At 66.7% G+C, this 225,716-nt stretch carries 205 protein-coding genes and 1 pseudogene (2 of these 206 cut by a window edge); 107 read left to right on the top strand and 99 right to left on the bottom strand.

Features of this window, described 5'->3' with window-relative positions; genetic code table 11:
- On the bottom strand, nucleotides 1-374 hold the 5' end (the start) of the coding sequence (locus FOC84_RS27665) for an IclR family transcriptional regulator (protein WP_173147909.1). It extends 472 nt beyond the left edge of the window; the window shows 374 of its 846 coding nt (coding positions 1-374); its start codon is at nucleotides 372-374; the stop codon falls past the left edge of the window.
- Nucleotides 375-554: 180 nt separating this feature from the next.
- Between FOC84_RS27665 and FOC84_RS27660 the strand changes: the two genes are divergently transcribed.
- Nucleotides 555-2,192 carry a GMC family oxidoreductase gene (locus FOC84_RS27660; protein ID WP_173147907.1) on the top strand — a complete coding sequence of 546 codons (1,638 nt, stop codon included), beginning with the start codon at nucleotides 555-557 and terminating at the stop codon, nucleotides 2,190-2,192.
- Nucleotides 2,193-2,278: 86 nt separating this feature from the next.
- Nucleotides 2,279-3,619: an MFS transporter gene (locus FOC84_RS27655; protein ID WP_173147905.1), complete on the top strand. Its 1,341-nt coding sequence runs from the start codon at nucleotides 2,279-2,281 to the stop codon at nucleotides 3,617-3,619.
- Between the two features lie 52 nt (nucleotides 3,620-3,671).
- Here FOC84_RS27655 and FOC84_RS27650 read toward each other — a convergent pair whose 3' ends face one another.
- From FOC84_RS27650 to FOC84_RS27640, 3 genes are all read right to left on the bottom strand, one after another.
- Entirely contained in the window at nucleotides 3,672-4,682 is a 1,011-nt protein-coding gene (locus FOC84_RS27650) for an aldo/keto reductase (RefSeq protein WP_173147903.1), read from the bottom strand.
- Nucleotides 4,683-5,673: 991 nt separating this feature from the next.
- Nucleotides 5,674-6,726, bottom strand: a complete 1,053-nt coding sequence (locus FOC84_RS27645) for a serine hydrolase domain-containing protein (RefSeq protein ID WP_173147901.1) — start codon at nucleotides 6,724-6,726, stop codon at nucleotides 5,674-5,676.
- Nucleotides 6,727-6,758: 32 nt separating this feature from the next.
- Entirely contained in the window at nucleotides 6,759-7,949 is a 1,191-nt protein-coding gene (locus FOC84_RS27640) for a pyridoxal-phosphate-dependent aminotransferase family protein (protein WP_173147899.1), read from the bottom strand.
- A 285-nt stretch (nucleotides 7,950-8,234) separates the two neighbouring features.
- Here FOC84_RS27640 and FOC84_RS27635 point away from each other — a divergent pair, with 285 nt between their 5' ends.
- The 7 genes from FOC84_RS27635 to FOC84_RS27605 all read left to right on the top strand — a co-directional run bounded on the left by FOC84_RS27635 (nucleotide 8,235) and on the right by FOC84_RS27605 (nucleotide 15,814).
- Nucleotides 8,235-8,897 carry a GntR family transcriptional regulator gene (locus FOC84_RS27635; protein WP_173150449.1) on the top strand — a complete coding sequence of 221 codons (663 nt, stop codon included), beginning with the start codon at nucleotides 8,235-8,237 and terminating at the stop codon, nucleotides 8,895-8,897.
- A 98-nt stretch (nucleotides 8,898-8,995) separates the two neighbouring features.
- A complete protein-coding gene (locus FOC84_RS27630; protein WP_173147897.1) occupies nucleotides 8,996-10,567 on the top strand; it encodes an ABC transporter substrate-binding protein in 1,572 nt (523 codons plus the stop codon).
- A 65-nt stretch (nucleotides 10,568-10,632) separates the two neighbouring features.
- Nucleotides 10,633-11,550: an ABC transporter permease gene (locus FOC84_RS27625; RefSeq protein ID WP_173147895.1), complete on the top strand. Its 918-nt coding sequence runs from the start codon at nucleotides 10,633-10,635 to the stop codon at nucleotides 11,548-11,550.
- Nucleotide 11,551: 1 nt separating this feature from the next.
- Nucleotides 11,552-12,463 carry an ABC transporter permease gene (locus FOC84_RS27620; protein ID WP_173147893.1) on the top strand — a complete coding sequence of 304 codons (912 nt, stop codon included), beginning with the start codon at nucleotides 11,552-11,554 and terminating at the stop codon, nucleotides 12,461-12,463.
- Nucleotides 12,464-12,465: 2 nt separating this feature from the next.
- On the top strand, nucleotides 12,466-13,455 hold the full coding sequence (locus FOC84_RS27615; protein ID WP_173147891.1) for an ABC transporter ATP-binding protein: 990 nt from the start codon (nucleotides 12,466-12,468) through the stop codon (nucleotides 13,453-13,455).
- Complete coding sequence (locus FOC84_RS27610) at nucleotides 13,452-14,423, top strand: ABC transporter ATP-binding protein (protein ID WP_173147889.1); 972 nt, start codon at nucleotides 13,452-13,454, stop codon at nucleotides 14,421-14,423. The genes FOC84_RS27615 and FOC84_RS27610 overlap by 4 nt, the downstream gene beginning before the upstream one ends.
- Nucleotides 14,420-15,814: a M20 family metallopeptidase gene (locus FOC84_RS27605; protein ID WP_173147887.1), complete on the top strand. Its 1,395-nt coding sequence runs from the start codon at nucleotides 14,420-14,422 to the stop codon at nucleotides 15,812-15,814. Before FOC84_RS27610 ends, FOC84_RS27605 begins: the two co-directional genes overlap by 4 nt.
- A gap of 47 nt (nucleotides 15,815-15,861) precedes the next feature.
- Here the strand turns inward: FOC84_RS27605 and FOC84_RS27600 are convergent, their stop codons facing one another.
- Nucleotides 15,862-16,758 (bottom strand): LysR family transcriptional regulator, encoded by an 897-nt coding sequence (locus tag FOC84_RS27600; RefSeq protein ID WP_173147885.1) that lies wholly within the window; start codon nucleotides 16,756-16,758, stop codon nucleotides 15,862-15,864.
- A 111-nt stretch (nucleotides 16,759-16,869) separates the two neighbouring features.
- Here FOC84_RS27600 and FOC84_RS27595 point away from each other — a divergent pair, with 111 nt between their 5' ends.
- Complete coding sequence (locus FOC84_RS27595) at nucleotides 16,870-17,265, top strand: hypothetical protein (protein WP_173147883.1); 396 nt, start codon at nucleotides 16,870-16,872, stop codon at nucleotides 17,263-17,265.
- 46 nt (nucleotides 17,266-17,311) lie between these two features.
- Here the strand turns inward: FOC84_RS27595 and FOC84_RS27590 are convergent, their stop codons facing one another.
- Nucleotides 17,312-17,932: a TetR/AcrR family transcriptional regulator gene (locus FOC84_RS27590; protein WP_173147880.1), complete on the bottom strand. Its 621-nt coding sequence runs from the start codon at nucleotides 17,930-17,932 to the stop codon at nucleotides 17,312-17,314.
- Between the two features lie 400 nt (nucleotides 17,933-18,332).
- Here FOC84_RS27590 and FOC84_RS27585 point away from each other — a divergent pair, with 400 nt between their 5' ends.
- Entirely contained in the window at nucleotides 18,333-18,911 is a 579-nt protein-coding gene (locus FOC84_RS27585; RefSeq protein ID WP_173147878.1) for a hypothetical protein, read from the top strand.
- Nucleotides 18,912-19,040: 129 nt separating this feature from the next.
- Nucleotides 19,041-20,018: a tripartite tricarboxylate transporter substrate binding protein gene (locus FOC84_RS27580; protein ID WP_173147876.1), complete on the top strand. Its 978-nt coding sequence runs from the start codon at nucleotides 19,041-19,043 to the stop codon at nucleotides 20,016-20,018.
- 28 nt (nucleotides 20,019-20,046) lie between these two features.
- Here the strand turns inward: FOC84_RS27580 and FOC84_RS27575 are convergent, their stop codons facing one another.
- The 3 genes from FOC84_RS27575 to FOC84_RS27565 all read right to left on the bottom strand — a co-directional run bounded on the left by FOC84_RS27575 (nucleotide 20,047) and on the right by FOC84_RS27565 (nucleotide 21,229).
- Nucleotides 20,047-20,364 (bottom strand): hypothetical protein, encoded by a 318-nt coding sequence (locus tag FOC84_RS27575; protein ID WP_173147874.1) that lies wholly within the window; start codon nucleotides 20,362-20,364, stop codon nucleotides 20,047-20,049.
- On the bottom strand, nucleotides 20,354-20,860 hold the full coding sequence (locus FOC84_RS27570; RefSeq protein ID WP_173147872.1) for a DUF523 domain-containing protein: 507 nt from the start codon (nucleotides 20,858-20,860) through the stop codon (nucleotides 20,354-20,356). Before FOC84_RS27570 ends, FOC84_RS27575 begins: the two co-directional genes overlap by 11 nt.
- Before the next feature lie 102 nt (nucleotides 20,861-20,962).
- Nucleotides 20,963-21,229 (bottom strand): hypothetical protein, encoded by a 267-nt coding sequence (locus FOC84_RS27565; protein ID WP_173147870.1) that lies wholly within the window; start codon nucleotides 21,227-21,229, stop codon nucleotides 20,963-20,965.
- Between the two features lie 97 nt (nucleotides 21,230-21,326).
- Here FOC84_RS27565 and FOC84_RS27560 point away from each other — a divergent pair, with 97 nt between their 5' ends.
- Nucleotides 21,327-22,121, top strand: a complete 795-nt coding sequence (locus FOC84_RS27560; RefSeq protein WP_173147868.1) for an AraC family transcriptional regulator — start codon at nucleotides 21,327-21,329, stop codon at nucleotides 22,119-22,121.
- A gap of 25 nt (nucleotides 22,122-22,146) precedes the next feature.
- On the opposite strand, the gene FOC84_RS27555 is transcribed toward FOC84_RS27560, so the two are convergent.
- The gene (locus FOC84_RS27555) at nucleotides 22,147-23,865 is read right to left on the bottom strand and encodes an NYN domain-containing protein (RefSeq protein ID WP_173147866.1); all 1,719 of its coding nucleotides are present in this window, start codon (nucleotides 23,863-23,865) and stop codon (nucleotides 22,147-22,149) included.
- A 102-nt stretch (nucleotides 23,866-23,967) separates the two neighbouring features.
- Here FOC84_RS27555 and FOC84_RS27550 point away from each other — a divergent pair, with 102 nt between their 5' ends.
- The 3 genes from FOC84_RS27550 to FOC84_RS27540 all read left to right on the top strand — a co-directional run bounded on the left by FOC84_RS27550 (nucleotide 23,968) and on the right by FOC84_RS27540 (nucleotide 26,602).
- Complete coding sequence (locus tag FOC84_RS27550) at nucleotides 23,968-24,537, top strand: GNAT family N-acetyltransferase (protein ID WP_173147864.1); 570 nt, start codon at nucleotides 23,968-23,970, stop codon at nucleotides 24,535-24,537.
- 221 nt (nucleotides 24,538-24,758) lie between these two features.
- Nucleotides 24,759-25,649: a motility protein A gene (locus tag FOC84_RS27545; protein WP_173147862.1), complete on the top strand. Its 891-nt coding sequence runs from the start codon at nucleotides 24,759-24,761 to the stop codon at nucleotides 25,647-25,649.
- A complete protein-coding gene (locus tag FOC84_RS27540) occupies nucleotides 25,646-26,602 on the top strand; it encodes an OmpA/MotB family protein (protein WP_173147860.1) in 957 nt (318 codons plus the stop codon). Before FOC84_RS27545 ends, FOC84_RS27540 begins: the two co-directional genes overlap by 4 nt.
- A 48-nt stretch (nucleotides 26,603-26,650) precedes the next feature.
- Here the strand turns inward: FOC84_RS27540 and FOC84_RS27535 are convergent, their stop codons facing one another.
- Nucleotides 26,651-27,103: an Lrp/AsnC family transcriptional regulator gene (locus tag FOC84_RS27535; protein WP_054456444.1), complete on the bottom strand. Its 453-nt coding sequence runs from the start codon at nucleotides 27,101-27,103 to the stop codon at nucleotides 26,651-26,653.
- 100 nt (nucleotides 27,104-27,203) lie between these two features.
- Here FOC84_RS27535 and FOC84_RS27530 point away from each other — a divergent pair, with 100 nt between their 5' ends.
- Nucleotides 27,204-27,836 (top strand): LysE family translocator, encoded by a 633-nt coding sequence (locus FOC84_RS27530; RefSeq protein ID WP_173147858.1) that lies wholly within the window; start codon nucleotides 27,204-27,206, stop codon nucleotides 27,834-27,836.
- 17 nt (nucleotides 27,837-27,853) lie between these two features.
- On the opposite strand, the gene FOC84_RS27525 is transcribed toward FOC84_RS27530, so the two are convergent.
- Nucleotides 27,854-29,590 (bottom strand): SulP family inorganic anion transporter, encoded by a 1,737-nt coding sequence (locus tag FOC84_RS27525; RefSeq protein ID WP_173147856.1) that lies wholly within the window; start codon nucleotides 29,588-29,590, stop codon nucleotides 27,854-27,856.
- A 309-nt stretch (nucleotides 29,591-29,899) separates the two neighbouring features.
- Between FOC84_RS27525 and FOC84_RS27520 the strand changes: the two genes are divergently transcribed.
- The gene (locus tag FOC84_RS27520; protein ID WP_173147854.1) at nucleotides 29,900-30,253 is read left to right on the top strand and encodes a YciI family protein; all 354 of its coding nucleotides are present in this window, start codon (nucleotides 29,900-29,902) and stop codon (nucleotides 30,251-30,253) included.
- 51 nt (nucleotides 30,254-30,304) lie between these two features.
- Here the strand turns inward: FOC84_RS27520 and FOC84_RS27515 are convergent, their stop codons facing one another.
- Nucleotides 30,305-30,457: a hypothetical protein gene (locus tag FOC84_RS27515; protein ID WP_173147852.1), complete on the bottom strand. Its 153-nt coding sequence runs from the start codon at nucleotides 30,455-30,457 to the stop codon at nucleotides 30,305-30,307.
- 201 nt (nucleotides 30,458-30,658) lie between these two features.
- Between FOC84_RS27515 and FOC84_RS27510 the strand changes: the two genes are divergently transcribed.
- The 6 genes from FOC84_RS27510 to FOC84_RS27485 all read left to right on the top strand — a co-directional run bounded on the left by FOC84_RS27510 (nucleotide 30,659) and on the right by FOC84_RS27485 (nucleotide 35,310).
- Entirely contained in the window at nucleotides 30,659-31,069 is a 411-nt protein-coding gene (locus tag FOC84_RS27510) for a YciI family protein (RefSeq protein WP_173147850.1), read from the top strand.
- Between the two features lie 38 nt (nucleotides 31,070-31,107).
- Nucleotides 31,108-31,635, top strand: a complete 528-nt coding sequence (locus tag FOC84_RS27505) for an SRPBCC family protein (protein ID WP_173150447.1) — start codon at nucleotides 31,108-31,110, stop codon at nucleotides 31,633-31,635.
- A 30-nt stretch (nucleotides 31,636-31,665) separates the two neighbouring features.
- Nucleotides 31,666-32,073, top strand: coding sequence for a VOC family protein (locus FOC84_RS27500; protein ID WP_173147848.1), 408 nt, complete (start codon nucleotides 31,666-31,668; stop codon nucleotides 32,071-32,073).
- Nucleotides 32,070-33,347 (top strand): RNA polymerase sigma factor, encoded by a 1,278-nt coding sequence (locus FOC84_RS27495; protein ID WP_173147846.1) that lies wholly within the window; start codon nucleotides 32,070-32,072, stop codon nucleotides 33,345-33,347. The genes FOC84_RS27500 and FOC84_RS27495 overlap by 4 nt, the downstream gene beginning before the upstream one ends.
- 96 nt (nucleotides 33,348-33,443) lie before the next feature.
- Complete coding sequence (locus FOC84_RS27490) at nucleotides 33,444-34,268, top strand: AraC family transcriptional regulator (RefSeq protein WP_173150445.1); 825 nt, start codon at nucleotides 33,444-33,446, stop codon at nucleotides 34,266-34,268.
- Between the two features lie 82 nt (nucleotides 34,269-34,350).
- Nucleotides 34,351-35,310 carry a DMT family transporter gene (locus FOC84_RS27485; RefSeq protein ID WP_173147844.1) on the top strand — a complete coding sequence of 320 codons (960 nt, stop codon included), beginning with the start codon at nucleotides 34,351-34,353 and terminating at the stop codon, nucleotides 35,308-35,310.
- 48 nt (nucleotides 35,311-35,358) lie between these two features.
- On the opposite strand, the gene FOC84_RS27480 is transcribed toward FOC84_RS27485, so the two are convergent.
- On the bottom strand, nucleotides 35,359-36,033 hold the full coding sequence (locus FOC84_RS27480) for an HAD family hydrolase (RefSeq protein WP_173147842.1): 675 nt from the start codon (nucleotides 36,031-36,033) through the stop codon (nucleotides 35,359-35,361).
- A gap of 70 nt (nucleotides 36,034-36,103) precedes the next feature.
- Complete coding sequence (locus FOC84_RS27475) at nucleotides 36,104-37,282, bottom strand: MFS transporter (protein WP_173147839.1); 1,179 nt, start codon at nucleotides 37,280-37,282, stop codon at nucleotides 36,104-36,106.
- A 106-nt stretch (nucleotides 37,283-37,388) separates the two neighbouring features.
- On the opposite strand from FOC84_RS27475, the gene FOC84_RS27470 reads away from it, so the two are divergent.
- The gene (locus FOC84_RS27470) at nucleotides 37,389-38,330 is read left to right on the top strand and encodes a LysR family transcriptional regulator (RefSeq protein ID WP_173147837.1); all 942 of its coding nucleotides are present in this window, start codon (nucleotides 37,389-37,391) and stop codon (nucleotides 38,328-38,330) included.
- Here FOC84_RS27470 and FOC84_RS27465 read toward each other — a convergent pair.
- On the bottom strand, nucleotides 38,294-39,088 hold the full coding sequence (locus FOC84_RS27465) for a DUF169 domain-containing protein (protein ID WP_173147835.1): 795 nt from the start codon (nucleotides 39,086-39,088) through the stop codon (nucleotides 38,294-38,296). The genes FOC84_RS27470 and FOC84_RS27465 overlap by 37 nt on opposite strands.
- Nucleotides 39,089-39,262: 174 nt before the next feature.
- Between FOC84_RS27465 and FOC84_RS27460 the strand changes: the two genes are divergently transcribed.
- Complete coding sequence (locus FOC84_RS27460; protein WP_173147834.1) at nucleotides 39,263-40,012, top strand: SDR family oxidoreductase; 750 nt, start codon at nucleotides 39,263-39,265, stop codon at nucleotides 40,010-40,012.
- A gap of 1 nt (nucleotide 40,013) precedes the next feature.
- On the opposite strand, the gene FOC84_RS27455 is transcribed toward FOC84_RS27460, so the two are convergent.
- Entirely contained in the window at nucleotides 40,014-40,793 is a 780-nt protein-coding gene (locus FOC84_RS27455) for a HEAT repeat domain-containing protein (protein ID WP_173147831.1), read from the bottom strand.
- Nucleotides 40,790-41,320 carry a MarR family winged helix-turn-helix transcriptional regulator gene (locus tag FOC84_RS27450; RefSeq protein ID WP_254241798.1) on the bottom strand — a complete coding sequence of 177 codons (531 nt, stop codon included), beginning with the start codon at nucleotides 41,318-41,320 and terminating at the stop codon, nucleotides 40,790-40,792. The genes FOC84_RS27455 and FOC84_RS27450 overlap by 4 nt, the downstream gene beginning before the upstream one ends.
- 125 nt (nucleotides 41,321-41,445) lie before the next feature.
- Here FOC84_RS27450 and FOC84_RS27445 point away from each other — a divergent pair, with 125 nt between their 5' ends.
- Both FOC84_RS27445 and FOC84_RS27440 read left to right on the top strand, forming a co-directional pair.
- Nucleotides 41,446-41,937 carry a GNAT family N-acetyltransferase gene (locus FOC84_RS27445; protein WP_173147829.1) on the top strand — a complete coding sequence of 164 codons (492 nt, stop codon included), beginning with the start codon at nucleotides 41,446-41,448 and terminating at the stop codon, nucleotides 41,935-41,937.
- Nucleotides 41,938-41,994: 57 nt separating this feature from the next.
- Nucleotides 41,995-42,453 carry a bleomycin resistance protein gene (locus FOC84_RS27440; RefSeq protein WP_173147827.1) on the top strand — a complete coding sequence of 153 codons (459 nt, stop codon included), beginning with the start codon at nucleotides 41,995-41,997 and terminating at the stop codon, nucleotides 42,451-42,453.
- Between the two features lie 49 nt (nucleotides 42,454-42,502).
- Here FOC84_RS27440 and FOC84_RS27435 read toward each other — a convergent pair whose 3' ends face one another.
- The 3 genes from FOC84_RS27435 to FOC84_RS27425 all read right to left on the bottom strand — a co-directional run bounded on the left by FOC84_RS27435 (nucleotide 42,503) and on the right by FOC84_RS27425 (nucleotide 46,262).
- Nucleotides 42,503-44,437 (bottom strand): TRAP transporter large permease, encoded by a 1,935-nt coding sequence (locus FOC84_RS27435; RefSeq protein ID WP_173147825.1) that lies wholly within the window; start codon nucleotides 44,435-44,437, stop codon nucleotides 42,503-42,505.
- Nucleotides 44,434-45,057, bottom strand: coding sequence for a TRAP transporter small permease subunit (locus tag FOC84_RS27430; RefSeq protein ID WP_173147823.1), 624 nt, complete (start codon nucleotides 45,055-45,057; stop codon nucleotides 44,434-44,436). The genes FOC84_RS27435 and FOC84_RS27430 overlap by 4 nt, the downstream gene beginning before the upstream one ends.
- An 80-nt stretch (nucleotides 45,058-45,137) precedes the next feature.
- A complete protein-coding gene (locus FOC84_RS27425) occupies nucleotides 45,138-46,262 on the bottom strand; it encodes a TRAP transporter substrate-binding protein (RefSeq protein WP_173147821.1) in 1,125 nt (374 codons plus the stop codon).
- A gap of 264 nt (nucleotides 46,263-46,526) precedes the next feature.
- On the opposite strand from FOC84_RS27425, the gene FOC84_RS27420 reads away from it, so the two are divergent.
- Nucleotides 46,527-47,264, top strand: coding sequence for a hypothetical protein (locus FOC84_RS27420; RefSeq protein WP_173147819.1), 738 nt, complete (start codon nucleotides 46,527-46,529; stop codon nucleotides 47,262-47,264).
- Here the strand turns inward: FOC84_RS27420 and FOC84_RS27415 are convergent.
- The 4 genes from FOC84_RS27415 to FOC84_RS27400 form a co-directional block, all read right to left on the bottom strand.
- Nucleotides 47,251-47,916, bottom strand: coding sequence for a glutaminyl-peptide cyclotransferase (locus tag FOC84_RS27415; protein WP_173147817.1), 666 nt, complete (start codon nucleotides 47,914-47,916; stop codon nucleotides 47,251-47,253). The genes FOC84_RS27420 and FOC84_RS27415 overlap by 14 nt on opposite strands.
- A 35-nt stretch (nucleotides 47,917-47,951) precedes the next feature.
- The gene (locus tag FOC84_RS27410) at nucleotides 47,952-49,181 is read right to left on the bottom strand and encodes a helix-turn-helix domain-containing protein (protein ID WP_173147815.1); all 1,230 of its coding nucleotides are present in this window, start codon (nucleotides 49,179-49,181) and stop codon (nucleotides 47,952-47,954) included.
- A 111-nt stretch (nucleotides 49,182-49,292) separates the two neighbouring features.
- The gene (locus FOC84_RS27405; RefSeq protein WP_173147813.1) at nucleotides 49,293-50,681 is read right to left on the bottom strand and encodes an ATP-binding protein; all 1,389 of its coding nucleotides are present in this window, start codon (nucleotides 50,679-50,681) and stop codon (nucleotides 49,293-49,295) included.
- On the bottom strand, nucleotides 50,678-51,340 hold the full coding sequence (locus FOC84_RS27400; protein ID WP_173147811.1) for a response regulator transcription factor: 663 nt from the start codon (nucleotides 51,338-51,340) through the stop codon (nucleotides 50,678-50,680). The genes FOC84_RS27405 and FOC84_RS27400 overlap by 4 nt, the downstream gene beginning before the upstream one ends.
- 140 nt (nucleotides 51,341-51,480) lie before the next feature.
- On the opposite strand from FOC84_RS27400, the gene FOC84_RS27395 reads away from it, so the two are divergent.
- The 10 genes from FOC84_RS27395 to FOC84_RS27350 all read left to right on the top strand — a co-directional run bounded on the left by FOC84_RS27395 (nucleotide 51,481) and on the right by FOC84_RS27350 (nucleotide 62,335).
- Nucleotides 51,481-52,257, top strand: coding sequence for a MipA/OmpV family protein (locus tag FOC84_RS27395; RefSeq protein ID WP_173147810.1), 777 nt, complete (start codon nucleotides 51,481-51,483; stop codon nucleotides 52,255-52,257).
- Nucleotides 52,258-52,297: 40 nt separating this feature from the next.
- Complete coding sequence (locus tag FOC84_RS27390) at nucleotides 52,298-53,239, top strand: LysR family transcriptional regulator (RefSeq protein WP_254241797.1); 942 nt, start codon at nucleotides 52,298-52,300, stop codon at nucleotides 53,237-53,239.
- Between the two features lie 130 nt (nucleotides 53,240-53,369).
- Nucleotides 53,370-54,185, top strand: a complete 816-nt coding sequence (locus FOC84_RS27385) for a DUF3348 domain-containing protein (RefSeq protein ID WP_173147808.1) — start codon at nucleotides 53,370-53,372, stop codon at nucleotides 54,183-54,185.
- Between the two features lie 10 nt (nucleotides 54,186-54,195).
- Complete coding sequence (locus tag FOC84_RS27380) at nucleotides 54,196-57,885, top strand: DUF802 domain-containing protein (RefSeq protein WP_173147806.1); 3,690 nt, start codon at nucleotides 54,196-54,198, stop codon at nucleotides 57,883-57,885.
- A complete protein-coding gene (locus FOC84_RS27375; protein WP_173147804.1) occupies nucleotides 57,882-58,532 on the top strand; it encodes an OmpA family protein in 651 nt (216 codons plus the stop codon). The genes FOC84_RS27380 and FOC84_RS27375 overlap by 4 nt, the downstream gene beginning before the upstream one ends.
- The gene (locus FOC84_RS27370) at nucleotides 58,522-59,172 is read left to right on the top strand and encodes a DUF2894 domain-containing protein (protein ID WP_173147802.1); all 651 of its coding nucleotides are present in this window, start codon (nucleotides 58,522-58,524) and stop codon (nucleotides 59,170-59,172) included. The genes FOC84_RS27375 and FOC84_RS27370 overlap by 11 nt, the downstream gene beginning before the upstream one ends.
- A gap of 77 nt (nucleotides 59,173-59,249) precedes the next feature.
- Nucleotides 59,250-59,495, top strand: coding sequence for a ParD-like family protein (locus FOC84_RS27365; protein ID WP_054456412.1), 246 nt, complete (start codon nucleotides 59,250-59,252; stop codon nucleotides 59,493-59,495).
- The gene (gene map / locus FOC84_RS27360; protein WP_173147800.1) at nucleotides 59,496-60,287 is read left to right on the top strand and encodes a type I methionyl aminopeptidase; all 792 of its coding nucleotides are present in this window, start codon (nucleotides 59,496-59,498) and stop codon (nucleotides 60,285-60,287) included.
- A 109-nt stretch (nucleotides 60,288-60,396) separates the two neighbouring features.
- Nucleotides 60,397-61,617, top strand: coding sequence for an MFS transporter (locus FOC84_RS27355; RefSeq protein WP_173150439.1), 1,221 nt, complete (start codon nucleotides 60,397-60,399; stop codon nucleotides 61,615-61,617).
- Nucleotides 61,618-61,711: 94 nt separating this feature from the next.
- On the top strand, nucleotides 61,712-62,335 hold the full coding sequence (locus FOC84_RS27350) for a glutathione S-transferase family protein (protein ID WP_173147798.1): 624 nt from the start codon (nucleotides 61,712-61,714) through the stop codon (nucleotides 62,333-62,335).
- A 13-nt stretch (nucleotides 62,336-62,348) separates the two neighbouring features.
- Here FOC84_RS27350 and sodC read toward each other — a convergent pair whose 3' ends face one another.
- The 4 genes from sodC to FOC84_RS27330 form a co-directional block, all read right to left on the bottom strand.
- Nucleotides 62,349-62,873: a superoxide dismutase family protein gene (gene sodC / locus FOC84_RS27345; protein WP_173147796.1), complete on the bottom strand. Its 525-nt coding sequence runs from the start codon at nucleotides 62,871-62,873 to the stop codon at nucleotides 62,349-62,351.
- A gap of 498 nt (nucleotides 62,874-63,371) precedes the next feature.
- A complete protein-coding gene (locus FOC84_RS27340) occupies nucleotides 63,372-64,691 on the bottom strand; it encodes a DUF445 domain-containing protein (RefSeq protein WP_173147794.1) in 1,320 nt (439 codons plus the stop codon).
- Between the two features lie 52 nt (nucleotides 64,692-64,743).
- The gene (locus FOC84_RS27335; RefSeq protein WP_173147792.1) at nucleotides 64,744-66,132 is read right to left on the bottom strand and encodes a GntP family permease; all 1,389 of its coding nucleotides are present in this window, start codon (nucleotides 66,130-66,132) and stop codon (nucleotides 64,744-64,746) included.
- 139 nt (nucleotides 66,133-66,271) lie between these two features.
- Entirely contained in the window at nucleotides 66,272-67,201 is a 930-nt protein-coding gene (locus FOC84_RS27330) for a LysR family transcriptional regulator (RefSeq protein WP_173147790.1), read from the bottom strand.
- Nucleotides 67,202-67,409: 208 nt separating this feature from the next.
- Between FOC84_RS27330 and FOC84_RS27325 the strand changes: the two genes are divergently transcribed.
- The 8 genes from FOC84_RS27325 to FOC84_RS27290 all read left to right on the top strand — a co-directional run bounded on the left by FOC84_RS27325 (nucleotide 67,410) and on the right by FOC84_RS27290 (nucleotide 77,460).
- Complete coding sequence (locus FOC84_RS27325; protein ID WP_173147788.1) at nucleotides 67,410-69,530, top strand: 3-hydroxyacyl-CoA dehydrogenase NAD-binding domain-containing protein; 2,121 nt, start codon at nucleotides 67,410-67,412, stop codon at nucleotides 69,528-69,530.
- Nucleotides 69,531-69,555: 25 nt separating this feature from the next.
- Entirely contained in the window at nucleotides 69,556-70,737 is a 1,182-nt protein-coding gene (locus tag FOC84_RS27320) for an acetyl-CoA C-acyltransferase (RefSeq protein WP_173147786.1), read from the top strand.
- Between the two features lie 9 nt (nucleotides 70,738-70,746).
- Nucleotides 70,747-71,943 (top strand): acyl-CoA dehydrogenase family protein, encoded by a 1,197-nt coding sequence (locus tag FOC84_RS27315; RefSeq protein WP_173147784.1) that lies wholly within the window; start codon nucleotides 70,747-70,749, stop codon nucleotides 71,941-71,943.
- A 9-nt stretch (nucleotides 71,944-71,952) separates the two neighbouring features.
- Nucleotides 71,953-73,086 carry an acyl-CoA dehydrogenase family protein gene (locus FOC84_RS27310; protein WP_173147782.1) on the top strand — a complete coding sequence of 378 codons (1,134 nt, stop codon included), beginning with the start codon at nucleotides 71,953-71,955 and terminating at the stop codon, nucleotides 73,084-73,086.
- Nucleotides 73,087-73,104: 18 nt separating this feature from the next.
- The gene (locus FOC84_RS27305) at nucleotides 73,105-75,036 is read left to right on the top strand and encodes an acyl-CoA synthetase (protein WP_173150437.1); all 1,932 of its coding nucleotides are present in this window, start codon (nucleotides 73,105-73,107) and stop codon (nucleotides 75,034-75,036) included.
- A 38-nt stretch (nucleotides 75,037-75,074) separates the two neighbouring features.
- The gene (locus tag FOC84_RS27300) at nucleotides 75,075-76,061 is read left to right on the top strand and encodes a tripartite tricarboxylate transporter substrate binding protein (protein WP_173147780.1); all 987 of its coding nucleotides are present in this window, start codon (nucleotides 75,075-75,077) and stop codon (nucleotides 76,059-76,061) included.
- Between the two features lie 206 nt (nucleotides 76,062-76,267).
- Complete coding sequence (locus FOC84_RS27295) at nucleotides 76,268-76,435, top strand: hypothetical protein (protein ID WP_173147778.1); 168 nt, start codon at nucleotides 76,268-76,270, stop codon at nucleotides 76,433-76,435.
- Nucleotides 76,436-76,473: 38 nt separating this feature from the next.
- Complete coding sequence (locus tag FOC84_RS27290; RefSeq protein ID WP_173147776.1) at nucleotides 76,474-77,460, top strand: tripartite tricarboxylate transporter substrate binding protein; 987 nt, start codon at nucleotides 76,474-76,476, stop codon at nucleotides 77,458-77,460.
- A 69-nt stretch (nucleotides 77,461-77,529) separates the two neighbouring features.
- Here FOC84_RS27290 and FOC84_RS27285 read toward each other — a convergent pair whose 3' ends face one another.
- The gene (locus FOC84_RS27285) at nucleotides 77,530-78,531 is read right to left on the bottom strand and encodes an ABC transporter substrate-binding protein (protein ID WP_173147774.1); all 1,002 of its coding nucleotides are present in this window, start codon (nucleotides 78,529-78,531) and stop codon (nucleotides 77,530-77,532) included.
- A gap of 201 nt (nucleotides 78,532-78,732) precedes the next feature.
- The gene (locus tag FOC84_RS27280; protein WP_173147772.1) at nucleotides 78,733-79,347 is read right to left on the bottom strand and encodes an ABC transporter ATP-binding protein; all 615 of its coding nucleotides are present in this window, start codon (nucleotides 79,345-79,347) and stop codon (nucleotides 78,733-78,735) included.
- Between the two features lie 312 nt (nucleotides 79,348-79,659).
- Between FOC84_RS27280 and FOC84_RS27275 the strand changes: the two genes are divergently transcribed.
- A complete protein-coding gene (locus tag FOC84_RS27275) occupies nucleotides 79,660-87,486 on the top strand; it encodes an autotransporter-associated beta strand repeat-containing protein (protein ID WP_173147770.1) in 7,827 nt (2,608 codons plus the stop codon).
- 394 nt (nucleotides 87,487-87,880) lie between these two features.
- Nucleotides 87,881-95,404, top strand: a complete 7,524-nt coding sequence (locus tag FOC84_RS27270; protein WP_173147768.1) for an autotransporter-associated beta strand repeat-containing protein — start codon at nucleotides 87,881-87,883, stop codon at nucleotides 95,402-95,404.
- An 81-nt stretch (nucleotides 95,405-95,485) separates the two neighbouring features.
- Here FOC84_RS27270 and FOC84_RS27265 read toward each other — a convergent pair whose 3' ends face one another.
- The gene (locus FOC84_RS27265) at nucleotides 95,486-98,611 is read right to left on the bottom strand and encodes an autotransporter family protein (protein WP_173147766.1); all 3,126 of its coding nucleotides are present in this window, start codon (nucleotides 98,609-98,611) and stop codon (nucleotides 95,486-95,488) included.
- A 415-nt stretch (nucleotides 98,612-99,026) separates the two neighbouring features.
- On the opposite strand from FOC84_RS27265, the gene FOC84_RS27260 reads away from it, so the two are divergent.
- Nucleotides 99,027-100,568 carry a DUF1254 domain-containing protein gene (locus FOC84_RS27260; protein WP_173147764.1) on the top strand — a complete coding sequence of 514 codons (1,542 nt, stop codon included), beginning with the start codon at nucleotides 99,027-99,029 and terminating at the stop codon, nucleotides 100,566-100,568.
- 26 nt (nucleotides 100,569-100,594) lie between these two features.
- Here FOC84_RS27260 and FOC84_RS27255 read toward each other — a convergent pair whose 3' ends face one another.
- Entirely contained in the window at nucleotides 100,595-101,191 is a 597-nt protein-coding gene (locus FOC84_RS27255) for a short chain dehydrogenase (RefSeq protein WP_173147762.1), read from the bottom strand.
- A 133-nt stretch (nucleotides 101,192-101,324) separates the two neighbouring features.
- Here FOC84_RS27255 and FOC84_RS27250 point away from each other — a divergent pair, with 133 nt between their 5' ends.
- The 4 genes from FOC84_RS27250 to FOC84_RS27235 all read left to right on the top strand — a co-directional run bounded on the left by FOC84_RS27250 (nucleotide 101,325) and on the right by FOC84_RS27235 (nucleotide 105,352).
- Nucleotides 101,325-102,215 (top strand): LysR family transcriptional regulator, encoded by an 891-nt coding sequence (locus FOC84_RS27250; protein ID WP_173147760.1) that lies wholly within the window; start codon nucleotides 101,325-101,327, stop codon nucleotides 102,213-102,215.
- 52 nt (nucleotides 102,216-102,267) lie between these two features.
- On the top strand, nucleotides 102,268-103,491 hold the full coding sequence (locus FOC84_RS27245; RefSeq protein WP_173147758.1) for an MFS transporter: 1,224 nt from the start codon (nucleotides 102,268-102,270) through the stop codon (nucleotides 103,489-103,491).
- 57 nt (nucleotides 103,492-103,548) lie between these two features.
- Nucleotides 103,549-104,577, top strand: coding sequence for a MerR family transcriptional regulator (locus FOC84_RS27240; protein WP_173147756.1), 1,029 nt, complete (start codon nucleotides 103,549-103,551; stop codon nucleotides 104,575-104,577).
- Nucleotides 104,578-104,665: 88 nt separating this feature from the next.
- Nucleotides 104,666-105,352 (top strand): GntR family transcriptional regulator, encoded by a 687-nt coding sequence (locus FOC84_RS27235; RefSeq protein WP_173147754.1) that lies wholly within the window; start codon nucleotides 104,666-104,668, stop codon nucleotides 105,350-105,352.
- A gap of 12 nt (nucleotides 105,353-105,364) precedes the next feature.
- Here the strand turns inward: FOC84_RS27235 and FOC84_RS27230 are convergent, their stop codons facing one another.
- Entirely contained in the window at nucleotides 105,365-106,249 is an 885-nt protein-coding gene (locus tag FOC84_RS27230) for a LysR family transcriptional regulator (RefSeq protein WP_173147752.1), read from the bottom strand.
- A gap of 153 nt (nucleotides 106,250-106,402) precedes the next feature.
- On the opposite strand from FOC84_RS27230, the gene FOC84_RS27225 reads away from it, so the two are divergent.
- A complete protein-coding gene (locus FOC84_RS27225) occupies nucleotides 106,403-107,914 on the top strand; it encodes an MFS transporter (protein WP_173147750.1) in 1,512 nt (503 codons plus the stop codon).
- Nucleotides 107,915-107,940: 26 nt separating this feature from the next.
- Here FOC84_RS27225 and FOC84_RS27220 read toward each other — a convergent pair whose 3' ends face one another.
- On the bottom strand, nucleotides 107,941-109,224 hold the full coding sequence (locus FOC84_RS27220) for a cystathionine gamma-synthase family protein (RefSeq protein ID WP_173147748.1): 1,284 nt from the start codon (nucleotides 109,222-109,224) through the stop codon (nucleotides 107,941-107,943).
- A 241-nt stretch (nucleotides 109,225-109,465) separates the two neighbouring features.
- Here FOC84_RS27220 and FOC84_RS27215 point away from each other — a divergent pair, with 241 nt between their 5' ends.
- Nucleotides 109,466-109,894 (top strand): Lrp/AsnC family transcriptional regulator, encoded by a 429-nt coding sequence (locus FOC84_RS27215; protein WP_254241796.1) that lies wholly within the window; start codon nucleotides 109,466-109,468, stop codon nucleotides 109,892-109,894.
- Between the two features lie 16 nt (nucleotides 109,895-109,910).
- On the opposite strand, the gene FOC84_RS27210 is transcribed toward FOC84_RS27215, so the two are convergent.
- The 18 genes and pseudogenes from FOC84_RS27210 to FOC84_RS27125 all read right to left on the bottom strand — a co-directional run bounded on the left by FOC84_RS27210 (nucleotide 109,911) and on the right by FOC84_RS27125 (nucleotide 132,076).
- Complete coding sequence (locus tag FOC84_RS27210) at nucleotides 109,911-110,924, bottom strand: response regulator (protein WP_173147746.1); 1,014 nt, start codon at nucleotides 110,922-110,924, stop codon at nucleotides 109,911-109,913.
- Nucleotides 110,925-110,958: 34 nt separating this feature from the next.
- Nucleotides 110,959-111,969 (bottom strand): chemotaxis response regulator protein-glutamate methylesterase, encoded by a 1,011-nt coding sequence (locus FOC84_RS27205; protein WP_173147744.1) that lies wholly within the window; start codon nucleotides 111,967-111,969, stop codon nucleotides 110,959-110,961.
- Nucleotides 111,966-114,224 (bottom strand): hybrid sensor histidine kinase/response regulator, encoded by a 2,259-nt coding sequence (locus tag FOC84_RS27200; RefSeq protein ID WP_173147742.1) that lies wholly within the window; start codon nucleotides 114,222-114,224, stop codon nucleotides 111,966-111,968. Before FOC84_RS27200 ends, FOC84_RS27205 begins: the two co-directional genes overlap by 4 nt.
- Complete coding sequence (locus FOC84_RS27195; protein ID WP_173150435.1) at nucleotides 114,221-114,871, bottom strand: chemotaxis protein CheW; 651 nt, start codon at nucleotides 114,869-114,871, stop codon at nucleotides 114,221-114,223. Before FOC84_RS27195 ends, FOC84_RS27200 begins: the two co-directional genes overlap by 4 nt.
- Nucleotides 114,872-114,875: 4 nt before the next feature.
- Nucleotides 114,876-116,136, bottom strand: a pseudogene (locus tag FOC84_RS27190) (CheR family methyltransferase).
- The gene (locus FOC84_RS27185) at nucleotides 116,133-116,654 is read right to left on the bottom strand and encodes a chemotaxis protein CheW (protein WP_173147740.1); all 522 of its coding nucleotides are present in this window, start codon (nucleotides 116,652-116,654) and stop codon (nucleotides 116,133-116,135) included. Before FOC84_RS27185 ends, FOC84_RS27190 begins: the two are co-directional and overlap by 4 nt.
- 8 nt (nucleotides 116,655-116,662) lie before the next feature.
- Nucleotides 116,663-118,282 (bottom strand): methyl-accepting chemotaxis protein, encoded by a 1,620-nt coding sequence (locus tag FOC84_RS27180; RefSeq protein ID WP_173147738.1) that lies wholly within the window; start codon nucleotides 118,280-118,282, stop codon nucleotides 116,663-116,665.
- A gap of 254 nt (nucleotides 118,283-118,536) precedes the next feature.
- On the bottom strand, nucleotides 118,537-119,994 hold the full coding sequence (locus FOC84_RS27175; RefSeq protein WP_173147736.1) for an amidase: 1,458 nt from the start codon (nucleotides 119,992-119,994) through the stop codon (nucleotides 118,537-118,539).
- Between the two features lie 101 nt (nucleotides 119,995-120,095).
- A complete protein-coding gene (locus FOC84_RS27170; protein WP_173147734.1) occupies nucleotides 120,096-120,491 on the bottom strand; it encodes a hypothetical protein in 396 nt (131 codons plus the stop codon).
- A 106-nt stretch (nucleotides 120,492-120,597) separates the two neighbouring features.
- A complete protein-coding gene (locus FOC84_RS27165) occupies nucleotides 120,598-122,868 on the bottom strand; it encodes an ATP-dependent DNA helicase (protein ID WP_173150433.1) in 2,271 nt (756 codons plus the stop codon).
- On the bottom strand, nucleotides 122,865-124,508 hold the full coding sequence (locus tag FOC84_RS27160; RefSeq protein WP_173147732.1) for a VRR-NUC domain-containing protein: 1,644 nt from the start codon (nucleotides 124,506-124,508) through the stop codon (nucleotides 122,865-122,867). The genes FOC84_RS27165 and FOC84_RS27160 overlap by 4 nt, the downstream gene beginning before the upstream one ends.
- A 69-nt stretch (nucleotides 124,509-124,577) precedes the next feature.
- Nucleotides 124,578-125,090: an AAA family ATPase gene (locus tag FOC84_RS27155; protein ID WP_438800849.1), complete on the bottom strand. Its 513-nt coding sequence runs from the start codon at nucleotides 125,088-125,090 to the stop codon at nucleotides 124,578-124,580.
- A 256-nt stretch (nucleotides 125,091-125,346) separates the two neighbouring features.
- Nucleotides 125,347-126,660: a cytochrome c gene (locus FOC84_RS27150; protein WP_173147731.1), complete on the bottom strand. Its 1,314-nt coding sequence runs from the start codon at nucleotides 126,658-126,660 to the stop codon at nucleotides 125,347-125,349.
- Nucleotides 126,661-126,672: 12 nt separating this feature from the next.
- Nucleotides 126,673-128,448 (bottom strand): GMC family oxidoreductase, encoded by a 1,776-nt coding sequence (locus FOC84_RS27145; RefSeq protein WP_173147728.1) that lies wholly within the window; start codon nucleotides 128,446-128,448, stop codon nucleotides 126,673-126,675.
- Between the two features lie 3 nt (nucleotides 128,449-128,451).
- Nucleotides 128,452-129,165 carry a gluconate 2-dehydrogenase subunit 3 family protein gene (locus FOC84_RS27140; RefSeq protein WP_173147726.1) on the bottom strand — a complete coding sequence of 238 codons (714 nt, stop codon included), beginning with the start codon at nucleotides 129,163-129,165 and terminating at the stop codon, nucleotides 128,452-128,454.
- Nucleotides 129,166-129,488: 323 nt separating this feature from the next.
- The gene (locus tag FOC84_RS27135) at nucleotides 129,489-130,211 is read right to left on the bottom strand and encodes an aspartate/glutamate racemase family protein (protein WP_173147724.1); all 723 of its coding nucleotides are present in this window, start codon (nucleotides 130,209-130,211) and stop codon (nucleotides 129,489-129,491) included.
- 32 nt (nucleotides 130,212-130,243) lie between these two features.
- Nucleotides 130,244-131,206, bottom strand: coding sequence for a Bug family tripartite tricarboxylate transporter substrate binding protein (locus tag FOC84_RS27130; protein WP_173147722.1), 963 nt, complete (start codon nucleotides 131,204-131,206; stop codon nucleotides 130,244-130,246).
- Nucleotides 131,207-131,299: 93 nt separating this feature from the next.
- Nucleotides 131,300-132,076: a GntR family transcriptional regulator gene (locus tag FOC84_RS27125; RefSeq protein ID WP_173147720.1), complete on the bottom strand. Its 777-nt coding sequence runs from the start codon at nucleotides 132,074-132,076 to the stop codon at nucleotides 131,300-131,302.
- Between the two features lie 177 nt (nucleotides 132,077-132,253).
- Here FOC84_RS27125 and FOC84_RS27120 point away from each other — a divergent pair, with 177 nt between their 5' ends.
- The 4 genes from FOC84_RS27120 to FOC84_RS27105 all read left to right on the top strand — a co-directional run bounded on the left by FOC84_RS27120 (nucleotide 132,254) and on the right by FOC84_RS27105 (nucleotide 134,706).
- Nucleotides 132,254-132,814 carry a hypothetical protein gene (locus FOC84_RS27120; protein ID WP_173147719.1) on the top strand — a complete coding sequence of 187 codons (561 nt, stop codon included), beginning with the start codon at nucleotides 132,254-132,256 and terminating at the stop codon, nucleotides 132,812-132,814.
- Between the two features lie 154 nt (nucleotides 132,815-132,968).
- On the top strand, nucleotides 132,969-133,565 hold the full coding sequence (locus tag FOC84_RS27115; protein WP_173147717.1) for a hypothetical protein: 597 nt from the start codon (nucleotides 132,969-132,971) through the stop codon (nucleotides 133,563-133,565).
- The gene (locus FOC84_RS27110) at nucleotides 133,562-134,143 is read left to right on the top strand and encodes a hypothetical protein (RefSeq protein ID WP_173147715.1); all 582 of its coding nucleotides are present in this window, start codon (nucleotides 133,562-133,564) and stop codon (nucleotides 134,141-134,143) included. The genes FOC84_RS27115 and FOC84_RS27110 overlap by 4 nt, the downstream gene beginning before the upstream one ends.
- Nucleotides 134,140-134,706: a hypothetical protein gene (locus FOC84_RS27105; RefSeq protein WP_173147713.1), complete on the top strand. Its 567-nt coding sequence runs from the start codon at nucleotides 134,140-134,142 to the stop codon at nucleotides 134,704-134,706. The genes FOC84_RS27110 and FOC84_RS27105 overlap by 4 nt, the downstream gene beginning before the upstream one ends.
- A 1-nt stretch (nucleotide 134,707) precedes the next feature.
- Here FOC84_RS27105 and FOC84_RS27100 read toward each other — a convergent pair whose 3' ends face one another.
- A complete protein-coding gene (locus FOC84_RS27100) occupies nucleotides 134,708-135,982 on the bottom strand; it encodes a hypothetical protein (protein ID WP_173147711.1) in 1,275 nt (424 codons plus the stop codon).
- A 107-nt stretch (nucleotides 135,983-136,089) separates the two neighbouring features.
- On the opposite strand from FOC84_RS27100, the gene FOC84_RS27095 reads away from it, so the two are divergent.
- On the top strand, nucleotides 136,090-136,545 hold the full coding sequence (locus tag FOC84_RS27095; protein WP_173147710.1) for a GNAT family N-acetyltransferase: 456 nt from the start codon (nucleotides 136,090-136,092) through the stop codon (nucleotides 136,543-136,545).
- On the opposite strand, the gene FOC84_RS27090 is transcribed toward FOC84_RS27095, so the two are convergent.
- Nucleotides 136,538-138,151 carry an ATP-binding cassette domain-containing protein gene (locus FOC84_RS27090; protein ID WP_173147708.1) on the bottom strand — a complete coding sequence of 538 codons (1,614 nt, stop codon included), beginning with the start codon at nucleotides 138,149-138,151 and terminating at the stop codon, nucleotides 136,538-136,540. The genes FOC84_RS27095 and FOC84_RS27090 overlap by 8 nt on opposite strands.
- A gap of 137 nt (nucleotides 138,152-138,288) precedes the next feature.
- Nucleotides 138,289-139,179: a LysR substrate-binding domain-containing protein gene (locus FOC84_RS27085; RefSeq protein ID WP_173147706.1), complete on the bottom strand. Its 891-nt coding sequence runs from the start codon at nucleotides 139,177-139,179 to the stop codon at nucleotides 138,289-138,291.
- 184 nt (nucleotides 139,180-139,363) lie between these two features.
- Between FOC84_RS27085 and FOC84_RS27080 the strand changes: the two genes are divergently transcribed.
- From FOC84_RS27080 to FOC84_RS27050, 7 genes are read left to right on the top strand one after another with little or no spacing between them, the layout of a single operon-like run.
- Nucleotides 139,364-140,308 (top strand): ABC transporter permease, encoded by a 945-nt coding sequence (locus FOC84_RS27080; RefSeq protein ID WP_173147704.1) that lies wholly within the window; start codon nucleotides 139,364-139,366, stop codon nucleotides 140,306-140,308.
- 6 nt (nucleotides 140,309-140,314) lie between these two features.
- Complete coding sequence (locus FOC84_RS27075; protein ID WP_173147701.1) at nucleotides 140,315-141,172, top strand: ABC transporter permease; 858 nt, start codon at nucleotides 140,315-140,317, stop codon at nucleotides 141,170-141,172.
- A gap of 1 nt (nucleotide 141,173) precedes the next feature.
- The gene (locus FOC84_RS27070) at nucleotides 141,174-142,829 is read left to right on the top strand and encodes an ABC transporter ATP-binding protein (RefSeq protein ID WP_173147699.1); all 1,656 of its coding nucleotides are present in this window, start codon (nucleotides 141,174-141,176) and stop codon (nucleotides 142,827-142,829) included.
- 31 nt (nucleotides 142,830-142,860) lie between these two features.
- A complete protein-coding gene (locus tag FOC84_RS27065; protein ID WP_173147697.1) occupies nucleotides 142,861-143,991 on the top strand; it encodes a C45 family autoproteolytic acyltransferase/hydolase in 1,131 nt (376 codons plus the stop codon).
- Nucleotides 143,992-144,031: 40 nt separating this feature from the next.
- A complete protein-coding gene (locus tag FOC84_RS27060) occupies nucleotides 144,032-145,585 on the top strand; it encodes an ABC transporter substrate-binding protein (protein WP_173147695.1) in 1,554 nt (517 codons plus the stop codon).
- A 10-nt stretch (nucleotides 145,586-145,595) separates the two neighbouring features.
- Nucleotides 145,596-146,636 (top strand): CapA family protein, encoded by a 1,041-nt coding sequence (locus FOC84_RS27055; RefSeq protein ID WP_173147693.1) that lies wholly within the window; start codon nucleotides 145,596-145,598, stop codon nucleotides 146,634-146,636.
- A gap of 28 nt (nucleotides 146,637-146,664) precedes the next feature.
- Complete coding sequence (locus FOC84_RS27050) at nucleotides 146,665-147,789, top strand: C45 family autoproteolytic acyltransferase/hydolase (protein ID WP_173147691.1); 1,125 nt, start codon at nucleotides 146,665-146,667, stop codon at nucleotides 147,787-147,789.
- Here FOC84_RS27050 and FOC84_RS27045 read toward each other — a convergent pair.
- Both FOC84_RS27045 and FOC84_RS27040 read right to left on the bottom strand, forming a co-directional pair.
- Entirely contained in the window at nucleotides 147,774-148,931 is a 1,158-nt protein-coding gene (locus tag FOC84_RS27045; protein ID WP_173147689.1) for an alpha-hydroxy acid oxidase, read from the bottom strand. The two genes, FOC84_RS27050 and FOC84_RS27045, sit on opposite strands and share 16 nt — an antisense overlap.
- Nucleotides 148,932-148,938: 7 nt before the next feature.
- Nucleotides 148,939-149,910 (bottom strand): Bug family tripartite tricarboxylate transporter substrate binding protein, encoded by a 972-nt coding sequence (locus tag FOC84_RS27040; RefSeq protein ID WP_173147687.1) that lies wholly within the window; start codon nucleotides 149,908-149,910, stop codon nucleotides 148,939-148,941.
- A gap of 141 nt (nucleotides 149,911-150,051) precedes the next feature.
- Between FOC84_RS27040 and FOC84_RS27035 the strand changes: the two genes are divergently transcribed.
- On the top strand, nucleotides 150,052-150,966 hold the full coding sequence (locus FOC84_RS27035) for a LysR family transcriptional regulator (RefSeq protein WP_173147685.1): 915 nt from the start codon (nucleotides 150,052-150,054) through the stop codon (nucleotides 150,964-150,966).
- Nucleotides 150,967-150,975: 9 nt separating this feature from the next.
- Here FOC84_RS27035 and FOC84_RS27030 read toward each other — a convergent pair whose 3' ends face one another.
- From FOC84_RS27030 to FOC84_RS27010, 5 genes are all read right to left on the bottom strand, one after another.
- Nucleotides 150,976-151,500 carry a helix-turn-helix transcriptional regulator gene (locus FOC84_RS27030; protein WP_173147683.1) on the bottom strand — a complete coding sequence of 175 codons (525 nt, stop codon included), beginning with the start codon at nucleotides 151,498-151,500 and terminating at the stop codon, nucleotides 150,976-150,978.
- 4 nt (nucleotides 151,501-151,504) lie between these two features.
- Nucleotides 151,505-151,780 carry a hypothetical protein gene (locus FOC84_RS27025; RefSeq protein WP_173150430.1) on the bottom strand — a complete coding sequence of 92 codons (276 nt, stop codon included), beginning with the start codon at nucleotides 151,778-151,780 and terminating at the stop codon, nucleotides 151,505-151,507.
- A 261-nt stretch (nucleotides 151,781-152,041) separates the two neighbouring features.
- A complete protein-coding gene (locus FOC84_RS27020) occupies nucleotides 152,042-152,455 on the bottom strand; it encodes a PaaI family thioesterase (protein ID WP_173147681.1) in 414 nt (137 codons plus the stop codon).
- A gap of 42 nt (nucleotides 152,456-152,497) precedes the next feature.
- Entirely contained in the window at nucleotides 152,498-153,712 is a 1,215-nt protein-coding gene (locus FOC84_RS27015; RefSeq protein ID WP_173147679.1) for a multidrug effflux MFS transporter, read from the bottom strand.
- 3 nt (nucleotides 153,713-153,715) lie between these two features.
- A complete protein-coding gene (locus tag FOC84_RS27010) occupies nucleotides 153,716-154,516 on the bottom strand; it encodes an SDR family NAD(P)-dependent oxidoreductase (protein ID WP_173147677.1) in 801 nt (266 codons plus the stop codon).
- Between the two features lie 139 nt (nucleotides 154,517-154,655).
- Here FOC84_RS27010 and FOC84_RS27005 point away from each other — a divergent pair, with 139 nt between their 5' ends.
- The 3 genes from FOC84_RS27005 (at nucleotide 154,656) to FOC84_RS26995 (ending at nucleotide 157,486) form a co-directional block, all read left to right on the top strand.
- Nucleotides 154,656-155,600, top strand: coding sequence for a GlxA family transcriptional regulator (locus FOC84_RS27005; protein ID WP_173147674.1), 945 nt, complete (start codon nucleotides 154,656-154,658; stop codon nucleotides 155,598-155,600).
- 144 nt (nucleotides 155,601-155,744) lie between these two features.
- A complete protein-coding gene (locus FOC84_RS27000; protein WP_173150428.1) occupies nucleotides 155,745-156,881 on the top strand; it encodes a CaiB/BaiF CoA transferase family protein in 1,137 nt (378 codons plus the stop codon).
- Nucleotides 156,878-157,486 carry a DUF2889 domain-containing protein gene (locus FOC84_RS26995; RefSeq protein ID WP_173147672.1) on the top strand — a complete coding sequence of 203 codons (609 nt, stop codon included), beginning with the start codon at nucleotides 156,878-156,880 and terminating at the stop codon, nucleotides 157,484-157,486. Before FOC84_RS27000 ends, FOC84_RS26995 begins: the two co-directional genes overlap by 4 nt.
- On the opposite strand, the gene FOC84_RS26990 is transcribed toward FOC84_RS26995, so the two are convergent.
- Nucleotides 157,483-158,262: an IclR family transcriptional regulator gene (locus tag FOC84_RS26990; RefSeq protein WP_173147670.1), complete on the bottom strand. Its 780-nt coding sequence runs from the start codon at nucleotides 158,260-158,262 to the stop codon at nucleotides 157,483-157,485. The genes FOC84_RS26995 and FOC84_RS26990 overlap by 4 nt on opposite strands.
- A 206-nt stretch (nucleotides 158,263-158,468) precedes the next feature.
- On the opposite strand from FOC84_RS26990, the gene FOC84_RS26985 reads away from it, so the two are divergent.
- From FOC84_RS26985 to FOC84_RS26970, 4 genes are all read left to right on the top strand, one after another.
- Nucleotides 158,469-159,647 (top strand): thiolase family protein, encoded by a 1,179-nt coding sequence (locus FOC84_RS26985; protein WP_173147667.1) that lies wholly within the window; start codon nucleotides 158,469-158,471, stop codon nucleotides 159,645-159,647.
- Between the two features lie 84 nt (nucleotides 159,648-159,731).
- The gene (locus tag FOC84_RS26980) at nucleotides 159,732-160,496 is read left to right on the top strand and encodes an SDR family NAD(P)-dependent oxidoreductase (protein ID WP_173147665.1); all 765 of its coding nucleotides are present in this window, start codon (nucleotides 159,732-159,734) and stop codon (nucleotides 160,494-160,496) included.
- A gap of 42 nt (nucleotides 160,497-160,538) precedes the next feature.
- The gene (locus FOC84_RS26975) at nucleotides 160,539-161,303 is read left to right on the top strand and encodes a crotonase/enoyl-CoA hydratase family protein (protein ID WP_173147663.1); all 765 of its coding nucleotides are present in this window, start codon (nucleotides 160,539-160,541) and stop codon (nucleotides 161,301-161,303) included.
- 119 nt (nucleotides 161,304-161,422) lie between these two features.
- On the top strand, nucleotides 161,423-162,958 hold the full coding sequence (locus FOC84_RS26970; protein ID WP_173147661.1) for an AMP-binding protein: 1,536 nt from the start codon (nucleotides 161,423-161,425) through the stop codon (nucleotides 162,956-162,958).
- 57 nt (nucleotides 162,959-163,015) lie between these two features.
- On the opposite strand, the gene FOC84_RS26965 is transcribed toward FOC84_RS26970, so the two are convergent.
- The 3 genes from FOC84_RS26965 to FOC84_RS26955 form a co-directional block, all read right to left on the bottom strand.
- Complete coding sequence (locus tag FOC84_RS26965; RefSeq protein ID WP_173147659.1) at nucleotides 163,016-165,046, bottom strand: NADPH-dependent 2,4-dienoyl-CoA reductase; 2,031 nt, start codon at nucleotides 165,044-165,046, stop codon at nucleotides 163,016-163,018.
- A gap of 78 nt (nucleotides 165,047-165,124) precedes the next feature.
- A complete protein-coding gene (locus FOC84_RS26960; protein WP_173147657.1) occupies nucleotides 165,125-166,111 on the bottom strand; it encodes a Bug family tripartite tricarboxylate transporter substrate binding protein in 987 nt (328 codons plus the stop codon).
- A 66-nt stretch (nucleotides 166,112-166,177) separates the two neighbouring features.
- Entirely contained in the window at nucleotides 166,178-167,344 is a 1,167-nt protein-coding gene (locus FOC84_RS26955) for an acyl-CoA dehydrogenase family protein (RefSeq protein ID WP_173147655.1), read from the bottom strand.
- A gap of 280 nt (nucleotides 167,345-167,624) precedes the next feature.
- Here FOC84_RS26955 and FOC84_RS26950 point away from each other — a divergent pair, with 280 nt between their 5' ends.
- Together FOC84_RS26950 and FOC84_RS26945 are read left to right on the top strand one after the other, a co-directional pair.
- Nucleotides 167,625-169,238, top strand: a complete 1,614-nt coding sequence (locus FOC84_RS26950; RefSeq protein ID WP_173147653.1) for an NAD(P)/FAD-dependent oxidoreductase — start codon at nucleotides 167,625-167,627, stop codon at nucleotides 169,236-169,238.
- Nucleotides 169,239-169,392: 154 nt separating this feature from the next.
- Nucleotides 169,393-170,319, top strand: a complete 927-nt coding sequence (locus FOC84_RS26945; protein WP_173147651.1) for a hypothetical protein — start codon at nucleotides 169,393-169,395, stop codon at nucleotides 170,317-170,319.
- Nucleotides 170,320-170,383: 64 nt separating this feature from the next.
- Here FOC84_RS26945 and FOC84_RS26940 read toward each other — a convergent pair whose 3' ends face one another.
- The 5 genes from FOC84_RS26940 to FOC84_RS26920 all read right to left on the bottom strand — a co-directional run bounded on the left by FOC84_RS26940 (nucleotide 170,384) and on the right by FOC84_RS26920 (nucleotide 173,780).
- The gene (locus FOC84_RS26940; RefSeq protein ID WP_254241795.1) at nucleotides 170,384-170,527 is read right to left on the bottom strand and encodes a tautomerase family protein; all 144 of its coding nucleotides are present in this window, start codon (nucleotides 170,525-170,527) and stop codon (nucleotides 170,384-170,386) included.
- Between the two features lie 40 nt (nucleotides 170,528-170,567).
- Nucleotides 170,568-170,915 (bottom strand): hypothetical protein, encoded by a 348-nt coding sequence (locus FOC84_RS26935; RefSeq protein WP_173147649.1) that lies wholly within the window; start codon nucleotides 170,913-170,915, stop codon nucleotides 170,568-170,570.
- 78 nt (nucleotides 170,916-170,993) lie between these two features.
- Entirely contained in the window at nucleotides 170,994-171,416 is a 423-nt protein-coding gene (locus FOC84_RS26930) for a VOC family protein (RefSeq protein ID WP_173147647.1), read from the bottom strand.
- 88 nt (nucleotides 171,417-171,504) lie between these two features.
- A complete protein-coding gene (locus tag FOC84_RS26925) occupies nucleotides 171,505-172,713 on the bottom strand; it encodes a hypothetical protein (protein ID WP_173147645.1) in 1,209 nt (402 codons plus the stop codon).
- A 59-nt stretch (nucleotides 172,714-172,772) separates the two neighbouring features.
- A complete protein-coding gene (locus tag FOC84_RS26920) occupies nucleotides 172,773-173,780 on the bottom strand; it encodes a hypothetical protein (protein WP_173147643.1) in 1,008 nt (335 codons plus the stop codon).
- 143 nt (nucleotides 173,781-173,923) lie between these two features.
- Between FOC84_RS26920 and FOC84_RS26915 the strand changes: the two genes are divergently transcribed.
- Nucleotides 173,924-174,706, top strand: coding sequence for an aminoglycoside adenylyltransferase family protein (locus FOC84_RS26915; protein ID WP_173147641.1), 783 nt, complete (start codon nucleotides 173,924-173,926; stop codon nucleotides 174,704-174,706).
- A 72-nt stretch (nucleotides 174,707-174,778) separates the two neighbouring features.
- Here FOC84_RS26915 and FOC84_RS26910 read toward each other — a convergent pair whose 3' ends face one another.
- From FOC84_RS26910 to FOC84_RS26890, 5 genes are read right to left on the bottom strand one after another with little or no spacing between them, the layout of a single operon-like run.
- Nucleotides 174,779-175,498: a GntR family transcriptional regulator gene (locus FOC84_RS26910; RefSeq protein WP_173147639.1), complete on the bottom strand. Its 720-nt coding sequence runs from the start codon at nucleotides 175,496-175,498 to the stop codon at nucleotides 174,779-174,781.
- Nucleotides 175,495-177,162: a GMC family oxidoreductase gene (locus tag FOC84_RS26905; protein WP_173147637.1), complete on the bottom strand. Its 1,668-nt coding sequence runs from the start codon at nucleotides 177,160-177,162 to the stop codon at nucleotides 175,495-175,497. Before FOC84_RS26905 ends, FOC84_RS26910 begins: the two co-directional genes overlap by 4 nt.
- Nucleotides 177,159-178,157 carry an ABC transporter substrate-binding protein gene (locus tag FOC84_RS26900; protein WP_173147635.1) on the bottom strand — a complete coding sequence of 333 codons (999 nt, stop codon included), beginning with the start codon at nucleotides 178,155-178,157 and terminating at the stop codon, nucleotides 177,159-177,161. Before FOC84_RS26900 ends, FOC84_RS26905 begins: the two co-directional genes overlap by 4 nt.
- A 34-nt stretch (nucleotides 178,158-178,191) precedes the next feature.
- On the bottom strand, nucleotides 178,192-179,055 hold the full coding sequence (locus FOC84_RS26895) for an ABC transporter ATP-binding protein (protein WP_173147633.1): 864 nt from the start codon (nucleotides 179,053-179,055) through the stop codon (nucleotides 178,192-178,194).
- Between the two features lie 24 nt (nucleotides 179,056-179,079).
- A complete protein-coding gene (locus FOC84_RS26890; protein ID WP_173147631.1) occupies nucleotides 179,080-179,847 on the bottom strand; it encodes an ABC transporter permease in 768 nt (255 codons plus the stop codon).
- 81 nt (nucleotides 179,848-179,928) lie between these two features.
- Here FOC84_RS26890 and FOC84_RS26885 point away from each other — a divergent pair, with 81 nt between their 5' ends.
- A complete protein-coding gene (locus FOC84_RS26885; RefSeq protein WP_173147629.1) occupies nucleotides 179,929-181,095 on the top strand; it encodes a mandelate racemase/muconate lactonizing enzyme family protein in 1,167 nt (388 codons plus the stop codon).
- A gap of 70 nt (nucleotides 181,096-181,165) precedes the next feature.
- On the opposite strand, the gene FOC84_RS26880 is transcribed toward FOC84_RS26885, so the two are convergent.
- On the bottom strand, nucleotides 181,166-182,314 hold the full coding sequence (locus FOC84_RS26880) for a serine hydrolase domain-containing protein (protein ID WP_173147627.1): 1,149 nt from the start codon (nucleotides 182,312-182,314) through the stop codon (nucleotides 181,166-181,168).
- Nucleotides 182,315-182,519: 205 nt separating this feature from the next.
- Here FOC84_RS26880 and FOC84_RS26875 point away from each other — a divergent pair, with 205 nt between their 5' ends.
- From FOC84_RS26875 to FOC84_RS26865, 3 genes are all read left to right on the top strand, one after another.
- Complete coding sequence (locus FOC84_RS26875) at nucleotides 182,520-183,101, top strand: TetR/AcrR family transcriptional regulator (RefSeq protein WP_173147625.1); 582 nt, start codon at nucleotides 182,520-182,522, stop codon at nucleotides 183,099-183,101.
- A 104-nt stretch (nucleotides 183,102-183,205) separates the two neighbouring features.
- The gene (locus FOC84_RS26870; protein WP_173147623.1) at nucleotides 183,206-183,703 is read left to right on the top strand and encodes a Rid family hydrolase; all 498 of its coding nucleotides are present in this window, start codon (nucleotides 183,206-183,208) and stop codon (nucleotides 183,701-183,703) included.
- Nucleotides 183,704-183,848: 145 nt separating this feature from the next.
- Nucleotides 183,849-185,021: an MFS transporter gene (locus tag FOC84_RS26865; RefSeq protein WP_173147621.1), complete on the top strand. Its 1,173-nt coding sequence runs from the start codon at nucleotides 183,849-183,851 to the stop codon at nucleotides 185,019-185,021.
- 147 nt (nucleotides 185,022-185,168) lie between these two features.
- Here the strand turns inward: FOC84_RS26865 and FOC84_RS26860 are convergent, their stop codons facing one another.
- The 3 genes from FOC84_RS26860 to FOC84_RS26850 all read right to left on the bottom strand — a co-directional run bounded on the left by FOC84_RS26860 (nucleotide 185,169) and on the right by FOC84_RS26850 (nucleotide 188,740).
- Nucleotides 185,169-186,536 carry an aldehyde dehydrogenase family protein gene (locus FOC84_RS26860; protein WP_173147619.1) on the bottom strand — a complete coding sequence of 456 codons (1,368 nt, stop codon included), beginning with the start codon at nucleotides 186,534-186,536 and terminating at the stop codon, nucleotides 185,169-185,171.
- Between the two features lie 28 nt (nucleotides 186,537-186,564).
- A complete protein-coding gene (locus FOC84_RS26855; protein WP_173147617.1) occupies nucleotides 186,565-188,274 on the bottom strand; it encodes a thiamine pyrophosphate-binding protein in 1,710 nt (569 codons plus the stop codon).
- Nucleotides 188,275-188,362: 88 nt separating this feature from the next.
- A complete protein-coding gene (locus FOC84_RS26850) occupies nucleotides 188,363-188,740 on the bottom strand; it encodes a cupin domain-containing protein (protein ID WP_173147615.1) in 378 nt (125 codons plus the stop codon).
- Between the two features lie 349 nt (nucleotides 188,741-189,089).
- Between FOC84_RS26850 and FOC84_RS26845 the strand changes: the two genes are divergently transcribed.
- Entirely contained in the window at nucleotides 189,090-190,037 is a 948-nt protein-coding gene (locus FOC84_RS26845; protein WP_173147613.1) for a helix-turn-helix domain-containing protein, read from the top strand.
- Between the two features lie 29 nt (nucleotides 190,038-190,066).
- Here FOC84_RS26845 and FOC84_RS26840 read toward each other — a convergent pair whose 3' ends face one another.
- Genes FOC84_RS26840 through FOC84_RS26825 form a run of 4 tightly spaced genes read right to left on the bottom strand, consistent with a single transcriptional unit; the run spans nucleotide 190,067 to nucleotide 193,260 of the window.
- Entirely contained in the window at nucleotides 190,067-191,653 is a 1,587-nt protein-coding gene (locus tag FOC84_RS26840) for a phytoene desaturase family protein (RefSeq protein WP_438800848.1), read from the bottom strand.
- The gene (locus FOC84_RS26835) at nucleotides 191,650-192,219 is read right to left on the bottom strand and encodes a VOC family protein (protein ID WP_173147611.1); all 570 of its coding nucleotides are present in this window, start codon (nucleotides 192,217-192,219) and stop codon (nucleotides 191,650-191,652) included. The genes FOC84_RS26840 and FOC84_RS26835 overlap by 4 nt, the downstream gene beginning before the upstream one ends.
- 49 nt (nucleotides 192,220-192,268) lie before the next feature.
- Entirely contained in the window at nucleotides 192,269-193,009 is a 741-nt protein-coding gene (locus tag FOC84_RS26830; protein WP_173147609.1) for a DsbA family protein, read from the bottom strand.
- Nucleotides 193,006-193,260: a hypothetical protein gene (locus FOC84_RS26825; RefSeq protein WP_173147607.1), complete on the bottom strand. Its 255-nt coding sequence runs from the start codon at nucleotides 193,258-193,260 to the stop codon at nucleotides 193,006-193,008. Before FOC84_RS26825 ends, FOC84_RS26830 begins: the two co-directional genes overlap by 4 nt.
- A gap of 255 nt (nucleotides 193,261-193,515) precedes the next feature.
- Between FOC84_RS26825 and FOC84_RS26820 the strand changes: the two genes are divergently transcribed.
- Complete coding sequence (locus tag FOC84_RS26820; RefSeq protein ID WP_173147605.1) at nucleotides 193,516-195,216, top strand: amidohydrolase; 1,701 nt, start codon at nucleotides 193,516-193,518, stop codon at nucleotides 195,214-195,216.
- A gap of 17 nt (nucleotides 195,217-195,233) precedes the next feature.
- Here FOC84_RS26820 and FOC84_RS26815 read toward each other — a convergent pair whose 3' ends face one another.
- The 3 genes from FOC84_RS26815 to FOC84_RS26805 all read right to left on the bottom strand — a co-directional run bounded on the left by FOC84_RS26815 (nucleotide 195,234) and on the right by FOC84_RS26805 (nucleotide 196,931).
- The gene (locus FOC84_RS26815) at nucleotides 195,234-195,632 is read right to left on the bottom strand and encodes a glycine cleavage system protein H (protein ID WP_254241794.1); all 399 of its coding nucleotides are present in this window, start codon (nucleotides 195,630-195,632) and stop codon (nucleotides 195,234-195,236) included.
- Between the two features lie 18 nt (nucleotides 195,633-195,650).
- Complete coding sequence (gene gstA, locus FOC84_RS26810; RefSeq protein WP_173147601.1) at nucleotides 195,651-196,268, bottom strand: glutathione transferase GstA; 618 nt, start codon at nucleotides 196,266-196,268, stop codon at nucleotides 195,651-195,653.
- A 108-nt stretch (nucleotides 196,269-196,376) separates the two neighbouring features.
- On the bottom strand, nucleotides 196,377-196,931 hold the full coding sequence (locus FOC84_RS26805) for a flavodoxin family protein (RefSeq protein WP_173150424.1): 555 nt from the start codon (nucleotides 196,929-196,931) through the stop codon (nucleotides 196,377-196,379).
- A gap of 107 nt (nucleotides 196,932-197,038) precedes the next feature.
- On the opposite strand from FOC84_RS26805, the gene FOC84_RS26800 reads away from it, so the two are divergent.
- The gene (locus tag FOC84_RS26800; RefSeq protein WP_173147599.1) at nucleotides 197,039-198,019 is read left to right on the top strand and encodes a LysR family transcriptional regulator; all 981 of its coding nucleotides are present in this window, start codon (nucleotides 197,039-197,041) and stop codon (nucleotides 198,017-198,019) included.
- A gap of 56 nt (nucleotides 198,020-198,075) precedes the next feature.
- Here FOC84_RS26800 and guaA read toward each other — a convergent pair whose 3' ends face one another.
- Both guaA and guaB read right to left on the bottom strand, forming a co-directional pair.
- Nucleotides 198,076-199,668: a glutamine-hydrolyzing GMP synthase gene (guaA, locus tag FOC84_RS26795; RefSeq protein ID WP_173147597.1), complete on the bottom strand. Its 1,593-nt coding sequence runs from the start codon at nucleotides 199,666-199,668 to the stop codon at nucleotides 198,076-198,078.
- 118 nt (nucleotides 199,669-199,786) lie between these two features.
- On the bottom strand, nucleotides 199,787-201,247 hold the full coding sequence (guaB, locus tag FOC84_RS26790; protein ID WP_013394369.1) for an IMP dehydrogenase: 1,461 nt from the start codon (nucleotides 201,245-201,247) through the stop codon (nucleotides 199,787-199,789).
- 192 nt (nucleotides 201,248-201,439) lie between these two features.
- Between guaB and FOC84_RS26785 the strand changes: the two genes are divergently transcribed.
- On the top strand, nucleotides 201,440-202,084 hold the full coding sequence (locus FOC84_RS26785) for a DUF2239 family protein (protein WP_173147595.1): 645 nt from the start codon (nucleotides 201,440-201,442) through the stop codon (nucleotides 202,082-202,084).
- 5 nt (nucleotides 202,085-202,089) lie between these two features.
- On the opposite strand, the gene FOC84_RS26780 is transcribed toward FOC84_RS26785, so the two are convergent.
- Complete coding sequence (locus FOC84_RS26780) at nucleotides 202,090-202,683, bottom strand: LysE family translocator (RefSeq protein ID WP_173147593.1); 594 nt, start codon at nucleotides 202,681-202,683, stop codon at nucleotides 202,090-202,092.
- A gap of 118 nt (nucleotides 202,684-202,801) precedes the next feature.
- Between FOC84_RS26780 and FOC84_RS26775 the strand changes: the two genes are divergently transcribed.
- Both FOC84_RS26775 and FOC84_RS26770 read left to right on the top strand, forming a co-directional pair.
- Entirely contained in the window at nucleotides 202,802-203,752 is a 951-nt protein-coding gene (locus tag FOC84_RS26775) for a GlxA family transcriptional regulator (protein ID WP_173147591.1), read from the top strand.
- Nucleotides 203,753-203,872: 120 nt separating this feature from the next.
- The gene (locus tag FOC84_RS26770; RefSeq protein ID WP_013394373.1) at nucleotides 203,873-204,253 is read left to right on the top strand and encodes a DCC1-like thiol-disulfide oxidoreductase family protein; all 381 of its coding nucleotides are present in this window, start codon (nucleotides 203,873-203,875) and stop codon (nucleotides 204,251-204,253) included.
- A 64-nt stretch (nucleotides 204,254-204,317) separates the two neighbouring features.
- Here the strand turns inward: FOC84_RS26770 and FOC84_RS26765 are convergent, their stop codons facing one another.
- Nucleotides 204,318-204,593, bottom strand: a complete 276-nt coding sequence (locus FOC84_RS26765; protein WP_173147589.1) for a hypothetical protein — start codon at nucleotides 204,591-204,593, stop codon at nucleotides 204,318-204,320.
- A gap of 122 nt (nucleotides 204,594-204,715) precedes the next feature.
- The gene (locus tag FOC84_RS26760) at nucleotides 204,716-205,435 is read right to left on the bottom strand and encodes a carbonic anhydrase (RefSeq protein WP_173147587.1); all 720 of its coding nucleotides are present in this window, start codon (nucleotides 205,433-205,435) and stop codon (nucleotides 204,716-204,718) included.
- A 190-nt stretch (nucleotides 205,436-205,625) separates the two neighbouring features.
- Here FOC84_RS26760 and FOC84_RS26755 point away from each other — a divergent pair, with 190 nt between their 5' ends.
- The 3 genes from FOC84_RS26755 to FOC84_RS26745 all read left to right on the top strand — a co-directional run bounded on the left by FOC84_RS26755 (nucleotide 205,626) and on the right by FOC84_RS26745 (nucleotide 207,082).
- Complete coding sequence (locus FOC84_RS26755) at nucleotides 205,626-205,823, top strand: hypothetical protein (RefSeq protein ID WP_173147585.1); 198 nt, start codon at nucleotides 205,626-205,628, stop codon at nucleotides 205,821-205,823.
- Nucleotides 205,824-205,988: 165 nt separating this feature from the next.
- Complete coding sequence (locus tag FOC84_RS26750) at nucleotides 205,989-206,480, top strand: hypothetical protein (protein ID WP_254241793.1); 492 nt, start codon at nucleotides 205,989-205,991, stop codon at nucleotides 206,478-206,480.
- Between the two features lie 2 nt (nucleotides 206,481-206,482).
- Nucleotides 206,483-207,082 (top strand): OmpA family protein, encoded by a 600-nt coding sequence (locus FOC84_RS26745; protein ID WP_173147583.1) that lies wholly within the window; start codon nucleotides 206,483-206,485, stop codon nucleotides 207,080-207,082.
- 28 nt (nucleotides 207,083-207,110) lie between these two features.
- On the opposite strand, the gene FOC84_RS26740 is transcribed toward FOC84_RS26745, so the two are convergent.
- The 3 genes from FOC84_RS26740 to FOC84_RS26730 are packed head-to-tail and all read right to left on the bottom strand — an operon-like array spanning nucleotide 207,111 to nucleotide 209,624.
- Nucleotides 207,111-207,620 (bottom strand): RidA family protein, encoded by a 510-nt coding sequence (locus FOC84_RS26740; RefSeq protein WP_173147581.1) that lies wholly within the window; start codon nucleotides 207,618-207,620, stop codon nucleotides 207,111-207,113.
- Nucleotides 207,620-208,591: a Bug family tripartite tricarboxylate transporter substrate binding protein gene (locus FOC84_RS26735; RefSeq protein ID WP_173147579.1), complete on the bottom strand. Its 972-nt coding sequence runs from the start codon at nucleotides 208,589-208,591 to the stop codon at nucleotides 207,620-207,622. The genes FOC84_RS26740 and FOC84_RS26735 overlap by 1 nt, the downstream gene beginning before the upstream one ends.
- A gap of 25 nt (nucleotides 208,592-208,616) precedes the next feature.
- A complete protein-coding gene (locus FOC84_RS26730) occupies nucleotides 208,617-209,624 on the bottom strand; it encodes a membrane dipeptidase (RefSeq protein ID WP_173147577.1) in 1,008 nt (335 codons plus the stop codon).
- Nucleotides 209,625-209,722: 98 nt separating this feature from the next.
- Between FOC84_RS26730 and FOC84_RS26725 the strand changes: the two genes are divergently transcribed.
- From FOC84_RS26725 to FOC84_RS26665, 13 genes are all read left to right on the top strand, one after another.
- Complete coding sequence (locus FOC84_RS26725) at nucleotides 209,723-210,604, top strand: LysR family transcriptional regulator (RefSeq protein WP_173147575.1); 882 nt, start codon at nucleotides 209,723-209,725, stop codon at nucleotides 210,602-210,604.
- A gap of 16 nt (nucleotides 210,605-210,620) precedes the next feature.
- Nucleotides 210,621-210,830 (top strand): DUF7661 family protein, encoded by a 210-nt coding sequence (locus FOC84_RS26720; RefSeq protein WP_173147573.1) that lies wholly within the window; start codon nucleotides 210,621-210,623, stop codon nucleotides 210,828-210,830.
- A 273-nt stretch (nucleotides 210,831-211,103) separates the two neighbouring features.
- Nucleotides 211,104-211,331, top strand: coding sequence for a hypothetical protein (locus tag FOC84_RS26715; protein WP_173147571.1), 228 nt, complete (start codon nucleotides 211,104-211,106; stop codon nucleotides 211,329-211,331).
- 84 nt (nucleotides 211,332-211,415) lie between these two features.
- The gene (locus FOC84_RS26710) at nucleotides 211,416-211,673 is read left to right on the top strand and encodes a hypothetical protein (protein WP_173147569.1); all 258 of its coding nucleotides are present in this window, start codon (nucleotides 211,416-211,418) and stop codon (nucleotides 211,671-211,673) included.
- A gap of 225 nt (nucleotides 211,674-211,898) precedes the next feature.
- Nucleotides 211,899-212,876: a LysR family transcriptional regulator gene (locus FOC84_RS26705; RefSeq protein ID WP_173147567.1), complete on the top strand. Its 978-nt coding sequence runs from the start codon at nucleotides 211,899-211,901 to the stop codon at nucleotides 212,874-212,876.
- Nucleotides 212,873-214,342 carry a flavin-containing monooxygenase gene (locus tag FOC84_RS26700; RefSeq protein ID WP_173147565.1) on the top strand — a complete coding sequence of 490 codons (1,470 nt, stop codon included), beginning with the start codon at nucleotides 212,873-212,875 and terminating at the stop codon, nucleotides 214,340-214,342. The genes FOC84_RS26705 and FOC84_RS26700 overlap by 4 nt, the downstream gene beginning before the upstream one ends.
- The gene (locus FOC84_RS26695) at nucleotides 214,339-215,313 is read left to right on the top strand and encodes an ABC transporter permease (protein WP_173147563.1); all 975 of its coding nucleotides are present in this window, start codon (nucleotides 214,339-214,341) and stop codon (nucleotides 215,311-215,313) included. Before FOC84_RS26700 ends, FOC84_RS26695 begins: the two co-directional genes overlap by 4 nt.
- A complete protein-coding gene (locus FOC84_RS26690) occupies nucleotides 215,310-216,224 on the top strand; it encodes an ABC transporter permease (protein WP_173147558.1) in 915 nt (304 codons plus the stop codon). The genes FOC84_RS26695 and FOC84_RS26690 overlap by 4 nt, the downstream gene beginning before the upstream one ends.
- On the top strand, nucleotides 216,221-217,228 hold the full coding sequence (locus tag FOC84_RS26685; RefSeq protein WP_173147556.1) for an ABC transporter ATP-binding protein: 1,008 nt from the start codon (nucleotides 216,221-216,223) through the stop codon (nucleotides 217,226-217,228). The genes FOC84_RS26690 and FOC84_RS26685 overlap by 4 nt, the downstream gene beginning before the upstream one ends.
- Nucleotides 217,225-218,238 (top strand): ABC transporter ATP-binding protein, encoded by a 1,014-nt coding sequence (locus FOC84_RS26680; RefSeq protein WP_173147554.1) that lies wholly within the window; start codon nucleotides 217,225-217,227, stop codon nucleotides 218,236-218,238. Before FOC84_RS26685 ends, FOC84_RS26680 begins: the two co-directional genes overlap by 4 nt.
- Before the next feature lie 65 nt (nucleotides 218,239-218,303).
- The gene (locus FOC84_RS26675; protein WP_173147552.1) at nucleotides 218,304-219,875 is read left to right on the top strand and encodes an ABC transporter substrate-binding protein; all 1,572 of its coding nucleotides are present in this window, start codon (nucleotides 218,304-218,306) and stop codon (nucleotides 219,873-219,875) included.
- A 3-nt stretch (nucleotides 219,876-219,878) separates the two neighbouring features.
- A complete protein-coding gene (locus FOC84_RS26670) occupies nucleotides 219,879-221,174 on the top strand; it encodes an acyl-CoA thioesterase/bile acid-CoA:amino acid N-acyltransferase family protein (RefSeq protein ID WP_173147550.1) in 1,296 nt (431 codons plus the stop codon).
- A gap of 18 nt (nucleotides 221,175-221,192) precedes the next feature.
- Nucleotides 221,193-222,362 carry a CMD domain protein gene (locus FOC84_RS26665; protein ID WP_173147548.1) on the top strand — a complete coding sequence of 390 codons (1,170 nt, stop codon included), beginning with the start codon at nucleotides 221,193-221,195 and terminating at the stop codon, nucleotides 222,360-222,362.
- 87 nt (nucleotides 222,363-222,449) lie between these two features.
- Here FOC84_RS26665 and FOC84_RS26660 read toward each other — a convergent pair whose 3' ends face one another.
- A complete protein-coding gene (locus FOC84_RS26660; protein WP_173147546.1) occupies nucleotides 222,450-223,079 on the bottom strand; it encodes a LysE family translocator in 630 nt (209 codons plus the stop codon).
- A gap of 34 nt (nucleotides 223,080-223,113) precedes the next feature.
- Nucleotides 223,114-223,518 (bottom strand): VOC family protein, encoded by a 405-nt coding sequence (locus FOC84_RS26655; protein ID WP_173150420.1) that lies wholly within the window; start codon nucleotides 223,516-223,518, stop codon nucleotides 223,114-223,116.
- A gap of 230 nt (nucleotides 223,519-223,748) precedes the next feature.
- Here FOC84_RS26655 and FOC84_RS26650 point away from each other — a divergent pair, with 230 nt between their 5' ends.
- The gene (locus FOC84_RS26650; RefSeq protein WP_173147544.1) at nucleotides 223,749-224,609 is read left to right on the top strand and encodes a class I SAM-dependent methyltransferase; all 861 of its coding nucleotides are present in this window, start codon (nucleotides 223,749-223,751) and stop codon (nucleotides 224,607-224,609) included.
- Nucleotides 224,610-224,873: 264 nt separating this feature from the next.
- Entirely contained in the window at nucleotides 224,874-225,290 is a 417-nt protein-coding gene (locus FOC84_RS26645) for a hypothetical protein (RefSeq protein WP_254241792.1), read from the top strand.
- A 329-nt stretch (nucleotides 225,291-225,619) separates the two neighbouring features.
- On the opposite strand, the gene FOC84_RS26640 is transcribed toward FOC84_RS26645, so the two are convergent.
- On the bottom strand, nucleotides 225,620-225,716 hold the end of the coding sequence (locus FOC84_RS26640; RefSeq protein ID WP_173147542.1) for a HEPN/Toprim-associated domain-containing protein. The gene runs 1,103 nt beyond the window's last position; only the last 97 of its 1,200 coding nucleotides appear in the window; the start codon falls outside the window, past its right edge — the gene reads right to left on this strand; its stop codon occupies nucleotides 225,620-225,622.

Raw genomic sequence — 225,716 nt, 5'->3', positions numbered from 1 at the left:
CAGGTTTCGCCCAGCGTGCCGACCAGTTGGGCCAGCACGGCGCGGCAGGCGCGCGTGAAGGCCGAGGCGCGCAAGGTGGCCAGGGCCAGGGTCGCTGCCTGCGGCCCCGGCACGAACCCGTTCTCGGTGGGCGTGGCAGCGACGAAGCCGGCGCGCTGCATGGCCGCCAGCAGTCGCATCAAGGTAGTCTTGGGCATGTCCAGCCGCTGCGCCAGTTGCGCCAGCGTGGGCGGATGCTGGGCCCGCGCCAGGTGGTCCAGCACCACCAGCGCGCGCAGCGAACGCGCGGCTTCCTGTTGGGTCGCGGCGTCTTCGGCCTGCTGCGCCGATGCTGCACCGCGATTTTGAAACTGAATCTGCATATTCTGTTCCACTTTTCCGCCCCTGCGCCTGTTGTGCTTTGTTCTGTGCGCGTGCTTCCTAGAATCGCCTCAAATGCCGTAGCGCCCATGCGCCGGCGTCGATCCAGTATATAAGTGCGCCCCACAACGACAAGCAGGGTAAACGCGCCGTAGGCCAGGCGCGGCGCCCTGCTGCAGGGAGAGCTTGCGGACATGTCCGATACCGTGGATTACATCGTGGTTGGCGCCGGCTCGGCCGGATGCGTGATGGCCAACCGGCTGAGCGCCAGCGGCACGCATAGCGTCTGCCTGCTGGAAGCCGGCCCCAAGGACAGCAACCCGTGGATACACATCCCCATCGGCTACGGCAAGACGATGTTCCACAAGGTCGTGAACTGGGGCTATTACACCGACCCCGACCCCGGCATGCTGGGCCGGCGCATCTACTGGCCGCGCGGCCGCACGCTGGGCGGTTCCAGCTCCATCAACGGGTTGATCTATATCCGCGGCCAGCAGCGCGACTACGATGCCTGGGCCGCCGCCGGCAATCCCGGCTGGAGCTGGGACGAATGCCTGCCCTACTTCCGCAAGCTTGAAAACAATGACCTCGGCCCCGGCCCCACGCGCGGCACCGAAGGCATGCTCAACGCCACCTCGATCAAGACGCCGCACCCGCTGGTGGAAGCGCTGATCGGCGCGGCAAAAACCCTGGGACTGCCGCATCTGCAGGACTTCAACACCGGCGACCAGGAGGGCGTGGGCTACTACCAGCTCACCACGCGCAACGGCCGCCGCTGCTCCACCGCGGTCGCCTACCTGCGCCCCGCCCAGGGCCGCAGCAATCTGCGCGTGGAGACCGACGCGCACGCCATGGCCGTGCTGTTCGAGGGCCGCCGCGCCTGCGGCGTGCGCTACCGGCGCGACGGCCAGGTGCACACCGTGCGCGCGCGCCGTGAAGTCGTGCTGTGCGCGGGCGCCCTGCAATCGCCTCAGCTGCTGCAATTGTCCGGCGTCGGGCCGGCCGCCCTGCTGCGCCAGTTCGGCATCGGCGTGGTGCGCGACCTGCCCGGCGTGGGTGAGAACCTGCAGGATCATCTGCAGATCCGGCTGATCTACGAGACCACGCGCCCCATCACCACCAACGACCAACTGCGCAGCCTGACGGGCCGCGCCCGCATGGGACTGGAATGGCTGCTGTTCCGCGGCGGCCCGCTGGCGGTGGGCATCAACCAGGGCGGCGTGTTCTGCCGGGTCGATCCCGCCAGCCGCACGCCCGACACCCAGTTCCATTTCGCCACGCTGTCCGCCGACATGGCGGGCGGCAAGGTGCATCCGTTCTCAGGCTGCACTTATTCGGTGTGCCAGCTGCGGCCGACCTCGCGCGGCCGGGTCCAACTGCGCAGCGCGGATCCCTTCGAGGCGCCGTCCATGCAGCCCAATTACCTGTCCACCGAACTGGACCGCCAGATGGCCGTGGCCGCGGTGAAGTACGCGCGCCGGCTTGCCGCCACCGAACCGCTGGCCGGCCTGATGAAGCGCGAGTTCCGCCCCGGGCCGGACGTGCGCACGGACGACGAGATCCTGCACTTCTGCCGCGAATACGGCGCCACGATCTTCCACCCGTCCGGCACCGCCAAGATGGGACCGTCCAGCGACCCCATGGCCGTAGTGGACGAGCGCCTGCGCGTGCACGGCGTGGCGGGGCTGCGCGTGGTGGACTGCTCGATCATGCCCACGCTGGTATCAGGCAACACCAATGTGCCCGTGGTGATGCTGGCCGAACGCGCGGCCGATTTCATGTTGCAGGACCTCAGGCAAGCGCAGCCGCACGCGCTGCGCGTCGCCGCCTGAATCGGAGAAGACGGACCCCGGATAGCAGCACCTCACGGCGCAGGACAACGCAGATTGCCCCACCGCCCCACCAAAGGAGACTAGACATGGCCAAGCAAAATGAAGCCGCGGTGCGCAGAGTCGTCACGGCGTCGCTGATCGGCGCCACCATCGAGTGGTATGACTTTTTCCTGTACGGCGTCGTCGCGGGCATCGTGTTCAACAAGCTGTATTTCCCCACCGGCGACCCGACGGTCTCGACCATGCTGGCCTACACCACCTTCGCCGTGGGCTTTGTCACGCGGCCTCTGGGCGGGCTGATCTTCGGCCACTTCGGCGACCGCATCGGCAGAAAAAGCATGCTGGTGATGACCTTGATGATCATGGGCATCGCCACCTTCCTGATCGGCCTGGTGCCCACCTATGACAGCATCGGCATCTGGGCGCCTATCCTGTTGCTGCTGCTGCGCGTGTTCCAGGGCATCGGGCTGGGCGGCGAATGGGGCGGCGCGGTGCTGATGGCCTACGAGTACGCGCCGCCGGGCAAGAAAGGCTTCTACGCCTCGCTGCCGCAGATCGGGCTGGCTATCGGGCTGTGCCTGGCTTCCGGCACGGTGGCGCTGCTGTCCACCCTGCTGACCGACGCCCAGTTCATGGCCTGGGGCTGGCGCATCGCCTTCCTGGCGTCGGCCGCCATGGTGGCGGTGGGCATGTACATCCGCCTGAACATCAAGGAGACGCCCGAGTTCGCGGCGGTCAAGGCCAATAACGCAGAAAGCCGCATCCCCTTCTTCGATATGCTCAAGCGCTATCCGGGCAATGTTCTCAAGGGCATGGGCGCGCGCTACATCGACGGTGTGTTCTTCAACGTGTTCGGCGTGTTCTCGATCGCGTACCTGACGCAGACCGTGCAGATCACGCGCACCGAGGCGCTGATCGGCGTGATGGCCGCGGCCCTGGTGATGTGCTTCTTCATCCCCTTCTTCGGCCGCCTGTCCGACCGCATCGGCCGCACACGGGTCTACTTCTGGGGCTCGCTCATCACCGCCGCGGCGTCCTTCCCCGGTTTCTGGCTGATGACCAACAACCAGGGCAGCGTGATGCTGATCTGGCTGGCCATCATCATTCCGTTCGGCATCCTGTACGCCGCGGTGTACGGGCCGGAGGCGGCGCTGTTCTGCGAGCTGTTCGATGCCAAGGTGCGCTACACCGGCATTTCCTTCGTCTATCAGTTCTCGGGCATCTTCGCTTCGGGCATCACGCCCATCATTGCGACCGCGCTGTTGAAGACGGGTGGCGGCCAGCCTTGGCTGATCTGCCTGTATGTGCTGTTCGCGGGGGTGGTGTCGGCGATCTGCGCCATGCTGATCGGGCGTGGCGCGCAGCCGGCCGAGCTGGAGGCGGCCGCGGCGACTGGGATACCCGCGGCGGGCTTGCGCAAGGCCTGAACGTGAACGCGCCGGCCGCGAGGGCCGGCGCCTTTTTACCGGAGCTTATGTCTCAGGCCGCCGCTACCGGGCGGCCGTGGAACGGGTAGTTGGGATCGTTGTAGCCGTGGGTCGAAGCATGGCCCGGCGTCACCCAGTCATTGACGACGGCCTCGTCCTCGGCCGTGATCTTCACGGCCAGGGCCGCGTAGTAGTCCTCCATCTGCGCCAAGGTGCGCGGGCCGGCGATGACGGCGGTGATGATGGGATTGGCCAACACCCAGGCGGTGGCGAAATGCCCCGCCTGCGTGCCGCGCGCCGCGGCGTGCGCCACCAGCTTCTGCGCGATTTCCAGGGATTCTTCACGGAACTCGGTGGCCAGGATACGGCGATCGCCGCGTCCGGCGCGGCTGTCGGCCGCCGGCGCCTGGCCCGGCAGGTACTTGCCGGTGAGCACGCCGCGCGCGATCGGGCTGTAGGGCACGACGCCCAGGCCGTAGTGCTTGCAGGCGGGCAGGATCTCGACTTCAGGGCCGCGGTTGAGCATGTTGTAGTAAGGCTGGCAGACCACGGGTTGCGGCACGCCCATTTTTTCGCACAGGCGCATGACCTCGGCGATGCGCCAGCCGCGGAAGTTGGACAGGCCGAAGCTGCGCAGCTTGCCGGCGCGGATCAGGTCGCCCAGCGCCCACAGGGCTTCTTCGAGGTTTTCCTCGTGGTAGTCGCGGTGCAGGTAGAGGATGTCCATGAAGTCGGTGCCCAGGCGCGTGAGGCTTTCCTCCACGCCGCGCATGAGCCACTGGCGCGAATAGTGCGCCTGGTTCGGGCCTTCACCGACGGCGTTGCCGATCTTGCTGGCGAGCACCCAGTCGTGGCGCTGGCCTTTCAGCAGCTTGCCGACCACTTCTTCGGAGCGGCCGCCGTTGTAGACGTCGGCGGTGTCGATGAAATTCAGGCCATGGTCACGCGCGGACGCGACGATGCGGGCGGCTTCGTCGTCGGGGGTCTGCTCGCCGAACATCATGGTGCCCAGGCAGAGCGGAGAGACGCGGAGATTGCTGCGGCCGAGGCGGCGGTAGTTCATGGTTGGCTTCCTCTCATTCACGGAAATGGACTAGACGGGAGCATGCAACGGCAAGCCCGCGCCAGTCAAATGCGCATCTAAGGCATTCTTGGTTGGATTGTTGACGTTTGGTTTTGTAAGGCTGGGGTTCTTGAACCGCCGGTGGCCGGACTGCGGGATTCCGATGCTCGCCCCGGTGGGGCTGCGCTTCGGATCCCTCCGCCCAGCCCCCGGCTCACGGCATCTACCCATGGACGGGGGCTGAAACCAACGCATTAGGCGACTGCCAGCCGAGGCGGCCCGGAGCCATCCGAAGCGCAGCCCCACCGGGGCGAGCATCGGAATGGCGCAGGGCAGCCTCGGCGGCTAAAGAACCCTGACATCCGCAAGCTCGAAGCCCTACCGCCCTGCACTTCGGTTTTGTGAGGCACGGTCCTTGAGTCGCCGGCGTCCGGACTGCGGGATTCCGATGCTCGCCCCAATGGGGCTGCGCTTCGGATCCCTCCGTCCGGCCACCGGCTCACGGCATCTGCCCATGAACGGGGTCCGAAACCAACGCATTAGGTGACTGCCAGCCGAGGCGGCCCGGAGCCATCCGAAGCGCAGCCCCATTGGGGCGAGCATCGGAATGGCGCAGGGCCGCCTCGGCGGCTAAAGAACCCTGACATCCGCAAGCTCGAAGCCCTACCGCCCTGCACTTCGGTTTTGTGAGGCACGGTCCTTGAGTCGCCGGCGTCCGGACTGCGGGATTCCGATGCTCGCCCCGGTGGGGCTGCGCTTCGGATCCCTCCGCCCGGCCACCGGCTCACGGCATCTACCCATGAACGGGGGGCCGAAACCAACGCATTAGGCGACTGCCAGCCGAGGCGGCCCGGAGCCATCCGAAGCGCAGCCCCATTGGGGCGAGCATCGGAATGGCGCAGGGCCGCCTCGGCGGCTAAAGAACCCTGACATCCGCAAGCTCGGAGCCCCGACCGCCCCCGAGATCCCGAACGTCAAAAGCCAAAAAACTCTAGACGCCAGCGTCCACCGCGCCCAGGATCTTGCCAAACAGCGCATCGGCGTGAGCCGAATCCAGCCAGCGCACGATCACTACCATCTGCCGCTCCGGCTCCACCCAGGTAAACGAGCTACCCGCCCCCACGCCGAAAAAGCTGGAAGCCGGCACGCTTGGAAACACGCGGCCTTCATGATTCAGCCAGATCAGATAGCCGTAATACGGCGCGATCGCGCATGGCGTGCGCATGGCACGGATCCATTCGCTCGAAAGGATGCGGCGGCCGTTGGCCATGCCGTCGTTCAGCAACATCTGGCCGATCAGCGCCTGGTCGCGGGCGCTGATGGACATGCCCCCGCCCCAGTGCGAACCGCCAGGCACCGACGGCATGCGCTGGCCGTCGATCTCGACCCAGGCGTTGTCGTAGCCCACCCATTGCCAGTCTTCGCTGGCGCCGATGGGCCGCGTGACGGCTTCGCGGAAGACCTCGGGCAAGGGTTTGCGGAACAGGTGCAGCAGCGCATACGACAGCTGGTTGATGCGCACGTCGTTGTATTCCCAGTACGTGCCGGGACGCTGCAAGGGCCGCGCCTCGCCTTTCTTGCCGTCCGGCGGCACGCCGAAGGTGACGGCGCGATAGCGGTCGGCCTGGTCGGACACGCCGAAGCGTTCGCCTTCCCATTCGCTGGTCTGCTGCAGCAGATGACGCCAGGTGATGTCGGCATTCTGCCCTTCATCAAAGCCGATGCCGCGCACGCGCTTGCCTACCGGTTCATCCACGTCCGGCAGCAGGCCGCGGTCGTGGGCAACGCCGGCCAGGATCGCCAGGTACAGCTTGGCCACGCTGAAGGTCAGGTCGGCACGCTCGGGCTCGCCCCAGGACGCAATGGTTTCGCCGCGCACGGTCACCACGCCCGACACCGGGCCACGGTCGTGGATGGGGCCCAGCAGGCGGTTCCAGGGCGGCGGATCGTTCAGGTGCACGCCGAAGTTGCCCTGGACGCTGCGGTCCCAGGCGGATTCGTGGTCGTTGGCGAACTGGATCGCCTGCTGCATGAGTGTGTTCATCGTTTCCCTCGTTATGTGTGTGTCTCAGGCCGCTACGCTTGCTCGCGCGCCCCGGCCAGGAATTCCATTGCCGCCTGCACGCCGCCCGCCCGATGCGGCACGCTTGCGGCGGCCAGGCCCATTTCCACGCCGGCCAAGGTGCCGCACAGCGTCAGGTCGTTGAAGTGGCCCAGGTGGCCGATGCGGAACACGCGGTCGGACAGCTTGCCCAGGCCCTGGCCCAGCGACATGTCGAAGCGTTCCAGCACCAGCTTGCGGAAGGCGTCGGCGCCATGGCCTTGCGGCATGATCACCGCCGTCAGCGCCGGGCTGTGCGCGGCCGGATCCAGGCTCAGCAGCTCCAGCCCCCAGCCAGCCAAGGCCAGGCGCGTGGCCTGGGCGTGGCGCTGGTGGCGCGCGAAGACTTGCGGCAGGCCTTCTTCGCGCAGCATGGCCAGGGCTTCATACAAGCCGTATAGCAGGTTGGTCGAAGGCGTGTACGGAAAGTAGCCGCGGGCGTTGGCGGTGAGCATCTCGCGCCAGTCCCAGTACGAGCGCGGCAGCCGCGCCTGATCGGCCGCGGCCAGGGCGCGCGCGCTGACGGCGTTGAAGGCCAGTCCCGGCGGCAGCATCAGTCCCTTCTGCGAACCGGCCACGGTCACGTCCACGCCCCATTCGTCGTGGCGGTAGTCGATGGAGCCCAGCGACGAGATCGTGTCCACCATCAGCAGCGCCGGATGCGCAGCGCCGTCGATCGCGGCGCGCACCGCCGCGATGTCGCTGGTCACTCCGGTGGAGGTTTCGTTGTGCACCACGCACACGGCCTTGATCTTGCGCCCCTTGTCTTCGGCCAGGCGGGCGGCGATGGCCGCCGCGTCCACCGGGTGCCGCCAGTCGCCTTCCAGGAAGTCCACCTCCAGGCCCAGCCGCCCCGCCAGTTTGCGCCACAGGCTGGCGAAATGGCCGGTCTCGACCATCAGCACGCAGTCGCCGGGCGACAGCGTATTGACCAACGCGGCCTCCCAGGCGCCGGTGCCGGACGACGGGAAGATCACCACCGGCGACTGCGTCTGGAAGACCTGCTTGACGCCTTCCAGCACCGCCAGCCCCAGCGCGCCGAACTCCGGGCCGCGATGGTCGATGGTGGGCTGATCGATGGCGCGCAGCACGCGGTCGGGCACGTTGGTCGGCCCCGGGATCTGCAGGAAATGCCGGCCGGACGGATGACTGTTCAGGGTAAGCATGCGTAGTCCCAAAGTGGAATATTTTTGTATACCAACGAAAGGCGCCAGGCAAACAAGTAGGAGGTACCCGGCATGCGGACTTGCGGCACGCGTCACTCTATCCCATTGTTTTTGCGTTAATAACCTAGGGTATACACCCATCGGACCATTTGAAAATACAGGTTTATAGTCTCGCAAAACACGGGGAATTTTTGTATACCAATGAGCAGCGTTTCCAGCCTGATGCCTGATTCCGGCGCAGCCAGCGTGGCCGCCGAAACCGCGCCGCCGCCAGCGGCCCGCGGCATGGGCAACGGCCGCACGCTGCCGGCCACGGTGGCCGGGCAATTGCGAGAACGCATCATCCAGGGCGAATTCCCGCCCGGCACGCGCCTGAACGAGCGCACCCTCTGCGACTTGTTGGGCGTGTCCCGCACACCCTTGCGCGAAGCCTTTCGCGTGCTGGCCGCCGAAGGCCTGGTGCAGATCGAACCGAACCGCGGCGCGCAGGTGGTGGCGTTGTCAGAGGCGAACATCCGCGAAGCCTTCGAGGTCATCGGCGGGCTGGAAGCCATGTCCTGCCGGCTGGCCTGCGAACGGGCCACGGACACCGAGATCGCCGAGATCCGCGCGCTGACCTACGAAATGATGGCCAGCCACGCGCGCCACGACCTGCCCACCTACTTCCGCACCAATCGCGAAATCCACGAACGCATCAGCCTGGCCGCGCACAACAGCCTGCTCAAGCAGTTGTACGACGCCCAGAACGCCCGCATCCAGAACCTGCGCTTCGTCTCGAACGAGAACCGCCAGAAATGGGATCTGGCGATGCGCGAGCACATCGAGATGGCCGAGGCCCTGGACGCGCGCGACGCCGACCGGCTGGCCGGCATCATGCGCCAGCACTTGCAGCGCAAGTGCGAGGCGGCGTTGAAGACCTTGAACCAGGCGCCCGCCGATTCCAGCTGACCCCGCAGTTCCCGGCGCGAGCAGGACAGCGGGCCGCGCCGCCCACAACAAGATGACAGATAAGCAGTACGTGCAGTGACTTCCACAGGAGCCTCGCCATGACTGATTTCCGCATCACCCCCGCAGCATCCGCGCCCAGCCGGCGCATCACCATCCCCCTCAAGGCCCTGGCCGCCGCCCTGCTGGCCTGCGCCACGCTGGCGGCCCCGCCGGCGCTGGCCGGCAAGAAGGACGACACCTTGCGCATGGCCTACGACCAGGCGCCGGAAAGCGTGGACCCCTACTACAACAACGTGCGGATCGGCGTCATCATCGCCGCCAACGTCTGGGACACCCTGCTCTACCGCGACCCGGTCACCAACGAATACAAGGGTCAACTCGCCAAAAGCTGGAAGCAGGTCGATGACAAGACCATGGAATTCGAGCTGCGCCAAGGCGTCAAATTCCATAACGGCGAGGAATTCGACGCGGACTCGGTGGTGTACACGCTGAACTACGTGGCGGACCCGAAGAACAAGGCCGTCACGCAGCAGAACGTGGCCTGGATCGACAAGGTCGAGAAGATCGACAAATACAAGGTGCGCCTGATCACCAAGGAGCCTTTCCCCGGCGCCAAGGAATACCTGTCCACCACCGCCGCCATCCATCCGGCCAAGTACTACCAGGAAGTCGGCCCCAAGGGCATGAATGCCAAGCCGGTGGGCTCCGGCCCCTACAAGGTGGTGGACTACCAGCCCGGCAAGTCCATCACGCTGGAACGCAATGCCGAGTACTTCAAGGATTCGCCCAAGGCCCAGCCCAAGATCGGCAAGGTGGTGATCCGCTTCATCCCCGACCGCCAGACGCAGATGGCCGAAGTCATCTCGGGCGGCGAAGACCTGATCATGAGCGTGCCCAAGGACCAGGCCGAGCAACTGGGCGGCATGCCCTCGCTGCAGATGGTGACCGGCAACACCATGCGCATCGTCTTCATGCAGATGAACATCCAGGAAGGCACGCCGGCGCCGCAGCTGAAGGACGAGCGCGTGCGCCGCGCCATCATCCACGCGATCGACCGCGAATCGATGTTGAAGAACATCGTGGGCGAAGGCGGCGGCCTCATCAACACCATCTGCACGCCTTCCCAGACGGGCTGCACCCAGGACGGCGCGCCGGTCTATAAGTACGACCCGGCCCAGGCCAAGAAGCTGCTGGCGGAAGCCGGCTACCCCAACGGCTTCGACATCGATCTGGTGGCCTACCGCGAGCGCAACCAGACCGAAGCCATCATCAACTACCTGCAGGCGGTCGGCATCCGCGCCAAGCTCAACTTCCTGCAGTACGCCGCCATGCGCGACATGATCCGCGCCAACAAGGCCTCGCTCACCCACCAGACCTGGGGCTCCAACCTGGTCAACGACGTGTCCGCGTCCACGCCGGTGTACTTCGCCTTCGGCAACGACGACGTCACCCGCGACGCGCAGGTGCGCGACCTGCTCACCAAAGGCGACCGCACCATCGACAGCGGCGCGCGCAACGCCGCCTACAAGCAGGCGCTGGACCTGATCGCGCAGAAGGCCTACGCGGTGCCGCTGTGGACCCTGCCCGCCTACTACGTGGCTACCAAGGACGTGAACTTCAAGCCCTACTCGGACGAGCTGGTGCGCTTCTGGGACATGGGCTGGAAGTAAGGCGCGGGCACGCGCCGGCCCGGCATCGCGCCGGGCCGGCGTGAGTCCAACGAAGAGGAAGCCCTATGCTGTATTTCACGATCAGGCGCCTGGGCCTGGCGCTGCTGGTGGCGCTGACCGTTTCCATCCTGGCGTTCCTGTTGCTGCACCTGTCCGGCGATCCGGCGCTGGCCCTGGCCGGCGAAGGCGCGCGCCAGGCCGACATCGACATGATCCGCAAGACCTACGGCCTGGACCGGCCGCTGGCCGTGCAGTACGCGGATTGGCTCTGGCACATCCTGCAGGGCGACTTCGGCACCTCGGTGTATTTCAAGACCGAGGCCGGGCCGCTGATCCTCTCCAAGCTCAAGACCACCCTGCTGCTGGGCATGGGCGCGCTGGCCTTCGCGCTCTTGATCTCGATTCCGCTGGGCGTGCTGGCCGCGCTGTACAAGGGCAGCCTGATCGACCGCGCCTGTCTCGCCATCGCCGTGCTGGGCCAGGCGCTGCCCAATTTCTTCTTCGCGCTGATCCTGATCATGCTGTTCTCGATCTCGCTACGCATCCTGCCGGTATCGGGCAGCGGCAGCTGGCAGCATTTCGTCATGCCGGCGATCGCGCTGGGCTATTACGTCGCGCCGGCCTTCATGCGCCTGATACGCGCCGGCATGATCGAGGTCCTGGCCGCCGACTACATCCGCACCGCCCGCGCCAAAGGCCTGCCGGCGCGCAAGATCGTCTTCAAGCACGCGCTGCGCAACGCCATCGTGCCGGTGGTGGCGCTGGCCGCGGTGCAGCTGGGCTACCTGCTGGGCGGCTCGGTCGTCATCGAAACCATCTTCGCGCTGGACGGCCTGGGCTACCTGGCCTACCAGAGCATCACCTACAAGGACTATCCCGTGATGCAGCTCATCGTGCTGCTGCTGTCGGTGCTGTATGTGCTGCTGACCCTGGCCGCCGATGTCGCCAACGCGTGGCTCGATCCGCGCATCCGGGTGTCCTGACATGAACACGCCCATCCTGACCCCGACCGCTCCCGGCGTCCAGGCGCCGCCGGAACTGTCCGCGTCCACCCTGCGTTGGCGGCGGCTGCGCCGCAACAAGGCGCTGCTGACCGGCGGCGGCATCCTGCTCGTCATCGTGCTGATCGCGCTGTTCGCGCCCTGGATATCGCCGCATGATCCCTATCATCAGGACCTGGCCTACCGCACCGCGCCGCCGGTCTGGTACGCCAAGGGCACCTGGCTGCATCCGCTGGGCACCGACCAGCTCGGCCGCGACTACCTGTCGCGCCTGTTCTACGGCGCCCGCATTTCGCTCTTGATCGGCATCAGCGTGGCGCTGATCTCCGGCCTGATCGGCACGGCCATGGGCATGGCGGCCGGCTACTTCGGCGGCAAGGTCGACATGGCGGTGTCCTTCCTCATCACCACCCGCCTGTCCATGCCCGTCATCCTGGTGGCGCTGGCCACGGTCGCCATCGTTGGCGGCTCGCTCTGGGTGGTGATCCTGGTGCTGGGGCTGCTCAAGTGGGACCGCTACGCGGTAGTCATGCGCAGCGCCACCCAGCAGGTGCGCTCGCTGGAATACGTGGCGGCGGCGCAGGCGGCGGGCGCGTCCACCTGGCGCATCGTGTGGGGCGAAGTGCTGCCCAACGTGGTGCCGCAGCTGATCGTGATCGCCACGCTGGAAGCCGCCAGCGCCATCCTGCTGGAAGCCTCCCTGTCCTTCCTGGGCCTGGGCGTGCAGCCGCCGCTGCCTTCGTGGGGCCTGATGATCTCGGAGGCCAAGGCCTATATGTTCTTCTCTTTCTGGCTGATCGCCATACCCGGATCGGCGCTGGCCTTGCTGATCTTCGCGATCAATCTGGCCGGTGACGGACTGCACCAACTCCTGACGCCTGAAGAGAGGGCCTGAGCATGAGCGCCACGGACATCGTGCTGGACGTGCAGGGCCTGACCGTCGACATCGCCACGCCGCGCGGACCGCTGCATGCGGTGCGCGACGTGTCGTTCCAGGTCAGGCGCGGCGAAACGCTGTGCCTGGTGGGGGAATCCGGCTGTGGCAAGTCCATGACTTCGCTGGCCATTATGGGCCTCTTGCCCAAGGCCGCGCAGCGCAGCACGCGGCGGCTCTCGGTGCTGGGCGAAGACCTGTCGGCCGCGCGCGGGCGGCGCGTCAACGCGCTGCGCGGCAGCAAGATGGCCATGATCTTCCAGGAGCCGATGACGGCGCTCAACCCCGCCTACGCCATCGGCGAACAGTTGACCGAGCACTACATCCACCATTGCAAGGCCAGCGCGCAGCAGGCGCGCGACCGCGCGGTGGAACTGCTGGAGAAGGTCGGCATCGCTTCGGCCGGACAACGGCTTTCCCAGTATCCGCACCAGTTGTCGGGCGGCCTGCGCCAGCGCGTGATGATCGCCATGGCGTTGATGTGCGGCCCCGAACTGCTGATCGCCGACGAGCCCAGCACCGCGCTGGACGTCACCATCCAGGCGCAGATCCTGCGCCTGCTGGCGGACCTGCAGGCCGAGCTGGGCATCGCCATGGTGCTGATCACCCACGACCTGGGCGTGGTGGCGCGCATCGCGCGCCAGGTCGCCGTGATGTACGCGGGCCAGATCGTGGAGGAAGGACCGGTGGCGGAGCTGTTCGCCTCGCCGCGTCATCCCTACACTCGGGGGCTGCTCAGCTGTATCCCCGTGCCCGGGCGCACACCGCCCGGCGAAGCGCTGGGCACCATCCCGGGCGTCGTGCCCGCGCTGCTGGGCGAGCTGCAAGGCTGCGCCTTCCACGACCGCTGCCCGCACGCGCAGGCCCAATGCCGCCATGAAGTCCCCGTGCGTGGCGCCGCCTCCGGTCAGCAATGGCGCTGCATCCTCGAACCCGAAGGAGTCCCGGCATGAGTCCCTTGCTGCAAGCCGAGGCCGTCAGCAGGCAGTTCTCGATCCGCTCGGGCATGTTCCGGCCGCGCAGCACCCTGCATGCGGTCAATGGCGTGGACCTGGCAGTGGAGCGCGGCGCGGTGCTGGGCATCGTCGGCGAATCGGGCTGCGGCAAGTCCACGCTGGCCCGCATGCTGCTGGGCCTGACGCCGCCGACCGAGGGCGCGATCCGCCTGGACGGGCAGGACATCCGCAGTCTGGGCCGGCGCGCCTTGGCCCGCCGCGTCCAGCCTATCTTCCAGGACCCGTATTCCTCGCTCAATCCGCGCCGCTCCATCGCCTCCATCGTGTCGTTGCCGCTGGAAGTGCACGGCATCGCCAACCCGAAGCAACAGAAGGCCATCGAGATGCTGGAGCGCGTGGGCCTGCCGCCGCGACTGGCGCATAACACGCCCGGCCAATTGTCCGGCGGCCAGCGCCAACGCGTGGCCATCGCGCGGGCGCTGGTGATGCATCCCGAGATCGTCATCTGCGACGAGCCGACCTCGGCGCTGGACGTGTCGGTGCAGGCCCAGATCATGAACCTGCTGATGGACCTGCGGCGCGAATTCAACCTGACCTATGTCTTCATCAGCCACAACCTGGCGGTGGTGGAGCACATCGCCACCCAGGTGGCGGTGATGTACCTGGGCCGGGTGGTCGAATCCGCGGCCACCGCGCAGCTGTTCCATGATCCGCGCCATCCGTATACGCAGGCGCTGCTGGCCTCGGTGCTGACGCCCGAGCCCGGCCTGGGCATACCGGACATGGGCCTGGGCCTGTCGTTCCCGGATCCGCTACGCCCGCCTTCGGGCTGCCCCTTCCATCCGCGCTGCCAGCAAGCCATGGCCCAATGCAAGACCGAACGCCCGGCGCTGACCCGGCGCGCGCAATCCGTGGTGGCCTGCCACCTCTATCCCCCTACCCCCAACGGAGCCCAGCAACCATGACCCGCGCACAAGCCATCGCCCAGGCGGAACAGTGTTTTGATTCCGGCGCCTTTCGCGCGCTGCTGGCGCGCCGCCTGGCCCAGCCCACGGAAAGCCAGAATCCGGCGCGCGCGCCCGAACTGGCCGCCTACCTGGAGGCCGAGATCCGGCCCGCCTTCGAAGCCCTGGGCTTCACCTGCCGCACGCTGACGCATCCTAAGGCGCTGGCGCCGTTCCTGTACGCCGAGCGCATCGAGGACCCGTCCTTGCCCACCGTGCTGGGCTACGGCCATGGCGACGTCATCCGCGGCCTGGAAAAAGAATGGAAGGAAGGCCTGTCGCCCTGGGCGCTGACCGAAGCCGAGGGCCGCTGGTATGGCCGCGGCATCGCCGACAACAAGGGCCAGCACACCACCAACATGGAAGCCTTGCGGCTGGTGCTGGAGACGCGCGGCAAGCTGGGCTTCAACGCCAAGTACCTGATCGAGATGGGCGAGGAAACGGGCTCCATGGGCCTGCGCGATCTATGTGAGGAGCATCGCGCGATGCTGTCGGCGGACCTGCTGATCGCCTCGGACGGGCCGCGGCTGAGCGCGGAGCGCCCCACCCTTTTCCTGGGCGCGCGCGGCAGCCTGAACTTCGACCTGAGCATCGAGGCCCGCGCAGGCGGACATCATTCGGGTAATTGGGGCGGCCTGATCTCCAACCCTGGCATCCAGCTGGCGCACGCCATTTCCACGCTGGTCTCGCCCACCGGCCAGATCCGCATCCCCGAATGGGTCCCCCGCGAGCTGCCCGACGCGGTACGGCGCGCCCTGGCCGATTGCCAGGTGGACGGCGGCGCCGACGGCCCCGAGATCGAACCGTGGTGGGGCGAACCGGGCCTGTCGCCGGCCGAGCGCGTGTTCGGCTGGTGCTCGTTCGAGGTGCTGGCCTACAAAACCGGTAACCCCGACACCCCGGTCAACGCCATTCCGCCGCGGGCATGGGCGCGTTGCCAGCTGCGCTTCGTGGTGGGCGTGGACCCGGACGATCTGGTTCCCGCCCTGCGCCGCCACCTGGACCGCCAGGGCTTCCCCATGGTCCAGATCACGCTGACTCGCGAGAACATGTTCCGCGCCACCCGCATCGACCCCGACGACGCCTGGGTGCGCTGGGCGGTGGATTCGCTGGAACGCACCTCCGGCGCCAAGACCGCCGTGCTGCCCAACCTGGGCGGCTCCCTGCCCAACGACATCTTCACCGACGTGCTGGGCCTGCGCACGATCTGGGTGCCGCATTCCTATCCCGGATGCTCCCAACATGCGCCGAACGAACACCTGCCACCGGCTTTGCTGCGGCAGGCATTGAGCCTGATGACGGGCTTGTATTGGGACCTGGGCGCGGGCGGCACGCCGGCATTGGAGCGCTGAGACGCGCGGCCAGGGCCTGTGCGCAATCAAAGGACCTTGCTCCGCCCCTAAGGCTTGCCGGACGGCCCCAGCCGCTCTCGCAGGAAATCGATGAAGCGCCGGACCTTGGCGCTGACGTGGCGCGTGTCGGGATAGACCGCGTAAACCTCCTGGCGCGGCAGCGCATACGAAGGCAGCACGCGTTGCAACGAGCCCCGCGCCAGGGGCTCTTCCAGCAGCCATTCCGGCAGCGCGGCCACACCGCATCCCGCTTCCGCGAACGCCAATAGGGCCGAGGCGGTATCGGCCTGCGCCACCGGCGCCACCCGTAACTCATGCTCGCGCCCCTTGCCGTCCGTCAGTCGCCAGCGGTCGCTGCGTCCAGGCCGATTCGCCAGCCAGGGCAGCGCCGCCAGCGCCTGCGGCGTGCGCGGCGCCCCATGTTGCGCCAGCAGTGCCGGACTGGCCACCAGCCACAGCTTGAACTGGCCGATCCGCGTGGCGCGGTAGCTGGAGTCTTCCAGCGCCCCCACCCGAATGGCCAGGTCCAGACGTTCGGCGATCAGGTCCGCGTGCGCCGACCCGGCGCGATAGCCCACCCGCAGGGCGGGATGCGCGCATGCAAACGCCGCCAGCGCCGGCGCCACCACCCGGTTGCCGTAATCCACCGACGCCGTCACCCGCAGGCTGCCCGACAAGGCGGCCTGGCCGGAACGCGCCTCGTCCACCGCCGTCTCGGCCGCGCGCAGCATGCGCGCGCAATGGCCGTAGAAGCCCTCGCCCGCTTCGGTCAGCGCCAGCCGCCGCGTGCTGCGCGTCAACAGCGCCACGCCCAGCTCCTGTTCCAACTGTTTGATGTTGAAGCTGACCACCGCCTTGGTCGTGCCCAGCGCATCGGCCGCCGCCGTGAACGTCCCGGCTTCAACCACTGCCGCATACATCGCCAGACGATTCAGATTGATCATGAGGGCATGGATTTATTGTCAAAAAAACAAGAACAGTATATCCATCCATAGGGCATTTTTCGGGAACAACGAGGCTCCTAGAATGGCGCTCCCTTTCCATGAATCCTTCCCATGTCCGACCTTTCATCCCATTGCCTGCGTCTGGCCTTCGACGTCCATTCCCGTATCGAACACTGGATAGGCTCGCCCGATGCGCCGGACACACAGCTGACCGCCCTGCTCGAGGACTTTGCGCCCGGCTTCAGCATGATCGCGGCGGATGGCCGATGCCTGCCCGCGGAAGCCTTGCCGGCCTTGTTCGGCAGTTTGCGGGGCGCCCGCCCCGGCCTGAAGATCGATATCGACGAGCTGACCGTGCTGCACGCCGACGCGGCTTCAGTGCTGCTGAGCTATCGCGAACGCCATGCCTGGAACGCGGGCGCGACTCAGCGGCGCGCTACGGCACTGTTCACAGTACAGCCCGGCGGCCAGCCGCAATGGATGTATCTGCAAGAGACCTGGGCCTGAGAGCCGGAGGGGGCGATCGCCCCTCGGGCCAAAAAAAAGCCTCCGGCTAGGAGGCTTGTGGTTGTCGTTTGCGTATCCCGTCCAGTAGCAGATCGGTGATGAATTCCGCCAGGGCCTGCTGCCTGGCCGCGTCCGGCCCCTGCCGCGTGAACCGTTCGATGATGCCCATCATCGATTGGGCGAACCAATTGGATGGCACATCCTCGCGGAACCAGCCGGCCTGGCGTTCAGCGTCCGCATTGTCGGCAATCATCGCCACCAATTCATCCTTCAGCGCCTCGGCCTCGGCGGCCTGGAAGAAGCCGATGCGGGTCAGGTTGGGATCTTCCTGCAGGATGGCGAGCAGGCCGCTCACGCCGCCGCGGATGCGCCCGGCCAGTTCGGCGCCTTTCAGTCCGTCAGGTGGACGCGCCTGTCCGATGGCCTGCCGCAAGCGCTGGGCGAACATGCCCACCAGTTCGTCGTAGGCCGCCTGCTTGCTGGCGAAGTATTGATAGAAGACAGGTTGGGTCACGCTGGCCCGGGCGACGATGTCGCTGATCCGCGTATGCTGGAATCCGCGTTCCGCGAACTCCGCCGCCGCGACCTCCAGGAGTTGAGCCCGTGTGCGTTCACCCTTGGTGAGACGCTTGTCTTGCGATAAAGAAGAGGGTCGTGCCGTAATCATCGCGAGAAAATACTACCCTTCGGCGCTTTTAGCCACTGGTTTTACCCACGGTCCCCAGGACGGATACAACCATTGCAATGTCATTCCCCTAGTGCTTGCCAACTCTTGCACCCCTGGCGCTCGCCAGTCTGCTCTCGGGCTGCGTGCCCTATCCCGTGTACAAGACCATGCAACCCGACGCCTCGGACTTAAACGACAAGCCGCAAATCACGCCGCGCCCTGGCCAGTCGCGTTCCTGCAACAGTTGGCCTGACCACCAGGACCCGGCTGCGCCCCGCTGAAATCAGTTGAAATCTCCGTAGCGCTTGAGACACTTTATGGAAGCGGCCAGGCAGTAAAGTGGCAGTATCGGTCCGGGTCAGGCGCCATGCCGGCCCCGGGGCGGATCAGGAGCAAGATCATGAAGCGGTTTTCTGGCCGTATGGCCATCGTCGCGGCGCTGGCGTTGGCCGTGGCAAGCGCCCCCGCCATGGCCGGCGGGCGCGGTGGCGGTTATTGGGGCGGCGGCCATGGCGGCGGATATCACGGTGGCGGATACCACGGCGGATATCACAATTACCATGGCGGCAGCAGCAGTTCCGACGGTTGGTGGATAGGCGGCGCCTTCGCGCTGGCCACCATAGGCCTGCTGCTGGCGGCGGATTCCGGGCCCTCCTACACCCAGGCAGGCGTCTATTCATCGGGCGTGGGCTACACCAGCCCGCCGGTCTACGCGGCCCCCGTCTACAACGCGCCGGTATACGAGGCGCAGCCCGTGTACAGCGCGCCCCAGCCTCAGTACGAGCCGGTGCAATACGAGTCCGTACCGCCCGTCAACAGCGCCCAGGCCAACGCCAGCCTGGACTGCCAGCGCTGGGCCATGAACCAGAGCGGTTACGACCCGGCCACCATCACGCAATGGACCACCCAGGTCATGGTGGACTCCTATAACCGGGCGCTCGATTCCTGCATGACCAGCCGCGGCTACCGCGCGCACTGACACGCCATTCCGGGTATTCCCGCTTGTCCCGCCGCGCCGGCCTGCACACACTGCATGCCGGCGCGCCTCATTGAAGGGCCGTCGCCGCGTCCCGGTGGACAGGCCGTCGGGCATAGACAAGGGGAAAGCATGTTGAATCTCAAGCGGATCGCGGGGCTGTGCGCCATCGGCGCGGCCTGCGCGTTCTCGGCCGCCGCGCACGCCCAGGCCGACGCCAAGGCACAGGCCATGACCATCGTCGTGCCCTATGGCGCGGGTGGCATCGTCGACAACACCGCGCGCGCCTTCGCGCAGAAGCTGGCGGCGGAACTGGGCCGGCCCGTGGTGGTGGAGAACCGCGGCGGCGCGGGCGGCATGATAGGCATGAATACGGTGGCGCGGGCCCATGACGAGAACACCCTGGCCTTTACCGCCGTCAGTCCTGTCACACTGTCGCCGCATGTGATGAAGACGCTGTACGACCCCTTGAAGGACCTGGCGCCCGTGGCGTCCGTAATGTATTCGCCGGTCTATCTGGTGGGCGGCCCGAAGTTCACCGGCAAGACCTTCCAGGACATGCTGGCCCAGGCCAAGGCCGATCCTGGCGGCCTGTCGCTGGCGACGGCCGGCGTGGGCTCGCTGGGCCACTTGATGCTGGAGCAGATCAACGGCCAGGCGGACGTGCGCATCACGCACGTGCCATATAAGGGCATGGCGCAGATGGTGCCCGACGCCCTGGGCGGCCAGTTCACGCTGATGCTGGTCAATGCCTCCGGCCCGGTCAATACGCTGATCGACGAAGGCAAGCTCACACTGCTGGCGGTGGGCTCGCCCGCCCGGCTGCTGGGACGGCCCGGCACGCCGACGCTGGCCGAACTGGGCTATCCCATGGCCAATATGACGTCCACCTTCGGTTTTTTCGCTCCGGCCAGCACCAGTCCGGAATTCCGTCAGCGCATGAACGGCCTCATCAACCGGATCGCCGCCATGCCGGACATCAGCAAGCCGCTGACGGATGCGCTGAACATCATGTCGCCCGGCACGGTGGAGCAGTTCACGGCCCTGGTGCAGAAGGAATATGCCGCCAACGGCCAGATCGTGAAGCAGGCCAATATCCGCAGCGAATAGCCGCGGGGGGCAGTGAGCGGCTGGCGGCTCAGCGGCGCCAGCCGCGCCAGGCGCACAGCAGGCCGATCGCCAGCATGGCGCCTGCGGGCAGGATCCAGACGAATCCCGAATCCGTGTAGACCACCTGGTCGACCGGGTCGTAGTAGCGGCCCAGCTCGTTGAAATCCCACCTCAGGTACTGCGCGTACCAGGCGTAGAAAAAGAGCGCGGACAGGGCCAGGCTTACGCCCGCGGCCAAGCGCAGCAGGCCTTTGCTGCGGCCGGTGCGCACTGCCGCCTTCCAGGCCAGGACCGCACAGCCCGCCGCGCCCAGCAGCACCAGCAGGTCGCCCACGTCAGCGCCCATCGGCCGCCTCCAGGCCGGCCAGACAGGCCTGGGCCTCATCCCATTGCTTTTCACTGAAGACGCGCAGGCCCGCCCGGGCCAGCAGTTCGGCCGTCACGCCCACGCCGGGCTGCTTGCGTCCGGCGAAATGGCCGTCGTACACGTAGCCGCTGCCACAGGAAGGGCTGCCCTCCTTCAGTACCGCGATGCCGATGGCGTGCTGGCGCGCAGCCGCCAAGGCCGCCTGCGCGCCGTGCACGAAGGGGGTCGTCACGTCCTCGCCCGACACCGCCATCACGCGGGCGCGGCCGGCCAGCACCGCCGCCGCGTCCGCATCCGGCTCGATCTCGGCGGGCGGGCGCGGAACCGGCATGCCGCCCGCCATTTCCGGACAGACGGCCACCACCCGGCCTTCGTCCCGCCAACGCGCAAGCACGGCGTTGTCATGGGACGCGCCGCGTCCGTCGTAGCGCACGGGGTTGCCCAGCAGGCAGGAACTGACCAGAACGTATTGCATGCGTAATCCGAGGCGATGGGCCGCAGCGCGGCGCGCGGCCCGTATCCAAAGCAGCATGATAGAGCACGAGCCCCGGTTCCCGGGGCGCCTGCCTACCCAGGCTCAGCTTGCGGCCGCGCCTATTTCAAGCATCCAGGCGCGCAGCGCGGGATCGCGTATTTGCAGCACCTCGAACAGCCCCAGCGCGTTCAGCGCCGGCAAGGCCTCCTGGATGTCCCTGCGCGCATCGGCCACGGCCTGGGCCGGCGCCAGCGGGTCGAGGCAAACGCGGGCGTTGGCGAGAAACGCCCCCACCGTTCCCTTGCGCACGGCCACGCCGTTGAACTCTCCCAGATCCCTGCCGTCGGGCAGGACGTCGCTTGCTTTCATGTAGTGCTCCTGTTGAAGTTCGAGACAGGAGTTACGATAGACGCGCCCGCATGGCAAGTCTGCGTGGTTCTGGTCATTCAATACGGTATTTCCGCCAATGGCGCTGCCTGCTCCCAACCCGCCCTTGCTCGACCCCGGACTCGCCCGCGCCCGCGGCGGCCCCAGGCTGATCGCCGTGCGCAGCCAGGACGGCGCGCTGCGCCATACCGCCATGCACCAGCACGCGCGCGGGCAACTATTGGGCGCCTATCAAGGTTTGCTGACGGTCTATGCGGGAGAGCATCAATGGGTGGTGGCATCCCGCCAGGCGGTCTGGATCCCCCCCGACCTGCCGCACGGGCTGTACTCGCACGGTCCCTATGCCGGCTATAGCGCGTACTTGAGCCCGGCGGCTTGCGCGGGGCTGCCTGCGGCGCCCTGCGTGCTGCATGCCTCGGATCTGCTGCTGGCCGCCGTGAGCCGTGCCGCGTCCTGGGACGGCGACACGAAAGACCCGGCCCGCAGCCGTCTGATTGAAGTGATCCGCGATGAAATCCGGACCTTGCCGCATGCCGGCCAGGCGCTGCTCCTGCCGCGCGATCCGCGGCTGCAACGGTTGGCGCTTGCGCTGTCGGACCAACCCTCCGATATGCGGACGCAGGAAGAATGGGCTGCCGAGATCGGCATGTCGCCGCGCACCCTGGCGCGCCGCTACCTGGCGGAAACCGGCCTGACCCTGGGGGCATGGCGGCAGCGCGCCCGGCTGATGCGGGCGCGGGAAATGCTGGCGGAGGGCGCCGCCGTGACCACGGTGGCCTTGGAATTGGGTTACGACAACGTCAGCGCCTTCATTGCCATGTTCAAGCGCGAACTGGGCGCGACGCCGGGCCGCTACGGCGGCCCGGGCGCTTGACCCTCGTCATCCGGAAACCTGGGACTCAGGATTCCTCGGCCGTCTTGCCGGCCCGGCGCGCGCGAGGGGCTGCCTTGCTCGCGGCCTTGCGGGCGGGCTTGGCGGGCGCCGCGGCAGCCGCAGCCGGTTCGGCTGGCACCGGATCGGCCGACGCGGTTTTGACGGCGGTCTTCTTGGCAGCGGTGCGGCTGCGGGTTGCGGCGCGCTTCGCCGCGGGCTTGTCGGCCTCGGCCTTGTCCGCGACAGGCTTGCTGGCCTTGGGCTCGTCCCTATCGGCAGACCGGGCCACGCCGCCCTCAAACGGATCGGGCATCTTGGCAGGCGTCTTGCTCGCCGGCTGGCCGCGGCTGGCTACGGCAGGTTCGGCGAAGGTCCACTCGGCGATGTCCACCGCGGGTAGCGGCTGGCGCGCCTGCGGCAAGGGCTTGGGCATGGGCGGCAGGCGCGAAGGCTGGACAGGCTTGGGCGCTTGCGCCCGAGCCAGGGCGTCAGCCCGCATGGCATCCAGCCTGGCGGCTTCCGCCTGTTCAGCGGCGTGCTTGGCGGCGTCGGCTTGCGCCGTGGCCTGCATGGCAGCCGGCAACTGCGCGGCTGCCGCCGTTGCTGCCGGTGCCTTGCCTGGCGCTTCGGCCGGAGCGTCGGACAACTCGGTGGCAATGGTTACGGATGAAGCTTCGGACGGCGTGGCGGCGTTCTCGCTGCTTGCGCCCTGCTCCGCGACCTGGCTGGCCCCCTTGCCCTCGCCACCCGACTTGCGCCCGCCACGCGATTTGCGGCCGGAGCGGGAACGGGGTTCTTCCTGAGCCGTGACGGCCGGCGCGTCGCCGGTATCGGCCGTGGCGGCCGGCTGACGGGCCGGGGCAGAACGGGATCCGCCATCGGCGGCGGCGCGATTCGCGGCCGGCGCGCCGTCCGCGCTGTCGCGGTACACATAAGTGCCGGCGTTTTCCTCGCGCCCGACTTCCAGCAGGCCGCGCGACTGCGCCTCGTCCAGCAGGTTGCCGAAGGCACGGAAGCCGTAGTAGGACTCGTTGAAATCCGGCCGGCGGCGCTTGAGGGCATCCTTCAGGGCGGAAGCCCAGATCTTGCCGCTGTCGCCGCGTTCGGCCATGAGCGCCTCGAAGGTCTCCGCGACCATTTCCACGGCCTGGGTCTTGCGCGCCTCCAGTTCTTCCTTGCGGCGGCGTTCCTCGTCGGGCGTGCGGCGCTGCTGGCTCGCCGTGCCACCGCCACGGTTGTCGCGGCGGGCGTCCGCCGCGCGCTGGCCTTCGCGCGCCAGGTCGTCATAGAAGATGAATTCATCGCAGTTGGCGATGAGCAGGTCCGAGGTGGACTGCTTCACACCCACGCCGATCACTTTCTTGTTGTTCTCGCGCAGCTTGGACACCAGGGGCGAAAAATCGGAATCGCCGCTGATGATCACGAAGGTGTTGACGTGGGACTTGGTGTAGCAGAAGTCCAGCGCGTCGACGACCAGACGGATGTCGGCGGAATTCTTGCCCGACTGGCGCACGTGCGGGATTTCGATCAGTTCGAAATTGGCCTCGTGCATGGGGGCCTTGAATTCCTTGTACCGCTCCCAGTCGCAATAGGCCTTCTTGACCACGATGCTGCCCTTGAGCAGCAGCCGTTCCAGCACCGGCCGGATGTCGAACTTCTGGTATTTGGTGTCGCGCACGCCCAGCGCCACGTTCTCGAAATCACAGAAAAGCGCCATGCTGACGTTTTCGTTGGGGGTATTCATGTTTTTGCTCCAATGCTGCGGCGGCGCCGGGCGAGACGCTGCCAGATGACGCTCATGATATACATATCTGCCGCCGGTACGCGGCGCCCATCCTCAACAGCCATGCCTGAAGCTCCGTTGTTCCCGGCTCTTGCCACCGACCGCCTGATCCTGCAGCCCTTGGAAATCGGCGATGCCGAGGCCATCCAGCGCCTGTTTCCGCAGTGGGAAGTGGTGCGCTACCTGGTCGATCAGGTGCCCTGGCCCTACCCGCCCGACGGCGCGCGCCAATATCTGGAGCAAGTGGCGATCCCTGCGATGCGGCGGGGCAAGGAGTGGCACTGGTCCATCCGCACCCGCCAGGCGCCCGGCAGCCTGATCGGCATCGTCAGCCTGATGGACGACGATCCCTGGAACAACCGCGGTTTCTGGCTGGACCCCGCCCATCACGGCCGCGGCTACATGACCGAGGCCAGCGAGGCCGCCACCGCCTACTGGTTCGAGGTGCTGGGCAAGCCGCTGCTGCGCGCGCCCAAGGCCGCCGTCAACGCGGCTTCGCGCCGCATCTCGGAGCGCGGCGGCATGCGCCTGGTCGGCACCGAGGAACGCGGCTACGTCAGCGGACGCCTGCCCACGGAAATCTGGGAGATCACCCGCGAGGAGTGGCTCGCCCGGAAGCGCCGCCAGGGCTGACGCCGGGCGGGCAACAGGCCGGCGAGGGGCGCCGGACGATCTTGCGTCTTATCCGCCCCCTTTATTCCCAGGAGGGCGCACGCCCCCTGACCCGGTCCAAGCCGCCGCTTACCGCCCTTTTCGCCCCGTTTTCCGGCCGATTGACCCGGGCCGGCGCTGGCTAGAATTCCCGAAAATCCGGCATTCCGCGCACGGAATGCCCACGTTATCGGGCAAGATCCATGAATCCGTCTACCGTCATCGGCGCCGCCGTCGGCCTGCTTACCCTGGTTATCGTCGTGGCCCTGGCCGCCACCGACCCCGGCATGTACATCAACCTGCCGGGCCTGGCCATCGTGCTGGGCGGCACCGCGGCCGCCGTGTTCATCGCCTACCCGCTGTCGGAAGTGCTGCGCGTCTTCAAGCTGGTACGCACCGTCTTTCGCAACGACCAGCACGACCAGCAGCGCGACATCGAGGAACTCGTGTCCATGGCCCAGCTGTGGATGAACACCGACGTGCGCAAGGTCGAGCAGGAACTCAAGAAGGTCAGCAACCCCTTCCTGCGCACCGGCGTGCAGCTGATCATCGACAACACGCCCGAAGACCAGATCATCGAACTGCTGCAATGGCGCGTGGCGCGGCTGCGCGCCCGCGAACAGGCCGAAGCCCAGATGTTCCGCGTCATGGCGACCTTCGCTCCGGCCTTCGGCATGCTGGGCACGCTGGTCGGCCTGATCAACCTGATGTCGGTGCTGGGCGAAGGCAGCATGCAGATGATCGGCCAGCATCTGGCCATCGGCCTGATGACCACCTTCTACGGCATCCTGCTGGCCAATCTGATCTGCAAGCCGATCGCGCTCAAGCTGGAACGCCGCACCGCCAGGCGCGTCGAATCCATGAACATGGTGCTGCAGGGCATCGCCATGATGTGCGAGAAGCGCGGCCCCGCGGTGGTGCGCGAAACCCTGAATTCCTTCGTCATGCACGTCGAGGACGAAATCTACGACGGCGGCGCGGACGCCAAGCCCCAGGCCGCGCAAGCCAAGGCGGAAGGCGCCGTCAAGCCCGCTGCCAAACCCGCCGCAACCCAGCCCGTCTCCATCGCCCGTCCTGCCGCCGCGCGCCAATGAGCCTGATTTCCCCCACCTTGGCGCAGCGGATCGAGCAGGCCCGCCAGGCCCAGCTGCGCGCCGAGAAGGCGGCGGCCAATGGCGGCTGGCGTCCCAGCAAGAGCGACCGCAAGGACCGCTATGCCCGCTGGCACGTCGAGGAAACCGTTGAACACGATTCCGAGAACTGGCTGCTCAGCTACCTGGACCTGATCACCTTGCTCTTGGCCATGCTGGTCGTGCTGCTGGCGCTCACGCGCCTGCATGGCAGCGCCTTCGGCCAGTCGGAACAGCCCGTGGAGCTGGTCGGCACGCTGGCCGCCAGCGGCTTGCCCACTTACGACGGCGAGTATTCCGAATTCGAGGCGGTCCAGATTCCCGCAAGCTGGGCGCAGCCCGAGACGCCGGTGACCACAGTCGCGGCCGCGCCGGCCCAGGAAGGCGAGATCGTTGCCGACGCCGCCGCGCCGCTGCGCGCGCCCTCCAAGGAGTCGCTGGGGCTGGGAGACTTGGGCAAATCGGTGGACGTGATCATCAACGAGCAGTCGGTGAGCTTTCGCATCAGCAATGAACTGCTGTTCCCGTCAGGCCAGGCCACCCTCAGCCCCACCGGCCTGGACGTGATCAAGCGCCTGGCCGCCATCCTCAACAAGAACGAGTACCAGGTCTCGGTCGAGGGCCACAGCGACCCGGTGCCCATCCAGACCCGGCAATTCGCGTCCAACTGGGAACTGTCCAGCAGCCGCGCCACCAGCGTGCTGCGCGAGCTGGTCCGCGACGGCGTATCGGCCCAGCGCCTGCGCGCCGTCGGCTACGCCGAGACCCGCCCCATCGAGTCCAACGACACCCAGGCCGGCCGCGCGGCCAACCGGCGCGTGGAACTGATCATGGACATCGCGCCCGCGCAAAAGGCGGCGTCGGGTGCGGCGCCTGCCGCCGCGGCGGCAGCGCCCGCCTCCGCCGCCAAATCCTGACCGGACACAGGCCGCGCGCACGCGCGGCCATCTCGCCGCCCCTGCGCCTCAGAGCGGCACCGGGCGGTTTCTCAGCACGTTCTTCATCACCAGCGTCGACCTCAGCCGCAGCACGCTGGGCAGCGCGGACAACACGCGGTCATAGAGCGCCTGGAACGCGGGCAAATCCTGGGTGACGACATGCAGCATGTAGTCCGGATCGCCGAACAACCGCTGCGCCTGCACTACCTCGGGAATATCCGCCAGAGCGGCCTCGAACGCCGACACCCTGTCGCTGCTGCCTTCGCGCATTGTGACGAAGACGATGGCCGAAAAATTCAGCCCGACCGCGGCCAGGTTGATGTTGGCGCCATAGCCGCTGATGACGCCCGCCTCTTCGAGCGCGCGCAGCCGCCGGTGGCACGGAGACAGGCTCAGGCCGACCCGTTCCGCCAGGTCCGTGATGGAAATCCGGCCGTCTTCCTGAAGTTGAGCAAGAATTTTTCTATCTAAGTCATCCATGAGGAAGATTCTACCCAATATTGAGCTTCTTCCAGTAGATAGCAGGAGCACTTCCCCTTGCTTCGCCGATAACATTCCCCGCCTGAGATTCATTTGGGGTATGCAGTTGGAAACCGGCAATCTGGTGGCGTTTTGGCTTGTTTCGCTTTCTTTGGTTGTCGTCCCGGGCGCGGATTGGGCGTATGCCATATCCGCAGGTTTACGGGACAAGGCCGTCCTGCCCGCCGTGGCGGGCATGTTGACCGGCTATCTGATGATCACCATGGTGGTCGCGGCGGGCATAGGCGCCCTGGTGGCGAGCGAACCCGCCATCCTTACCGTACTGACTTTGGTCGGCGCGGCGTATCTGCTCTGGCTGGGCGCCAACGTGCTGGCGCATCCATCGGAGCCCAAGGCCGGTGAGGCTCAGGCTGCGGGGCACTGGCGGGGCTGGGCCGCCCGGGGCTTCGCGGTCAGCGGCATGAACCCCAAGGCCATCCTGCTGTTCCTGGCCTTGCTGCCGCAATTCACCAGCCGCGACGGCGCCTGGCCGATCTCCACGCAGATCACGGCTTTGGGGATCCTGCAGATCCTCAATTGCGCCGTCATCTACACCTTGGTGGGCCTGGGGTCGAAGGCCGTGCTGCAATCGCGTCCCGCCGCGGCGCGCAGGGTCAGCCAGTTTTCGGGCCTGGCCATGATTGTCATCGCGCTGATCCTGTTCGGCGAACAGGTCGCCGTGTTGATGGCCTGACCCAAGCGAGACGGGCCCTAATCGCCAGGATGCCGGCCGCCCGCGCTTTCCAGATAGCTGTCCACCGCGCTCCCCACCGTGGGATGGAAGCGGTCGTCGCCGAATACCTCGGTCAGCTCGAAGCGCTTGAGCTTGTCGCGCACGGGATCCTTCATTTCCGCGAAGTGCAGCGCCGCGCCGCGCTGGGCCAGGCTGCGGCTGAGTTCGCGCAGCATGTCCGCCGACGTGACGTCGACGCTGGTGACCGGCTCGGCGGCCACCACCACCCGGCGCACCGGCGTGGGCGAGGCGTCCACGGCTTCCATCAGCCGTTGCTGGAAGAGTTCGGCATTGGCGAAGAACAGCGGCGCGTCCCAGCGGAACAGCACCAGGCCGTCGATCAGCGCGGCATTGGGATAGCGCTTCAGGTCGTGATAGCCGCGCAGGTTGGGCACGCGGCCCAGCACAGCGAAGTGCGGACGCCAGCCGTCCCACAGGAATTCGATCACGGCGAGGACCACGGCCAGGCAGATGCCCGGAATGGCGCCGAACACGGCCACGCCCGCAAAGCACGCCATCGACAGCCAGAACTCCCACTGCTGGATGCGGTAGATGCGGCGCAGGTCCTTGAATTCAAAGAGGCCGATGGCCGCCGCGATCACCACGGCCGCCAGCGCGCTGTTCGGCAGATAGCGCAGCAGGTTGGGCGCTGCGACCAGCAGCCCTGCGACGGCAAGCGCGCCCACCACGCCCGTGAGCTGCGTGCGCGAACCCGCCGCCTCGGCCACCGGCGTGCGCGAAGCGCTGCTGCTGATCGGAAAGCCCTGGAAGAAGCCGGCCGCCAGGTTGGCCACGCCCAGGCCCACCATTTCCTGGTTCGGATCGACCCGCGTGTTGGTGCGCGCGGCATAGGTGCGCGACAGCACGCTGGTGTCCGCAAAGGCGATCAACGCCACCGCGCAGCCGCCCAGCGCGATCTTGACCAGGTCCGCGTTGCTGAGCCAGGGCAAGGCGAACTTGGGCAGGCCCTGCGGAATTTCACCCAGTACTTTCACGCCTTGCGAGTCCAGTTGGAACAGGCTGACGGCCAGCGTCGCCAGGATCACCGCGATCAGGATGCCCGGCACGCGTTCGTAACGCTTGAGCAGCAGGATCAGCGCCAGCGTCGCCGCGCCCACCGCGAAGCTGTACCAGTTGGTCTCGCCCAGGAATACCGCCCGCCCCAGTTGCCACAATTCGGTCAAGGGGCCGGCATCGTCTATCGACACCGCGAACAGCTTGGGCAGCTGGCTGACCAGCACCGTCAGTGCGATGCCGTTCATGTAGCCATAGCGGATAGGCTTGGATAGCAGCTCGGTAATGAAGCCGAGGCGCAACAGCCCCATGACAATGCAGAACAGCCCCGCAACGATGGCCATCAGGCTGGCCGCGGCCACCGCGCGCATGGGGTCGCCGTCGGAAACGCTGAGCACCACCGCCAGGATGGGCGCGGCCAGGGCGGAGTCCGGCCCCAGCACCAGGATCCGGCTGGGGCCGAACAGCGCATAGGCCAATAGCGGAATGATGGTGGCATAAAGGCCGTAGACGCCTGGGACGCCGGAGGCTTCGGCATAGGCGATGCCGACCGGCACCAGCATGGTCGTCAGCACCAGGCCGGCGGCCAGGTCCTTAGGCAGCCAGGCGGCCTGGTACGACCTGAGCACCGCCAGTCCGGGCAGCCAGCGCAACCAGCTGGGGGCAGGCGCATCCTCGGAGGCAGAGGCATGGGTAGCCATGGGATCTTTGTTGTGTGCTGTAGGGTGTGCCGGAAGATGGCGTCAGGCTGCAAATCCGGTGGCGCCGATTCCGCAGTCTGACGCATTATTCTTGCTCGCGTCCAGCCGCGGACGGCTTTCCTTCTTTATACAGACACAAGCAGGAATCCACATGACGCAGATGACCAATCCGCAAGCCGCGCCCGGTGGCCAAGCACCCATCTACCTCTGCTTACAAAGAACGCCGGGCCACGTATTGCAGGATGGCACCGGCGCAACAAATAGCGGTAATCTGGCGAACCTTATCGGAAGTCCGAACGGGAAGATCCCATGTCCTATCTGCTTTTCATCGTCGAACCGGTGGGCCAGCGCGCCCAGCGCACGCCCGAAGAGGGCCGCGAAGCCTATGCGCAAATGCTGCGCTATGCGGAAGACCTGAGTTCGCGCGGCCAGCTGGCGCGCGCGGAATCCTTGAAGTCCGAATCGGAAGCCGTGCGCCTGCGGATCCGCGACGGCGAACGTTCCCTGGTGGACGGCCCCTATGCCGAGGCCAAGGAAATGATAGGCGGCTTCTTCCTGCTGAACTGCGACACCCGTGAAGAAGCGCTGGCGCTGGCGGCCGAGTGTCCGGCGGCCCAATGGGCCACGGTCGAAGTGCGTGAACTGGGCCCCTGCTTCATGTAGGCACGCGGCCCATGGCGGACCGGCGGCTGGCGCGCGCGCCAGCCGCGCGATTCAACAGTTTCCTTTCTTGGCCTGGCCCGGCGGACAGAAACCGCCACGGCCGCCGCCGTCGTGCGGATCGACGATGACCGCGCCGCTGGGGGTATAGACGGCACAGCCCGTCAGCAAGGACGCCAGCAGGGCAAAACTGCACAGGATTTTCATATCGGTGTTCAAAGTTGCGGACGCTGCGAGTGTATGGAGGCGCGCTGCAACCAGGGCTGTGCCTTTGTAACGGCGTGCTGGCCCGCTTTCCTAGTACTTACCCTAGGCCCATCATTTTTCTGTCGATTTCGCGTCTTGCCGTTCGTCGTGCCAATACAAGCCCTCCACGGGCTGTGTTTTCCGAATCGAGGAGTCCCAAGAATGCGATACATGATCATCGTCCGCGCCACGCCGGACAGTGAAGCCGGCGTGATGCCGCAGGAAAGCCTGCTGGCCGCCATGGCGACCTATCACGAGGCGCTGGCCAAGGCCGGCGTGCTGTTGGACGCCAATGGCTTGCACCCTTCCTCCAAGGGCTGGCGGGTGCAGTACGACCAGGGCCAGCGCACGGTGGTGGACGGCCCGTTCTCCGAGACCAAGGAGCTGATCGCGGGCTACACCATGATCCAGGTGCGAACGCGTGAGGAAGCCATGCAATGGGCGCTGCGCTTTCCCGAACCCTTCCCTGGCCAGCCCTGCGCCGTCGAAGTGCGCCAGGTCTTCGAGCTGGACGAGTTCGGCCCCAGCGAGGGCGTCGAACGCTACCGCCAGATTGCCGGCAACGGCCAATGAACGCCTCCTCTACCAAGACCATCACCGGATCCCCCCACATGCTGAAAACCCTGCTGCTCATCGTCCTGGCCGCCATCGCGCTCGTGCTGGTCTACGCGACCACGCGTCCGGACACCTTCCGCGTCGAACGCAGCGCGCGGATCCAGGCGCCGCCCGCGCGCGTATTCCCCCTGATCAACGATCTGCATGCCTTCAACACCTGGAACCCCTACGAAAAGAAGGACCCGGCGATCAAGGGTACCTACGGCGCGGTGACGGCGGGTCCGGGCGCGACCTACGCCTGGGAAAGCAAGGAAGTGGGCGTGGGCGACATGCGGATCGAAACCGCCGTGCCGGATTCCTCCGTGACCATGCGCCTGACCTTCATCAAGCCTTTCTCCGCCGTCAACCAGGTCACCTTCACCCTGACGCCGGCTGGCGACGGCACGCAAGTCACCTGGGCAATGGAAGGCCGGTTGAACTACTTCGCCAAATTGATGCATCTCTTTTTCAACATGGACAGCATGGTCGGGCAGGACTTCGAAGACGGGCTGACCAACCTCAAGACCCTGGCGGAAAAGCGCTAGGACACACACTAAAAAGGAAGCGGGAACATCATGCACAACCAGATCTTCGTCAATCTCCCCATCAACGACATGCAGAAATCGCAGGCTTTCTTCAAGAGCCTGGGCTTCAGCTTCAATCCGCAGTTCACCAACGACCAGGGCGCCTGCATGGTCGTGAGCGACAGCATCTACGTCATGCTGCTGGTGAAGGACTTCTTCCAGACCTTCACTGGCAAACCGGTAGCCGACGCCACCAAGACCACCGAGGTGCTGATCGCGCTGTCCTGCGACAGCCGCGCCGAAGTCGACGAGCAGGTGGCGCGCGCCCTCGCCGCTGGCGGCACCGCCCCGCGCCAGCCCCAGGACCACGGTTTCATGTACGCCCACGGCTTCGAGGACCTGGACGGCCATGTCTGGGAGCTGGTGTACATGGTCCCTGGCGAAGTGCCCAACGCATGACGCGGGAGGCCGTGCATCGCGCCATCGAGGCGGTCTGGCGGATCGAGGCCGCCAGCGTCATCGCCGGCGTCGCGCGCCTGGTGCGCGACGTCGGGCTGGCTGAAGAGCTGGCGCAGGATGCCTTGGTCGCCGCCCTGGAACGCTGGCCCGAAACCGGCGTGCCGGACAACCCGGGAGCGTGGCTGATGACCACCGCCAAGAATCGCGCGCGCGACCGCCTGCGGTTGGACGCGCTGCATACGCGCAAGCACGAGCAGATCGGGCACGAGCTGGAGGCCTTGCAGGCCGACGTCGAGCCCGATTTCGTCGACGCGCTGGACGCCGCGCGCCAGGACGACATCGGCGACGACCTGCTGCGGCTGGTGTTCACCGCCTGCCACCCGCTGCTATCCACCGAAGCGCGCGTGGCCCTCACCCTGCGCCTGCTGGGCGGGCTGACCACGGCCGAAATCGCGCGCGCCTTCCTCGCGTCGGAATCCACCATCGCGCAGCGCATCGTGCGGGCCAAGCGCAGCCTGTCCGCGGCCAACGTGCCGTTTGAAGTCCCGCGGGCCGAGGAGCGCGCGCCGCGCCTGGCGTCGGTGCTGGAAGTCATCTACCTGATCTTCAACGAAGGCTATTCGGCCACCTCGGGCGATGACTGGATGCGCCCTGCGCTGTGCGACGAAGCGCTGCGCCTGGGCCGCATCCTGGCCCAGTTGGCGCCGGGCGAAAGCGAGGTCCACGGACTGGCGGCGCTGATGGAATTGCAGGCGTCGCGCCTGCATGCCCGTACCGATGCGCAAGGCCGCCCCGTGCTGCTGATGGAGCAGGACCGCGGCCGCTGGGATCCCTTGCTGATCCGCCGCGGGCTGGCGGCGCTGGCGCTGTCGGACAACCTGGGCGCGCCGCGCGGCCCTTACGCCCTGCAGGCCGAACTGGCCGCCTGCCACGCCCGTGCGCGCACGCCCGAGGAAACCGACTGGCCCCGCATCGTGGCGCTGTACGACGCGTTGGCCCAGGCCATGCCCTCGCCGGTGGTGGAGCTGAACCGCGCCGTGGCGGTGGGCATGGCGTTCGGCCCCCAGGCCGGGCTGGACCTGGCCGACCATCTGGCGGAGGAACCGGCCCTGGCCAACTACCACTGGCTGCCCAGCGTGCGCGCGGACCTGCTGGCCAAGCTGGGACGCAAGTCTGAGGCCCGCGCCGAGTTCGAGCGCGCGGCCGGCATGACGCGCAATGCGCGCGAGCGGGAACTGCTGCTGGCGCGGGCGCGCGACATGAGCGATTCCTAGCCGCGCCGGCCAGGGGCGCCGCAGCGCCGGCCGGCATGCTTAAATCCTCCCATGCGCCCCGCCGACCCTGCCCCGTCCGACCTTGCCGCGCCCGCCATGCCGGGCGTGCCACAGGCGTTCGAGCATCCCGGCGACCGGGCCGAGTTCCGCCAGGCGGCGCACCTGCCCGGCGTGGAGCTGTACCGCGCGCACATCATCCGCTACGCCTTCGAGCCCCACACCCACGAAGCCTACGGGCTGGGCGCGATCGAGGCCGGCGTCGAGCGCTTCCGCTACCGGGGCGCGGAGCATCTGGCGCCCTCGGGCTCGGTGGTGCTGATGAACCCCGACGAGCTGCACACCGGCCGCGCCGAAACCGAGGGCGGCTGGCGCTACCGCATGGTCTACCTGGACCCGGACGTGGTGGCCCGCGTGACCGGCGAAAACGGCTGGTGGTTCGATACGGCCGTCGGCCATGACGCGGCCGGCGCGCAGCGCGTCACCACGCTGCTGGACACCTTGTGGCAGGCGCGCGAACCGCTGGCTTTCGACAGCGCGCTGTACGCCCTGCTCGGCGAATTCCGCCGCCACGCGCGCGTGCCGCGGGCGCTCCGTGACGAAGGCGCGCCGCGCTTTGCGCCCGTCATCGATTACCTGCGTGCCAACCTGGCGCGCCGCCTGACGCTGGACGAGCTTGCAGCCGTGGCCGGGCTCAGCCCTTTTCATTTCCTGCGCAGCTTCCAGGTGCAGTACCACGCCACGCCGCAGCAGATGCTGATGGCGCTGCGGCTGTTCGAGGCCAAGCGCCGGCTGGCCGCGGGCGAGCCTCCCGCCCAGGTGGCGCTGGCCTCGGGGCTGACCGACCAGGCCCACCTGACCCGCGCCTTCTCGCGCCGCTACGGCGTCACGCCCTCGCGCTATCAGAAGCAAGTCCGCGCCTGATTTCGATACAGCAATCTGGTACAAGACGCGCCGCCCGCCCGCTGGCTAGACTGCCGCCATTCGTGACCTGGAGCGACGTCGTATGTGGGCTGGAACCCTTTATGCCCTGGCCGCCGGCCTGATGTGGGGGCTGGTGTTCGTGGGGCCCCTGCTGCTGCCGGAATATCCTGCCGCGCTGCAATCCGTGGCGCGTTATCTGGCGTTCGGCCTGATCGCGCTGCCGCTGGCCTGGCTGGACCGGCGCGGGCTGCGCCAGTTGAAACGCGCCGACTGGATCGAGGCGCTGAAGCTGGCCGCCATCGGCAACCTGCTGTACTACCTGTGCCTGGCCAGCGCCATCCAGCGCGCGGGCGGGCCGCTGCCCACCATGATCATCGGCACGCTGCCCGTGGTCATCGCCATCAGCGCCAATCTGCGCAATGCCCGCCGCGACGGCCGGCTGCCATGGAAGCGGCTGGCGCCGGCGCTGGCCCTGATCGCGCTGGGCATTGCCTGCGTCAATCAAGTGGAGCTGCAGGCCTTGCGCCAGGATGCCGACGCCGACATGTCGCGCTACGCCATCGGCGCGCTGCTGGCGCTGGGCGCCGTGGTTTGCTGGACCTGGTATCCGCTGCGCAACGCGGACTGGCTGCGCGCCCACCCCGACCGCAGCCCGCGCACCTGGGCCACGGCCCAGGGCGTGGCGACCCTGCCGCTGGCGCTGACCGGTTACCTGGTGCTGTGGGCCGGCATGGCCGCGGCCGGCAGCGACTTTCCCATGCCAGCGGGCCCCCGGCCCGAAGTCTTCCTGGCCTTGATGGCCATCATCGGCCTGTTCGCGTCCTGGCTGGGCACCTTGTGCTGGAACGAAGCCAGCCAGCGCCTGCCCACCGCGCTGGCCGGACAGCTGATCGTGTTCGAAACGCTGGCGGCGCTGGCCTATGCCTACATCCTGCGCGGACAGATGCCCCAGCCGCTGACGCTGATCGGCATCGCCTGCCTGATGGTGGGCGTGCTGCGCGCGGTGCGGGTCAAGCCGGAGCCCGTGCCTGCGGCAGCCTGATGGCGAGCCCCGCCGATGCCCACACGGGATGCATCGGCCGGATGAGCCCTAGGACAGCAGCAATTCCGGCAAGCGGCGCAGATCGTCGATGACGTCCGAAGCACCCTCGTCCAGCAGGCGCTGGCGCTGGTCCGGCCCATTGTGCGAGGCGCCCACGTAGCCGATGGCGCGCATGCGCGCGGCGCGGGCGGCGCGCACGCCGGGCACGCTGTCCTCCACCACCACGCAATCCAGGATTGCGGCGCGCATCTGCCGGGCGGCGAACAGGAACACGTCCGGGGCCGGTTTGCCGTGCGCCACCTGCGCCGTGCTGAACACATTGGGCGCGAACTCGTCCCACAGGCCAACCAGCTTCAAGGCCGCCTCCAGCTTGGGCGGCGTGCTGCTGGAGGCCACGCAGACCTGCAGGCCGCGCTCGCGCAGCGTGCGCACGGTCTCCAGCGCGCCGGGCAGCGCGCGCAACTCCTGGCGGAAGGTGGCTTCCAGCCCGTCCGCATATTCGCGCGCGAATCCTGCGGGCAGGCTGCGGGCGTTTTCCTGCTGCAGGGTCTGCCACATGTCCGCGTCGGGGATGCCGGCGAAGCGGCGCGCGGCTTCCTCGGGCGTGATGGCAATGCCATGCGCGGCCAGCGCCCGCGATTGGGCGCGCGCCGCGATGATCTCGCTATCGATCAGGACGCCGTCGCAATCGAAGATGACCAGGCTGGGGGCAGGCGTAGGCATGATGGCTCCATTTCAGGACAAATTTCCATGATATGCCTGGCTCGTGACACAGGCGCGCGATCCGCGCCGTCTACAGCCTCGGACCTTTGAGGCGCCGCAAGCGCCACGCCAGAAACACCCCGCCCAGCCCGGCTGCCGCGACGATAAGCGAGGCCGACGACCAGCCGTAGCGGTCGATCGCGCCGCCCACCGCCAGCGGGCCGATCACCTGCCCCAACCCGCTGCCCTGCATCACCAACCCCACCGAAGCCGGGGTCAGCGCCGGCCGCGGGGCCAGCAGCGGCGCCGTGCCCAGCAGCGTCGCCGGTATCAGTCCGCCCACCGCCGAAAACAGCACGCACAGCAGGAAGGTAGGCATGGCTGGCAGCACCGAACGGAAGATCAGCAGCGCCACCGCGCCCATGGTCAGGCTGGCGCAGGCGATCAGCGTCGAGCGCCGCCAGCCGCGCGCCAGCAGCACGCCCGCCCCCAAGTTGCCAACCACGTTGGCGGCGCTGGCGATGGCGCTGTACAGGCCGGCGGTCGCCAGCGGCAATCCCAGCTGTTCGGTCAACAGCACCGGCAGGAACGTGAACAGCGCGAAGAACATCAGGCTGTAGAGCGTGAACGACAGCGCCAGCAAGCGCGGGCCGGGCGCGCCCATGGTATCCGCCGTGTCCTGCCGCAGGCCCCGCCACGACAGGCTGGCGCCGCCCGGGGTGGCCGGCGCCAGCGCCGCCACGCACACCATGGCCACCAGCACCGCCGCGCCCGCGCACCACCAATAGGCCTGCCAGCCGCTGAACGCCTGCGAGGCCAGCATCGCAATGGCCATGCCGGCCGGCATGTAGCAGCTCCACAGCGCGAAGGCGAAATCGCGGGTGGATGCCGACACCATGCGTTGCAGGGCAGCAGGTCCAGCCACGGTAATCATCAGGAAGCCCAGCCCCTCCACGACTCGCGAGGCCAGCAACACGCCGTAGGCCGTCGCCATCGCACCGGTCACCGTCCCCACGGCCGTCGCCGCCAGGCCCGCCAGCAGCATGCGCCGCGCGCCGTAGCGGTTGATGACGCCGCCCGCCGCGATCCCGCCGACCAGGCCCAGGATCGAGAACACCGCGGCCAGCGCCCCGATGGAGGCCAGATCCAGCCCCATGTCCTTGCGCAGCAGGGGCGCGGCGATGATGACCTTGCCCACTTGCAGCGCCGCAACCACCCCCGCCCCCACGATGGCCAGCACCGCCGACCAGCGCGTTCCTTCCTTGCCCATCCTAGTCTCCCCTTGCTTCAACCCAGCCAGGATGCCTGTGCCGGCCGATCCTGGTAAGTGATAATCTTTTGATGAACTTGATCGATTTAATAGATCAGCCGGCAAGATGATAGACGCCCTGACCCTGGACCAGTTGCGCGTGTTCGCCGCCGTGGCCGACGCCGGCAGTTTCCGCGCGGCCGCGCGCCGCCTGTCGCGCGTGCAATCGGCCGTCAGCCACGCCATCGCCAACATGGAAGCGCAGCTGGGCGTGACCCTGTTCGACCGCAGCGGCCACCGGCCCGTGATGACGCCGCAAGGCGTAGCCTTGCTGGCCAACGCCCGCGACATCCTGCTGCGCGTGGACGCCATGCGCGCCCGCGCCCAGGGCCTGGGCGAAGGCGTCGAGCTGGAGCTGTCGCTGGCGGTGGACACGCTGTTTCCGATCGCCGAGGTAGGCGCCGCCCTGAACGCGCTGCGCGCGGCCTACCCGTCCGTCGCCGTCCGCGTATCCGTGCTGCCCCTGGGCGGCCCGGTGGAAGCCTTGCTGACGCGCAGCCATACGCTCGCCATCGTCGCCGGCGACCATTTCCGCAATCCGCGCATCGTGATGCAGGCGCTGTCGTCCGTGCAGATGGTGGCCGTGGTCGGCGCCGGGCATGCGCTGGCGCAGCGCGTCGCCGCCGACATCCCGTTGGGCCCGGCGGAACTCGCCGACCACGTGCAGATCGTGCAGACGGATCCTTCTACCCTGACGCAGGGCCGGGACTTCGCGGTGCTGTCGCCGCAGACCTGCCGCGTCAACGGCCAGGACACCAAGCACGCCCTGATCCTGGCGGGCGTGGGCTGGGGCCGGCTGCCCTACTGGCAGGTGCGGCGCGACCTGGCCGAAGGCCGGCTGCTGCGCCTGCCGACCGACAGCCTGGGACGCGGCAGCCAGGTGGCCAGCGAAACCTATCTGGCGCACCGCATCGACCAGCCCCTGGGACCGGCCGCCCGCGTGCTGGCGAGCGCCTTGCGCGCCGCGGCGCATCAAGACTTGGACGCCGATTCGGGCGGGCGCGCGTAGCTGACGCCCATGCCAGCGCGCACGTCGTTCTGGATGCCGTAGGGCGGAATCGGGTAGCGCAGGCCGTTGGCCGACAGCGCCTTCATGCCCTCGATGGCGATGGGCAGGTAGCGCGGCGGCAAGGCCATCAGCATTTCCTCGTCGGGCACGCCGCCGTAGCGGCGCTCCGCGTAACAGGGCAAGGACAGGCTGGGCTCGCCGGTGGCCAGCGCCCGGCCCCAGGAGTCCGCACAGGCCGTCTCGCCCACCACGCTCCAATCAAAGCGCCGGTAGTTCTTCCATTGCAGGCCGTTGATGAGGATGATCATCTGGCCCGGCGTGGCGTAGATCAGGCAGATGTCCGGCGGGTCAAGCCGGCCCGCGGCCAGCGGCGACACCACCAGCCCGCGATACTTGCCCGCCGGCACACAGGACAACGCCTCCTGGCGCGCCTGGGCATCTTGCTGGGTGGCGTGCCAGACGCCCACGTAATCCTCGCCGCGCTTCCAGGCATCGTCCTGCGGCCCCAGGCCGACCACGGCGCGGCATTGCGCGCCGACCAGGTCGTCGCCCGTGATCCCCACCGTCCAGCCCAGCCTGGCCGCCATGCCCACGATCTGGTCGGTGGTGTGCGTGGCTTGCGGGCGCCGCAGGCCCTTTACCGCGGCCATCTCGTCTTCGCGCTCGTAGAGCTTCATGCCGATGACCGTGGTCTTCAGGCGCAGCAATTTGTTCAGGTCATCGACCAGCGATGCCCAGTTCAGTGTCGTCTCTTCCATGCCCGTCCCTTGGACTGTTGTGTCGCGGACCTTGCCGCATTGCCGCAGATTGATCGCGGTCAGCGATGACTATAACGAATCGCCCGCCGGGCCCTCGATTGATCTATCGTGGAATTCGACCATCCTGCCCGCGGCAGGCGCGCAGGACATTCCCCGGCTTCCAAGGAGCCCACCATGAACCGTTTCGAACAGAAGACCGTCCTGATCACCGGCGGCACCAGCGGTATCGGCTTGGCCGCCGCCCAGGCCTTCGCCGCCGAAGGCGCCCGCGTGGTCGTCACCGGCCGCGACGCCGCGGTGCTCAAGCAGGTGCGCGCCAGCCTCGGCTCCCATGCGCTGGCGCTGCGCAACGACGCGGGCGCGCCCGGCGCCCCCGCCGCGCTGGCGGCCGAACTGCGCCAGGCCGGCATCCGCCTGGACGCCGTGTTCATCAACGCCGGCGTGGCCCGCTTCGCCCCGTTGGCCGAAGCCACCGAAGCGCTTTGGGACCAGACCTTCTCCACCAACGTCAAGGGCGCCTTCTTCCAGTTGCAGGCGCTGGACCCGCTGCTCAACCCCGGCGCGTCCATCGTGCTCAACGGCTCGATCAACGCCCGTATCGGCATGCCCGCCTCATCGATCTACGCCGCCAGCAAGGCCGCGCTGATTTCGCTGGCCAAGACCTTGTCGGCCGAGCTGTTGCCGCGCGGCATACGCGTCAATGTCATCAGCCCCGGCCCCGTCGCCACCCCGATCTACGACAAACTGGGCCTGGACGCCGCGACGCTGGAGAAAACCGCCGCCAGCATCCGCGCCCAGGTGCCGCTGGGGCGCTTTGGCACGCCGCAGGAAATCGCCTCCACCGTGCTGCACCTGGCCTCGCCCGAGTCCGCCTTCATCGTGGGCACGGAGATCATCGCGGACGGGGGCATGAGCCAGCTGTAGGCTAGGCCCCGATGGAACGCAGCGCACGCTTGCAGATGCGCTGCGTCGCCTGGGCCGGCTCGCCCTTGGACCAACGCGCGCAGATTTCCCGCACCCAGTCTGGCTGGTCCTTGCTGGCGTCGTTCAGCCAGTTCGCCACCGAGTCCTGCACATAGACGGCCGGATCGGCCCGCAGCGGCTCCAGCAGCGGCAACGCCCTGCCGGGCTCGGCCTTCAAGGCCGCGATGTGCGCGCACCAGACCCCGCGCGGCCGCAGGGACTCGCAGGCGTAACGGCGCACGCGTTCGGAGGAATCCGCCGTCCAGGGCCGCAGCAGGTCCAGCGCCTTATCCAGTTCGGCCGCCAACTGCGGGCGCAGCGCCAGCCAGGCCCATTCCCGCACGCCGAAATGGGCGTCGTCGGCCAGCGGCCGGATCAGCGCCAGCCGCTGCGTCAAGGTCAGGTCCGGCATCGCGCCGACCATGAAGCAGGCCCAGCCCCGGACGGTATCCGAACGGTGATTGCGCAATTGCTGGAAGGCGTCCCGGCCCAGGCCCTCCTGCAAGAGATGCGCTGCCGCGGCCATGCGCTTGGAGATCCCCATCGCGGCCTGCGCGCGCAAAGCGGCGACGGCCTCGGCGCCCACTTGGGGGGCGGCCGCCTGCATCAGTTCGGCAAAGTCCACCGCCAGGCATTCGGTCAGGTTGCCGGCCGGTTCGTCCGCGTTCAACTGTGCCAAGCGTTCGGCGCTGATGTCCTTTACGCCGCGCCCTGTCGGCGCGGCAGCGGTCTTCTTGCTCATTGCGGTGTCTCCTGCCCTGCGGCCCCGCCTGCGTCGGTACCCTGCCAGATCTTGCCCAACAACTCGCGCAGGCTGGCCCGCTCTGCTGGGCTCAGGCCCGCGAACAGCGAGCCTATCCAGTCCGTATGCTGCTTGAAGAGCTTGCCGGCCTCGGTCCGCCCCTTGGCGCTCAGCTTGACGATGATCTTGCGCCGGTCGTCCTTGCCCGCGCGCCGCGACACGAAGCCGTCGCGCTCCAGGCCGTCGAGCAGGCCCGTGACCGTGGCCCGCGTCACACCCGCGCCGTCGGCCAGCTCATGCGGCGACATCCCGTCCGCCTGCTCATGCAACAGGAACAACAGCACGAACTTCCCTTCCGACAATTGGCGCGGCGCCAGCCGGGCGGCGCAATCGCGGTCGATGGCGCTGGCCAGCGACAGCAGCTGGAAGCAAAGGCCGATGCCTTCCGCCGACGGCAGGCCGCGCCTGGCGGCGACGTCCAGCAGCGCGCGGTGCTTGGGTTCCAGCATGTGTTGTGCTTCTTGCATGAGTCATCCAACCCTGTGATTCTCGATGCCATAATAATAAGGCGCCTAATTAAATTCCCGCAAGACGGATCCTTGGCTTCGAACCGCTATCATCCTGGCTACCCCAGCAGCCGGCGACTGAATCCATGCCCCTACCTCCCCGCGTGATCCTGCGCCGCATGCAGGAAGATGACATCCCCATGTTGCTGTCCATGGAATCCGATCCCGAGGTCATGCGCTACAGCACCGGCGTCAAACCGGCAGACGACGCACGGCGGCATGAGCTGCTGGCGTGGCTGCGCGAACCGTCGACCCGGCTGGGCCATTGGGCGATCACCATGAACGGCGCCGCGGTGGGCTGGGTAAGCCTGGTCCCTCTGGCAGGCACGGACAGCATCCAGCTTGCCTATCGGCTGCAACGCGCGGCTTGGGGACGCGGATATGCCAGTCAGGCGGCGCAACAGTTATGCGAATACGCCTGGCGCGAGCTTGAATTGGGCGAACTCGTCGCGGTGGTCTGGCCCGACAACCAGGTCTCCATGCGTGTACTGGAGAAGCTGGGCTTCACGTTCCGGGCGCATGAACGGCACTATGGGCGCGACACCGCCGTGTATGCACTGGCGCGTCCCGCCACTTAATCCGTCCTATCATTGCGGACCTGATCCCCTTACGCCCCATTCCGGCAGTTGTCCGCCATGACCTATCCCGTCCTACCCGCCTCCGAATTTTCCGCCGCCCGCGTCGTGCCCGAACTGCTGGTGTCCAACATCAACAAGAGCCTGCAGTTCTGGTGCGGGCTTTGCGGGTTCTCGATAGCCTACGACCGCCCGGAAGACAACTTCGCCTATCTGGACAAGAACGGCTCCCAGGTCATGCTGGAGGAATACGGCCACGGCAGGAACTGGATCACCGGCCCGCTGGAAGCGCCCTTGGGGCGCGGGATCAATCTGCAGATCGAGGTTTCCGCGATCATGCCGATCGTCGACGCCTTGCGCGGCGCCGGCTGGCCGTTGTACATGCAGCCCGAGGAAAAGTGGTATCGCGCCGCAACGGCGGAGGTGGGCGTGCATCAGTTCCTGGTACAGGATCCCGACGGCTATCTCATCCGCTATTCAGCGGGCCTGGGCCGGCGCGAGGCTCGGGCCGCGGCTTGAACCGGGGCCGCGCGGGAGGCGGCGCGCCGGCCGCCCCCGCCACCAACCCTCACCGGTACAGCACCGTCGGCAGCCACATGCCGATGCCCGGGAACACGTAGAGCAGGAAGATTGCCACCACCTGGATGCCCATGAACGGCATCATGCCCAGAAAAATCTGGTTCAGCGTCACGTGCGGCGGCGACACGCCCTTCAGGTAGAAGGCCGACATCGCGACCGGCGGCGACAGGAAGGCGGTCTGCAGGTTCAGCGCCACCAGCAGGCCGAAGAACAGCGGGTCGATGCCGAAGGTATTGAGCAGCGGCACGAAGATGGGCATGAAGATCACGATGATCTCGGTCCATTCCAGCGGCCAGCCCAGCAGGAAGATGATGATCTGCGCCAGCAGCAGGAACTGCAGCTGCGACAGCCCCAGCGACAGCACCCATTCCTCGATGATGCGCTGGCCGCCCAGCAGCGCGAACGCGGCCGAGAAGATCGACGAGCCGACGAACAGCCAGCACACCATGGCGCTGGTCTTGGCGGTCAGGAACACCGACTCGCGCAGCACCGGCAGGTTCAGGCGCCGGTACGCCAGCGCCAGCAGCGCGCCACCCATGGCGCCCATGGCGGCGGCCTCGCTGGGCGTGGCCAGGCCGAAGGCGATGGAACCCAGTACCGCCGCGATCATCACGGCCAGCGGGAAGAACGAGGCCATGAGCATCTTGAAGATTTCCATGCGCGCCCAGGTCAGCAGCGCATAGAACACCGCCAGGATGGCCGCGCATATGGCCGCGAAGATCCAGAAGCCTTGAGGCGCGGCGATGCTCTCGTCGGCTGACGCTGGCGCTTGCGCGGCGGCCGTCTCCGGCACGGCCGCTGGCGGCGCGACGGGCGTTTCCGGCGGCTCGGCCAGGCCGCCGGCCGCGGCGGGTTCGTTCGAAGGCGGCTCCGCCAGGCCATCTGACGGCGGCTCGCTCAAGCCCGAATCGAAGTCCCCCGACCCCAGCTGCAGCTCGGCGGGAATCTCGTACACGACCGCCGGACGCGTGGTCCCCTGATAGACCACGGCCACCAGCAGCACCGTGACCGCCAGCGGCGCCAGCGCCATCGCCATGTTGCGCAGCAGGAAGCCGAGCGGCACGTCCTTGTTGCGGCGGCCCTTGAACAGGGCCGCCAGCATGCCGGACACGGCGCGCGTGTAACCGCCTGCGGCCAGCGCCGCGGACTCCCGGGACAGCGGCACGCCGCGCTCTTCCTTGGGCAGGGGCGGCGCCATGTCGGGACGCAGCTTGGCCACGATGACCACGTAAATCATGTACAGCACCGCCAGCATGATGCCGGGGAACAGCGCGCCGGCGTACAGCTGCACCACCGACACGCCGGTGGTCGCGCCGTACACGATCAGCATCACGGAAGGCGGCAGCAGAATGCCCAGGCAGCCGCCCGCCGTGATGGAGCCGGCGGTCAGGCGCACGCTGTAGCCGGCCTTCAGCATGGCCGGCATCGCCAGCAGTCCCATCAGCGTGACCACGGCGCCCACGATGCCCGTGGCGGTGGCGAAGATTGCGCAAGTCGCCAGCGTGGCCACCGCCAGCGCGCCCGGCAGGCGCGCCAGCGCCAGGTGCATGGAGCGGAACAGCTTTTCGATCAGGTTGGCGCGTTCGACCAAGTAGCCCATGAACACGAACAGCGGAATCGAAATCAACGAGTCGTTGGTCATCGTGGCGTAGGTCCGCTGCACCATCAGGTCCAGCGTCTGGCCGACCGAGCGGGCCGCGTCCGAACTCTGCATGTAGTACGCCAGGAAGGTGAACAACACCCCCATGCCCATCAGCGTGAACGCCGTCGGAAAGCCCAGCATGATGGCCACCACGATCAGCGCCAGCATCAAGAGGCCGATGTGTCCCGTGGTCAGATGGTCCCAGGGCGTCAGGAACGCGATCATCAGCAGCACCAGCCCGATGCACGACAGGCCGAACCACAGCGCCTTGTGGATCTTCATGAGCGCGGCTCCCCGGTAGTGACGTAGCGGTCCAGCTTGGCGATGTCCTCGTCCTTCACATGCACCATCTTCTTGAGTTTGTCGACGTCCACTTCCTCGACGTCTTCCGCGCGCGAAGGCCAGGCGCCGCGCTGCAGGCACAGCACGCAGCGCAGCACCTCCGCCACGCCCTGCAGCAGCAGCACCGCGCCCGCTATCGGGATGAAGGCCTTGAAGGGATAGATCGGCGGCCCGTTGGCCATGAGCGAGGAATGCTCGCGGATGGCGATGGAATAGCCGGCGTAGTACCAGCCCGCCCACACCAGCGCGATCGCGCCGGGAAAAAAGAACACGATGTACAGGATCAGGTCCAGCCCCGCCTGCACCCGCGGCGGCAGGAAACCGTACAGGATGTCTCCACGCACATGCCCGTTCTTGGCCAGGGTATAGGCCCCCGCCATCATGAACAGGATGCCGTAGTACATCATCTGCATGTCGAACGCCCAGGCGCTGGGCTGGTTCCACAGGTAGCGCGCGGCCACCTCCCAACAGACGTGCAAGGTCAGCGCTACGATCAACCAGGCAAAGGTCTGCCCGACAAAAGTGGAGATGCGGTCTATGAAACGTATGATTCGGATCATCTCGCTTCCAGGTCAAGACGCATGGCGTCCCGCCGCGCGCCGTTGTGCGGCGCGCGGCGCGGGATACAGGTACCGGCCCTTCAAGCCTGCTTGGTTGTGCGCGAGAAGTAGTGGTTGTAGGCCATGCGGAAGTTGACCGAGGTATCCCCGTGCCAGCGCCCCACCCGCTCGGCGAAGGCCCGCTGCGACTCCAGCACCTTCTTGAACAAGGGATTTTCGGCCGCACGCTTGGCGATCATCTCGTCCCAGATCTTCAGCTGCTGCTGCAGGATGGCGTCGGGCGTCTTGTAGAACTTGACGTTGTGGTCCTTCTGCAGCTTGCCGTAGTCCTGCGAATAACGGTTCGCCGCCTTCCAGGACATGTCCGCGCTGGCCGCCTGCGCGGCATTGCGCAGGATGTGTTTCAGGTTGTCGGGCAGCGCGTCGTACTTGGCCTTGTTGAACAGGATTTCGAACTGTTCCGCGCTCTGGTGGAAGCTCTGCAGCATGCAGATCTTGGAAACGTCCTGGAAGCCCAGCGCCAGGTCCGACGAGGCGTTGTTGAACTCCGCCCCGTCCAGCAGGCCGCGGTCCAGCGCGGGCACGATTTCCCCGCCCGGCAGCGCGTTCACGGCGGCGCCCATGGCGGTGTACATGTCGATGGCCAGGCCCACGGTACGGAACTTGAGGCCCTTGACCTCCTCAACCTTTGTGATAGGACGTTTGAACCATCCAAAAGGCTGAGTGGGCATCGGCCCGTACATCAGCGACACCACATTCACGCCCATGGCTTTCTGGATCTCGACCAGCAGTTCCTTGCCGCCGCCATACTCGTGCCAGGCGAGCAGCATGTTGGCGTCCATGCCGAAGGACGGGCCCGAGCCCCACAGCGCCACCGCCGTGTTCTTGCCGTACCAGTAGGCGACCACGCCGTGCCCGCCGTCCAGGGTGCCCGCGGACACCGCATCCAGCAGGTCGAAGGCCTTGACCACGGCGCCAGCCGGCAGGATCTCGATCTTCAACTGGCCGCCGGCCATGTCGTTGACCTTCTGCGCATAGTCGCGCGCGAACTCGTGGAAGATGTCGTTGGCGGGCCAGGTGCTCTGGAAGCGCAGGGAAACCGGGGCATTCTGCGACCGGGCCACGGCCGGAAATCCTAGCGCGGCGGCTCCGGCGACAGCGGCGCCAGAGATGAACTTGCGGCGGGGCTTGGTAACGTGTTGCATGGCGTCTTGTCTCCTGAATTAGGACTACATGGACCAGCTTGTAGTTACTACTCCTGCGTGGGCGCGGGATGGTGAAGCCTGCTGCGGGATCCCGCCGGCGCGATTGCGGACGATGCGCAAAGCGTGAGCCTGATTAAACCTTTCTGACTAATCGCTGACAATCAGCTTCTTGTCAGGAATTACCCTAGAAGCGTGGATTACATCTTTTGTATGATGGACAACCCACGCGTTACCATCGCGGCAACGCAATCGGCAAGGGTAGAAATGAACCAGAAAGAGCGCGCCGCCAAGCGCCGCCGGATTCCACGCAAGGTCTGGGCCCTGGGCCTGGCCATCGCTGGCGCGGCAGGTTTTTACGCATGGTGGGAATCGCCGCTGGGCCCGGGCCTGACCGAAGGCAAGATACGCAAGCTCCTGGTCGAGGCGACGGCGCAACCGGCCCTTGCGCCGGTCGGCGCCTGCGTCAACGTCGTGGGCGTGCGGCCCTTGCCCACGGATGTCTACACCTCGTTCCTGGAAAGCCAGGACAGGATCGTGCAGGCGTTGATCAAGCATCAGCTGGTCACGGTCAAGCGCGTCAGCGCCAACGGCGACGGCGGCCCCCCGCAAGCGGACGAGGATCCCGAGGACGCGAGCAGCCGCATGGAGCTCACCGACAAGGGCCGACCCTACTACACGGACGGCGAGGCCCGCCTCGGCTCCAAGCGGGTCTATACCGCGAAGTTCTGCGCCCCCGGCCTGCGGATCGGCAAGATCCTCACCCATACCAAGCCGCTCAAGAATCCATTCGACGACAACCCCAACCTGGTCTCGGCGGTGAAGTTCGAATGGCGGCTGGACCGCAGTACCGCGGATTGGGCGACGGATCCCGCCTTCCGTCCGTACATATCCGGCTTTGCGCCGGAGGACCAGCCGGACGAATGGCAGACCGAGTACATCATGCTGGAACGGAAAAACGGCGTGTGGGAACTGGGAGACAGGCCCTACATCATCCGTTGGTGAGCGCCGCGTCGTCGGACTCGGCCAGCGGACGCCGCACCGCCCTCAGCTTGCCGCTGTCGCCGCCGCCGCAGAAAAAGCAGCCGGCGCCATCCGATTCCAATCCGGATACGCCGGTGCCGGCCGGCATTTCCACGCTTTGCAGCACTTCGCCAGTCCGTGCATCCAGCTGCCGCAGATCGCTGGCGCCCTCCTCCCAGGTGCCGTGCCACAACTGGCCGTCCACCCAGGTCACGCCGGTGACGTAGCGGTTGGATTCGATGGTGCGCAGCACCCGGCCGGTTTCGGGGTCCACCTGATAGATCTTGCGTTGGCGGTACTCGGCCACCCAGAGGCTGCCCTCGGCCCAGGCCATGCCCGAAGCGCCGTTGCCGCCGGGCGCGGGAATGCGGCTCAGCACCCGCCCGCTTTTCGGTTCCAGCTTGACGATGGTGCCGTCGGAGATCTGATAGAGATGCTTGCCGTCAAAGGCCGTGCCCGCGTCGGCGACGATGTCGATCGAGGCTTGCGTGCTGCCGCTGTCGGGGTCCATGGCGATCAGCTTTTCGCCGGCGGCGAACCACACCTGCCGGCCGTCGTAGGTCACCCCATGCACGGCCTGCACGCCGGGAAATGGGCCGTACTCGCGGATGATCTGGGCTTGCGTACGTTTCATGTCGATGTCCTTGAACGGGAGTTCGAGCATTCATGCTAGTCGGCGGCCAGCGCGGCCGGGAGTAACAAGGTTGTCGTGAATCCGGGCACAGGCGGCGTCATCCAGCGGCGGGCCCGGCCCTGGCCGCAAGCCTGCACCTTGCCGGCTGCCGCCAGCGCGTCCAGCGTGCGCTGCACGGTGCGCTGGCTTGCGCCCAACGCCAGCGCCAGGGCCGAACTGGACCAGGCTTCGCCGTCGGCCAGGCAGGCGAGCACCGCGCCATGATCCCTGTCGCCGTCGCCGGCTGGCCGGGCCAATAGCGCGACCGCCCTGCCGGCTTCCGGCTTGAGAAGGAAGCCGCCGCGCGCGGCGCTGATGCCGGCCACGCCGTCCAAGGCCGCGCGCAGGCGCCCTATCTCGACGCGCAGGCGCGCGCGGTGCGTTTCATCGAAGTAGGCGGTGCGAAAGGCCTGCTCGATGAGCGTTTCCCTGGGCGCGGGCTGCGGCCAGGCTTCGGCCAGGACGCGGGCCAGCGCGAACAGCACCGGCCGGCTGGCCAGCGGGATCTCCCGGCCCGCGCTGCGCACCGCATGGCGGCAACCGTCCACGACCAGCGTGTCGGATGCCAGCAGCGCTTCCACTTCATCCAGCAGGATGGGCCGCGGCACGCCCTGCGCTATCAGCCGCGCGGCGGGCGTGTTCAGGACCAGCGTCGCGTGTTCGACCTCGGCCAGCAGCGCGGGAATGCCGGCGGCGCGGGCCGCGAGTTCTGCCTGGGTCAGCGCGTTGCGCGCCGGTCCCGTGCGCAGGCGGCGCAACGCGATGCCTGCCGCGATCAGTTCATGGATGGCGCGCGACGCCGGGGCGAGCGAGGCTGGGTCCAGCAAGGCCAGCGTGTCCTCGGCCCGATCGAGCTGGCCGAGCAGCAGTTCGCGCCGGGCCTGCAGATGCCGCGCATGCGCGGCGTTGGCGGGATCGCCGTGGGCTTGCAGCGTGGCGCGCGCGGCCTCCAACGCCTTCTCCGGCCAGGCCAGGTCGCGCGACACCAGGGCGATCTCGGCCTCGGCCACCACGCATCGGGCGCGCGCCAGCGCATGCTGGGGATCGAAGTTCCTGGCCGCGCTGCGCAGCAGGGTCCGGGCGCGGCGGAATTCGCCCAGTTGCGCCATGGCGATGCCGCGCAAGGCCAGCGCGGGCGCGTCGTCGCGCAAGGCCACGAGGTTCAGGGCGCCCAGCGGATTGCCGGCGGCCAGCGCGCGCGCAGCCGAGGTGATCAGAAAATCCATGGAAATCCCGCCACTGCCGCCGCTCCCGCAGTCCGCTTGCCGGGAACTAATCTACCATCTGGCGAGTTGTCGCAGCGTAGCCAGGGTGGCCGGCTTCATGCCCCGCTGGATTCAGGCGCGCGGCGCCCCCGCCCCGGGAGCTCCCCCGGCCGCAGGCGGAAAAGCCACCGTCAGCGCCACGCCCGCGCCGCGCAGGCCCTCGCCCAGCGTGACCTCGGCGCCATGCTGCTGCGCGATCTGCGCCACCAGCGACAGGCCGATGCCGCTGCCACCCGCGGCACTGCCCGGGGCGCGATAGAAGCGGTCGAACACGCGCGCGCGCTCCTCCTGCGCGATGCCCGGGCCATCGTCGGCCACGCGCAGGCAGGCCCCGCCATCCGCCGACGGTCCGCAGGACACGGCGATCTGGCCGCCGCTTTGTGTATAGCGCACGGCATTATCCAGCAGGTTGCGGACCAGCACGCCCAGGGCGTCCAGCCGCCCCCTGACGACGCAGGCCTGTACGTCCAGCTGGATGCGCAACTGCTTGCGGGTGGCGTCGGTTTCCCAGTCGCGCACCAGCATGGCGACCAGCGCGTCCAGTTCGACCGGTTCGGGCTCGTCCGCGCTGGCGCTGAGCGCGTCCATGCGGGCCTGGTCCAGCAATTGCTCGGACAGGCGCGAGGTGCGCTGGGCGACCTGGCGCAGTTTCTCGATGGCAGCCGGGGCGTCGCCGGAGCCCGCGCTGCGGGCAACCAGCTCCGCGTGCGCGCTCAGCGCGGCCAGCGGGGTGCGCAGCTCGTGCGCCGCATCTTCCAGAAAACGGCGCTCGCGGTCCATGCCGCCCTTCACGCGCAACAGCAGCTGGTTGATCGAACGGATGAAGGGACGCAGTTCGCCGGGCATGCCGGCCATGGGCAGCGGCGCCAGGTCGAACGGGCCGCGCCGCGCAATGGCCACGCCGGCGCGGTCCACCTTGCGGAACGCGCGGCCGACCACCATCCAGCTCACCACGGCCAGCAGCACGAACAGGACGGACACGATGAGCAGCCCGCGCTTCAGGCTGTACAGCGACTGGGCGCGCAATTCGCTCTGCGGCCGCGCCACCTGCACCTGCACCCGCCCGTTGGCGTCCGAGATCGCGTACACGCGCCAGTCCATGCCGTCGGCGCGCACGTCGGAATAACCGTCCTGGAAGCCGCCGCTCAAGGGCTGCGCGGGCGACTCGGGCGAGCGCAGCAGCAGCCGGCGGTCGGCCAGCGACCACAGGTGGAAGCGCACCTTGTCGCCGTCGACGCGGCTGGACGCGGGCGGGGTGAAACGTTCCGACGGGGCGTCGTTGCCCAACAGGCTGACCGGCAACGATGCCAGCATCTGGCTGGCCGCGTCGTGCAGCCATTGATCGCGCGCGCCGGTCTGCGAGCGCGTGGCTTCGTACTGCTGAAAGGCGAACACCGCAATCCAGGACAGGGCCATCGTCAACAGCAGCGTCAGCGTGAGCTGCTTGCGCAGCGTCTTCATTCGCCTGCCTCGATGCGATAGCCCAAACCGTGCACGGTGGCGATGAGTTTTTCGCCCAGCTTGCGGCGCAATTGGTGAATGTAGACGGCCACGGTATTGCTTTCGATTGCGCCGCTGTCGCCGTAGACGGCGGCCTCGAGCTGTTCGCGGCTGACGGTGTGGCCGATGCGCTCCATCAGCGCCAGCAGCGTGCGGTATTCATGCGCGCTGAGGCTGACTTCCACGCCCGCGCGCGTCACCGCCCGCCTGGCCGGCTCCAGCACCACGTCGCGGCAGCGCAGGGCCGAGACCACGGCGTTGCTGCTGCGCCGGACCACGGCGCGCAGCCGCGCCAGCAGTTCGTCCAGTTGGAATGGCTTGACGATGTAGTCGTCGGCGCCCGCATCCAGGCCCTGTATCCGCTCGCTCAGCCGGTCGCGGGCGGTCAGGATCAGGACCGGGGTGGCGTCGTAGCGCGCGCGCAGGTGCTTGAGCACCGCCAGCCCGCTGCCGTCCGGCAGCCCCAGGTCCAACAACACGGCATTGAAGCCGTGCTCCACCAGGGCCAGCCGCGCCTGCGCCACGTCGCGCACCCATTGCACGTCGGCGCCGGACTGCGCCAGGCTGGTGTGCACGGCGTCGCCCAACATGGCGTCGTCTTCAACTAGCAGGACACGCAAGAAAACTCCAGGACCGTCAACGATGCCGCAGCATGCCGGCGCCGCTTTAAAAAATTATTAAAACCCCATGCCGACAATGCGCTCCTGTGACGGGGGGTCTGGACCCTGGCCCGCCGGAAAAACGCATAGGAAACAGTGGTATGAAGCGACACATTTTAGCAAGCGCCCCCCTGATGGCCTCGGCCCTGCTCGCCGCCGCCGCCAGCAGCGCGCGCGCCAGCGAGGGCAGCTCGAACTTCATCGGCATGGGCGTGGGCGCCGTGCCCGTGTATGAAGGCTCGCGCGAATACCGCGCGCTGCCGGTCCCCATGATCAACTACCACGCCGGCAGCTTCTTCATTTCGCCGCGCGCCGGTCTGCCCGCCATGGGCCTGAAGACGGACCTGGCGCCCGACTGGAGCGCCGGCGTGTTCGTCGGCATGGCGCTGGGGCGCAAGGCCGACGATGCCGACCGCACCAAGGGCCTGGAGGACATCGACTTCCACGGCACCTATGGCGCCTTCCTGGAATGGTCTCCGGGCCCCTATTCATTGATCGTCGCCTACCGCCAGGCCGCCCGCAGCGGCTATGGCGGCACGCTGGACCTGCGCGCCACCTACGCCGCCTGGCAGGACTCGAGCAACCGCGTCTCGCTCAGCGCCGCCACGCAATGGGCCGACCACGACAGCATGCAGACCTGGTTCGGCATCACGCCTTCCCAGTCCGCACGCAGCCGCGAGGGCCTGGACGTGTACTCGCCCTCGTCCGGCTTCAAGTCCGTGGCGCTCTTCGGCACCTGGGCCCATCGCTTTGACGCGAGCTGGAGCGCGGTGACGACGCTGGGCGTCAACACCCTGGTGGGCGACGCCCGCAACAGCCCCCTGACCGAGCGCAAGACCAACGTCTTCGCCAACGTGGGCGTGGTCTACGCTTTCTGAAGACGCGGGCCCGGCCGGGCCGCGCGTGGGAGATGCACACATGAAACGCCTGCATGGCATGGAATTGTTCGCCGAAGTGGCGAAGGCGCATAGCTTCAGCCGGGCCGCCGCGACGCTCGGCATGCCCACCTCCACGGTGTCGCGCCAGGTGGCCGAACTGGAGCGCGCGGTCGGCCTGCGCCTGCTCAGCCGCAACACGCGCCGGGTGGAACTGACCGACGCCGGCCGGCTGTATTTCGAACGCTGCCGCCGCATCGTGGCCGAGGCCGAGATCGCCCACGAGGAACTGCGCGAGCAGCTGGAAATCCCCAGCGGCCCCCTGCGCGTGCAACTGCCCGCCGCCTATGCGCTGGACGCCCTGATACCGGCCCTGGTCGCGTTCGGCGGCCGCTACCCCGAAATCCGCCTGCAGATGAGCGTGGCCGGGCCGGAGTTTGCCGAGCACCCGCCCGAGATCGGCGACGTCTCGATCCGCCTGGGCGAACAGCCCGACTCGTCGCTGGTGGCGCGCCGCCTCGGCGCGGTCCATGCCCAGCTATACGCCTCGCCCGCCTACCTGGCCGCCCGCGGCGCGCCCCTCAGCCCCGCTGACCTGGCGCGCCACGACTGCATCGGCCTGCGCGCCGGCGGCGGCCAGCCCGCGCCCTGGCCGTTGCAGCGCGGCCGCGAACAGTTACTGGTTCCAGTGGAATACCGCTATGGCGCCAACGACGCCTGCATGGCCAGGCAGCTCGCCGTGCTGGGCGCCGGCATCGCCGCGCTGGGCGGCGACCAAAGCAGCCAGCTGCGCTCGGGCGAGCTGGCGCGCGTGCTGCCGGCCTGGAGCCTGGGGCCGATCGAGGTCCACGCCGTGACCGAAACCCGTTTGCTGCCCGCCCGGACCCGGCGGCTCATCGATTTTCTGGCTGAATACCTGGACACTCCGCTGAACAAGCCGGCGCATGGCCTGGCGCCGGAACTCCAGATCCGCCGGGCCGCATAACGCCCGTCACAATATTGCATCCCCAGGAGATGCGACCCCATTTTTACGGGCGGCGCGCCCTCGCCGTCCGCCCCTGGCCCCTGGCGCCCCCCTCCAGCGTGTAAACTCCCCCCTTTTTGACTCTGGTGGTATGTTGCAGGCCCCACAGCGCACAGGTTTAAGCGGCCCGACGCTCATTCGCTTGCTGACTCGCCTGACGGATGTCGACGTTCCGCAATCCAGGCAATCGCTCTCGGACCATCTGAGCCAATGGCTCGGCTGGACGGACGCGATCGCGCTCTCCGCGGCGCTGAATACCAGCCCGCCGGTGATCGCCCCCGGCGCGCGCATGTTCAGCAGCGCCGAGGAGCGCGAGTGCGCCCGCGTGCGGACCACGCTGGCCGACGCCATCGCCAGCGACACCGCAGCCACGGCCGCCAAGCGGCGCACGCCGGGACAAGCGCCCGCGCCCGCCAAACAACTGGCGGCGCTGGCCGAGGCCGACGCCGATTACGCGAATTTTCGCCAACGCTATCTGTCGTTGCAGCACACGATGGAAACCGCCGTGGGCAATCTGCGCAGCCGGCTGCGCGGCATGGTCGCGGCCAGGAACGGCGAAATGACCCGCCTGGCGGTGGTCGACGCCATCATGGACCGCGCCCTGCTGCCCAAGGAACGCGCGCTGTTCGGCGCGATTCCGAAGCTGCTGCAAGGCCATTTCCAGCGTCTGCGCGACGCGGAGGCCGCGGCATTGGCCGAGGCTGCCGCATGGGCTGAAGCCCAAGCCGAGGCCGAAGCGCAAGGCGATGCCGCGGCCGAGACAGGCGCGGCGCCGGCGCCGGCATCGATAACGCCGGGCGCCTGGCTCGACACGTTCCGCAAAGACATGCGTAGCGTGCTGCTTGCCGAATTGGATGTTCGTTTACAACCGGTCGAAGGGCTGCTTGCCACCCTTCGCGCCAGCTAACCGGGACACTATGTCCAAATATCTGACTAATCTCGTAGTTTTCTTGGCGGGTCTGGCCGTCGTGGGCTGGATCGGCGTGGGCTATGCGGGCACCAACCCGCTGGCGCTGGCCGTGACCTTGCTGATAGGCGTCTGTTACCTGGGCGGCGCGCTCGAACTGCTGCGCTACCAGCAGGCGACGTCCGCGCTGACGCGCGCGCTCGCCGGCCTGTCCGAAGCCCCCGGCAATCTGGGATCCTGGCTGGACCAGTTGCCGCCAAGCCTGCGTAATGCCGCGCGCCTGCGCATCGAAGGCGAACGCGCGGGCCTGCCCGGCCCGGCGCTGACGCCGTACCTGGTCGGCCTGCTGGTGCTGCTGGGCATGCTCGGCACCTTCCTGGGCATGGTCGTGACCCTGCGCGGCACCGGCCTGGCGCTGGAAAGCGCCACCGACCTGGCCGCCATCCGCGCCTCGCTCGCCGCGCCGGTCAAGGGCCTGGGCTTCGCCTTCGGCACCTCGATCGCCGGCGTCGCCACTTCCGCGATGCTGGGCCTGCTGGCAGCCCTGTGCCGCCGCGAACGCGTGCGCGCGGCGCAATTGCTGGACGGCAAGGCCGCGACCACCCTGCGCGTGTACTCGCAAGGCTATCAGCGCGAGGAATCCTTCAAGCTGCTGCAACGCCAGGCCGAAGTCATGCAGCGCCAGGCCGACGCCTTGCCTACCCTGGTGGACCAATTGCAGGCCATGATGAACGGCATGGCGCAGCAGAACCAGGCCCTGAGCGAGCGCCACATGGCCAGCCAGGACGCGTTCCAGGGCAAAGCCGAAGCGGCCTATTCGCGCCTGGCCGCCGTCATGGAACAGTCCATGAAGGAAAGCGTGTCGCAAAGCGCGCGCTCGGCCGGCGCCGCCCTGCAACCCGTGGTGGAAGCGACGATGGCCAGCCTGTCGCGCGAAACCGCGTCCCTGCAGGACACCGTGGCGCAAGCCGTGCAGCGCCAGCTGGAAGGCCTGACCTCGGGCTTCCAGGCCACCACCAGCAATGTCGCCGGCATCTGGAACCAGGCCCTGGCCGGCCAGCAGCGCGCCAGCGAGGCCCTGTCCCAGGACCTGCGCGCCTCGCTCGACCACTTCGCCCAGACCTTCGAACAGCGCTCGGCCGCCCTGCTGGACAGCGTGTCCTCGCGCCTGGAGGAGTCGTCGGGCAGCATGTCGCACGCCTGGACCCAGGCGCTGTCGCGCCAGGAACAGGCCAGCGAAAAGCTGGCTGGCGACAACCTGCAGGCCCTGACCGCGGCCGCGGCCAGCTTCGAGCAGCATTCGGCCTCGCTCTTGCGCACCCTGAACCAATCGCACACCCTGCTGCAGTCCGAGCTGGCCTCGCGCGACCAGCAGCGCCTGGCCGCCTGGACCGACACCCTGGGCGCCATGGGCGCCACGCTGCGCCAGGAATGGGAACAGTCCGGCGCGCAGGCCGCCGAACGCCAGGAAGCCATCAGCGCCACGCTGGCGCAGACCGTGCGCGACATTGCCGCGCAGGCGGAAGTCCAGGCCCGCTTGCTGGAAGGCGTATCGGCCCGCATGGAAGCGGCCGCCGACGGCGTCTCGCAGCAATGGGCCAGCGCCCTGGCGCGCCAGGAACAGGCCGGCGAAAAGCTGGCCGGCGACAACCGCGAGGCCCTGGCCGCCGCGGCCGCCACCTTCGAACAGCATTCCGCGGCCCTGCTGCAGACACTGGACCAGTCGCACACGCAATTGCAGGCCGCACTGGCTTCGCGCGACCAGGAGCGCCTGGCTGCCTGGACCGGCACGCTCACCGCCATGGCCGCCACGCTGAGCCAGGAATGGCAGCAGGCCGGCGCCGACACCGTCGCCCGCCAGCAGGCCGCCAGCGACACGCTGGCCCAGACCGCGCGCGACATCGCCGCGCAAACGCAGGCCCAGGCCGGCCTGCTGGACAGCGTATCGGCCCGCCTGGAAACGGCGGCCGGCAGCGTCACCCAGGCCTGGACCGAGACGCAGACGCGCCAGGAGCAGGTCTACGCCAAGCTGGCCGGCGACAACCAGCAGGCGCTGGAAACCGCCGCCGCCACTTTCGAACAGCACTCCGCCGCCCTGCTGCAGACGCTGGACCAGTCGCACGCCGGCTTGCAGGCCGCGCTGGCCTCGCGCGACCAGGAACGCCTGGCCGCCTGGACCGCCACGCTCACCGCCATGGCCGCCAAGCTCGGCCAGGAATGGGAACAGGCCGGCACCCAGGCCGCGCTGCGCCAGCTGGAAGTCAACGACACGCTGGCCCAGACCGCGCGCGACCTTACGTCCCAGACCCAAGCCCAGGCAGGCCTGCTGGAAAGCGTGTCGGCCCGCCTGGAAACCGCCGCCACCGGGGTCACCCAGGCCTGGACCGAGGCGCAGGCGCGCCAGGAGCAGGCCAACGCCAAGCTGGCCGGCGACAACCAGCAGGCGCTGGAAACCGCCGCCGCCGCTTTCGAACAGCACTCTGCCGCCCTGCTGCAGACGCTGGACCAGTCGCACGCCGGATTGCAGGCCGCGCTGGCCTCGCGCGACCAGGAACGCCTGGCCGCCTGGACCGGCACGCTCACCGCCATGGCCGCCAAGCTCGGCCAGGAATGGGAACAGGCCGGCACCCAGGCCGCGCTGCGCCAGCTGGAAGTCAACGACACGCTGGCCCAGACCGCGCGCGACCTTACGTCCCAGACCCAGGCCCAGGCAGGCCTGCTGGAAAGCGTGTCGGCCCGCCTGGAAACCGCCGCCACTGGCGTCACCCAGGCCTGGACCGAGGCGCAGGCGCGCCAGGAACAGGCCAACGCCAAGTTGGCCGGCGACAACCAGCAGGCGCTGGAAACCGCCGCCGCGGCATTCGAACAACACTCCGCCGCCCTGCTGCACACGCTGGAGCAATCGCAGACGGACCTGCAGACCGCGCTCGCCGCCAAGGACGAAGCGCGCCTGGAGGCCTGGACCGGCAAGCTCGGCACGATCGCCGATTCGCTGCGCGCCGAATGGGAACAGACCAGTTCCTACACCGCCAACCAGCAGCAGCAGATCTGCGACACCTTGGCCATCACCGCGCAGGACATCAGCGCGCAGACCCAGGCGTCCGCCAACGACACCATCGCCGAGATCGGCCGCCTGGTGCAGGCCGCCTCCGAAGCGCCGCGCGCCGCCGCCGAGGTCATCGGCGAACTGCGCCAGAAGCTCTCCGACAGCATGGAGCGCGACAACGACATGCTGGAAGAGCGCAACCGTCTGCTGGAAACCCTGGGCACCCTGCTGGACGCCGTCAACCACACCGCCGCCGAACAGCGCACCGCCGTGGACGCGCTGGTGTCCTCGTCGGCGGAGCTGCTGGAGCGCGTCGGCACCCAGTTCACCGAACAGGCCCAGGCCGAAACCGGCAAGCTGGCCGAAGTGGCCGCGCAGGTCGCCAGCGGCGCGGTCGAAGTCGCCAGCCTGGGCGAATCCTTCGGCACGGCCGTGCAGCTTTTCGGCGAGTCCAACGACAAGCTGGTCGCACACCTGCAACGCATCGAAGCGGCGCTGGACAAGTCCATCGCGCGCGGCGACGAACAGCTCGCCTACTACGTGGCGCAGGCCCGTGAAGTCGTGGACCTGAGCATGGTCTCGCAGAAGCAGATCATCGAGAACCTGCAGCAGCTGGCGATCCAGCGCGCGACGGCCGGAGCGGAAGCGGCATGAGCGAAGACCTCGACGGCGGCGTGGAGCCCACGGTCCCGGCCTGGGCCGTCTTCGGCGACCTGATGTCGGTATTGCTGGGCGCCTTCGTCCTGATCCTGGTGAGCGTCGTCGCCGTGCAGCTGCAGCTGTCCACCCAGCTTGAAGAAGAGGTCAAGCAGCGCCAGGCCGAAACCCAGCGCCGCGAAACGCTGGAGCAGGCGCTGGCGGGACCGCTGGCCGCCGGCCGCGTGACCCTGATCGACGGCCGCATCGGCATCAGCGGCAGCGTCCTGTTCGCCCTGAACTCCGACCAGTTGCAGCCCGAGGGCCGTGACGTCCTGAAGAGCCTGATCGAACCGCTCTCGGCCTATCTGAAGTCGCGCAACGAAATCCTGATGGTCAGCGGCTATACCGATGACCAGCAGGTGCGCGAAGGCAACCGGCGCTTCGCCGACAACTGGGACCTGTCGGCGCAGCGCGCCCTGACCGTGACGCGCGCGCTGATCGACGAAGGCGTGCCTTCGTCGGCCGTGTTCGCCGCGGCCTTCGGTTCCGAGCAGCCGGTGGCCTCGAATACCGACGAAGACGGCCGGGCCAAGAACCGCCGGGTCGAAATCGCGCCCATCCCCAAGCCGTCCGGCGACGCCGGGACCGCCAATGGCCAGTGACGGCACCCGCGGCGACATCGTCGACGCCCGGGCCATGCTGGACGCCTGGCGCGAGGCCGGCGCCGACCGTGTGGCGCCCGTCCGCTTCCAGTTCATGGACGCGTTGGAACGGCGTGCAGCCGCGCAGGCCGGCGAACCCCGCAGGCTGCTGGACAGCAAGCTGGCGGCGTTGGTCCAGGCCTACGAGGCCGAGCTGGACGGCGCGTCCGTGGATGCTGCCGAAAACGCCCCCGCGGCTGCTCGCGCCGCCCCCGAACCCGGACCGCTGGCGGTGCTGACCGCCTACATCGCCGATCCTGGTCCCGAGGCGCGCGGCGCCGCCGACCTGCGCGCCTCCTACCCCGAACTGGACGTGCTGGAGTACTTCCGCGGCGTCTGGTCGCGGGTCAGCGCCGACCGCCAGGTGCGGCAGTCCCAGGAACAGGTGCACAAGAACGCCGGCCCGCTCAACTCCAACCAACTGGTGCACCGCGCACTGTCGCTGATGCGCGAGGTGTCGCCGGGCTATCTGCAGCAGTTCCTGTCATACACGGATGCGCTGATGTGGCTGGAGCAAGTGCACGCCACCATGGCCCCTCCGCCCAAGGAGGCCGCGCCTCGCTCCGGCGCCAAGAAGACGGCGCGCGGCAAGGGACGCTGATCCCCCGATTTGCGCCCGCCCGCGCATCGGCGGTAAGATACGATCCATATACAAAACATATATGGATCATTAACTCCATGGGTATCGTCAAGATTTCCGAGCAGATGCATGAGAACCTGCGCGTCGCCAGCGGCGCGCTCAGCCGCTCGATCAATTCCCAGGCCGAACACTGGATGCGCATCGGCATGCTGTCCGAGCTCTACCCCGAGCTGCGCCACGCCGACATTTGCCAACTGCTGATCCGCATCGAGCAGGCCGAGGGCTTCGCCATCGCCTCCCTGTCGCAGGGCTTGCCGCAGCCAGCCCAACAGGAGGCCGCATAAATGGCGAAGAAGGTTTCCATCAAGTCCGCCGCCGACATCGAAATGGCCCGCAAGGCCGGCGCCATGGCGGCGGAAGTGCTGCACATGATTGCCGAGCACGTCCGCCCTGGCGTCACCACCGATGAGCTGGACCGCATCTGCCACGACTACATCGTCAATGTGCAGAAGGCGATACCCGCCAACGTCGGCTACCACGGCTTTCCCAAGACCATCTGCGCCTCGGCCAACCACGTGATCTGCCACGGCATCCCGTCGGCCAAGGTGCTGAAGAACGGCGACATCCTCAACATCGACGTGGCCGTCATCAAGGACGGCTGGTTCGGCGACACCAGCCGCATGTACTACGTGGGCCAGCCCAGCCCGCTGGCGCGGCGCCTGGTCAACACCACCTACGAAGCCATGCGCGCCGGCATCATGGCCGTCAAGCCGGGCGCGACGCTGGGCGATATCGGCCACGCCATCCAGACCGTGGCGCACCGCGAGCACTTCAGCATCGTGCGCGAATACTGTGGCCACGGCATCGGCCAGATCTACCACGACGATCCGCAGGTGCTGCACTACGGCCGCCCTGGCGAAGGCATGGTGCTGCAGCCCGGCATGATGTTCACCATCGAACCCATGATCAATGCCGGCAAGCCCCAGACCAAGCAATTGCCCGACGGCTGGACCGTGGTCACCAAGGACCGCTCGCTGTCGGCGCAATGGGAGCACATGGTGGTCGTGACCGAGACCGGCTACGACGTCCTGACATCCTGGCCGGACGGCTTCGGCGACTATCCGCCCATGCCCTGACACGCGGATGTGACGCGGCGCGCCCGCCTTGCCCATGGCAAGGAACGGAGTGCCGGCAGGCAAGGGCACGATCATGATCGTGCCCTTGCCGTTTCCGCCGTCCGCACCCATGCCCGCCCTGTCCTCAGCGTTTCGCCGCCTGGCCGCCTCCAACCTGGCCGCCCAGTTTTCCGAACAGATGGCCCTGGCAGCCGCGCCGCTGGTCGCGGTGCTGGCGCTGGGCGCCAGCGCGGCGGAAACCGGCTATCTGCAAACCGCCCAGACGCTGCCCTTCCTGCTGCTGTCCCTGCCCGCCGGCGTGCTGGCCGACCGGATGTCGCGCCGCGCCCTGATGACCGCCGCCGAATGCGTGCGCGCCGCCAGCCTGCTGGGCCTGTTGGCGCTGCTGGCCACGGGCGGGCTGAACCTGGGCTGGCTGGCCACGCTGGGCTTTCTGGGCGCGGTCGGCACGGTCGCCTACAACGTGGCCGCGCCAGCGCTGGTGCCGCGGCTGGTCGCGCCCGCCGGGCTGGCCAGCGCCAACCGCTGGCTGGAACTGGCACGCAGCACCGCCTTTTCCGCAGGGCCGGCCGCCGGCGGCGCGTTGGTCGGCTGGATGGGCGCGCCGTCGGCCTATGTGCTGGCCACCGTGCTGTCGCTGCTGGCGGCCCTGCTGCTGGCCGGCCTGCCCCACGACACGCCCGGCCCCGCGCCGCGCCGGCGCGTGCTGGAGGAACTGCGTGAGGGCGCGGCCTTCGTCCTCACGCATCCGCTGCTGCGCCCCGTGCTGGTGACCGCCGTGTTCTTCAACACCGCCTGGTTCGTGCTGCAGGCCATCTACGTGGCCTACGCCATCGAACGCCTGGGCCTGTCGGCCGCGGCCGTCGGCCTGACGCTGGGTGTGTACGGCGGCGGCATGGTGGCCGGCGCCTTGCTTGCGCCCTGGCTGGCGCAGCGGCTGAGCTTCGGCGCCATGATCGCCGTCGGCCCCCTGGCTGCGCTGATCGCAAGCGCCATCCTGCTCTCCACCCTGGCGTATCCGTCCGGCGCCTGGGCGGCGGCGGGCTTCTTCCTGTTCGGCGCCGGCCCCATACTCTGGACCATCACGACCACCACGCTGCGCCAGGCGATCACGCCCAACGCCCTGCTGGGCCGCGTGTCCGCCGTGATCCTGACCGCCACCTTCGGCGCCCGCCCGGTCGGCGCGCTGATCGGCGCCGCGCTTGCCGCCCGCGTCGGCGTCGAAGCCTGCCTGTGGGTATCGACCGCCGGTTTCGCCGTGCAATTCGTGGTGCTGTACACCTCGCCCGTGCTGCGCCTGCGCACCCAACCCGAGGCCGGCGCCTACTGAACACTGTTGCGCACGCGAAACCGGCAATCTGTATCTGTGCGCGCCCGCCACCGCCCGCTAGACTGCCCCGGTCAGTCAACACCGCAGCGGCAAGATGCTGAAAATCCTGGGTAAAGCCTCATCCATCAACGTGCGCAAGGTGCTCTGGACCTGCGCCGAACTGGACCTGCCTTTCGAGCGCGAAGACTGGGGCTCCGGGTTCCAGCCCACCAGCGATCCCGCCTTCCTGGCGCTGAATCCGAACGCGATGGTGCCCGTCATCCAGGACGGCGACTTCGTGCTGTGGGAGTCCAACAGCATCATCCGCTACCTGGCCTCGCAATACGGCGGCCAGCGCCTGTACCCCGCAGAACCCAGGCTGCGCGCCCGCGTCGACCAATGGATGGACTGGCAGGCCACCGACCTGAACCGCGCCTGGAGCTACGCCTTCATGGCCCTGGCGCGCGACTCTGCCGCCCACCGCGACCGCGCCGCGATCGAGGCGTCCTGCCGCGAATGGGCGCGCTTCATGGCAATACTGGACCAGCGCCTGGAACAGGCTGGCGGCTACGTCGCCGGCCCCGCATTCTCGCTGGCCGACATACCGGTCGGCCTGTCCGTCAACCGCTGGTTCGGCACGCCCTTCGACAAGCCGCCATTGCCGGCCGTCGCCGCCTACTACGACCGGCTAGCCGAACGCGCGGGATACCGGCTGCACGGCCGCAACGACACGGCCTGACACGCCAAAGCGGCTACTTCACCACCCCGCAAACCAGCCGGCCGCCCCCGCCGCCCAGCGGCGCCGGCGTATCGCTGTAGTTGTCGCCGCCCACGTGTACCATCACCGCGCGGCCCTTCACATCGGCCAGCTTCAGATGCGGCGCCACCACCGCCTTCGTGGCCGTGCCGTCCGCGGCAACCACGATGAAAGGCAGATCGCCCTGATGCCCATCGGTCGCCATCGGCCCCTTGTGCGCCTTGGTGCCCTTGGGATCAAAATGCCCGCCCGCCGCGCCGCCAGGCGCCATCTGGTTGTTCAACATGCCGGGCTCGCACGAACCCTTCTCATGCACATGGAAGCCGTGCTCGCCAGGCGGCAAGCCCTTCAAATGCGGCGTGAGCTGCAACCCGCCTTTGGTGTCCTTGAGCGTGATCGTGCCAGCGCTCTTGCCCACGCCGTCCACGCTCAGGAACGACATCGACACGTCTTCCGCCAGCGCCGCGCCAGACGCGCCTGCCAATACAAGCGCCGTGACCAGCATCGAGATTTTCTTCATGGAGTGCCTCCAAGATACGCGCCCGCAGCCCGCGGACGCCCGGTGGTGCATGGGCGGCCCGTGCCGGCCATGCCGGAAAAAACAATAGCATTTGGGTCAGCGCATCTGCCAGCAATCTTCGTTCCTGATACAAACAGCAGGCCAGGCAATGCCGAAGGCACACTCCCCCGACGCACACAAACGCATAAGCCAGTGACGGCCGCCCGCGCGGCCGTCATTGACGGGCCCCGCAAATCTCGCAACCAACCACGGCTGCAGCAACGCCAAATACCAAGACACACGTAGTCCGTCGGCGCGGGCGCCTGGGTGGCGAGCAACCTCGATGCGCCCGAGGGAATCTGAAGGAAAGGCCGAAGGCCTGGACGAAGATGACGACGGGGCAGTCCGGAGCGAACGCTCCGGACCGCAATCGTGGGCGCTCGCCACCCCGGCGCCCGCGCCGACGGACGGCCTACGTAGCACTCGAAGCAGCAGCAGCCATCCCACACGGCAACCGCATCACCCTCGAACCAGCAACACCACCGCATGCAGCACCACGCCTATCAACCCGCCCACCAAGGTCCCGTTGAACCGTATGTACTGCAAATCCCGCCCCACGCTCAGTTCAAGCTCATCCACCAGATGCCGCTCATCCCAATTCTTCACCGTGCGCGAAATATGCTCCGTGACCCCGCTACGCAAGCGCCCCGTCAACCTCCGCGCCCCGCCCAGCACGTGATTGTTGATCGCCTCCCGCAACCCCGGATCCTCCCCCAGCTTGCGCCCCAAGGCCAGCAAAGCGCTCTCCAGATGCCGCGCCAGCGCCGAATCCTCGGATGACAGATCGCGCCGCAACGCCGCATGGATATCGTCCCACAGCCCCTGCACATACTCCTGCACCTTGGGATGATCGATCGCCCGCTGCTTCAACGCCTCCACCTGCGCCGACAAGGCCGGATCATCCTTCAGCCGCTGGATGTAATCCTGCACCCAGGCCTCATAGTCCCGCCGCACCGGATGCCCCGGCTCGGACAGCACGTCCCGCAATTCCTCCACCAGCGCCCGCGCCAGCCGGTCCGCCAGATTGTCCGCGATCCCGTCCACCGACTTGACCACGTCCACCGCCGCGATGATGCGCGGCCATTCCTTCTTCGCGAACTTCACCAGCAGGCTGGACGCCCGCGCCTTCACGTCCTCGTCGCCCAGATAGCCGCCCAGCCGCTCCAGCGCCGCGTCCAGCAGCTCCTGATGCCGCCCGTCGCGCGTCAACAGACCCAATACCTCGCCCGCCGTATCCGACGCGTCCCAGCGCCGCAGATTCTTCACCACGAACTCCTGGATCACCCCGCGCACCGCCCGGTCGTCCAGCAGGTCCAGCGTCTGCAAGGCCACGTTGCGCGCGCCCTCGCTCAAGGCCCGCGCCTGCCGCGGACGCGCCAGCCAGCGGCTCAAGCGCGCGGCCGGATCGAACACCCGTAGCTTCTCCATCAGCGTGTCCGGATCCAGGAAATGGTCGCGCACGAACACCGCCAGGTTGTCCCCGATGCGATCCTTGTTGCTGGGAATGATGGCCGTGTGTGGAATCGGCAGGCCCATCGGCCGGCGGAACAACGCCACCACCGCGAACCAGTCGGCCAGCGCGCCCACCGTGGCCGCCTCGCAGAACGCCCGCACCCAGGCCCAGGCGCCCTGCCCGCCCATGACATGGCTGGTGATGAAACCGCAGACCATCGCCACCAGCAGCGCCAGCGCGGCGATCTTCATGCGCCGCAACTGCGCGCGGCGCGCTTCGGAAGCCAGCGCCGAATGCGTGGCGGCGGAACGGGGCATATCTGTCATGGGGTCTCCGCAAACGACAGACCCAGCATAACAATAGCGGCCCGCAGTGGCGTCAGCCCAGCGGCGGCAGCATGTTGAACAGCAACACCATGACCAGCCCCACCACCGACACGATGGACTGCACCACCGAAATCGTCTTGGTCGCTTCGCCCATGGTCATGCCGAAGGACTCCTTCACCATCCAGAAGCCCGCGTGATTGGCATAGTTGAAGAATAGCGACCCGCAACCGATGGCCAGCGCCAGCAGCGGCAGGTTCAGGCTGGGGTCGGCGCCCGCCAACGGCGCCAGCAGGCCCGCCGCGCCCACGATGCCGACCGTGGCCGAACCAGTGGACACCGACAGCAGCATGGCGATCAGCCAGCCCAGCACCAGCGGCGGCAAGGAAAACTGATGCGTCAGCTGCACGATGGCATCGCCCACGTGGGCGCTGGTCAGCACCTGCTGGAACGCGCCGCCGCCCGCGATGATGAGCATGATGCCGGCGATGGGCTTGAGGCTCTTGCCCATGGCGTCGCGCAGCTTTTCCGCATCCCCGCCGCGCATCAGCACCAGGGTGAAGGCGGCGAACAGCACGCCCAACAGCATCGCGACCATCGGGTCGCCCAGGAATGCCGCCACGTGCATGGCGCGGGAATCCTTGGGCAGCAGCATCTCCGCGCCCGCATGCACCAGCATCAGCAAGGCAGGCAGCAAGGCCGCCAGCACCCCCAGGCCCACGCTGGGCGCGTTGCGGCCCGCGGCCTCCTGGCGGGTCGTGGTGAATTGTTCCAGCAGCGCCTCGTCCGGGCGCGTCGTCATGCGCGGCGAGATGAAGGCGCCATACAAGGGGCCGCCGAACACCATGGCCGGCAGCGCCGCGATGAAACCGTAGATCATGGTCGGCCCCACCGTGGTCTTGAGCGTGGCGATCGCCGTCAGCGGCCCCGGATGCGGCGGCACCATGCCATGCATCGCCGCCAGGGCCGATATCACCGGCACGCCCACGTACACATAGGCCGAGCCCTTGAAACGTTCCTGGCTTTCCAGCTTGCGCGCCACGCTGAAGATCAGCGGCAGCATCACCACCAGGCCGACCTCGAAGAACATCGGAATGCCGATGACGAAGGCCACCAGGGTCATGGCCCAGGGAATCATGCGGGCCGAGGTATGGCTGAGGATGGCGTTGGCCAGGCGTTCGGTCGTGCCCGAGTCCGCCAGGATCTTGCCCAGCATCGCCCCCAGCGCGATCACCACGCCCACCGCGCCCAGCGTCTTGCCGGCGCCGTTGCTCAGGTTCTTGACGATGGCCACGGGCTCCATGCCGGTGGCGAAACCCACGCCGATGGAGACGATCAACAGCGCCAGCAGCGGATGCATGCGGATGCGCGAAACGATCAGCGCAACCAGCACCAGCACGCTTGCCAGCGCGGTAAGAAGCAATTGGACGTCGGAAGAGGACATGGACGGGCCTGGAAAAAAATGGGCGCGGCCCTGCGGCCGTTTGCCGTGAGGAACACGGATTTTATGCCCGCCAAGCTGAACGCCCAGTCAGGAACGCCGCGCGTCCAGGGCCTGCACGCGCCCCAGCGGGCTGGCCCTGCTAGCCTGCCGCCTCCAGCAATCCCGGCCTGCCTTCATGCGCGGCCTGGGCGCGCTCCAGGATGAACTCGATGATCATCGAGATCGCCCGCGGATGGTGGCGGTTGGGCATGTACAGCATGTACATGCCGCGCCCGAAGATGCTCAGCCGCCATTGCGGCAGCGCGGCCACCAGATCGCCGCGCGCGATGTCATCGTGAACCACGTAGTCCGGCACCACGCCCAGGCCCAGCCCCGCCCGCGTCGCATCGCGCAGGAAGGCGTAGTTGCGCGAGATCACCGTGGGCTCCAGCACCACGTGCTGCCGCGGCCGGCCGCCGTAATAGGCCGACAGCCGCAAGGGGCGGCCGATCACCGCGGCGCTGATGACCGGCGTGCGTGACAGTTCTTCCGGATGCTGCGGCAAGCCGCGGGTGGCGGCATATTCCTGCGACGCACACGCCACATAACGGACCTGGCCCAGCTCGCGCGCCACCAGGTTCTGTGGCGGCTCGGACATAATGCGCACCGCGATGTCGACCTCGTCGCGCAGCAGGTCGTCCACGCTGTTCTCGAACAGCACGTCCAGCACGATGTCCGGGTAGGTCCGCTTGAATTCCAGCAGCCAGGGCGTCATCACGAACTGCCCGTAACCGCTGGGCACGCTCAGCCTGACCTTGCCCTGCGGCGTCTTGCCCAGGGTCTCGACCGATTCACGCGCCGCCGCGAGTTCGTCCTGGATGCTGCGGCCGTGGTGATACAGCTTCAGTCCGATTTCTGTCGGTTCCACATGCCTCGTGGTGCGCCGCACCAGCTGCATGCCCACCGAGCGTTCCAGCTGATTCAGGTGGTAGCTGACATTGGCGCGCGTCATCTTCAGGCGGCGCGCAGCCTCGCTGAGATTGCCTGCGTCCAGTATTTCCACCAGCAATGTCAGGGATTTGGTGTCCATCTCGGGCCTCCACGCCGCAGCTACGCACCTATGGATTGTCAAATTTTTTTGACCTCAATGTCAATTATCGATGGCATTGTCAAGACTTCTTTACTGCGAAAGAATGAGGCCATAAAAGACGGGCCGTTCCTGGTCCGCCAGGCCCAGCCCCCAGGGTCCGCCCCCAGCGGCGCCCCCCCGGAGGCAGGCCTCATCGGAGACACTGTCCATGACAGACAGCGCAAGCACCGGCGCGGCCAGCGCGCGCCGCTATGACGACATCCTCGTCGTCACCATCGACCATCCCCCCGTCAATGCCCTGAGCGCCGCCGTGCGCGGCGATCTGGCCGCGGCCGTGCGCGACGCCCAGGCCGATCCGCAGGTCCGCGCCATCCTGTTGATGGGCGCCGGCAAGAACTTCATCGCAGGCGCCGACATCCGCGAATTCGGCAAGCCGCCGCAGCCGCCCATCCTGCCCGAGGTCTGCAACCAGATCGAAGCCAGCGCCAAGCTGGTGGTAGCCGCGCTGCACGGCGCGGCGCTGGGCGGCGGACTGGAAGTGGCGCTGGCCGCGCACTACCGCGTCGCGCTTGCGGGCGCCAAGCTGGGCCTGCCCGAAGTGAACCTGGGCCTCTTGCCCGGCGCCGGCGGCACCCAGCGCGCGCCGCGCCTCATGGGTGCGCAGGCGGCGCTGGACCTGATGCTGACCGGCAAGCACCTCTCCGCCGGGGCAGCCCTGGAAGCTGGATTGGTGGACGCGCTGTCCAGCGAATCCGACCCGCTGGACGCGGGCCTCGCCTACACCCGGCAACTGCTGGCCGTGGGCGCGGGTCCGCGCCGCACCCGCGATGCCGGCGCGCTCGCCGACCGGGCCGCAGCGCTGGCCCAGGTCGACGCGGCGGCCGAACGCGTAGCCCGGACCACCCGCGGACTGTACTCGCCCGGCAAGATCGTGGAGGCCGTGCGCGCCGCCATCGAGCAGCCGTTCGACGACGGCCTGCGCACCGAACGGGCGCTGTTCCTGCAATGCCTGGAGAGTCCGCAACGGGCGGGCCTGGTGCATGCCTTCTTCGCCGAACGCGACACCGCCAAGATGCCGGGCCAGCAGCCCGCCCGGCCGCGGCGCCTGGAACGCATCGGCATCGTCGGCGGCGGCACCATGGGCGCCGGCATCGCCGTGGCGGCGCTGGACGCCGGCTTTCCCGTGACCATGGTCGAACAGGATGAAACCGCGCTGGAGCGCGGCCGCGGCCGCGTCGTGCAGGTCTACGAGCTGCTGGTCAAGAAAGGCAGGATCAGCGCCGACGAGCGCGATGCCCGCATGGCGCGCTACACCGGTTCGACGCAATACGAAGCGCTCGCCGACGCCGACCTCATCATCGAAGCCGTGTTCGAGGACATGGCGGTGAAGCAGGCCGTGTTCGCGCAGCTGGACCGCGTCGCCAAGCCCGGCGCGGTGCTGGCCACCAATACCTCGTACCTGGACGTCAACCTCATCGCCGCCGCCACGCGCGGCCCCGCCGACGTGCTGGGCCTGCACTTCTTTTCGCCCGCCAACATCATGAAGCTGCTGGAAGTGGTGGTGGGCGAGCATACCGCTCCTGACACCGTGGCCACCGGCTTCGAGCTGGCCCGGCGCCTGCGCAAGATCCCGGTGCGCGCGGGCGTGTGCGACGGCTTCATCGGCAACCGCATCCTGGCCGTGCATCGCCAGGCCGCGGACATGATGATGGAAGACGGCGCCTCGCCCTATGAGATCGACGCCGCCGTGCGCGCCTTCGGCTGCCCCATGGGGCCCTACCAGATGGCCGATCTGGCCGGCGGCGATATCGGCTGGGCCACGCGCAAGCGCCGCGCGCCCACCCGCGACCCCGCGCTGCGCTATGTGCAGATTCCCGACCGGCTGTGCGAACGCGGCTGGTTCGGCCAGAAGACGGGCCGCGGCTTCTACCTCTACCCCGACGGGGCGCGCCAAGGCGAACAAGACCCCGAAGTCCTCGCCATCATCGACGCCGAACGCACGCGCGCCGGCGTCACGCCGCGCGCCTACACGCAAGAGGACATCCTGCGCCGTTACCTGGCCGCCATGATCAACGAAGCCGCCAACGTGCTGCACCAGGGCATCGCCCAGCGCCCCTCCGACATCGACGTGGTGTTCCTATCCGGCTATGGCTTTCCGCGCCATCACGGCGGTCCCATGCACTACGCCGACCGCGTGGGACTGGAGCGCGTGCTGGCCGATATCCGCAGCTACGCGCAGGAGGATCCCGCCTTCTGGAAGCCCTCGCCGCTGCTCGTGCAACTGGCCGAATCCGGCCGCAATTTCGCCAGCCTGAACCAGGCCGCCTGACCCCGACACCCCACAGGAATACGCCATGCGCGAAGCCGTCATCGTCGCCACCGCCCGCACCCCCATCACCAAGGCCGGACGCGGCGAATTCAACCTCATCGCCGGCCCCACGCTGGCCGCGCACGCCGTGCGCGCCGCCGTCGACCGCGCCGGCATCGACCCCGCCCTGATCGAAGACGCCTTCATCGGCTGCGGCTATCCGGAAGGCGCCACCGGCCGCAACATCGGCCGCCAGGCCGTCATCCGCGCCGGGCTGCCCGTCAGCGTGGGCGGCGCCACCGTCAACCGCTATTGCGCCTCCGGCCTGCAGGCCATCGCCTCGGCCGCCAGCCGCATCGTCATGGACGGCGCCCCCGCCATGATCGCGGGCGGCGTCGAACTGGTGTCGCAGATCCGCACCCGCGACGACGGCGTGAGCGGCATGGATCCGTGGATCGTGGCCAATAAGCCCGAACTCTACCTGCCCATGATCGAAACCGCCGACATCGTCGCTGCCCGCTACGGCATCAGCCGCGAAGCCCAGGACCATTTCGCCGCGCAAAGCCAGGCGCGCGCCGAAGCCGCGCAGGCCGCGGGACGGTATCTTGAAGAGATCGTTCCGGTCACCACGGCCATGTCCGTCACCGACCGCGCCACCGGCGCCGTCAGCGAACGCGAAGTCACGGTGGATCGCGACACCTGCAACCGCCCCGGCACCACCTACGATGCCCTGGCCTCGCTGGCCCCGGTGCGCGGCGCCGGCCAGTTCGTCACGGCCGGCAACGCCTCGCAATTGTCGGATGGCGCCGCCGCCTGCGTGCTGATGGAAGCCGCCGAGGCCCGGCGCGCCGGCATCCAGCCGCTGGGCGCATTCCGCGGGCTGGCGATCGCCGGCTGCGAACCCGACGAGATGGGCATAGGCCCGGTCTACGCCGTGCCCAAGCTGCTGGCCCGCCACGGCCTCAAGGCGCAGGACATCGACCTGTGGGAACTTAACGAGGCCTTCGCCTCGCAAGCCCTGTATTGCCAGGAAAAGCTCGGCATCCCGATGGACCGCCTGAACGTGGACGGCGGCGCCATCGCCCTGGGCCACCCCTTCGGCGTCACCGGCGCCCGCCTGGCTGGCCACGTGCTCATCGAAGGCCGCCGCCGCGGCGCCCGCTATGCCGTCGTCACCATGTGCGTGGGCGGCGGCATGGGCGCGGCCGGCCTGTTTGAAATCTACTGAGGATCCCCCATGGACCTGGAATTCACTCCCGAAGAAAACGCCTTCCGCGATGAAGTGCGGGCCTTTCTCGCCAGCAAGCTGCCCGAGCGTCTGTCCGCCAAGGTCGCGCAAGGCAAGCTGCTGACGCGCGCCGACATGGTCGAATGGCACGCCATCCTCAACCGCCAGGGTTGGCTCGCCAGCCACTGGCCGGTGGAATACGGCGGCACCGGCTGGAGCGCCGTGCAGAAGTACATCTTCGAAAACGAATGCGCGCTGGCCGGCGCGCCGCGCATCGTGCCCTTCGGTCTGAGCATGCTGGGCCCGGTGCTGATCAAGTACGGCAGCGAGGCGCAGCGGCGCCATTGGCTGCCGCGCATCCTGGACGGCTCCGACTGGTGGTGCCAGGGCTATTCCGAACCCGGCGCGGGCTCGGACCTGGCCTCCGTCAAGACCACCGCCGTGCGCGACGGCGACAGCTACGTAGTCAACGGCCAGAAGACCTGGACCACGCTGGGCCAGTACGCCAACATGATCTTCTGCCTGGTGCGCACCTCGCAGGAAGGCCGGCGCCAGGAAGGCATCAGCTTCCTGCTGATCGACATGGCCAGCCCCGGCGTGGAAGTGCGCCCCATCATCACGCTGGACGGCGAGCACGAAGTCAACGAGGTGTTCTTCTCCGACGTGCGGGTGCCTGCCGCCAACCTGGTGGGCGAGGAAAACCGCGGCTGGACCTGCGCCAAGTACCTGCTGACCTACGAACGCACCAACATCGCCGGCGTCGGCCAATCCACGGCAGCGCTGGAACGCCTGAAGACGGTGGCCGCAAGCCAACGCAAGAACGGACGTCCGCTATCCGAGGACCCGGACTTCGCCGCCCGGCTGGCCCGCGTCGAGATCGAACTGGCCAATATGCGCACCACCAACCTGCGCGTGGTCGCGGCGGTTGCCGGCGGCGGCGCGCCCGGCGCGGAAAGTTCGATGCTGAAGATCCGCGGCACCCAGATCCGCCAGGAGATCAGCGCGCTGAACCGCCGCGCCATGGGGCCTTACGCCCGCCCCTTCGTGCCCGAGGCGCTGCACGACGGCTACGACGCGCCGCCCATCGGCCCGCAAGGCGCCGAGAGTGCCGCCGCGCAGTACTTCAACAACCGCAAGCTGTCGATCTTCGGCGGCTCCAATGAAATCCAGAAGAACATCATCTCCAAGATGATTCTCGGACTGTAAGGGCCGGCCATGAACTTTGAACACACCGAAGACCGGCGCATGCTCTCCGACATGCTGCGCCGCTTTGTCGCCGAACAGTGCGACTTCGCCACGCGCGACCGCAACGCCCGCTCGGAGCGGGGCTACGGCCTGGAGCTGTGGCAGCGCTATGCCGAACTCGGCGCCATCGGCGCGCTGTTTGCCGAAGCGGATGGCGGCCTGGGCGGAACCGGCTTCGACATTTCCGTCGTATTCGAGGCGCTGGGCCGCGGCCTGGCCGTCGAACCGCTGCTGGACGCGCTCATGGTCGGCAGCGCCATCGCCGCCGCCGGCACGCCAGGCCAGCGCCAAGCGCTGGAAGGCCTGATAGCCGGCACCATCACCGCTGCGCTTGCCCATGCCGAGCCCGGCTCCGGCTATGAACTGGCGCACGTCGAAACCCGCGCCGAACGCAACGCAGACGGCTGGGTGCTCAACGGCGCCAAGGCCGTGGTCGCGGCCGGCGAACACGCCGACCTGTTCCTGGTCCCGGCCCGCAGCGCGGGCGGACCGGACGACGAGGCCGGCATCAGCCTGTTCCTGCTCAGCGCCGGCACGCCCGGCCTGAAGGTGCGCGGCTATGGCCTGATCGATGGCGGCCGCGCGGCGGAACTCGTGCTCGACGGCGTGCAGCTTGGCTCAGATGCCCTGCTGGGCGAGACCGGCGCGGGCTACCCGCTGCTGGAACGCGCCGCCGGCCGCGGCATCCTGGCGCTGTGCGCCGAAGCCGTGGGCGCGATGGACTGCGCCCGCGACGCCACCCTGGAATACCTGCGCACGCGCCGCCAATTCGGCGCCCCCATCGGCAGCTTCCAGGCGCTGCAGCATCGCATGGCCGACGTGCTGCTGGAGATCGAGCAGGCGCGCTCGGCCGTGATCAATGCCGCGGCCGCGCTGGACCACCCGGACCGCGCCACCCGCGAACGCGCGCTGTCCGCCGCCAAATACACCATCGGCCGCATCGGCACGCTGGTGGCCGAAGAGAGCATCCAGCTGCACGGCGGCATCGGCATGACCTGGGAACTGCCGCTGGCGCACTACGCCAAGCGCCTGGTCATGATCGACCACCAGCTGGGCGACGAAGACCATCACCTGCGGCGCTACATCGCGCTGGGGCAGGCCTGAGCGGAGGACCACGCCATGATGACCCAGGTCCATGCCGCCCCGCCCCTCTCGCCGCCTTTCGCCGCCCCGTTCGCCGTACGCAGCGCGGCGGACGTGCAGCGGCTGCAAGCCCGGCCGCTGGCTGAAACGCTTACGGTACAAAGCACCTACCAGATCTTCCGCAACTCGGCCGCGGCCTTCCGCGACAAGACCGCGCTGACCTTTCTGCGCAGCGCCGACCCCGGCGACGCGCCGCTGCGCTGGAGCTATCGTGAACTGCTGGCCGGCATTCACCAGACCGCCAACCTGCTGCATGAGCTGGGCGTGGGCCCGGACGACGCCGTCGGCATCCTGCTGCCCGGCTGTCTGGAGTACCACCTAGCGCTATGGGGCGGCGAGGCCGCCGGCATCGTCCAGCCCCTGAACCCCTTGCTGGCCGAAGACAAGCTCGCCTCGCTCATGAACACGGCGCGCGCCAAGGTGCTGATCGCCTACGGGTCCGACCTGGAATGCGGCTCCTGGTCCAAGGCGCTGCGCCTGCGCGAGCGCGTGCCCACGCTGCACACGCTGCTGCGCGTGGCGCCGCTGGATGAACCGCCTTCGAACCGCCCGGCGCTGCCGGACCATGCGCTGGACTTCAACACCGCGCGCGCCGCCCAGCCGGCTGACCGCTTGCTCAGCGGCCGTGAGATCCATGCCAGCGACGTGGCCGCCTATTTCCACACCGGCGGCACCACGGGCGCGCCCAAGCTCGCCATCCACACGCACGCCAACCAGGTCTTCAGCGCCTGGGCCGCGGTGCAATTGCAGAACGCCGGACCGGACGACGTTGTCATCAACGGATATCCGCTGTTCCATGTGGCGGGCGTGCTGCCGGCCTCGCTGGCCGCCCTGTCGGCGGGCGTGGAAACCGTCATCCCCACCACCCTGCTGCTGCGCAACCGCGACGTGCTGCGCAACTACTGGCGCCTGGTCGAACACCACCGCGCCACCTCGCTGCAAGGCGTGCCCACCATCCTCGCGGCGCTGGCCGAAGTGCCGCTGGCGGGCGCCGACATCTCGTCGCTGCGCTACTGCCGCACGGGCGCCGCGCCCCTGCCCGCCGAACTGGCTACCCGCTTCAAGCGCCTGTTCGGCCTGCACGTCAATGAAAGCCTGGGCATGACGGAGATGGCGGGCATCTCGACCATCTCGCCGCCGGGCTGCGAATTCCCGGTGGGCTGCGTCGGCTTTCCGCTGCCCTACGTACAGGTCCGCATCGTCGGCCTGGACATGCCGGCCGGCACGCCCGCGCGCGACCTGGCCGCCGGCGCGCCCGGCATGGTGCTGTTCAAGGCGCCCAACGTCATCCCAGGCTTTCTCGACCCCGAGGACACGGCGCGCGCCTTCACCGAAGACGGCTGGCTCATCAGCGGCGACGTGGGCTACCTGGACGAGGACGGCCGCCTGCACCTGCAAGGCCGCGCCAAGGATCTGATCATCCGCAGCGGCCACAACATCGATCCCAAGACCATCGAAGACGCGCTCGCCTCGCACCCGTCGGTACAGCTCTGCGCCGCCGTCGGCGCCCCCGACGCCTATGCCGGCGAACTGCCCATCGCCTTCGTCACGCTGGCCGAAGGCGCCCAAGTTCAGGAAGCCGAACTGCTGGCCTACGCCGCCGAGCACGTGGATGAAAGCCCGGCACGGCCCAAGCGCGTCATCGTGCTGGACAGCATGCCCATGACCAACGTGGGCAAGATCTACAAGCCTGATCTGCGCCGGCTGGCCACCGCCGTATCGGCCCAGGCCGTGGTGGCGCGCACCCTGCGGGAAGCCGGCCTGATCGACGACGGCGCGCTGTTCCGCGTCCAAGCCGACGCGCAGCCCGAGGTCGCGGTCCAGGCCGACGCCCGCGCGCCCGAGGCGCTGAAAGCCAGCCTGCGCGACGCGCTGGCCCGCTTGCCCGTAAAGGTCGTCCTACGCGACTAAGCAGTCCCACACACAACAACACCCCAGGAGACAAACCCATGACCCACCAGCCCCTGCGGCGCGCCTGCCTCGGCGCCGTGCTGCTCTCGATTGCGGGCGTTGCATTGCCCTTCGCCGCTGGCGCGCAAGGCGCCTACCCGTCCAAGCCCATCACGCTGATCGTGCCCTTCCCGGCCGGCGGCTCCACCGACCGCCATATGCGGATCGTGGCGCAGGACGCCTCCAAGACCCTGGGCCAGCCCGTCGTCGTGGAAAACCGACCCGGCGCCGGCGGCACCCTGGGGCCCGCCACCATGGCCAAGACCGCCAAGCCCGACGGCTACACCATCACCCTGTACACCCTGGCCATGCTGCGCATGCCCTATATGCAGAAAAGCAGCTGGGACCCCATCAACGACTTCAGCTTCATCCTGGGCCTGTCCGGCTATACCTTCGGCTTCACCGTCCGCGCCGATTCGCCCTACAAGACCTTCAACGAATACATCGAGGCGGCGCGCAAGGCGCCTGGCACCATCGACTACGGCTCCACCGGCATCGGTTCGTCGCCGCACCTGCTGATCGAGGAAGTCGCCATCAACGCCAAGGTGAAACTGAACCACGTGCCCTTCAAGGGCAACGCCGACATGCAGCAGGCCCTGCTCGGCGGCCACGTCATGGCGCAAAGCGACGCCACCGGCTGGGACCAGTTCGTCGACTCCGGCAAGATGCGCCTGCTGGTCACCTTCGGCGAAAAGCGCACCACGCGCTGGCCCGACGTGCCCACCGCGCAGGAGCTGGGCTACAAGGTCGTGTCCACCTCGCCCTACGGCCTGGCCGGCCCCAAGGGCATGGACCCCGCAGTCGTGAAGACGCTGCACGACGCGTTCAAGAAGGCGCTGTTCGACCCCGCCAGCATGGACGTCATGAAACAGCTGAACCAGGAACCCGCCTACCGCAACAGCCAGGACTACAAGGAATGGGCCCAGGCCACCTACGTCAAGGAAAAAGGCCTGATCGAGTACCTGGGATTGATGGCGAAGGATTGAACCGGCGGCATGGCACCCACCGCCCTCGCGGGAGGGGGGTGCCGCCGCCGAAAGCCGCGGGAATCGAATCCTTGCCGCGAACAGTCTTGGCAACGCCGTGGCGTGTACGCCAGGCTGACAAGAAAAGCTCCCCCATTTCATCAAGAAGACTCCCTGAAGCCTCTTGGCGCACACGGCCGTTCCCAGGGATATCAATTTAATCTTGATTGACGCAGACAGCCGGCCCGCTCGACGATGGCGCGCTGTTCCGCGTGGCAGCCAACCTGCAATCCGATATCGCAGTCCGGGCCGACGCCCGCGCGTCCGAAGCGCTGAAAGCCAGCCTGCACGACACGCTGGCCCGCTTGCCGGTCAAGGTCATCCTGCGCGGCTGAACAGCCCCACACACAACAACACCCCAGGAGACAAACCCATGACCCAGCAGCCCCTGCGGCGCGCCTGCCTCGGCGCCGCACTGCTCTCGATCGCCAGCGTTGCATTGCCCTTCGCCGCCGACGCGCAAAACGCCTACCCGTCCAAGCCCATCACGCTGATCGTGCCCTTCCCGGCCGGCGGCTCCACCGACCGCCACCTGCGCATCGTGGCGCAGGACGCCTCCAAGACCCTGGGCCAGCCCATCATCGTCGAAAACCGGCCCGGCGCCGCCGGCACCCTGGGCCCCGCCACCATGGCCAAGACCGCCAAGTCCGACGGCTACACCATCAGCCTGTACACCCAGGCCATGCTGCGCATGCCCCACATGCAGAAAAGCAGTTGGGATCCCATCAACGATTTCAGCTTCATCCTGGGCCTGTCCGGCTACACCTTCGGCTTCACCGTCCGCGCCGACTCACCGTACAAAACCTTCGGTGAATTCATCGAGGCCGCTCGCCAGGCGCCCGGCGCCATCGACTACGGTTCCCCCGGCACCGGCTCGTTGCCGCATCTGCTGATCGAGGAAGTCGCGATCAACGCCAAGGTCAAGCTGAACCACGTGCCCTTCAAGGGCAACGCCGACATGCAGCAGGCCCTGCTGGGCGGCCATATCATGGGGCAAAGCGACGGCACCGGCTGGGACCAGTTCGTCGACTCCGGCAAGATGCGCCTGCTGGTCACCTTCGGCGACAAGCGCACCACGCGCTGGCCCGACGTGCCGACCGCGCAGGAGCTGGGCTACAAGGTCGTGTCCACCTCGCCCTACGGCCTGGCCGGCCCCAAGGGCATGGACCCCGCAGTCGTGAAGACGCTGCACGACGCGTTCAAGAAGGCGCTGTTCGACTCCGCCAGCATGGACGTCATGAAACAGCTGAACCAGGAACCCGCCTACCGCAACAGCCAGGACTACAAAGAATGGGCCCAGGCCACCTACGTCAAGGAAAAAGGCCTGATCGAGTACCTGGGATTGATGGCGAAGGATTGAGCGCCAGAGCGCCAAGCCGCCCTTCGCACGAGCGGCTCGGCGCAGGCTGCACGGACCTGGACACGAACTTCAATCAATCACACGATCCGCCCTTGCCAGCATTGCCTGCGGCACCGTCAGCCCCAGCTGGCGGGCAACCTTGAGGTCGACAGTGAGCTCCCGCCGCGTGATGACTTCCACAGCCATGTCGGCGGGCTTGGCGCCCTTCAGGATGCGATCGACGAACCCCGGAACGCTACGCCAGGTATCCGCGACGTTGGTTCCGTAGCTCATCAGCCCGCCCGCGTCCGCCGAGCCGGCCGAAAACGCCGCGGGCAGGTTCTGGGCGGCGGCAAGTAGGGCGATACGCTTGCGGTGGGCCAGCGTGACCGGCACCTCCAGCACCAGCAGCGCCTCGGACTGCTGGTTGGCCATGGCCTTGAAGGCAGCATCCAGATCGGGCGCTGGACCGCGCAGCTTCAGCACCTGGGGTTCCATGCCCTGCGCCTTGGCCGCAGCCACATAGGTCCGCTCGATGGGCGCCAGGCCGCTGGCATCGGCGCCGGGTATGTCCTGGTCGCTCAGGAGCGTGACCCGCGCCAGCTTCGGCATGACTTCGCGCAGCAATTCAAACTGGCGGCGGGCCTGCTCCGGATCGTTGCTGGTGATGCCGGTCGCATTGCCGCCGGGGCGGTCCAGGGTCGCGGCAAAGCCCACGGCCACGGGATCGGCCACGATGGCGAAAACGATGGGTATCGTCTTGGTGGCCCGGACCGCCGCGCTGGACGCCGGCCCGCCGAAGGCGGCAATCACGTCGACATTCAGCGCAACCAGCTCCGCCGCCAGCGCGGGCAGGCGGTCAAGCTTACCTTCCGCGTAGCGGCCTTCGAGGATGAGATTCTTGCCCTCGGCGTAGCCGAGTTCCGCCAACCCTGCCCGCACCGCCCCGACGGCGGGATTGTTGGCGGCGGCGCCGTTGACCAGCAGACCGATGACGGGTGGCCCGGCCGGCTGCCGCGCCGCGCCGGACTTGTGCGTCAGCAAGCCCGCCAAGGCTGCGATCGACACAAAAAGCATGCTTCTGCGATTCATGATCCACCCTCCATCCGCTGTACACGGTGACTCGGTCAGCAATGTGATGAGCAACAGCGGTCACGCCGGATGAAATCGGGGGCTATGAATGAGGGTGCAGGCTGCGGGTCAGTCCTGGAATGCGCAGTCAGGCGCCCCATCCGATCCATGGGGCAACGCAAGTTGCAGACTGCTTAATTTCGCACTAAAGCGCCCGCGCCGCTAGCGCAAGGCGGCAATCTCGACGCTGTGGGCGCCGCAGGCCTCTACCAGCTCGGGATCGTGGCTGGCGAACAGCACCACCCGATCCTGCGCCCAGACCTTGAACTGCTCGGCCAGCACGCCGCGCGCCTGCGCGTCCAGCCCGTTGCTGGCCCCATCCGCAATGATGACAGCCGGGTCGCCCAGGGCGGCGGCCGTCAGGTAGACCTTGCGCCGCGTGCCCGTGGACATCTGCTCGAAGCGCTTGTCCAGATGCGGCGCCAGCCCCAGGCGGAACGCCAGGTCGAGCACGCTGTCCGTCAGCGCCACGTTCTTCTCGGCCGCGACCTGCTCCAGCAATCCGCGCCCCGTCTGCGCGGGCAGCGCCATGCAATTGTCGGGCACGTAAGCCAGGCGGGCCCGGGCTTGCGCGGGCGATTGGGTCCACGAATGGCCGTCAATCCAGACTTCCCCGGCATCCGGGGCGACGACGCCCGCGATGATGCCCAGCAACGTGGACTTGCCGGTGCTGTCTTCTTCGCACAGCGCCACGCAGCCGGGCGTGAACGTGTGGGTCAGGCCCTGGAAGACGAGATGGTCGCCGTAGCGCTTGCCGAGATTGTCGATTCGTAGCATGGCCGGGAGTGTACGCAGGAACGCGGCGCTCGGCCATCGCCGCCCTGGCGTGGCGCCAGCGCAGCAAATGTGAACTCAATTCAATTTTTTCCGCATTGACGATGTAGGAATCCGCATTTTTGCCGTACATTACGCGGCGTAAATAATTGTTAATTTTTAGCAAGAATATTTCGAATTCCGTAACGGTTGCACCGCCCGCACCTGCTATTGGCCCGCTGAGCGACCCTCCGTTAAGACGCATTTAGTTTCATTTAAATCAATATCACGTCCCATTTTGCCGGACCGCCATCGGCGCCGGCATGGAAGAGATCAATGAATCACGTCTATCGAGTAGTCTTCAACGCCGCCGCGGGCGTGTGGCAGGCCGTCAGTGAAATCGCCCGCGGGCCGGCCAAGAGCAGCAGCCCTGCCCGGCGCCTGCGCCGCAACGGCGCGCAGCTGGCGGGCGCGCTGGGCATGGCGCTGGCCGCCACGGGCGCGCATGCGGTTCCCGTCGTCAGCCCGCAACTGTATTGGGACGGCGGCCACTCCGTGGCGAACGGCTCGGTGGATGGGGCCGCCGGCATCTGGGACTACACCAACACCAACTGGACCTCCGCCGACGGCGCAGTGAATCAATCGTGGACCGGCGGCAACGCGGTGTTCTCGGGCGTGGCCGGGACGGTGGCGGTCGGCGGACAGCACCAGATCACAGGCCTGGAGTTCCAGAGCGACGGCTACACGCTGGTGGGCGGAGCCAATGGTCAGTTGAATACCAGCGGCGTTACCACGATCCGAGTCAATCCCAACGTGACCGCGACCCTGGGCGTAGCCATACTCGGCAGCGGCGTCCTGAACAAGCAGGACAGCGGCACGCTGGTACTCAACGGGAACAACACCTATCTCGGCGGCACGACGCTCGCCGCCGGCCGCCTGGTTGTCGGCAGCAATGCGGCTCTGGGCAGCGGCAGCCTGACGGCGTTCGGCAACGCTGTGCTCGACGCCAATAACAAGGTGGTCCTGAACAACGACGTGAATTTGCTGGGCGCCATGGGGATAGGCGGTAGCGCCGACCTGACGCTCAACGGCGCCGTTTCCGGCCCAGGCTCGCTGATCAAGAACGGCGCGGCCAACCTTACCTTGAACGGCGCAAATACCTACGCGTCAGGCACCACGTTGAATGCCGGCACCCTGACGGTGGGCGACAGCCAGGCTCTGGGGTCCGGCAACCTGACCGTGGGCGGCAGCTCGACCTTGACGGCAAGCAGCCAGATAGGGTTAGGCAACGCCATCATCCTGAATGCCAAGTTGACGGTTGCTGGCGACAATGACCTGAGCCTGAATGGCCCGATCTCGGGCGCTGGCCAATTGGTCAAGACAGGCAACGGTACGCTCAACCTCAACGCCATCAACATCGGCCACACCGGCGGCATCGCCCTCAGTGGCGGCACCTTGGCGTTCAGCAACGCCAATGCCCTGGGGGCTGGCCCGCTGGTCACCAGCGGCACGGCCACCCTGAAGAACACCCAAGCCACGTCCCTGGTGAACGCCATCAGCGTCAATGGCGACCTGACCCTGGAAACCCAGTCGGGGTTGACCATGGGAGGCTTGCTAAGCGGGAGCGGCAACCTGACAAAGACCGGCGCCGACGAATTGGTCGTGCTCGGCAACAACGTCTACACCGGCAACCTCAATATCACCGCAGGCACAGTCACCACCCTGGGCAGTGCCGCCCTGGGCACCCCCACCAGCGTCAACCTGGCTACGGGCACCACCCTGAAGCTGAACGGCAGCACCAGTTTGGGTTCCCTAAGCGGCAACGGCACCACCAGAGTGGGTCTGGGCAGCACACTCACGGTAGGCGCCAACAATTCCGACTACGTGTACTCCGGCTCGCTCACCGGCAACGCTACGTTGAACAAGGTCGGCAGTGGCGCAATGGAACTCGCGGGCGTCAGCGCCCTGGGCAACAGCCAGGTCCTCGGCGGCACGCTGAAAGTCAGCGGCACCGTCAATGGTCCCGGCCTGTTCGTCGCTTCCGGGGCGACGCTGAGCGGTAGCGGCTCCGTCAATGGCTCGGTCATCGTCGCCAACAACGGCCACCTGGCCGGGACCAGCGGCAGCACGCTGAACCTCGGCGGACTCACCCTGTCACAGAACTCAAACATCGACGTGGCGCTGGGTACTCCCGCCACGGGGAATGTTCCTCTCTTCGCCGTCAACGGCTCCATGACCCTGGACGGCATCCTGAACATCACCGACGCCGGCGGCCTCGGCGACGGCATGTACCGCCTGTTCACATACAACGGTCTCCTGACCAACAGCATCCTCGACTTCGGCACCTTGCCGAACACATTGACCGCAGGCGAACTGAGTGTGCAGACCGCGATAGGCAATGAGGTCAATCTGCTGGTCAGCTCGTCGAACCGGCGCACCCTATTCTGGGACGGCGCCACAACGGTGCCCAACGGCGTTGTCGCAGGCGGCTCCGGCGTATGGAACGCCGGAGCCACCAATTGGACCAATTTCGACGGCACGGTCAATAGCAACTGGAGCGGCCAGTTCGCCGTCTTCCAGGGCAACTCGGGTGTCGTGTTGGTGCAAGGCACGCAGACCGTCGACGGCATGCAGTTCATGGCCGATGGCTATCAACTGCTGGCCGGCGCCGGCGGCAAGCTCAATGCGGTCAACCGCGACGGCGGCAAGTTCGCGTTACGGGTCGACCCAGGCGTGACGGCCTGGATCAACGTGGACATCAATGGCACCGGCACCCTGCAGAAGCTGGACCAGGGCACCCTGGTGCTCAATGGCAACAACGGCTATCAGGGCGGCACCGTGCTCGCGGGCGGCACGCTCGTGGCCGGCAGCAACAGCGCGCTGGGCACTGAGTCCCTGACGGCTGCCGACGGCACCACGCTGGACAACAACAAGGCGCTGACGGTGGCCAACGGGATCATTGCCGAAGGCCAGTTGAACCTGGCCGGCAGCAATGACCTGACCCTGAACGGCAACATCGTCGGCGGCGGCCTGAACAAGAACGGCACCTCCACCCTGACCCTGGGCGGCGACAACTACTTCGCCGGCACGATGGCGCTGAACAATGGCAAGCTGGTGCTGGCCTCCAACAATCCGCTGGGCCACAGCACCCTGAACGCCGCCTCCGGCACGCAGCTGGACAACAGCGTGGCATTGAGCCTGGGCAACACGGTCAACCTGGCTGGCGACCTGAACCTCGTAGGCAACCAAGACCTCACCTTGGGCGGCCTGGTCAACGGCCTCGGCGGCCTGACCAAGCGCGGCACTGGCAAGCTCACGCTTAACGGCAACAACGCCTTCCAGGGCGGCGTCACCCTGATGGGCGGCAACCTGGGCGTGGGCTACGACACCGCGCTCGGCGAGGGCACGCTGACCGTGCGCAATGCGGCGACCCTGGACGCCAGCCGCGCGGTGACCCTGGCCAACAAGGTGCAACTGAGCGCCTCCCTGACGCTGGACGGCAGCAATGACATCACCCTGAACGGCGTGATCGACGGCTATCAGGAACTGACCAAGAACGGCGCCGGCCGACTCACCCTCAATGGCGAAAACCGCCACAGCGGGGGCACCACGGTCAATGCCGGCAACTTGAACCTGGGCAATGCCGCGGCGCTGGGCACCGGCATGCTGACCGTCACGGGCAACACGCAGCTGGATACCGCCGGCCCGATGCGCCTGGGCAATACCGTCAATGTCGACGGCGTGCTCACGGTGGCGGGCAACAACAGCCTGATCCTGGACGGCCTGATCAGCGGCAACGGCACGCTGCGCAAGACCGGAGCGGACAGCCTCTTGCTCACCGGCGGCGCCAACAGCTTCAGCGGCACGATCGATCTGCAAAGCGGCAGCCTGACCACCGCAGGCACCAATGCGCTGGGCCAGAATGCCACCGCGAACGTGGCGGCGGGCGCCAATCTGTTCGTGACCGATCTGGTCCGCCTTGATCGCCTGAACGGCGCAGGCGCCGTGACGGTATCGTGGGGAAACATCCTGAGCGTCGGCGCCAACGGCGGCAACAGCAGCTTCAGCGGCCAACTCAACGGCAAGGGCAGCCTGACCAAGACTGGCGCGGGGTCGATGGTGCTTTCGGGCGCCAATACCCTTGCCGGCTCGACCTCCGTCACTGCGGGCAGCCTGTGGGTTGATGGCTCGCTGGCCAGCAGCGACGTGGTGGTCTACAGCGGCGCCACCCTGGGCGGCGCCGGCAGCATTGCCGGCAACGTGGAGGTCCTGGACAACGCCACCCTGAAACTGATGGCCGGCCACACCCTGTCGGTCGGCAGCCTGGCGCTCGACGCCAACTCGATCGTGAATGCCAGCCTGGGCGCCCCCGCCCTGGGTGGCGGCGCGGCCTTGGTGAACGTGGCCGGCGACCTGACCCTGGGCGGCACGCTCAATATCAGCGACGCCGGCGGCTTCGGCACCGGCGTGTACCGGCTCATGAACTATGGCGGCAGCCTGACCGACAACGGCATGCGCTTCGGCAATGTTCCCGGCAGCGTGCATCCGGCCGACCTGGCGCTGCAGACCGCTGTCGACAAGCAGATCAACCTGCTGGTCGCCGCGCCCAACGTCACCGTGCAGTTCTGGGACGGCTCGCAAACCGTCGGCAATGGCGCAATCGAAGGCGGCAGCGGCACCTGGGACGGCGCCAACGCCAACTGGACCGGCGTCGACGGCAACGGTAACCGCTCCTGGGCCGGCAAGTTCGCCGTTTTCCAGGGCGCGGCAGGGACGGTCACCGTCGCCGGCGCGCAAAGCGCGACGGGCATGCAGTTCATGACCAACGGCTATGTCCTGGAGCGCGGCTCGCTGGGTTCGCTCAATCTGGTCAACGGCGACCAGGGCTACGCCTCGGTGCGCGTCGATCCCGGCGTGACCGCGACCATCAACGCCCCGCTCGTTGGCAGCGGCACGCTGGCCAAGCTCGACGCCGGCACCCTGGTGCTCAACGCGTCCAACGGCTACACCGGCGGCACGGCGCTCAACGGCGGCACGCTGGTGCTGGGCAACGACAAGGCCCTGGGCAGCGGCCTGCTGACTGCTGCCAACGGCACCACGCTGGACAGCAACACGGCAGTCACCGTGCGCAACAAGATCGCGCTGAACGGCGCGCTGACGATCGCCGGTTCCAGTGCCATGGACCTGAACGGCACCGTCGGCGGCGCCGGCGGCCTGATCAAGAACGGCGCAGCCAATCTGACCCTCAGCGGCGTCAACATCTACGCCGGCGGCACGCTCCTGAACGCGGGCGGCCTGATCGTCGGCAACGGCGCCGCGCTCGGCTCCGGCACACTGACGGTGGGCGGCGCCGCCACGCTGGACAACACTCAGGCGCTGGCGCTGGCGAACAACATCGCCCTGAACGCCGGCCTGACCGTGCAAGGCAGCCAAGACCTGACGCTCAACGGCAACATCGCGGGCGCGGGCAGCCTGACCAAGAACGGCGCCAGCACGCTGACGCTCAACGGCGCCAACACCTACACCGGCGGCACCTACGTCAACAGCGGCACGCTGGCGCTGGGCGCGGGCAGCAGCCTCGCGGCCACCGGCACCGTGACCGTCGCCAGCGGCGCCACCTTCGACCTGTCGGCAGGCCAAGGCGCCCAGGTGTTCGGCACCCTGGCGGGCGCCGGCAACATCAAGATGGGCAGCAATTCCCTCTTGGCAGGCGGTTCGGCCAACGGCATCTTCGGCGGCTCGGTCAGCGGCACGGGAACCCTGGTCAAGCAAGGCTCGGGCACGCAGACCCTGACCGGCGCCAACAGCTATACCGGCGGCACGCTGGTCGCGGACGGCACACTGCGCGCGGGCTCCGCGACGGCACTGGTCCAAGGCACCGCCTATCAGGTGCTGTCGGGCGCCGTGCTGGACCTCAACGGCAATGCGCTGCAAGCCAGCAGCCTGAGCGGCGCCGGCACCGTGGCGCTGGGCGCTGGAACCTTGACCGTCAATTCCGCGGCTGGCAGTACGTCCTACTATTCGGGCATCGTCGTGGGCAGCGGCGGCCTGGTCAAAACCGGCGCCGGCGCGCTGGCGCTGACCGGCGGCAGCGCCTTCTCGGGCGGCGTGCAGCTCAAGCAGGGCAGCATCGGCCTGGGCCATTCCCTGGGCCTGGGCACTGGCATGCTGTCCATGGACGACGGCACCGTCATCAGCCTGATCGCCAACGGCATGACCATCGCCAACAACCTGCACATGACCGGCACCAACGACCCGGTCATCGACACCGGCGCCAACACGGCCACCTGGGCCGGCGCCATCACGGGCGGCGGTTTCCTCACCAAGCAAGGTAGCGGCGTGCTGACCCTGACCAGCGCGGGCAACAGCTACACCGGCGCGACCGATGTTGCGCAGGGCACGCTCAAGGCCGGCGCCGCGAACACATTCAGCAGCGCCTCGGCCCACACCGTGACCAGCGGCGCGGTGCTGGACCTGGCGGGCTACAGCCAGACCGTGGCCAGCCTGAACAACAGCGGCACGGTCAATCTCAGCGGCGGCACACCGGGTGCGACGCTCAAGGTCACCGGCCCCTACGTCGGCAACAACGGCAAGCTGGGCGTGTCCACCGTGCTGGGCGCCGACGGCAGCGCCACCGACAAGCTGCTGTTGAGCGGCGCGGGCGCCATCGCCAGCGGCAGCACCACGGTGCAGATCACCAATGCCGGCGGCCTGGGCGCGCAGACCGGCAGCCAGGGCATCCAAGTCATCGCCACCGAGAACGGCGCCAGCCTGCAGCCCGGCAGCTTCACGCTGGCGGGCGGCCATATCGACGCGGGCGCCTACGAGTACCGCCTGGCCCAGACGGCGCAAGGCGCCGCGCTGCATTCGACCAACACGCAAGTGAACCCCGGCCCCGGCACTGGGCCCGGCACTGATCCCGGCACAGGCCCCGGCACTGGCCCTGGCACTGGCCCCGGCACTGATCCCGGCACAGGCCCTGGCACTGGCCCTGGCACTGATCCCGGCACAGGCCCTGGCACTGGCCCTGGCACTGATCCCGGCACAGGCCCCGGCACCGGCCCCGGCACTGATCCCGGCACAGGCCCCGGCACCGGCCCCGGCACTGATCCCGGCACCGGCCCTGGCACAGGCCCTGGCACAGGCCCTGGCACAGGCCCTGGCACAGGCCCTGGCACAGGCCCCGGCACACCGGCTCCCGCCTACCGCGAGGAAGTGCCGCTGCTGTCCGCCCTGCCCGCGCAACTGCGCCAGGCCGACATGGCGATGCTGGGCGACATGCGCAAGCGCATGGGCGACGAAGCCGCCCAAGGCGCCATCGACCTGGACCCCAGCCATCGCGCCTGGGCCCGCGTGTTGCGCACGGCTCCCACCATCACCCAGCAAGGCACGGTCAACCCCGAAAGCAGCGGCCACCTGACCGGCTTCCAGGCCGGCGTGGACGTGTACGCCAGCCGCAACCTCAGGGCCGGCCTGTACGTCGGCCAGCTGGACGGCGACATGGGCGTGCGCGGCTTCTCCAGCGGCATGGAGCGCAAGTACGCGGGCTACAACAACCTGCGCGGCCGCTACGTGGGCCTGTACGGCACCTGGCAGCACGACTCCGGCCTGTACGCCGACGCCGTGATCCAGGGCGCCGACTACCGCAGCAGCCTGCGCACGGCCGACACCGGCGCCGGCGCCACCACCAAGGGCCACGGCTGGCTGGCCTCGCTGGAAGTGGGCAAGCCCATCGACCTGGGCAACAGCTGGCAGCTGGAACCGCAGGCGCAGATCATCTACCGCAAGCTCAACCTGGACGACACCACGCTGAGCCTGGCCAAGGTGAAGAACGATGCGGACGACGACTGGACCCTGCGCCTGGGCGCCCGCGTCAAGGGCAGCTACAGCATCGGCGGCACCGTGTTGCAGCCCTTTGCCCGCGTCAATCTGTACAAGGCCAGCAACACCACCGACGTGGCCAGCTTCAGCGCTCCGGCCGGCACCACCGACATCCGCGCCAAGGGCGGCTATACGTCGACCGAACTGGCGGTAGGCGCCATGGTGCAGCTGACCAAGAGCACCAGCCTCTACGGCGACGTCGGCAAGCTCTGGGCCAACAGCGGCGACAGCCGCGTCAAGACCGGCGCGCAGGGCTCCATCGGCTTGAGGGTGCTCTGGTAAGCCTCGTGGCATGCGCCGGGTAACCGGCCACTAGCCTGACCAAGCCCGCAGCGGACAGACCGCTGCGGGCTTTTTTACTGCTACCAGGTGTACTTCACGCCTATCCCCGCTGCGTACTGGTGGTAGTCCTGTTTGTCCATCCGCGGCAATCGAGAGCCCAGCCTGACGTTGCAGCTCACCAAAATCAGTGATTACCCCAGCCGAGATTTTGTCTTACATTTACACTCTGTAATTAGGTGTTAAGAGCACAAACACACCGCTCAGGTTGCTGCGGGCCGCTGTCTGTGCTGATGGCAATCGTTTGCCCGCTCCCCGTGATCTTTATTGCTGTTCGGGCAAGGCCGAATCCGGATTCTTGCCTAGCTAGCATTCGCTCAAACATTTGAAGGCATCAATGAATCACGTCTATCGAGTTGTGTTCAACGCCACCACCGGTGCGTGGCAAGCCGTCAGTGAAATCGCCCGCGGGCCGGGAAAGAGCAACCGCCCCGCGCGGCGTGCGCGTCGCAAGGCGTCGCAAACCGCGCTGGCGTTCGGCGCCGCCCTGGCGATTCCAGCAAGCGTTCACGCGCAACTGCTCTGGGACGGCAGCCATTCCGTCGCGAACGGCTCGGTGGACGGCGGCGCCGGAATCTGGGACGCCGCCAATACCAACTGGGCTTCCGCCGGTGCGCAGCCCAACCGGGCCTGGAATGGTGGCGACGCGGTGTTTTCGGGCGCCGCGGGCACGGTATCGATAAGTGGACAGCAGAACTTCACAGGTTTGGAGTTCCTCACGGACGGCTACAACTTGGTAGGGGGAACAGCCAGCCGCTTGAACGCGATCAACGGCCTGGGTGGAACGGTGGCCTTGCGGGTCGCCCCCAATGTGACCGCGACCATGGGCGTGACCATAGGCGACATCGGCACCCTGGAAAAACTCGGCAGCGGCACCCTGGCGCTCAACGGGAACAATGGCTATGCCGGCGGCACGCGGCTCAGCGCGGGCCGGCTGGTGGCAGGCAGCAATACGGCGCTAGGCAGCGGCGACCTGACCGCGATGAACAACACCGTGCTCGACGCCAACCGCGCCGTCACCCTGGCCAACAACGTGCAACTGCTGGGCGCCATGGGGATAGGCGGCAGCGCCGACCTGACCTTGAACGGCAGCATCGCCGGCATCGGCTCGCTGATCAAGAATGGCCCGGCCACCCTGACCCTGAATGGCGCCAACCTCTATCAGGGCGGCACCACGCTGAACGGCGGCGCCCTGGCCGTGGGCCACAATCAGGCGCTGGGCGCCGGCGGCCTGACGGTCGGGGGCAACTCGACCCTGACCGCCAATCGCGCCACGGCCCTGGCCAACGCCATTGCGCTCAATGCCAATCTGGCCATCAACGGCGCCAACGACCTGAACCTGAACGGCCAGATCAGCGGCGCGGGCCAACTGGTCAAATCCGGAACCGGCACACTCAGCCTGGGCGGCAACAACAACTTCACCGGCGGTATCGCCCTGAGCGGTGGCGCCCTAATGCTCAACAGTAGCAACGCGCTGGGCGCCGGCGCACTGATCACGTCCGGCACCGCCACCCTGAAGAACGCTCAACCCTTGGCGCTGGGGAACGCCATCAGCGTCAATGGCGACCTCACGCTGGAGACCTCGGCGATGTTGAGCGCGACCGGCCTCCTGAGCGGAAGCGGCAACCTGACCAAGGCTGGCGTTGACGAATTGGTACTGATCGGCAACAACACCTATAACGGCAGCCTCAATATCACCGGAGGCACAGTCACCGCCTTGGACGGCTCGGCCCTGGGCAACCCCACTGCCGTCAAACTGGCTGCGGGCACCACGCTGAATCTCAACGGCGCCACCGCAATAGGTTCCCTGAGCGGTGGCGGCACCGTCAACACCGGGTCGCTGACTACCTTGACAGTAGGCGGCAGCAACACCGACAGCGTGTATGCAGGGGCACTGACCGGCAGCGGCATGATGCGCAAGACCGGCACCGGCACGCTGGAGTTGGCAGGCAGCAGCACGTTGGGCGACGCGATAGACGTCAACGGCGGCACCTTGAAAGTCAGCGGCTCCGTGAACGGCGGCGTGGCGGTTCATACTGGCGGAACGGCGAGCGGCAGCGGCTCGATCGGCGGCCTGCTGAGCGTCGACGACGGCGGCCATCTGGCCGGCGTCAGCGGCCGCACGCTGACCGCCGGCAGGATGGTCTTCACGCAGAATGCCAACATCGATGCCGCGCTGGGTTCTCCTGCCACCGGCAACACCGCCCTCTTCAGGTCCACCGGCGACCTGACCCTGAATGGCGTGTTGAACATCACCGATGCCGGCGGTTTCGGCAATGGCGTCTACCGCCTGTTCGACTACACCGGCGGTCTTACCAACAACATCCTCGACTACGGTACCTTGCCGGGCTCGATGCTCACGTCAGACCTGACATTGCAGACCGCGATCCCACACGAGGTCAACCTGATACTCGCCTCGCCAAACCGGGCGGTGCAATTCTGGGATGGCGGCAACACGGTGATGAACGGCGCCATCGAGGGCGGCAGCGGCGTGTGGAACGCCACAAACACCAATTGGACGGCTTCCGACGGGAATGGCAATCGGACCTGGCTTGGCCAGTTCGCCGTTTTTCAAGGCGCGGCCGGCACCGTGACGGTGGAAGGCGTACAGACCGTCGACGGCATGCAGTTCATGACCGACGGCTATCAGTTGGCGAACGGCGCCAACGGCTCGCTCAATGCAGTCAACCGCGATGGCGGCAAGTTCGCCGTCCGGGTCGATCCGAACGTCACCGCGACGATCGGCCTGGACATCAACGGCAGCGGCACCTTGCAGAAGCTGGACCATGGCAGGCTGGTCCTCAACGGCAACAACGGCTACGCCGGCGGCACGCTGCTGGACGGCGGCACACTGGTAGCGGGCCGCAACAGCGCGCTGGGCGCCGGCGCCTTGACCGCCGCCGCAGGCACCACGCTGGCCAATGAGGCGGCTATCACGCTGACCAACGACATCATTGCCAATGGCCAATTGACCCTGGCCACCGGCAACAACCTGACGTTGAATGGCGCCATCAGCGGCAGCGGCGGGCTGACCAAGATTGGCGCCGACGTTCTGACCCTGGGCGGAACCAACAGCTTCCACGGCCCGACTGTGCTTAACGCAGGCACACTCATGCTGGCCTCCGCCAATCCGCTGGGCAGCGGCGCCCTCGACACCGCCCACGGCACGCAACTGAACAACAGCCTCGATCTGAGCATGGGCAACCAGATCAACTTGGCAGGCAATCTGACTCTGCGGGGCGACAAGGCGCTGACCTTGAACGGCCAGATCAACGGCGCAGGCAGCCTGACCAAGGTGGGCAGCGGCACACTGACCCTGAACGGCGCCAATGCCTTCGCGGGCGGCGTCAACCTGATGGGCGGCAGTCTGAGCCTGGGCAATGCCGCCGCGCTGGGCAGCGGCACGCTGACGGTAGGCACCACCGCATTGCTGAATACCAGCGGCGCACTGGCATTGGCCAACAACGTGCAGATGAATGCCAGGCTCATCGTGAATGGCGTTGGCGACCTGAATCTCAATGGCGTGCTAAGCGGCTCCAGCGGCCTGACCAAGAACGGCCCCGGCGGGCTGACCCTCAATGGCGCCAACCTCCATCGCGGCAACACTTTTCTCTACGGCGGTGAATTGACGCTGGGCAACTCCTCGGCGCTTGGCACCGGCACACTGTCCGTCGAGGGCGCGTCACGGTTGACGGCCAATGGTCCGCTGAGCATCGGCAATCAGCTCTACATCAACGACACGCTGGAGATCGCGAGCGACAACCACCTGAGCCTGAACGGCATAGTCCAAGGCGCGGGTACCCTGGTAAAAAGTGGTTCGGGCAGCGTGATGCTCGGTAGCAACGCGTTCAGAGGCACTTTCGACGTGTCGAGCGGTAGCCTGATTCTTTCGAACCAGAGTACGCAGTACACCAGCGCCAAGGCGATCATTGCGGCCAACGCCGATCTTCAATTGGCCAACTCGGCCAACCTGAGCGGCCTTGCTGGCGCCGGCACCCTGATCATCGGCGCCGGCCATACGCTGACTCTCGCCCCTGGCGGCCTGCCACAGGTCTTCAACGGCCGCATCACCGGTGCCGGCGCGCTGACACATGGAGGCAGCACCATCCAGACCTTGTCCGGCGAGAACGATTTCACGGGCCAGACCACCCTCAAGTCCGGCACCTTGCTGATCGACGGGTCGCTGACCCGCTCCAATGTCCTGGTCGAGAACGCCGGCACACTGGGCGGCAGCGGCAGTATCGGGGGGACGGTGACGTTTGCCGGGGGAGGCAGCATGACCCTGGCCAGCGGCCGCACCCTATCGGTCGGGGCGCTGGCGCTCGCCGCCAACAGCTACCTCTATGCCGCGCTGGGCGCACCCACGGCAGGCGGCGGTAATGCCCTGCTCAACGTCAACGGCGATCTCATCCTGGACGGCACGCTCGACATCAGCAACGCGGGCGGCTTCGGCACTGGCGTGTACCGGCTGATGAACTACACCGGCACCCTGACCGACAATGGCCTGAAGCTGGGCAGCCTGCCGGGCATCGTGGTGCCCGCCGATCTCCAGCTGCAGACTGCCGTGAACAATCAGATCAATCTGCTATATACAAAGCCAGACACCAGCGTGCAGTTCTGGGATGCCGACGACGCCGGCAGAGACGATGGCGTGATCGCCGGTGGCAGCGGCACCTGGGGCACCCGCAGCTTCTTTCCTGAACAGACTAACTGGACAGACGTCAACGGCACATCGAATCGGCGCTGGGACGGCGGTTTTGCCGTATTCCAAGGCACCGCGGGCGTGGTATTCGTCATAGGCGAACAACGCATTACTGGCATGCAGTTCCTCACCGATGGCTACAAACTCTACCCGATTTCGCTAGGAGGCATCGAGCTGGTCAACGGTCCTCTCGGCGATACCCCGATCCGGGTAGAACCCGGCGTGACCACAACCATCGACGTGGGGCTCTTCGGCAGCGGCACATTGGGCAAGTACGGTGCCGGAACCCTGGTGCTGAGCAGTAATTCCTACCAAGGCGGCACAGCGCTAAACGGCGGCACATTGGTGCTTGGGACTGGCCTATCCCTGGGCAGCGGCACCCTGACCGCGGCCGGCGGCACCACGCTCTACAGCAATGCGGATATTGCGGTGAACAACAACGTCGTGCTCAATGGCGCGCTGACCATCGCAGGCTCCAAGGCCCTGGCCCTCAACGGCTCAATCAGCGGCGGCGGCGGCCTGGTCAAATCCGGTACATCCAGTCTTAGCCTCAACGGCAGCAACACCTACAGCGGCGGCACCCTGCTCAACGCCGGCAGCCTGATCGTGGGCAACAACAGCGCGCTGGGCAGCGGCACGCTGATGGTGGGCGGCGCCGCCACGCTGGATGCCAGCCAGGCGCTCTCGCTGGCGAACAATGTCGCGCTCAACGCCGGCCTTACCGTGCAGGGCAGCCGGGACCTCACCCTCAATGGCAACATCTCGGGCCCGGGCAGCCTCACCAAGAACGGCGCCAGCACCCTGACGCTCAATGGCGTGAGCGCCTATACCGGCGGCACCTATGTCAATAGCGGCCGACTAGTGCTCGGCGCCGCCGGCAGCCTTGCGGCGACAGGCATCGTCAACATCGCCAGCGGCGCCACCTTCGACCTGTCTGCCGGCCGGGGCACGCAAGTCTTCGGCACCCTTGCCGGCAGCGGCACCGTACTGATGGGATCCAACTCGCTGATCGTGGGCGGTGCCACCGACGGCAGCTTCGACGGCTCGGTCAGCGGCACGGGCACCCTGATCAAGCAAGGCGCGGGCACGCAAACGCTGACCGGCGCCAACAGCTATGCCGGCGGCACGCTGGTGGCCGAAGGCACCCTGCGTGCAGGTTCCGCGACGGCGTTGGCGCAGAACACCGCCTATCAGGTGCAACCGGGCGCCACCCTGGACCTGAACGGGAATGCACTGCAAGCCAGCAGCCTGGACGGCGCCGGCACCGTGGCGCTGGGCGGCGCGCGCCTGACCACCGACATCGCGGCGGGCGCTCTCTCCAGTTACGCGGGCATCATCGTGGGCAACGGCACCCTGGTCAAAACCGGCGCCGGCGCGCTGGCGCTGACCGGCGGCAGCGCCTTCTCCGGCGGCGTGCAGCTCAAGCAGGGCCGCATCGGCCTGGGCCATGCGCAAGGCCTGGGCAGCGGCACGCTGGCCATGGACGACGGCACCGTCATCAGCCTGATCGCCAACGGCATGACCATCGCCAACAACCTGCACATGACCGGCACCAACGACCCGGTCATCGACACCGGCGCCAACACGGCCACCTGGGCCGGCGCCATCACCGGCGCCGGCTTCCTCACCAAGCAGGGAACCGGCGTCCTGACCCTGACCAGCGCGGGCAACAGCTACACCGGCGCGACCGATGTTGCGCAGGGCACGCTCAAGGCCGGCGCCGCGAACACATTCAGCAGCGCCTCGGCCCACACCGTGACCAGCGGCGCGGTGCTGGACCTGGCGGGCTACAGCCAGACCGTGGCCAGCCTGAACAACAGCGGCGCGGTCAATCTCAGCGGCGGCACACCGGGTGCGACGCTCAAGGTCACCGGCCCCTACGTCGGCAACAACGGCAAGCTGGGCGTGTCCACCGTGCTGGGCGCCGATGGCAGCGCCACCGACAAGCTGCTGTTGAGCGGCGCGGGCGCCATCGCCAGCGGCAGCACCACGGTGCAGATCACCAATGCCGGCGGCCTGGGCGCGCAGACCGGCAAGCGGGGCATCACAGTCATCGCCACCGAGAACGGCGCCAGCCTGCAGCCTGGCAGCTTCACGCTGGCGGGCGGCCATATCGACGCGGGCGCCTACGAGTACCGCCTGGCCCAGACGGCGCAAGGCGCCGCGCTGCATTCCACCAACACCCAACCCGGCCCCGCCTACCGCGAGGAAGTGCCGCTGCTGTCCGCCCTGCCCGCGCAACTGCGCCAGGCCGACATGGCGATGCTGGGCGACATGCGCAAGCGCATGGGCGACGAAGCCGCCCAAGGCGCCATCGACCTGGACCCCAGCCACCGCGCCTGGGCCCGCGTGTTGCGCACGGCTCCCACCATCACCCAGCAAGGCACGGTCAACCCCGAAAGCAGCGGCCACCTGACCGGCTTCCAGGCCGGCGTGGACGTGTACGCCAGCCGCAACCTCAGGGCCGGCCTGTACGTCGGCCAGCTGGACGGCGACATGGGCGTGCGCGGCTTCTCCAGCGGCATGGAGCGCAAGTACGCGGGCTACAACAACCTGCGCGGCCGCTACGTGGGCCTGTACGGCACCTGGCAGCACGACTCCGGCCTGTACGCCGACGCCGTGATCCAGGGCGCCGACTACCGCAGCAGCCTGCGCACGGCCGACACCGGCGCCGGCGCCACCACCAAGGGCCACGGCTGGCTGGCCTCGCTGGAAGTGGGCAAGCCCATCGACCTGGGCAACAGCTGGCAGCTGGAACCGCAGGCGCAGATCATCTACCGCAAGCTCAACCTGGACGACACCACGCTGAGCCTGGCCAAGGTGAAGAACGATGCGGACGACGACTGGACCCTGCGCCTGGGCGCCCGCGTCAAGGGCAGCTACAGCATCGGCGGCACCGTGTTGCAGCCCTTTGCCCGCGTCAATCTGTACAAGGCCAGCAACACCACCGACGTGGCCAGCTTCAGCGCTCCGGCCGGCACCACCGACATCCGCGCCAAGGGCGGATACACGTCGACCGAACTGGCGGTGGGCGCCATGCTGCAGCTGACCAAGAGCACCAGCCTCTACGGCGACGTGGGTAAGCTCTGGGCCAACAGCGGCGACAGCCGCGTCAAGACCGGCGCGCAGGGCTCCATCGGCTTGAGGGTGCTCTGGTAAGCCTCGTGGCATGGGCCGGGTAACCGGCCGCTGGCATGACCAAAGCCCGCAGCGGTCTATCCGCTGCGGGCTTTTTCACGTCTACCAGGTGTACTTCACGCCTATCCTGGCCGCGTACTGGTGGTAGTCCTGCGCGCCCCATGACCCGGCGACATTGGTCCATCCCGTCCAGCCCTTGGCGAAGTCGGCGTGCACGCCCAGCTTCAATTCATAGCGGTCTTTTGGATAGAGGTCGCCCACCGGCAACTGGTTGAACGACACGGAACTGCCGGTGCTGCTGTGCCACCAGTTCAAGGTCGCGAACGGCTGCGCCTTGCGGCCGTTGCCTAGGTCGAAGGTGGTGTGCGTGCGCACGCCCAGGCGCGTGATGGTCCCATGGGAATCCGCGCTGCCCACGCGGGTGCCGTTGGACTCGGTCAGGCTGTCCGTGTCCGAACTGACGTAGATGATCTGCGCCTGGGGCTCCAGTATCCAGTCGCCGCGCAGCTTGAAGGCGTAGCCCGTCTCCGCCGACACGGCCCATGCGCGCGAATCGTAGTCCACGCGCGGCAGATCGTCGCCCGTCACCCGATTGTTGTACCAGCCGTACTGGAACCAGGTGTCCACATAGGCGCCGAGCTTGCTCTCGTCGTTCTGGAACCAGGTCCCGTAAACGCCCGCGCTGTAGCCTTGCACCCTGCCCCGGGCCTTGTAGGGGTTGCCGTCGGCCCGGGCCGTGCTGTCGGCGCTGCCATAGCCCAGCATCAAACCCAGGTGCAGGCGGTCGGTCTCCGAGAACAGCTTCCATTGCGCCACGTCGCCGCCGCCTTGCAGCAGGAACATGTCGGTGCTGACGTCGAAGTTGCCGTCGCGGCTATGCGAACCTTCCCACTTGCCCACGGCCCGCAGCCAGAGCGCCCGGCGCTTGCTGTCTTCGGATTGGAACTGCTGGCCTTCGATGAATTGCGGCTCGCCCAGGCGGTCGTGCATGCTCTGCACGAACATCTGCCCAACCAGCCGCTGGTTCGCAAGATAGGCGGCGACTTCGGGACGGTACAGCGGCTCCGGATCAGGCGGAGTTGGCGGCGCCGGCGGGACGGGCGGAACCGGCGGCACCGGGGGGTCTGGCGGAGGAGGCGGAGGCGGCGGCGGAGGTGGAGGTGGAGGTGGAGGTGGAGGTGGAGGTGGAGGCGGAGGCGGAGGCGGCGGATCCGGCTCCTTCTCGGACCGCAGATACCAGCTCTGATCGGCGGGTGCGCTAGCCGACCCCCGGTAAAGACGATACTCGTAGGGACCCGCCACCACCCGGCCGGAAAGCGCAAATGCGCCTGCCCCGGAGATGCCGCCATTGACGACCTCGACAACCTGTATCCCGCTGGCTGTCGTCAAGGCGCCCGGCCCGCCCGTGTTCTTGATGCGCAATTGCGAAGCGCCGCTGGCGCTGCCGCCATTGATGACCAGCTTGTCCGAAGGCGAACTGTCATCGCCCAGATAGGTATTCAGCGCGATCGTGCCGTCGCCGCTGTAGTTGCGCACCGTCAGCGTCTTGTACGCCCCCGCCTGCGGCGGCGTGAAGTCGATCAAGCTGGGATCGTTGACCAGGTTGGTGATGGTCGAATTGCCGGTCAGCGTCCAGGTCGAATCCACCAAGGTCACGTTCGAGGTGCTGCCGGCCTCGGTGACCGCCGCTCCCGTCAAGGCCGCGTTGCGCGCTGTCACGTTGGCCGTGGCCGGAGAGCCGGCCTGCACGCCGGCAACGTTGATGCCGCCCGGATTGCCGGCATCCGGCGCCAGGCTCGGGTCTATGCCATGCAACGTACGGGTCCTGCTACCAAGCAAGGTTCCAGAGCTGGCGACCTGCAGCCAGTTGGTCGCGCCCTGGACCGTGGTGCCGTCGAGCTGGATGTTCGCCACGCCGCCGTCCACGCCGACGGCCGTACCGGTCGCGCTCAGGATGCTGCCGCCGTTGACGGTCGCAGCTTGCGTGCCGGTGTCGCTGGTCAGCAGGAGGCCGATGGAATGCGCGCCGCTGACGCCGACGGCGCTGTCCGTCGCCGCGAAGCTCGACGTGCCCGCCACCACCACGCCATGGGCCTCGGTCCCGGACGTCTGCACCGAGCCGTCGTCGAACACCACGCTACTGGCCGCGCCTTGCGCCAGGATCCCGAAACCGCCCTGCCCGCTGGTCACGACAGTATTGCGCGCCGCCTGGAAGACGGTAGCTGGCTGCCCGGTGGCCGTATACGCATACAGGCCCACCGCGTCCGCGCCGCGGGTCTCCGTCCTCAGGTCGGACAATTCCGCGCGTGAACCGTCTATGCCTATCACCCCGTAGGCGTCCGCGCCCTCGGTAAGAATGCTCGCCGTGGACCCGCCCTGCGGCGCCACGACCAGATGATTGGTCGGGCTGACGTAGCGGCGCAGGAACATGCCGCTGCTGTCCCGGCCCGTGGTGTGGATGTCGGTGGTGCCCTGCATCACCGCCTCGCCCACGCCCAGCATGTAGAAGCCGTCGGCAGTCTGCCCCGTGGTGCTGACGCGCAGCGTCGAACCCGGCGCCGAGGTGTAGCGGCGTACGACCGAGTCCGGATAGGTCAGGCTGTAGCCCAGTTCAACCCCACGCCCATACGTCCCGCCCGTGGTCTGCACATCCAGAACGCCGCCGGCATCCAGCGTAATGGCGGTGTTGTTGCTCGTCATCACGCCCTTGGGCCAGGGATTGCCGCCGGCCGGCGCGGTCTCGATCTTCAGCGTCGCGCCATTGCCGATCTGCAGCTGGCTCATGGTGCCGAATGGCGTATGGCCCAGATTCACGCCCTGAAAGCCGCGTATCGTCACGTTGGAACTCGGCGCCAGCGAGAACGTCGCCTGCGAATTCGTGGTGGACTGCAGTCCCAGGCCGGTGGTGGTCACCGTCGTGATCGTGACGTTGGTGCCGGTCTGGAAATTGATGTTCGCCGCCGCGCCATTGGTGGCGAAAACGCCCAGGTCGACATTGCCGATGGCGATGTTGCCAGGGCCGAAGTTCAGCGTGGCGTTGCCGACCCGGATGGCCGAACTCGATCCCGTGCCTGTCACGCTGTCACCGCCATTCAGGGTGAACGTCGTGCCTGAGGGAACGATGAATGGCGCGTAATTGACGCTCCAGGCGCTGCTGGCGGCCAGCGACATGGCCAGGCCCAGCGAGCGCGCGTACAGGGGTATGGAGGGACTTGCGTGGTGTGCCATCTGACTCGTCTCCGTGTAGCCGTCCGGGCGGTGGGCCGGGACGCGCTCAAACCAGACCCCGGACTACCGGGGGTAACGACGATAGACTTCGATACCTACGCCAAACGCCCTAAACCGGGCGTGCAATGCGTGTAAATATTCGCATCAAATTCACGAATAATCACCGTGTTTTGCATAAATCGCCGGTGAATGTTCCATTTTGGCAACGCGGCCCGACTGTCGCCGCCAGCAGGCGCCGGATCGCTTGCATCAGCACGGACGGCTTGGCTTGCAACGCCATTCCGTGCGCTGCCGGTGCGTGCGCCCTGCTTCGGCGCAACCCGCCGCCGTGATACTCTGAGCCGCGATTTTGTCGAAGTGCAGTTGCAGTACGCGCGTTCCGTTGCTTATCAATGTCCATTGTTAAGGGATCACCATGGCGCTCAAGGCAATTTGTTCGGCATTGGCCGCGGCTTCACTGCTTGGGGGTTGCGGCACGACCGCGCCGCCGGCCGCGCAGTCCTCCCGCTACGACCAGCTCTCCCGGATTCCCCTGCAGGAAGGTTATCTTTCCAATGCCGACTCCGCGGCGCTCAAGGACGAGTTGCTGTTTCAACGCGCGGTCCAAAGCTATCTGTGGGCGCTGCCGGCGCTGAACATCTACGCGATGAAGGAAGGCTCCGAACGGCAGTTCGGCAAGGGCTACAACATTCTTCCGGTCTGGAAGGAACGTCTCAACGCCAACACCCTGGTCACGACGCCCAATTCCGACGTGATTTATGCGATGGGTTACCTGGATCTGAAACAGGACGGGCCCATGGTGCTCGACGTGCCTCCAGGCCTGCAAGGCATCCTCGACGACTTCTTCCAACGCCCGATCTGCAACCCGGCGCCCGTGGCCGAAAAAACCTGGTACCCGGAACCCTATTCAAAGAACATCTGGTGCGGCGACGTCGGGCTGCCCGGCCCTGACAAGGGCAAGGGCGGAAAGTACCTCGTCATTCCGCCGGATTACCAAGGCAAGATTCCGAAGGGCTACATCGTCTACCAATCGCGCACCTACAACGTCTTCGTATTCTGGCGCGCGTTCTTCAAGGATCCCGCCAATCTTGCGGAACCGGTGGAGCTGATCGCCCGGACCAGGATCTATCCTTTGGGCCAGCAGGCCTCGGCCAAGCCCATGCAGTTCCCGGATGGCTCCAAGGCCGCGCCCAACATGCTGTACCCGGCCGACGGCTCGGCCTTCGACATGTTGTCGCGCTTCATCGACAGCGAGTATGTGGATCCAACCGACGCCGACATGCGCGGCATGTTGGCCAGCATCGGCATCATCAAGGGACAGCCGTTCAAGCCCGACGCCCGCACCCGTGAGATCCTGGACCAGGCGGGCAAGACCGCATTCAGGATAGGCCGCGCGGTCGCCTATGATCCGCCGCCCATCGTGCCGAACACGCGCTGGTATGCCAACCGCAAATGGGTCAACCCCTTCCCTGCCAACACCGAGTTCACCGGACCATCGTTCAAGTACCTGGACATGCGCGCCGGGTTCTTCGCGCTGGCGTACTCGGCCAGTCCGGCCATGGCCGTGAGCATGGCCGGCATGGGCGCCAAGTATCCGGTCGCCTTCGAGGATGCCGACGGCAAGCCGCTGTCGGGAGGCCAATCCTACAGGCTGCATCTGCCCAAGGACATTCCCGCCGGCATCTTCTGGTCCGTGACCGTCTACCGCCCCGAAACCGCGTCCGGGCTGGCCAATGGGCAGCCCTTCCCGTCCATCAACACCATGGACAAGCCGGCCGCCAACCCGGACGGCTCGACCGACATCTATTTCGGGCCGGCCGAGCCCGCCGGGCATGGCAGGAACTGGCTCAAGACCGTGCCCGGCTCAGGCTTCTTCGTGATTCTTCGCTTGTATGGCCCGAAGCAGGAATTCTTCGACCAGAGCTGGAAGCCCAGCGACATCGAAAGGCTGAAGTAGCTGACGGACGGCGGCGCAGGCCGGCATCACCACACCCGGAACACGCGTCCGGTCTGCGCGCCTTCCACGCTGCGGCTGTAGGCCAGCGCAACACGGCTGGCGGGCGCGGATTCGAAACCCTGGAAGTACGGGCCATAGGCATCCAGCGATTCCGTCAGGACCGTGGGGCTGACCGAGTTGATGCGGATGCCGCGCAGTTCCACCGCGGCGCCGCGCACGAAGCCGTCGATGGCCGCATTCACCGCGGACGCGTTGGCGCCGTAGCGGATGGGCTCATCGGTCAGGATGCCGCTGGTGAGCGTGATGGAACCGCCCTCGTTGACGTAATGCTGGCCGATCAGCGCCAGGTCCACCTGGCCCAGCAGCTTGTCGTGCAGGCCGATCTTGAACTGCTCGGCCGTCATTTCCGCCAACGGCCCGAAGTGCAGGCTGCCCGTGGTGGAGACGATGGCGTCCACCTTGCCCACCCGCTCGAACAAGGCACGGATGCTGTCGCTCTGGGTCACGTCGACCTGGTGCTCGCCGCGGGATTTGCCCACGGCGATGATGTCATGGCGCTGGCCCAGTTCTTGGGCGACCGCGCGGCCGATGGTGCCGGTGGCGCCGATCAGGATGATTTTCATGGGGAACTCCGATTCGTCTGTGTTGTGGGATGCGCCCGCGACACCGCCAGCGCCTGCATGCATTCTGGCCGAGGGCGCATCCAGGAAAAATCCTAGAATGGTGGGTTCACTTCACACTCAGGGTGCGTAATCCATGGACCGCTTGCTCAGCATGGAAGTCTTCGTGGCGGTCGTCGAACTGGGCAGCCTGACCGCCGCGGCCGCCCGCCACGAAATGTCGCCCGCCATGGCGGCCAAGCACATCAAGGGGCTGGAAGCGCGGCTGGGCTTGAGGCTGCTGAACCGCACCACGCGCCGCCAGAGCCTGACCGAAGCCGGCCAGGCCTATTTCGCGCGCTGCAAGGTGATCCTGTCGGACATCCGCGACGCCGAACAAGGCGCCGAGGCCATGCGCTCGGCGCCGCGCGGCCATCTGCGCATTACCTCCACCGTGACCTTCGGCTCCTTCGCGCTGGCGCCCGCCATCGCCGACTACCTGTCCGAGTTTCCCGACGTCAGCGTGGACCTCGCGCTCAGCGATGCCGTCGAGGACGTGGTGGCCTCGCGCTACGACCTGGCGGTGCGCATCGGCGAACCCGCCGATTCCAGTCTGGTCGCGCGCAAGATCGGGCGCTACCAGATGATCATCTGCGCGGCGCCGGCCTATCTGCAGCGCCATGGCACGCCTGAGACGGCGGGCGACCTGGCGCGCCATCAATGCCTGGATTTCTCCTACTGGAACCGCCGCACCGGCTGGCGCCTGAACTCGGAGGATGGCGGCGCGGCCTACCCCGCCGGCCGCTTCGTGTCGAACAATGGCCAGGCGCTCAGGCAGGCGGCGCTGGCAGGATTCGGCATCGTGCTGCAGCCGGAGCTGCTGCTGGCCGAAGACGTGCGCGCCGGCCGGCTGGTCCCTATCCTTGAATCCGCCTGGCCCATCGCCCGGCCGATCACGCTGCTGTATCCCAAGGACCGCAAGGCCTTGCCCAAGCTCACGACCTTCGTGGAGTTCATGGTGCAGAGGTTCACTCGGCCAACCAAGTAGCAGCCCCCCAATACCCATGCCAACTAGAACCGCAGTCATCGAGGAGACCCACTTGTCCGCATCAACCCCGGCGCCATCGGCAGCGCCCAGCGCTGAACTCACGCCGCAGGCGCAGCGCGGCAACATCGCCAGGCTCACGATCACCCAGGCGCTGGCGGGCGCCAACGCCGTCGTGGTCTACGCCACCGGCGCGATCGTCGGCGACATGCTGGCGCCGGACAAGGCGCTGGCGACCCTGCCCATTTCCATTTTCGTGGTCGGCATGGCCGCCTGCATCCTCCCCATGGGCGCCATCGCCAGGCGCCATGGCCGCCGGGCGGCGTTTCTCACCGGTACCGCCTGCGGCGTGCTGGTCGGCCTGCTGGCCGCCGCGGCCATCGTGCTGAGCTCATTCTGGCTGTTCTGCCTGGGCACCTTCTTCGGCGGCGCCTACGCGGCCGTCGTGCTGTCGTTCCGCTTCGCGGCGGCCGACGGCGTGTCCCCCGCCAGGCGCGCCCGCGCCCTGTCCTTCGTAATGGGCGGCGGCGTGCTGGCCGGCGTGGTCGGCCCGCAGCTGGTCACGTACACGATGTACCTGTGGCCCGCCCACATGTTCGCGGCGACCTATCTTGTGCAGGCGGCGGTGGCGGCGGTCTCGGCCCTGGTCCTGATGGGCGTGCGCCTGCCCATGCCCAGCGCGGCCGAAGTCGCGGGTGGGCGGCCGCTGGGCTTGATCGCGCGCCAGCCGCGCTTCATCACGGCGGTGGTCTGCGGCGCCGTCTCCTACTTGCTGATGAACTTCCTGATGACCGCCGCGCCGCTGGCCATGCATCTTTGCGGCCATTCCCAGGAAAGCGCCAACCTGGGCCTGCAATGGCACGTCATCGCCATGTACGGCCCCAGCTTCTTCACGGGCCGCCTCATCACGCGTTTCGGCGCCGGACGCATCGTCACCGCGGGCCTGGCGCTCACCGGCCTGTCGGCGGCCATCGGCCTCACCGGCATCGACGTGGCCCATTTCTGGGTCACATTGGTCCTGCTGGGCCTGGGCTGGAACTTCGGCTTCGTGGGCGCGTCGGCGCTGGTGCTGGAATGCCATCGACCCGAGGAAAAGACCCGGGTGCAGTCGCTCAACGACTTCATCATCTTCGGCACCATGGCGGTCGGCTCCTTCGCCTCCGGCGGCCTGCTGGCCGCCTACGACTGGGCGACGGTGCTGTGGGTGTCGTTCATCCCCCTGGCCATCGCGGCGGTCGCGTTGCTGGCCGGCGCCACCAGGAGCCGCGAACAGGCTTGACCCTCACGCAACGTCATGTCCCAGAGTTCGTTCCGCGCCATCAACAGGAGGAATGCCGTGCAACTGAAAGTAGGAGAACTGGCCAGGCGGAGCGGACTGACGGTCCGCACGCTGCACCACTATCACGCGATCGGGCTGCTCACGCCTTCGGCGCGCGCCGACAACGGCTATCGGCTGTATGGCCGCAGCGACATCGCCCGGCTGCATCAGATCCAGGCGCTGCGCCGCTTCGGATTGCCGCTGGCTGAGATCGGCGCTTATCTGGACCAGCCCGACACTCCCATGGACGAGATCATCGCCAAGCAGATCGCGATGCTCGATCGCCAGATCCAACAGGCCTCCCGGCTGCGCGAGCGTCTCGCCCAGCTGCAGGGGCAGTTGGCGCAAGGCAGGGAACCGGAACTGGCCGATTGGCTCACCACTCTGGAACTCATGACCATGTACGACAAATACTTTTCCCCCGATGAACTGGCCCGTCTGCCCATGTACCGCAGCAACCAGAATGGCGACGCCGACTGGCTCGCGCTGATCAAGGAGGTGCAGGCGCAGATGGACGGCGGCGTCCCGCCCGAGGATGCGCAGCCGCGAGCACTGGCCATGCGCTGGATGACCCTGCTGCTGCGCGACACCAATCGCGACCCGCGCCTGCTGGTCAAGCTGAACCGGATGCACGAACAGGAGCCGGCGATGCAGGCGCACATCGGCGTCTCGCGGGCCTTGCGCGACTACGTGCTGCAGGCCTTCTCGGAAAGCAAGCTGCGGATCTACGAGAAGTACCTCACTCCGGACGAGGCCCGCTACATGCGCGAGCACTACGGCGACCGCATCGGCGAATGGCCGCAGCTGATGGCCGAGGTGCGCGATGCGCTCGACGCAGGCGCGGCGCCGGACTCCGCCACCGCGCTGGCGCTGGCCCGGCGCTGGCTGGACCTGTTCCGCAGCTATGCCGGCCACGACCCCGCCACCCAGGCGAAATTCCGCCATGCGCTGATGACCGAGCCCGAGCTCACCGCCGGCACCTGGACCGACGACGCCACCCTGTCATTCATGCGGCAGGCCATGGGCGCGCTGGCGGCGGCGCGCTAGGCGCGCAATCTGGCCAAGGGCAGGCCTGGCCCCCGCCGGGCCTGCCCTTTTGCTAGACTGACCGGCCCTATCCCTCTCCTTCCCCATCATGTCCCAGGAAGTCCGCCCCGACCCCAGCGCCGACGATATCGCCAAGGAAATCTCGGCGGCCATCGTCGCGCACAAGCTGCCGCCGGGCACGCGGCTGCGCGAGGAGGCGCTGGCGGGCGTGTACCAGGTCAGCCGGACCAAGATCCGCGCCGCGCTGCTGATGCTGTCCAAGGACAAGCTGATCAACATCGTGCCGGACAAGGGCGCGTTCGTGAGCAAGCCGGACGCGAACGAGGCGCGCGAAGTCTATGCGGTGCGGCGCATCCTGGAAGCGGCGCTGGCGCGCGAATTCGTGGCGCGCGCAACGGCTGCCGACTACCGCCACATCGACGCGCATCTGGCCGCGGAGCGCCGCGCGCTGGAAGGCGGCGACGTGCAGGAGCGCAATCGGCTGCTCGGACACTTCCACATCCTGCTGGCCGAGACCGTGGGCAATTCCGTGCTGACGGGGATGCTGCGCGAACTCTCGGCCCGCAGCGCCGTCATCACCGTGCTGTATCAAAGTTCGCACGATGCCAGCTGCTCGTCGCAGGAGCACCATGCCTTCATCGAGGCCGCCCGCGCGGGCGATGCCGACCGCGCCTGCGCACTGATGGACGCGCATCTGGAACACGTGCAGACGGCGCTGAACTTCAAGGACGGCGGCCGCCGCGGCGGCGACCTCGTCAGCGCGCTGCTCAGCTGAAGCCGGGCAGGCCTACGGCTGGGCCTGCGTCCCCGCCAGCAGCTGGCCCATGCGCTGCTGCAGCCATAGCTCCGTTTCACTCAGGCTGCCGCCTCGCAACCATAGCGTGCGCACGGACAGCATGGGCAGGAACAGGTCCGCGCAGCGCACGCTGACGAGCTCGTTGCTGAAACCCTGGTATTCGCCGATGTTCAGCGGCAGGATGGCCCAGCCCACGCCATTGGCCGCCATGGCGGCGATGTTGTAGCTGCTGTCGGCCCGCCACACCGACGGGCTCAGCACCACCTGGTCGACGCCATCCATCTGCATGAGCAACTGGCGGTGGCGCGCCAGGTCGTTGCGCCCGACCTCGGGCAGCGCGGCCAGCGGATGGCCCTGGGCCACGAAGATGCCCTGCGCCACATTGCCCAGATGGCGATGCGCGTAGGCGCTGCCGGGATCGCCGCGATCGAACTGGAAGGCCAGGCTGGCGCGGCCCTGCTCCACGTAGTCGGCGACCTCCGTCGCGGTGCCGTTGAGCTGGGTCAGCTCCAGTGCCGGATAGCGTTCGGCCAGTTCCTTGAGCAACTGGTCGGCCACCAGGTAAGGCAGGCCTTCGTCCAGCGCGATGGCCAGGCGCGCTTCGCGCCCGGCGGCAAAGGACAAGGCGCGCTGCTCCAGCGCGCCGGCCTGCCGCAGCAGTTCCAGCGCCTCCTGCAGCATGACCTCGCCGGCGGCGGTCAGGGTGGCGTTGCGCCGCGACCGGTCGAACAGCTCCACGCCCAGGTCCGCTTCCAGCAGGCCCACCGAAGTACTGACCGCGGACTGCGCCCGGCCCAGGCGCCGCGCGGCCGCCGAGAACGATCCGGATTCGGCCGCGGCGGCGAAATGGCGCAGCTGTTCCAACGTCCATTGCATGTTTCACCCCCGATCAATCCATCTATTTTATAGATTAATTCAAACTTTTTTATGCGAATTACAAGATGGATAATGGCGGCCTCTGAGACCCGGCCATCCCGGCCCCGCCCGCATCCGCGGCGCGGCAGGCGTTTCAGTTTCAGGAGTAGAACCATGCAGCGGACTGAACCGAACGCTGTCGCCACGGCCGCGCCCGGCCGCTGGCTGGTGCTGGCCATCGTGTCCAGCGCCTTGCTGTTGATCGTGGTGGACATGACCGTCCTCTACACCGCCCTGCCCCGGATGACGCACGAATTGCAGGTCAACGCGTCGGAAAAGCTGTGGATCGTGAACATCTATGCGCTGGTCGTGTCCGGCCTGCTGCTGGGCATGGGCACGCTGGGCGACCGCCTGGGCCACAAGCGCCTGTTCATGGCGGGGCTGGTCGTGTTCGGCATCGCCTCGCTGGCCGCGGCCTACTCGCCCGGCGCGGCCACGCTGATCGCGGCGCGCGCGCTGCTGGCCGTGGGCGCGGCCATGATGATGCCGGCCACCCTGTCCATCCTGCGCCTGACCTTCGCCGACGAACGCGAACGCGCCGTCGCCATCGGCGTGTGGGCCTCGGTGGCCTCGGGCGGCGCCGCGGCAGGCCCGGTGGTGGGCGGCGTGCTGCTGGAGCATTTCTGGTGGGGTTCCGTGTTCCTCATCAACGTGCCCATCGTGCTGCTGGCCCTGCCGCTGGCCTGGCGCCTGATCCCGGCCAGCCGCCCGGACGCCTCGCGGCCCTGGGACCTGCTGGGCTCGCTGCAAGTGATGGCCGGCCTGATCCTGTGCGCCTACGCGCTGAAGGAACTGGGCAAGACCGACCCGTCCTGGCGCGATGCCGGCCTGGCCTGCGCGGCGGGCGCGGCCATGCTCGCCGTGTTCGTGCGGCGCCAGCGCGCGCGGCCCTATCCGCTGATCGACTTCGCCATCTTCCGCAACCTCAGCTTCAGCTCGGCCGTGGCGGCCGCCCTGTTTGCCGCCGCCGCGCTGCTGGGCATGGAACTGGTGTTCAGCCAGCGGCTGCAGCTGGTCATGGGCATGTCGCCGTTGGAAGCCGCGCTCTTCATCCTGCCGCTGTCGCTGGCCGCGTTCATCGCCGGCCCGCTGGCAGGCTGGCTGCTGGGCCGCGTCAACAGCGCCACCATGCTGTTCCTGTCGCTGCTGGTCTCGGGCCTGGGCATGACGGGCTATCTGCTGAGCTACGACGCGACGCTGCTGCCGCAAATGGTCAGCCTGTGCGTGCTGGGCGCGGGCATAGGCGCCACCATGACGGCGGCGTCCAGCACCATCATGCAAAGCGCCACGCCCGAGCGCGCCGGCATGGCGGCCTCGATCGAAGAGGTCTCCTACGAGCTGGGCGGGGCCTTGGGCGTCACCTTGATGGGCTCCATCCTGTCCGGCGTCTACGCCCGCACGCTGTCGGTGCCGGAAGGCCTGTCCCAGTCCGCCCTGGCGCGCGACAGCCTGGACCAGGCGCTGATCGTCGCCGACGGCCTGTCGTCCGACCTGGGCCTGGCGTTGACGCGCCTGGCCAAGACGGCGTTCGACACCGGCTATGCCGCCGTCATCGCCACCGCGGCGGCGATGCTGCTGGTCACGGCGGGATTCGTGCTGTTCAACCGCAGGCGCATGGCGGCCTGAGACAGGCCGGCCATGCCGGCCCCGGCTCAGCAGGTGCGGAAGGCGTGGTCCATGTCGGCGATCAGGTCTTCCTCGTGCTCCAGCCCAATGGACACGCGCACCAGCCCCTCGGACACGCCGGCCGCGTCGCGCTCGTCGGCGGGCACGCCGGAATGCGTGGTGGAGGCCGGATGGCAGATCAGCGATTCGGTGCCGCCCAGGCTGACGGCCGACTTGAACAGGTGCAGGGCGTTGATGAAGCGGAACGCCTTGGCGCGCCCGCCCTCCAGCACGAAGGCGAAAGTCGAGCCCGGGCCGGTGCACTGGCGTTTGTAGACTTCCTGGTAGGCGCGGTCGGCGATCATTTCCGGATGGAATATCTGCACTTTTTCATGCGGATTGCCCGACAGCCATTGGGCCACCTTGGTCGCCGCGCGCGCGGCTTGCTTCATGCGCAGCACCACGGTCTCCATCGAGCGCGTGATCATCCAGCAGGAATGCGGATCCAGCTGCGAGCCGAACGCGCTGCGGATGGCGCGCACCTTCTTGATCAGCGCCTTGCTGCCGGTGACGGCGCCCGCCACCAGGTCGCTGTGGCCGCCCACGTACTTCGTCAGCGAATACACGCACAGGTCCACGCCATGCTCGGCCGGCTTCTGGAAGATCGGGCCCAGCAGCGTGTTGTCGCACACCGACACGGGGCGGTAGCCGTGGCGCGTTTCAAAGGCATCCAGCTCGTTCTTCATGGCCTCGAAATCGACCAGCGCATTGGTCGGATTGGCGGGCGTTTCGACGTAGAACAGGCGCACCGGGCCCTGGGCCGCGGCGGCCTCCAGCGCCGCCCGCATGCTTTTGGCCGACAGGCCGTCCTCGATGGCATGCGAGCCTATGCCCCATTCGGGGAAGATCTTGGAGATTAAGGTCTCGGTGCCGCCGTACAGCGGCACCGACTGCACCAATTGGTCGCCCGGCCGCAGAAAGGCCAGGAACACCGCGCTGATCGCCGACATGCCGCTGGAGGTCACCGCGGCGTCTTCCGAACCATCCAGCAGCGCCAGGCGGTCCTCGACGATTTCCAGGTTGGGATGGTTGAAACGGCTGTACACCAGCCCCGCCGACTCGCCCTGCGGCAAGGGCTTGCGGCCCGAGACCAGGTCGAAGAACGCCGCGCCGTCCTCGGCCGAACGGAACGCGAAGGTGGACGTCAGGAACACCGGCGGCTTGACCGCGCCCTCCGACAGAAAAGGGTCGAAGCCGTAGGACATCATCTGCGTTTCCGCATGCAGCGGACGGCCGAAGATGTCCTTCTTGTGATAGCTGGAGTAACTCATGGTGTGCCTCTCTGTCTGGTTTCCGGGGACCCGGACGGGCCGCCGGGCAGGCGCGTCACGCATGCGAAAACGATAGCGCCGCCCGGCCCGGACTGCATGAAAGTATGGCGGCAGGCGAGGGCAAGTTTCTTTCCATTTTCATCGTCATACGGAGATAATGGGAAAGACTATTTTCCATGAGCCGCACTTCATGAAAGACACTGCCTTGTTACATCAACTTGACGCGATCGATTGGAAAATCATGAAAATCCTTCAAGAAGATGGCCGGCTCAGCAACGCCGAACTGGCCGAGCGCGTCGCGCTGTCGGCCTCGCCCTGCTGGAAGCGCTTGAAGCGCCTGGAATCGTCGGGGGTCATCCGCGGCTACCAGGCCGTGCTGGACCGCCGCGCGCTGGGGATCGGGGTGGTGGCCTTCGTCAGCATCTCGCTGGAGAACCACACGGAGAAGACCTGCCAGGCCTTCGAGGCCAGCGTGCTCGCCATGCCCGAGGTCCTGGCCTGCCACAACACCACCGGGCAGCACGACTATCTGCTGCATATCGTGGCGCGGGATTTCGACGCCTATTCGGAATTCGTGCGCAGCCGCCTGCGCACCCTGCCCGGCGTGAAGGAACTGCTGAGCACGCTGTCGATGCACGAGGTCAAGTCTTCCACCCGGCTGCACCTGTAAGACGGCGGCTGCGCCGCTACATCACGCCGGGAACGACGCGGTTGCGGCCCTGCCGCTTGGCTTGATAGAGGCCGCGGTCGGCCACCTGGATCAGATCGGTGCAGGGCTGGTCGCCCTGCGGCACCGCCGTGGCCGTGCCGATGCTGACCGTCAGCCAGGGGCCGTCGCCGCTGTCCTTCTGCGGAATCCGCAAGGCTTCCACCGCGCGTCGCAGCTTCTCGGCGGCCAACCGCGCGCTGCCGGCCGGCGTGCCCGGCAACACCAGCGCGAACTCCTCGCCGCCAAAGCGCGCCGCCAGGTCGGTGGAGCGGTCGCAGCTGGCGAAGATGGTGTTGGCCACCCGCTTGAGCGCCTCGTCGCCGGCGATGTGGCCGTACGTGTCGTTGTAGGCCTTGAAGTGGTCCACGTCGATCATGAGCATGCTGATTTCGCGGCCGTCGCGGCGCGCGCGCTGCCATTCGGCGTTGAGGTATTCGTCGAAATAGCGGCGGTTGCCCAGGCCGGTCAGACCATCGGAATTGGTCAGCCGGCGCAGCTCCATATTGCTTTCCAGCAACTGCTGCTGGCTCTGGCGCAGGGCCTGATAAGCCTCGTCGCGCTGCACCAGGGCCAGATAGGAGCGCGAGTGGTAGCGGATGCGCGCCACCAGCTCGATGGAATCGGGCAGCTTCACCAGGTAATCGTTGGCGCCGGCGGCAAAGGCCGCGCTCTTGATTGCCGGGTCTTCCTTGGTGGACAGCACGATGATGGGAATGTCGCGCGTCACGGGATGGCCGCGGTATTCCTGCACCAGGCTCAGTCCGTCCACGCCCGGCAGCACCAGATCCTGCAGGATGACGGTGGGCCGGGTCTGGATCGCCACGGCCAGCGCCTTTTCGGGATCCGAGCAATAGTGGAAGTCGATATTGCCTTCCGTGGCCAAGGCCCGCCTGATGGCCTCGCCGACCATCACCTGGTCGTCGACGAGCAACACCATGGCCGCATGCGAATTCAGGTTCGCCGAAGCCGAGCTGTCAATGGGAGGTTGCATAGTAAGTCCTTGAATTCTTTCGAGGTCCGCGCGCTCAGGCAAAGGCCTGGATGACGCGGGGAGCGATTTGGTCCAATGGGCTGATTTCCACGGCCGCCTGCATGGCCGCCGCGGCCTTGGGCATGCCGTAGACGGCGCTGCTGGCCTGGTCCTGGGCAATTGTCAGGTAGCCGCGCTCGCGCAGCGCCTTCAGCCCGCGCGCGCCGTCCTGGCCCATGCCCGTCAGCAGCACGCCGACGGCAATGCCACGCCAGTGCTGCGCCACGCTATGGAAAAAAACGTCGATGGAAGGCCGGTACAGGCTTTCCTTGGGGTTCTCGGTGTAGCGCAGCGTGCCATCCGCCAGCATGTGCAGATGGTCGCCGGTACCCGCCAGGAGGATCTGGCCGGGCTCGGGCCATTCGCCTTCGCGCACCAACCTTACGGGCAGCGGCGCTTGCTCGTTGAGCCAGTCCGCCATGCCTGCGGCGAACGAGGCGTCCACGTGCTGCACCAGCACGATGCCGGCGGGGAACGCCGGCGGTATGCCCTTCAGCAACTGCGCCAGGGCCGGCGGGCCGCCGGCCGAAGCGCCAATCACCAACAGGCGCTTGGCGTCCGCCTGCGCCATGGGCCGGGCCACTGGCGTCAGGGCGGGACGCTTGCCGTAGCGGCCGATCAGCCAGCCGACGTTGCGTATCTTGCGCAGCAATGGCGCCGCCGCGGCCCGCATGTCCGCGCCGCCGATCACTGGCGTATCGGCCGCGTCCAGCGCCCCGTGGCCCATGGCGTCGAACACGCGCGAGGTGTGGCGCGCCACATCCGACGTCACCACCACGATCGCGCAAGGCGTTTCCGCCATGATGCGGCGCGTGGCTTCGACGCCGTCCATGACCGGCATGATGAGGTCCATCAGCACCACGTCCGGCCGGTCGCGGGCGCACTGGTCCACGGCCTCCTGGCCGTTGGCCGCGGTCCAGGCCAACTCCAGCCCCGGCTCCAGCGCGATCGCGCGCCGCAGCACTTCGACCGCCATCGGCATATCGTTGACGATTCCGACTCTCACGTGCGCGCCTTTCCGATCAGATCTTCCACGGCGTCGAGCAGCGCATCATCATGAAAGCTGCCCTTGGCCAGATAATAGTCGGCGCCGGCGTCCAACCCGCGCCGCCTGTCCTCTTCCCTATCCTTGTACGACACCACCATCACGGGCAGGCCCTGCAGCTTGGGATCGGCCTTGATGCGCGACACCAGCTCGATGCCGTCCATGCGCGGCATGTCCACATCGGTCACGACCAGATCGAAGTCCTCGCCGCGCAACATGTTCCAGCCGTCCATGCCGTCCACCGCCACGGCCACGTCGAAGCCGCGGTTCAACAGCAGCTTGCGCTCCAGCTCGCGCACCGTGAGTGAATCGTCCACCACCAGCACGCGCTTGCGGCGGCGCGCCTGTTCGGCCGCGCCCGCGCCGTCCACCCGCGTCAGTTGCCCGCCTGCCACCAGCTTCTGTACGGACACCAGCATGTCCTCCACGTCCAGGATCAATAGCGGCGTGCCGTCGTCCATCAAGGCGCCCGCCATCACGTCCTGCACCTTGCCCAGCCGCGGATCCAGCGGCTGCACCACCAGCGTGCGCTCGCCCACGTAACGGTCCACGGCGATGCCGTAGAGCCGGTCGTGGTCGCCCACCAGCACCACGCATACGGTCTCGGCAGCCGGCGCGGCGCCGCCCGTGCGCAGGATCTGGCGCGCGGAAACCAGCCCGATCTGGCGGTCCATGAAGCGGAAATGCTGATGTCCTTCGAGCTGCTCGATGTCCTCGGCGCGCACTTGCAGCGCATGGTTGACGTAGGCCAGCGGAAACGCGTAGATCTCCTCCTGCACCTCGACCAGCAGGCTGCGCACCACCGACAGCGACAAGGGCATCTCCAGCATGAAGCGCGTGCCCTGCCCCGTCTGCTGCTGGATGCGCACCGCGCCGCGCAGCTGCCGCACCATGGTCTGCACCACGTCCAGCCCCACGCCGCGCCCCGATATCTCGGTGACTTCGCCGCGCGTGCTGAAACCGGACAGGAACAGGAATTCCAGCAGCTCGGCCTCGGTCAGCCGGGCCGCGGTTTCCGCGCTGGCCAGCTTGCGCTGCACCACTTCCACGCGCAGCCGGTCCAGCGATATGCCGGCGCCGTCGTCGGTGAGTTCGATCAGCAGCATGCCGGCCGCATGGCGCGCCGACAGCCGGATCCGGCCCTCAGCCGGCTTGCCGGCGGCCAGACGGTCCTGCGGCATCTCGATGCCGTGGTCCACCGCGTTGCGCAGCAGATGCATCAACGGCGCATCCAGCTTTTCCAGGATGTCGCGGTCCACCTGGGTGGACTCGCCTTCGATCTCCAGCCGCACCTGCTTGCCCAGCGCGCGGCCCACGTCGCGCACCATGCGCGCCATGCCGGCCACGCCATCGCCAAAGGGCCGCATGCGGCAAGCCAGCGCGGTGTCGTACAAGCGCTGGGCCAGATGGCCCATGCGCCAGCCGAATTCGTCGACCTCGCTGGTGCGCTGCGCCAACTCCTGCTGGCATTGCTCGACGATGCGCAGGGCGTCGTCCAGCGCGGCCTGCGCCTGCGCGTCCAGCGCCTGCCCGGCCAGGGCCGCGCGCACGCCGTCCAGCGCCTGAAGCGCGCCCGCCTGCGTGCGCTTCAGGCGCAGCATGGACGCGCCGAAGGGGCCGATCCAGTGGGACTCCACCAACGTCTCGCTGGACAGGCCCAGCAACTTGTTGAGCGTGTCGGCCGTCACGCGCAGCACGCGCTCGCCCTCGCCCAGCCCGGCGTCTGAACTGCGCCGCTGCGGTGCGGGAGCCGGCGCCTCGTCCACGGCTGGAATCGGCGGCAGGAAATCGGCCGGCTTGGCGGCGGGCGCCGCGGCCGGCGCGGCCGGCTGCGCGTGCGGCGCATTGCTCAGGCGCACCAACAGCTCGTCGATCTCGCTGCCCAGCTCCGCGCCCGGCGTGGCCACGCGCTGCAACAGGTCGGCGCCCATCAGCAGGGCGTCGATGTGCGCCGCCTGCAGCCGCAGCCGCCCTTCCCGCGCTTCGACCAGGCAATCCTCCATGGCGTGCGCGATGCGCACCGCGGGATGCAGGTCGACGATGCGGGCCGCGCCCTTTAGCGAATGCGCTGCCCGCATGCAGGCCTCGAGCTGCGGCGCGGACGTGGGATCGTGCTCCAGCGCCAGCAGGCCCTTGTTCAGCACCTCCACCTGGGTGCGGGTCTCGAGCTGGAACAATTCCAGAAGCGAAGCGTCGCGCATCTGTTCCGGATTCACGCCAGGCTCCGTTCCAAAGCTTGCATCAGCAAGGTTTCATCCAATACGCCCACCGCGCGGCCGCCGCAGCGGGCCACGCCGCGCGAATACTTGAGACTTGCGCCCTCCACGGTCGCGGGCAGGGGCTCCAGCCCGTCCAGGTCCACGGCGTGTATGCCTTCGACTTCATCCACCGGCACCACCACCGCGCGGCCCGCGCCGCCCAGGATCAGCATGCGCGCCGTGGCTGGCCGCTCGCGCGCATCCGCCATGGCGGCCTCCAGGCCCAGCAGGCGCGCCAGCGACACGCACACGGTAAGGGAACCGCGCACATTGGTCACGCCCAGCATCGCCGGGTCGCGGCGGTGCGGCAGGCTCAGGATACTGCGGGTGCCGGCCACTTCGTCCAGCCCCCGGGTCGGCAACCCCAGCCATTCCCGGTGCACGCGGAACACCAGCAACGAAGACAGCGCGGCGCGCTCCTGCGCGTCGGCGTCCGCGTCCCGACCGTCCATTTGCGGCGGCAGACGGTCAAGTATGCGCTTGGCCGCCGCCGCGTACACCGGACAGTTGCGGCAGTGCACGTGATCGGCCAATTGCGCGCAGCTCTTGTCGCCGCGGATGCCGATGCGGTTCCAGCAATCGTCCACGTCGGACAGCGCGCCCATCGCTTCATCCACGTTGCGCCTCCCCGCGCGCCGCGCGCGCCTGCAGGCGGCGGGCCGCTTCGTGATCGCCGTCCGAGGCCACCAGCGCGGCCAGGTGCAGCAAGGCTTCGCGATGGGTCGGATCCAGGTAGAGCGCCTTGCGGTAGGCGGCCTGCGCCTGCCGCGCGTCGCCCGCCGCGTCCTGCAGCAGGCCGCAGATACAGGGCTTCGGCGCTGGCGCCGTGGCGGTCGATATGCGCGCGGCACTGCGCCATGGCGTCCTGCACCCGGCCTTGGTCGGCCAGGGCCGCGATATGGCGCAAGGAAGCCTGCGCGCCGCCCTGCCCGGCCGGCGCCGCGGGCGCGGGGGCATGCGGCAGAGGCAGCCCCGCCGCGGGCGCCTGGGCCAGGGGCCGCCTGGGCGGTGTCCAGCTGTGCACGAGGGGCCGCGCGGCCGGCGGCGCGGCGGGGGTGGCGGGCGGCGGCAGCGGCTTGGCCAGGAAGGCGAACGAGCGCGCCAGCGGCACCGCGGGCAGCCTGCGGCCGGTCAGCAGCGTGGTTTCGGCAGGGCCGACGAAGAGCACGCCGTCCTCGCGGGTGAAGCTGCGCAGCACCTGCACCGCGCGTGCCTGCGTCGCCGCGTCGAAGTAGATGAGCAGATTGCGACAGAACACGAAGTCATAGGGCGCCGCCCCGGCCAGCAGATCGGGATCGAACAGATTGCCCGGCCGGAACCGCACTTGCGCCGCCACGTGGGCAGCCAGTTGATGGCCGTCGGCGGTCTCGGAAAAATAGCGGTCGCGATAGCCCAGGTCATCGCCGCGGAAGGAATTGCGCCCGTACAGCGCGCGCCGCGCGAATTCGACCATGCGCACGCTGATGTCGAAGGCGTCGATCTGGAAGCGTTCGGCGGGCACGCCGGCGTCCAGCAAGGCCATGGCGATGGAGTACGGTTCTTCGCCGCTGGAACATGGCACGCTCAGCACGCGCAGCACGCGGCCTTGCGCGGCGGCGCCATTGAGCCGCTCGCGCGCCAGCGCGGCCATGGCCGCCTGCGATTCGGGATAGCGGAAGAACCAGGTCTCCGGCACGATGACCGCTTCGATCAGCTGCTGCATCTCGGCGGGCGAGGCCTGCACCTGCCACAGATAATCCTGCTCGTCGGCGATGCCGGCCATGCCCATTCTGCGGCGGACCGCGCGCTCCACGGCGGCCTTGCCGATGGAACCGCTGTCCAGGCCCATGCGCCGCTTGAGCAAGGCGCTGAATTCGTCGATCAGCATCATGGCCGCGCCTCGCGCGCCGCGCCTGCGGCATCCAGCGGAAACAGCAGGGCCCGCACCGGCGCGGGCAACAGGTCGCCGACGTTGACGGCCTGCACCATGCCGCCGGCATCGCTGAGCACCGCGCCCAGATAGCGCGCGCCCGGATTGTCCAGGCCGCCCGACTGGAACGCGGCGGGATCGTAGTGCACGGTTTCGGTCGCCTGCTCCAGGATCAGTCCCAGCAGATGCTCGGGCTGGTCCAGCCCCGCCCGGTAGCGCACCAGGGCCAGACGGGTGCTGGTCACGGCCGCGGCCGCGCCGCCGCCCGCCAGCGCGCTCATGTCGATGACGGGGATGGCCACGCCGCGGCGGTCCATCACGCCCGCCACCCAGGCCGGCGCGCCCGGCACCTGCTTGAAGTCGCGCAGGCCCAGCACCTCGGCAATGTCTCTTGCGTCCAGCGCGTAGCGGTCGCCGCCGATGCGGAACAGCAGATACAGCCGGCGTCCGGCCGCAGCAGAGGGAGCGCGCTCCGCCATGGCAGCCGTCACACCTTGAAGCGCGAAACGCCGCTGCGCAGGTCGTTGGCCACCAGCGTCAGCTCTTCGATCGCTAGCGTGGACTGGCGCAGCGATTCCACGGTCTGCTGGGCAGCGTCGCTCAGCTGCTGCAGGGCCTGATTGATCTGTTCGGCGCCGGTGGCCTGCGCCTGCATGCCTTCGTTGACCATCTGCACGCGCGGCGCCAGCGTCTGCACCTGCTGGATGATCTGCGACAGCTGATCGCCCACCTGCTGCATGTCCGCCATGCCGCGCCGCACTTCCTCGGAGAACTTGTCCATGCCCATGACGCCGGCCGACACCGACGACTGGATCTCGCGCACCATCTGCTCGATGTCGTAGGTGGCGACGGCGGTCTGGTCCGCCAGCCGGCGGATCTCGGTGGCGACCACCACGAAGCCGCGGCCGTATTCGCCCGCCTTCTCGGCCTCGATCGCCGCGTTCAGCGACAACAGGTTGGTCTGGTCAGCCACCTTCGTGATCGTGGTAACCACTTGCGTGATATTCCCGGCCTTCTCGTTCAGGATCGCCAGCTTGGCGTTGACCGAGCCTGCCGCGCCCACCACGTTGCGCATGGTGTCTTCCATGCGCGCCAAGCCCACCTGGCCGCTGCCGGCCAGCGCCGCGGTCTGCTCGGCCGCGCCCGAGACTTCGGCCATGGTGCGCACCAGCTCGCGCGACGTGGCGGAGATCTCGCGCGAGGTCACGCCGATCTCGGTCGTGGTGGCGGCGACTTCGGACGCCGTCGCCTGCTGCTGCTTGGAGGTGGCCGCGATCTCGGTCACGGAAGTCGCCACCTGCACCGCCGAGCGCTGCGTCTTGCCGACCAGCCCGGTCAGTTCGTCCACCATGCCGTTGAACCCGGTTTCGATGGCGTTGAACTCGTCCTTGCGCGCCAGCGTCAGGCGCCGCGTCAGATCCCCGCCGCCCGTGGCTTCCAAGGTCTTGACGATGGCGCGCATGGGGTTGGCGATGGCGCGCATCAACAGGATGCCGCAGATGATGGCGGCCACGATCGCCAGGCCCAGCGACAGCAACATGCGCGTTTCGGCGCTGCTCACCGACTGCTTGATGGCGACGGCCGCTTCATCGGCCTGCTTCTTGTTTTCCTGCACCATCCTGGCCAGGATGTCGCGGCCCTTGTAGAACGCCGGCCGCAGTTCCGTCTTGATCAGCGCCTGCGCCCGCGCCGGGTCCGCCAGCGTGGCGGGCGCAAGAATGTTGGCGCGGATGCGTTTGTAGTCCTGCAGTTCCTTCTCGAACTGATTGAACATCTGGCGGTCGTCATCGCGCGCGATGGTGCGGCGGTATTGCTCGGTATGGTCCGCCAGCAGCTTGTCGGTCTCGGGCAGTCCCGCCAGGACGCTGCTGCGTTCCTGGTCCGTTTCCATGTTGAAGGCATCCTGCACCAACACAAAGCCGGCGAACCAGGAGGCGCGGATCGAGGTGCTGTAGTAGATGCCGGGCACGGCATCGTTGTTGATCAGCTCGACCTCCGACTCGATGACCAGCAGGCGCCGGTAATCCATCACCACCATCAACGCCATGATGGCCAGGATCGCCAGGAAGCTGGCCAGGATGCGCTGGCGTAGTGTCAGATTCTTCATGCCGGGAAACCTCTATGCAAAATCAACTCGTCGATTGGACCGAAATATTCTGGAACAGAACCGGGGACACAAGGCTGTCCATTTATTACGGGATGTTGTGAGTTGGTTGACAATTATTGCAAAGGCAAACGCCCGGAGCCACGGAAAACGCGGAATTTGCGGGAAATATGGCAGTTTGCGTCGGAAAAAAGCAAAGCCCTCTTACAAGGGCTTGTCTTTTCCCGCAACAATGCGTACCGGACCCGTTTTCGGGCTCAGCGCCAAAGCGCCGCGGGCGGCCGGGATTCCACCCAGTCGCGCGCCTGCCCGTAGGCATGCGCCAGCTGCAGCACGGCCAGGTCGGCCTGCGGCGGCCCGATCAACTGCATGCCCATGGGCAGCCCGGCGGCGCTGAATCCCACCGGCACGCTGATCACCGGGCAGCCCGCCAGCGTCCAGGGCGTGACGGTTTCCATCCAGCGGTGGTAGGTGTCCATGGGACGCCCGGCAATCTCCTTGGGCCAGTCCAGCGCCGCATCGAACGGAAACACCTGGGCCGACGGCACCGCCAGATAGTCCACATCGTCGAACATGCGCTGCACGGTCTGGTACCAGGCGCTGCGCTCTTCGGTGGCCTGGTAGACCTGCCGCGCCGTCATGCCTTCCAGGCCCTCGACTTCCCAGACCACCGCCGGCTTCACCAGCTTGCGCGTTTCGGGGTTATGGACCAGGGGATGGAGCTGTCCGCCGACCATCAGATGGCGGTGGGCCAGCCAGATCCGCCACAGGCGTTCGCCGGCGAATGGCACCTGGTAATCGACCGCCTTGCAGCCGGTTTGCGCCAGGTCGGCCAAGGCCTGCTGGCAGAGTTCCAGGATGCCCGCCTCCATCGGCAAATAGCCGTTCCAGTCGCCCAGCCAGCCCACGCGCTTGCCGCGCAGGTCCGCATCCAGCGGCTGCGCGAACTGGGCGGGGTCCCCGGCCAGGGACAGCGGCGCGCGCTTGTCCGGGCCAGCCATCACCGACAGCAGCATGGCCACGTCGCGCGGCGAACGGCCCATCGGCCCTTCGTAGGCCAGCTGCTTGAGGAACACCTCGGTCGACGGTCCGTAGGGCACGCGGCCGGCGGACGGGCGCATGCCGTAGACGTTGCAGAACGCCGCGGGATTGCGCAGCGAGCCGCCGAAATCACTGCCGTCCGCCACCGGCAGCATGCGCGCCGCCAGCGCGGCCGCCGCCCCGCCGCTGCTGCCGCCCGCGGTCCGGGACGGATCGTAGGGGTTGCCGGTAGCGCCATACACCTGGTTGTAGGTGTGCGAGCCCAGGCCGAACTCCGGCACGTTGCTGCGGCCGATGAAGATGGCGCCGGACGCGCGCATGCGCTCGATGATGATGGAGTCGTGCGCCGTGACCTGGTCCTTGTAGACCAGCGAACCCATCGACGTGACCATGCCGCGCACCGCGGTCAGGTCCTTGGGCGCCTGCGGCATGCCATGCAGCCAGCCCAGCCACTGGCCCGCCGCCAGTTGGGCGTCGCGCTCGTCAGCCTCGCGCAGCAGTTCGTCGCTGTCGCGCCGGGCGACGATGGCGTTGAGCTTGGGATTGACCTGGTCGATGTGCGCCAGATAGGCCGCCATGACCTCGCGGCAAGACACCTGGCGCAGCCGGATCGCCTCGGACAGCGCGTGGGCGGGCATGGCCACGATGTCGTTCAATGGGACGGCGATGGACATGCTTGTCTCCTCTGTGCGCACCTCGAAACCGGGCGCCTTGTCATGTTGGGCGGCGCTGGCCGGACGCCGGCCGCGCAGGCAGACAATACTACGCCCGCGGATCAGGAGGGCTCGTTGGACACCGTATCGAACCCCGACTTTCCCTTCCTGTCGAACAGGCAGGACGCGACAAACTCGCGTTTCCTGCCGCTGGCATCCGTGAAGGTGTAGTCGGTACTGATCATCCACGCCAGCGGCCCGACGTCCTGCATCACATCGTAAACGTCGGGAATGTCCAGATCGGTCGCCTGGTACAACGGCGAACCTTTGTCCTCGGCGACCATCTGCTTGAGGATCGCAGGCGTTTCCTTCCGGCATAGCGTGATCAGGTCGCCCGCCTTTTTCTTGCTCCACAGGTCCGCGTCCGTGTAGGGCAAGTCGCGCTCGCGGGCAAGAGCGGAATTGGACGCCAGGGCGCAAAGCAAGCCGCAAGCGGCCAGGAAACGGAATCGGGTCATCGGGGCATCCGGAGTCAGAAAAGCGAAGGCCGGATGATACGCGAGGCAGGCGCAGGCATTTGCGCCGGATCAGGACACGGTTGCCCCCCCCCCTCGCCCGGCCTGATCACTCCACCCGCCACCAAGCTGGCAGCAGGCCGCGCACCTTGGCGCGGCGATAGCGGTCGTCGATCAGGTGCACCGTGCCCACATCGTGCTCGGTGCGGATGACGCGGCCCGCCGCCTGCACCACCTTCTGCATGCCGGGGTACAGGTAGGTGTAGTCGTAGCCGTTCTCGACCCCGTAGCGCTGGTCCATGGCGCGCTTCATGTTCTCGTTCACGGCATTCACCTGCGGCAGCCCCAGCGTGGCTATGAACGCGCCGATCAGCCGCCTGCCGGGCAGGTCCACGCCTTCCGAGAAGGCGCCGCCCAGCACCGCGAAACCCACGCCCTGCCCGGTTTCGGTGAAGCGCGCCAGGAAGGCGGCGCGGCCGGCCTCGTCCATGCCCGGCGTCTGCAGCCAGATCGGCACCGAGGGGTGGCGCTCGCGCATCAGGTCCGAGACCTGGCGCAGATAGTCGAAGCTGCTGAGAAAGCCCAGATAATTCCCCGGCCGCTCGGCGTACTGGCGCGCGATCAGTTCGACGATGGGCTGCAGCGAACGCTCGCGGTCGCGATAGCGCGTGGAGACGTTGCCCACCACCCGCACCGCCAGCTGCTCCGCCTGGAACGGCGCGGCCACGTCCAGCCAGGGCGTGGCTGCGGGCAGGCCCAGCGTGTCGCGGTAGAACTGCTGCGGGCTCAGCGTGCCCGAGAACAGCACCGTGGCGTGCGCGCCCGCATAGCGCGCCGCCAGGTACGGCGCGGGGATCACGTTGCGCACGCACAGCACGGAGGGCGGCGTCTTGGCGCCGGCCGAGCTGGCGTCCGACAGCGTCACGTCGAACAGCGCGTGCGAACCGAACTGCTCGGCCAGCCGCATGAATTGCAGAGCCTCGAAGTAGAACCCCAGCACGGGATCGTCCTGCGGCAGCGGGGTTTCGGCCATGTGCTCCATGATCGCGCCCACTGCCTTCTGCACCGCGGCCAACACGCCGGCCGCGACCTCGTCATAGGCCTGATAGCGCTCCGCCTGCTTCTTGTTGAGCGCGTTCCACGAGCGCTGCAAACCGTCCAGAGACTTCTTCAGCGCCTTGGGCGCGGCATAGCGCGCCGCCGCCAGCGAGGCCTGGTCGAGTTCGCCCGTGTACATGCAGCGCGCGCGGTCGACCAGGTTGTGGGCCTCGTCCACCAGCACCGCCACCTTCCACTGGTAGACCTGGGTCATGGCGTACAGCATCGCGGTGGCGTCGTAGTAGTAGTTGTAGTCGCCCACCACCACGTCGCTCCAGCGGATCAGTTCCTGCGACAGGTAGTACGGGCAGACCTGGTGCTCGCGCGCGGCCGCGGCCACCGTGGCGGCATCCAGCCGCGCATGCGTCAGCGCCGCCTCGCGCGCCTGCGGCAAGCGGTCGTAGAAGCCCTGGGCCAGCGGGCAGGACTCGCCGTGGCAGGCCAGGTCCGGATGCACGCAGGTCTTGTCGCGCGCCTGCAGGTCCAGCACCCGCAAGCCGGGCGCGGCGGGCTGCGCGTTGACCGTGTCCAGCGCCTCCAGCGCCAGGCCGCGCCCCGGGCTCTTGGCGGCCAGGAAGAAGATCTTGTCCAGGCCCGCGCCCGGGCTGGCCTTGAGCAGCGGGAAGATTGTGCCCAGCGTCTTGCCTATGCCGGTGGGCGCTTGCGCCATCAGGCAGCCGCCGTCGCGCGCCTTGCGGTAGGCCGCCACGGCAAGCTCGCGCTGCCCGGCACGGAACTCGCCATGCGGAAATTTCAGCTTTTCCAATGCCGCATCGCGCGACTGGCGGTGTGCAAGCTCCGTCGCCGCCCAGGCCAGGAAACGCCCGCACTGCTCACGGAAGAACACCTCCAGCGCGGCGGCCTCGTGCGTTTCCACCAGCAGCGTTTCTTCCTCGGTGACGACGTTGTAGTAGACCAGCGCCACGCGCAGGCTTGCGAGTCCGCGCGCCTGGCACAGCAGGTGCCCGTACACCTTGGCCTGCGCCCAATGCACGGCGCGGTGGTTGTCGCGCACGCTATCCAGCTGGCCGCGGTAGGTCTTGATCTCTTCGAGCTGCTTCGCCACGGGGTCGTAGCCGTCGGCGCGGCCGCGCACCAGCAGGTTTTCGTGCTGGCCGGACAGCGCCACCTCGGTCTCGTAGTCCGGCCCCCGGCGGCCCGTCACGGCCGCGTGGCCCGCCATGCCTTCCAGGCCGCTAGGCGCGGGCGTGAAGCGCAGGTCCAGGTCCCCTGCCCGCGCCGTGAATTCGCACAGGGCGCGCACCGCCACCGCATAGCTCATGGCGCGTCCTCGCGCCAGCTGACGTGGCATACCCGCACCGGCATGCCGTGCGACACGCAATACTGCAGCCAGCGGATCTGGTTGTCCTGCAGCTTGTCGCCCGGTCCCTTGACCTCGATCAGCTCATAACGGCGCTCCGATGGCCAGAAGCGGATCAGGTCCGGCAGGCCGGAGCGGTTGGTCTTGACGTCGCGCAGCAGGCGTTCGAAGTACAGCTTCAGATGGGCGGCGGGCAGGCAGTCCAGCGCCTGCGTCAGCAGGTCCTCGGACAACGCGCCCCAGAACACGAAAGGCGACTGCAGGCCGGATTTTTCGGCGTAGCGTTGCAGGATCAGCTCGCGGTAGTCCGGCGTGTCCAGCTGCGCCAGGCATTGCGCGAACAGCGCCGCGCGACGCGGGTGGAAATCCGGCGCGTCCAGGTCCGCCGGGCCGCGCTGGAACGGGTGGAAGAAAGCCCCCGGCAAGGGCGCGAACACCGCGGGCCAGCACAGCAGTCCGAACAACGAATTGATCAGCGCGTTTTCCACGTAGTGCACGGGCGCGTCGTCCCGGTGCAGATGGTCGCGCGTGACAAACTCCACCGAGGCGGGCTCTGCCGGCCGCGCCAGCGTCAGATCGGTGCGCAGCAGGACGGGCGCCGGCTCGCGCGCCGGCCCGCCCTGCCCCGCGCCGCGGTACAGGCGCGGCAGCATGCGCGCCAGGCGCTGGCTTTCCGCTTCGTTTTCGGGCTCGGCTTGCGCCTGTAGCGCCAGGGCCAGCGCGTCGCCGTGCCGCGCCATGCGCTCATACACGCGGATGCGGCGGTGGCGTGCGCCGGGATACGCGCAAGCCTCGTACACGCGCTGCGCGGCGTCCCAGTCCTGCGTCCGTTCGCACGCCTGTCCGATGCGCAGCAGAACCTTGGCGCGGCGCTTTTCCAGCCAGGGATTGCCGCTGGCGCAGGCCTGCACGGCCTGCATCAGCGCATCGGCGTCGCCCCCCTCGTCCAGCGCCACGCGGCAGGCGTGCAGCGCCAGATAGCAGTTCACGTCTTCCCGCGTCTGGAAGGCGCGGGAAGAGGCGTCGAACGGCACGGCCTCGTACTGGAACACGCCCAGGTCGGCCAGCACGAACTCCGACCAGTCCTGGTGCAGATTGCCGAAGAACATCAGGCGGAAACGCTCGCAGATGTCCGACACGGTGACGCGCCAGACCGGCTCCGCCGCCGAGGGATTCCAGTCCGCATAAGGCCGCGCATCCGCGCCCGCCGCGCTTGCGGCCTCCAGCAGATCGCCCTTGCGCGTAGCGGACTTGACCGCCACATGCGCAAACATGCGATTCAGCTCCGGCTTGGTGTGCAGGCCGAACAGCTCGTCCAGCGTCATCGGCGCCTGCGCGTCCAGCCAGCCCAGCGCCAGCAGCGGCGCCGCGGCGGCTTCGGCTTGGCCGATTTCCTCGTAGATCAGCCGGCTGGCCCGGAACCACGGGCCGCGCCGCATCAGCATGCGCACCATCAGCGCCTGCGAGGCCTGCGGCAAGGCCGGAAAATCCGCCATGAAACGGCGCTCGGCGTCGTCCAGCAGGTCGGCATAGCGCTCGCCCACCCAGGTCAGCGCGCGCTGGAAGTTGTGCAGATAGTAGTAACGGTAGGCGGGAAACATCGGCCGGGCCGGAAGGACTGGATATTTATCCAGCAATCATAGCAGGCGCGCCCGGGCCGCGTCCTCCGCTCAGCGTTGCTCGTGGCGCACCAGATTGAATCCTTCGTCGTCGTCCGGCTCGACGAAGTACGCCGTGATCGCGTCGTACTGTTCGTCCGTGGTGGTGTAAGGGTGCGTGCCCGAGGCGTTGCGCGCGCGCAGCCTGGCCTTGCAGACCTCATCGGGCAGATCCAGGTAATGCAGCTGATGGGCGCAGCCGGCCTCCTGCGCCACCTGCCGCAGCCATTCGCGGCTGCGCCGCGTATTGGCCGGAAAGTCCAGCACCACCGACAAGCCCGCCCCGGCCAGCGCCGCCACGTGGCTGCCCATGGCATTGCGCAGGCGGCTGGCGCAGCGCGCGTAATCCGCCAGGTCCACGATCTCTCCGGGGTACAGCGCCGCCAGCCAGTTGTCCTCGCTGAGCAGGATGGTGCCGGGACGCGCCGCCAGCGCCTGCGCCAGCGTGGATTTTCCGGCGCCGATCTTGCCGCACAAAAAGTGCAGCATGGGCGTGGCCGTGGCGGCAGGTGCTGTGGACATCATGAAGTGCTCTCCTGGAAGAAACTGCGGGCAGGAGGCGGGCCAACAAAAAACCCGCCTCTGGCGGGTTTGTGTGGCGATGTACCGACGCGCGCTAACCCACCATGGACCTGATGGTGGTAATAATCAGCGCGAAGGAAGTTGCGGGGCTATGCATGTGGGGTAGCTTGCGCCTCGCCTCCAGGCTTGTCAATCGCCCATGAAAAACGCGGCGCCGGCAGCCACAAGGGCTTGCCGGCGCCGCGATTGCCTCAAGACATCAACGCGCCGGCTGTGGCGCCGCCCCCACGTCCTTGCGCACCTTGGCCACGTCGGCGGCGGTGACGGCCGCCCCCTGGTTGCCCCAGCTGGACCGCACGAACGTCACCACGTCGGCGACTTCCTTGTCGCTCATGCGCCAATCGAAGCCCGGCATCGCATAGGCGGTAGGCGCCGCCGCGGTGGCCGGCATCTGCGCGCCCTTGAGCACGATGTGGATCAGCGACGCGGGATCCGCCGAATTCACCGTGGAGCTGAGCGCCAGCTGCGGGAAGGTTTCCGCATAGCCCTTGCCCGTGCTGCGGTGGCAGGCCGCGCAATTGTTGAGGAAGGCCATGGCGCCGTCGCCCTTGTCGTGCCCGGTGCGCAGCGCCTGCGCCACGGACTCGTTGTAGGCCAGCGGCTTGGTGGCGTCCTTGTTCACCGGCGGCAGGCTCTTCAGATAGGCCGCGATGGCGTTCAGGTCACTATCGGACAGATGCTGGGTGCTGTCGCCTACCACTTGCGCCATGCCGCCGAAGGCTGCGGAATGGCCGTTGCGGCCGGACTTCAGGAAGGCCACGATGTCCGCCTGGCTCCAGTTGCCCAGGCCGTCGGTGGTGTCGCCGCGCAGATTCTTGGCCAGCCAGCCTTCGACCACGCCGCCCGACAGGAAGGCCGAGCCGTCCGCCTCGGTCAGCGCCTTTTCCTGCAAGGCGACGCCGCGCGGCGTGTGGCAGGTGCTGCAATGGCCCAGGCCTTCGACCAGATACTGGCCGCGCAAGAGCTCGGCGCGGTCGGCGCCCTGGGTATCGGCGGTCACGGGGGCCGTGGCCACGTCGGGCGCAAACATCCAGCGCCACACGCCCAGCGGCCAGCGCATCGACAAGGGCCAGATGATGTCGGTGTCCTTGTTCTCCTGCTTGACCGGCTCCACGCCGTGCATGAAGTAGGCGTACAGGGCCTTCACATCCTCGGGCGTAACCTTGGCGTAGGCCGTGTACGGCATCGCCGGATACAGCGTATGTCCGTCCTTGGCCACGCCATGGCGCACGGCCCGGTCGAAGTCCTCGTAGGAGTAGCCGCCGATGCCGGTGTCCTTGTCGGGCGTGATGTTGGTGGAATAGATCATGCCCAGCGGCGAATCGATGCCCAGGCCGCCCGCAAACGGCTTGCCATCCTTGGCCGTGTGGCAGGCGATGCAGTCGCCGGCGCGCGACAGGTACTCGCCCTGCTTGATCAACTGGGCGTCGACGGCGGCCGGCGTGCCGTCCGCGGCGAACGCGGCGCTGGCCGCCAAGGCCGAAAGAGCCGCAACAATGGTCTGCTTAATCATTGTGCCGTCTCCTTAAGCCTGGACCAGCGGGCCGGGGTTCTTCAGGTACTGGTCGCGGATCGCCTGCGCCGACCAATAAGCCAGCGCCCCGACCAGGCCCGTGGGGTTGTAGCCCATGTTCTGCGGGAACGCGCAGGCGCCCATCACGAACAAGTTGGGCACGTCCCAGCTTTGCAGGTACTTGTTGACCACGCTTTCCTTGGGGTTGGTGCCCATGATGGCGCCGCCCGTGTTGTGCGTGCTCTGGTAGACCCGGGTGTCGTAGCGCGCGCCCTTCTTGCGCACCCCCACGGCGTACTTTTCCGGCTTCATGGCGCGGGCCACGTCTTCCATGCGCTTGCCCATGTAGCCCAGCATGTCGAATTCGTTGTCATGCCAGTCGAAGGTCATGCGCAACAGAGGCTGGCCGAAGCTGTCCTTGTAGGTGGGATCCAGCGACAGGTAGGCGTCGCGGTACGACATCACCGAACCGGAAATACCTATGGTCATGTGGCGCTGGTAGGCGTCCTGCACCCCGGCCTTCCAGCCCGTGCCCCAGCTGGGCGTGCCCGGCATGGTCGGCGTCTGCTTGATCGGACGGCCGCCATAGCGCACGTGGCGGATGCTGGCGCCGCCCAGAAAGCCCAGGGGACCGTGATCGAACTGGTCGCCGTTCAGGTCGTCCATGCCCACGCCGCCCGCGCCCGTGCCCACGAAGGGATTGAGCTGAGTGCCCTTGGGCAGCAGCACGTTGACGCCGCCGTTCATCTGGTAGGCGTAGTTCTTGCCCACCACGCCTTCATTGGTCTTGGGATCGTAGGGCTTGCCGATGCCGGACAAGAGCAGCAGCCGAACGTTGTGCATCTGGTAGGCCGACAGGATCACCAGGTCGGCGGGCTGGTCCACCTCGCGCCCTTGCGCGTCGATGTAGGTCACGCCCACGGCCTTCTTGCCGGTCGAGTCCAGGTTGACCTTGATCACATGCGATTGCGTGCGCAGTTCGAAGTTGGGCTTCTTCAGCAGCACCGGCAGGATGGTGGTCTGCGGCGAGGCCTTCGAATACATGTAGCAGCCGTAGTTCTCGCAGAAGCCACAGAAATTACAGGGCCCCAGCCGCACGCCATAGGGATTGGTGTACGGACCCGAGGCATTGGCCGCGGGCGCCGGATACGGATGAAAACCGACTTCGCGCGCCGCCTTGTCGAACAATTGGGCGCCGTAGGTGGTGGTCAGGGGCGGCAGCGGGAATTCCTTGCTGCGCTTGCCTTCCAGCGGATTGCCGCCTTCCACGATCTTGCCGTCCAGGTTGCCGGCCTTGCCGGAAGTGCCGCACACGTATTCGAACTTGCTGAAGTACGGCTCCAACTCGTCGTAGGTCACGCCGAAATCCTGGATGGTCATGCCTTCCGGGATGAAGTTCTTGCCGTACCGCGTTTCGTAGCGGGTGCGCAGCTCCAGTTCCTCGGGCAGCACGCGGTAGTGCATGCCGTTCCAGTGGAAGCCCGCCCCGCCCACGCCCGTCCCCAGCAGGAACGAACCGTTCTGACGGTAGGGCACGGCCACGTCGTCCACGCCGTGGCGGATGGTGACGGTTTCCTTGGACAGATCCTGGAACAGCTTGCCGCGCACGGAGTACGCCAGCTCGTCCGCAACCTTGGGGTATTCGGCGTCCTTGGGCGTGTCCTGCATCGCGCCGCGCTCCAGCGCCAGCACGTGCAGCCCGGCCTCGGTCAGTTCCTGGCCGAGGATCGCGCCGGTCCAGCCGAACCCGACCAGCACCGCATCCACTTTGTCTTTTTTGATCGCCATGGCTTAACCCTTCTCCCCAGAGATCGACACAGGGCCGTAGGGATACTTCGCGTTGGGCTGGTCGGCCCAGTCCATGAAATCCGCGCGCGCGCCCGGGAAGCCCACCATCGTCCAACCCACCATGTTCTTGTTGCCGCCGTACATCGGATCGGCGAAGAAGCCTTCCTTGGTGTTCGAAAGCAGGAAGCTGAAGAACGTCCGGGACGGCACGGTCTCGAATGCGATCTTGCCGGCCTGCAGGTCCTTCAGGATCTGTTCCTGCACGGGCTTGTCCAGTCCGGCATAGGCCTTGCCGTGCGTCTTCACGCACCAGGCGTCACAGGCTTCGATGCCATGGCGGTAGACCTCGCGTGGATTCTGGTTCAGCTGGTAGCCCAGTTCCGGTACCTGGTCGGTGTGGAACGGCCCCTGCATGTACCAGAGCTTGCCGTGGCCGAACGGAGTTTCCATCTGGCGGTCGATGAATTCCGGCACGCCGGCCTCGATGGCGCCGGGACCGTACTGGTCGGAGGGAATCAGATGATCCACCGCAGCCACGATGAAGGCCCACTCGGCCTTGGTGAAATAGGTGGGTTCGTAAGGCTTGGCGGCGCGCGCGGCGGCGCCGTCCGACTCGTTGGTACAGCCGGTGGTCATTGCGCCCACCGCCAGCGTCGACGCCGGCACGATGGCCAACGCCTGCAGGAACCGCCTGCGCGGCTTTGCGTCTTCTGTCATAGACATCTCCGTGAATACTCCAAGTTGTCCTAGCTACCGAACATGAACCTGGGAACACGAACCGCCGAGCTAGTGACAACACGCTCTTCGCTTGCAGAAAATCGACCCGATCCCCACGACATGGAGCTTGGGAAAGGGTGCGCACATTATGCGCTTTTTAGTCCATCTGATACGCTCTATCGACCATATCAGATCGATTTTCTTGACATGAAAATAAGTTTTGCATTAAGGACAAAGTAAGAAACCCGCTTGCGCGGGTTTCGTGGCACTGCGGTGCGCGGCTGGCGCGCGCTTGCGGCTTTGCCGCGGACGAGACGCTATCGTCAGGACTCGTCGAACAGGCGGCCGTACCCGGGCCTTGCCTTGCCCCCTCCCCCCGCAAGCCGCACGGCGTCCCAGAACCCTGCAGGCGAACTCGACACCACCGGCACGCCCAGACGGCGCTCGACTTCGGGTATGGCGTCCAGCGTCAGCAGGCCGCCGCAAGACAGCAGGATGCCGTCGCTATCGGGCGCCGCCTCGAATGCACGCGCGCACAGGTCGACCAGCGTGTCCGTATCCACGCGCCCCATGGCTTCGACACCCGTGATGCCGAGGCTGCGGCACGCGGCGGGAACCAGGCCCTCCTCGGCCAGGAATGCAGCCAGGCGCTCGTTCACATCGTCAATGTAGGCCGTCGCCAGCGCGACGCGCTGCACGCCCAGGGCGCGCAATCCGTTCAGGACCGCCGTGCTCATGGTCGTGCATGGCAGTCCGGTGGCTTCGCGCATCGCCTCGGTCAACGCGGCATTGAAGGCCGCGCCCCGGTAGAAGCTGAGCGAGGTGCCCATCAGCGACACCACCGCGGCGCCTTGCTCCCGCAGGCGGCGCGCATGGTCCACCACCGATTCGATCACGGCGTCATAGCCTTGCGGCGTGACAGAGCCCAACCCCAGTCCGCTGGCGATAAAGGGCAGATCGGGATAGAGCCGCGCCCCGTCCGCCGGCACGAGACCCGCGGCGGGCGGCACGATCATGCCGATGATGGGGGTGCTTGATTGCTGCATGAAAAGTTCTCCTACTGTGGATACCGAAAATCTCAAGGGGCGAAGGTCAGCTTGGCGCGCGAGATCAGGTCGACCCAGCGTTGCTCCTGCACCGGCAGCCATGCGGCAAGCGCGGCGGCAGGCTGGTAGTGCACCAGCGAGCCCTGCGCGATGAACGCTTCGCGCAGCTTGGGCTGGGCCAATACCTGCGGCAACGCCTGCGTGATCTGTTCCAGCGCGGCAGCCGGCGTCTTGGCCGGCGCCAGCAGGAAGATCGCCGGGGTCGCGTCAAAGCCCGGCAGCGTCTCCGCCACCGTCGGCACATCCGGCAAGCCGGGGAACCGTTCGGCGCCCAGCACCGCCAGGATGCGTATACGCCCTGCGCTCGCCTGCGGAATCACCGCCGGCAGGCTGGAAATGGCGGACGACACCTGATCCGATGCGACCGCCTGGGTGGCCGGGCTGCCGCCCTTGTATGGCACATGCACCAGGTCCACGTCGGCCATGGACTTGATCAGTTCGCCGCCCAGATGGTGCATGGACCCCACGCCCACCGAGGCATAGGTATAGCGGCCCGGCTCCTTGCGCGCCATGGCCAGCAGATCCGGCAGCGTGCGCGCCGGGCTGGCTGCAGGCACAGCCAAGGCCAGCCCGGCGTCGCCCACCATTGCAACCGGCGTGAAGCTCGTGCCCATCCGGTAATTGACCTTCGGATAGATGTGCGGCGCGAGCAGCAGCGACGTATCCGCCAGCAGCAGGGTCGCGCCGTCGGGCTCGGCCCGCGCCACCACGTCGGCGGCGATGGTGCCTCCCGCCCCCGCCCTGTTCTCAACCACCACCGGCCGCTCGATCGCCTGTGCCAGCCCCTGAGCCAGCAGCCGCGCCAGCGTATCCACGCCGCCACCGGGCGAAAACCCGACCACGATCTTGACCGGCGTGGTCTGCGCCCGGGCAGCCGGACTGGCGGCGGCGGCGATGAACACGGCGGCCGCAAGGCCTGCAATTCGATGGAACACGGCTAGTCTCCTGCTTCTGTTTTTGATCGATGGCGCAAAAGCGCCGGACAGCATCACGCCCCGGCCGGCGCCGGTAAACGCGGTGGACAAGGTTCAGTTGACCGGCTTGGTATGCCTGGCCGCCGTGCGCGGGCCATATAGCCAGGCAAGCGTGGCCGCAGCGGGCGCAGCCTGCTGCTCCGCGCGCATGCTGCCTACCGCCGCGTAGAGGCCCTGCGGAAAGCGTTCGGCGAATTCGCGGAACTGCTGCCCGCCCTCGACGATGTGGCGGGTGGCGGCCTGCGAGGCTGCTCGCTCGTCGCTGTCCAGCACCGCCTCCAGCACGCCGGCGTGTTCCCGCCATGAACAGGCAAGACGGCCCGGCTGATCGAAATGCCGCAAGCGGTAAGGGTGCGTGCGCTTGCGTATCGCCATGATCTGCTGGATCAGGTAGCTGTTGCCGCTGGCGCGATAGAGGACGTCGTGGAACTGGAGGTTCGCCGCTGCGTAGCCGCCAGGACGGCTTGCGGCCCGAGCCGGCTCGGCGTCGCGGTGGGCTGCCAGCAGTTCACCGCGTCCGGCCTGGGTGATGCGCTGGCTGGCGAGCCCCGCGCACAGTCCTTCCAGGTAGGCCAGGGTCTCGAACATATTGGCCAATTCGTCGGGCTCGAGCGCAGCTACGAATATGCCGACACGGGGCTTGATGTGCACAAAGCCCTGGGCCGAGAGTTGCAGCAAGGCGTCGCGCACCGGCGTGCGCGAGACGCCGCAACGCTGCGCCAACAACGCCTCGTCCAGCGCCAGGCCCGGCGGCAGCTCGGCATTGACGATCTGATCCTCCAGCGTCTGCCGTATCCGATCAGCCGCCGTGGCGGGGTAAGGCTTCTGCATCACGTTTCCTTGCTGGCAACAGTGGAAGAATTATCGTCAGGGAGATCTGATATATCAACGCACGACGGCAGCCCGGCAAATTGCGGGCCCTGCTGATTTCCTTGACATGAAAACACCTTCTGCATTAATGACTAGGCCGGCGACCCTGGACGCGATCCGCACACCTATGGATGAGCAATGAACAAAGAAACCAAGACCTGGCGCAGCACCACGACGACGCGCAGCTGGAGCGCCACGCAGGACCTGACGTCCGAACAGCGCGCCAACATCGAAGCACTGCTGGACGGCGGGATGGACGGCGCCACGGTCAGCGAGACCTGGAGCTATGCCGGCATCGAAAACGGCGAGTCCTTCAAGGTCGAGATCAAGAATGGCGCGATCACGGTCAATGGCCGCAAGTACGACAGCCTGGATGAAGTGCCGCGCGCCGAACGCGAACGCATCGAGGCATTACGCGCCGGCCAGGCAGAAGGCGGCCTGTGGGACATGCTGCGCAATGCCGGCGTGGACGTGGAAAACCTCGCGCCGGGATTGAAGCCGCAGGACGCCAAGCCGGAATTCGTGATCGAGACCGATGCCCCGGCCCGCACCGCGGCCGCATCCGTTCAATCCAGCCCGGACGCCGGCCTGCCGCCGGGCGCCGTGCCCGCGAAGAACGGCGGCCTGCGCAGGATGCTGCTGATCGGCGTCGCGATCGGCCTGGGCTGGTGGGTGGCTCGGGCGCTGAACCTATTCTGACGAATGCTCCCGGTGAATTGTTTCAAAACTTGGCCGCCGCACGCGGCAACGCCATGCGCGACATGCATGGAAACATAAGGACAGAACCCGCCAGGAGCGGCGCGCCTACGATCTGGGATTGCCGATGCGCGCCGCCTGCGCGCTTGGAGTCCGGATGCGCGTACTGCACTCGCTCAGAGCCCGTGTCGCCGCCAGCCTCGCAGGCATAGGCTCTCTGCTTGCCGCCGCCAGCGTTGCGTTGTACGGCGCCTACGGCAAGCTCAACCGCGCGTCCGAACCGGTGTACAGCGCCGATGCTTCGATCCAGACCGGACAGTGGCAGGTGGTGCCGCGCCGGGCCTGGACTGCCTCCACCGCCAAGGTCTACGGCGTGCCAGTCAAGCCTGGCGCCACGGCGCTGGTGGTCGAGGCCGACCTCACCAACCGCACAGCCGAATCGAGCGCCGACTATCTCGGGCTGCTGCGCTGGAACACGCCGCTTGCGGCGACTGCCGGCAAGCCCATGGTGGTCGGCCTGCGCGACACGCAGCAAATGCCCTACCTGCAGCCCGGGCTACCTGAGCGCATGGCCTTTGTCTGGATGCTGCCGCCATCGGCCGCCGCGCCGGCGCGCACCGCGCTTGCCGTGCAGAGCAAGATCTACAAGCCCGTCGACAATCTGTACGGAGCCCCCGGCTGGTTCAATCCCGCCAATGTGGGCCGGGTTGAATTGCCCGTGACGCCTGACGGCACGCCCGAGGCCGCGCCATGAGCGCGCGGCTGGGTACCCTGCTGCTGGCGCTGGCCGCGGCGCTGGCCCTCTACGCCATGCAGCGCACCACGCCCCGCTACATGGCCCTGACCGGCCCCATCACGGCGAACGGCACCATGGGACAGACCGTGAGCGCCAGGCAGTTCGAGGTCACCGTGGAGCGCGTGCAGTTCGCGCAGCAGCTGAACTACAAAAGCCTGAGCGCTACGCAGACGCGCACGACAGGCGGCGTATGGGCCATCGTCTGGCTGCGGCTGGCCGCCCGGGACGCCTCGGCCTCGGCGGGCGAAGCAGCCTGGCTCGGCCCGGACGGCCTGGCCTACCGCCACACGGACCGGCTCGTGCTCGCACGCAATCAGCCGCCCCATGCCGTGGAGCCGGGCCTGCCACGCAGCGTCCGGCTGGTGTTCGAGATCCGCCCGGATCAGGCGCGCGGCGCCACGCTGCTGCTTTCCGCCCGCTATGGCCCGCGCCTCGATTCGCAGGTGCGCATCGCATTGGACGAGGTGCCGGTGGACGACTCGGGACGCCCCGTCGCGGCGGCCCAGTACGATCTGGACCAGGAGGCGGCGCCATGAACGACGCAGCCGTGAATGAACGCCGCTGGCGCCGCCGCAGCCTCTGGCTGCTGCCGCCCTTGTTGCTGTTGAGCCTGTATTGGAGCGGCCGCGACAGCGCGGCCCGCTGGCTCGAAGGCCGCGAATTGCAGCCGCGCGAGGTCGCGGCGGGCGCGCGGGCGCCGCTGGGCGGCGCGCAATGGCAGTTGCGGCAATTCGCCGTCCTGGAGCCGCCCGCCGGCAGAGGCTGGCAGCCCGGCACGCGCGCCGCGCTGGCCGCATTCTCCGTGCAGGTGCAGGCCGCCGATCTGCCCACGCGCTGGCGCGGCTGCCGCATTGCGCTGCACGACGCGCAGGGGCGCACCTGGCTGCCGGCCATCGCTCCGGCGCTGCGCCTGCCTCGCGGCACGGCGCGCGGCTGCGTGGCCGCCGCCCATAGCAGCGCCGCGCCCGGCGCCAGCGTGGAGATCATGGAAGCCTTCATGGTGCCCGCCGACGCGGCCGCGCCCTGGTCGGTCACCGTATCTATCGACGCAGAACGGCCGGCCTACCTGCGCTTCGCGCCGCCGGATCCGGCCGGTTGAATCAGGCAGCCGGCGCTGGCGCCGGGCTGCGCATCCTCCAGGGCGCGTATGCGCACTCTAGGACGGCGGCGAGAAAGCAGATGCGCAGCGGCTCGATCAGCACGCCGGTGGACGAATCACGGAACGGGCTGCCGAACAGCAGCGAAACGACGTGCGCCAGTACCTGCCAGGTATCCAGGTCATACGGGCCGATCAGGCGCGTCGCGCCGTACCACAACCATGCGGCGCCCCAATCGATCAGGCGATAACCCACGATCAGCGTGACCAGCAGCACCGCGCTGCTGTGAAAAGCCAGGCGCACGCCGCTGGCCAGGGGCAGATAGCGCTTGCGGTACCCAGCCACGAAATGCTCGACGAAATCGCGCAGAAAGCGCGGCACGGCGCGGTAGCGGTCGCCCAGCCTTTGCAGCCGTTCATAGCGCCTGAGTTCGGCGTCGTCGCGCACGTCATAGCCATAGACCAGCGCGGCCATCACCAGCCAAAGCACCGGCAGCAAGGCATAGAAGAACAGGCTCACCAGCGCCGCGCCCAGGCTGGGCCCTTGCGCCTCCACCGGCGTCACGCCCGCGGCCCAGGCGTTCGAGACGGGCGTCAGCATGTTCGTCAGCGACTGCAGCAGCGCCTCCAGCCCGCGCCGGTCGGCCAGCCATTGCCAGGCCTGGTCCTTCCAGCGGCTGATGACGTACAGGCCGATCAGGATCCAGTTGGTCTCGCACAGCACCACCAACCATTGCCAGCGGCCACGGCCCGTGCGGTCGCGCGCCTTGACCGCCGCCTTGCGCACCAGCCAGGAAACCACTACCGAGACCAGCAGCCAGCGGGAATCCAGCGCGTCCAGCACATTGCCGTGCTCGCCCAGCGGATCCAGCCCATAGGCCAGGCGCGAGTACTGCCGCACGATGTCGCCCAGAAAGCCCCAGGCCGCGTAGTAGGCGAAGAACGGCAGCAAGGCCACCGTCAACGCCTGCCCCAGCCGCCCTCTGCTCCCGTCCGTCTCCGCCTGCCCGGCGCGCGCCGCTTCCTGCGCGCCTCGCAAGGCCGGCAGCCCCGGCAGCAGCACGAGAAACATCGCGACGGTGGTCACCAACTGTGCCAGCGCCACCAACGTCAGCACGGCCAGGCCGGCCAGATGGTTGGCGAAGCCGGTCTGCGCCGCCACCCACAGCAGCACATCGCGGGCCAGCGTGCCTGCCAGCACCAGCGCCATCAATTGCGGCCAGAACCGCAGCCACAGCCGACCGGTGAGCGCCCATGGCGCGAGTACGGACTCGAGCATGCCTACACCCTGCAGTGCGCGGATTGAAGCGGACGATCTTAATGCCGCGGGGAGGCGCGGAGTGTTACCGCTCGCCACGATTGCGCACAGGGTGTCAATATACGGCCATGAACACACTGACATACCGCCCCGCCACCGCCGACGACGTCCCTGCCTGCCTGACGATCCGTGGCCAGACGAGAGAGAACGCATTTTCCGTGGAGGAACTGCGCGCGCTGGGCATCACCGTGGACAGCTGGGCCGCCGGTGTGCGCGCGGGCGACCTGCCCGGCTTCGTCGCTTGCGCGCACGGCCGGGTGACAGGCTACTGTTTCGGCGACCGCGATACCGGCGAAATCGTGGTGCTGGCCCTGCTGCCCGAAAGCGAGAACCAGGGCGCGGGCAAGACGCTGCTGCAATTGGTGGTCCAGCATCTGGCAAGCCTGGGACATGAACGCCTGTTCCTGGCCTGCGCCAGCGATCCCGCCGTGCGTTCTCACGGCTTCTACCGGCACCTGGGCTGGATCCCCACCGGCGAACGGGACGAAGCCGGCGACGACATCCTGGAACTGTCGATCAGATAGTATCCAGGCGCCAGCCGCCGCCGCCCGCGGCCAGCCGGTGCGTCAGGTCCAGGCTGTCCATGAACGCGTCGTCATGGGACACCACCACCAGGGCGCCCCGGTAGGCGCGCAGCATCGCCTCCAATGCCTGCATCGAAGGCAGATCCAGGTGATTGCTGGGTTCATCCAGCAACAGCAGCTGCGCGGGCGGATCGGCATACAGCGCGCAGGCCAGCGCGGCCTTCAGGCGCTCTCCTCCGCTGAGCGCGCCGCTGGGCGCCGCGATCTTGCGCGCGTCCAGACCCAGCTGGGCCAGGCGCGTGCGCAAGTCTGCTTCCGTCGCGCCGCGATTGGCCGCCTGCAACTGCGCCAGCACGGGCAGCTGCGGCGCCAGCATGGCCAGCCCCTGATCCATATACACGGCCTTTGCCGCGACCCGGCAGGTTCCGCCCGATGCCTGCAGTTGTCCCGCCAGCACCTTGAGCAAGGTCGACTTGCCGCAGCCGTTCGGACCGACCACCCCCACCCGCTGCTGCCCGCCCAGCGTCAGGTCGATACAGCGCGTGGCGGCCGGGACAAACGGCAGCTCCACCGCGTCCAGTTCGGCGACACGGCGCTGCGCTGGCATCGCGGCTGGCGGCGCATGCAGCACGATGGCGTCCTGGTCGTCGACCCGCGCGGCCGCCTCGCGCACGCGCAAGACAAGCTGCTCGCTGGCCGCCGCATGCTGGTGGCGCAGCTTGCCCGCGGAGGTTTCGCTGCGCGCCTTCTGCCGGCCCAGCAGGATCTTGGCCTGGTTGGCGTCGCGCGCCTGGCGGTTGCCGCGCGCCTGACGGCGTTCCTGGCGTTCGCGCTGTTCGCGCAGGGCCTGTTCTTCGCGTTGGCGCTCATGCTTGCGCAGCTCCAGCAGCGACAGCGCGTTGCACCGCTCATCTTCCTTGCGCTGCGCGTAAAAGCTGTAGCCACCCCCATACCCGCGCAGTCCCAGCGTGGACAGTTCCACGATGCGCTGCATCGCCTCCAGCAGTTGCCGGTCGTGGCTGATCACCAGCAAACCGCGCGGCCAGCGCCGTAGCTGCTCGGCCAGGGCCAGCCGGTTCGGCCTGTCTAGATGGTTGGTAGGTTCGTCCAGGATCAGGAAGTCGGCGTCCGACAGCAAGGCGCCGATCAAGGCGACACGCATGGCCTCGCCGCCGCTGAGCGCGGCGGCCGGCGTCGCGGCATCCAGATGACCCAGGCCGCAGCGCTCCAGTTCCTGCTGCAAGGCGAGGCGCGCGTCCCAGCGCTCGCCCACGATGTCGAAGTCCTCGGCGGCGGCGCTGCCCGCTTCGATGCGCCCCAACGCAGCCAGCGTGGCCTGCATGCCCGCCAGGCCGGCCACGGTCTCTGCCACACGCGGCGCGGCCTGCTGGGCCAGGTAATGCACGCTGCCCGAGCGCAGGCAACGGCCGCTGGCGGGTGGCAGCAGGCCGGCAAGAATGCGGGCCAGCACGCTCTTGCCCACGCCATTGCGGCCCACCAGCCCGGTAGGCCGCAGGTCGAACTGTTCGTTGAGACCGGAGAATAGCGTTTCGCCATCCGGCAGAACATAAGACACGCCTTCCAGCGCGATATAGGGATTCGTCATGTGCGATTCCAAGGATGCCAAGAACTCCCCCTGCTCTTTGGGGGTGGGTGGAGACTGGCCGTCAAAAAGACGGCGGCATCAGTGGCGCATGGCGAATGACTCCTGGTGATGTGACGAATACCGCATTGTAATGGGGATCACCGCCTGACCTGGGCATCCTGCTCGATCGTGGCCAGCAGAACGCGCCTGAGCGCGCTGGTCAGATGGCTGCGCGCCTCGTTCTCGAACAGTCCGACGGTCCGTTGCGCGGAGGGATCATCGAAGTAGGCCACTCGCAGCCGCGGATCTTCTTCCCAGTGCGCCGCGCGCGTGAGCGGCACGATGGTCACGCCGACATCCTGGTGGACCAGTTCGACCATGGTCCGCAGCGAATTGATTTCCAGGTAGTCGCCGAACTTCAGACGGTTCCTGCGTATGAAGGCATCGATCAGCGCCCCCGTATGCGTGTCGCGCGAAGGCCGCAGGAAGAGCCGCCGCGCCATCAGGCTGGCCACGTCCGCCTTGCCCGCCGCCTGGCGGTTGGCGATGAACACGAACGGTTCGGTGTAAAGCGGCGTCCACTGCGTGCCAGAAGGCAGCTTGTGGGCGTTCTTGACCGCCAGCGCCGCGTCCAGCTCCCCTGCCCGTACGCGCAGCGACAGGTCGCCGGAAAAACTGATCACCGGCTGCACGTTGAGCTTGGGATGCGAGTCCCGCAAGGTCAGTACGGCGCGCGCCAGGAACGCCATGGACGTGCCCACCGAGCCCACGTCGATGGATCCCACCAGCTCGTCGCCGCCGGGGCCGTCGCGCAGGTCATCGTACAGCGCCAGCAGCTGTTCGGCCCGCGGCAGCAGCCGGTGTCCGCCTTCGCTCAGGGACACGATCTTGCCGCTGCGGTCGAACAGGGTGACTCCCAGGTCGTCCTCCAGGGTGCGCATCTGCAAGCTGACCGCGGCCGGCGTGAGCGACACCCGCTCCGACGCGGCGGCGAACGACCCGCTGCGCGCTACGGCGACAAAGGTGCGGAAGAAGCGGATCGAGCTCATCGGATGGGCGCCATATCGGTAAGAAGAACTTTATATATCACAAAGTAATTTTAGTTTTACTTCTTTATGACAGGACGTCAAAGTTACGTCGTCCCGCAGCCGAGCCGGCATAGCGGCCCCGTCAACCGTATCGTCACCATCGCGCTGCCGCGGCAGGCGCCGGGACGTGAGCTACGAGCCCCCTATGCTTCGCTTCGCACTCTCGCGCATCGGAATGGCCATACCGACACTGCTGATTGTGTCCGTCGCCGTTTTCGTGCTGATCCGCATGATCCCGGGCGATCCGGCCCAATTGCTGCTGGGCGACCTTGCCGACCCCGCCAGCCTGGAAGAACTGCGCCAGCGCATGGGCCTGGACCTGTCCTGGCCCGCGCAGTTCGCCTTGTGGTTCGGCAACCTGCTGCAGGGCGACCTGGGGAAATCCATTACCACCGGCCAGGCGGTGCTGTCCCTGGTCTGGGACCGCTTCCTGGTCAGCGCCCCCATCGTGCTGGCCGCCGTGGCGGCCGCCGCCCTGGTCGCGGTGCCGGCCGGCATCATCGCCGCCTGGCGCCAGAACCGCGCCACCGACATCGCGCTGGTCGGCATGGCCACGCTGCTGGTGTCCATCCCCACCTTCTGGCTGGGCCTGCTGCTGTTGCTGCTGCTGGGACTGAAGCTGGAATGGCTGCCGGTCGTGGGCTACGTGTCGGTGTCGGAGGACGCGGTCGCGGGCCTGCTGTACCTGGCCATGCCCATCCTGACACTGTTTCTGCATGAAATCGGCGTGCTGATGCGCATGGCGCGCGCAAGCGCCCTGGAAGTCCTGCGCCTGGATTACGTGACCCATGCCCGCGCCAAGGGCTTGAGCGAGCGTGCGGTGCTGACCCATCACGTATTCAAGAATTCCTTCGGCCCCACCTGGACCCTGATCGGGCTGGTGCTCGGCAACCTGCTGGGCGGCATCGCGGTGGTCGAGACCGTGTTCACCATACCCGGCCTGGGCCGCCTGCTGGTCGATTCCATCTTCGCCCGCGACTACCCGGTGATCCAGGGTTGCCTGCTGTTCGTCGCGGTCATCTACGTGCTGGTCAACCTGTTCGTCGACCTGCTCTATCCCGCCTTCGATCCCCGCGTTGGAGCGGAGTAAACCGCCATGCAACTGACTACAGCCATCAATCCCGTAAAGCCCCGGCGCCGCCGCCTGCCCGCCAACGCGGCCATAGGCGGGGTCATCATCGCGATCGTCGTGGGCGCGGCCCTCATCGGCGCCGTCTGGACCCCGCGCGACCCGCTGGGCATCAGCTTCGCGTCCCGGCTCAAGCCGCCAAGCGCCCAGTTCTGGCTGGGCACCGATGAGTTCGGCCGCGACGTGCTCAGCCGCTTGATGGTGGGCGCCTCGACCAGCGTCTGGATCAGCCTGCTGACCGTCTCGTTCTCCATCGTGCTGGGCACCGCCATCGGCGTGTTGACCGGTTTTGTGCGGGGCTGGACCGACCGCATCATCATGGCCTTCAACAATGCGCTGCTGGCCTTTCCCGGCCTGCTGCTGGCGCTGGGCCTGCTGGCAGTAGTAGGCGCCAACAAGTACGGCATCATCCTGGCGCTGGGCCTGGCCTACACGCCGTCGGTGACGCGCATCGTGCGCGGCACGGTGCTGTCGCTGCGCGAGAAGGAGTTCATCGAATCCTCGCGCGTGCTGGGCAACTCCGAGCTCTACACCATGTTCCGCCACGTGCTGCCCAATTGCGTGGCGCCGCTGACGGTGCTGGCGACGTCCATGTTCGGCTGGGTCATCCTGGCCGAGAGCGCCCTGTCTTTCCTGGGCCTGGGCGTGCCGCCGCCCGCGCCCACCTGGGGCAACATGCTGGCCTCGGCCCGTCCGTTCATGGCGCAAGCGACGTATCTGAGCATCTTCCCCGGCATCTGCATTTCGCTGACGCTGCTGGGCATCAACTTGCTGGGCGACGCCGTGCGCGACCGCCTGGATCCGCGCATGCGCACGGGTGAATGACATGACGACCAAGAACATGGACGCCGGCGCGACGCTGGCAGAGGTCAACGGCCTGACGTTGACGGTGGGCGCGGGCGGCCGGGAAATCGTCAAGCGGGTCAGCTTCTCCATCAAGCCTGGGGAACTGGTCGGCATCGTCGGCGAATCGGGCAGCGGCAAGACCCAGGCGGCGCGTGCGCTGCTGGGCCTGACGCCGCCGCCGCTGGTGCGCGCGGCCGGCTCCATCACCTTCGAAGGCAAGTCGCTGACCGACGCCAGCCCTGCCGCCTTGCGCAAGCTGCGCGGGGCGCGCATCGGCATGGTGTTCCAGGAGCCGATGACCTCGCTCAACCCTTCCATGAAGATCGGCCGCCAGCTCGACGAAGGACTGGCGCTGCACCGCAAGGATCTGTCGGGAGCCGCCCGCAAGCAGCTGATACTGGCCATGCTGGCGCGCGTCGGCCTGCGCGACCCCGCGGCCGCGCTGGACGCCTGGCCCCATGAATTCTCCGGCGGCATGCGCCAGCGCATGATGCTGGCCGCCGTGATGCTGCTGGAACCGGCCCTGCTGGTGGCGGACGAGCCGACCACCGCGCTGGACGCCGTGGTGCAGCGCGACGTGCTGGAGCTGATGCTGGAGCTGACCCGCGCCCGCAACACGGCCGTGCTGATGATCAGCCACGACCTGCCCATGGTGGCCAAGTACACCGAGCGCATGATCGTGATGCGCCACGGCGAAATCGTGGAAACCGGCACCACCCAGCAGATCCTGGACCGTCCCGCGCATCCGTATACGCGGCAATTGCTGGCGGCCATGCCCATGCGCGGCCCCGCCCGTCCCATTCCGCCCGAGGCGCCCATCGTCGACGTGCGCCAGCTGCTGGTGGACTACGCGGGCCGCCAGCGGCTGTTCGGCCGTACCCAGGCCAAGCGCGCCCTGCACGGCATAGACCTGCAGATCCGGCCGCGCGAGGTGGTGGCGGTGGTCGGCGGATCGGGTTCCGGCAAGACCACGCTGGGCCGGGCCATCGCCGGCTTGCTGGCCCCCACGGACGGCGGCATCTACTTCCGCGGCAAGCCGATCGCGCAGGCGGGCGCCGCCTGGAACGACTACCGCCTGAACTGCCAGATGGTGTTCCAGGATCCCTATTCCTCCCTGAATCCGCGCATGACGGTCGGTGAACTCACGGCCGAGGGCTTGCGCCAGGTGGACGGCATGACGGCGGCGCAGAAGGCCGAACGCGTCCAGTCCGTGCTGGCCGAGGTCGGACTGGGCCCGGAGTACGCCAGGCGCTATCCGCATGAATTGTCCGGCGGCCAGCGCCAGCGCGTAGCGATCGCCCGCGCCATCGTGCGGCGCCCCGCCTTCGTGATCGCCGACGAGCCGGTTTCGGCGCTGGACGTCACGGTGCGTGCGCAGGTACTCAAGCTGTTTGCCGAATTGCAGCAACGCCACGGCTTCTCCTGTCTGTTCATCAGCCACGACCTGGGCGTGGTCGAGCAGGTGGCGGACCGTGTGGTCGTGATGCAGGACGGCCAGATCGTCGAACAGGGTCCGCGCGACCAGATCTTCGACGCGCCCCAGCATCCCTACACGCGCAAGCTGCTGTCGGCCATTCCGGCCCTGGAGGCCAACGACACCGGCGGCGTGCGCCTGAAATGGCGGTTCGATCAATGACGCCCGCAGCCCCGCGCGCATAGGAACAGACATGGAAGCGCAAGCCTACTTTCCGCTGGTCGAGGTGGCCGGCACGCCCTACCAGCGCGGACTGCGGCACGGACGCCTGGCCGCCGCGCGCGTGCGGCGCAGCGCCGAGATCTACGCCCGCGCGCTGCAGCAGCTGCGGTACTCGCCCGCGGACCTGCGGCGGCTCATCGCGAACTTCTCGCGCGCCGTCGAGGATTTCGAACCCGCCTACCTGGACGAGATGCGCGGCATCGCCGAGGGCGCCAGCGTTTCCTTCGAAGACGTGCTGATGATCAACGCCCGCACCGAAATCGTCGCCCAAGCCCGGCGCGCGCAGCTTGCCGGCTCTGCCGCGCCGGCAAGCGACGAATGCACCGGCGCCGCCATCCTGCCCGCGCGCAGCGCCAACGGCAATTTCCTGCAAGGCCAGAACTGGGACAACCGCCAGGACTGCGCCGACACCATCATCATCCTGCGCGTGCTGCGCGACGACGGCCCCGACGTGCTGACCTTCGTCGAAGCCGGCGGCCTGGCGCGCTATGGCATGAACTCGGCCGGGCTGACCCTGAACGGCAACGGCATGTCCTCCAGCCGCGACTATCAGCAGGACGGCGTGCCCCTGCCGCTGGTGCGCCGCAAGGCGCTGGAGCAGGAGCACTACGCCCTGGCCCTGCAAATCGTCACCGGCACGCCCAAGGCGTGTTCGTGCAACCTGATCCTGGGCACCCGGCTGGGCCTGGCGCTGAGCCTGGAATGCGCGCCTGACGAGACCTTCCTGGTCTATCCCGAGGATGGCCTGCTGGTCCACGCCAACCATTGGATCAGTCCCGTGGCGCTCGGCAAGCTGAAGGAGACAGGCATCGCCAGCTCGCCGGAAAGCCTCTATCGCGATCAGCGCGTGCGCCAGCGCCTGTCGGCCGCGGGCGGCAAGCTTGGCGTGCAGGATCTCAAGGCCGCTTTCGCCGATACCCACGCCACTCCCTTTTCCGTCTGCCGGCCGGGGCGCGTCAGCGCCCAGGGCTATGCATCGTGCACCACCGCGACGCTGATCATGGAGCCCGCTGCCGGGGTGCTGGAAGTCGCACGCATGCCCTGGCAGGGCGCCTCCTACGCCCGCTACTCGGTGGAACGCGGATCGTCCCCTTCCCTCTGAACGTCTTCTGGCTGCAAGCCGCCCACAACAAGGATCCATCATGAAACGACCTCTGTATGCGTACACCGCCCTGGCCGCCCTCCTGACGGCCGTCGCGCCTGCGATGGGCGCCACCGTGCTGCGCGCCCACCAGGACGCGGATATCCGCAGCAGCGATCCTGGCGTCAACCGCGACGCCAATACCGATGGGGTGATCCTGCACGTGGTCGAAGGCCTGGTCGGCTACAACGCGAAGGGCCAGCCCGCCCCCTTGCTGGCCGACAAGATCGACATATCCGAAGACGGCAAGACCTACACCTTCCACCTGCGCCAGGGCGTGACCTTCCACAACGGCGCGCCCCTGACCGCGGACGACGTGGTCTGGAGCTGGAACCGCTACATGGATCCCAAGACGGGCTGGCGCTGCCTGACCGACTTCGATGGCCGCATCGGCCTGAAAGTGGAAAGCGCCACCGCCACCGATCCCGCCACCGTCGTGTTCAAGCTGAACCGGGCGGCGCCGCTGTTCCTCGATTCGCTGGCGCGCAGCGACTGCGGCATGACCGCCATCACCCATCGCGACTCGGTCAAGCCCGACGGCACCTGGGACAAGCCCATAGGCACCGGCCCCTTCCGCTTCGCGGAGTGGCGCCGCCGCGAATACGTGAGCCTGACGCGCTTCGAGAACTACGCCAACCGGCCGGGCAAGCCCGACGGCTATGTGGGATCCAAGCGTCCACTGGTCGACGAAGTACGCTTCGTCGTCATCTCCGACCCGGCGACAGCCAAGACCGCCCTGGCCAGCGGCGCCATCGACGTGATGTCCAAGGTGCCGTATTCCGAGGTCGCCGAATTGGCGCAGAACAAGTCCATCAGCACCAATGTCTCGCCCCAGTTGGCGCCTACCACGCTGACGATCCAGACGCGCGACAAGCTGCTGTCCAATCCCTATCTGCGCCAGGCCATCGCCGCGGCGCTGAACTACAAGGAACTGGTGGCCGGCGTGACCTACGGCCTGACCGAGCCCAACAACTCGCTCGTCCCCGTGGCCTCGCCCTACTACGGCGAAGCCGAAAAGCAGGGTTACGTCTACGACCTGGCGCGCGCCAAGGCGCTGCTCGCCAAGGCTGGCTACAAAGGCGAGAAAATCGTCATTTCGACCAACAAGCGCAACCTGCCAAACTACGACGCCGCCGTGATCACCCAGGCCATGCTGCAGCAGGCCGGCATCAACGCCGACATCGAGGTGCTGGAATGGGGCGCCCAGCAGGACAAGTGGCAGAAGGGCAATTACCAGATGATGTCGTTCTCGTACTCCAGCCGCATGGACCCCGCCCTGAACTTCGAGGCCGTGACCGGCGACAAGAGTTCCCAGCCGCGCAAGCTGTGGGACGACCCCGCTGCCCGCGCGCTGCTGGAAAAGGCCACCAACGCCACGGCGCCCGCCGAACGGCAGGCCTTGCTGGATCAACTGCACCGGCTGATGCTGGAGCAGGTCCCCATCATTCCCCTGTTCAATACCTTGAGCACGGGCGCATACCGCAAGAATGTCCAGGGTTTCGAATCGTCGATCTTCGGCGCGCCGCTGCTCTGGGAAGTCTCGAAGGCCGACTAGGAACGCCACCATGAATCAAACCCTGTATCTGCTGGGCGATATCAACCTCAAGGGCGTGGCAGACGCCCGCGGCCTGTTCGACCACGTCAGCCAGCCGCTGCGGCAAGCGGACCTGGTGTTCGCCAACCTGGAATGCTGCCTGTACGACCTGCCCGAGCAGGCCCGGGAGCGGCGCGGTTTCTATACCTCGCCCCGGCATGCGCAGGTCCTGCGCGACGCCGGCCTGCAAGCGGTGGGCAACGCCAACAACGTCAATATCGGCCATGAAGCGGTGCTGTCGTCGCTAGCCGCCTTGCGGGGCGCTTCCCTGTCCAGCGTGGGCGCCGGCGCCAACGCGGCCGCGGCCCGCGCTCCGCTGATCGAAGTGCGCGACGGCGTGCGCTACGGCTTCCTGCAGCGCACCGCCGTGTACTGGCCGGACAACCATGAAGCCACCGCGCATCATGCCGGCGTCGCGATCATCCGCGGCCATACCGCCTACCGTCCGCGGCTGGAAATGCAGGCGGCGCGCACACGCCCCGGCGTGCCGCCCGAAGTGCTGACCTGGGCCGACCCGGAGTCGCTCGCGCAATTCCGGGCCGACGTCGCGGCGCTGCGGGAACAGGCGGACGTCGTGATCGCCTCGCTGCACTGGGGCTACCGGCGTGAAGTGCTGCAGTATCAGCGCGAGTACGCGCATACGGCCGTCGAGGCTGGCGCCGACATCGTGCTGGGGCATGGCCCCCACATGATCCTGCCGCTCGAACTGCATCGAGGCAGGCCCATTCTTTATGGCAGCGGCAATTTCTCCTTCCAGGTCGCCCACCAGGCGGACGCGCATACGGAGTGGACCGGCATGACGGTCCGCGTCGACATCCGCGACAGGCGTCCCGCCGCCATGCAGTTCCGTTTCGTGCAGCGCAACGACAGCAACCAGACCGTGTTCGTGGCCGCATCCGACGTGGCGCAAGAACGCGACCTGCTGATCCGCGCATCCGCCGCGCTGGGCGCGGATCTGCGCGTCAACGGCGATGCCCTGCTGCTGGACCTGAGCGGCCGCGCCGCCTCCTGAACCTCCGTCTCCCCCATTTGATGCTCCCATGAAATACGCCCCGTTTCCCCTAGTCTCGATCTCCGGCGCCCCCTTTGAACGCGGCGTGCAATACGGCCGCGCCGTACCCGAACGCATTGCCCACAGCGCGCGGCACTATCGCGGCGAACTCGACAAGATCGGCACTCCCGTGGCCGCGCAGGCTGCCCTGATAAAGGAATTCGCCGACCAGATCCAGAAGTTCGACCCCATGCATACCGAAGAAATGCGCGGCATCGCGCAAGGCGCGGGCTGCGCGTTCGACGACGTGGCCTTGATCAACGCCCGCACCGAAGTCATCGCCAAGGCGCGGCTGCTGGCCAAGATGGGCAATCTGGACCCCGCCGAGGGCGAATGCACCGCCGCCCTGGTCATGCCCGGGCGCAGCGCGACAGGCACGCTGATCCATGCCCACAATTGGGACTGGGAGCCCGACGCCTGCGACAGCACCATCGTGCTGCGCGCCACCCTGGAAAACGGCGTCACCTTCCTCACGCTGGTGGAGGCCGGCGGCCTGGCGCGGCACGGCTTCAACTCGGCCGGCATCGGCCTGACCGGCAACTATCTCAGCAGCGACCGCGACTACACGCAGTCCGGCGTGCCGCTGAGCAGCGTGCGGCGCGCGGTGCTCAGCCAGCAGCACGTCGCCATCGCCATGCAGCTGATCGCCGCCACGCCCAAGGCCTGCTCCAGCAACATGATCGTCAGCCAGAACGGCTGGGTGATCGACTTCGAATGCGCGCCCGACGAAAGCTTCACGGTGCTGCCGCAGGACGGCCTCCTGACCCATTCCAACCATTTCATGAGCGAAGTGGCGCTGGGCAAGCTGCGCGAAGCGGGCCTGAAGAATGCCGTGGACACCTACTACCGGGCCTGGCGCGTGCGCCAGCTGCTGGACGCCTGCGGCCCCCGGATCACGGTGGCGGACGTGCGGCGCGCCCTGGCCGACGACTGGGCCACGCCCTACTCCGTCTGCCGCCCTCCGCGCGGCACGCTGACGGGCGGACGCTCGGCCACGGTGGCCACCATAGTGCTGGACACCGCCGGGCTCACGATGGACATTGCCGCCATGCCGTCATTCGGGCAGTTCTTTACGCGCTATGGCCTGGAGGGCGAGGCCTATCCGATCGACTGAACGGGCTGGCCCGCCGGCTCCCAGGACGCGCGGGCTTGGCGGGCGCTCGCCGATCCCGACAGGATCATGGTGCGCTCGTAGTCTTCCGCCAGCAAACGCATCACGTCGGCCACTCCCCGCGCGCCGCCGCAAGCCAGACCGTACAGCGCAGGCCGGCCGATGAAAACGGCGCGCGCGCCCAGCGCCTGCGCGCGGACGATGTCCGCGCCGCTGCGCACGCCGCTGTCCAGGAATACCGGAATGCGGCCGGCGACCGCGTCGACGATCCCGGGCAGCACGCTGATCGACGAGGGCGCGGCGTCCAGTTGGCGGCCGCCATGGTTGGACACGATGAGGCCATCCACGCCATGCCGCGCCGCCAGGACGGCATCCTCGCGATGCAGCACGCCTTTCAGCAGCAAGGGGCCGCCCCACAGGCTGCGCAGCCAGCGCAGGCTGTCCCAGGTCAATGAACGGTCCATGCTGCGGGCAAGCAGGGACGCCTGCACTTCCATCGACAGGGACTCGCCGGGCTGTTCGGCCAGGTTCACGAAGCGCGGCGACCCGCCGCTCAGCATGCGCAGCGCCCACCCGGGCCGCCGCGCCACGTCCCAGGCGATCCTGGGCGTAACCCGGAAAGGCATGGAAAAGCCATTGCGCACGTCGCGCCAGCGCCTGCCGCCGACCGGGACGTCGGCCGTCAGCACCAGCGCGCGATAGCCCGCCGTCCGCGCCCGGCGCACGAGCTGCTCGGCCAGCCGGCGGTCCTGCATCACATATAGCTGCAACCATTGCTCGCCGCCGCCGGCGATGGCGCGCACTTCCTCGGCCCGCTGGTTAGAGGCCGTCGACAGGACAAACGGCACCCCCATTTCCGCCGCCGCCCGTGCCAACATGCCGTCGCCGCCTGGGCGGACCACGCCATTCAGGCCGGTGGGCGCCAGCGCAAACGGCTGCCGCCAGGTCGATCCGTACACTTCAACCGAAGCGTCGACTTCGCGGGTATCCCTGAGCACGCGCGGCGTCAGCCGGATCCGCTCGAAGTCGTCCCGGTTGGCCTGCAAGCAGCTTTCGTGCTCCGCGCCCCCGTCCACGAACTCGAACACGAAACGGGGCAGGACCTTCCTGGCCCGGCTCCGGTAATCCTCCATCGTCAACAGCATGCGGCGCCTATTGCAAGCTGATGCCGCGTTCGCGGATGATCTTGCCCCAGCGGCTGTTCTCGCCCGCGACGAAGCTGGCCATCTCTTCCGGCGAACTGAACCAGGGTTCGACCGCGATATTGGCGTAGAACTCGATGACCGCCCGTGTCTTCAGCGCGGCCGCCAGCCCCTGGTTCAACGCGTCCACGGTTGCGCGGGGAGTACCCGCGGGAACCAGCATGCCCTGCCACGCGAACGCCTCAAAGTCCTTCAGGCCCTGTTCGTGCAGCGTGGGGATGTCCGGGAAATTCTTCATGCGCTGGGGGCTGGCCACGCCCAGCACCTTGAGCCTGCCCGTCTTCATCTGCGGCACCACGGTGGACGCGTCCATCAAGGCGAAGGATACCGAGCCTGCCATCAGGTCCGTCACCGCCGGCGCGCCGCCCCGGTAGGCGACGTGCGTCATCTTCAGGCCGGTCCGCTCACGGAACAGTTCGGCGGCCAGGTGCTGGGGAGAGCCCACGCCGGAACTGGCGAAATTGGCGCTGTCGGGATGGTCGCGCGCCCATTGCAGGAACTCGTTCAGATTGCTGGCCGGCACCTTGCTGGAGACCACCAGCAGTATTGGATAGCGGGCATACAGGCCGGCCGCAACGAAGTCCCTGGCGCTGTCATAAGGCAGATTGGCGAACAGATGCGGATTGGCAGCCAGGGTGGCGAAGTCGCCCGTGAAGACGATGTTGCCATTGGCCCGGGCGTTGGCCACATAGGCCGCGGCGATGTTCGTGGCCCCGCCCGGCTTGTTGCTGACGAAGAAGCTGCGCCCCATCTGCGCGCCCACGCTTTCCGCCAGCTTGCGCGCGATGGCGTCCGAGCCTCCGCCCACCGGATAGGGGTGGACCCACTCGATGGGCTTGTCGCTGGCCTGGGCCCAACAGGCCGCCGCGCCCGAGCCGGCCGCCAATGCAAACAGCGCTTTCAGGAATAGACGTTTTCGCATGTCGCTACTCTCCATGAGTGTATGGCCGCGCGCCCTGGACGTTGCCAGACGGCAGGGCGAGCGGTATCGGATGGCGAGAGTGTGAGGCCGCAGCTCATTCCTGAAAATTGTTTATTAACGCCAAAGTCATTACAGTTCGGCATGACCTACAACCTCAACGAACTGCGAGCATTCCTTGCCGTGCTCGACGAAGGTTCGCTGGGCAAGGCAGCGGACAGGATGAGCCTGACGCAACCCGCCCTGAGCCGCATCATCAAGCGCCTTGAAGCCGCTGTCGGCGAACCGCTGTTCGAGCGGCATTCCGGCGGCATGCGCCTGACGGCTTACGGCAAGGCCCTGGCGCCGCATGCGCAACTGCTATGCCGTGAAGAAAAGATCGCGCGCGATGAGATGAACCGCATGCGCGGCCTGGCCACCGGCGCCCTGCGCCTGGGTGTCACGGCGGGCGCGTCTGCCCTGTTCATCCCCAAGGCGCTGGAGACATTCCTGGAAAAATGGCCCGGCATCGCCATCGATGTCGTCGAAGGCATCTGGGACGAGTTGGCCACGGCCCTGGAAAACTACCAGGTCGACCTGGTGATCGCCCCCGAGGCGCCCGAGACGGCCAGCATTGTTTCCGCCAGGAATTGCGCTTGGCAGGAAAACATGAATGTGGTCGTCGGCGCCGGCCATCCGCCATACGGCGGCGCCTCGGCGACCATGGAAGCGCTGCTGGCGGAACGCTGGTGTTTCGTGCCGCCACGCACCGAGCCGCATAACCGGCTCATGTCGCTGTTCAAGGCCCGGGGCCTGCCCGCGCCGGTCATCGCGGTTTCCAGCACGTCGATTCCCCTGATCAAGAGCCTGGTCGCGTACTCCGGCTTTGTCAGCTGGCTGACCCGGCCCATGTACGGCGCCGAACTCAAAGCTGGGCTGATCCGCGAACTGCGGGTCGACGGCCTGGACCATGAGCGCAGTTTTTCGGCGTACCACCGGCGCGAAGGAATATTGCCGGGGCCCGCCGTGCGATTCCTGGACGAAATCAGGACGCTGGCGCGGGCCAGCGCGCCCCGCTAGGCGGGAGCGTCATCCCACCAGCGCTTCCAGCGCCTTGGAGGCGGAACGCGACACGCGCTGCCCTTCTTTCGCTGCGTTGACCTGCAAGGCCACGCGCGCCACGTCCATCACACGCTCTGCCTGCGGATAGCCGCCCTTGGCCTGCAGCCACGCCAGCACGTCCGCCAGATGCCAGATCGATGTGCTGCCCTCGTGGACCGGCAGCGGAAAGCTGTCCGGATAAGCCAGCATCAGCTTGCGCATGTTCTGGCGAGAGACACCCACGATTTCGGCCACGTCGGTCAGGCCCACCAGATCAGGCGCGGCCTCGATCAGTTTCGCGGATGGCGCCGCACGCCTGACGTCCTCAAGCGCCGAGCGTACGGCGGCTTCCGCGCTGCCGGCCTCGCGGGTGAACTCCAGCGCGAAGCGCCCCGGCAGTCCGGTGCCGATCAGGGCGTCGTCGCAACCGGCCGCGCCCAGGCGCTCGACCAGCGCATCCATGTCCTGATGGCCTTCGGCAAGCTGGTACTTCAAGGTAAAGGTGTATTCCATCGCGCTACTCCCAGATGCCGCGGCCTGCCTCAGGCAAGTCGCGGTGCGCAGTACAGTGGTTCACGACACGCCGCAAGGCGCGCGCATGGTTGCCGGGGTTCTTCGGCGTGCTCCAGACGCTGGTGATGCAGAATTCGCCGCAACGGCATTCCGCAACATTGCTCGGGCAATAGATCCGACCCCAGGCGTGGCTGCCGCCGACTTCCACGCGCCAACCGTTTTCTTCGGCGTGGCGGAGTGCTGCCTCTACCTCTTTCTTGGGATGGGACGGACGAGCCATCATTGGTATCCAGTATGAAGACATTCAAATAGGTTGTCAATAGACAACCCAACCACAGCTTCAGGGGATGCCAACAGCGCCGGACGTAGCCGATGAGATGAATAGCGTCCTTCGCGGCCACGGCCGCCGGCCCTGAAAGCCGACGTTGCAGCTTATCCAGGGCACTCGCGGGAACCAAGGCGGAATCCGTCTGAGAAACGGACGAAAGGACTGGAATGGCTTGCGGGTTCTACCATTGAGGCCCATCTCCGGGCCGCGCGCTCACCAGAGGATGATCTGCGAACAACGGAACAGCGACAGCTTGCGGCCGCTTGCGTCGACCACGGTCGCCGACCAGACTTGGGTCGTGCGGCCCATATGTTCCGCCACCGCCTCGACGGTCAGCACGCCTTCCTTCGCGGTGCCCAGGAAGTTCGATTTCAGCTCCAGCGTGGTGAAGCCCTTTGCCCCTTCAGGCAGATGCGCCAGGGTGGCGTAGCCGGCGCAGGTATCGGCCAGCATCACCTGCGAGGCTGCGTGCAGATAGCCGTTGGGCGCCATCATCCAGGGCGCCACGGTCATTTCCATGGACATGCGGCCCTCGCCGATGGACAACGGCCTCACGCCGAAGGTGTCGGGCAGCGTGCCGCGCTGGCGTTCGAAGAGACTTTCTATGGTTTCCGGGGCGCGCAACATTGCGTGTGTCCTCTGTACAGGTTGTCGAAAGTAAGGAAGTTACTACCGCTGATGCCTGCCCGCCATCAGCGCAGCGCATGCAAACACCGAGGCGCCCCCCAGTACCGCGCCCAGCGTCAGCGCAGGGCTGCCGCCCGCCAGGCTGGCCAGCGCCGTCATGCCGCCCGCGCAAGCCATCTGCAGGCAGCCGAGCAGCGAAGACGCCAGCCCGGCCTGCCTGCTGAACGGTCCCAGCGCCATCGCCGTGCCCAGCGGATTGACCAGCCCCATGCCGAACAGGTACAGCACGGCGGCGGCCGTGAATTGCGCCAGGCCGCTGTCCTCGCCGCCTGCCAGCATCGTCAACGCGCCGGCCAGCGCCACCGCGCAGCCGGATCTGGCCACCCCGGCCGCGCTGAAGCGGCGGGCCAGGCGCGGCGCCAGCATGCCGGCGGCAAAGACCACGAACACCGTGCATGCGAAGAACAGCCCCAGTTGCAGCGCGCTCAGGCCGATGCGCCCCATGAGCATGGCCGGCGTGGCCGCGAAGAAAGCGTACAGGCCGCCAATCACCACGCTCACCGCCAGCGCCGGACCGATGAACCGGCCATCCCGCGCCAGGCCCGCATAACCGCGCAGCACGGCAGTCGGCGTCGCCGCCGCGCGCCGGTCGGCTGGATGCGTCTCCCCCACCGTCGCCACATAGGCCAGCGCCAGAACAAGCCCCAGCGCCGCGACCAGCGCAAAGCTGGCGCGCCAGCCCGGCCCGTACTCCATCGCGCTGCCCAACAGCGGCGAAAAGCCCGGCGCGGCGGCCATGGCCACCATGGTCAAGGCCAGGGTACGCGACAGCGCGTCGCCTTCGAACAGATCCCGCGCGATGGCCCGCGACAGCACCGAGGCCGCGCATACGCCCAGCGCTTGCACCACCCTGCCCGCCACCAGCAGCGGCAAGGTTGGCGCCCACACGCAGACCAGGCTGCCGGCGATGAACAAGGCCAGTCCGCCCAGCACCGGAGCGCGCCGCCCCCAGCGGTCCGACACCGGTCCGACGAACAATTGCCCGCTGGCGAAGGCCAGGAAAAAGCTCGACAGCACCAGGCCCATATCGCGGGTGTCCACGCCCAGCTCGGACGCCATGCTGGGAAATGCCGGCAGGATGATGTTGGTGGACAGCGCGCCCAAGGCCGCCAGGCCCGCAAGCACGGCCAACAGGCGTCCGGTCAGGCGCACAGGCGCCGCACTGCCCGGCGCCGCGGCTGAGATGGTGGTGTCCATGGTTCAGGCCGCCGTCGCGTAGCGCTGCGCAACGGTGTTGCTGGACAGATGGGGCGCCATGGTCCGGCGCGCGGCTTCATAGGCATCCCACTCCTCGGCGGCATGTAGCGAGGGAATCGTGACCTTCTCGCCGCGCGCGAAGCCCAGCAAGGCGGCGTCCACCAGATCTTCCGCGCGCATCACGATGCGTTGATCCAGCGTTTCCACCGGGCGGCCGCCGATGGCCCAGAAGTCCGTGGCCGTCGCGCCGGGCAATACCGCCTGGACCTGCACGCCGGTCGCGGCCAGCTCCTGTTGCAGCGACTGGCTGAACGCCAGCACGAAGGCTTTGCTGCCACCATAGACGCCGTTCAAGATCTCGGGCGCCAGCGCCACGACGGAAGCGATGTTGATGATGGCGCCTCGCCCACGCGCCACAAAGCCCGGAACCGCCGCGTAGGTCAGCCGCATCGGCGCGGTGACATTCAGGTCGACCATGCGCGTCATCTGCTCCACGTCGCTTTGCAGCAGTGGCGTGTGCGTGCCGATGCCGGCGTTGTTCACCAGCAAGGTGATGCTGGCGTCCTGGCGCAGCAGGTCTTCGACGCGCGCTAGCGAAACGCGGTCGCCCAGATCCGCCGCCAACACCTCCACCGCGCGGCCGCTGCGGGTGCTGATGCCGCTGGCCAGGGCGTTCAGGCGCTCGCGATTGCGGGCGACCAGGATCAGGTCGTAGCCCTGCTGCGCGAGTTTCTCCGCGTACAGCGCGCCGATGCCGCTGGATGCGCCCGTGACGAGGGCGGTGCCGGATTGGGTTTGTGCCATGGTGAAACTCCAGAAGAGGTGATTGCGATGGGATCCATGTTGCAGCTTGCAGCTCATGGCGTAAATGACGTATATAGTCATTAATCAGGACATGAACGCAGGACATTCGCCGGGCCCGATCCCGGCAAGGACGCCCCCAATGCACCGCATCGGCTACATACTTCCCGAAGGCTTCCAGATCATCGGCCTGGGCACGCAGGCCGTGTTCGAACTCGCCAACGTGGTGGCGCGCGAGCCCTTCTATGCCGTGGATAGCTACGCCCTGGACGGGGCGGTGCGCGCCTCGGCGGGCCTGACGGTGCAGGCCCGCCCGCTCACCGCCCGCAGCCAGGCCGACACCTGGCTGGTGACCGGCGTCCTTTCGCCCCTTGCCAGGCCCGTGGCGCCCGAACTACCGCGGCTGCTGGAAAAGCTCGCGCCCCGCTCGCGCCGCGTCGCCGGCTTGTGCACCGGCGCGTTCCTGCTGGCCGACGCCGGCCTGCTGGACGGACGGCGCGCCACCACGCACTGGCATTGGGCCGACGCCTTGCAGCAGCGCCATCCGCGCGTGCAGGTCGAGGTCGACCGCATCTATATCGCCGACGGACCAGCGTGGACCTCCGCCGGCATGACGGCGGAAATGGACCTGGCCTTGGCGCTGGTTGAGAAAGACCTGGGCGCGGAACTCGCGCGCGCGGTGGCACACCGGCTGGTCATGCATCAGCGCCGTTCCGGCGGGCAATCGCAGCACTCGGAAATGCTCAGGCTCGCGCCCAAGTCCGACCGCATCCAGCAGGCGCTGGACCATGCCCGGCGCAACCTCGCCCAGCCGCTGAGCGTGGAGGATCTGGCCCAGGCCGCCAGCCTGAGCCCGCGCCAGTTCAGCCGCGTATTCACGGCCGAGACCGGCCAATCGCCCGCCAGGGCCATCGAAGGGCTGCGGCTCGAAGCTGCGCGCCTCATGATAGAAAGCAGCCGGCATCCGCTGGAAGTGGTGGCCAGGGAAACCGGCTTTCGCGACCGGCGCCATCTGCGCGAGGCCTTCCTGCGCGGCTTCGGCATGCCGCCCCAGGCGGTGCGGCGCGACGCTCGCATGGCGCCCTAGATCAACCATCGGAAGACTTTTCCCATCAAGACCATCGTCTCGTTTTCAATTGCAAGAGCCATAAAAACTGACAATAATCGGTATCTGATAGCGTTTTTTGGATTTTTCGTCTCGTTTAATGAGACCGCAATGAAAGGGAGCACCATGCTGGCCGGCATCAGAATCGTGGAAATCTCGGCAATCGGTCCTGGACCATTTTGCGCAATGCATCTGGCCGATCTCGGCGCCGAAGTGATAGCGGTCGAACGTCCCGCGCCCGGCGAACCGGGCGCGGCCCCGGCGGCGGGAAATGTGCTCAATCGCGGAAAACGCTCCGTCGTCGCGGATATCAAGACCCAGGAAGGCCGCGAGATCGTATTGCGCCTGATCGAAGGCGCGGACGCCCTGATCGAAGGCATGCGGCCTGGCGTCATGGAACGCCTGGGACTCGGCCCCGATGTCTGCATGCAGAAAAATCCGCGCCTGGTATACGGGCGGATGACCGGTTGGGGGCAGACCGGGCCCATGGCTCAGGCTGCGGGACACGACAACAACTACATCTCGCTGTCGGGCGCGCTCTACTACCATGGCGGCCCATCGGAGCCGCCCTCCTCCGCGATCACGATGGTCGGCGATATCGGCGGCGGCGCCCTCTATCTTGCGGTCGGAATACTGTCCGGCATCCTGAACGCGCGCGCCACGGGTAAAGGCACCGTGGTCGACGCCGCCATCGTCGACGGGTCGGCCCACATGATGCAGCTGCTGCTGTCCTCCCGCAAAAAAGGACTCGTGACGGGACCGCGCGGAGAGAACGTGCACGACAGCTCTCATTTCTACGCGACCTATCGCTGCGCGGATGGCGAATTCATCACTATCGGGGCGCTTGAGCCGCAGTTCTATGGCCTGTTGCTGGAGAAGCTGGGCCTGCTCGAGGATCCGCGCTTTGCCCGGCAATGGGACCGGCAGCGCTGGCCCGAACTGCAGCAGCACCTGAGCGTGGTTTTCGCCAGCAAGAGCCGCGACGAATGGCGCGCGGTGCTCGAGAACACGGACGTGTGCTTTGCACCGGTGCTCAGTCCAGCGGAAGCCGCGCGCCATCCGCACATGATCTCCCGCAACGTCTATTTCGAAACGGAAGGCCACCTGCAGGCCAGGCCGGCGCCGCGCTTCGACGGCCACGCCAGGACGCCCGGGACGATACCCGCGCGCGGCCAGCATACTGCGCAGATCGTCTCGTTGCTGCGAGGCGACAAACCCGACTCCGCCTGGTCCGCCGGCGCGTCGACGGACCAGCGCGCATGAGCAACGACAGGAACGCACTGCCGACAAGTTCCGGCGCGCCCAGCCGCAAGACCATCCACACGCGCCGCGTGCATTGCACCGGATACCAGCGCAGCGATGGCTTGTTCGATATCGAGGCCGAATTGCACGACATCAGTGCCGCGGACACCGATCTGCTCTTCAAGGTCGTGCCGGCGGGCGGCGCCATACACCACATGCGGGTGATCATGACGGTGGATCGAGACCTGGTGATCCAGGACCTGCAAGCGCGGCTCCCCACGGCCCCGACCCCATACTGCGCGGCCATCGAGCCCGCGTACTCAGCCTTGAAGGGATTGCAGATTCGAAGCGGCTTCCGTCAACAGGTGAAGAGCATCGTTGGCGGCGTCCGGGGCTGCACCCACCTGACGGAACTGCTGGGACCGATGGCCACGACCGCCATGCAGACCATCCTGGCGATCAAACGCGGCGAGCGCAGCGCGCACAAGGCTGGCGGGAGCAGCGCAGACGCGCAGCCCATGCCGAAACCGCAGTTGCTCGACTCATGCCACACCTACCGGCAGGATGGCATGGCCGCGAAAATCCTGTGGCCGGAAAGCCGGCGTGCGGCCCGCGCGGACGCCTAGCCCGCCACCCCCAGGGACCCTTCCACATTGCGGACCAGGCTCACCAGCCGCGGCCCCACGTCCTCGATCAGCAGCTTGCTCTGCTGACTGAAGACCGGCAGCGCCGCCGAAAATAACCAGGCCTCGTTGTCGCGGCGGATGCGCATGGGCACCGAGATGCCTTCGACCTCGCGATGCAAGTCGCGGTGCCCGCGGCAAAAGCCGTGTTCTTCCAGATCGCGCGCCGCATCGGCCAGGCGCTCGCGCAGCAGCGCTTCGCGCTCCGGGTCCGCCGCCTTGAGTTGGTCCAGATAGCTGGCTCGCTCAGCCTCGGACATCGTCAACAGATAGGCGCGGCCGGAGGAAGTGCGCGACATGGAAACGTGCGTGCCTACCTCGGGACGATAGAGGCGGCTGCCCAGGCCCTGGGCGATTTCCACATAGGTCAGCGCATTGCCGTACCCGAGCATCAGCTGGACCTGCCCGCCCAGATAGTCGGCCAGCTCCTGCATCAAGGGCCGCGCCAGCTGCCGCACCGTCATGCGGGCCAGCGCGGGCGCGGCCATATTGAGCATGCCCACTCCCGGGACGTACTTGGACAGCCGCTCCGAATAGCGCAGCAGACCCAATTCGCACAGGGTATCGAGCAGCCGGAACAAGGTGGGCTTGGCCAGGCCGGTGCGCTCGATCAACTCCCGGCTGCTGAGTTCCTGCGCCGTCGGGGTAAAGCAGTTGAGGATGGAAATGCCTCGCGCCAATGCGCTTACCAGCCGCGCATCGCCTTCGTTGTCCGTCATAGCTGAAGAATTGAGCATGTGTATGGATAAGTGTGGTTTTCTGATACCCGAGTCTCGAAACAAGTGTATCGCCCTACGTGTTTTTGGTCACGAATATATTATTTTGGGTTTACTTTCTCGTTTTTCAATATGATAATCCCAAACAAGGACTAGTAAAAGGCGAATTTCAATACTGCAATCTCATTAAAAGCAATACGGAGACTTGAATGCAACATGCCGTCATCGTCGACACCATCCGCAGCCCGATGGGCCGCTCCAAGCCAGGATCAGCCTTCACCGATCTGCATGCCACCGAGCTGCTGGCGCAGGTCCTGAAGGGTCTGGTGGAACGCAACAAGCTGGATCCGGGCCTGGTCGACGATGTCGTCACCGGCTGCGTCACCCAGGCCGGCGAACAATCGGGGGGGCCGGGCCGGGTGGCATGGCTGGCGGCAGGATTTCCCGAACATGTGCCCGCGACCACCGTCGACCGCCGTTGCGGCTCCAGCCAGCAAGCCGTGCATTTCGCCGCGCAAGGCATCATGGCTGGCGCCTATGAGGTCGTCATCGCCTGCGGCCTCGAGTCGATGAGCCGCGTGCCCATGGGCTCGGCGCGCATCGGCCAGAATCCGGTCGGCCCCTCCATGCTGGCGCGTTACGCTCCCGGCCTGGTTTCGCAAGGCGTCTCGGCCGAACTGGTGGCGGCCAAGTACGAACTGTCGCGCCAGGAGATGGACAGCTATTCGGCGCGCTCACACCAGTTGGCCGCCGCCGCGCGCGAAAACGGCGCCTTCCGCCGCGAAATCCAGCCCATCATCACGCCCAACGGCGTGGTCGAGCACGACGAAACCATCCGGCCCGGCACCTCGGTGGAAAAGCTGGGCACGTTGCAGGCATCGTTTCGCACCGACGAACTGAGCGCGCGCTTTCCCCAGATCGGCTGGAACGTGACGGCGGGCAATGCATCGCAAATCAGCGACGGCGCCTCGGCCATGCTGCTGATGAGTGAATCCATGGCGCAACGCCTGGGCCTCAAGCCGCGCGCCCGCTTCGTCTCGTTCGACGTCCGTGGCGACGACCCCTTGCTGATGTTGACCGCGCCCATCCCCGCCAGCCAGCGCGCACTCAAGAAGAGCGGCCTGACGCTGGACCAGATCGACCACTACGAAATCAACGAAGCCTTCGCCTGCGTGCCGCTGGCCTGGCAGCGCGCCCTCGGCGCCGACGCCGCGCGCCTGAACCCGCGCGGTGGCGCGATCGCGCTGGGCCATCCGCTGGGCGCATCGGGCGTGCGCCTGATGACCACCATGCTGCACGCGCTGGAAGACAGCGGCGGCCGCTACGGCCTGCAATCCATGTGCGAAGCGGGCGGCATGGCCAACGCCACCATCATCGAACGCCTGTAAACCGGCGCACTCGTCTGCACGGGTCCGCGTCCACTGGCGCGGGCCTGCCCCTGCATGGCAGACCCCCAATCAAGGAGACAAGCAATGAAACTCGAAAACATGTCCGCAATCGTGACCGGCGGCGCTTCCGGCCTCGGCCTGGCCAGCACCCGCCGCCTGGTGGACCGCGGCGTAGGCGTGGTGGTCGTCGACCTGAATGAAGAACGCGGCAATGCCGTGGCCGACGAGTTCGGCGCCAAGGTCCGCTTCGTCAAGGCGGATGTCTGCAACCCCGAGCAGATGAACGCGGCCTGCGACGCCGCCGAATCGCTGGGCGCCCTGCGCGCCCTGGTCCATTGCGCCGGGCTGGGGGGGCCAGTGCGCCTGGTGGAAAAGGACGGCTCGCCGGGCTCGCTCGAAAAGTACGAGTCCATCGTGCGCATCAATCTGATCGGCACCTTCAACACGCTGCGTCTGGCGGCCGCCCGCATGGCGAAGAATGAGCCGGTGGACGGCGAGCGCGGCGCCTGCGTGCTGACCGCGTCGGTCGCAGGCTACGAAGGCCAGATCGGGCAGATTCCCTATGCCTCGGCCAAGGCAGGCATCATCGGCATGACGCTGGTGGCGGCGCGAGACCTGGCGCAGCGCGCGATCCGTGTCTGCACCATCGCTCCCGGCCTGTTCGACACGCCGCTGCTGGCCAAGCTGCCTGAGAACGTGCGCGCCTCGCTCGGCGCCATGGTGCCCCATCCCGCGCGGCTGGGCGCGCCGGACGAATTCGCCTCCACCGCGCTGCATATCCTGGAGAACCCCATGCTCAATGGCGAGACCATCCGCCTTGATGGCGCCATCCGCATGGCGCCGCGCTGAACCTGCCAGCACCGCATCCGGCATAACCAAGGAGTCTCACTGATGAGCGACACACTGCAACTGGAAACCCGCGGCAACACGCTGCTGATCACCATCAACCGGCCTCAGGCGCGCAATGCCATGGACTTCGAGACCGCAACCGCCCTGGCGGCCGCGCTCGACCAGCTGGAAAGCCGCGACGACCTGAGCGTGGCCATCCTGACCGGCGCTGGCGGCACCTTCTGCTCCGGCATGGACCTGAAAGGCTTCTTGGAAGGCAAGCGTCCGAGCCTGCCCGGCCGCGGCTTCGGCGGCCTGACCGAAAAGCCGCCGCGCAAGGTGCTGATCGCGGCCGTCGAGGGTTATGCGCTGGCGGGCGGCTTCGAGCTGGCGCTGGCTTGCGACCTGATCGTATCGTCGACGGCCGCGAAATTCGGCCTGCCCGAGGTCAAGCGAGGCCTGGTGGCCGCCGCTGGCGGCCTGATGCGCCTGCCGCGCCGCATTCCGTATCACATCGCCATGGAGTACGCGCTGACCGGCAACATGCTGGAGGCCAGGCAGGCGCATGCGTATGGCCTGATCAACCGCCTGGCGGACCCGGGCCAGGCGCTGGATGCCGCACTGGCGCTGGCCGATGAGATCGGCGCCAACGGCCCGCTGGCGGTCGCGGTCAGCAAGCAGGTCGTCGCCGAGTCCGTCGACTGGAGCACCGCGGAAATGTTCGAACGCCAACGCGCCTTGACGGCCCCCGTGTTTTCCTCGGCCGATGCGCGCGAAGGCGCCTCCGCCTTTGCGGAAAAGCGCAAGCCGGTCTGGACAGGCAAATAGGAAGCCACAGCCCTGCGCATTCCCGTCATGCCGCACGCCCTGCCCATGACGGAGACCATGCAAGGACAATCATGCGGCAAAGACCGCGCGATAAGAAGAACGATAGGAGACTGAAGGCAATGTATGACAACTTGGAGCGCTGGGCGCTGGAGCAGCCAGACAAGCCGGCGGTATGGCTGGAGGACACCCCAGAGCCGCTGCGTTATCTGGACTTGCATCGCCGCTCTTCGCAGGTGGCGCAATGGCTTTTGTCGCTGGGCCTGCCCTCGGGCTCAGGCATCGCGATGCTGATGGAGAACGGCTTCGAGTTCTTCGAAGTGCTGTGGGGCGCACGCCGTGCAGGACTCTACCTGACGCCGATCAGCCCGCATCTGAAGCCGGCGGAAATCGCCTACGTCCTGCAGGACTGCGGCGCTGGCGTCATTGTGGCCACGGCCGAACTGGTAGAACTGGCCGGCCAGGCGGCCGCAGCCGGCGGCCAGGCAATTCCGTGCTACGTCGCCGGCAGGGACGCATCCGGGGCCGGCTCCCTGGAACCGCAGCTAGCGCGCTTTGATGGCGCCTCGCTGCCGGCGCCGCCTCCCGCGGTCGGACGCGAGTTCCTGTATTCGTCCGGCACCAGCGGCAGGCCCAAGGGAATACGGCGGCCCCTTACACCCTACGCGGACCGCTACAAGGAAACCTACGACTTCGCGTCTTGGCGCGATTCCTATGCCTATACACGCGATAGCATCTATCTGTCGCCCGCGCCGCTTTATCATGCCGCGCCGATACGCCATGGCCACCGGGTGCTCGACATAGGCGGCACGGTGGTCGTGATGAAGCGCTTCGACGCCGAACGGGCGCTGGACTTGGTGGACCGCTACAAGGCCACCCATAGCCAATGGGTGCCAACCATGATGATCCGCATGCTGGCCCTGCCGGAGGAAGTCCGCGCGCGCTACGACGTGTCGAGCATGCAGATGTTCATCCATGCTGCGGCGCCCTGTCCGGCCGACGTCAAGCGCCGCATCATCGAATGGTGGGGTCCGGTGGTCACCGAATACTACGGCGGCTCCGAAGCCATAGGCCTGACGGCCATCGGCAGCTACGAAGCGCTGTCCCGGCCCGGTTCGGTGGGCCGCGCCACGCTGGGAGTCGTGCACATCGTCGGCCCCGACGGCGAGGACCTGCCTCCCGGACAGCAGGGGCTCATCTGCTTCTCCGGCGCACCGCGCTTCGAATACCACAACGACCCCGCCAAGACCGCCGCGGCCTACGACGAGAAAGGCCGCGCCTCGTATGGCGACATCGGCCACGTCGATGCCGACGGCTACCTCTATCTGTCGGGCCGGCGCACCGATCTGATCCTCTCCGGCGGCGTCAACATCTATCCGCAGGAAGTGGAAATTCTGCTGACCGGCCACCCGGGAGTGCGCGACGTGGCGGTCATCGGCGTGCCCAACGACGAGTTCGGGCAAGAGGTCAAGGCCGTGGTGGAACTGGACGATCCGCGCGCCGCAAGCCCGGAACTGGGACAGGCCCTCATCGACTACTGCCGCGCCCATCTGTCCCACCTGAAATGTCCGCGCAGCGTCGATTTCGTGGCCCGGCTGCCGCGCCACGAGAACGGCAAGCTCTACAAGCGTCTGTTGATGGAACAGTACACGCGCTGAACGGTGCAAGCTTGGGAAAGACCTGGCGGGCACGGGCGCAAGCCCGCGCCCGCTCTCTTATATTTCCGCAGCCACGCGGGTGGCCTGGTCGATGGCCCGCTTGGCATCGAGTTCGGCTGACTCGTATGCGCCGCCTACCAGACGTGCCGCCATGCCCGCGCCCTGCAGATCGTCGAACAAGGTGCGCAACGGCGTCTGGCCGGCGCATACGATGATGGTATCGACACGGAACAGTTCCGGCACGCCGTGAACCCGGGTGTGCAGCCCCTGGGCATCGATCTTTCCGTACTCGACGCCGGCGACCATGTGCACGCCTCGCCGCTGCAGCGCCATGCGGTGGGCCCATCTGGTGGTGCGGCCCAGACCCTTGCCCAGGACATCGGTCTTTCTCTGCATCAGCCACACCTCCCGGTCGGCCTTCGTCACGACGGGCGTCACTCCGCTCACGCCGCCGCGCGGATGGTTCTTGAAATCGATGCCCCACTCGCGGGCAAAGACGTCGATCTCGAGCGCCGCCGATATGCCCTCATGGGTGATCAAGGTCGCCACGTCAAAGCCGATGCCGCCGGCGCCCATGATGGCCACCCGCCTGCCGATGGGCTTGCGGCCCAGGATGGCATCGATATACGGCACGACCTTTGCATCGTCGATGCCCGGCAGATCGGGAATGCGCTGGCTGACGCCGGTCGCCACCACGATCTCTTCAAAACCCTCCGCCTTCAGCATGGCTGCGTCGGCAGCCGTGTTCAGACGCAGCGCGATGCCCAGCGTTTGCAACTTGCGCCTGAAGTAGCGCAGCGTTTCGTGGAACTCCTCCTTGCCTGGAATCCGCTTGGCCAGGTTGAACTGGCCGCCGATTTCCGCCCCCCTCTCGAACAAGGTGACGTCATGACCGCGCTCCGCGGCCGTGGTGGCGAAGGCAAGGCCGGCGGGCCCGGCGCCGATGACGGCGATGCGCTTGCGGCGCGGCGCGGGCGCGATCCTCAGGCTGGTTTCATTGCAGGCGCGGGGATTCACCAGGCAAGTCACCTGCTTTCTACCGCTGAAGGAGTGATCCAGACAGGCCTGATTGCAGCCGATGCAGGTATTGATCTCATCCTCGCGGCCCTGGCTCGCCTTGTTGACGAGTTCGGGATCGGCAAGCATCGGCCGCGCCATCGAGACCAGATCGGCATCGCCGCGCGCCAGCACATCCTCGGCCACTTGCGGCATATTGATCCGGTTGCTGGTGATCACCGGAATGTTCACCTCCTTGCGCAGCCGGCCGGTCACGCCGGTGAACGCGGCGCGGGGCACCATGGTGGCGATGGTGGGCACCGGCGCCTCGTGCCAGCAGAAGTGCGTGCTGAGGATATCGACGCCTTCGGCCTCGAGCGCCCGCGCCAGGGCAACCACCTCCTCCCACGCCAGCCCCCCTTCCAGCATATCCATTGCCGAAATGCGGAACACCAGCATGAAGTCCGCCCCGACGGCGGCGCGCACGGCGCGGACCACCTCGAGCGGCAGGCGCATGCGGTTCTCCCATGCTCCGCCCCAACAGTCCGTGCGCAGATTCGTTTTTTCCACCAGGAAAGTGCTGATCAGGTAACCGGCCGACCCGATGATCTCCACGCCGTCGTACCCGGCCAGCCGCGCCATGCGGGCGCATTGCGCGTAATCCTCGATCACCTTGCCGATGCCCGCCTGCGTCAACGCTTGCGGCGTGTACCGTCCAACCCGGGACTTGACGGCCGAGGCCGCAACGCAATCTGGCGTGTCGGCCAACGGTCCCGTGTGCAGAATCTGCATGCAGATCTTCACGTCGGGAGCCGCCGCATGCACGGCATCGGTCACCAGCCTGTGCTGAGCCGCTTCCTCTGGCGTCGAGAGCTTCGATCCGCGGCCAGCCTCGCGGCTCGGAAACACGCCGCCCGTAATGATGGCGCCCACCCCGCCGCGCGCGCGCTCGGCGTAATAGGCGGCCATGCGCTCGTAGGCGTCGGGCTGTTCCTCCAGCCCCGTGTGCATGGAACCCATGATGATGCGGTTCTTCAACTTCACGAAGCCCAGGTCCAGCGGCTCGAAAACGTGGGGATAGCGGTTTGACATGCACGTACCTCATATTCGCTACCTGGCGTGCGCGACGGCATTTTGCGCGGCCCACGCCAAATGAAGGGCGCTGCCCGCCTATTGCTCGACTGGCAGCTTGGCCAGTTTGATGGCAGCGCCCCAGGCCGACTTTTGCTGGCGCAGGAAATCGCCGAACTCCTGCGGCGTACTGGCGCGGACGATCAGTCCGTTTGAGCCAGCCTGGCTCAACAGATCCGGCGCCGTCATCGCCTCGCGCAACGCCTTGGAAAGCGCTTCGACCACGGGCTTGGGCGTATTGGCCGGCGCCACCATGCCCCCCCATGGCGACACGTTCACCAGCGCCTGGCCGCTCTGGGCCAGCGTCGGGACGTCCGGCAACAAGGGGCTGCGCTCCGGCAGCAGCACGGCCACGGCCCGCGTGTTGCCGTCCTTCTGCAGCGCAGGCAGCACCGCCGGCGTCGCCCAGGCAATCTGCACACGGCCGCTGAACAGGTCCGCCACCATCGGCCCCTCGCCCTTGTACTGCGCGCGCACCAGGTCCAGGCCGGCGTCCGCCATCAATTGCTCGGTGGCCAGAATGGCCATGGAGCTGGACGCGCCGTACGCGTACTTGCCGGGATTGGCCTTCAGGTGCGCCACGACTTCCGCCAGGTCCTTGCCCGGCACGCTCTTGTGCACCATGAGGAAAAAGGTGAAGGTGACGAACGACGACAAGGGCGTGAAATCCTTCAGCACGTCGTAGGGCAGCGACTTGCGGATGTTGGGCGCATAGGACAGTCCCGTGGCCGTCGCCAGCCCGATGGTGTAGCCGTCCGGCTTGCTGCGGGCCACGTCCGCCATTGCCAGCACCCCGTCGGCGCCCGGCTTGCTTTCCACCACCACCGGCTGGCCCAGCAGCTTGTGCATCTGCGCCCCCAGATGACGCGCGGCCACGTCCGCCGCGCCGCCTGGCGCCAAAGGGATTACCAGGCGTATCGGCTGCCTGGGCCAATCGGTCTGGGCCACGGCAACCCGCGCCAGACCGCTGAGTTCAAGAGCGCCCAGACACAGCAATTGGCGGCGCGACAATTTCATCGGTGGCATTTGCACAGCTTGTCTCCTCTTATGGGTTGGTGTATTGCAGTGCGATCGTCGTTCAATAGGCCGGAATCAGCCGACCACGCTGCGCTCCATCGCGCGCGCGATCAATTCCTTCATCACTTCATTGCTGCCGCCGTATATGCGCCCCACGCGCGCGTCGGCATACATGCGCGCTATCGGGTATTCGGTCATGTAGCCGTACCCGCCGAACAGCTGCAGGCATTCGTCGATGACTTTGCACACCGTGTCGCTGACCCACCACTTGGCCATGGCCGCAGTGGGCAGATCCAGCTCGCCCTTCATCGCGCGCAGCACGCAGTCGTCGACAAAGCTCTGCGCGACGGCGGCCATGGTCTGGCACTCGGCCAACTTGAAACGGGTGTTCTGCATCTTCAGCAACGGCTCGCCGAACACCTTGCGCTGCGCCACATAGGCCAGGGTCTCCTGCACCGCCAACTGCAGCGTCGCGACGCCGCCGGTCGCCACGATCAAGCGCTCGCGCGGCAACTGATTCATCAATTGCATGAATCCCCTGCCTTCCTCGGCGCCCAGCAGATTGGCGCACGGCACGCGCATGTCGTCGAAGAACAGTTCGCATGTGTCTATGCTGTGCTGGCCGATCTTGTCGTGCAGATTGCCGCGCCGGTAGCCCTGCTGCCCAGCGGTTTCGACGACGATGATCGACAGGCCCTTGCCGCCTGCCTCATTGCCGGTGCGCGCCACCACGCAGACCAGATCCGCATGCCAGCCGTTGGTGATGAAGGTCTTGGAGCCATTGACGACATAGTGATCGCCCTCGCGCCGCGCGCTGGTCCGCAAGGCCTGCAGATCGGTCCCCGCGCCAGGCTCCGTCATGGCGATGGCAGCGACCATCTCGCCGGTCGCCATCCTGGGCAGCCAACGCCGCTTCTGCTCTTCGGTGCCGAACTGAAGAATGTAGTGAGCGACGATGCCCGAATGCACATTGTTCGAACCCGCGCCGACCTGGGCCCGCTGTTGCTCCTGGATCACCACGGCGTCGTGCCTGAAGTCCCCGCCGCCTCCGCCATAGGTCTCGGGAATGCTCACGCACAAGAGCCCCGCTTCGCCCAGTTTGTACCAATAGTCGCGATCAACCATGTGCGAAGCGCGCCAGCGTGGCTCGTGGGGGACCGCCTCGCGCTTGTAGAAGCGCGCTGCGGTATCAGCCAGCAGTTCGAGGTCTTCTGTGATCCAGGGAGAAGTGCGTTGCAACATCTGGAAGTTCCTATGGATTCTGTGCGCCTGCACGGCGGATTTTGAGACAAGCACCACGCTAAAGTCTCAAGAAATTCCAAAAAATCATCAAAATAATCTCTATTGATGTTTTTGATTGAGACAACAATACCAAAATAAAAACAAAATCGTCAATTCAATGAGACAGAAAATCCAAAATATCCTTCCAGAACAGCCAGGACGTGGCGGCCAGGCCGCCCCTGCGGCTCCAGTACAATCCGCGCTTGGCGACGTTGTGCTCGCCCCTTTATCTGGACCAAAGATGTTGCGACTGTCTGAAATCAAGCTGCCGTTGAATCACGCGCCCGAAGAATTGCCCACCGCGATTCTCAAGAAACTGGGTGTTGCGGCCAGCGACCTGCGCGGCTACACCATCGCCTCCCGCAGTTACGATGCGCGCAAGAAGCACAACATCCTGCTGATCTACACCCTGGACGTCGACGTCGAGAACGAAGCGGCGCTGCTCCAGCGCTTTCACGACGACCGCAACGTCAAGCCCACTCCCGACACCGAGTACAAGTTCGTCGCCCAGGCGCCTGCCAGCCTGAGCAAGCGCCCCATCGTCATCGGCACCGGCCCCTGTGGCCTGTTCGCCGGGCTGGTCCTGGCGCAGATGGGCTTCAAGCCCATCATCCTGGAACGCGGCAAGGCCGTGCGCGAGCGCACCAAGGACACCTGGGGCCTGTGGCGCAAGCGAGTCCTGAACCCCGATTCGAACGTCCAGTTCGGCGAAGGCGGCGCCGGCACCTTTTCCGACGGCAAGCTGTACAGCCAGATCAAGGACCCCAAGCACTACGGCGAAAAAGTGCTCAAGGAATTCGTGCTGGCCGGCGCGCCGGAAGAAATCCTCTACGTCAGCAAGCCGCACATCGGCACCTTCCGCCTGGTGGGCATGGTGGAAGTCATGCGCGACACCATCACCAAGCTGGGCGGCGAAGTCCGCTTCTCCAGCAGGGTGGAAACGCTGCACCGGGAAAACGGCCGCGTCACCGGCGTGACCCTGGCCAGCGGCGAGCACATCGAGGCCGACCACGTTGCGCTGGCCATCGGCCACAGCGCGCGCGACACCTTCCAGATGCTGCGCGACCAGGGCGTGTTCATGGAAGCCAAGCCGTTCTCGATCGGCTTCCGGATCGAACACCCGCAATCGCTGATCGACCGCGCCCGCTTCGGCCCGAACGCCGGCCATCCCATCCTGGGCGCGGCGGACTACAAGCTGGTGCACCATGCCAGCAACGGACGCTCGGTCTACAGCTTCTGCATGTGCCCGGGCGGCACCGTAGTGGCAGCCACCTCCGAACCCGAACGTGTCGTCACCAACGGCATGAGCCAGTACTCGCGCAACGAGCGCAACGCCAACGCGGGCATCGTGGTCGGGATCTCGCCCGAGGTCGACTACCCCGAGCATGTGCTGGCGGGCGTGGATTTCCAGCGCAAATGGGAATCCCAGGCGTTCGAACTGGGCGGCCGCAACTACAGCGCGCCGGGCCAGCTGGTCGGGGATTTCATCGCCGGCCGCGCCTCGACGGATTTCGGCTCCGTGCAGCCCTCATACACGCCGGGCGTGCACCTGACCGACCTGGCCACCGCGCTGCCCGAATTCGCGATCACCGCCATCCGCGAAGCGCTGCCCGTCTTCGACAAGACCATCAAGGGTTTCGGCATGCACGACGCGGTGCTGACCGGCGTCGAAACCCGCACCTCGTCGCCCATCCGCATCAAGCGCGACAACGAGACCTTGCAGAGCATCAACACCCAGGGCCTGTTCCCGGCTGGCGAAGGCGCGGGCTATGCCGGCGGCATCCTGTCGGCGGGCGTGGACGGCATCAAGATCGCCGAAGCGGTGGCTTTGAGCATCATGAGCCGGCAGGGGTAATCCGGCCGGGCCCGGCACGGGCCCGCGAAATGCCCCCTCCGCCCTCTTCGCTTGACCTTCCCATTGTGTCAAGCTTGAAACTGACGCCATCGTATTCCCCCGGCTGCCTGGTGTAGCGCAGCGGGCTAGGCGCATTTTCGAGAAGGGTTCCGCCATGCAGCACGCAACGCTCACGCCACGCCAGGCACGCCTGTCGTATTTCTGCGCCTTCGCGTTCATCGCAGCCATGGTTGCGGCCGCCGCCTTCTGGAACGATCGCGAGATCGTGCTGCCGGAGATCGCCGCCATGGCCGTCGCCTTGTGGGTCTACCGCGAACCCGGCTGGATGCGCCATCCTGAGAAGGTTTTTCTTTGGCCCACGGCAACGGCCTTGATGGGCTTCGGCATCAACCTGCTGGCCATACCCCATACCGCCAAACTGGCGCTCGTCCTGGCAGCGATGCTGCTGTTCTTCCTGCTGCTGCGCTACAGCCTGGCGCCTGCGCTGGCCACGGGCTTTTTGCCGGTGGTGACCAACGCCACCGAGCCGTCATTCATTGCCGCCATTGTGGTCAGCACCCTGCTACTGATGCTGGGCGTGATGCTGGGACGGCTGCACGCCAGCACGGATCGCACCGCTTCCGTCCAGCCCAGGCTGATGGCCGCCTATGCCGCGATCATCCTGGCCGGAATCGGCCTCGCCGCGCTCGCCGGCAATACGCATCTGGCGGTACTGCCCCCGGTGGCCGTGGTGGTGTACGAGTCCCTGCACATGAAGATGTACTCGTGGCGCATGCTGTTCAAGCAGACTGCGGTGCTGACCCTGTCGGCCGCTGTCGGCGTGGCGCTCTATCTGACGGTCGAGGATTGGATGGCGGTGGTCTTGCTGGACCTGGCGCTGATGTGGCTGCTGCTGCGCCTGTTCGAGATGCGCATGCCCGCCGTGTATGCGTTTCCACTGTTGGCCTATGTTTTCCCGCGGGACGCGCTGCCGCAACTGCCCGCGGCGGCGCTGCTGGTTTCCTTGTTTTCCCTGAGCTTGGTTCTGGCCTATCGCAAGCTGCAAAAGCCCGCCATGGCGCTGGAGCGTCAGCCCCAATAGCGCCAAAGCCCTTGCGGCTCACAGGCCTGCGGCATGGCGGAGCCTGGCACGACGGGAGTTGTCCCTAGCCGCCGCTTTGCGGTTTGGCGCCCGGCGTCGGCGCCCTGCCCGCCCGCATCTCGGTGGTCGTCACTCCCCCGAAGCCCCAGTTGTCCGTATCGATTTCCTCGATCACGACATGCGTCAATTCCGGCGGCTTGTGCAGCACACTGAAGTGCCTGTGCCCGTCGCCACGCCGGAGGTCGTTCTCAATCCAGCTTGGGATCAGGAAACGGCAGCTTATCCTGGGAAACGCTGGGCTGCGCTTTCCACTTGCCGTCCTGCTTGTAGAAATCCATCTGGTTCTCGCTGACCGCGGCCCCCAGGGTCACCGCGACCGTGCAGGCGGCCTGGCCCGGATACGTGGCATCCACCGCAGGGATGCAGGTTCCCAGCTTGACCTTGGACGGCCGCGGCATGCCCGAACCCGCCAGCATGTCGACGATCGCATCCGCCGCTTCGGGAATGGAAGGCAGGACCAGATCCTGGGCTCGAGCCATGCCGCCCGCCGCCAACAATGCAACCATCGACGTCGCGGAAATCAAGGGCTTGAACATGCGCCAGCTCCATCGGAATTGAGACTGGCGCAGCTTAAGGGAAGCGGCCCATTGCCACCGTAACAGAGCGATACGCGGCTATTCCTGAGGCATCATTTGGGGGTTGTAGACCACTTCCCACAAATGCCCGTCCGGATCCATGAAGTAGCCCGCGTAGCCGCCGTAGAAGGTGTCGCCCGCGGCTTTGACCATGCTGGCGCCCGCGCCGCTGGCCTGCAGCATCACCGCGTCCACCTCGCTCTTGGAACGCACATTGTGTCCCAAAGTGAATTCAAGAGAGCCGCCCGGCCGCAGCGCAATGCCCGTGTCGGCAGCCATGCTCGCGCGCGGCCACACGGCAAGTTTCACGCCATTCTGCAGATCGAAGAACGCGACCGCGCCGTGTTCGAACTCCTTGCCGATGATGCCCTCGGTCGACAGCCCCAGCCCATCGCGATAGAAAGCCACCGATCTTTCCAGATCCTCGACGCCCAGCGTGATGACCGTGATTCTTGGTTCCATGAGATGCTCCGAAAGTGAGTCCGACTGCCAGAATAGCCTGTGCGAAGCAATGTACGCGCCGCCGCAACGCCGGGCGGGAAGCAAAGCCTCAGTAATCCCTCGCCTCGTCGAACCAGCGCTGCGTCTGCGCATCGCTTAGGCCCAGCCGTTCAACCCGGGCAAGCTGGCTGAACTGCCATACCGCCTCGCCGATGTCTTCGCGCTCCGTGGTCTCGATGCCCTTCATGCCGTTGAAGTGGCTGGCAAAGGCGGAGATTGCAGCTTGGACCTCGGCGGCATTGCTTGCGCTTTCCAGCGCCGACCGGGCCGTGTCGTAGGCCGTATTCGCCGACTTCGCCATGCGGCTGTTCCAGCCCGAGAAAGGCCGGCCGTATTCGCTTTGCCACCACTCCCGCTTGCGCAGCTGGGAGACGGAGTTGTAACCGCCCCATGCGCGGACCTTCTCCCGCGCCTTCATCTGCGCCTTCAAGCGCTTGCCCGCGGCTTCGTCGACGTTGTAGGCGATGAACCTGTCCAGCGCGGGCCAACTGGCCAGTTCCGGCAAGCCGTCCAGATCGGGCGTGAACCGGATCTCCAGACTCGTCAGGCGCGGCAGGCGGGCAAGCGCCTCCCAGCCGCTGAAGCCGCCCCAGAGCGACAGGCTCTCCAACGCCGGAAAGCGATCGATTCCCTGCAGCGAAATAGGCTGCCCCAGCGGCGCGCCGTGCAGCGCCAGTGCGCGCACGTCCTGCAGCGGGCCGAGGTCGGGCAAGGCGTAAGGCGCCGCGCCAGTCCGGCGCCCCAGCGCCGGCCGCAGCAACAACATGTCGGGCAGTTCGCCCGCCACGGCAATGCGCGTCAGGTCGCCAAACAGCTCCAGGTCACGGACCTGAGGCAACCTGGTTTCAAGATGCCCCGACACCTGGTCCAGCCGGATGCGCAGCGTCTCGATTCTTGCCGCGCCTGCGTCAATGGCGTGCCTGCCTGAGTAGGCCGGCGCCCAGCTGAACTGCTCGATTTCGCGATCCCGCGACCAGCCGAAGAAACCGCTGTCGTTGCCGTAATAATCGATATGCCGCGGCCACGGCGAGCCGGCAGGCGTGGAGAACGGTTCAAATGCAGCCCAGTTGATGGCCTCGTCGCCAGCCACGTGCAGATCAGCCTTCTTGCCCATGCTGGCGGGGCCGATGATCAGATTGCCGCGCCCTGCTTCGCGTGCGAAGACATGGCTGCCCGGCGCGGTCAGGCTCAGCTGATAACGCCCTGCCTCGCTCACTGAACCCGCAGGCTCGCCGGACACGTCTATGGGTACGGACACGCTACTCTCCTTTTTCCTGGCGGCATCCACTGATGGCAATCCCGCCGATTCATTGACGCCTACGCAGGCTCGCCGTCCACGCGGAAGAACAAACCGGTTTGCCCCTTCAGGCCGGCATCCAGGAACTCGAACTCGACGCGCCTGCCCGGTTCGACCACGTCGCCCAGATATTCAACCCGATACATCACGCCGCCGATACGGTAGTTGTGGACCAGCGAGACGATCGAGGAGTTGGGACTGCGCAGCCGGTAAACCACGGCCTCTTCGACCACGCCCCGCACCCCATGCTTGTAGATCCCCCGCTTCAGTTTGCGGCTGCGCATGCCGAACAGCATCGCCAGGATCGCGAAGATCGCCGCCACGAACAGCAGCGGCGGAAGAAACAGCCCTCCCGCGAGCGGCACGAGGGCAAATATGAGCATGAATTTGCGCGCATCCAACTCCTCCCGGCGCACCGCCGCGCGGTCGGCATCGCTGATCTCCTCAACGGCGACCAGGGACTCCGCGCTCATGGGGTACTCCGCCCGCAACAGCACGGCAGGCGCGTCGGGCCGCAGGGTCAGCAGGTGCAGGCGCACCGGCAGATCCGTCAAGCCCACGGCCGTCACGGGCCCGTGCCCGCTGCGGGTGTCACTGGCGATCTCGTTCCAGAACGGCAAGGCTGCCTCCACGCGCTGCTCGCCGAATCCGTAGCACACGCCCGGCGTCGAGCCGCCCGGACCGAATGAAGTCAGCCGGCCTGAAACGATCTGTTTGGCCAGTCGTCCTTTCAGCGCCCGGTCGAGGCTGCGCCAGCCTCGTGGAATGCGCAACAGCCTGCGCCCGAAAAACACCGCCAGCCCTCCCATCACGGTGATGGCCGTCAGCAGCATCGCGCCCACGCCGAAGTCCAGCGTGCGCCAATCGGACAGACCGAGCGCGACAAAGGTCAACACGGAAAACGCCAACAGCAGCACCACCAAGACGCCGAACACGGCCATCAGCAGTCTCCCGCGGCTGCATTTGCGCAGCAGCAGGATGTCGTCCTCGGTAAGCGGGGCGTCCTCGACTTGCAGGGTCTGGTTCATGCGCTGATCGCTGCCTGTCTTGGGCTCATGGGGATCATCGGGCTCGGGCCTTGCGCCGGCATAGTACCAGTGCCGGCCCCGCAGCCATGGCCTGCGCGCCGCTGGCCTGCTGGCAGGCACGCAATCTTGGCTACTATCGATACATGGCCCATCCCATTCCTCCCCCAATCGCCCCCCAGGTCGCCGCGGCCAGCAGCCTCATCCAACGGCATCTGGGCGCTGGCCTCGCCACCATCCATCTGTTCGGTTCCGCCGTGGACGGCGGGCTGCAGCCCCACAGCGATATCGACCTGCTCGTCACCGTGACGCAGCCGCCGGACGGGGCCGTGCTGCGCACGCTGGCCACGGAGCTATTGGCGATCTCTGCCCCGCCCGGCGCATCGCCCCGCTTGCGCCCGCTCGAAGTCACCGTGCTGGCGCTTGCACACATCGTGCCCTGGCGCCACCCGGCCAGGCGCGAACTCCAGTTCGGCGAGTGGTTGCGCACGGATCTGACGGCAGGCGTCGTGGAACCGCCCATGATGGACCACGACCTGGCCATACTGCTCACCAAGGTGCGCGAACACAGCATCCCTATCGTCGGCCCGCAAGCCGACCAGGTACTCGAGCCCGTACCTCACGAAGACCTCAGACGCGCGCTGCTGGACACCGTTGCGCAGTGGAACACGCCCGCAGACTGGGCTGGCGACGAAAAGCACATCATCCTCGCGCTGGCGCGCATCTGGTACACGGCTGTCACGGGCGGCATCGCCTCCAAGGCCGCTGCGGCGGCGTGGTTGCTGGAGAGGCTGGACCCGCCGTATCGCGAGGTCCTGAACAAGGCGCGCCGGATCTATTTGGGGCAGGAGGACGACGATCTGGCGCAACACCCGGCCGAGACCCAGGCGTACATTACCCACACCCGCCGTGCGATCGAAAAGCTCTGAAACCCTCGGAAGATCCTGGGCCCCATGAACGGCCGGCCGGTCCGCGCGGACGCGCGGACCATCCTTCCGCCGTCATGGCTTCAGGTCGATTTCCATGCGCACGAAGTCGCCGCGATAGGTCACTTCGCCCAGGTAGATGACGCGACGTTCCGGCCCGGTGAACACGCGCCGGACTTCCGCCACGGGCGCGTTCACATTGATGCCCAAATGCCTTGCCACCTCGACATCGGCTGTCGAAATGGTCAGCACCTGGCGGGCGGAGACAATCTCCACCGAGGTCATGCCCATCAGAATGGGAATGACGGTTTCCTTGCGAAAGCGCGTGGGATGCTTTGCAAAGATGGCGGCATCCAGGTAGATATTGATGACGCAGTACGGCTGCCCGTTGCGGGCATGGATCCGCCGCATGAAGACGTACTTTTCCGCGGCGACGCCGTCCGCTTCGTTCAGCAATGGCGTGCGCGTCGACTCGTCGATGTTGAGGATGGTCGGGTGCGTATCCCGATAGACGCTGGACAGGTTCTCGAGCGTGGTTTCGACACGGAGCCAACGGTTGTCCTGGGGCGCTCCCGTCACGAAGGTGCCGCGCCCCCGCTGCGGTGAAAGCAAGCCATCGCGGGTAAGCCTTTCGATCGCCTGGCGTACCGTGACCTTGGCCACATGGAACTCCTCGGCCAGCGCGTCGAGCGAGGGCAATTTCTCGCCGTTCTTCCATACGCCCTTCAGGATCCGCTGCCGGAACAGATCCGAAAGTTGCACGTAGAGGGGAGCTTGGGCGGTGTCGAGAATCATGGCGTCAAAGTGTCCGCGACTATATCACGCGCTTGCGGCCGGACAGCGCCGCGTGCGTCCTCGAGGATCAGCGCGGCGCCCTTCTCGCCGATCATAATCGCGGCGGCGTTGGTGTTGGTCGACACCATGCGAGGCATGACCGAAGCGTCGACGATACGCAAGCGATCTATCCCTCGGACGCGCAACCGCGCATCGACCACCGATCCCGCGTCGCCGCCCATGCGGCAGGTGCCGGCAGGATGGAATACCGTGCCGCCCTTGTCGCGGGCGAATCGCTCCAATGCGGCGGCGGTCGTGACCTCGTTTCCCGGCAGGTATTCTTCGCCGGTCACCAGATCGCGGAACGATGGCTGGGCATAGATATCGCGCAACATGCGCAAGCCCGCGACCAGAACCTTCGCATCGCGCGGCTCGGTCAGGTAGTTCGAAACAATGCGTGGCGATGCCAACGGATCCTTGCTCACGATCTCCACGGTACCGCGCGAATCGGGCCGGCATTGCGTCGCCGACGCGGAAAAGCCGGAGAACCGATGCAGCGCGTCGCCGGGCTTGTCAACCGATAGCGGCATGACATTGAAGAGTATGTCCGCCCGGCCGCCCACCGCGTGCTCGGTCGCCGCCAGTCCGCCCACCTGGCCCGCGCCCACCGTGAGCGGTCCCCTGCCCTGGAACAGCCACTGCGCTCCCATGCCCGCGAGGCTGAACGGATTGCGCACCGCATCGTTGAGCGACATGCGCTGCTTCAGTTTGACGATCACGCGTGCCTGGTAATGGTCCTGCAGGTTGCGGCCGACTTCCGGCGAATGCGCCGCAACCGCAATGCCGTGCCTGGCCAGCAGCGCCGCGTCGCCCACGCCGGAAAGCTGCAGCACCTGGGGCGACTGCAACGCGCCAGCCGCAAGCACCACCTCGGCGTCCGCCATCGCGCGTTTCAGTTGGCCGTCCTGCACCCACTCCGCGCCCAGCGCCCGGCCGCCATCGATCAGGATGCGCGTGACGTGGGCTCCGGTCTCGATCACCAGATTCGGGCGCGACCGGGCCGGGTTCAAGAAGGCGGTCGCGGCGTCGCAACGCCAACGGCTGCCCAGCGTCAGCTGGTAGGATCCCACGCCCTCCGACTCGGCGCCATTGAAGTCGTCATTTCGCCGGCAGCCGGCCTCGACTGCCGCTTCCACCCACGCAGCCGTGTAAGGATGGTCATTGCGCAGGTTGGAGACACGGAGTTCGCCGGAGGCCCCGTGGTACTCGGACTCGCCTGCGTCGTAGCGCTCGGATTTCTTGAAATACGGCAGCACGTCCCGATAGGCCCAGCCCGTCGCGCCCAGCTCGGCCCAGTCATCGTAGTCCTCATGCTGTCCACGGATGTACAACAGACCGTTGATCACGCTTGAACCGCCCAGCGCCCTCCCACGCGGCCACAGGATGGTGCGATTGCCGGTCTCGGCCTGGGCTTCGATCGGGAATAACCGGGAAAAACGCGGATCGTAAATGGTCTTGAAGTAGCCCACCGGCAGCTTGAGCCAGAAACTACGCGCCGCCGTGCCCGCTTCCAGCAGCAACACGCGCACCGCGGGATCGCGGCTGAGCCGATTGGCCAGCACGCATCCGGCGGAGCCGCCGCCGATGACGATGTAATCAAAGCCCGCGCCAGCCGGAATGCTCATGCCTTGATCGCCTCCAGGTAGACCGAAGGATCGAAGTAGCGCGAGGCGGGAACGGGATTCGAGATGTTCCCGGCCTGCGCGAAGAAGTCGGTCACCTGCTGCAGCCAGCGGGTCACCGAGCCGTCCTCATATTTGGTGCGCCACTCGGCCGTGGAGAAATACTTGGCCTGCTTGAACTGCGCCTTGAACTCGGCCAGCGGCACATCCTTGTACTGCGTCTTCTGCAGCGTCTCCACCGCGGCGTCCGGGGTTTTCACGATGGCGTCGTTGGCCTCGCCCCAGGCGGCGATGAGGCTGCGGATGGCCGGCTTCTGGGCCTCGTAGAAATCGTTCCTGGCCGCCCATCCGCCCATGATCGCCGCCTCCGGATAGAACGCGGACGCGTCGATCAGCATGCGCGCATTGGGCACCTTGGACCTGACGATCGTGTCGAATGGCACCCAGAGCGCGACCGCACTGACCGCGCCGGATACGAACGAGGTCACGGCATCGGCCATGCGCTGGTTGACGATCTGCACGTCCTTGCCCGGGTCGAGCTTGGCCGCGCGCAAGGCGCGGTCAAGGAACACATGGGCGGTTGTGCCCGTGGTCGTGGAGATCTGCTTGCCCTTCAGGTCGGCCGCGGTCTTGATCGACTCGTCGCGCACCCAGAGCTGGGCGGTGCCGTACTCGATGTCGTTCACAAGAAAGACCTTGCCCTGGCCGCGCGCGGGAAAGTTCGAAACGACCGCGCCGGTAGCCAGCACGTCGAGGCTGCCGCCTATCATGGCCTGGAAGATCTCGAGGCCCGTGGTGAAGACGATGGGCTCCAGTTCCAGGCCATGCTTGGCGTAGCTGCCCATCTGCAGGCCCAGCCACAAATGCCCGTCGACGGCAGGCGTATGCAGGTAACCCACGCGCAGCTTCTTGCGCGCCTGCCCTATGGCGGGCGCCGCGATTGCTGCGATGGAAGCGGCCATGCCGGCCTTGAGTAGGGTTCTGCGGTCGAGTTTCATGGAGTCTCCTTGTGGTGGGGCTGCTGACGCGGTCTCAATCGGTCGGCCGGACGGATTGGCGGGCCTGGGCTTCGTACTCGAACATGACCAGCTCCCGGATCTCGCGGCTCAACTCGACGAAGCGAGGGTCCTCGTGAACCCGCTCCGAGCGGGGGTAGCCGAAAGGAACCTCTATCACCTTCCTGACCTTGGAAGGCCGGGCTGTGACCACGACGATCTTTGATGACAGGTAGATGGCTTCCTCCACCGAGTGGGTGATCAGCATCACCGTCTTGCCTTCGGTCTGCAGCACTTCGAGCAGCAGGTCCTGCATGGCGGTCCGGGTCTGCGCATCCAGCGCGCCAAAGGGCTCGTCCATCAACAGGAACTGCGGCTTGACGGCGTAGGCGCGCGCGATCGCCAGCCGCTGCCGCATGCCGCCGGAAAGGTGCTTCGGAAAGTGATCCGCGAAATCGGTCAGGCCCATCAGCTTCATGTAGCGCTGGCAGATCTCGGCGCGTTCCCGCGGGCTCGCCTTGTTGGCCGCGAGCTTCATGCCGAATTCGATATTGCCGCGGACCGTGAGCCACGGGAACACGCCGTACTCCTGGAAGATCACGCCGCGGTCGGGCCCGGGGGCCGTGACGGGCCGGCCGTCCAGCGTCACGGCGCCAGAGGTCGGCTGCACGAAACCGCCGACAATATTCATCAAAGTCGTCTTGCCGCAGCCCGAGGGACCGATGATGGATACGAACTCGCCATCGTGGATGTCCAGGGTCACGCCGTCCACCACCCTCATCGGGCCGGTGGCGGTGGGAAAATCCACGGTGACGTTATCGAACCGGATCCTGACCTTGGGATCCGGCGACGGCTTCGGCGTGGCGGTGTCCACGCTGCGCAGTTGAGTGCTGATGGTCATGGTCTTGGATGTCCGGGGTCTGTCTCAGGCGATGCGGTCTTGCCACGCGACCAGGCGCCGGCTTGCGGCCCTCAGGGCCAGGTCCATCAGCATGGCGATGAGGCCGATGCAGATGATCCCGACGTAGATCACGTCCAGTTGGAAAAACGAAGACGCATTCTGGATGAGCGCCCCCAGCCCCTGCTGGGCCGCGATGAGTTCGGACGCCACCAGCGTGGCCCAAGCCACGCCCAACGCCACCCGGATGGCCGTCAGGATATGCGGCACCGTAAGCGGGACGATGACCTTGATGAAGATCTCCACGTCATTGGCGCCCAGCGTCCGTGCGACGCGCACGAAGATCGGGCTGATCTGGGCGATTCCTTCGTACATCACGATGACGCCGGCAAAGAACGAGGCGTAGAACAGGATGACGGTCTTGGCCGATTCACCGATCCCGAAGTAGACGATCACCAGGGGAATCAGCGCGATCGGCGGAAGCGCGCGGAAGAAGTTGATGACGGGATCAATGAACACCCGCAGCCCGCGATACCAGCCCAGGCAAAAACCCACAGGCACGGCGACCAGGATGCCTAACGTGACCCCGGTGAAGACGCGGCGGGCCGACATCCAGATGTCCAGCCACAGGCGGTCCTTGGAGAGTTCGATGAACTTTTCGATGACCGCGGCAGGCGAAGGCACGAGAGCGGGGCTGACGAGCCCGCTGGCCCGTACCGCCAGCCACAGCCCGAGGATGCATAGCCATGGCGCCGCGATGAGCAGCGGGCGCGAGATGAAGGACGGAAGACGCATGGTGTGTATAGAGGGTTAGACCTGAGTTGCATTCCGAAAGTGCTAAACATACTATAGACCAGCACTTAACATCTTAATGCCATGACAAACCCTAATACCAAACAAGCTTGGGCCGTCCGGCCGTTCACGCTGGCGCGCATCGAGGCCCACGTCCTGCGCTGGCCGGTCAAGCGTCCGGTACAGACCTCCTTCGGCACCATGCTGGACCGCCCCGCGCTGCTGGTGCGGGCCGAAGACGCGGACGGGGCGGTGGGCTGGGGAGAGATCTGGTGCAACTTCCCGAGCTGCGGCGCGGAACACCGCGCCCGCCTGCTGGAGACCGTCGTGGCGCCACTGGTCCTTGGCCAGTCCTACCCGTCAGCCGAAGCCGCGTTTGCCCACATGAGCGCGCGCACCGCCGTGCTTGCCATCCAATCCGGCGAGCCGGGACCCATCGCGCAAGTGATCGCCGGCATCGACCTGGCCTTGTGGGACATGCTGTCCCGCCGAGCAGGCGTGCCGCTGTGGCAATTCCTGGGCGGCGCCTCGGAGGTGATCCGCGTCTACGCCAGCGGCATCAACCCGGATCGCCCCGAAGATACGGTGCGCGCCAAACACGCGGAAGGCTATCGCGCCTTCAAACTCAAGGTGGGTTTTGGCGAAGAACGGGATCTCGCCAACGTCAGAACGATCCATGCCTGGCTGCCCCCGGGCACCGAGCTCATGCTGGACGCCAACCAGGCCTGGGATCTGAAGAGCGCGCTGAACATGGCCAGCCGCTTCAGCGAGTTCACGCCGCGCTGGCTGGAGGAGCCGCTGCGCGCGAACCGGCCCCTATCGGAATGGGCGCAACTGGCTGAGCAAACGGAAATCCCCCTCGCGGCCGGCGAGAATCTCATCGGTCCAGACGCCTTCGAGGCGGCGATCAATAGCAGGACTCTGAAGATCGTGCAGCCCGATCTGGCCAAATGGGGCGGCATCTCCGGCTGCTTGCCGGTCATCGACAGGATTCACGAGGCGGGCCTGCGCTATTGCCCGCACTTCCTTGGGGCGGGCGTCGGCCAGCTCGCCTCGGCGCACATCCTCGCGGCGCGCGGACGAACGGGCGGCATGCTCGAAATCGACTCCAACGAGAATCCTCTGCGCGCAGTTCTGAGCCCGGCATTGGGTGCAATCGTCGAAGGAGAAGCCAAGCTCGGAAACGAGGCGGGTCTGGGCGTGGAGCCAGACATCGCGCAGTTGCGCGACATCTGCGGTTTGCGTCCATGACGCCCCTCCCCTTGCCTGGGCGGCCTGCCACGCGCGACGGCGGGCGCCTGGCAGGAGCGTAGACCAGACGCTAACGAAGCGCAGCCAGCTGAAGCGCCTGATGATCCGCATGGACCGCCGGCTCATCGAGCGCCCTTGAGCACATGACCACTACGGCTCGATGGCTGGAGAGGTCGCTGAGCCATGAGGTTCCCAGCCCTCCTGACCAGCCCACGGTCCCTCGCAAGGCGTCGGTGAAGGGCCGACCTGCGTCAACGGAAACGCCATAACCCCAGCCGCGGCCATCGAGAAAACTGGCGGCATCGGCGCGCTGTCCGGCCGTCAGATGGTCGGTCAGCATGCGCCTGATCCAAGCCTTGCCCAGCAGCCGCCCCGTGGGCGTTTCGCCCCCCGCATGCAGCATGCGCACGAAGGCCATGTAGTCGGCAGCCGTTGAGACCAAACCGCCTTCGCCGCCCTCGAATGCGGGAGGGTTTGCCCAAGCGCTCTCCTCTTTCGGACCGTCCGCGAGCCGGAGATCGCCGAAATAGGCGGGTGTGAGTCGGGACAACTGCCCGGCTTTGACGTAAAAGCCGGTGTCCTTCATCTCCAACGGTTCGAACACATGCGTAGCCAGGAACTCAGACAATGCCATGCCTGAGAGCCGGGCAATCAGCACTCCTTGCACATTGGACGCGACCGAATAAAACCACCGGTCGCCGGGATGCGCCAACAGCGGCAATGCGCCGAGCCTTCGAAGCCACTCATCTGGTCCCATGGCCGCGGCAGGCCGGGGGGCATCAAAACCCACCAGCTGTTGGCGCGTGACTTCCCGCTGGAACGGCGTGCTGCCGGGCGCGGCGGGCACGATGCCCGTGCCCAGCCGGGATGTCAGGATGTCCTCGACAGTGATCTCGCGCTTCGCCGGAACCGTTAGATCCAGTTCACCGTGCAGATCGACCAGCACCTTCGGCTTGCCTAGCTCTGGCAGCCACTTGGCCACGGGCTCGGTCAGCTCGATATTGAGTCTCTCGATCAACATCATGAGCGCGACCGCCGTGATCGGCTTGGTCATCGACGAGATACGGAAAATCGCGTCAGGCGCCAGAACGGCTGAGCGCTCCATATCGACGTGTCCGGCCACGGTAATGCGGCTTGGTGATTTTCCGCTGAAGCGCGCCACGATGGCGCCTGGACTGAGAGTGCTTGCTTCTGCCAATGCCGCGTCGATGTCGCCCATGTTTTCTCCGTTGTCCTCTGCTCACTGCCTTTTACCGGCCTTGGCACGCTCCGTCTTGAACGGAATTGCAAACGCCCGCCCATGACCAAGCGCTTTAGCGATCGGCCGCCCGGCACAGGAATGGACTGACAAAAAACAGTTGTTTACCAGTCAGTAAATTATTACCTATAATCCGACGCATGAACTGCGGCGAAGGACAGCAACCATGAGTGGAAGGCCCAAAGAGTACGACGACACTGCCGTCATAGACGCCGCGATGGACGTTTTCTGGACCCACGGTTACGAAGCCAGCTCAACACAAGAGCTATGCGAACGCACAGGCTTGGGGCGTGGCAGCCTCTACCATGCCTTTGGCAGCAAGCAGAACCTCTACGAGCAAGCCTTGCGCCGCTATCAGGAGCTGGGGCTCCAGGCACAATCCGACATCCTCAACGGCCCAGGCACCGCCAAGGAACGGTTGCGCGCGTTACTGCAATGGGGCGTCGATGGCGACCTGGATCCGGCCCGGCGCCGCAGTTGCATGGCTCTTTTTTCGGTCATGGAGCGCAGCAGCAAAGATCCCATCATCGACCGGATCAACCGCAGCTATGTCAACAAGCTGGAAGCAACAATCTGCCACGTCATCGCCGTGGGCCAGCGCAATGGCGAGCTGGCAAGCGGCAGGCCGGCGTTGGAAGTGACGCGCGCGTTCCTCGCCAGCTATTACGGGCTACGCATCCTTGGACAATCCATGCCGGACCGAGCGTTTCTTCAAGATGTGCTGGAGGGCACCTTGGCAAGTCTATGAGCCATGAAGCCCGCGTTGGAATCACGATAACCATCGCAGGCCCCGGCCTATTTTTTTCAGTAATTGTTTATCGATCAGTACACTATCAATCAAAGAGAGCCCATATGAATCATCCTTCAAACGCTGATGTACGCCGCGTAGCAACCAGAACCGGCGCAGTCGCAATTCCAGCCTCTCTGGAGTCTGATGTCGCGCAGTACCACTATGCGCCGGCCCGCCGCGCAGGCGACTTTGTGTACCTCTCGGGCATCGTGGCTTGCAACCCAACCAGCGAGCCAATGAGCGAAGCCGCGTTCTGCGATGAATTGCGCATTGTGTTCAAACAGATTGAGCGCCTGCTTTCCGCCTGCGACGCGCAGATGGAGGATGTCATCGAGTTGCAGATGTTCCATGTGTTCGGCCGTGACCGCCTGGACCTGGACAAGGCCGGCCAGTTGGCCGCCATAGGCCGGGTTCGGGATGAATTCTTCTTCGCGCCCTACCCTGCCGCGGTGGAACTGGAAGTTGCCGATTTGAACCCCGACGGCGGGCTGGTGGAAATCAAGGCGGTGGCCTTTGCACCACTTACCCGCGCAACAGCCAACAAGGCCGTCTCCCCATGAGAACGGGTCCGCGCCGAACCGCATGCTCATCGTCGCAGCGGTGAAGCCAACGGGAAGTCTGCTACCCCAACAATGATCACCGGCCTGCTGGCCGGTTCTTTTGGGGCAATTTTGTACTGATCAATAAACTTTTAGGAGTTTTCCCATGCCATTAGCGGTCTATATCCTGGGATTGACGATCTTCTCATTGACCACGTCCGAGTTCATGGTGGCGGGCATGATGGCTTCGCTGACGCAAGCCTTCGGCGTTTCGGTGACGCAGATCGGCTACCTGATCTCGCTTTATGCCATCGGCATGGTCGTCGGAGGACCCTTGCTCACGGTCGGCCTGATCAAGCTGCGCGTACCCAACAAGAAGGCGCTGCTCTGGCTGCTGGGCTTCTATGCCATCGCGCAATCCGTTGCCGCATCCGCGACCAGCTACGAAGTCATGGCGGCCGCCCGGGTCGCGACGGGAGTGGCCGGCTCCGCGTGCTTTGGGGTATCGCTGGCGATTTGCGCCCAGATTGTGGCCGCCCAATCGCGCGGACGGGCGGCCTCCATCGTGATCGGAGGATTGATGCTGGCAACGGTGCTGGGTGTTCCCATCGCCACGGTCATCGACCAGCATCTGGGCTGGCGCGCCAGTTTTTGGCTGGTAGTAGCGCTAGCCATCCTGTGCGCGGCGGTCATCGCCATCCTGGTGCCGCGCTCCCAGGCCTCTGCAACGGTCAGCCTCGCCGCGGAAATCGCAGCGTTCGGAAATCGGCACCTGTGGGCGGCGTTCGCCACCAGCGGGCTGATTATCGGCGCGACGTTTGCGGCCTTCAGCTACTTCGCTCCGATCCTGACCGAAGTGACCGGTTTCACCGCAGCGTCGATTCCCTGGCTGCTGGGAATCTACGGAGCGGCCAACGTGGCGGGAAACATGCTCGTGGGGCGGTATGCGGACAAGTACGCCATGCCCATCATGGCGGCTGGCTTGATCATACTGGCCGCAACCTTGGCGCTGTTCGCGGTGTTCGCCCAAAACCAGGTTCTCAGCCTGAGCGCGCTGATCGTGATCGGCCTGGTTGGCGTGCCCATGAATCCCGCGATGATCGCCCGCGTCATGCAGACCGCGCATCCGGGTGCGTTGGTGAATACCGTGCATACGTCGGTGATCAACATCGGATTGGGGGCTGGCGCCTGGATCGGTGGGCTGGGCATCGCGGCGGGGCATGGCGTGCGTTCGCCGCTGTGGGTGGGCGCTGCGTTGGCCGTGCTTGGGTTGGTCAGCTTGTTGCCTTATCTGGGGCGAAAGGCGCGAGACGGGCGTGCGCTGGCTGCGGGCCGGTAGCGCTTCTGGAGCGCAACCGTTACGACAAGGCGGGACGCACGTGCCAGATGGCAACGGGAAGATTCTTCGAAAAGAAGAAATCCCTCATTGCGCGGGCCTGAGGTATTCATCTGCTCACCGGCTTCCGTGGCGCCGCTCTCCGCCCCATCAACCGACAGGATACGGCGGCCGCAGCTTCTCAAGCTTGGCTTCCGCGGCATTCTGCGTGACGACGGGCATCAGGTTGCTGAACGTCCTGAATCCGGCGACTCCACGATATCGGCCCATGCCGCTGGCGCCGACCCCGCCGAACGGAATCTGCTCGTGAAAAAGCTGGGACACGACGTCGTTAAGGGTAAGCGACCCGGCCTGGAAGTTTTCCCGCAGCCAGCGCATTTCCTCGAGGTCATCGCCAAAATAATAGGATGCTAGAGGACGAGCCAGCGACTGGGCATATCGGGCAGCCTCCTCGAAGGAGTCGAAGCCGATGACCGGCAGAATGGGGCCGAATATTTCCTCGCGCATGACTGCCATCGAGGCGCTCGTCTCCAGCAACAGCGTCAACGGGAACTGCCGCGATCCCGCCAGGCGCGCTCGCGCGCCGTGCAGCTGCTTCGCGCTCGCGCCTTTCGCCACGGCATCGTCCACCAGGCCCTGCAAGCGGGCGTAGTGCTTGTCGCTGATGATGGCGGAGTAATCGTCGTTGCCAGCAATCGAGGGATATAGCTGTTGCGCGTGCGCGAGTATCCCTTCGGCCAGGCGCTCCGCCACCTGCCGCGGCGCCAGCACATAGTCCGGCGTCACGCATACCTGCCCCGCGAACAGCAACTTCCCGTGGGCCAGACGCGCGGCCGTCATGTCGATGTCCGCGCTCCTGCCGACGAAGACCGGACACTTTCCTCCCAGCTCCAAGGTGACCGGCACCAGGTTCTTTGCCGCTTCCATCATGACCTTCCTGCCGGTTTCAGTCGACCCCGTGAAAAGCAGATGGTCGAACTGCAAACGGCTGAAGGCCGCCGCGACGTCGGCCCCGCCCTGTACCGCCAGAACTTCAGCGGCGTCGAACTCCCTGCCCAGTTCCCTGGCGAGCAGGCTGGAGGTCGACGGAGTCAATTCCGGCAGTTTGATCATTGCACGGTTGCCCGCCGCCAATATCCCCACCAAGGCGAGATAGCTGATAAGGACAGGTCCGTTCCAAGGTGTCATGGCGCCCACCACCCCAAGCGGCGCGAAACTGAGCTCCACGTCGACATCCGGATCGCCGACGTCGAGTGGCTGCGCTTTCATCCACTCGCCGAGTTGGTCCGAGGTGTGACGGATGATCTCGAGTCCCCCCAGGATGTCCGCGGAATGGCTCAGGAATCGGCTGCGTCCGCCAAAATCGGCTGCCTCCGCTTCCACGATTTCGTTCCGGTTCCGATCCAGCACGTTGGCCAACCGTCTAAGACGGTCGAGCCGGACATCGAGAGCAGGATAACCCGCGCGCATAAACGACTTCTTCTGCCTGCCCAACGCCTCGGACAGTTCGTGTTCCATGGTTATGGTCATGGTCGAGGGCCCTTGATCAGAGGAGTCCGGACGGCGACAAGGCGTCGTTCCCCAGCCATCCCGCCAAGGCATCCACGTAGGGGGGAGCGCCCATGTAGCTGGCTTTCTGGTCGGTGATGACCTGAACCAACGCGGGCTTTCCGGCGGAGAAGGCGCGTTGAACGGCCGGGACAATCTCCTGCGCTTCCTGCACGTATTCGCCATGCCCTCCCATGGCGCGCGCGATCTGGTCGTATCTAACGGGGCTGAACGTGGCCTCGATGGCATGGCCGACATGCTGCATGTGAGACGACATTTCCGCGCCCAGCGCGCGATCATCGTTGACGATGACCACCACGGGAAGTTGGTGTCGGACCAGCGTTTCGAACTCCGCCAGATGAAAGCCCAGCGCCCCATCGCCCGTCAGCAGGCAGACGCGCCGCCGCGAGCCGGCGGCAAGCTGCGCGCCGAGGGCATAACCCAGGCCGGAGCCAAGGTGCGAAAAAGTGGAAGTGTAGAGAAAATCGCTGCTGCGCTGCTCAAAGAACGCCATCTTGTGGAGGATGGTAAGGCCGCCGTCCAACACGATGACGGCGTCGTCGGGAACGGCCTTGCGAGCCTCCAGCATGAGCCGGGACGGATGAATCTGCTCGGATTCGGGAATGGCCGCGGCCAGGCGTTCGCGCTCCGCTTCGTACCCGGCCCGCAATCGCGATAACTCTCCCCATGCAGCCGCCCCTCCTGCCCGTTCCAGTCCGGCGATAAGCTGACGCAAAGTCAGCGCCAGGTCTCCCACCACCGCGTGATCTGCGCAGCGGTTCACGCCCACCATGCCGGGGTCGGTCTCCAGCACCAGGATCTTGCGGTCCGCTCCCGCACCTGCGGCGAATTGCCCGTGACGCCCATAGCCGTCCATTTCGGGGAGATTGGTTCCGATCCCGATCAGGAGGTCGGACTTCTCTATCGCCTCTCTGCCCGCTCCGCTGAATTGGAACAAGTACCTGCCATCGCTCTCGGGAACCGCGCCGGAGCCGCCAAGCGAAGTCAGCACGGGCGCCGCGACCAGATCGGCCAGTTTGCGGAACTCGGCGTGCAAGCGGTTCCTAACGACCCCAGGTCCAGCCATCAGGATGGGCTTGCGAGCGCTCCGTATCAGGTCGCAAGCCTTATCCATACTGGCGGCGTCAGCGGCGCGAGGCTGTGCGCGATAGCGCGCCGGGCTTTCCAGGGGCGGAAAATCCCATTTCATGTCCTGGATGGAATAGTCGAATTCCAGATACACAGGCCCCGGCGTGCCTGCCCACGCCTGTCGGAATGCTTCCCTGACGATGTCGTCCAGATGCCCAGGCGTGTCGATGGACGCCACGAATTTACACGGCACGCGGAACATTTCGAGCATCGGCGCATACAGCCACCTGTTGCGGCGCACGGCAAGATTGGTGGAGGATTGCCTGCGCGAACCGATGAGCAGGAGAGGAATGTTCTCCTGCGCCGCACAGACAGCGGACGAGAGCATGTTGGAAACGCCCGGCCCCATGGCCCCCATGGCCACCTGCATGCGGCCCGTCATGCAGTAATAGCCCGAAGCCATGAAGGCCGCCACCTGCTCATGGCGCGGGCCAACGAGCCGGATGCCCTTCTGCTGCGCGCATTTCTGGATCTCCACCAGGCTCAGATCCCCCTGGGAAAAAATCACCTCGACTTTCTCCTCGAGTAGAAGGTCGACCAGCCGATCACCAAATGTCATCCTCACCCTGCTCTCCTGTTTCGATTTCAGCCGCGCTCTCGACGCCGCTGGATGCGGCATCAATAGAACGCCGCCAAGGATTTCTTCTTCAGCTGATCCAGGGCAAGGGCAAGGGTTCGCCGTCGGGATGGAACACCTCCACCGGCGAGGCCGCGAGTATGCCTCTGATCACCAGCGTGTCCTGGCCATCGTTGAATATCTGATGAACCACACAGCCAGGAATGGCGACGCTCATCCCCGCTGAGAAGCGCAGCGAGCCCTCGTCCGACTCGACCCTGCCCCTGCCTTGCTCGCACACGATCACTTCCGAGCATTCATGCCAGTGGTCCGGCGTCGCCATCCCCACGGCTATCTTCTGATGCCAGACCGAGAGGCCGGTCAGGCCGTCTCGATGCGATGCGATCGTCCGATGGGCGATGCCTTGCATCGATGTTTCGACTTCGTCGCTGTCCTGTATCAATTTCATGTCCGTTCCTTCCCTGGTTAGCGGCCGCGCGCCGGCATGAAACCGGCTCTTGCGCCCATCAGGAAAAAAGTAGCAAAGCCAGAAGGGAAGAAAGCTGGAGAAAGTGCATGATCTTGCGGACTTTCGTGCACTCGCTGCCGCGACTGGACGCGTGGGGCCACATTCCGCGGTGCCGAACCAACACGCATGCAGTGGATCCGATAGCGGCAGCGCGTTTACACGCGCTGGACCGCAAGGTACGGAAACGCTAATCTGCCTCGTGCCCGTTCCCGCTGCTGCACCTGACGTGCCGACGCTGCGGCGACACCCAAGCGCGACTTGCTGCCTGCGGCCCCATGGATCGAACAAGATGCAGACCATACTCGACACTGAACTTCTCACGCCGGGCAGGCGCTTCGAAGTGTTCCGGCTCGCCGTATGCCGCGTCGCGGAGATTTCGGTGCGCCGGACCGTGACAGACGGTTTCAACGCGAAGATCAAACAGGGAAAGGTCGGGTTCCTCGAATACTCGCTCGTCGACTACGACTCCGTCAGCATCGAGCGCGGCCCGGCAGATATCGCACGCGACCGGCAGACCGATTTCCTGCTTGCCGTTCATCTCGACGGCCGGGTGCACATGAAGCACCTGGACCGCGAAATGCCACTTCAGCGGGGCGATTTCACGATAGTGGACAGCACCCTGCCATACCGGATCGAAGCCAACAGTTCGGCCAGACGCCTGGTCATGCGTGTTCCCCGGCATGAGTTCATGCTGCGCGGCCTCACCACCGATACGATGTGCGGGCGTGTATTCAGCGGCGCGCGAGGCACCAGCGGGCTGGCCTCCCGCCTGCTGCAGGCCGTGGCAGCGGAGACGACCGACCAGATTCCACCGATCGGCCATTCGCTCACCTCCGCGTTGCTCGATCTGGTCGCCGAATCGGAAACCCAGGATGGCTCCGCGGTTCCGCTGGGCCGCTCGCATGACCACCTGATCAGGCGCATCAGAACGATGGCCCTCGCCCATCTCTCCGATCCGGATCTGTCCGCGAGCCGCATCGCCGAGTTGGTGGGTATCTCCATCCGCTACCTGCATCGCGTATTCGCCGCCACGGGAACGACGCTGCACAAATGGATAGAAGACGAACGCCTGGAACGCGCCCGATGCCAATTGCTGAACCTGAACCAGCGTCACCGCTCCATCCAGGAGATCGCGTTCAGTTGCGGTTTCAAGGATGCCGGCTACTTCGGCCGCCGCTTCCTGCGCAAATACGGCGCGACGCCCAGTCAACTACGCGGGACCGCAGCCAGACCCTGATCCACTCGGCCTTGCGGCGCCTGCCGCCTTTAGCGCAGCAGGCGCTTCGCCACCATCCAGCCGGATCCACCAGCCAAGCCTGGGCCCGGATGCGTGGACGCCCCGATGTGATGCACGTTGCTCCAGGGCGTGGCATGCCCTCGCTTACCGCTGACCCCGGAAAATGGGCGCAGCCAGAAGTACTGATCGGGTGTGCAAATGCCCGAATAGGGATCCCCGCCGACCAGATTGCAATTCAGCGATTCCAGGTCGGCCGGCGAGTATGCGCGGCGGCCAACCACGGTGGCAGCGAAGCCCGGCAGTACTTCTTCCAGCAGCCGCTGCACCCGGTCGGCCATGCGTTCCCGCACGGCGTCGTTCCACTTGCCGTCGGCGGGTACCTGGATTTCACCCGCCGCATCGCCCGTAAGCGTGGCCGGCATGTCCTGCATCTGGATCCACAGAATGGCGCCGCCTGCGGGCGCACGGGTGGCGTCGATGGCAGCCGGCTGGGAAATTGCGAGCGTGGGCCTCGCGGGCAGGAAACCGTTGTTCGCCTGGGCCACCGCCATGGACACGGCTTCGAGGCTCTGGGCCAGATGCAATAGCGGAACCTGCGCAAGCTCTGAATCCGGCCATGATGGCGGGGCCGACAAAGCGAAATGGATCTGCATGCAGCCCCTTCCGTAGCGATAGGCGTGGGCGCGCTTATGCCACTGCGCCGGCGCGTTCGGCGCCAGACGGCCGTAAAGCTGGGTCGGCGTCACATTGCACACCACCGCCCGCCGCGCGCGCCAGACCTGTCCGTTCGCAGCCACCCCCACGGCCCGCGCGCCGTCGAAGAGTATGCGCTCGACATCGGTGTCGACGTGCACCACGCCATGGTGCCGTGCGATCAACCGGCAGAAAGCCTCGACGATCTTGGCGCTTCCGCCTCGCACCAGGGGAATGCCGTTGGCGATGATCGATGCAAACACCGTCTTGCCGATCAGGGCCGAGCAAGCATCGTCCGGACCCATGCCCATATGCAAGGGCCAGGGCGCAAGAGCCGTGCGGAACAACTCGCCGCGCAGCTCGCGGTCGCTCCAGCGGCGCAGATTCTCTATGCCGCGGGCGCCAAATTCTGCCAACCCGTCCACACCCCGCCGCATGCCCACGCTCACGACTTCCCGCATGGTCCGCCAGCTGTAGGGATCCTGTCCCAACAAGCCGAACGTCAGGCCCGCGTCGGCCCCGAACAGGCGCTCGGCCTCACGGCCGAAGGTGTCCCCGTCACCCGCGCAAGCCGTGTTCAATCGCTGGACGGTATCGGAGATGTCTTGCTTGAACGCCAAGAACCGCCCATCGGGCCGAATCACGCCCGTGGCATAGCCGTTCTGCACGAATTCAAGCCCCTCCCCGTGCAGGTCGCGGCTCAGCTCGGCATATGCGGGACCGCTGGTGAACAAAGGATAGGACGTGGACAGCAGGTCGTGCACGTAGCCGGGGAACAATTCTTCGCTGACGATGCAGCCGCCGGGCCGCGTGTTGCGTTCCAGAATGGCGACACGCCAGCCCCGGCGCGCCAGTAGTGCGCCGCACACCAGCGAATTGATGCCGCTGCCCACGATGATGGCGTCGACCTCATCCGGCATCATCCGCGCTTCCGCTCTTGGTGGCCTGCGCCCCGGGCGTACAACGCCGCCGTGGTGTCGCGCATGAAGGGCAGCTCCCCATACTCCACCAGCTCAAGCTGATTGCCGAAGGGATCGAGGAAGTAGTTGATGCGCAACCCCGCGCACGGGCCAGAGGTCACGGCCACAGGCCCGGCCATCGTCGCGACGCCGGCCCGCCGCAAATGGGCAAGAGCAGCATCCATGCTCGCCACTTTGAATGCGATATGGCTCGCCCCGAGATCGCAGTTCCGGGGAGGAATCTGACGCGCATCACCGGGAAGCTCGTACCTGAACAGCTCCAGCATCAGATTGCTGCCGAGCGCCAGCATGACCAGTTGCAGGCGCGCGCCAGGCACGCGCAGGTGGGCTTCGGTCCAATCGCTGCCGTCCGGACCACGCGGCATGCTTGCCGCGTCGAAAGGCCCCAGACGATAGAGCTCCACGGCACCCATGACATCACGGTAAAAATCGACGGCGCGATCCAGATCCGGGACGGTCAGCGCCACGTGATCCACATGCATCAAGCCAGGGAGGACGCTATTGTTCATTGCCGATACCTCGATGAGCGGTACTGGACGCAAGGGCCTGTCTTGCGGTTCATGCCTGGACGGCGCCTATGGGAACTGCCTGCCTCAAGCGGGCGAGGATGGCCGCGACGTCCATGGCCCCCGTGGCAAGAACAGTGACCTGGCTTGGCCCCTCCAGCAGCAGCGAGGGAAACCCGCGCACTCCCAGGCGACGGCTCAAGGCGAAATCCTGCGCCACGTCATGCCGGGCGAAGGCCGAGGTGAAAGCATCACGGAACTCACCAAACGGCAGGCCCGCGTGCGCACAAGGCTCGCGGTAGTAGTCGGCCTGAGCGGGATCCTGCCCCTCAACATAGAACTTGCGCTGCACCGCAGCGAAGAATGCCAGCTTGGTCATGGCAGGCAGGCCGCGCGCGGATGCCATCCTCTCCGCAACCACGACCGCCCGGCATGGCGGCTCCGTGTCGTAGTTGAAATAGGTCCTGTCGAGCAGATCGAAGCCGAACGGCTGTCCGGTCACCTTGGCAATGTGGCTCCATTCGTGCCGCAGGAAACGCTTGAAATTCTCGTCCCAAGGGTCGCCGCCGCCCACCCGCAGGCCGCCCACGGTCAGCTTGAAGGGCACTCCCTCGGCCTGGCAGAACAATGCGATCCTTTCTATGGCCGGCGCCATGCCCCAGCACCAGGAGCACATCGGGTCTCCGACATAATGGACGACCCACCCAAGCTGGGCATCGCCGGACCTGCGCGCCGGCATATCGTCAGACAGCGGCAAGGCGCAAGCGCCCTGCTCCGAATCGCAGTTCATCATTGCGCCGTCGCCTCCAGACCCCGGGGGTTATCGATGGCATATAGCCACTTGCCGTCTGGTCGGCGAGTGGCCACGTCGGTGCTCGTGCCGTCCTTCCGGTACAGCGCAGCAAGGCCATCGAGGTCGCGCGCGTTGAACCGCTGCTCGAAGGTTCTCGTCAGCGCCATCGGAGAGTTGGGCAACTCCTGCGCCATGGCGGCCGCCATGCCCGCCCCCATCAGCAACGCCGTTGTCGCAACTGCTCTAAACATGTCCTCACCTCATGGGGCTGTGAATGACACGATCCTAATTGAGATGGGATGCGCAAAAAACACGGCGAAAAAGTAACTCTGAGTTCAATTTTTGAGAACAACGGCACGGACAAGGCGCCTACAAGGGGCGACGTCCCTGCCACGAACCATTTTCACTTCGACGATCCGGGCGTAGTCGTATGAATTTTATTTGACACTTAAATATTTCATATTAGAAACTAACGCCCATCAATACCCACCGGAACGGAGCAGCCCATGAGCAAGATCGCCGATGCAATCTGTGCAGGGAAAATCGCGGGAGCAGCCATTCTGGCCGCCTCGATCGCAGGCTGCTCGGGAGCTGGCGCACCCCGCACGCCCGCGGCGGCTGCCGACGCCGTCTTCATCAACGGCAAGGTGGTCACGGTCGACGCGCGCTCCTCCGTCGCCCAGGCCCTGGCCGTCAAGGACGGCAAGTTTCTCGCCGTCGGCACGAGTGACAGCGTCATGTCCCATGCAGGTCCCGCCACCCGGGTCATCGACCTCAAGGGACGCACGGTAATTCCTGGCCTGGCCGATTCGCATCTGCACGCGGTCGGAGGCGGCCCCGGCATCGACCTGTCCGCAACCAGGTCTCTGGCGCAGTTGCTCGGCAAGGTATCCGAAGCCGCCAAGGCCGCCGCCCCAGGTGAAGTGCTGATCTCCAATAGCGACTGGCACGAAGCCCAACTCAAGGAGCAGAGGCTGCCCACCGCCGACGAACTGGAAACAGCGGCGCCCGGCGTTCCCGTCATACTCGTGCGGGGCGGCCATAGCTATTTCCTCAACAACACGGCCTTGTCCAAATACGGCATTACGGCAGCGACGCCGGTGCCTCCGGGGGGCTCCGTCCCCCGCGCCGCGTCCGGACGCCTGACCGGCGAACTCACCGGCAACGCCAAGCGGCTGGCCGCGCTGCCGCCAGCTCGCCCCATCACCCTCGCCACCCTCGAAGCACAGCAACGCAAGCTCAATGAGTATGGGCTCACCAGCATCCGCATCCCCGGCACGACTGTCGCTGCCTACCGGCAGTTCCAGGCGCTACGCGACAGCGGCCGGGCGACCGTGCGCTACAGCATTCTGTTCCGCCCCGCCGGCCTTGCCGATTTCCGTTCCAGCGTTGTCGATGCGGGCATCAAACAGAACGAAGGCGATGAATGGGTCAAGGTATGGGGCATCAAGATCAGCGTGGATGGGGGCTTCGAAGGCGGGCGCATGACGCGCCCCTATGCAGGCGCCATGGGCAAGGGCGGAACCTATTACGGCCTGCAGACCATTCCGCAGGCGGTCTTCGACGAATACGTAGCGGAGATCAACCGCGCCGGTTGGCGCGCGGCTGTCCATGCGGTGGGCGATGCCGGCGTGGACCAGGTGCTACAGGGGTTCGAGAAAGCCAATGCGGAACATGACCTCACGCGCGACGGCTGGACTATCGAGCACGCGTTCATTACCCGGCCAGACCAGTATCCGCGCATCCGCGCCATGAATCTGCGCCTGTCGGTCCAGGACCATCTCTATCTTGCCGCGCCCGTGCTCAAACGCTACTGGGGCGCCGAACGCGCAGCGCGGGTGACACCGCTGAAAACCTACCTGGATCAACGCTTCATGCTGGCGGGAGGCACCGATTCCCCCGTCATTCCGGTCAACCCGTTCTGGGCCATGTACCACTTCCTGACGCGCGATACCATTTCGGACGGCGTCTATGGCGCCGATGAGGCGGTCTCTTCGCGCGACGCCGTGCTCAGACTGATGACCATCAACAACGCCATATTGACCGACGAAGCAGCCATCAAGGGATCCATCGAGGCGGGCAAGCTGGCCGATTTCGTGGTGCTTTCCGCCGACTACCTGGACATCCCGGCCGCCGAGGTGAAAGACCTCACTGCGCTGGCCACTTACGTGGGCGGCCAGGAGGTCTATCGGGCCTCGGCCTTCTGACCACAGTCCGCATTCGGCTACCGGGGAACCGCTCCCACCGACTGCATGTACGCCGGCTCATCAAGCAGCACATCCAGTTCGCCTGGGTCGCTGACCTTGACCTTGAAAAACCATCCGGCGCCAAGAGGGTCCGTGTTGGCAAGCGTCGGGTCGTCACGCATGGCCGCATTGACCTCGACGATCTCACCTGAGACGGGCAGGTACACATCTGAAACCGTCTTGGCTGACTCGACCGAGGCGGCGGCAGCGCCCTGCGCAAAGGTCTCTCCGATGTTTGGAAGCGTCACGGAAATCAGGTCGCCCAGACCTTCCAGCGCCTTGGGGGTGACTCCCACGACGGCCACCATGGTTTGCTGCGCATAGGAGGTTTCAAGGACGTAAACCCAATAGTGGTCTTTGGAAAATCGCATGGACACCCTCGTCTCCCGATCACATCAACGCCGGCCGTATTGCTCTTCAAGCCCTTCGGCCTGGAGCGCGGCCTTGACCGCCGGACGTGCCTCGACGCGAGCCATGTAGCCGTTGAACGCCGAGAACGCGTCGAGCGAAATCCTGAACTTGACGCACCAGCGCGTAAGGGCAAAGAGGTAGGCATCTGCAACGCTGAAGGCGTCACCCATCAGATACGCGCGGCCATCTTCCAGCACGCTGTTCAGGTAGGCCAACTTGGCAATGACCGGGCGCTGCGCGTCCGTCGCATCGTCCGAGGGAGCCAGGTAGAACAGCGGCGTAAACGACTTGTGATATTCCGAAGACAGGTAGTTCAGCATCTCTTGCAGACGTGCCCGTTCCAGCGTGCCGTTGGCGGGCACCAATGCTGGCGCGTAGCGGTCCGCAAGGTATTGGGTGATGGCCGGACCTTCCGTCAGCAGGCCACCGTCGAACTCGAGGGCGGGCACTGAGCCCTTCGGATTGATCAGGTAGTAGTCGCCACCCGATGCGGTCTTGTGCTTCCATAGATCGACTTTGGCCAATTCATGGGGCAGATTGGCTTCCCGGAGCACGATGTGAACAGCCAGCGAGCAGGAGCCAGGGGAGTAATACAGTTTCATGGTTGGATTCGCTAAAGGTTGTTTGCAGGCCTGAACGTTTTGTCCAGACCGGGGTTTGATGCCACCAGGGAGCGTTCCCTTGGGCATGCGCGATCGGCGGCCTGCCGCTCAGGCGTGAAGCCGCTGCCCGATTTGCGCCACGCGGGCACCGTAGAGCTTCACGGTTTCAAGGTCTCCGCCGGGAATGCCTTGAGCGTCCATGTCAGAAGGCGACTGCACCAGCGCGCCGACGGATCCGCCCAGGTTGTTGATGTCCGCGCGGGTGGCGGCCGAGGTATTGGCGGGGGCCAACCCCAGGCTTACCCAAATGCCGCCGTGCTGGGACGCCAGCGTCTGCATGATGATCAGGGAAACCTGCTTATCGCCATTCAGGCTGGCGCTATTGGTGAAGCCGCCGAAGACTTTGTCCTGCCATTGGCGGACAAACCATCGCTTGGAGGTGGCATCCGCGAATTTCTTGAACTGCCAAGGCACCGAGCCCATATACGTGGGTGCGCCGAAGATGATGGACTTCGCTGCGTCCAGTTGGTCCCAAGCGGCCTCGGCAATGTTGCCGTCAACATCGATTTCGACCAGCGCGGCCTGCGCGCCCTCCGCCGCCGCTTGCGCTACGCGCTTGGTGTGGCCATATCCGGAGAAGTAAACAACGACAGGTTTTGACATTTCGGCATCCCATGTGTGTGAAGTGGATGGGAAGAATCGTAATTGGCGGTGCAAAAAAGAAAAATCTGGTTCAAAATCATGCTTAGTTCAATATTTGTGAACAATATATGGACAAGCTCACCGCGATGGCCACCTTCGTGAAGGTGGTGGATGCTGGAAGTTTCACCCGTGCGGCCGACGCCATGGGGCTGCCGAAAGCACGCGTTTCGCAGCGCATCAGCGACCTGGAAAAGCATCTGGGCGTGCGATTGCTCCACCGCACTACCCGCGCCCTCAGCCTCACGGACGACGGCGCCGCCTACTTCGACAAGTGCCAGGCCCTGCTGCAGCAGATTGACGAAGTGGAAGCCACGCTAAGCGGGGGAACGGCGACGCCCATGGGCCGGCTGCGGGTGGATTCCCTGATCACCGTCGCAAGATGGGTGATCGCGCCACGGCTGCACGCCTTCCAGGCGCGCTACCCGAAAATCCAACTGCGCCTGAGCGGTTCGGACCGGATCAGCAATCTGCTTGAGGACGGCATCGATTGCGCGATTCGGGGTGGCTTGCTCAAGGATTCCAGCATGATCGCCCGCCATCTTTGCGACATCCAGATGGGCTTGTACGCCTCGCCCGGCTACCTGGCCGCCGCAGGCCGCGTCGACACCCCGGACGCCCTGTCTCAACTCAGACGCCTGAGCTGGTTCAGCGGCAAGGAACGCAATCCCTTCATGTGGGAACTGGAATCGGGCGCCAACCGCTTTGTGCTGCCATCTGGCGACGGTATGCAGTTCGATGAACCTGATGTCGCGATTTCGGCATGCATGGCGGGTAGCGGCGTCTGCCCGGGCGCCCCGTTCGCCGTCGCAGGTTTCGTCCGGTCCGGAAAGCTCGTACCCGTGCTACCGGAATGGCACTTTTCCGCCAGGCCGGTTCATATCGTCTACCCCAGCTCCAGGCACCTGTCAGTACGGGTGCGCTGCTTCGTAAACTGGATACTGGAGATCTTTTCAGAACAAGGAGAGATCCAGCTCACGCCGGCCGCGCTTGCGCGGGAATCGAGCTACTTGAACGAGCAACGCCTGACGCCGCCGGATTTGGCTGGTTGAGCGGGTGAAAAAAAGGCGCCGAAGCGCCTTTTTTTAATGCCGCGAAATTCGCGGGATTATTCCCACTCGATCGTCGCCGGCGGCTTGCTCGACACGTCATACACCACGCGATTGATCCCGCGCACTTCATTGATGATGCGCGAAGAAACCCGAGCCAGCAGCGGATGCGGCAGCGGCGCCCAATCAGCGGTCATGAAGTCGAACGTCTGCACCGCGCGCAGGGCCACAACGTATTCGTAGGTGCGGCCGTCGCCCATCACGCCCACCGACTTCACCGGCAGGAACACGGCGAACGCTTGCGAGGTCAGCTCGTACCAGGTCAGGCCGCTGGCCTCGTCCTTGGTGTTGCGCAGTTCTTCGATGAAGATCGCGTCGGCGCGGCGCAGCAGTTCGGCGTACTCGTGCTTGACTTCGCCCAGGATGCGCACGCCCAGGCCGGGGCCGGGGAACGGATGGCGGTAGACCATCTGCGGCGGCAGGCCCAGGGCCACGCCGAGTTCGCGGACTTCGTCCTTGAACAGTTCGCGCAGCGGCTCCAGCAGTTGCAGGTTCAGCGTGTCCGGCAGGCCGCCCACGTTGTGGTGCGACTTGATGGAGGTGGCCTTGCCGGTCTTGGCGCCAGCGGATTCGATGACGTCGGGGTAGATCGTGCCTTGGGCCAGCCACTTGGCGCTTTGCTGCTTGCCAGCCTGTTCCTGGAACACTTCGACGAATTCGCGGCCGATGATCTTGCGCTTGGCTTCCGGATCCGCCACGCCGGCCAGCTTGCCCATGAACTGGGCGGTGGCATCGACGTGGATGATCTTCACGCCCATGTTTTCGGCGAAGGTCTGCATGACCTGCTTGCCTTCGTCCAGGCGCAGCAGGCCGTGGTCGACGAACACGCAGGTGAGCTGGTCGCCGATGGCCTTGTGGATCAGCGCCGCGGCCACCGAGGAGTCCACGCCGCCGGACAGGCCCAGGATGACTTCGTCCGTGCCGACCTGCTCGCGGATGCGGGTGACGGCTTCGGCCACGTAGTCGGGCATGTTCCAGTCGCCTTCGCAGCCGCAGATCTCGTTGACGAAGCGGGCCAGCATGGCCTTGCCCTGGACGGTGTGCGTGACTTCGGGATGGAACTGGACGGCGTAGAACTTGCGGTCTTCGTCGGCCATGCCGGCGATGGGGCAGGACGGCGTGGAAGCCATCAGCTTGAAGCCCGGGGGCAGCTGGGTGACCTTGTCGCCGTGGCTCATCCAGACCTTGAGCATGCCATGGCCTTCGGCAGTGGCAAAGTCTTCCAGGCCTTCCAGCAGCTTGGTGTGGCCGTGGGCGCGGACTTCGGCGTAGCCGAATTCGCGGTGGTCGGAATAGCTGACCACGCCGCCCAGCTGCTGCGCCATGGACTGCATGCCGTAGCAGATGCCGAGCACGGGCACGCCCAGTTCGAAAACCGCATGCGGCACGCGCATGGAGCCTTCTTCGTAGGCGGAGGCGTGGCTGCCGGACAGGATGATGCCCTTCAAGCCTTGCGCCACCTGGTCGCGCACGAAGGCGTCGTCGACGTCGCCGGGGTGCACTTCGGAGTAGACGCCGGCTTCGCGGACGCGGCGGGCGATCAGCTGGGTGACTTGCGAACCGTAGTCGAGAATGAGGATGCGCTGGTGCATGGAGACTCTACCGGTAAAGAATAAAACCGCAGTAAATAAAACCGCACCGGCAGAACCGCTGATTCATGTTGCGGTTCTGCCGGTGCGCGATGCATGACATTGTAGTTGACTGTACGGATCAGTCGGCGCGGTAGTTGGGCGCTTCCTTGGTGATCTGTACGTCGTGCACGTGGGACTCGCGCACGCCCGCGGAGGTGATCTCCACGAATTCGGTCTTGGTGCGCATGTCGTCGATGGTGGCGCAGCCGCAGTAGCCCATCGAGGCGCGGATGCCGCCGACCAGTTGGTAAATGATGGCCAGCACGCTGCCCTTGTAGGGGACGCGGCCTTCGATGCCTTCGGGGACCAGCTTGTCGGCGTTGTTGGACGGATCCTGGAAGTAGCGGTCGGCGGAGCCGTCCGTCATGGCGCCCAGGCTGCCCATGCCGCGGTAGGACTTGTACGAACGGCCCTGGAACAGCACGACTTCGCCAGGCGCTTCTTCGGTGCCGGCGAACATGCCGCCCATCATGCAGGCGAAAGCGCCGGCCGCCAGGGCCTTGGCGACGTCGCCCGAGTAGCGGATGCCGCCATCGGCGATCAGGGGCACGCCCGTGCCTTCCAGCGCCTTGGCGACTTCGGAGATGGCATGGATTTGCGGCACGCCCACGCCCGCGACGATGCGGGTGGTGCAGATGGAGCCGGGGCCGATACCGACCTTGACGCCGTCGGCGCCGTATTCGACCAGCGCGCGCGCGGCGGCGGCGGTGGCGATGTTGCCGCCGATGACTTCAACCTTGGGGTAGTTCTGCTTGACCCAGCGCACGCCTTCCAGCACGCCCTTGGAATGGCCGTGAGCGGTGTCGACGATGAGCACGTCGACGCCTGCCGCAACCAGCTTTTCCACGCGTTCTTCGGTGCCGGCGCCCACGCCGACCGCAGCGCCCACGCGCAGCTGGCCTTGGGCGTCCTTGCTGGCCATCGGGTGTTCGGTGTTCTTGACGATGTCCTTGACCGTGGCCAGGCCGCGCAGTTCAAAGCCGTCGTTGACGATCAGCACGCGCTCCAGGCGGTGCTTGTGCATCAGGGACTGCGCCTCTTCCAGCGTGGCGCCTTCCTTCATGGTGACCAGGCGTTCCTGCGGCGTCATGATGTTGCGCAGGGGCTGGTCCAGGTTTTCTTCGAAACGCAGGTCGCGGTTGGTGACGATGCCGACCAGCTTGCGCCCTTCGACCACCGGCAGGCCCGAGATGCCATGCTGGCGCTGCAACGCGATGGCGTCGCGCACTTTCATCTGGGGGGTGACTGTGACCGGATCGATCACGATGCCGAATTCGTGGCGCTTGACGCGGGCGACTTCACGCGCCTGGGCGTCCGCGGACAGATTCTTGTGGATGATCCCGATGCCGCCCTCTTGTGCCATGGCGATGGCCAGACGCGATTCGGTGACGGTGTCCATGGCGGCGGACACAAGCGGGATGTTCAGGCTGATGTTGCGAGTGAGGCGCGTAGCCAGGGAAGTGTCGCGAGGCAGGACCTCGGAATACGCAGGCACCAGCAACACATCGTCGAAGGTGAGCGCTTTTTGTACGAGACGCATGGGTAACTCCGGGCGCAAAGCAAGATTATACGCCGCTTGGGTGTTTTGCCTAGGTGTTGACCCTAGGTTCTCGGGGATATTTCTGCGCGCCGAAGCGGCCTTTTGCCGCCTCGCAATATTTTTACCCGGATGTATTGACTTGTATTTTTACCCGGATCATAATTCATCTGTAATTTTCACCCGGACAAAAACATGAATCAACCATCCGCCCCCCAACCCACCGATCCACACACCGCCTTCGCCGGCCACCGCATGCTGGCCGCCGGCGCCCTGGCCGACGTGGCGCTCGCCGTCAAACGGGCCATGGACGCGGGCAGCGACGCTTCCATCCTGGTGTTCGACGATCAGACCGGCAAGCAGGTCGACCTGGACCTGAGAGGCGACGATGCCGCCATTGCGCAACGCCATGGCGCCCGGGCCGAGCCCGCGCCCTTGGCATCCGGCCTGGCCGCCGAAGCGGCAGCCGACGAAACGCAGCCGCGCGGCCGGGGCCGCCCCAAGCTGGGCGTGGTGGCGCGCGAGGTGACCCTGCTTCCGCGCCATTGGGACTGGCTGGGTGCGCAGCCCGGCGGCGCTTCGGTCGCCTTGCGCAAGCTGGTGGAACAGGCCCGCCGCGACAACGAGGCGCAGGACCGCCAGCGCGAACGCCAGGAGGCCGCCTACCGCTACATGTCCGGCATGGGCGGGAACCTGCCTGGTTTCGAGGAAGCGACGCGGGCGCTGTATGCCGGCGACCGCGAGCGTTTCGCGCAGCAGATCGCGGCCTGGCCTGAAGATGTGCGCGGCTACGCCATGCAATTAGCGTGGCACGGATCCGGCGAGGCCGCCGCGAGCTGACGCCATCAACGCAGCATCGGCCACAGCGTCAGCGTCAGCAACACGCCCATGCCGATGTTGAACCATTTCAGGCGTCCGGGCTGCGCGAGGAATCCGCGCAGCGCCACGCCGAAGCCGGCCCACAGCGACACGCTGGGCAAGTTCACCAGCGCGAACACCAGGCACATCCAACCCAGTGAAATCCAGGGCGCCGCGGCGTCGACATAGACCGCTACCGAGGCCAGCGCCACGATCCACGCCTTGGGGTTGATCCACTGGAACAAGGCCGATTCCATGAAGGTCAGCGGCCTGGCCGATGCCTGCCCCGCGCCGATCGAGCGCGACAGCGCGATGCGCCATGCCAGGTACAGCAGATAGGCCGCGCCGCCGATCTTCAGCGCCACGGACAACGGCGGCCAAGCCTGGAACAGCGCCCCCAGGCCCAGCCCTACCCCCAACAGCAGCAAGGTAAACCCGACGGTGATGCCCAGCACCTGGGGCAGCGTCCGGCCAAAGCCGAAATTCGCTCCCGAGGTCATCAGCATGACGTTGCTGGGGCCCGGCGAAACCGAGGTCACGAAGGCGAACACCGCCAGGGCAAGCAGATTTTCAATAGACAAGGCACCACTCCGGTTGCACGCGGCGCACGCTTGCGCCGACGCTCAGACAGCGGCATTGTGGCTCCGGGCCGGCCTGATTAATATTGGCGGTTTTGACATCTTTGATAGCGTTCTTGCCATGAAAATCCAGATCCTGGCCCTGGAGGGCGTGTTCGATACCGGCCTGTCCGCCATCCTGGACGTGTTCACCACGGCCAACGAGCTGTCGCCTCTGTTGCCGGAACCGGTACAGCCGCTCGAGGCGCGCGTGGTCGGCATGCGCCGCAGAGTGCATACCTCGCAGGGATTCGGCGTGCCCATTTCAGGCAGCCCGGACCCGTCGGACCCGGGCTGGCTCGTCATCCCGGCCATCGGCTGCAAGATGCCCGAAACGCTGGTGCCCGCGCTGGCCCGCGCCGACGTGCGCGATGCCGGCCGGATGCTGCGGGAACGCGCCCCCGGCGCGAACACCGCCGCGGCCTGCATCGGCACCTTCGTGCTGGCGGAGTCCGGCCTGCTGGACGGCCATAAGGCCACTACCACCTGGTGGCTGGCGCCCCTGTTCAGGCAACGCTATCCGGCGGTGGACCTGGAGGACGGCCGCATGCTGGTGCGCTCGTCGTCGTTGCTGACGGCAGGCGCGGCGCTCAGCCACATGGACATGGCGCTCTGGCTGGTGCGCCAGGCCAGTCCCGAGCTGGCCGCGCTGGTGGCCCGCTATCTGATCGTGGACCAGCGGCCGGCGCAATCCGCCTATGCCATCACCGACCACCTGACGCATGCCGAGCCGCTGGTGCAGGCGTTTGAACGCTGGGCGCGCGCGCATCTGGCGCAGGGATTCTCGCTGGAGGCCGCGGCGCAGGCGCTGGGCGCCAGCAAACGCACGCTGGCGCGCCGCACGCAGGAGGTGCTGGGCAAGAGTCCGCTGTCGTATTTCCAGGACTTGCGCGTGGAGCGCGCCGCCCACTTGCTGAAGACCACCAGCCTGTCGCTGGAGCAGATCGCGGCGCAGGTCGGCTATGCCGACGGCGTCACGCTGCGCAACCTGCTGCGCCGGCGCCTGGGCCAAGGCGTGCGCCAGATACGCTGAAGTCCCGCATCCGGTGCGCGTGCGCAATGCGGGCGGTGGGCGCGTCCAGCGATATGCGTTTTAATGGGGAGTAAGCGGCAGGCGCGCTTTCCGCGCCCGCGCATTTCCACACGGTGCATCATGGCCATCGCAAAGAACTTTCTGCTCTACGACGGAGACTGCCCTTTCTGCTCGAACTACGTGCGGATGCTGCAATTGCAGAAGGCCGTCGGCCCCATCGATCTGCTGAACATGCGCGACCATCCCGACCTGGCGGTGGCCTACAAGGCGCAAGGGTATGACCTGAACCAGGGCATGCTGTTGCACCTGGACGGCCAGGACTATTGGGGCGCGGACTGCATCAACCGGCTGGCGCTGATCAGCACCGGCAACGACCTGTTCAACAGCGTCAATGCCGCCGTGTTCCGCAACCCCTGCCTGTCGACCGCGCTCTATCCTTTCATGCGCACGGGCCGCAGCCTGGCGCTGACGTTGCTAGGCAAGAAGAAGATGCAGATGTAGCAGCGGACGGCGCCGCCGTCGACGCCGCGGCACGATAAAGCCGCCCGCATGAAGGCGGCTTGCGCTAGCCCGCGCCAACCGCTCTTGCCAGAGGCTGCACGGCGGCCTCGATCGGCAGGCCCGCATCAGAGCCGCAACGGCGCCACCCCGACGCGGGGTCGCGCTTGTCGTAGAGATAATCCCAGTCCGTGCCGCACAAAGCACAGGTGAACGCTTCGTGCTGCACGCTCCGCTGCGTCTGGCCGGGCGATCTCACCATGCCCAGGCTGATCAGGTTCTCATGCCCGGGCGCATCGCGCCGGTCGGTCACGATCGCCTCGCATTTTTTGCACGCCCCCATGTCTCCTCCCCTTTCAATACCCTTTCAAACGGGATATTACGAAGGGAAGAGTCATCAAAGTTCAGCAATTCTCACCGCCCAGGACCGGCCGGCGCTGTGATTCGGGCGGCCCTGGGCCGGCTTCAGACCAAGGTCACCTTGCCCGTGGCCAGGCTGTACACGCCGCCGACCACGCCCAGCTTTTTCTGCTGCACCATCTCTTGCAAGAGCGGCTGCGCGGTCTTCAGGCGCTCGACCGCCAGGCGCACATTCGCCGCGACGGCCGCGGCCATCAGATCCTTCGCGCCCGACTGGCTGGCAAGTTCGACGGCGGGCTTGATCGCATTCACCAGCGCGGGCAGATGCCCCGGGAACTCGGTCTTGTCCTTGAGCGCTTTCACCGTCGCGTCCACCGCGCCGCAGTTGTCGTGGCCCAGCACCAGGATCAGCGGCGCGCGCAAGACCAGCGTGCCGTACTCCAGGCTGGCCAGGCCGTCTTCATTCACGAAGTTGCCGGCCACGCGCACGATGAACAGGTCGCCCGGCCCCTGGTCGAACGCCAGTTCCGGCGCCACCCGCGAGTCCGAACAGCCCAGAATGGCGGCGATGGGCTTCTGCTTCACGGCGCGGGCTGCGCGCCCTGCGGAATAATCCCGCATGTTCGGCTTGTTGGCGGCGTAGCGGGCATTGCCGGCCATCAAGCGTTTCAAGGCCGCGTCGGGACCGATATCGTTTGACGGCACGGCGGCCTGGGCATCGCCCAGCCAGCCCGAAGCGCCGGCCGTCGCCACGGCTGCGGCGCCGAACAGCAGCCGGCGGCGATTGAACTGTGGGGGATTTGCGCAAGAGGAACAGTCGCACATGAGGCTCTCCTGAAAGACGGACGTCTAGGAAAACAGCGCATGACCATTGTGCTGCCATAGCGCCTTCAACTGCTCAGACATTGCGCTGCCGCAATCAAAAAAAGCGCCGCAATCACCGCTTGAGAAACGCGTACACCGGGCGTAATGTGGAAATGCGGCATATGCCGCGGCACCTGCATAGGTACGCACCATGACGCCCAAGACCCCCCATCCCAATCCTCCCCAGGCCGCACCGGACGCGCACGCGGCCCCGCAGGCCGACAAGGAACGCGCCCGTGCTGACCATCAGCACGAGGAAGCCCGGCGCAAGGCCCTGGTCGGATCGCAGCACAAGGACAACACCCACAGCGTCGCCGCGCCGCGTTACCACGGCCACCGCGGCGGCTAAGCGCCCGCGCCAGCTAGATTCCGTAACTTCTTGGAAAAACATCGAACTGAAATAAGCGCCTGAAAGTCGGACCATCGTGCGTTGGACTTTGGACTGGGCCAAAAGAATGAGTCCTGGTCCTTCCGTCTTGCCCTGAGTGGTTTTCACCGACAAAGGATGCTAATCGTGACTCCGATCAGAAAGACCGCCGCCGCCTGTGCGCTGGGCGCCTTGATGACCCTGGCGGCGGCCGGCCCGGCCGCGTTTGCCCAAGCCCAGGCCAACGCCCCCACGCCCCTGGCCACCGGCCTGACTGACTCCGGCGCCGCCGAGGGCCAGGTGATCGAAGCGGTGCGCAGCGGCGATATCCTGTCCATCAAGGTACGGTTCAAGCCCATCGTCATGGGCAAGACGGAGATGCTCTATCCGCAGATCAGCAAGAGCGATTATGAAAACAGCTTCTACGTGGTCGCCGGCAACAAGAAGCATCTGCTGCTGAGAGACAGCAACGACAAGCCGTTGACCAATCCCAAACTGATGATTAGGACCGAGAAGGACGCCCCGATCGCCGGCTCCTGGCAGGGGAAATTCCCCGCCCCGCCCAAAGAGATCAAAGAGGTCTCGTTGACGATACCCAGCGTCGAGACCTTCGACGCCATCAAGATCACCGACCGCTAGCCATGGCCGGCTACCCGGGCGCGTCCACGCTGCTGGCCGCGGCGCTGCTGGCCGCCGCCAGCGGCTCCATGGCGCAGGAGCCACCCTACAAGGCCGAGATCCTGGATCTGCAGGCCACCATCCTGGACCTGAAGGGATTCCCTTCCGACGCCAGCGGCGGCGTGTCCGATCTGAGCGCGCAGATTGACGGCCTGGCCGCGCGCCACGACGGCCTGTCGGTGCGGCAGGACAAGAATGCCGTGACCGTCGCCATGCTGGGCGATGTGCTGTTCGATTTCGACAAGACCGCCATCCGCCCCGCCGCCGAACCCACGCTGCGGGACATCGCCAGCCTGATCAAGTCCAGCTCGGCCGGCACGGTCGCGATCGAAGGCCATACCGATTCCAAGGGATCGGCGTCCTACAACAAGGACCTGTCATTGCGCCGCGCCCAGGCGGTGGCGCAATGGCTGGCAAGCCACGGCGTGGACAAGTCGCGGCTGAGCGTCAAGGGACTGGGCGATACCCAACCGATCCAGTCGAACCGGCTGGCCAATGGCGCGGACAATCCGCAAGGACGGGCGCAGAACCGGCGGGTGGAGTTCGTGTTGCCCAAGCGCTGAGCAAGGCGTCACGAGGCTGCCAGCGGTGTCAGCCTGCCGGCACGCGCGAGGAGTCCGCAACCGCCAGGGCCACGTCCATACTAACCAGCACCGGCGCGTTGCGCGGCAGCTCGCGCACGCCGATGACCGAACGCGGATGCTCGCCCTGGCGGCCGAAGATCGCGACCAGCAGTTCCGATCCGGAGTCGGCAATGGCGGATAGCCGCGTGCTGGCGCGCTCGCCCACCTGGAAGAAGTAGTTGACGCGCAGTATCTGTTCCACCGCATCCAGGCTGCCCTGCGCGTGATGGGCCACCCACGACAGCGCATGCAGCACGCACAGGCGCACGGCCTCGCGCGCCTGCGCTTCGCCGACCTGCTCGCCAACCGCGCCTTGAACCAGCAACTGGTCCGCGCTGAGCTTCGGAATCTGCCCGGCAACATACACCGTGCCGCCGTGCCGCAGCGCCGGCAAATAGGCATAGTGAGTCGGCGTGGGCTGGGGCAAGGCCAGGCCCAGGGCCTGCAAGCGCGCATCGGCTCCGGTCAGGATGCTCATCACAAACTGCCGGGCAGGAAGTTGACTTGCTTGGCCAGCGTCGCCCAGCGCTTGTTTTCGGCCGCGACGAAATCGGCGAAAGCCTGAGCCGAGCCGCCCTTGGTGCTTACCCCCTGCTCCTTCAGGCGCGAGGCCACTTCGGGCGACTGCAAGGCCCGGTTGAAATCCTCGTTGAGCTTCTTGACGAGCGCCTCGGGCGTGCCCACCGGGGCGACGATACCCTGCCAGGAAGTGATGTCCATATCCACAAGGCCGACTTCCTTGTAGCTGGGAATGTCCGGCGCAGAATCTATCCGTTCGGACGACGTCACCGCCAGGGCCCGCAGCTTGCCGGCCTGGACGTGCGGCAGCAAGGTAATCACCGGATCCAGGATCAGGCTGATATGTCCGCCAAGCAGATCGTTGATGGCGGGCGCGCTGCCCTTATAGGGGATGTGCGCCATGCGGATGCCCGCGCGCTGCTTGAACAATTCGCCTGCAAGAAAGGTCGAGCTGGACGCCGAACCGAAGGTCAGCGTGTCCGGCTTGTCCTTGGCATAGGCGATGAACTCCTTCATCGTCTTGGCGGGCACGGCGTTGCCGGTGGCGATGATATAGGGCTGGTCGGCCAGCAGGATCACGGGCGCGAAGTCCCGCGCGGCGGAATACGGCAGGCTGCTGTACTGCAGTTCGTTGATCGACATGATGGGCAGGTTCGCCAACAGCAGCGTGTAGCCATCCGCCGGCGCACGGGCCACGAACTCGGCCCCGATGATGCCGCTGGCGCCAGGCTTGTTCACCACCAGCACAGGCTGCTTGACGTCCTGGCCCAGCTTTTGCGCAACCGTGCGCACGACCAGGTCGGCCACGCCGCCCGGCGGAAACGGCACAACGATCTGTATGCTTTTATTGGGAAATTCCTGCGCGCTGGCGTTGCCGACGGCGCCCAGCGCCAGCGTGGCGCACGCAAGGATGCGAATGGCGTTCTTCATGTATGTGCTCCGAGGTTGCGACCGTTCAGGGATTGTGGATGGCAGAGGCTTGCGGGCCGAAGCTTGCGTCGAAGAAGCGCATCCAGTTGCCGCCCATCAATAGCGCCACGTCGTCCGCTGAAAACCCGGTCGCGCGCAAGCCCTGCTCGATGTTCTTGAAGTCCCGGCTGTCCTGGAACCAACCGGGCTGCGGCGGAAACCCCGGTTGCGCGGCCGAGCCTTCGCCATAGTCGATGTTCTTGGTATAGCGGCCCGTGCGCATCCACTGGACCACCGAATCCGGCTGGTCCTGGCACAGGTCCGAGCCCAGGCCCAGGTGTTCCACCCCCACCAGATCCGCGGTGCGCGCCACCATGGCGCAGAAATCGTCCAGGGCACAGGCCGACTTGTTCTTGAGATGGTGCGGATACAGCGAAAAACCGAACATGCCGCCCGCGCCAGCCAGCGCTTTCAGTACTGTGTCCGACTTGTTGCGCAGCGCCTGCGCCCAGGAATGCGGATTGGCGTGGCTGATGGTGATGGGCCGCTCGGACAGTTCTATCGCTTCCAGCGTGGAACGTTCGCCCGAATGGCTCATGTCGATGACCAGCCCGACCCGGTTCATTTCCTTGATCACTTCCCGCCCCATGCGGGTGACACCGCTGTCGACCGCTTCGTAGCAGCCCGAAGCCAGCAAGGACTGGTTGTTATAGGTCAGCTGCATGAAGCGCACGCCCAGCGTGTGGACTACCTCGACCAAGCCAATGTCGTCTTCGATGGGCGACGGGTTCTGCAGCCCGAAAATGATCGCGGTGCGGCCAGCCTCGCGAGCGCGCCTGACGTCATCGCCGCTGCGCGCCTGCACGATCAGATCCGGATAACGCTCGAACCAGCGGTTCCAGCGCTCGATGTTGTGGATCATCTCGCGCAGGTTCTCGTGATACGCGATGGTGACGTGGACCGCGTCCACGCCGCCTTCACGCAGTTGGCGGAATATCTTCTCGGACCAGTTGCTGTACTGCAGTCCGTCGACGCGTAAGGCGCTTGCGCTCATTGCTTGCTTCCTTGAATGGCAGTGAGCGGTACTGTAGATTTCCGGCGAGAATTCAGTCAAACTAAAATAACTTCGATTTATTTAATATTTTCTTAAATATGAAACTCGAGCATCTGCGCATGTTCATGGCCGTGGTCGATGCCGGTGAACTGGCCCAGGCCGGCGACCGGGTCGGCCGCACGCCGGCGGCGCTCTCCATGACCTTGAAGCAGCTGGAATCGGAGCTGGGCGGCCCATTGTTCGAAGGCGAGCGCAAGATCCGCTTGTCTCCCCTGGGCCTTTATGTCCGCGCGCAGGCGCAGCGGGCCATTGCCGAATTCGATTCGGCCGTGGCCCACATGGTCCGCTATGCCAGCGGCGCCCTGGGAACAGCCAAGGTGGCCGCCGTGCCCTCGGCGGCCATCCGGCTGCTGCCGCAGGTCATAGGCTCGATGCGCAGGCAGTATCCGCAAGTACGGGTGGACCTGCGCGACATAGACTCGGCCGCGGTGGGCAAGGCGGTGGCCGATGGCGAGGTCGATTTCGGCATTGCCACGCTGCCGGCGCCCCTGCCCGGCATCGTGACCGAGCCCTTGTTCGAAGACCGTTTCGTGCTGGTGTGCCCGGCCGGGCACCGCCTGACGAAGCTGCGGCGCGACGCGCGCTGGCGCGATATCGACGCCGTGGAGTTCATTGCAAACGGCTTGTGCGCCCGGTTTGACTCCGCGGAAGTGGCCGCGTTGGTGGACGCTTCGCTGCTGACGGTGCGCAACACCACGTCCTTGCTGACCTTTGTCGAACAGGGCTTTGGCGTCACCATCCTGCCCGCCCTTGCGGTCACGGCAAGCGCAAAATTGGCGATCGTGCCCCTGGCAGATCAAAGCGCCGTCCGCAGCCTGGAAGTGCTGACTCGCGGCGGCGAGACGCTCAGCCCGGCCGCTCAGGCGCTGCTGGGACTCACGCGCGGCGTGGCTGCCGAGTTGGCATTGACCTGGTCATGAGCTTTTCGGGACATCGATGAAATTCGACATCTACGGCAGGTTTCAGCTGGACGTCCAGCGCGAGGGCGGGGTGTGGACGGCGTACCGTTCGGATGCCGGCAAGCGCGTGCGGGCTGCGGACCTTGCCATTCCTGCCGATGTGCCCGCGGACGCGCTGGCCGAGTACCTGGATGACATCTATCACGAGCTGTCCGGTCCGGGCGACCGGATTGCGCGTATCGGCTAGGACAGCTGGACTACTCCTCTTCGCCATAGCCGAAAGGCCAACGGCGCTTGTTCGGCTCGGGCGCGGGTTGCTGACTGTGCATGACGGGCTCCTGAGGTTCGATGGCCGAATACTACCGGGATCCGCTAAATCGAACTGCAAAGGTTCGCAAAGGTTGCGGCAGCAGCCCCATCCACGTTTCTAACACAAGGTAGCCGCAGCCCACATCGGGGCTAAAACGTATGCCATTTGGTGTGGCGGCGCGTAGGATTGAACGCGTATGGGGAGACCGCCATGCCAGATAACTGGATTTGCGGCAGCGAGCCGCCGGATCGCCAGGGATTCTTCGAGACCCAATTCAACACTGGCGAGACCGAAGTCACGATGTACTCCGTATTGGGCTGGATGCCGCCGGCGTACCGAGGCTACGTCGTCAGATGGCGGCTGCTGGAACCTGCGGTGGAACAGGCGGAGGTCGAGCGCTACTTGTATTACCGCCGCGAGGGGCGCGGGCATTCGTGAGTCAAGGAAGTCCCATCCCGATGGCGGCGGCCGGGGCCGAGTGCTAGGCTTGGAGTTGTCTGCCACTGTCATTGGAGACCTCTCATGCCCGAATTCATTGAAGCGAACCTTGACACGCTGTTCACCCTGGCCCAGAGCCGTACCGAAAGCTATCTACGAACGGCCGAAACCCAGATCGACGCGGTTTTCGGCGGTGGCTACGCCCGCGAGCATCCGGAATTGATCGCAGCCTTCATGAAGACCGCGTCCGACGAATTCACGCGCACCGCCACGGCGAAAGTCCTGCAAAACCTCGGGTACGCCTTGGACTCGGTCGCAGACGCATTGCGCACCCGGACCTGAGCATTTTCCCGAGTCACTTCCGCGTTCGCAGGTGACCACGCCCGCAGGCTCTCCGCCAGTCAGAAGCTGGCGGCTGAGTTCCGTGCGCCCTAAGCCCTTGAAATAACTACCAGTTATGAAATTCCCTGATGAAAACCCCATCAGGGAATTTACTTATGCGCTTTAATTATTTGCAAAGCGCATACTTGCCGGGCAAGAATTCGTCCTTGGTATAGATCAATACAGATGGAACTTCGTCAACTAGAGGCCTTCGCGGCCGTCATGTCCACGGGCAGCGTCACCGCTGCCGGCCGGCTGCTCGGACGCTCGCAGCCGGCGATCAGCCGGTTGTTGCAGGAACTGGAAGCCGAGATCGGCTATCCCTTGTTTGCGCGCAGCGGCCCGCGCGTGACACCTACCGAGCAGGGCTTCCTGCTGTATGACGACGTCGAGCGCGCGCTGGCGAGTCTGCGGCAGATCCGCAACCGCGCCGACGAGATCGCCCGCGGCCAGGCCCAGCCGCTGCTGATGGCCGCCACTTCCGCCCTGGCGGCGGGGCTGGTTCCCGAAGCGCTCAAGCGCATCGAAGACCAGGTCGGCGCCGCGCGCATTCAATTGCGCAGCGCCTCGCCCGAACGCGTGGTGCACGCCGTGCTGTCGGGCGCCGCGCAACTGGGCGCGACCAGCCTGCCGCTGGAACATCGCGGCCTGACGGTGCACTGGATCGGGCAAGCCCCCTGTGTGGTCGCGCTGCCGGAAAACGATCCGCTGGCGCAACAAGCCGTGGTGCCAGTCGCCGCACTGGCCGGACGCCGCCTGATCACGATGGCCAACCCCTACCGCCTGCGCCGCCGTCTGGACGCCGCGCTGGCGCAGAACGCCCAGACGCTGGGCACCATGGAAACCAATTCGTCCGTCAACGCCCTGGCCGCCGTGCGCGCCGGACTGGGCGTGTCGGTGCTGGAACCGATCACCGCCTACGGCGCTCCCATGCCGGGCGTGGCGATCCGTCCCATCGACCTGGACATTCCCTTTTTCTTCGGGGTCATCACCCCGCAGTCGCAAACGCTGACGCCGGCCTGCCAGGCCATGGCGGACGCGCTCGCCCAAGCCGCCGCGGCCCTGCTGCCCGGCTTCGCCCTGCATGACGCCGCCGAGCATTCGGCGCTCTTGCAGTCGATCTATGGCGACGACGCCCCTCTTACGGAATCCCCTGCTATATGAATCAGCCCCTAGCCACTCCGCCGCAAGGTTTAGCCGCGCTGGAAGCGCGCTTGCGGCAAGACCTGTCCTGGCTGGAAATCCCCGCCAAGAACTGGGTCACGCCCCGCCTCGTCGACGGCCAGCCGGTGCTGGACGTGGCCATCATCGGCGGCGGCATGGCCGGCCTGGCCGCGGCCGCCTCGCTCAAGCACCTGGGCATCAACGCCCCGATCTTCGACCAGGCGCCCGAAGGCTATGAAGGCCCCTGGGCCACCACCGCCCGCATGGAAACCCTGCGTTCGCCCAAGCAGCTGACCGGCCCCGCGCTGGGCCTGCCGGCGCTGACCTTCCGCGCCTGGTTCGAGGTGCAGTTCGGCTCCGAAGCCTGGGAAGCGCTGGACAAGATTCCGCGCCTGCAATGGATGGACTACCTGCGCTGGTACCGCCGCGCGCTGGACCTGGACCTGAGGAACGAGCACCGCATCCTGGCCGTGCTGCCGCGCGCCGACCAGCTGGTGCAGCTGGACATCGAATCCCCCGCCGGACGCAGCACGGTGTTGGCGCGCCGCGTGGTGCTGGCCACCGGCCGCGACGGCCTGGGCGGCGCCTATGTGCCTGATTTTGCGAAGAAGTTGCCGCGCGACCGCTGGGCGCATTCGTCCGACGTGATGGACTACAACACCCTGGCCGGCAAGCGCGTCGGCGTGGTGGGCGCGGGCGCGTCGGCCATGGACAGCGCGGGCACCGCGCTGGAAGCCGGCGCCGCCAGCGTGGACCTGCTGATCCGCCGCAACGACATTCCGCGCATCAACAAGGGCAAGGGCGCGGGCAACCCCGGTCTGACCCACGGCCACCTGACCCTACCCGACGAATGGAAGTGGAAGATCCGCCACTACATCAACGCCGCCCAGGTGCCGCCACCGCGCGGCAGCACGCAGCGCGTGTCGCGCCACCCCAACGCCCGTTTCAACCTGGGCGCCGGCGTGCAGGACCTGGCATTGGTGGGCGATGAAATCCACGTCACCACGCCCAAGGGCGTGTTCGTACTGGACTTCCTGATCTTCTCCACGGGCTTCCGCATCGACTGGACCGTGCGTCCGGAATTCGCCGCGCTGGCGCCGCACGTGCGCGCCTGGGGCGACCGCTATACGCCGGCCGCCGGCGAGGAAGACCAGGAATTGCATGACTCGCCCGACCTGGGCGCGGTGTTCGAGCTTCAGGAAAAAACCCCGGGCGCCTGTCCCGGCCTGGACCGCGTGCATTGCTTCTCCTACCCCGCCGCGCTGACGCAGGGCACGATCTCGGGCGACATTCCGGCCATCAGCGAAGGCGCCAAGCGCCTGGCGCAAGGCATCGCCGGCCTGTTCTACCGCGAGGACGTGGAGACGCACTACGCCAATATGGAAGCGTTCTCCGAACCGGAAGTGTTCGGCGATGAATGGGTACCAGCCCCGACGCCAGCCCCGCAATCGGAGACCGCGCAATGACAGGTTGGTTGCTGCGCCGCGTGGCGCAAGCCGCGGTGGTCGTCCTGTTGATGACGCTGATCGTCTTCGTGGGCCTGCACGCCATCGGCAATCCGGTGGACATCCTGATCGGCCAGGACGTGGACCAGGTGGACCGCGCCCGCATCATCGCCGAGCTGGGCCTGGACAAACCGCTGTGGGAACAATACCTGGCGTTCCTGAACGGCGCCCTGCATGGCAATCTGGGCAATAGCTTCGTCTACAACATCCCGGCCGTGGAACTGGTGATCCAGCGCCTGCCGGCGACTTTCGAACTGGCCATCGCCGCGATGATGCTGGCCGTGACCGTGGGCCTGCCGCTGGGCCTGTACGCGGGCCTGTATCCGGACAGCCGGTTCTCCAAGATGATCATGGCGGGCAGCATCGTCGGCTTTTCGCTGCCGACGTTCTGGATCGCGCTGATGCTGATCATGACGTTCAGCGTGTCGCTGGGCTGGCTGCCGGCCAGCGGCCGCGGCGAAACGGTGGAGTTCCTGGGCTTCCAGTGGTCCTGGCTGACGGCAGACGGCTGGCGCCACCTGATCCTGCCGGCGTTCAACCTGTCGCTGTTCAAGATATCCCTGGTGATCCGCCTGACCCGCGCCGGCGTGCGCGACGTGCTGCCGCTGGACTTCGTGAAGTTCGCGCGCGCCAAGGGCCTGTCGCCCATGCGCGTGGTCTGTGTGCACGTGTTGCGCAACACCATGATTCCGCTGGTGACGGTGCTGGGCCTGGAGCTGGGCTCCACCATCGCCTTCGCCGTGGTCACGGAAAGCATCTTCGCCTGGCCCGGCGCCGGCAAGCTGATCCTGGACAGCCTGAACGCGCTGGACCGCCCCGTCATCGTGGCCTACCTGATCGTGGTGGTGTGCCTGTTCGTGACCCTGAACCTGATCGTGGACATTCTTTATAAAGTGCTGGACCCGCGGGTGCGGCTGGAGGCCTCGGCATGAGCGCCGTATCGACGAACCCCACTCCCGCGCTGCGCCGCGAATCGCCGTGGCGGCGCAACCTGGCCGAGTTCATGTCGTCCAAGACGGCAGTGCTGGGCCTGGCTGTCGCCACCCTGCTGATCCTGGCCGCCGTGCTGGCGCCCTGGATCGCGCCGCAGAACCCGTATGACCTGCTGCAGATCGACGTGCTGGACGCGCGCCTGCCGCCGGGCAGCATGAACGGGCTGGACACCTTCCACTATTGGCTGGGCACCGACGGCCAGGGCCGCGATCTGCTCTCGGGCATTCTGTACGGCCTGCGCATCAGCCTGATCGTGGGCGTGGGCTCGGCCGTCATCGCCGGCATCATCGGCACACTGCTGGGTCTCTTGGCCGCCTACGCCGGCGGCAAGACCGACGCGATCATCATGCGTCTGGTCGACCTGATCCTGTCGTTCCCGTCCATCCTCGTGGCCATGATGATCCTGGCCTATCTGGGCAAGGGCGTGGGCAACGTGGTGCTGACGCTGGTGATCCTGGAATGGGCCTACTACGCCCGCACCGCGCGCGGCCAGGCCCTGGTCGAGCGCCGCCGCGAATACGTGGAAGCGGCCCGCTGCCTGGACATCCCCAACTGGCGCATCATGTTGAAGCACATCCTGCCCAACTGCCTGCCGCCGCTGATCGTCATCGGCACCTTGCAGATCGCGCGCGCCATCACGCTGGAGGCCACCCTGAGCTTCCTAGGCCTGGGCGTGCCCGTGACCGAACCGTCGCTGGGGTTGCTGATCTCCAACGGCTTCCAGACCATGCTGTCCGGCGAATACTGGATCAGTTTCTACCCCGGCATCGCGCTGCTGGTCACCATCGTGGCGATCAACCTGGTGGGCGACCGCCTGCGCGACGTGCTGAACCCGAGGACCCACAAATGAGCGCCGACCGCGACAACGCCGGCGCGCCGACGCTGGAGGTGCGCAACCTGCGCACCCACTTCCATACCCGCGCGGGCGTGCTGCCTGCCGTGGACGACGTTTCCTTCACCTTGGAACGCGGCAAGATCCTGGGCCTGGTCGGCGAGTCCGGCTCGGGCAAGTCCGTCACGGGCTTCTCCATCATGGGCCTGGTCGACGCCCCCGGCCGCATCGTCGGCGGCGAAGTGCTGTTCCAGGGCCGCGACCTGACCAAGCTGGCGCCGCGCGAACTGCGCAAGCTGCAAGGCAACCGCATCGCCATGATCTTCCAGGATCCGATGATGACGCTGAACCCCGTGCTGCGGGTCGACGCGCAAATGATCGAGACCGTGCGCGCCCACAACAAGATGAGCGTGGCCCAGGCCCGCGCCCTGTCGCGCGACACCCTGGGCATGATGGGCATTCCCAGCCCCGAAGAGCGGCTGCTGGCCTATCCGCATCAGCTGTCCGGCGGCATGCGCCAGCGCGTGGCCATCGCGATTGCCATGCTGCACCGGCCCGACCTGATCATCGCCGACGAACCCACCACCGCGCTGGACGTCACCATCCAGGCGCAAATCCTGTCCGAAGTGCAGAAGCTCGCGCAGCAGCACGGCACCAGCCTGATCTGGATCACCCACGACCTGTCCGTGGTGGCCGGCCTGGCCGACGACGTGGCCGTCATGTACGCCGGCCGCATCGTCGAGCACGGCACCGTCGACGACGTGCTGGACCGCCCGCAACACCCCTACACCGTGGGCCTGATCGACAGCCTGCCCAGCAACAACCGGCGCGGCCAGCGCCTGCGCCAGATTCCCGGCATGACGCCCAACCTGCTCAACCTGCCCGCGGGCTGTGCCTTCGCGGCGCGCTGCCCGCGCGCCACCGCCGCCTGTGGCCAGCAACCCGGCATCACCCAAGCCCTGCCCGAACACAAAGTGCGCTGCTTCCACCCCACGATCCAGACCAGCGAGGCGATGGCATGAGCACGACTGCCCCTACCCCGCTGATTGATCTCAGCCAAGTCAGCAAGCGTTTCGGCGAACGCCCCACCGGCCCCGCGGTGCGCGCCATGCAACGCCTGGGCCTGTCCAAGCCGCCCGCCGTGACCCGCGCGGTCGACAACGTGGACCTGATCGTCAACCCCGGCGAAGTGGTCGGCCTGGTCGGCGAATCTGGCTGCGGCAAGTCCACGCTGGGCCGCATCGCGGCCGGCCTGCTCACGCCCTCCGGCGGCGAGATCCGCATCAACGGCGTGCGCCCGGCCGACATGAACTCGGCCCAGGCCCATGCCGCGCGCCTGCAAGTGCAGATGATTTTCCAGGACCCCTACGCCAGCCTCAACCCGCGCCTGCGCGTGGACGAGATCGTGGGCGAAGCGGCCCGCATCCATGGCCTGGTCGGCAACGGCGACTTCGACGACTACGTCAGCGCCCAGCTGGAGCGCGCCGGCCTGGACCCCGCGCTGCGCCAGCGCTATCCGCACCAGTTCAGCGGCGGCCAGCGCCAGCGCATCGGCATCGCCCGCGCCCTGGCCGTGCAGCCGAACATGCTGGTGTGCGACGAAGCCGTGGCCGCGCTGGACGTGTCGATCCAGGCGCAGATCCTGAACCTTTTCATGGACCTGCGCGAAGACCTGGGCTTGACCTATCTCTTCATCAGCCATGACCTGGGCGTGGTCGAGCACCTGTCCGACCGCGTCGTGATCATGTACCTGGGCCGCGTGGTGGAAACGGCCACGGTGGAAGAAGTGTTCCGCCACCCCAACCACCCGTACACGCAAGCCCTGCTGGCCGAGATCCCCACCCTGAAGTCGCGCCACAAGATCTTTACCGCGATCAAGGGCGAGATCCCCAGCCCGCTGAATCCGCCCGGCGGCTGCCATTTCCATCCGCGCTGCCCGCATGCGATGCCGCGCTGCAAGACCGAGGTTCCCACGCTGAAGGGAATCGCCATCAACCACCTGAGCGCCTGTCACCTGAACGACATGGCGTGAACCCAGCCGCCGCGCCGCGGCTCCCGGATTAACCGCTAGTTCCCCCTATACCAAGGACTCCGAACATGAAACGCCTGATTCTCACCACCCTGACCGCCGCCATCCTCGGCGCTTCTGCCGCCGCGTCCGCCGACGACCTGTCCATCGGCTTCGCCGACCCGCTGTCGTCCCTGGACCCGCAGCTGAACAACCACGCCGGCGACCGCTCGGTGGCCCTGCACTTCTGGGACCTGTTGATCGAGAACAAGTGGAACAAGCTGCAGCCCGGCCTGGCCGTCAGCTGGAAGCCGCTGGACGACAAGACCTGGGAATTCAAGCTGCGCGAAGGCGTCAAGTGGCAGGACGGCACGCCCTTCACCGCCGACGACCTGATCTACTCCTACACCCGCGCGCGCGCCGTGCCGGGCAGCGTGGCCACCTATGCCGGCTACCTGCGCACCATCGACACGATGACCGCCAAGGATCCGCTGACCCTGATCATCAAGACCAAGGCCCCCAACCCCGACCTGCCGCTGAACCTGGCCTCCGTGCACGTGGTCAGCAAGCACGTCGGTGAAAAGTCCACCACCGAAGACTACAACTCGGGCAAGGCCATGGTCGGCACCGGCCCCTACAAGTTCGTGTCCTACACCCCCGGCGACCGCGTCATCATGGAACGCAACGACGGCTACTGGGGCGACAAGCAGATCTGGGACAAGGTCAACTACCGCTACATCAACAACGCCGCCGCCCGCACTGCCGCGCTGCTAGCGGGCGACGTGGACGTGATCGACAAGGTCTCGGTATCCGACCTGGCCAAGCTGCAAAAGGCCCCCAACGTGTCGGTCTACCCCTACGACGGCCTGCGCGTCATGATCCTGCAGCCCAGCTTCAACCCCGCGCCCAACCAGTACATCACCGACAACAACGGCAAACCGCTGGACAAGAACCCGCTGCTGGACGTGCGCGTGCGCCAGGCCCTGAACCTGGCCATCAACCGCAAGGCCATCGCCGACCGCATCCTGCAAGGCGCCGCCACCGAAGCCAACCAGTGGATGCCCAAGGGCACCATCGGCTACAACCCCGACGTCAAGGACATCCCCAACGACGTCGCCCAGGCCAAGAAGCTGCTGGCCGAAGCCGGCTACCCGGACGGCTTCAAGCTGACCATGCACGTGCCCAACGACCGCTACCCGCAAGGCCCGGAAACCGCCCAGGCCGTGGCGCAGTTCTGGACCCGCGCCGGCATCAAGACCCAGGTGGAAGTCGTGCCATGGGCCGTGTACTCGGGCCGCGCCAACAAGAACGAATTCGCGGTCAGCATGCTGGCCTGGGGCAACGGCACCGGCGAAGGCAGCTACGCGCTGGTCAACATCCTGGCCACCGCCGACGCCAAGAAGGGCCTGGGCGCGTCCAACTGGGGCCGCTACAGCAACCCCAAGGTCGACGCCGCGCTGGAACAATCCACCTCGGAATTCGACGTGGCCAAGCGTGAAGCCGTCCTGCGCGACTCCGTCAAGATCGTGTCCGACGACGTGGCCATCATCCCGCTGTTCCACTACAAGAACATCTGGGCCACCAAGAAAGGCCTGAAGGTCACCCCCATGACCAGCGACCGCACCGCCGCCATGATGGTCACCAAGGACGCGGGCAAGTAAGCCATGACGCCCACCCTCACCATCACCCCGGCCGTCGACCTGATCGACGTGCCGCGCCAGATCCGGGTCGAACACGTCGCGCCCGGCCAGACGGTGGAGATCACCGCCCTGACCCGCCGCAACGGCGTGCTCTGGCAAAGCCAGGCCGCCTTCGTGGCCGGCGCGGACGGCACGGTCGACCTGGGCCGTGACGCGCCCGTGTCCGGCGATTACACCGGCGTGGCGCCCATGGGCCTGGTCTGGTCGCAGTCCCCCGTGGACTCGTCCAGCCGCGAACACTTCAACCACCCGGTGACCGACGCCCTGGTCACCGACGTGGTGGCGCGCGCCGCCGGCGCGCAGGCCCAGGCCAGCTTCACCCAGCGCCTGGCGGCTGACGGCGTCACCCGACAGGACGTGCGCGAAGAAGGCCTGGTCGGCACGCTGTACCTGCCGCCCGGCCCCGGCCCGTTCCCCGCCGTCATGATCCTGAACGGCTCCGGCGGCGGCATCAACGAACCGCGCGCGGCGCTCTACGCATCGCGCGGTTACGCCGCCTTCGCGCTGGCCTACTTCAAGGCGCCGGGCCTGTCGGACTACATCTCCAACACCCCGCTGGAATACTTCCAGACCGGCCTGCGCTGGCTGCGCAAGAAGGTCAGCCCCAAGCACGACTTCGTCGCCATCAGCGGCCAGTCGCGCGGCGGCGAGCTGGTACTGCTGCTAGGAGCCACCTTCCCCGAGGAAGTCTCGGCCGTGGTCGCCTACGTGCCTGGCGCCGTGGTCCACAGCGGCCAGAACGCCTGCGATCCCAAGATCGGCCGCGAAGGCCCCACGTGGCTACTGGGCGGCAAGCCCATCCCCCACGTCTGGGAAAACAATCGCACCGCCACCTGGGCGCCCTTCGACGAAGGCCCCTCGCCGCACCGCCACGAGAAGGCCATCCTCACCGCCCTGCAAGACCCCGACGCCGTGGCCCGCGCCCGCATCAAGGTCGAAGACATCCAGGGCCCCGTCATGCTGCTGTCCGGCACCGACGACGGCTCCTGGCCGTCCAGCATCTATTCCAAGATGGTGCAGGACAAGCTGGCCCAGGTGAACCACCCCTACCCGGTCGAGTGGCTGGACTACGAGAACGGCGGGCACTCCATCCTGTTCCCCTACGTGCCCACCACCCAGCTCGTCTATGCCCACCCCGTGTCCGGCAAGATCAGCACCAGCGGCGGCAACCCCAAGGACAACGCCCGCGCCGACCAGGAATCCTGGGAAGGCGTGAAGCAGTTCCTCGACGCCGCTGTCGCAGCGCGCGCCGCCAAGTAAAGCATCAAGGAGATCCGCATGGCTGAACCCATCGTCTACAACGTCACGGACGACCTCGTCGACCGCCTGATCGGCCTGGCCCCGGGCGTCAAGACCTACGAAGTGCGCCACTACCGCGAGAAAGTCGCCGCCGCCACCCAAGGCAGCTACGACGCCCTGTTCGACCCCGCGCTGCCCGGCCTGTCCCTGGCCGAGCGCCTGCTGGTCGCGCTGTACGCCACCCGCATCACCCCGTCGCCGCTGCTGGCCGCGCACTACCGCGCCCGCCTGGCCGACGCTGGCGCCACCCCGGCCGACATCGCCGTCGCCGAATCCGGCAAGCCGTCCGACGCCGCCACCCCGCGCCTGGCCGCCATCCTGGAATTCACGCGCAAGCTGATCGAGAAGCCCGTCGAGGGCGACGAAGCCGCTCTCAAGACTCTGCCCGCCGCCGGCGTCTCCACGCCCGCCGTGGTCACGCTGTCCCAGCTCGTTGCCTTCCTGTCCTACCAGGTCCGCCTTGTTGCCGGCCTGGAAGCCATGAAGGCCCTGGAAGGCCAGCCCGAGCGCGCCGCAGGCACCCCGCCCGCGCCCTTCCCCGCCAACACCGCCGCCACCGCGCCGGGCGCCGTCATCAAGGCCCACGGCTTCACCAACGAATCGCTGGAATGGAAGGCCTGGCTAGACGTCGTCAACGTCGAAACCGCCACGCCCGAACAGGTCGCCGTCCTGGAAGAAAGCCACCCCAAGGCCAAGGTCTCGGACTACTACCTGTTCCTGGTGCATCAGCCGGAAATCCTGCGCCAGCGCTCCACGGCGTTCAACGCCATCATGTACGCACCGGGCGGCCTGTCGCGCGCCGAGCGCGAACTGGGTTCGACCTACGTGTCGCGCATCAACGGCTGCGTGTACTGCGCGTCCGTGCATGCCCAGCGCTTTGAGCAACTGGCCAAGCGCAATGAGGTCATTGCTCAGGTGTTCGAGGATCCCGCCACCGCCGGCACCACGGCGCGAGAACTCGCCATCGGCAAGTTCTCGATCCAGATCACCGAAGCGCCTGCCGCGGTGAACGCCGACAGCATCCAGGCCCTGAAGGATGCGGGCTTGAACGAAGGCGAGATCCTGGATCTGCTGCATTCGGATGCGATCTTCGCCTGGGCGAATCGCCTGATGCTGAACCTGGGTGAGCCGGTTTTCCCGCAGGCTTGATCCTGCGGCGTCCGGCCGCTTGCGTGCCGGACGCTTTGCCTGGGCTACGTCATCGCCGACCAGTGTCGGCGATGACAAGCCGCTATATCAACGTTGCCAAGTCAGCAGCTTGACGCCCGCAACGCCAAACACCACAGCCACCGTCCCTTCGATCCAACGCCGCAGCCTGACGTAAAGGGCAATCATTGGCGCGGTCGAGAAGGCGATCGCATAGCCGCCGAACACCATGACGCCGAGCAACGCGCAACCGCCAATGATCGCGGGCAAGGTGCCGTCCGACGCGCTCTCCCCCAGCCCCAGCGACATGATCGCCATCCAGGCCAGCACCGCCTTCGGATTGCCGATATGCATGAGCACACCCTGGCGGTAGAGCGCCCGATAGCGCGGCGTCGCACGACCTGTTTGCACGTTCACGAAGCCGGAGCCCCGCTTCAGCGCCGACCTGCCGGTGCGGAACGCCAGATAGAGCAGATAGACTCCGCCCACCATCTTTATGATGAGAAGCGCCTGGGCGGAAGCCGCCAGCACGGCGGAAATGCCTGTCGCCGCCAGGGTCGCCCAGAACAACGAGCCAGTAATAACGCCCGCCGCCAGCGCAAGGGCCGGCACACGGCCGTCACGCATCGCCGTTGCCATGATCGCCATATTGCTGGGTCCGGGGCTGGCCGTGGCAATCAGATAAGTGCCGTACACAAGAGCAAGCTGACTCACGAGCATTTGCGTTTCTCCAGGGACGTCGGGCCCCTCCGCCTTACAGCGGGAGGTCTCCGCGATGAACGATATGGACCTTGTTGCCGTCAGGATCGCGCAGATACGCGCCGAAGTAGCCGTCACCATAATGAGGACGTACGCCCGGCGCCCCTTCGTCCGTCCCGCCCTGCGCCAGCCCGCCCGCGTGGGCCGAGCTCACCGCTTCCTGCGTAGGCGCCAGAAAAGCCACCATGCTGCCATTGCCCACCGTCGCCGGCTCGCCATCGTAGGGCATGTAGACGTAGAAGCGCGGCAGCAGCGCCTGACCGGTCACCCAGCAAAGCGCCAAGGGCCCGCCATCCGGCGTGACAACCCGACGCTTCAGTCCAAGCGGAAGCAACACCGCGTCATAAAAACGGCCCGCGCGTTCAAGATCACGCGTCCCGACAGTGATATGGCTGAACATTTGACGACTCTCCATGCGCCCGCCCTGATGGTCAGGCGCTTTCAGAAATGCATGACATGCCTCAATCGCATCGGGCATGTTACTCGCATGCCAGATAACCTGGATCGCAAAATACTGCACAGTCCAGGGCCGGTTTTCCCGGTTCGCCAGCGTCGGCGGCGTTTTCGTTAAACTGACGCTTTCCGCCTACTTATGCGCCCCGCCCATCGCGGGGCGCATTGCCTTACCCCATGTCCGACAAAACCCACGACATCCGCCCCGGCCAGTCGATCGAACTGCTCAAGGCCCTGCACATCCTGACCCGCGACGGCAAGATGAACCAGGACAGCCGCCGCAAACTCAAACAGGTCTACCACCTGTTCCAGTTCATCGAACCTCTGCTCAAAGACGTCCAACAACAACGCGGCGCCGTCACCCTGGCCGACCACGGCGCGGGCAAGTCGTACCTGGGCTTCATCCTGTACGACCTGTTCTTCAAGGAACAGCCCGAGGCGCTCGCGAACGGCTCTCACATCTACGGCATAGAAACCCGCGAAGAGCTGGTGAAGTCGTCGGAAGAACTGGCCAAGCGGCTGGGGTTTGACGGCATGTCGTTCCTGAACCTGTCGGTGGCTGATTCGATCACGTCGGACAAGTTGCCCGCCACGATCGATGTGGTCACCGCCCTGCACGCCTGCAACACGGCCACCGACGACGCGATTCATTTCGCGTTGGAGAAGAAGGCCAAATACATCGTCGTCGTGCCCTGCTGCCAGGCGGAAGTGGCGTCGGTGCTGCGCAAGAACAAGGCAAAGGCGCTGGCTGATCCGCTGGCTGAGATTTGGCGGCATCCGCTGCATACGCGGGAGTTTGGGAGCCAGATCACGAATGTGCTGCGGTGCTTGCAGCTGGAAGCGCATGGGTATCAGGTCAGCGTGACCGAGCTGGTGGGATGGGAGCATTCGATGAAGAATGAGCTCATCATCGCGCAGTACAAGGATTTGCCGCGCAGGAAGGCGGCTGAGCGGCTGACGGAAATGCTGGATAGGATTGGGTTGCAGGAATTGAAGGATCGGTTCTTCGTGCCGAAACCTGCAGAGGCGGCGGCGTAAGCGCCTGTCGTGCTTCATGCCGCAGCGTCAGCATCCGTGCGTGCCGTAGTCTTCTGCCAGATCCACCGTATGACACGGTGAACGCCATTCAAGCAGCCTTCCCCACGACATGTCCTCTCGCCCGCGCAAGGTCGCCCCTGAGCAGACTACGCTGCTAACAGCGGCCTTCCCAGCGCGACTGCGAGCCGAAGTGGCACATATCGCCGAGGAGATCTGCCCCTCGGTCATGTGCGGCCGCGGATTGTCCGTCATCGTGCAGGACCGTTGACGCTGCCCTATCGCGTTCAGCATGGGGGCAGCGACTCCTTGTCCTCCAAGCTGGACGAACCCCAGGCCCTGATCTACGCGTGCATACAGACACGCCATCATGACGGTCACGTACGCCAGCGCCAAATTGAGCGACTGGCCGGGGCATCCGAGCCTTGGGTTGTACCGTTCATGGTGCAGCTCTGCAGCGAATACGTCGTTGAAATCCTGCAGGACGTCGAGGCACGCTTGCCCTTGCTGGACAAGCACGTCTATGGAACGGTTCTTCGAGGCAATCCGGCCTTTCTGGATCTGGCGCAGCAACGCATGATCAGCTACTGGGATTGCTACTACCGGCGGCGCTGGTTCAGAAGTGAAACCTATGTCGGGTTTCGCTTGTTCAAGCAGTTTCGCGACTGGCAAGTCTCTGGCTAAGGCCTCGCGAGCTGAAAGCCTCGGTCCGTGGATCAATTGCCAGAACTGCGGCGCAACCGATCGGATGAGTTCTTGTTCAAGCGCTTCGCTTCGTCTTCCGCGTAGTCTTCCTCGCCTTCTTCGTACTTGCCTTCATACATGCAGCTGCTGCGGTTCCATCCGCACTCGCCGCCTAAGGAGCAACCTGAGCTCAAGGCGGCAAGGAACAAGAGGATGCTGCAACGGCCTAATCTTTGAATCGACATATCGCTCCCTGGTGATCGGGGTAGTGTACGGGATGGAGATGACGACTAGCCCCATCGGGCTTCTGCGTCATTGCCATCGACGGATCACCAATTCTCCTCGGTTGGGAAAATCACTCTGTTCATGGCACTCTCTGCAATGAGGTGCTCCCACAGTACATAGAGCTTTTTGGTCTGGTAGGTG

The sequence above is a fragment of the Achromobacter pestifer genome (genome assembly GCF_013267355.1).
GTDB lineage: Bacteria > Pseudomonadota > Gammaproteobacteria > Burkholderiales > Burkholderiaceae_B > Achromobacter > Achromobacter pestifer_A.
The sequence above is the reverse complement of the archived record's forward strand: the minus strand, read 5'-3'. Positions and strand labels throughout refer to the sequence as shown.

Bases quoted from the DNA above. Each gene is read 5' to 3' on its own strand.
- FOC84_RS27060 (WP_173147695.1), top strand. From the start codon at position 144,032: ATGAAACGACCTCTGTATGCGTACACCGCCCTGGCCGCCCTCCTGACG.
- FOC84_RS27555 (WP_173147866.1), bottom strand. From the start codon at position 23,865: ATGAATACCCCCAACGAAAACGTCAGCATGGCGCTTTTCTGTGATTTC.
- FOC84_RS26785 (WP_173147595.1), top strand. From the start codon at position 201,440: ATGAATCAACCATCCGCCCCCCAACCCACCGATCCACACACCGCCTTC.
- FOC84_RS26675 (WP_173147552.1), top strand. From the start codon at position 218,304: ATGAAACGCCTGATTCTCACCACCCTGACCGCCGCCATCCTCGGCGCT.
- FOC84_RS26730 (WP_173147577.1), bottom strand. From the start codon at position 209,624: ATGAGCGCAAGCGCCTTACGCGTCGACGGACTGCAGTACAGCAACTGG.
- FOC84_RS26700 (WP_173147565.1), top strand. From the start codon at position 212,873: ATGAATCAGCCCCTAGCCACTCCGCCGCAAGGTTTAGCCGCGCTGGAA.
- FOC84_RS27385 (WP_173147808.1), top strand. From the start codon at position 53,370: ATGTTGCAGGCCCCACAGCGCACAGGTTTAAGCGGCCCGACGCTCATT.
- guaA (WP_173147597.1), bottom strand. From the start codon at position 199,668: ATGCACCAGCGCATCCTCATTCTCGACTACGGTTCGCAAGTCACCCAG.
- FOC84_RS26720 (WP_173147573.1), top strand. From the start codon at position 210,621: ATGAAATTCGACATCTACGGCAGGTTTCAGCTGGACGTCCAGCGCGAG.
- FOC84_RS27005 (WP_173147674.1), top strand. From the start codon at position 154,656: ATGCACCGCATCGGCTACATACTTCCCGAAGGCTTCCAGATCATCGGC.
- FOC84_RS27000 (WP_173150428.1), top strand. From the start codon at position 155,745: ATGCTGGCCGGCATCAGAATCGTGGAAATCTCGGCAATCGGTCCTGGA.
- FOC84_RS27630 (WP_173147897.1), top strand. From the start codon at position 8,996: ATGACTGATTTCCGCATCACCCCCGCAGCATCCGCGCCCAGCCGGCGC.
- FOC84_RS26865 (WP_173147621.1), top strand. From the start codon at position 183,849: ATGCCATTAGCGGTCTATATCCTGGGATTGACGATCTTCTCATTGACC.
- FOC84_RS26655 (WP_173150420.1), bottom strand. From the start codon at position 223,518: ATGTTCAGCCATATCACTGTCGGGACGCGTGATCTTGAACGCGCGGGC.
- gstA (WP_173147601.1), bottom strand. From the start codon at position 196,268: ATGAAACTGTATTACTCCCCTGGCTCCTGCTCGCTGGCTGTTCACATC.
- FOC84_RS27350 (WP_173147798.1), top strand. From the start codon at position 61,712: ATGCTGAAAATCCTGGGTAAAGCCTCATCCATCAACGTGCGCAAGGTG.
- FOC84_RS27660 (WP_173147907.1), top strand. From the start codon at position 555: ATGTCCGATACCGTGGATTACATCGTGGTTGGCGCCGGCTCGGCCGGA.
- FOC84_RS26715 (WP_173147571.1), top strand. From the start codon at position 211,104: ATGCCAGATAACTGGATTTGCGGCAGCGAGCCGCCGGATCGCCAGGGA.
- FOC84_RS26965 (WP_173147659.1), bottom strand. From the start codon at position 165,046: ATGTCAAACCGCTATCCCCACGTTTTCGAGCCGCTGGACCTGGGCTTC.
- FOC84_RS27565 (WP_173147870.1), bottom strand. From the start codon at position 21,229: ATGAAAGCAAGCGACGTCCTGCCCGACGGCAGGGATCTGGGAGAGTTC.
- FOC84_RS26740 (WP_173147581.1), bottom strand. From the start codon at position 207,620: ATGAGCATCCTGACCGGAGCCGATGCGCGCTTGCAGGCCCTGGGCCTG.
- FOC84_RS27170 (WP_173147734.1), bottom strand. From the start codon at position 120,491: ATGACCCGATTCCGTTTCCTGGCCGCTTGCGGCTTGCTTTGCGCCCTG.
- FOC84_RS27035 (WP_173147685.1), top strand. From the start codon at position 150,052: ATGACCTACAACCTCAACGAACTGCGAGCATTCCTTGCCGTGCTCGAC.
- FOC84_RS26915 (WP_173147641.1), top strand. From the start codon at position 173,924: ATGGCCCATCCCATTCCTCCCCCAATCGCCCCCCAGGTCGCCGCGGCC.
- FOC84_RS27040 (WP_173147687.1), bottom strand. From the start codon at position 149,910: ATGCGAAAACGTCTATTCCTGAAAGCGCTGTTTGCATTGGCGGCCGGC.
- FOC84_RS27465 (WP_173147835.1), bottom strand. From the start codon at position 39,088: ATGGAAGAGACGACACTGAACTGGGCATCGCTGGTCGATGACCTGAAC.
- FOC84_RS26885 (WP_173147629.1), top strand. From the start codon at position 179,929: ATGACAAACCCTAATACCAAACAAGCTTGGGCCGTCCGGCCGTTCACG.
- FOC84_RS27135 (WP_173147724.1), bottom strand. From the start codon at position 130,211: ATGCAGCAATCAAGCACCCCCATCATCGGCATGATCGTGCCGCCCGCC.
- FOC84_RS27330 (WP_173147790.1), bottom strand. From the start codon at position 67,201: ATGGACACCAAATCCCTGACATTGCTGGTGGAAATACTGGACGCAGGC.
- FOC84_RS26830 (WP_173147609.1), bottom strand. From the start codon at position 193,009: ATGATGAACTGCGATTCGGAGCAGGGCGCTTGCGCCTTGCCGCTGTCT.
- FOC84_RS27175 (WP_173147736.1), bottom strand. From the start codon at position 119,994: ATGTCCATCGCCGTCCCATTGAACGACATCGTGGCCATGCCCGCCCAC.
- FOC84_RS26855 (WP_173147617.1), bottom strand. From the start codon at position 188,274: ATGACATTTGGTGATCGGCTGGTCGACCTTCTACTCGAGGAGAAAGTC.
- FOC84_RS27070 (WP_173147699.1), top strand. From the start codon at position 141,174: ATGACGACCAAGAACATGGACGCCGGCGCGACGCTGGCAGAGGTCAAC.
- FOC84_RS27370 (WP_173147802.1), top strand. From the start codon at position 58,522: ATGGCCAGTGACGGCACCCGCGGCGACATCGTCGACGCCCGGGCCATG.
- FOC84_RS26870 (WP_173147623.1), top strand. From the start codon at position 183,206: ATGAATCATCCTTCAAACGCTGATGTACGCCGCGTAGCAACCAGAACC.
- FOC84_RS26980 (WP_173147665.1), top strand. From the start codon at position 159,732: ATGAAACTCGAAAACATGTCCGCAATCGTGACCGGCGGCGCTTCCGGC.
- FOC84_RS27395 (WP_173147810.1), top strand. From the start codon at position 51,481: ATGAAGCGACACATTTTAGCAAGCGCCCCCCTGATGGCCTCGGCCCTG.
- FOC84_RS27365 (WP_054456412.1), top strand. From the start codon at position 59,250: ATGGGTATCGTCAAGATTTCCGAGCAGATGCATGAGAACCTGCGCGTC.
- FOC84_RS26990 (WP_173147670.1), bottom strand. From the start codon at position 158,262: ATGACGGACAACGAAGGCGATGCGCGGCTGGTAAGCGCATTGGCGCGA.
- FOC84_RS27150 (WP_173147731.1), bottom strand. From the start codon at position 126,660: ATGATTAAGCAGACCATTGTTGCGGCTCTTTCGGCCTTGGCGGCCAGC.
- FOC84_RS27440 (WP_173147827.1), top strand. From the start codon at position 41,995: ATGACCTATCCCGTCCTACCCGCCTCCGAATTTTCCGCCGCCCGCGTC.
- FOC84_RS27530 (WP_173147858.1), top strand. From the start codon at position 27,204: ATGCAGTTGGAAACCGGCAATCTGGTGGCGTTTTGGCTTGTTTCGCTT.
- FOC84_RS27420 (WP_173147819.1), top strand. From the start codon at position 46,527: ATGAACCAGAAAGAGCGCGCCGCCAAGCGCCGCCGGATTCCACGCAAG.
- FOC84_RS26775 (WP_173147591.1), top strand. From the start codon at position 202,802: ATGAAAATCCAGATCCTGGCCCTGGAGGGCGTGTTCGATACCGGCCTG.
- FOC84_RS27455 (WP_173147831.1), bottom strand. From the start codon at position 40,793: ATGAGCAAGAAGACCGCTGCCGCGCCGACAGGGCGCGGCGTAAAGGAC.
- FOC84_RS26760 (WP_173147587.1), bottom strand. From the start codon at position 205,435: ATGTGCGACTGTTCCTCTTGCGCAAATCCCCCACAGTTCAATCGCCGC.
- FOC84_RS27515 (WP_173147852.1), bottom strand. From the start codon at position 30,457: ATGAAAATCCTGTGCAGTTTTGCCCTGCTGGCGTCCTTGCTGACGGGC.
- FOC84_RS27575 (WP_173147874.1), bottom strand. From the start codon at position 20,364: ATGGGCGCTGACGTGGGCGACCTGCTGGTGCTGCTGGGCGCGGCGGGC.
- FOC84_RS26995 (WP_173147672.1), top strand. From the start codon at position 156,878: ATGAGCAACGACAGGAACGCACTGCCGACAAGTTCCGGCGCGCCCAGC.
- FOC84_RS27340 (WP_173147794.1), bottom strand. From the start codon at position 64,691: ATGACAGATATGCCCCGTTCCGCCGCCACGCATTCGGCGCTGGCTTCC.
- FOC84_RS27480 (WP_173147842.1), bottom strand. From the start codon at position 36,033: ATGCCTACGCCTGCCCCCAGCCTGGTCATCTTCGATTGCGACGGCGTC.
- FOC84_RS27405 (WP_173147813.1), bottom strand. From the start codon at position 50,681: ATGAAGACGCTGCGCAAGCAGCTCACGCTGACGCTGCTGTTGACGATG.
- FOC84_RS26975 (WP_173147663.1), top strand. From the start codon at position 160,539: ATGAGCGACACACTGCAACTGGAAACCCGCGGCAACACGCTGCTGATC.
- FOC84_RS27015 (WP_173147679.1), bottom strand. From the start codon at position 153,712: ATGGACACCACCATCTCAGCCGCGGCGCCGGGCAGTGCGGCGCCTGTG.
- FOC84_RS26820 (WP_173147605.1), top strand. From the start codon at position 193,516: ATGAGCAAGATCGCCGATGCAATCTGTGCAGGGAAAATCGCGGGAGCA.
- FOC84_RS27265 (WP_173147766.1), bottom strand. From the start codon at position 98,611: ATGGCACACCACGCAAGTCCCTCCATACCCCTGTACGCGCGCTCGCTG.
- FOC84_RS27285 (WP_173147774.1), bottom strand. From the start codon at position 78,531: ATGAATCGCAGAAGCATGCTTTTTGTGTCGATCGCAGCCTTGGCGGGC.
- FOC84_RS27110 (WP_173147715.1), top strand. From the start codon at position 133,562: ATGAGCGCGCGGCTGGGTACCCTGCTGCTGGCGCTGGCCGCGGCGCTG.
- FOC84_RS27390 (WP_254241797.1), top strand. From the start codon at position 52,298: ATGAAACGCCTGCATGGCATGGAATTGTTCGCCGAAGTGGCGAAGGCG.
- FOC84_RS27625 (WP_173147895.1), top strand. From the start codon at position 10,633: ATGCTGTATTTCACGATCAGGCGCCTGGGCCTGGCGCTGCTGGTGGCG.
- FOC84_RS27140 (WP_173147726.1), bottom strand. From the start codon at position 129,165: ATGACAGAAGACGCAAAGCCGCGCAGGCGGTTCCTGCAGGCGTTGGCC.
- FOC84_RS27260 (WP_173147764.1), top strand. From the start codon at position 99,027: ATGGCGCTCAAGGCAATTTGTTCGGCATTGGCCGCGGCTTCACTGCTT.
- FOC84_RS27025 (WP_173150430.1), bottom strand. From the start codon at position 151,780: ATGGCTCGTCCGTCCCATCCCAAGAAAGAGGTAGAGGCAGCACTCCGC.
- FOC84_RS27085 (WP_173147706.1), bottom strand. From the start codon at position 139,179: ATGAGCTCGATCCGCTTCTTCCGCACCTTTGTCGCCGTAGCGCGCAGC.
- FOC84_RS26770 (WP_013394373.1), top strand. From the start codon at position 203,873: ATGGCCATCGCAAAGAACTTTCTGCTCTACGACGGAGACTGCCCTTTC.
- FOC84_RS27415 (WP_173147817.1), bottom strand. From the start codon at position 47,916: ATGAAACGTACGCAAGCCCAGATCATCCGCGAGTACGGCCCATTTCCC.
- FOC84_RS26690 (WP_173147558.1), top strand. From the start codon at position 215,310: ATGAGCGCCGTATCGACGAACCCCACTCCCGCGCTGCGCCGCGAATCG.
- FOC84_RS27210 (WP_173147746.1), bottom strand. From the start codon at position 110,924: ATGCAACCTCCCATTGACAGCTCGGCTTCGGCGAACCTGAATTCGCAT.
- FOC84_RS26935 (WP_173147649.1), bottom strand. From the start codon at position 170,915: ATGTTCAAGCCCTTGATTTCCGCGACGTCGATGGTTGCATTGTTGGCG.
- FOC84_RS27500 (WP_173147848.1), top strand. From the start codon at position 31,666: ATGCACAACCAGATCTTCGTCAATCTCCCCATCAACGACATGCAGAAA.
- FOC84_RS27055 (WP_173147693.1), top strand. From the start codon at position 145,596: ATGAATCAAACCCTGTATCTGCTGGGCGATATCAACCTCAAGGGCGTG.
- FOC84_RS27145 (WP_173147728.1), bottom strand. From the start codon at position 128,448: ATGGCGATCAAAAAAGACAAAGTGGATGCGGTGCTGGTCGGGTTCGGC.
- FOC84_RS27105 (WP_173147713.1), top strand. From the start codon at position 134,140: ATGAACGACGCAGCCGTGAATGAACGCCGCTGGCGCCGCCGCAGCCTC.
- FOC84_RS26670 (WP_173147550.1), top strand. From the start codon at position 219,879: ATGACGCCCACCCTCACCATCACCCCGGCCGTCGACCTGATCGACGTG.
- FOC84_RS27595 (WP_173147883.1), top strand. From the start codon at position 16,870: ATGTCCGACCTTTCATCCCATTGCCTGCGTCTGGCCTTCGACGTCCAT.
- FOC84_RS27485 (WP_173147844.1), top strand. From the start codon at position 34,351: ATGTGGGCTGGAACCCTTTATGCCCTGGCCGCCGGCCTGATGTGGGGG.
- FOC84_RS27525 (WP_173147856.1), bottom strand. From the start codon at position 29,590: ATGGCTACCCATGCCTCTGCCTCCGAGGATGCGCCTGCCCCCAGCTGG.
- FOC84_RS26805 (WP_173150424.1), bottom strand. From the start codon at position 196,931: ATGTCAAAACCTGTCGTTGTTTACTTCTCCGGATATGGCCACACCAAG.
- FOC84_RS26895 (WP_173147633.1), bottom strand. From the start codon at position 179,055: ATGACCATCAGCACTCAACTGCGCAGCGTGGACACCGCCACGCCGAAG.
- FOC84_RS26705 (WP_173147567.1), top strand. From the start codon at position 211,899: ATGGAACTTCGTCAACTAGAGGCCTTCGCGGCCGTCATGTCCACGGGC.
- FOC84_RS27045 (WP_173147689.1), bottom strand. From the start codon at position 148,931: ATGCTGTTGACGATGGAGGATTACCGGAGCCGGGCCAGGAAGGTCCTG.
- FOC84_RS27495 (WP_173147846.1), top strand. From the start codon at position 32,070: ATGACGCGGGAGGCCGTGCATCGCGCCATCGAGGCGGTCTGGCGGATC.
- FOC84_RS27610 (WP_173147889.1), top strand. From the start codon at position 13,452: ATGAGTCCCTTGCTGCAAGCCGAGGCCGTCAGCAGGCAGTTCTCGATC.
- FOC84_RS26850 (WP_173147615.1), bottom strand. From the start codon at position 188,740: ATGAAATTGATACAGGACAGCGACGAAGTCGAAACATCGATGCAAGGC.
- FOC84_RS27550 (WP_173147864.1), top strand. From the start codon at position 23,968: ATGCCTGAAGCTCCGTTGTTCCCGGCTCTTGCCACCGACCGCCTGATC.
- FOC84_RS27020 (WP_173147681.1), bottom strand. From the start codon at position 152,455: ATGTTGCGCGCCCCGGAAACCATAGAAAGTCTCTTCGAACGCCAGCGC.
- FOC84_RS27580 (WP_173147876.1), top strand. From the start codon at position 19,041: ATGTTGAATCTCAAGCGGATCGCGGGGCTGTGCGCCATCGGCGCGGCC.
- FOC84_RS27220 (WP_173147748.1), bottom strand. From the start codon at position 109,224: ATGAGTTACTCCAGCTATCACAAGAAGGACATCTTCGGCCGTCCGCTG.
- FOC84_RS27410 (WP_173147815.1), bottom strand. From the start codon at position 49,181: ATGGATTTTCTGATCACCTCGGCTGCGCGCGCGCTGGCCGCCGGCAAT.
- FOC84_RS26900 (WP_173147635.1), bottom strand. From the start codon at position 178,157: ATGAAACTCGACCGCAGAACCCTACTCAAGGCCGGCATGGCCGCTTCC.
- FOC84_RS27280 (WP_173147772.1), bottom strand. From the start codon at position 79,347: ATGCTACGAATCGACAATCTCGGCAAGCGCTACGGCGACCATCTCGTC.
- FOC84_RS26725 (WP_173147575.1), top strand. From the start codon at position 209,723: ATGAAACTCGAGCATCTGCGCATGTTCATGGCCGTGGTCGATGCCGGT.
- FOC84_RS27585 (WP_173147878.1), top strand. From the start codon at position 18,333: ATGAAGCGGTTTTCTGGCCGTATGGCCATCGTCGCGGCGCTGGCGTTG.
- FOC84_RS27325 (WP_173147788.1), top strand. From the start codon at position 67,410: ATGACAGACAGCGCAAGCACCGGCGCGGCCAGCGCGCGCCGCTATGAC.
- FOC84_RS27635 (WP_173150449.1), top strand. From the start codon at position 8,235: ATGGGCAACGGCCGCACGCTGCCGGCCACGGTGGCCGGGCAATTGCGA.
- FOC84_RS27335 (WP_173147792.1), bottom strand. From the start codon at position 66,132: ATGTCCTCTTCCGACGTCCAATTGCTTCTTACCGCGCTGGCAAGCGTG.
- FOC84_RS26745 (WP_173147583.1), top strand. From the start codon at position 206,483: ATGGCCGGCTACCCGGGCGCGTCCACGCTGCTGGCCGCGGCGCTGCTG.
- FOC84_RS27160 (WP_173147732.1), bottom strand. From the start codon at position 124,508: ATGTTTCCCGCCTACCGTTACTACTATCTGCACAACTTCCAGCGCGCG.
- FOC84_RS27425 (WP_173147821.1), bottom strand. From the start codon at position 46,262: ATGCAACACGTTACCAAGCCCCGCCGCAAGTTCATCTCTGGCGCCGCT.
- map (WP_173147800.1), top strand. From the start codon at position 59,496: ATGGCGAAGAAGGTTTCCATCAAGTCCGCCGCCGACATCGAAATGGCC.
- FOC84_RS27225 (WP_173147750.1), top strand. From the start codon at position 106,403: ATGCAGCGGACTGAACCGAACGCTGTCGCCACGGCCGCGCCCGGCCGC.
- FOC84_RS26835 (WP_173147611.1), bottom strand. From the start codon at position 192,219: ATGAACAATAGCGTCCTCCCTGGCTTGATGCATGTGGATCACGTGGCG.
- FOC84_RS27615 (WP_173147891.1), top strand. From the start codon at position 12,466: ATGAGCGCCACGGACATCGTGCTGGACGTGCAGGGCCTGACCGTCGAC.
- FOC84_RS27430 (WP_173147823.1), bottom strand. From the start codon at position 45,057: ATGATCCGAATCATACGTTTCATAGACCGCATCTCCACTTTTGTCGGG.
- FOC84_RS27065 (WP_173147697.1), top strand. From the start codon at position 142,861: ATGGAAGCGCAAGCCTACTTTCCGCTGGTCGAGGTGGCCGGCACGCCC.
- FOC84_RS27355 (WP_173150439.1), top strand. From the start codon at position 60,397: ATGCCCGCCCTGTCCTCAGCGTTTCGCCGCCTGGCCGCCTCCAACCTG.
- FOC84_RS26755 (WP_173147585.1), top strand. From the start codon at position 205,626: ATGACGCCCAAGACCCCCCATCCCAATCCTCCCCAGGCCGCACCGGAC.
- FOC84_RS27510 (WP_173147850.1), top strand. From the start codon at position 30,659: ATGCGATACATGATCATCGTCCGCGCCACGCCGGACAGTGAAGCCGGC.
- FOC84_RS27535 (WP_054456444.1), bottom strand. From the start codon at position 27,103: ATGGATGACTTAGATAGAAAAATTCTTGCTCAACTTCAGGAAGACGGC.
- FOC84_RS27075 (WP_173147701.1), top strand. From the start codon at position 140,315: ATGCAACTGACTACAGCCATCAATCCCGTAAAGCCCCGGCGCCGCCGC.
- FOC84_RS27230 (WP_173147752.1), bottom strand. From the start codon at position 106,249: ATGCAATGGACGTTGGAACAGCTGCGCCATTTCGCCGCCGCGGCCGAA.
- FOC84_RS27435 (WP_173147825.1), bottom strand. From the start codon at position 44,437: ATGAAGATCCACAAGGCGCTGTGGTTCGGCCTGTCGTGCATCGGGCTG.
- FOC84_RS26710 (WP_173147569.1), top strand. From the start codon at position 211,416: ATGCCCGAATTCATTGAAGCGAACCTTGACACGCTGTTCACCCTGGCC.
- FOC84_RS27540 (WP_173147860.1), top strand. From the start codon at position 25,646: ATGAGCCTGATTTCCCCCACCTTGGCGCAGCGGATCGAGCAGGCCCGC.
- FOC84_RS26985 (WP_173147667.1), top strand. From the start codon at position 158,469: ATGCAACATGCCGTCATCGTCGACACCATCCGCAGCCCGATGGGCCGC.
- FOC84_RS27490 (WP_173150445.1), top strand. From the start codon at position 33,444: ATGCCGGGCGTGCCACAGGCGTTCGAGCATCCCGGCGACCGGGCCGAG.
- FOC84_RS26955 (WP_173147655.1), bottom strand. From the start codon at position 167,344: ATGTTGCAACGCACTTCTCCCTGGATCACAGAAGACCTCGAACTGCTG.
- FOC84_RS27255 (WP_173147762.1), bottom strand. From the start codon at position 101,191: ATGAAAATCATCCTGATCGGCGCCACCGGCACCATCGGCCGCGCGGTC.
- FOC84_RS26890 (WP_173147631.1), bottom strand. From the start codon at position 179,847: ATGCGTCTTCCGTCCTTCATCTCGCGCCCGCTGCTCATCGCGGCGCCA.
- FOC84_RS27125 (WP_173147720.1), bottom strand. From the start codon at position 132,076: ATGCAGAAGCCTTACCCCGCCACGGCGGCTGATCGGATACGGCAGACG.
- FOC84_RS27090 (WP_173147708.1), bottom strand. From the start codon at position 138,151: ATGACGAATCCCTATATCGCGCTGGAAGGCGTGTCTTATGTTCTGCCG.
- FOC84_RS27620 (WP_173147893.1), top strand. From the start codon at position 11,552: ATGAACACGCCCATCCTGACCCCGACCGCTCCCGGCGTCCAGGCGCCG.
- FOC84_RS27570 (WP_173147872.1), bottom strand. From the start codon at position 20,860: ATGCAATACGTTCTGGTCAGTTCCTGCCTGCTGGGCAACCCCGTGCGC.
- FOC84_RS27600 (WP_173147885.1), bottom strand. From the start codon at position 16,758: ATGATCAATCTGAATCGTCTGGCGATGTATGCGGCAGTGGTTGAAGCC.
- FOC84_RS26650 (WP_173147544.1), top strand. From the start codon at position 223,749: ATGTCCGACAAAACCCACGACATCCGCCCCGGCCAGTCGATCGAACTG.
- FOC84_RS26910 (WP_173147639.1), bottom strand. From the start codon at position 175,498: ATGATTCTCGACACCGCCCAAGCTCCCCTCTACGTGCAACTTTCGGAT.
- FOC84_RS27545 (WP_173147862.1), top strand. From the start codon at position 24,759: ATGAATCCGTCTACCGTCATCGGCGCCGCCGTCGGCCTGCTTACCCTG.
- FOC84_RS26660 (WP_173147546.1), bottom strand. From the start codon at position 223,079: ATGCTCGTGAGTCAGCTTGCTCTTGTGTACGGCACTTATCTGATTGCC.
- FOC84_RS27560 (WP_173147868.1), top strand. From the start codon at position 21,327: ATGGCGCTGCCTGCTCCCAACCCGCCCTTGCTCGACCCCGGACTCGCC.
- FOC84_RS27470 (WP_173147837.1), top strand. From the start codon at position 37,389: ATGATAGACGCCCTGACCCTGGACCAGTTGCGCGTGTTCGCCGCCGTG.
- FOC84_RS26840 (WP_438800848.1), bottom strand. From the start codon at position 191,653: ATGATGCCGGATGAGGTCGACGCCATCATCGTGGGCAGCGGCATCAAT.
- FOC84_RS27375 (WP_173147804.1), top strand. From the start codon at position 57,882: ATGAGCGAAGACCTCGACGGCGGCGTGGAGCCCACGGTCCCGGCCTGG.
- FOC84_RS27315 (WP_173147784.1), top strand. From the start codon at position 70,747: ATGGACCTGGAATTCACTCCCGAAGAAAACGCCTTCCGCGATGAAGTG.
- FOC84_RS26685 (WP_173147556.1), top strand. From the start codon at position 216,221: ATGAGCGCCGACCGCGACAACGCCGGCGCGCCGACGCTGGAGGTGCGC.
- FOC84_RS27235 (WP_173147754.1), top strand. From the start codon at position 104,666: ATGTCCCAGGAAGTCCGCCCCGACCCCAGCGCCGACGATATCGCCAAG.
- FOC84_RS27320 (WP_173147786.1), top strand. From the start codon at position 69,556: ATGCGCGAAGCCGTCATCGTCGCCACCGCCCGCACCCCCATCACCAAG.
- FOC84_RS27120 (WP_173147719.1), top strand. From the start codon at position 132,254: ATGAACAAAGAAACCAAGACCTGGCGCAGCACCACGACGACGCGCAGC.
- FOC84_RS27165 (WP_173150433.1), bottom strand. From the start codon at position 122,868: ATGAGCTATGCGGTGGCGGTGCGCGCCCTGTGCGAATTCACGGCGCGG.
- FOC84_RS26680 (WP_173147554.1), top strand. From the start codon at position 217,225: ATGAGCACGACTGCCCCTACCCCGCTGATTGATCTCAGCCAAGTCAGC.
- FOC84_RS27310 (WP_173147782.1), top strand. From the start codon at position 71,953: ATGAACTTTGAACACACCGAAGACCGGCGCATGCTCTCCGACATGCTG.
- FOC84_RS27270 (WP_173147768.1), top strand. From the start codon at position 87,881: ATGAATCACGTCTATCGAGTTGTGTTCAACGCCACCACCGGTGCGTGG.
- FOC84_RS27080 (WP_173147704.1), top strand. From the start codon at position 139,364: ATGCTTCGCTTCGCACTCTCGCGCATCGGAATGGCCATACCGACACTG.
- FOC84_RS27640 (WP_173147899.1), bottom strand. From the start codon at position 7,949: ATGCTTACCCTGAACAGTCATCCGTCCGGCCGGCATTTCCTGCAGATC.
- FOC84_RS27275 (WP_173147770.1), top strand. From the start codon at position 79,660: ATGAATCACGTCTATCGAGTAGTCTTCAACGCCGCCGCGGGCGTGTGG.
- FOC84_RS26880 (WP_173147627.1), bottom strand. From the start codon at position 182,314: ATGGGCGACATCGACGCGGCATTGGCAGAAGCAAGCACTCTCAGTCCA.
- sodC (WP_173147796.1), bottom strand. From the start codon at position 62,873: ATGAAGAAAATCTCGATGCTGGTCACGGCGCTTGTATTGGCAGGCGCG.
- FOC84_RS27180 (WP_173147738.1), bottom strand. From the start codon at position 118,282: ATGAAGAATCTGACACTACGCCAGCGCATCCTGGCCAGCTTCCTGGCG.
- FOC84_RS26920 (WP_173147643.1), bottom strand. From the start codon at position 173,780: ATGAACCAGACCCTGCAAGTCGAGGACGCCCCGCTTACCGAGGACGAC.
- FOC84_RS27460 (WP_173147834.1), top strand. From the start codon at position 39,263: ATGAACCGTTTCGAACAGAAGACCGTCCTGATCACCGGCGGCACCAGC.
- FOC84_RS26845 (WP_173147613.1), top strand. From the start codon at position 189,090: ATGCAGACCATACTCGACACTGAACTTCTCACGCCGGGCAGGCGCTTC.
- FOC84_RS27115 (WP_173147717.1), top strand. From the start codon at position 132,969: ATGCGCGTACTGCACTCGCTCAGAGCCCGTGTCGCCGCCAGCCTCGCA.
- FOC84_RS26945 (WP_173147651.1), top strand. From the start codon at position 169,393: ATGCAGCACGCAACGCTCACGCCACGCCAGGCACGCCTGTCGTATTTC.
- FOC84_RS26860 (WP_173147619.1), bottom strand. From the start codon at position 186,536: ATGGAACACGAACTGTCCGAGGCGTTGGGCAGGCAGAAGAAGTCGTTT.
- FOC84_RS27475 (WP_173147839.1), bottom strand. From the start codon at position 37,282: ATGGGCAAGGAAGGAACGCGCTGGTCGGCGGTGCTGGCCATCGTGGGG.
- FOC84_RS27050 (WP_173147691.1), top strand. From the start codon at position 146,665: ATGAAATACGCCCCGTTTCCCCTAGTCTCGATCTCCGGCGCCCCCTTT.
- FOC84_RS27095 (WP_173147710.1), top strand. From the start codon at position 136,090: ATGAACACACTGACATACCGCCCCGCCACCGCCGACGACGTCCCTGCC.
- FOC84_RS26970 (WP_173147661.1), top strand. From the start codon at position 161,423: ATGTATGACAACTTGGAGCGCTGGGCGCTGGAGCAGCCAGACAAGCCG.
- FOC84_RS26960 (WP_173147657.1), bottom strand. From the start codon at position 166,111: ATGCCACCGATGAAATTGTCGCGCCGCCAATTGCTGTGTCTGGGCGCT.
- FOC84_RS27215 (WP_254241796.1), top strand. From the start codon at position 109,466: ATGAAAATCCTTCAAGAAGATGGCCGGCTCAGCAACGCCGAACTGGCC.
- FOC84_RS26735 (WP_173147579.1), bottom strand. From the start codon at position 208,591: ATGAAGAACGCCATTCGCATCCTTGCGTGCGCCACGCTGGCGCTGGGC.
- FOC84_RS27250 (WP_173147760.1), top strand. From the start codon at position 101,325: ATGGACCGCTTGCTCAGCATGGAAGTCTTCGTGGCGGTCGTCGAACTG.
- FOC84_RS27100 (WP_173147711.1), bottom strand. From the start codon at position 135,982: ATGCTCGAGTCCGTACTCGCGCCATGGGCGCTCACCGGTCGGCTGTGG.
- FOC84_RS27605 (WP_173147887.1), top strand. From the start codon at position 14,420: ATGACCCGCGCACAAGCCATCGCCCAGGCGGAACAGTGTTTTGATTCC.
- FOC84_RS27300 (WP_173147780.1), top strand. From the start codon at position 75,075: ATGACCCACCAGCCCCTGCGGCGCGCCTGCCTCGGCGCCGTGCTGCTC.
- FOC84_RS26695 (WP_173147563.1), top strand. From the start codon at position 214,339: ATGACAGGTTGGTTGCTGCGCCGCGTGGCGCAAGCCGCGGTGGTCGTC.
- guaB (WP_013394369.1), bottom strand. From the start codon at position 201,247: ATGCGTCTCGTACAAAAAGCGCTCACCTTCGACGATGTGTTGCTGGTG.
- FOC84_RS26765 (WP_173147589.1), bottom strand. From the start codon at position 204,593: ATGGGGGCGTGCAAAAAATGCGAGGCGATCGTGACCGACCGGCGCGAT.
- FOC84_RS27650 (WP_173147903.1), bottom strand. From the start codon at position 4,682: ATGAACTACCGCCGCCTCGGCCGCAGCAATCTCCGCGTCTCTCCGCTC.
- FOC84_RS27505 (WP_173150447.1), top strand. From the start codon at position 31,108: ATGCTGAAAACCCTGCTGCTCATCGTCCTGGCCGCCATCGCGCTCGTG.
- FOC84_RS27445 (WP_173147829.1), top strand. From the start codon at position 41,446: ATGCCCCTACCTCCCCGCGTGATCCTGCGCCGCATGCAGGAAGATGAC.
- FOC84_RS27030 (WP_173147683.1), bottom strand. From the start codon at position 151,500: ATGGAATACACCTTTACCTTGAAGTACCAGCTTGCCGAAGGCCATCAG.
- FOC84_RS26930 (WP_173147647.1), bottom strand. From the start codon at position 171,416: ATGGAACCAAGAATCACGGTCATCACGCTGGGCGTCGAGGATCTGGAA.
- FOC84_RS27655 (WP_173147905.1), top strand. From the start codon at position 2,279: ATGGCCAAGCAAAATGAAGCCGCGGTGCGCAGAGTCGTCACGGCGTCG.
- FOC84_RS27450 (WP_254241798.1), bottom strand. From the start codon at position 41,320: ATGCAAGAAGCACAACACATGCTGGAACCCAAGCACCGCGCGCTGCTG.
- FOC84_RS26665 (WP_173147548.1), top strand. From the start codon at position 221,193: ATGGCTGAACCCATCGTCTACAACGTCACGGACGACCTCGTCGACCGC.
- FOC84_RS27520 (WP_173147854.1), top strand. From the start codon at position 29,900: ATGTCCTATCTGCTTTTCATCGTCGAACCGGTGGGCCAGCGCGCCCAG.
- FOC84_RS27290 (WP_173147776.1), top strand. From the start codon at position 76,474: ATGACCCAGCAGCCCCTGCGGCGCGCCTGCCTCGGCGCCGCACTGCTC.
- FOC84_RS26825 (WP_173147607.1), bottom strand. From the start codon at position 193,260: ATGTTTAGAGCAGTTGCGACAACGGCGTTGCTGATGGGGGCGGGCATG.
- FOC84_RS27195 (WP_173150435.1), bottom strand. From the start codon at position 114,871: ATGGGCGCGCTGTCCGACGTGGACGATTGCTGGAACCGCATCGGCATC.
- FOC84_RS27305 (WP_173150437.1), top strand. From the start codon at position 73,105: ATGACCCAGGTCCATGCCGCCCCGCCCCTCTCGCCGCCTTTCGCCGCC.
- FOC84_RS27590 (WP_173147880.1), bottom strand. From the start codon at position 17,932: ATGATTACGGCACGACCCTCTTCTTTATCGCAAGACAAGCGTCTCACC.
- FOC84_RS27645 (WP_173147901.1), bottom strand. From the start codon at position 6,726: ATGAACACACTCATGCAGCAGGCGATCCAGTTCGCCAACGACCACGAA.
- FOC84_RS27010 (WP_173147677.1), bottom strand. From the start codon at position 154,516: ATGGCACAAACCCAATCCGGCACCGCCCTCGTCACGGGCGCATCCAGC.
- FOC84_RS26950 (WP_173147653.1), top strand. From the start codon at position 167,625: ATGTTGCGACTGTCTGAAATCAAGCTGCCGTTGAATCACGCGCCCGAA.
- FOC84_RS27185 (WP_173147740.1), bottom strand. From the start codon at position 116,654: ATGGCGGAGCGCGCTCCCTCTGCTGCGGCCGGACGCCGGCTGTATCTG.
- FOC84_RS26905 (WP_173147637.1), bottom strand. From the start codon at position 177,162: ATGAGCATTCCGGCTGGCGCGGGCTTTGATTACATCGTCATCGGCGGC.
- FOC84_RS27155 (WP_438800849.1), bottom strand. From the start codon at position 125,090: ATGATGTCCACAGCACCTGCCGCCACGGCCACGCCCATGCTGCACTTT.
- FOC84_RS26800 (WP_173147599.1), top strand. From the start codon at position 197,039: ATGGACAAGCTCACCGCGATGGCCACCTTCGTGAAGGTGGTGGATGCT.
- FOC84_RS27380 (WP_173147806.1), top strand. From the start codon at position 54,196: ATGTCCAAATATCTGACTAATCTCGTAGTTTTCTTGGCGGGTCTGGCC.
- FOC84_RS26875 (WP_173147625.1), top strand. From the start codon at position 182,520: ATGAGTGGAAGGCCCAAAGAGTACGACGACACTGCCGTCATAGACGCC.